Genomic DNA, 225,451 nt, shown 5'->3' on the forward strand with positions numbered 1-225,451 from the left:
TGTGCTCCGGCTTGATGGCGTGCAATTGTGTGCCGGTGAGTTCAGAAATCTGATCGGCTGCAAGCGCTCTGACTTCCGGCCCGGTCGGCGCCCGCACGGGTCCGGCAAATCCCGGCTCCGCTGCGGAACTCACCGGAAGCTCAAGGCTGACGATCCTTCCGCTGGCTGAGTCAAAGACCACCCTGCCCCGGTCAGGCGCCGGCGGCCATGTCGCGGCTGTCGGCGTTTCGGCGGCACTATTCACCGCCTGCGGCGTTTCGCCAGCCACGGTTGGGGCTTCGTTGCCGACCACCTCGGCTACCGGCGGAGGTGCTTCGGCCTGGTTGACGACCACCTCGGCCACCGGCGGCGGCGGTGCTTCGGCCTGCGCTGGGGCATCCCAGAACTCGTCGGCCGGCCGCAAGATCACCTGCGGGCGTTTCTGCGTCGATGCGCCGGGCGCGACGGCGTCCTCATTGCGCGTGAACTCACCGACGAAATTGCCGTCCGGATCCATCATCCGCCAGCCATGGACCTCGCTCCATGGGATGCTGCCGTCAATTGCAGTCTCGTCGACGCGGGCCATCCTGTCGCCGACGGGCCGGCCCATCGCCTCGAACTCGGTCGGGACGTGCAGGCGCGGCCTGCTCGGATTGAGCGTATAGAGATAGGTATAGCCTTGCTGCCGCGCGGCCCGTGACTCTTCCGCGACGAAGGTCTTGGCACCCGAGACCGACTGGCTGGTGCCGACGAAACGGCCATGGGTATTGCCCAGCACATAGTTGCTCAGGACGATGCGTTGCGGGTTGTCCACCCAGATTCCGGTCGGCGGCGGCGGCGAGAAGCCGCCCGCATCCCTGATCTCGTTCGGCGTGCGTGTATCAGCGCGGAAAACATAGGGGCCGACATTGCCGCGCAAGGGCCTCGCGGGGTCGCCGGCGCCTTCGACGCGCGGATTGCCGTCCTCGGGACGCCCAAGGCTGCCCGGGACATGGTCATCGGAAGCGCCGCGCGTCCATGGCAGGACATTGGGCTCTCCGGTTTCGGGATCCCGGACCAGGATATGCGATTTATGCATCAACTCCGGTTCGTCGCCGCGCGCACTCGGACCATCCGCAGGCGGCACATACACCTGTTCCGGGCCGTTGGGCGGCGTGCCCAGCACTGCCGCGACGATCACCTCGCCGTTTTCGCCCTGAAGCCGCACGGTCGGGCCCGATGCGATCTCGGTTGATGCCGGTTGGGGTTGCGGCGTGCCGGCGGCTGGACTTTTTTGTCCGAAAATGTTGCCGATAATCGCCGCATCGTCGAGCGCCCGCTGCAATTGCGCGGAAGGCGGCGCATCGATGAAAACCCAGCGAGGCTGGTAGCCCGGATTCGCGTTGCGCAGCGCCACATCCTTGTTGATCTGCTCCTGCAGCGTTGGCGTCAGCGGCACCTCGCGCGTCTGGGCGTCACCGTCGATGGTCGTCCAGCGATTGTAGGTCTTGACCTCGATTGCCTCAATGTTGTCCTGGCTCTTGAACACCGGCGCATCCACGTAGCGTCCCCCTTCACCGAAGACCGGGTGAACCCCTGTGGGATCGGCGGCGACCGGGAAATAGACCTGGCCGTCCGAACCGTTGAGTTCGCGCGTGTAGATCTCGCCGGCTTTCCACTTTTCAGGCTGCTGCATGTTGCGGACCTGCTGAAGCGAGTGGGTCGTTGGCGGGGCAGCCTCGATCGCCTTCCTGGCTGGCGTTGCCTGCGGCGGCACGGCATCTCCCTCCGGCCGTCCCGGACTGCCCGGGACATGGTCCTGGGAAGCGCCGCGCGTCCATGGCAGGACATAGGGCTCTCCGGTTTCGGGATCCCGGAACAGGATATGCGATTTATGCATCAACTCCGGTTCGTCGCCGCGCGCGCTCGGACCATCGGCCGGCGGCACATAGACATTCTCCGCACTCGGCGGCAGCGGCCCGTAGCGGGTTGCCGTCACCGACTGCCCGTTCTCATCCCTTAGCTGCATCGGTCCGCTTCGGCGACTGCCGACCTGCGAGGAGAGGAACGTCAGCACCCCGTCGGCAACCTTCTGGCGCATGAAGCCGCCATCGACGATCGACGGGCCGAATTCCGTCCGGAATTGCTCGATCGCCGTGCGCTGGTCGGGTCTTGCCGTCGTTCCCAGCTCGGAGAGGAACTGATCCAGGGAGGCCTTTGCACCCTTCGGAATGCCAGTCGCGGCGCCGTCGCGCGAGGTTTCCACGGCGCGAGCAAGCCAGGCCGGGACCGTCAGCGTTTCATTCTGGCCATCGGCTCGATCGAAGGCCAGCGTCGCGGTTTCATTCTTGGCGATTGAAGTAGCGACCTTGGCTGCGTTGGACTTGTACTGGATTCTCACCTCGGCGCTGAAAGCCACCGCCCCGGCAGGCAAAGGCGGCGTCGACAGTGAAAGCGTGTAGCGTGTCGCCGGCGTGCCATCAGCGCCATACAGGTTCCGATAGATGTTGCCGGCGCTCGGCATGTAACGGGACTGCGGCGTTCCCTCGGGAGTGAAACGCGCTGGAAGCCATGACTGCACCGTCGATTTCACCTTGTAGGCCGCCGACGTTGCCATCCGGTCGGGGTTGAGGCCGAGCACGCCGGGAAGTCGGTTGCGATCGTTGAAGATGACGTCGATCAGCATTGCCTCGGGGTTTGCAACGCTCGCCTTCTCACCGGTCAGCAGAACGATGTCGGCCGTCGGCGCCTTGCCCGCCACGGCCGAAAGCCGCAACCCGCTTAGCGTCGGTTCATCGACAAAGGAAACTGTGTTCGACGGATCGATCTGACCAGACTTGACGAGGTCACGGATTGAGGCGATGCCATCGCCTTGTCCGATCGCCGCGATGAGCTCTGACGCCTTGGCCGGATCCTTGACCGCGAATTGGATCTTCAGGTTTGTCGAGCCGAGAGCGGACTGGATCTGGTCGTAGGTCTGCCTCGACACGATGTCTCCCGGCTGGAGCGTGTCCTTGACAGGCAGTTCCGGGCGCTTCTCGAAGCCGAGGCGTGGCATCTGGTCGACTGCCCCGACATGGTTGGCCACGATCGGCAGCCGCAGCCCGGCCTTGAATTCAGTCATGACGCGGTCGAACGGAAGCGCCCCCTCCAGCTCGACGTGGCCGGTGTTGTTTTCCGCCGGCACGCCAAAGAAATCGTGCTGGCCAGCAACGAGCGTGGCGTCCTTAGCCTCGAGCGAAGGCGTATAGGTCATTTCGATCACAGTGCCTTCGCCATCCGGCGTCATCCCGACGATGGCGGCATCCAGCGGCCTGACGTTGTAGCCGGTCGCATCGCTGAATATCGCCTTGCTTGCAGCTGCCGAAAGATCGCTGCCGCGAACCGGCAAAGCCGTCTGGTTGGACACCGGCCAGACGCCGGCCTGAAGGCCGGTGATGTTCCTGTATTCCCGCGCCCGGTAGGAGACGACGCCGTGAGTGTAGAGCGCATCCTTGAACGGCGTCATGCTGCGCTGGCTGATGCTGTCGACGACCGACCACCCGATCATGCCGAAATCGGTCTTGGTTCCAATACCGACACCTGCGGCCGCCACCGTCGGCGAGCCGATGTCGAAGTACTCACCGGTATTCAAGCGCGTCCGGATCGTGACGCCGATGCGGAAGTCGGGCAGTATGTCGCGCAGCGGTGTGCGTGGTATCTGCACGCCATCCGGGCCGTAGCGCTCGGCCAACTCGCGGCTCGAATAGTAGCTCTTTTCTGCCTCGTACCTGGCCAGCAACTGTTCGCTGGTCAGCCCGTCGAGATAGGCGGATGGTGTCTTGGGGTCCTTGCCGCTGCTGTAGGCATAGCCGCTGGTATCCGGCTCCGGCATGCCGGTGAAGCTGCGCGTCTGCGGATCCCAGACGAGGCGCATCGGACCATCCGTTGCCGTCGGCTCCTTCGGCACGATGATGGGATCGCTATCCGCCGGCCGGGTGGCGTTCTGCTCACGCGCTTCATGGGCGCCTCGATCGGTGGCATTCTCGGGATCGCCGCGCTCGCCCGGGGCGCTCGGCCCTTCATCGTGGACGTTCATCACCGTTCCTTCGATCACCGGGTGATGGGCATCGTGGAAAGCTATCTTGTCCGTGGGCCGGTAAACCCCGTCGGGACCCTGCTCGTGGATCACCATCGGCCGGCCACTGTCTCCGGCGGCGATCGCGAGCCGCCCCGTCGTGTTGCCCGGCGGCGGGACTACGCCATCCGGCACGGGGCCGTCGGCACCCTGCTGTGGGTTCTGGCCGTGAGTGCCGGTGCCTGTCTGTCCGGATCCCGGCCGGACCGATAGCCCCCTGATGCCCATGCCGGTGCCGAATGCGCCTGCGCCGAAATTGATCATGGCACTGGCGAGCTGAAGCCCGTTCATGTCGCCGCCATTGACGACCATGTCGTAACCGGAAACGCCGACCAGCGGCACAGCGGCGGCCACTGTTGTTGCGTCGATACCGTAGGCAATGCGGTTGGAGGTGGCTCCCGACCGCATGTATCGGGCGATGTGGTTGGCATAGTCGTTGGTCGTCCTGGTCCCTCCAATGCTCGCCATGAAGGCGGTTCCGCGCGGAACGCCTGCCCGGACAAGCCCGCCCAGGCGCATGGCGCTCGAGCCTAGCGGCAAGACGGTCGTTGCAATGCTCACGACGTTCATGATCGACTGCGTGTCGGTCCACTCGCCGCCGCGGCTGATATGTTCATGCTGGTTGAAGACCGCGCGCGTGCCGAGGTAGGCGGCGCCCGCCAGGGCAATCGGCGCTGCGATCGGCGCGGCCGGCGTGAAGGACAGGATGGTCGCGACGCCGGTCCCGATACCCACGATCGGATCGATCGTGGATTCCCAAGCCGAGAGTACGCGGGCCTGCTGGGCGTCGATCTCGATCCGGCCGTCCTCGCCCGGCGTCATGTCCAGGTTCTTGGCGTAGACAATCCGCCCGTCGTCGCTGAACTGCTCGTTGTTGTGGCGGAAGTCCTCTATATCCGCGTAGCGCTTGCCCGTTATATCTACATAACCGATCTCGCCCTCGTCATTGCGAACGCCGAACAGCATCGTTTGGCTGGTGCCGTTCTCGTCGACATAAAATATTGGAATCGCGGAGACCTCGGGCGCGTCACCACCAAACTCGCGAATCCCCTCCGCGACGGATTCGAGGATATCGGCGTGATCCTCGTTTTCGGCGTCAAGGCCCAGCGAGTCCTGAATGGTCTGTTCAAGCGCATCACCTTCCCGGGTGTGGAAGGAGCCGTCGAAGCCGTTTTGGTGGTAGCTCTGGAACTGGGACTGGAAATCGGCATCCAGCACGTCTTGCTTGTCGTTTTCCAGGCGCTCGTCCAGCACGGTCTTCGGCATGTAATAGTTGTACGTATTCTCGGCGATATCGCGCTGACCTGCCGCGATTCCGTTCATCTGGTCGCGGAACACCTCCAAATTTCCGATTTCGGTGTTGACCGCGGCCAGGTCGAGCGTGCTCAACGCTAGTTCCGGCGTGACCCAGCGGCTCTCGGGATTGTACTCATCGTCATCCGGCGTCACGTCTATCTGCACCTGGATCGGCGTCCCGCTCTCGATGACCGCATCCAGATTGCCGGCTTCCAGCTGTTCCTTGACTTCCGGCGAGACCATAATGGTCTGGCCCTGCCATTCGACGCTCACGGGTTCGACGCCGTCCGGAAAGGCGCCGTCAGGCAATTCGGTCGTGCCTGGCCCATACTCGGCGAGATCGCTCTCGAACTGGCTCCGGACTGCGGAGAGGCCTTCGTTCAACGTCCCGAGTGCGGTTTCCGCATTCGATGCCATGAGCTCGTTCAGATCTGCAGCGGCGTTTTCGCGCGCCGCAATGAACGTCTCGCCATGCGTGTGGATCTCATACTCTTCGGGAATGCCTTCCGGATGCTCGTTCCAGGCGGTGTTCAGCGATTTACCTTCAGGGACGCCGGTCGCGACATGTTCGTTCCAGGCTTCGTTCAGCGACTCATCGACCCACGACCCCGGCGGATTGCGCGACACTTCTGGATTAAGATCTTGATCAAACACGCTCAGCCTGATCGACTGGCCGTGCCGAGAGTGGTGCGACATCGGGCGGTCGATGTCGTACTCCTCGACATAGTGTCCACGATCGTAATACACATCGATCATCGCCTGACCGTCGGCGGTCACATAGGCTCGCGCATACATGTCGTCGCCGCCGCTGGAATTGTCCTCCAGCCATTCGTCGAACATCTCGCGCATCATTCGAGCCGACTCGGCTTCAAAGCCGCGCAGGTCGCTCTCGGCGCGCAAATAGTCCGCGTAGGTCTGCCCCAGCTCGACGCGATTCTGCGCCAAGTCGCGCAGCCCCAGCAGATTCTGATGATCGGGCGATTGGGTATCGACACCGGCCTGTTCGTTACGGGTGATTGCAAGATCGATCGAACCCAGGTCACCTTCCGCGATCAGGCGGTTGTACTCGCCGAACAAGGCCTCGACCTCGGCGTGTTCGGCGCGGGAGCCGGCATATTCCTCCTGCTGGTAGACGTCGGTGTGGATGTTTGAATCCTCCGCCGTGGCCTCGGGCGCGTTGGGATCCGGAGCGGCCACCAGAGGATCGAGTTCGCGATTTGCTTCTATGGCCGCGTCGAGCGCCGAACTCGCTTCCTCGAAGGTGCTCCTCACTTCGGTGGCATCGTCGAGCACGGTCTGGGCCGCGGTCAGCGCCTCCCGGGCTTCCTCGATCGTGGCTTTGGGTTTCTCGAAATCGATAGCGTAGCCGTGCGGGTTCAGGACCCCGTTCAACGCATCCTCGGCTGCATCCTGAGCGCCGGCACGGTCCGAGTCTAGCGCATAAACGTCGCTCTGCGCATTGGATGCATCGATGACCGCGGAAAGTTCGCTGATCGTCGCCAGCGTCTCCGAATCCGCCATCAGGGCTTGCGCCGCATCCGGATGGACCCAGCGCACCGCGCCCTGCCAGTCCATAGGCACCCAGTCGGCACCAGCCTCTTCGGGACGCTCGCCATAAAGGTCGAGCACCTCGCCGTCCTGATCCATCACCGGTTCGGCCGGGATCCCTGGGCCGTGTTCCTCGACCACCTCGCGGGCTGCGGCCGACACCTCTCCCAGTCCTTCGACGGCCTCGAGATCCAGGCCTGCTCCTTCCTGCTGGATGGCCTCGCTGGCGAAGATGCCGTCAAGGGTGTTGAGGACGGTCTCGGCCTCGCGGGCCTCCTGGGGGTCGCTGCTGTTTGGATTGACATCCGTCAAGAGCTCGGCCAGATCCGCTTCCAGGCTGCCGGCTTCAACCTCTATCTCGTAGCCATGCTCTTGATTGGCAACCGTGACGGTGCCGTCCGGATTCTCGGTCACCGTGTAGCCGTTGAACGTCACCTCGACGGTCGTCCTGGTGGCGCCGTCGATCACCACCGTCTCGCCTGGATGAATAAGGTCGGGGTCGCGCGGCGTGGTGAACAGTTCCGGATTGCTTGCGGCGAGATCGTCCAGCGTCACGCCGTTGGCCTCGGCGATGTCGCTCAGATTGTCGCCCGGCTTGACCTCGTAGTCGATCGGATCGCCGTCGTTCAGCTTCTCGACGATGGTCTCGGTGCGTCGGCCATCCTTGTCGACGACAATCGTCGTCTCGGTGTTGTTGACGGGGTCGATGATGGTCGTGGTCTGCTCGCCGGTCTCGGTGTTGCGCTCGGTCTGCGTGGTCACGCCGTTGCCGTCGACCGTGCTGGTCGTCTCGGTGCTTCCCTCGGTGATCGTCGACGAGCGCGAACCATGCTGATAGTCGTTGTTGTAGGTCGCGGTCCTGCCGGTATTCGGATCCGTGACGACGATCTGCAGGGTTTCGCCAGGGTCACCGCCCTGCGTCACCTCGAGGCCGGCGGCGTTCATTTCGGCGATCACCTGCTCCGGCGTGAGATTGCTCGCCTCGGCGATCTCGTCAATGCTTTTGCCGGCGGCAAGCTGTTCCTCGATCGCCGGCACGCCCGAGCCGTCCGCCGTCTGCGATTGCGCCAGGGTGGTCACCTCGCCGTCCGGAGCCGTAACCGTGGTTACCGGCAATGCGGGGCCGCCGGCGGGCGTCACCGTCTGCACGGTCGACCCATTCGGCAGGTTGCTGGTGACGGTGACGGCGCCGTCACCACTGGTTTCGGTGGTTGTGGTTTCACGGGTCTGGGGATTGGTCGTGCGTTCGGTGACCGCGCCGTTGCCGAGATCGTCCACCAGCGTGGTCGTGATCGCGCCGGTCTGCGCGTCGACGCTGGTGGTTTCCTTGCGGCCGAGATCGTCACGAATCGGCGATGACGTCGCCTGCATGTCGGGGCCGGTCTCCTGGGTGTAGTAGCCGCCGTGCTGATAATCCTGGTTTTCGGTGATCGTGCGGTCTCCGGCGGTGATCACCACCGTGCGGGTGTCGCCGTTGGCATGCTCGGTCGCTACCGCCGTCATGCCGCCGGCATTCAGAGCCGCCACCACATCCTCGGGAGCCACGCCCTGCTCGGCGGCGATGTTGTCGATGCTTTTGCCACCATCGATCGCCTTGAGGATGTCGTTTGCCTTGACTTCTGACGCCTTGACGTCCGGCGCGTTGACTTCCAGCGCCTTGACTTCCGGCGGAGCGACGTTGCCGCCGAGATCCTGCACGCTGAAAAGCGCCGGCGCGGCTGTGATGCCGCCATTGCCGGTGGGCACGGTGACCGCGGCAGGCAGCTCCGGGGGAGTCGGCTGCGGCGCCGGAGCAGCCGGCTGCGCCGTCGTCAGATCCGCATTGACCTGCGTCAGCCGCTGGCGGGCGCCCGCGGCCGCGTCGGCCTCGCCCATCTTGTTGGCGAGCCGGATTTCATTTTGCAATTTCGTAGCTTCCGCCTGCAGCCGCGTAATCTGCTCGGCATTGGCCTTTGGATCGACCCTGGGCGGCGGCGGCGGCTTGACGGTGTTAATCGGGCGGATCATCAAACAACCTCCGGAGCCGGTCCAGTCCTGGTTCAGGCAGTCTGCCTGCCGTCAACGCCCCCGCGCCCGACAGTGGAAGCCCCGGAAGCTTACCGGGGCGGCTTCCAATAAATGCCGAAAGCAGCGAGTTGCTCTTCCGACTGTCTTACTCGTTCGGCAGCATTCACTTCAGACTGCACAGCCGTCAGTGCCGCCAGAATCTCGACGGCGGCGAACGCCGGCGCCATGCTGCGAAAGAACGACTGCGAATTTGCCGTAACGATGATGGTCTCCCGCGCGATCCGGGCCAGCGGCGACACGCTGCTGTCGGTGATTGCCACCACGCCGACACCCTGCCTGGCCGACTGGCGCGCCACGTCGATCGTCGTTCGTTCATAAGGCGACATGCCCACAGCAAGGAGCACGTCGCCGCGTCCCGCGCCCTGCAAGGCATCCAGACCATGTCCGCCCATCTCGCCGACAAGCGTCACCTTGCGGTCGCCGCCAGCCAGAAACGACATGATGTGAACGAAGTGGCTGGCGACCGGATAACCGGAGCGCGCGCCGAGACCAAACAGATTACGTGATCGTGCAAGGAGGTCGGCGGCGGCGATGAATTGCGAGGCATTGCCGTACTCACCCAGACTTGAAACCTGCGCCGCGAGCGTGTCGGCGACAACCCCTGCAGTCGAATATCCGGGAACGCCACCCTGGTCGGCACCCCGTCGCGCCGGCTCACCGGCGCCTGTCTCACGCAGCGCGCGCGCATAAAGGCTGCGCATATCCTCATAGCCTTCAAGGCCAAGCCATCGCGCCAACCGCATCATCGTGCTGTGCGAAACGCCGGCCTGATGCGCCTGCTCGCGCATCGACATCAGTGCGACATCCTTAGGATGGTCCAGCACGAAACGCGCGGCGACCCGCAGCTGCGGCGGCATATTCTCGAACCGTTCGACCAACAGCTCCGCCAAAGGACCTTGTTCCATTCTGCCATACCCCATTGCCCCCGATGGCAGGTTACTCCTCCAATGGTGGCAATGCAACAGTTGGAACCGAACTGGTTCATATATTCCAAGTGGACTTTCATTTTCGATCGCGCTGCCTTAAGCTGCTTTCGCAACCTGCCGGATCGCGTCGACGTGATTCCGGAGATTGTAACTTGAATGGTCCCTCAAGGAGACAATGATGGCTACCCCTCCCATTACGTCCGGCGCTGCCGGGTCGCCGGAACAGAACCTGGACAAGATGATCAAGCATCAGGAGCGCATGTTTAGCCTCGAGATCACAAAAGAGATCGCGAAGTCCCAACATGACATGCTGATGAGCACCGCGAGGACGCTCGGCCAGTCGGCCGAAAAGGCCTAAGGCGGGATTCTCGAACCATGCGCCGCCGCAAGCACCCGGCGGCGCACGTCCACGGCACGAACGTTTCGATGCCGTTGCCAGGCTGCGTCTGAATTGTCATCAGCGGGAGATGAAGTGGCATGACCGCTCATTCTAACGGCAAAGATTGGGCTAACGGCAAAGATTGGGCTATCGGCCGCACCCCGGCATCGCGACATTCCGTTGCGCTCAGCGTAACGCATGGATTTCACGCGGGCGCCCAACTTAGTCTGGTCGAGCCTCTGTATACGGTCGGCTCCAGCACGGAGTCCGAAATAGTCCTCAGAGACGCCGGCATCGCGCCGGTCCACGCAAGATTGCGGCGCAAGGGCAGCCAGATTGAAATCGAAGCCGTCGGCGGCGATGTCACGCTCGCCACCGGCGAGATCATCCGCGAAGGCCAAGGCAGCCGCTGCAAGCTGCCGCTGTCGATAAGCCTCGGCGATGCCCATATCCGGCTGGTCAACCCGGAACGCCCGCCGAATCGCTGGTCTGTTTCCAATCGGCCCCTGCTGGTTGCAGGCAGCGTTCTCGTTGCTGTCTTCGCTGTTTCCGTCGCCGCCAATGGGTTCTCCTTCGCCGAGCCGGACATTGGCAAAAAGCCGTCCGCTCAAGTCGAAAAACCGATCACAGTGGCCTTCGCCGGCGAGGCCGGACAGAGTGTTCTGGACGATTCATCGCCGACACAAGTGCCCAGCGCCGCCGACGCGGAACGCCAGCTCAAGCTGCGCCTCGAGCAATCCGGCATCAGCACATTGACCGTTCAGCAATCACCTGGACGGCTCGTGGTCTCGGGCATGATCGCCAATGACAAGAATGCTGCCTGGACCGAAACGCAATCCTGGTTCGACCAGACGTTCGGCGCGCACATCGCCCTCGCCTCCAATATCATGATCGGCAACGCCGAGCAGGCTCCGCGCCTGAGGCTGCAGGCGATCTGGTATGGCGAGCGGCCCTATGTCATCGCCACCGACGGCGCACGCTATCATGAAGGCGCATTCACCAATGACGGCTGGACCATCAAGCGCATTGGCGAGACGGAACTTCTCCTGACGAAGGGCGGCGCCACGGTCGCGCTGAAATATCCGTGAACCGCCGGCTTGAAGGCCCGCGTTTCGATACGGCAAGGATGGACACAACCGGCCGCGACGTGCGGCAGGCGGAAGGCGTGCGCGGTCAGGCAATCAACCGTCGGCGGATGAATGGCGTCGACAAGGCCGCAAGCCGGGCCCAGGGAGCGACATCGGCCGCTGGCATGGAAAAGCCAGGAACCGCGGAATTCCAGTCCTCTCGGGGCACGAACAGCGAATCGCTCGACGAGGCGCTCATCAACTTCGTCATGCCTGGTATTCCCGAGCCAGCCATCCTGCGTCGCTCGGTAGCCATCCTCCAGCATTTTGTAACGCATCTGGTTCCCGGCCTTGAGGGTGGCGAGCAACTCAAGACGCTCGCCAGAACGCTGATGGAGGATGAAATCGAGCGTCATCGCGATCTGCTTGCCCGGATACAGGAAGGAATCGAAACCTGACTGATCCGCATGACACAGTGCATCTGCTGCATGTCCTGGGCTATCTCTACGGGTGTCACGGGCAGGCAAAGCGGGGCGCGGCATACCTGCTCATCGCGGCGCAGCTGTCACCGGGAAATGCCGGCGTTCTGCGCACGCTGGCGCATCTGCTCATACTCGATGGCGAAGCGGACAAGGCGCTTGCCACCATTGCCAGGCTGGAGACGTTGGAGGGGATGGACCACCCGACGCTGGCGTTGCTGAAGAGCCGCGCGTTGCTTGTGGCCGGCCGCAAGGCCGAGGCGCACAATGCCTTGCGGAGCTTCCTGTCGCATCGAGCCGCCGAATGACGGTATCGGAGCGCCTTCTGCACTTCCTTGCCAAGCTGTCACGCCGCAGCGATCTGGTCATTGCCATCCTGATGCTCGTTGCAGTGGTGATGATGCTCATTCCATTGCCGACCTTCCTCGTCGACATTCTCATCACCGCCAATATCGCCGTCAGCGTGCTTATCCTGCTGGCTTCGTTTTATGTTTCTCATCCGCTCCAGTTCTCGTCGCTGCCATCGGTCATCCTCATCGCCACCTTGTTCCGGCTGGCGATCACGATCACGACCACGCGACTGATCCTCCTCCAAGCCGACGCAGGCGAGATCGTTTCCGCCTTCGGTAGTTTCGTCGTCGGCGGCAGTATTGCCGTGGGCCTGGTGATCTTCCTGATCATCACCGTTGCGCAGTTCATCGTGGTTGCGCGGGGTGCGGAACGCGTTGCCGAAGTTGCGGCCCGTTTCACGCTCGATGCGCTGCCCGGCAAGCAGATGAGCATCGATGCGGAGTTGCGCAACGGAGACATCGATCAGGCGGAGGCACGCCGGCTGCGCCAGCAGCTTGAGCGTGAGAGCCAGCTGTTCGGCGCGATGGATGGCGCCATGAAATTCGTCAAAGGCGACGTCATCGCCGGCATTGTCATCATTCTGGTCAACCTGATCGGCGGTTTCGCGATCGGAACGCTGCAGCACGATATGTCGCTGGGCGACGCCGCCGTGACCTACTCACTGCTCACGGTGGGTGACGGGTTGATCGCGCAGATACCGGCACTGCTCGTCGCCGTGGCCGCCGGCACGATGGTGACACGCGTCGGCAGCTCGGACGGCACGAGCGACCTTGGCAAGCAAATAACCAGCCAGCTACTACGCGACCCCCGTGCGCTCGCACTCGCCGCGGTGATCATGGTCGGCCTTGCCGTGGTGCCGGGCTTTCCGCCACTTGTGTTCCTGATCCTTGGTGCCTGCTTCGGCGCCGGCGCCTACGCCATCAACCGCAGCACCGCGCGGGAAGCCGAATTTAGGGATATCGGCCAGGCCGCCATGGCCGAACAAGCTGGAAAACCCGCGTCGCTTTCATCAACGGCCGTCGGGACACTGGCTTCTTCATCCCGCATCGTCGTACGCTTCGGAACCGAACTCGGACGCTCGGTCCCGGAACCCGAATTCGCCACGCTCGCTGATGGCGTGCGCCGCGAGCTTTTCGGCGATCTCGGTGTCGACGTTCCGGCTATCGGCCTGCAGGTCGACGAGAAGCTTTCAGCGAGAAGCATGCGCATCGATCTGGAGGGCGCACCCATCCTGGATGCTGAAATCCCCGCCGACCGCGTTCTTGTCGAAGCGGACCCAACGCATCTCGATCTGCTCGATGTGACTTACGAAAAGGGTTCTCCGATTGCCGGCCAGCGCAAATTCATGTGGGTCGATGATCGCCACCTTTCGGCGTTGAAGGAAGCCGGCTTCGTCTTCTCCTCGCCGGCGCAAACAGCGGCCAGATGGACCGGAAATGCACTTCGGCTCTACGCCGGCCATTTCGTCGGGATCCAGGAGACCCGCAGGCTGCTGTCGAACATGGAGCCGGACTATGCGGATCTGGTCAGACAGGCGCAGGAGATCGTGCCGCTGCAGAAAATCGCCGAGGTGCTTCGGCGACTTGTCGGCGAAAACGTGCCGATCCGCAACCTGCGCCTGATCCTCGAAGCGCTGATCGAATGGGGTCAACGCGAACAGGACGTCGTTCTGCTTACGGAATATATCCGCACGTCCTTGAAACGCCAGATCAGCTTCCGCTTCGCTGGCCGTAACAACATCATCGCAGCCTATGTTCTGCAGCGCTCGGCCGAGGATATCCTGCGAAACGCGGTGCAAAGCACATCGACCGGCACGTTCCTGAACCTTTCTGATGACGATGCGCAGGCATTGATCGCCGAAATCGAACGAGCCTTGTCGCAGAACGCCACCGATGTCTCACCGGTCGTCCTCGCGGCGATGGATGTACGCCGTCATATGCGAAGCCTGCTCACGCACAATGCCATCGAGCTTCCGGTTCTGTCCTTCGGGGAAATCGCACAGGAATTCAACGTCCAGCCATTGGCCACGATATCCGGCCGCTCGGGCGTGGCACGCAACGTCTCTCGCTCGCTGCCATCGGCTGAGGCGAAAGCCGGACAGGAGGCAGCCTCATGATGCCAGCCGGGCGGATTGGGACAATTGGTGGAACTACATGCTCAAGAGGGGAACGGCATGACAATTCACGATACCGCAGCAGGCGTTCGATCCGCCACTTTCGCCGGGCGGATGCGCTGGCTCGCTATCGCGACGGTTGCCGTCTTGCTGGCGTTTTTGTTCACACATGCCGACGCTATGGCACAGGATGTGTCGCCATTGCCGAGCCGGCCAACGGTCGACCTGCCGGTCGGGCAAGGACGCCTGCTGCGCTTCAATGAACCCGTCGAATCCGTCCTGATCGCCGACACCACGATCGCGGACCTTCAGGTCGTGTCGCCGGGGATGGTCTATGTCTTCGGCCTAAAACCCGGCCTGACCAACCTCATTGCAATCACAGCCGATGAGCGGGTCGAGGCAACCGCCCAGTTCCGCGTCACCCCCGATGTCACGCCTGCCAACGAAGCGAAAGACGCAATGCAGCCGAACTCGGCGACAAATCTCTCGATTTTCGGGACCCGCATTGTTGCGACCGGCGAGGCAGGAGGCGTCGAGGAGGCAACGGATGTCGACAACATCGCCCGCACGTTCTCGCCGCCGGAACAACCGCCGCTGAACAACATGACCGTGCAGGGGTCGCAGCAGGTCAACATCCGGGTCCGTTTCGCCGAAGTCTCGCGCACTGAGCTGCAGTCTTACGGCGTCGACTGGTCTGTCGGGTACAGGAGCGGCGGCTTCGAATTCAACATGTTCCAGGACAATGGCGTGCCCTCCGGCACCGGCAATCTTGGTTTGAGCATGGACCAGGCGCAGGGCATCAACTTCGACATTCTCATCGAAGCGCTGCAACGCAACGGCGTCGTCAAGATACTGGCCGAACCGAACCTGACAGCGATGACTGGTCAGACCGCGAGCTTTCTTGCCGGCGGCGAAATTCCGGTTCCGATTCCGCAAGGAACGGACGTCGTTACCGTTCAATACAAGTCGTTCGGCGTTTCCCTCGGATTCACCCCTACACTGATCGGCCGCGATCGCATTGCGCTCCATGTTCAGCCGGAAGTCAGTTCCTTGTCGGAAGCAGGCTCGGTCAGCGCCAATGGCTTTGCCATGCCGAGTTTCGTTGTGCGCAGGGCTGACACCACGGTCGAAGTGGCGAGCGGCCAGACCTTTGCGATCGCGGGTCTTTTCCAGCAGCGGACCTCGCGTAATCTGGAAAAGTTTCCGGTCCTCGGCGATGTGCCGGTGCTTGGCCCGCTTTTTCAGTCACAGCGCTTCCAGCGCGAAGAGACCGAACTGGTGATCCTGATCACGCCCTATCTGGTCGAGCCGGTGCGCGACAGCCTCGCCACGCCGCTCGATCGTCCGGCAGCCAAGCGCCACAGGAAGCGGGCCAATGACGCATCGGCGATGGGCCTGATCATCAAGTAGCGGGGAACCGGACATGACATTTCGCATCGCATTGTGCTCTGTTCTTCCAGTGCTGCTTCTGGTCGGCTGCGCGAACGGCCGGCAACAGCCGCAGGAATATTCTCCCGGCTACAGCTATGTTTCGACCGACACCGGCGGCTCGCAGAAGGGCGTCGGCGGCTCCGTCCTTGCTCCCAATGCATGCCTGAACGAACCGGCCGATGACGACCGTTCTGCCGCTGCGACCAATCTGACGATCGTCACCGGCGTCGGCTCCCACCTGCCGTCCGGCTGCGCCAATGCCTACAATCTTCAGCGCATGGCCGAAAGCCAGCGGGACCTCGTCGAGGGCCGGCGCATGGGGGCGGCGGCAGCCGCGCCGACTGCAAATGCCGCCCGGCGTTACCTCAATGGCGAAGAGGCGCCGATCGGTGGAGCCAACAGCGGGCCGCCGACGCCGCAAACAACGCTCCCAGTCGAGTGAGCCGATGCGGCCTTGCAAAAGCGCGTCGCGTTTGCGCGACATGCATTAGTTTGTCCGGTTGTTTGCGCGTCGGGCTCGACCCTTTCCGGACCGATGCTCTAGAGCGGTTTATCGTTTCACGGAAACGCCGAACCGCTCTATCCCCTTGTTGTTGCGCAATTCCCCAGGGAAAGCGCTATGCGCTTTTCCCGGGAAAACCGTTTCACACTTTTCCTGGAATTGCGCTAGCCGAGGATAGAGCCGAGCGCTTTCGCCCTTGCCTGTGTGCTGCCCTTCGCCCGGATGGTTCTGGCACGCGCAAGCAAGGTATTCACCTCCTTGGTCGCCAGGCCGATCGGCGGCGAGGCCCTGACCTGGTCGGCCTGGCCAAGAAGTCCGTAGACCACGACGACGTTGCGCTTGTGATGCAACTGCGCATTGGGTGCGGCGGAGATCTTCTGGACCAGCGGGAGTGCTGTGGCGGAGTTGCCTTCGAGCGCCGCGGCCAACGCCATGTTGCTCTCGACGTCGAGATCCCCCGGCGCAAGTTTCAACGCCTGAGCAAAAGTGGTCTGCGCCTCCGCCGTCTGGCCGGCGAATGTCTGCGCCACGCCCAGCCTGATATAGGCGCTGCTGGTATTGACCAGCGGCGCGGCCTGCGCGAGCGCGCGCATGCCGGCATCGATATCGCCCGTTTCCATCATCGCCGAGCCAAGCCCGAGCATTGCCCCTCCGTCATTGGGCGCTTTTGCCAGCGCGGCCTGATAGGCTTTAGCCGCCTCGGCGGGATAGCCGGCTCGCATATAGGCCTCGCCCGCCTTGACGAAGGCGCTCGGCTTGGCATCCGGCATCGCTGCCGCGCGCTGGTAGAGCGCGATTGCGGTGCCACTGTCTCCCTGCGCATGGATATCGTCGGCAAGCTTGATCAGGCGCTCCGATTGCGACGACGGGCCCTGTGCCTTTGCCTGCTCGGTGTCGGTTTTGGTCGTCTGACAACCGGTCACCGCCAGCATGGCGACGACGGGCAAGAACACGACGTGCAGCCGCATATCCACCTCTCCGTATTCAAGCCCGCCGCACCTTACACACGGCCTTGGCCGACTGGAACCACAACAGTGCGATAAGATTGCAACATGGCCGAAGAAGCTGAGGAAAAGAAACTACCGGCGTCCGACAAGAAGCTTCGCGACGCTCGCCGCAAAGGCCAGGTTTCGCAGAGCCGCGACCTGGCCTCCGGCTTCACGCTTTTCGCAGCGCTTGGCTATCTATATTTCGCCTGGCCGATGCTCTTCGGGCACCTTTCGGAACTCGTGCAGACCGTGACCGCCCCCGGCGATTCGTTCGTTGAAGTCAGCCTGCAGGCCATCCGCCATTCGTTGTCATTGCTGATGCTTGCCACCTTGCCGCTCGTCGGAATCGTTGTCGTTCTCGCCGTGGTCTTCGGCATGCTGGGAACGTTCGGGCCGGTCTTCTCGTTTGAACCGCTCAAGCCGCAATTCGATCACATAAACCCGGCGAAGGGTCTTCAGAAGATCCTGTCGCTGCGCAACGTCGTCGAGTTCATCAAAGGCCTGGCCAAGGTGGTGTTGCTGGCCGGCCTGTTCGCATTCCTTTTGATCGCATGGCTGCAGCCGCTCTTCGATGCTCCGGGATGCGCTCCGTCATGCCTGGAGCCAATTATCAAAGCGGTGCTGACACCGCTTGGAATTGCCGCCGCCCTGGCCTTTGTCGTCATCGGCGTGATCGATGTTCCTATTCAGCGCTGGCTGTTCCTGCGCGACATGCGCATGACGACAACCGAATACAAGCGCGAACACAAGGACCTCGAAGGCGATCCGTTGATTCGACATGAACAGCAGCGACAGCGGCGTGAGGCCGTGATGCAACCGGCGAAGCTCGGCGTGAAAAACGCGGTCATCGTTTTCGTGTCCGGCGACCGCTCAGTGGCATTGCGTTACGTCAGGGGTGAAACGCCGGTGCCGACGGTCGTCGGCAAGGGCCAGGGCCGAGCGGCTGACGAGATGACGGCTCAAGCACGCCAGGCAGGTATTCCGGTGATCGAGGATGCGGCCGTCGCCGGCCCACTCTTCGAAAATACGAACACCGGAGCTTACATCGGCCAGGAGATGTTCTCACCGGTCGTACGCCATCTTGTCCGGCTCGGGCTCACTTGAGCCATGCGCGAACCGACCTTGCCGCAATGCCTGAGCAGCGCGGCAAGGTCAGCAGCGACAGCCGACTACTTGGCTGAACCCAACAGGACGTCGAGATCGACCGCGTCTGCCATTGCCTTGTATCCCGCGTCGTTGGGATGGAGGTTATCGCCGCAGTCGTAGTCGTCGCGCAGATACCCCGGCTTGGCCGGGTCTTCCATCACCTTGTCGAAGTCGACCACGCCATCGAAGCCGCCGCCGGTGCGGATCCATTCATTCACCGCGACGCGTATCTTTTCCTTCTCTGGTGTGTAGTAGCCCTCGGTAGGAAGCCCTTTGAAGGTGTCGGCGAAAGGGGTCAACGTCGCGCCTACAATGCGTACGCCATGGGCGTGCGCGCGATCGATGAGTTGTTTGTATCCGGTGATGATGTCTTGCGCCGTCGGTTCCTTGTCGTCCGGCGTGATTGCATTTTCGCCGGGCCAGCCGATATCGTTGATGCCCATCATAAGGACGACGGTCGAGACTTTGGGATGGCTCAGTATATCAGAATCGAAACGTCCCAAGGCATTGACACCCATACCGTCGGTCAACACGCGATTGCCCGAAAAGGCTTCGTTGACCACCGCGACCTTGCGGTTGGCCTCCTGCAATCGCTTGGCGATATGGTCTGGCCAGCGATTATTGGCGTCAGGGGTCGAGCAATTCCCATCCGTGATGGAATCCCCGAAAAACACGATCGCCTCGGATTCCGGCACGGCGTCAACCCATATGTCGCTCAGAAACAGGCGCGATTTGAGTGTGCTGTCAGCCTTGAACGCAGCCTCGTTTGTGTAATTGCCCGGGCCGGAGATGTAGGCGGTTTGCACACCATCCCAATGCACCGACGACAGCGCCGTCTTCTTCGGCAGGAAAATGCTGACCGAGATTTCGGAAAGCGCTTCTGCCGTGAGAGCGATGGGGTCGCTGAGGATCGGAGCTCCCGGCGGAACGACCACAGAACTCTTGCCGCCCCAGGTCAGAGGCTTCAAGGTCGCCTGATCGACGTTGCCGCCCTTGCCTGCTATTGCGACGCTGCCGGCACCGACGGTCAGCGGCTTTTCGCCGAAAGCATTCGACAGCACGATCCGCACGCTCTTGCCGCCAACGCTGATGCGGGCGACCTGGCGGACGGTCTGGTTCTCCAATACCTCCGGCACTCCGAAAGGCGCAGGAAGATCATCCGACCAGCGCGGAGCAGGTGTGGCAGCCCAAGTGGTGATCCAGGCTCCCGTTTCGGCGCCTTGTGCCGAAAAACCTGCGATCGCGGAACCGGCCGCCACAGCTGCACAGATCAGGATAATCTGACGTCGACGCGGCTTCCTCCCTGCTGCGGCAGAAAGCACCGATGAAACTCTATCGGTAAAAGCAAAAGGCCTGATGAGCCGCATTTTTATCTCCTCCTCGAGACATGCTGGTAATGCCGCCGCCGGCCTTATTATGACGGGCTGCCTGGGGAATGAAATTCAACTTCCGTGGCAGTTTTGGACCAGCGTCAGGGGCAAGGATGCGAGCGTGGAAACTGGGGCCGCCTACAGTCAAAACTCGCGTGCTGAAACGTCCGCAGCGTCCTCGCCGGATTCACTGGCGGACATCGATCCTGGGCCCCAATGTCTGGGTCATGACCCGCCGCACGACCTTGCCATCCGCGACATCGAGGCAGACGGTATCGACCAGGTATCGATACGCGACGATGTCGCGAGGCTCCAGCGCCTCAAAAGCGCGGTGCAGGAACGGCATGGAATAATGATGGTGTGGATAGAAGTTATAACCGACCGCAACAGCCGAGCTCGCCAGGTTCACGGCGCGATTGTGCTGGCCAAGAATAAACGGCGCCGGGCGGGCCGCATCGTAGTCAGGCGGCGTGATCGGCTGTTCGACTGGATAGGCGCACTCGTTCGTAACCTTCATGATCTCGTAGTTGGACGAGGCAATTTCCGACGACTTTGGCTGCACCTTCCTGATCCCGATCTGGCCCCAAGCTGAGGTCGGAACGTGGCCGGATTCACGGCGATATTCCTGATAGCCGAAGTGACGGGCATAGAGCAGATAGGAAGCGTCGCGGAAAAAGCTCGGTGCGACCCGCACCCAGTCACCTTCTTTCGTCAGCGCCTCGAAATGTGCTTGCCGGATTTGCCTTGAATCGTACCAGCCGAGCCGCGCGTTATAAAAGACCGCGTCGCCGAATATGGTGACAACAATCCCGGTTACGATGGCAGTCGTGGAAAACGAACTTTCCTTCATTCTCGTCAGAACTGCGACGATCAGACTGTTCAAGATGATCCAGTGCAGAAAAAGGGCGCCGCTCAGAAGGAATATCCCGATATGCATGATATCGAAGAACGCGGTCAGCCCGATGAGCCACCGCCTGCGCAAAAAAGCGAGAAAGCATAGAAGCTGCGCAGCAAGGATAACGACATTCATCGGAATCTGGACCGCCCTGACCGCTTCATAAGCATGAGCGAGCAGCGATTCGGAAAAGCCCAGCGGGGCCGCGCCCAACCCGTACCCGGCCAGCATAATGGAACTGGTCGGGTTCTCCAGGATCCAGCTCAACGGCCCTCCGTCAAGCGTGACCTTGGCCATCCCGGACATGAAGTAGTTGCCAAAATGGGCGCCGATTCCGGCAAGCAGCAATATGCCGGCAGCCTGGGCCGCGAACTCCCTGGTTCCGAGTTCGTCAGGGTTGGGCAGGTACCTGGTGAAGGGCTTCAGCCGGCTCAAGCTCTGCAGCAGGCCAAGGCCCAACAGGCCACAGGCCAGGAAGAGACCGACCTCAATCAACGGCGCATAGTCGTTGCGGCCCAGTTCCACAGCATCGGAAACTGCCCGCGTGACGTTCTTGTGGAAGGCGAAATAGACCATCGGAAAAATGGCGAAGGATGGCCGCAGGATCGAAAAAAGCGCCGCCACAAGCGCGATCAGGCGAGAATAGACGAGTACATTGCCCAACGCGTCGGCGCGAGCTGCGTCGGCAATGCCGAGTTCGTCTCCAAGCCCGAAGCTGAAGAGGCCCAGCGTTATCGCCAGTCCGACGACGATAATTCGCGCAGCCCGCGCCTCGGCGGGATAGCGCACGAATGCAAAAAGGCAGCAAAGCAGAGCCAACCCGATGGCGCTGACCGTGGCGAGGGCAGGATCGTGCCACGCCACGCGGGAGGCCGCCTTCTCATACAACAGGATCGGAACGACCCCGCACAGGACCGGGAAAAAAAGAAGAGCTGCAAGGACATAACGCTCAACGGGTGAACGCTCGATGCCGACTGACGGCCAACGCCGGGCGCTGCCCGCTCCGATGCTCATCCCATGCTTCTCCCGTCTTCCGGAATTTTCGCCTCACCTCTTCGGTGCTCGGTGCTCACCTTCCCGGGGGACGGGATGAGCCCTCACGCAGCCACACGTTGCCGCCGGATATTGCTGCACTGCAACAGGATGCGTACTACAACCTAAACGCACAGGCAACGACGAAAGTTCAAGCCGCCCCTGGCTCAATGCGCGCGCGCAATTTGTGCCAATTACCGATAAATGCCCGCGTTAAATTGCCGACCTGTCGCAATTTGGTACAACAACAGCAACAGCGGTCGCCGCCCGCGTCACCGTGCCCGGTGTCGAGCCAGGGTATTGCAGGCTCAAAAAAATGTTGCCAATCTACCCAAAGTAGTGGCAAATATTATGTTGCAGTGCCTAAGAGTGCGATGCAACATTGAATTTGTCTCGCTGACCTGCAGAAAACCGATCGCATCGGCGTCAGGTGCAGGTCAGTGGCTGAGAGGCCATGGACAATGGTACTCGACACCCGGGTCAAACAGGTCGCCGACGAGCACCACGGTATCGTCGTGATCGGCGTTGGCTTCGATTCAGGCTTTTTCCTGCACCAGTTCGTCGGACGGAGGAAAGCTCGTGTTCTCGTCCCCGAATGGGGACGCCACAATACGGATGATCGGCAGCTCGAACGCCGCGCAAACAGCAATATCCGGGACGAGGACGCCGGCAGATCGTGGACTCACACGATCGGCCTGGTCGGTCATGCCCGTGAGCAGCTTTGCCAGGGGGAGAAAATGCTATGACGGTGTTCCATGATAGCAGCCGTCCGGACGCTTTCATCGGCGGTGCCGGTTCGGACGCAGTCACTTACGGCGCTTCGTCCCGTGGAGTCATCGCCGATTTGGCTTCCGGCCATGCCTACAAGTTGCTGTCGATACTGCCGCTGGGCGATTCCATTACCTATGGCGTGATCGCGAGTTCTTCCGATACCGAAAGCGGCGGATATCGGAAGTTCATGCTGGAACAGTTGGCGGCACTCAATGTGAAGATCGACTTCGTCGGTTCCTCGTCCAACGGACCCGCCAGCATGGGCGATCGGGATCACGAGGGTCACCGCAACTGGACGCTCAATCAACTGAACGGCATCGACAACGATGTTGTGGCAGCTACGAAACCCGACGCCGTGCTGCTGATCGCCGGAACAAATGACAGCTCGACCGATAGCGTGCCAACGATGCTGCAGGATCTGCGCAGCCTTTTGCTCAGCCTGACCTCCAGCGATCCCTCCTTGACCGTCTTCGTCGGATCCTTGCCTCCCGTTCGCGTTGGCCAACAGTCGCAAGCGCGTGCAGACCGTGTCGATGCGTATAATGATGCAATGCCCGGTCTGATCTCTGAACTGGCCGCCCAGGGGCACAAGATCGCCTTTATCGACATGCGTGATCTGACTCCAGGTGACATCACCGCGCCGCCGCTTGACAGCGGGCTGCATCCGACTGCCGGGGGCTATGCAAAAATCGCCTCACATTGGATGGCCGCCCTGGAACAACATCTCGGCCTGGACGGGACCGGTATCGGAAGCGACCGCGACACCTTCACCAGCATCGAAAATCTTACAGGCTCTTCCTTTGCCGACCAACTCGGCGGAAACGAGGGAGCCAATGTGCTGGATGGGCTGGCTGGCGATGATTTGCTGGAGGGCCGCGGCGGCTCCGACCAACTCATCGGCGGGGTCGGCGCCGACACGCTTGTCGGCGGCACGGGTAATGACGTCTACTATGTCGACAATGCCGGCGACAAAACCATCGAGGCGACCAATGGCGGCGTCGACGAGACGCATGCTTATACAAACTGGACCCTGGCCGACAACGTCGAAAACCTCTTCCTGAGGTCGGCTGCCAATCTGGCGGCAAAAGGCAACGGGCTCGCCAACACCATGGTCGGCAATGGCGCAGCGAACACGCTCGAAGGCCTCGGCGGCGACGATCGGCTGGAGGGCCGCGGCGGGTCGGACCGGCTCGTCGGTGGTCTTGGCGCCGATATCCTCATCGGTGGAACGGGAAACGACAGCTTCGTCTTCGCCGCCGGCCATGGCCACGACACCGTCACCGACTTCGACCTTTCCGGCGAAGATCTCCTGGAGATTTCAGGCTACCAAAGATATAGCGAACTCCGGCAGGTCGGGAGCGACACGCTGGTCGTCTTCTCCGACAGCGACACTGTTCTCCTCAAAGGCGTGACCAGCGCCTCCTTGAGCAGTTCGGATTTCGTCTGGATCGATCCACTCGACGAGCCGCCGCCGGGGTCAATCGTAGGCAATGACGGCAACAATACGCTTGCCGGCGGTCCCGGTGCGGACGTCATTTATGGAATGGGCGGCAGCGATATCTTGAACGGAAAAGCGGGCGCCGACACGCTTGTCGGCGGCGCGGGTGATGACGTCTTCCATGTCGACAATGCCGGTGACAAAACCATCGAAGAGAACAATGGCGGCTTCGACGAGACGCATGCTTATATAAACTGGACCCTGGCCGACAACGTCGAAAACCTCTTCCTGAGGTCGGCTGCCAATCTGGCGGGAAAAGGCAACGAACTCGCCAACACCATGGTCGGCAACGGCGTAGCGAACACGCTCGAAGGCCTTGGCGGCGCAGATCGGCTGGAGGGCCGAGGCGGGTCGGACCGGCTCGTCGGTGGTCTTGGCACCGATATCCTCACCGGCGGAACGGGAAACGACAGCTTCGTCTTCGCCGCCGGCCATGGCCACGACACCATCACCGACTTCGACCTTTCCGGCGATGATCTCCTGGAGATTTCAGGCTACCAAAGATATAGCGAACTCCGGCAGGTCGGGAGCGACACGCTGGTCGTCTTCTCCGACAGTGACACGCTTTCACTAAACGGTGTCCTCGTCGCAAGCGTCTCGAACAGCGATTTTCTCTTCGTGTAGAGCGGCATCTCGCTGACATGCGGTCTCTTCGCGCAAATTGCCCTTCGTCGTTGGCTAAAGCGCGTCGCGTTTGGCCGGGCCTCATGCGACGCGCTATAGGTTGTTGTTTTTATGCATGTCGTTATCGCAAAACCGCTGCACACTTTTACGCGACATGCATTAGACCTCTTTTGCTTTATTCGCCCGTTTCGGTCTCGATCAAGACAAGGCGGTCGGTACCGGACTCCGCACCCCATACCTCGCCGGAGCGCCCGTTGAGCTGGCGCACGTTGGCGTTGTCGCGGTCGGACGGGAAGCTCGCGAAGGTCTGCGTTTCCGGGTCGAAGCGGACGATGGCGTTCGCGCTGAAATCGGTGAGCCAGACCTTGTCGCGTTCATCGACATAGACGGCATAGGCCTGGGGCTCGTCTCCGGGCAGCTTCCAGCTGCGCCAGTCATTTGCGGCCGGATCGAAGACGCTAACCTGGCCGGCGTTCCATTCGCTGACCCAGATGCGGCCTTTGGAATCCGACCAGACGCGGCGGGCGCCCTGATCCGCGGTCGGCGGGTCGATCGGGGAAGCCTCGCCGGTCGAAACATCGATCCTGGCGATATGGTTGCCGGCGAGCGAGGCGTAGTAGACCTCACCGGACGGCGTGGTTGTGATCCCGTAGGGGCCGCGACCGCGCGGAGCGTTCCAGACCTCGACCTTGCCGCTCGCCGGATCGAGCCTGCCGTAGATGCCCTCCTGCCCGGTGAACCAGAGCCTCCCGTGTTTGTCGAAGGAACCGGTGTTGAGGTTCGCGTAGCCGTGCCCCTCGGGGAGTGGAAAGGCCTTCACCGCTTCTGTTTCGGCATCAACGCGCACGATGGCGTTGAGGCCGCCGTCGGTCACCCAGGCGGCGCCGTCGGGACCGACGATCACGCCGTGCGGCGCCGAGCCGTCGCCAAGGGTGATGTGCCTGACGGCGCCTGTATCAGGATCGAGCCGCCCAAGCGCGCCCTGTCCCTGGGCGGTGTACCATACGGAGCCATCCGGCGCCGGAGCGACATCGTGCGGGCCGGCGCCCTCCGGAACGGGATAGTAGCGGACCTCCTCCGAGGCGGCACGCGCGGCCACCGAGCAGAGCAGCGCGGCGAACAGCGCCGACGCAATCGTACGAAACATGGCGAACTTCTCACATCGCGCGTTTCAATTTGCACAGCGAGCGATCCACGTATCCTTTTCGCGCCACTGCGGCGGCCGAGCCGCAGATGGCGAGCTCGCCGTGTCGCTTGCCGATAAAGTCAGGAGCTAGTGCAGCCCCTGCCCTCGCCCAGGCCTGCAAGCCAGAATCGTCGATAGGCAGTAGCATCGTGGGAAAACCTGCGTTACGACGACGCAACCGCGGCTCGCAATTGGACTTGGCGTGCGGAAGGCGTCAGCTTTGCCGCAAAAGTTCCCGCGCCAACTCTTGCCATTCCTCATCAAGCGTCAACGTCGACGGCACGGCGTCGCAGCGACGATACCAATATTCCGCGTTCGATTGATCGCCTTCCTTGCGATGCAGGTAGGCATGCACGCGCATACCGGCCATATCGTCGCGCAGTTGCGCACGCTCGTGCGCCTTTTCCCAATCGCCCTTTGCATCCCACCACAGCGCCTGCAGGGCAGGACTCAAGCCGGCGGGCGGCTGTGATTTCGCAATCGAATCTCTGAAGGCTTGCGTATCCATTTTTCCACCGACGTGATGTACATGGGCGGAGCCGATGATAGTGTAGTCCCGGATTCTCCAACAGCAAAGTCGTGCCGAGCACAGCAAAGAGGCGGTGCCCTGGTGCCATCGTCCAATCTCGGGCGCAGTCGACGCAGTCTGCACGGCAGTGAGCGGTGTCTCGTTACCTACGAAGGCGCTCATGTCCGGTGCGGCGACCTACGACGCCGACGTAAAGGACTTTACCGTGAGATCCGAGCACGACCGGCACCACTTCCGGTTCATTATCTTCCCGGAGGATGGCGTGGAGATGCCCGAGCACACGGGAAAGGCATCATTGAACGATCAAACGCGAGTAGCCAAGAGCAACAGACTCTAATGCGGTGCGATTGAGAATCGTCAGCGAGCCGTGGTCGTATTGGGTCAGATACCGCCGTTCCCATTCTCTCAGGCAACGATTCACTTTCGCTCGAGACGCCGGGATCATTGCCGCGAGGTCGGTCTGCGAAATGTGGATGCTCAGAGCTCCATTCACGGTAGCCGTGCTGTGCGGGGTCTCAGTCAATCGCAGGAGCGTGCTCGCCAATCGAGTGGACAGGGCATTCGACGCACTGTGGATCACTCGCTCTTGCGCGTCGTGCGTTGCTTGGCATAAGTGCGGGATCACCTTCAGTGCGAGATCTGGGTGCTTGTCGAAGACACTAGCCATGAAAGCTGCTTCGATTTGGAGCAAGTCGCTGTCCACAACTGATGCAGCGTTCATGTTACTGTGTCGCGCGATGAACAATCTAGTCAAGTCGAAAGTGTCACCCGGACCGAGATCGGAATAGATGAATTCTCGGCCATCTGAGAGGGGAACACTAAGACGAACTTTTCCATGGATTATGTAGTAAATATAACGCGGTATGTCCCCAAGGTGAGTTAAGACTTTATTCTTTGGAACCCTCCTTAGGATGGCTGCTTTCGCCATTTCACTAAGAGTATCTTGCCCAAATTGCCGAAATAAGCGTATTTTGTTCAGCTGTTTGACCCGAACCTCAGCGCCATTTTCTGCCATGGCTCCCTCTCCCTCCCTGATAGGGTAAGCGCCCCGGTCCCCTCAAGCATTGCCTTGACCACCTCTTTGAACGAGTCCGATTTCCGGTCCGTTCTCGCGCAGACGCGTTAAGGCAGAAAATATTAGCACATTAGGATACGATAAAATAGCGACTCGTCTGTGCCCGGGGTAACAGCGGCATGTCTCTGAGACATTTAAATCAAATCTAACCGACTGGAAGCCGTTGGGATAATCCCCTCCTTATGGGTTGGCGTGTGCCATGACCCAAAGAGGAGAAGGGATGCAACAGGATTCGGGGGGTCGTCTTATGCGGCATGCACCAACCGAGGCGTCGCGTGCGCTCTGGAAGCGGAGCGTAGAGCCGCTACGGCTCCCCGTGGGAGCAGTTTGCGTGTTTCTCGCAACTGCTGATTTCCTCCTTGGACAGACAATACTTCTTGCGTCAATTGAGCTCTATCATAGGGCCTTCGAGGTGAGGCCGCCGGATATCTGGGATTCGATCTGCCTAAGTGTTACCGCCGGCCTATTGTTGGTCGCATTCATGACCGCCAGGGGCGCCTACACGGTTAGTGGCATCCTGGACGATCACTGCAGGATCAAAACACTCTTTAGCGGCTGGCTGTTTGTTTTCTTTTCAATTCTCTGGCTCGCCTTTCTCACGAAGACGACGTCGACGTTCTCGCGCGGCTCCTTGACGCTGGCGTTTGCGGTCGGATTCCCAATCCTGCTGCCTGGCCACGCGGTTCTAGCGCGTGGGCTGAAACGGCTTCTGGCGGCTGAGAAACTCGTGTTGCGCACAGTTTATCTGTTTTACTCTGGCGTTCCTGGAAAGGAACAGGGGATAATCAACAAGCTTGGGCAACAGGGCATCGCGGTTTGTGGTGTTTCGAACATCGAGAACGATGATGGCACGATCGCAGCACGATCGGTGCATGCCGCCGCCGCAGCTGCACAGGCTGCGTTCCGTAATGGCTCGTATGGGGCAGTTTATCTCTTTTGCTCTTGGGACCAGCGGAAGTTGATCGAACGCATCCTGGAGGAAATGTCCCGCCTACCACTGCCGATCTATCTTTTCGCCGACGCCTACATAGATAGAATTCTGGCTGGATGCCCGCTGCACACCGGCTGGCAGCGAGCCTTCGAAGTCCAGCGTATGCCGTTGAGGCCTGCCGAACGCCTGCTCAAGCGGTTGTTCGACATTGCTGTTGCATCCCTGCTCCTGCTGTTCCTGTGTCCGTTGATGGCCTTGGTCGCATGTGCCATTGCGCTCGAGAACGGTCGCCCTGTGCTGTTCCGGCAGATGCGACGAGGTTTTGGTGGTAAGCCGTTCAATATTTACAAATTCCGATCGATGACGGTGCAGGAGAACGGTACACAAATTCGCCAGGCTCAGCGTAATGATGCGCGGGTTACCCGACTTGGCCGAATATTGCGCCGGTCAAACATCGACGAGCTGCCGCAATTATTCAACGTGCTTCGAGGGGAGATGTCTCTGGTTGGGCCCCGACCTCACGCCATCGCTCATGACGATACCTATAGTGTGATCATTGCGAGCTATGCTTATCGTCATCATGTAAAACCCGGTTTGACAGGCTGGGCTCAGATCAATGGCTTTCGAGGGGAAACGAAGGAACTCTGGAGGATGGAAAAACGCGTTGAGCACGACCTCTGGTATATAAAATCCTGGAGCATGCTTCTCGACGTTAAGATAATTTGGAAAACTGCTCTACTGATCTTTTCGGATCGTGATGTCTATTGATGTATAGCAGCTTCTCAGGAAGCTAAATGGATTTATGCAGTCCATCCTCCGACCGATTGAACGGACAATTTTGATTCTGATGCTTCGGGCGATCCGCCGCCAGCGAGTACATCGAGCCTCACAATCGGGTTCGCGCCCGTTCAGTCGCCGGACAGTGGCGCATCTCGCAGGCTAAATTTAGCTCAAATGCGAAAATCAACGCGACGCGGGGAGATGGTCGGAGCAACACATGACGGAACCTCAGCAAAAAGCCGGGGGCAGTCGGATCTTGCCACACAACGGTTCAGGACGGACCACGGGCTCATTGCGGCGAACGAAAGCAGGCTTGCTGGGCGGCGCAGCCGCCTTCAACACGAGAAATTGTGCAGTCCTATGAGCTTCCGCTCGACGGCATCCGGCTCTTGATTTCCTCTAGAATGTTGGTTGCGCGCGCGATGCGGCTGTTAGAAGGCATATCTGAAGCGGTCGATGTCTTCCTCGTATCGTTTCTCGACTATTGCCCGCGTGTAGCTATTGTACACGTCGTGACGAGCACGAGTGTTCCCGAATATGTTCGTTCGCGGCATCTGGAAATCTGGTTCACCGAGAACGTCACGCAGTCGATCGATCTCGTCCGCAATCTGCTCAAGTTTGAATACGTGATCGCATCTGTACTCGTTCTTTACGCGCAGGAAAGCGCTCTGAGATACCCAGTGGCGATCGGCAGATTCATCCGTCCCCTCATCGGAGCCGAGCCAGCTAACGAAGTCATCGAAGGGCATGAATGGGCGAAGGCCCCGGTAACGTGCGATTCGGTGCGCCCGGCGACGTCCCCGGTCCAGTCTTGCAATCTTATCCCTATAACAGCTGTAGACCCTGTCCCAGGGATTGCGAACGACTGCCATCACGCGAAATTTTCTTCTGATCGAGTCCTTGTGCAAGAGAGACTGGAGTGAAGTTGTCTCAGACCACACGCCTTCCTGCTCGGACCAACGGTCGAGAAACGCTGCCATAAGCGATCTGCTGCCGGATTTGGGGATTGTTACGACTATCGCCTCATGCCGGAGAGAAACGAGTACGTCAGTTTCGAGAGTGGGCACAGGTCGGTTCTGTAGTGAGAACAATATTCGTCTTGCTGCAATGTAAGCGAGTTGCGCTCTGGTTTGCCAGGGGTCTGAATCGCGCGTGAGATAAACGCTCTCCCGTAGGGGATTCTCGTGAGAGTACTTTGCGGATATAGTCATCCCAGGTTCAGCGCGTTGTTTATTGAACATGGACCTTCGTCCTCTAAATGTCCATCTGTTCCAAAAAGAATTGAGTGGATTTCAGCAGGTTGTGATTCCGTCGGATTTGCGAGATTCGATGGAGATCACGATGGCCTGGACTGAAATCACCCATGCGCATTATGAGCGGCGTTGTGCCCGCTACGCAAGCGACGCTCATCTGCCTTCGCTGCCTCGATCCGGAAAAACGCCCGAGCAACATGATCGGTGCGCTCGAGGCAAAGAGCCTTATTGCAGATGATGCACGGAACGGGAAGAAGCTCCGAGTACCCCCTCAAGCGACCGTGACAGTCGTGTGTAGTGTTGCATCGCATTTTCTACAATCACGGGGTTAATAGCCTCGCTACCGTCTCGTATGATCTTTTGTATGGCGCCTGGAAATAGAAACAGAAAAAGCAGCTTATGAATATCCCCGATCCCCCAGAAAAAAGAGGATCTGTTGATACGCTTGTACAAGAGTCTTGTTTTCTCCACTCCCGAATATGCAATACATGGCACGCCGTAGCTCACTGCAATTACGCCAAAGTGCAGTCGAGTAGTAATCAGCAGATCAAGCGAAGACGCCTCGCCACATGCATCTTCCACGTCAGTTAAAATTTTGCTGCTGCAATTATCTTGTGACAGGTTGGCGCAAAACGCTCCGAAATATCCATCTTTCTTTGGATTGATTTCATAGAAAATGAAATCTATATCTTTGCGAATTCGTGTTACAATCTGCGGTATGCGTTTTGCCAACCGAGACCGACGGGACGAACCAAGGTAGATGTTGAGCCCCACACGTAGACGCGAGCGCCCTTTGTCATATCTACTTCCAGAAATTCTGCGGGAGGTCGTCCATACGACATCGGGCCCAGCGACAGCACACGCCGCCCTTCACCGGACAGGTTCTGACCACAGCCGTCATCAAAGCCCCAGCCAGCCAGCAATAATGTTGCGCTGTATCTCAGAAGTTCCGGAATAGAGTTTGCTGCCGATGGCATCTCGCACGGCACGTTCGACGTCGAATTCGCTCAAGAAACCATAGCCGCCGAAGACCTGGACGACATCGAGCGTGGTGCGAACCAGCGATTCGCTCACAAAGAGCTTCGAAACGGCCGCGTCGAGGGATACGGACTGGGATCGCTCAAGGCCCCACGCCGCCTTGTAGGCGAGCAGTCGGGCCGCCTCCACCTGCATCTTCATGTCGGCAATCTTATGGGCGACCGCCTGGTGCTTGGAGATGGCCTGGCCGGACTGACGTCGGGTGCGCGTATAGTCCACTGCCTTTTCCAGAAGCCGCTCCATGGTGCCTACATGACTGGCGAACAGGCACGCCCGCTCCCAGTCCATGCTATGAGCGAACAGCCTGGAGCCGCCGCCCACTCCACCGAGAATAGCGTCCTTCGAAACAAATACGTTTTCGAAGACAAGCTCCCCGATCGGAGACGTCCGCAGTCCCATTTTTTCGAACTTTTGCGCGACTCGATAGCCGGGCAGCGCACGGTCCACGAGGAAGCTCGTGATGCCGCCGAAATACCCCTTGGCGCGGTCAGTGACAGCAAAGACGACGGCAACATCTGCCACCGGCCCGTTGCTCACGAAGGTCTTCGTGCCGTTGATTAGAAAGCCGTCGCCATGAGGCTCCGCCCGGGTTTGCATCGCAAATGCATCGGAACCCGACTCCGGTTCGCTCATCGCATTGGCTGCGATCAAGGTGCCATCACAGAGCCCCGGAAGATATCGATTCTTCTGCTCTTCAGTGCCGAACTTCCAAATCGGCACCACGCAGGCCAGAAGGTGGGCGCAGATCGAGAAGACCAAGCCGGAATCCTCGCAGCCGTAGCCAAGCGCATCGATTGCAATGGCCGTGGACAGGGAATCGAGACCGGGTCCCCCGTAGGCCTGGGGGACTGGCAGGCCGGTCAGGCCCATCTGAGCGCAAGCCCCCCACAACTCGCGCTGGAATACTTGGTCTCGGTCGCGCTGCCTGATATCTTTATTGAGCTTATCTTGCGCGAAGCGAAGGATCTGGCCACGCAGGATACGCTGCTCCTCGTTCAGCGCGAAATCCACTACTCCATCCTCATCAGATGCTGGTAGTCGATTTTATCTGTCGATGTCTTGGGAAGTAACTGCTGATGCGAGAACCAGTCCGGGGCCATGTAGGCCGGCAAGTTGTGGGCGCAGAACCGCTTCAGCTCGATGAGCGACAGCGCATGGCCGTCGCGCGAGGCATAGAACACCGTTATGGAGACGCCCGACTCCTCCGAGCGAGCGATCGCCGCTACCTCGGAGATCGCTGGATGGCGATAGAGCGCCGTCTCGATCTCACCGAGTTCGATCCGATATCCCCGTCTCTTCACCATCCGGTCGCGTCGACCGCGGAAGGTGTAGACTCCGCCATCGCCTTCGATCACTACATCGCCGGTGCGGTACCAGCGACCGCTTGAATCGACATGAAAAGCGGCGCTTGTTCGCTCAGGCATGTTCCAATAGCCCAGCATCACGGGCGCACCGCTGATTGCGAGCTCGCCTTCCTGGCCTCGCGGCACGTTGCGACCATTCGCATCGATCACGCGTGCCTTTACATGCGAGCAGGCGCGCCCGATCGGAAACGGCGCCGAGCGGTCTTCGGCGATCGTCTGCGGGATTTCGTAGTAGGTACAAACGTTGGTTTCGGTTGGGCCATAGAGATTCAGGTAGCGTGCACGTGGGACCACGGCCTTTAGCCTGCGCAGATGCTTGACCGGAAAAACCTCCCCGGCAAATAGAATGAACCGAAGAGCGTGGTCGTCACGAGCATCAAGGCTGCCGTGCTCGACCAGAAGCGTGAGTACGGAGGGCGTGGAATACCAGACGGTCAATCGCCGCTCGGCGATAACCGACGCCATGCGAAGCGGATTCTTGCCGAGCTCCTCACCGATCAGGAATACGGTCGCGCCGTGCTTCAGCGGTACGAAGACGTCGAGGATAGACAGGTCGAAGTGGAAGGGCGCATGGGAGGAAAAGCGGTCATTCTCGTCAGGGGCGAGGATCTCGGAGCACCAGTCCACGTAGCTCGAGCCATTGCGATGCGTCAGCATCACGCCCTTCGGCTGGCCGGTCGAACCCGAAGTGTAAAGCACGTAAGCGAGGTTGTCCGGGTCCGGCCGCGCCGATTCGTCCTCCACCGCCAAGTCGCCGGCCTCTACGCCAGCCTGGTACGCCGCGAGCGGCGAGGCACCGTCGGACCAGTCGAGCGGCAAGAGACAAGGTTCCGCAGCCAAGCGCGCCAACTCACAGCGCAAAGTTTCGGCTCGGGACGCCTCCACGAAAATCGCGCGCACGCCGCAGTCGTTAAATATGAACGCGTTACGCGCGGGCGGTGCCAGAGTGTCGACGGGCACATAGGCCGCGCCCACCTTTAAGATGCCGAACAGAACAGCGAGCGAGGCGATCGATTTTGGAAGGCAAATGCCGACGCGGTCCCCCAGCCGGACGCCGATCCGACGCAGATGGTCGCCGACTTGGTCCGACAGCGCGTCGAGCTCGCCGTAGGTGATCTGTCGTCCGGAGCTCGCCTCGACTGCGGCGCACGTCCCGGGATACCGCCTCGCGCTCTGTTCCAGGTACTCGTGCAAGATAGCGACCGGCATGACGGGCTCTACGTGCACGCCTGCTTCGATTGCACGAAATTGGCAATATGGGCGATGGAGTTCAGGTTCTCCGGCACGAGTTCGTCGGGGGCGATTTCGATGCCGCAGGACTTTTCCAGGTACGTAACGAGCTTAAGCGTCGCAAGCGAGTCGAGAATGCCGCCAGTTATAAGCTCCGTTGAATCCGTCAGATTCTCCGGCCTTTCACCGGGCAGGAACTCCTTCAATATGAAATCCCTGGTCATCGTCCTGATCTGGATCGTGTTCATTGTCCCTCCTTTCGTGGAGCAGCCGCAAGGTTCAGGGGAATTAGATCCCGGTGTTGCCGCAGCACCTCGTAAAGCTTGTCGGCGATAAGCCGATGGCCGGCGGCGTTTGGGTGATCATCCCAAGGTGCTACAAGAAGGGTCCGCCAGTCGTACCCGTCATACACATCGGAAAGATCGAGAACGTCGAATCCAGCCTCGGCAGCGAGGCGCCTCTCCACCTCGGGACTGGTCCTCTCGTCTACCCTGGGCAGATATATCCAAAAGGCCCCGACACCTTCTCGCTTCGCAGTTTCCACGATTCGAGAATAGATCGCACGCAGAAGTCTCTCTCCGTAGGGCGTGAGCTTTCTTTTGAGCACCTCGGGGTCGGCCCTGTGATCTATCCCGCTCTCGCGTACAATGTCGCGCACGAAGTCGTAGCGATATGCGGAGCCATTCTGCATTGCTATGATGAGGTGGTCTAGCATTCGCGTAATAAGCGCGCTGTGCTCGAAGTAAAAGATGTAGTTTGGTTTGAATGCAATCACCCGGTCCTCGATGATGGCTAGCATGTCCACAGAAGTATAAGCCCCAACGCCAAAGTTCAGCACGTCGTAGTGTGGATACCCGCTGTCGGCCGCCTGCTCATTCATCCGCTGCTCCAACAAGCCTTCGAAGGTCTCGTCATCTGCGACGCCCGCGCCGAAGATGATCGAAGCGCCGACGACTGCAATTCGCAGGGTGCCGGGAGAAGGAAGCTTTTCGTAGTCCTGGTCTCGCATGCCCCAGCGGTTGATGTGGACCCGGTGTCCCCTATATTCTGCTTGGGAGAGTGGACGCAGATAGATCGAAGGAAGCGCACCCGTAAACTCAATCAGCGGCGTCTTGTGTAAATTGACCCATCGCTCGTCTCGTCGTTGGCCGTAGACAATCCACAGTTCTGGGTTAAAAGCGCTGACATTGACGAGATTCTCGTAGTAGCCGCGCTCCAGGTTCTCGTTGTCGCGGCTATTGAGGTTCGGCGCTCTAATGTCGGCCATTGCGGTACTCACAGTCTCGCCGAGGCGATCGCGAAACCCGGGGAGCGAGATGCAAACCGCGATCAACCCGCAGACACCGACCGACGCAACCGACCGCCGAAAACTGTATTGGCGGTCGGCGGCGCCCCGCGCGAGCGCAAGGGCAGGAATGCCAATGATAGCTGCTATCGTGAGCAGCACGATGGCGGGCGTTGTTTTGCCAGGGCCTTCCACACCCACGGTTTCGAAGACCGAGAACCATTGCGGGACCGAGCTCGCGCTCCAAAACGACCAAAGGAGCGAGATGACGACGAACACGCCGATCGTCCGGCCAGCAGTTTGCAGCGCACCGTTCCAGCTTAATGCCCCGCCACGCAGGCGCCGCGTGCGACCGTGCCGCATTTCATAGTGGGCGTTGATCGTCACAAGCACGGCCAGGATCATCCAGAAGAGGAAGTCGTTCCAGGTGAATACCCAGGTGCCACGTAACCAGAACCACTGATAGTTGTGCAGCAGCCAAGTCGCGAGGAACGCGAGGAGGGTCGCGCTGACCAGCGCTACGCTCTCTCCCCAGCGTCGAAAACGAAAATACAATGGATAGTACACAATTTTCATTATGAAATCCTTCCAGTATATATTTATTCTACGCCAGAAATCTGTGAAACTTGAGGAAAGAAAGTACAAATTGTGGGTTTCTGGAAGGTTGAATCCAAATAAATGCAAAATCCCGGTGATTATGTGAAAAGTTCCTGAAACCTTCAGATAAAGTAAAAATGGCCATATGATAAATTGCAAAAGCTCAATCTGATTGTGTACATCCGCAGCATCGATCACAAACCGCTGGTACACGATACGGTAGCATATTAAATGGATAGCGCCGCGAAACATCCACTCAACACCTGTTTGATAGATATAATGCCGGTCAGCATTGTAGTAGCTGCTACGGAAAGTTCTAAAATCTACGACCGGAAAGAGCGGGAAGCACACGTTCGGCAACATGAAAAAATAGGCGAGACGTTCCGAAACCGTCGCCATCCTCTGGTCACGCCGCATTTCATACGCATAGACAATGAGACGGAACATGAACATTGAAGCGAGCACGGGCCAGACGGCGCGCGTCCACGGGATCGCAATCCAGTCCATTCGTGCGGCGGCGAGCCCGCAGCCGGCGCCAACCAGCGCCAGCACTCTCCATCCAAAAGTGATCGGTAGGTGGACAATTCCGATCAGTACGAGCCCAATGGCGGCGATCCAGGCGGCATCGATGAGGCCCTCAAATCTCCAGTGGTGCCAGTTGGGCCCAAGGTTCGCGAAAACTGCGGCGATAGCCGCGAACGAGAGCAGCACGAAAAACGGCAGCCGGTAACGCTGTGGCAGGAAGTAGTGCACGCACCAGCCGGCGAGGGCAACGAGCAGGACGCGGACAAGCGCAGTAGTCTCGAGCCTGAGGAGATAGACCAGCGCGATGAAGAGGGCCATCTCGCCGGCTATGGCGAACCAAGCCAGGATGCTTCTCGACTCAGTCCCCGTAGGATCCGCCGACCAGGGAAGAGACAATGTCTTGATCGAATGCACGCTCGCGCGCCGCAACCAGCTGCCAGCGGACATCGACAAGAAGTAGCTTCTGGGCACGCGAAAGATCCGCAAGCTGCTGGTCCCCTCCCATGGCTCCCATCCCTGACGGGTAAAGCGCCCGGTCCTTAGAGCGTTGCCTTGACTTCTTTGAACGAGTCCGGTTCCGCGCAAACGCAGAAGTACGTAAGTATATCAGAGAAAAATCGCTCCGCTGTGCCCGGGGTAACAGCGACCCGTCTCTAAGACGCTTAAATCCAACAAGCTAAATCTGACCGATTGGAAGCCGATTCCGAATGGGATCGATCCGCGCCGCGAGCCGAACGCCGATGGCAGCCGACGCTCTATTTGCGTTGGCCATCTTAATCCGGAACGCTCGAGCACATGGTCGACGAGTTCGCGGCACTTCCCGCCGAGGCAGAGGCGCAACTCACCATCCTGGGCGATGGCCAATGCCGCGCCACTCTCGCCCGGTCGGGCCTTTCCAGCAGGGTCACTTTCGCTGGCGCGGTCGAAAATGTCTTTCCATTCCTGTGGGAGGCTGAATTCTATCGTTCGACCTCGGTGTCGGAAGGTCGTTAAATACATGTCGCCCTGCAGGGCGGGGCGCGAGGCTTTTCACAGTCCATATCAAACCTGGCCATTGTCACGTCAGACACAAGGGCCTGGCGAGGAAGCAATCAACGAAACCAGATTTATGTCGATGGTGCGCTGTTCCTAATGCATTCCTGTTGGCCGCGGAGGCACTTCGGCTCGTGGCTTGCCCACTCAATCTTGCGGTCGATGGTCGAGTTGAACGGGAAATTCGTGACGTAGGTCGAATTCGAGCAGGCGAGAGATTGATTGCATGCGTCGCCCTCGGCCCTATGGCAGGTACTGCCATCAGATTTGCCAGGTCGCCGCGCAGGCCGATTGATGAGTGGTCTCGTTTGTAACCGAGGAGTAAGTCTCCGCTGGCGCTTGCAGAGCGATCGAACCAAGTTAGCCTCTCGGGGAAGGGACAATGTCTTGATCGACTGCCCGCTCGCGCGTCTCAACCAGCTGCCGCCGCACATCGATAATAAATAACGTGGAGCACGCGAAAATCCGCAAGCTGCGGATCCGGCCCCTCCCATAGCTCCTGTCCCCTGACGGGTAAAGCGCCTGGTCCCTTAAAGCGTTGCCTCCACTACTTTTTAACGAGTCCGGTTCCGATCCGATTTCGTAAAAAAACGCGATAAGGCAGAAGTATTGGTACAAGGTATACCACAAAATAATCACTCCGCTGTGCCCGGGGTAACAGCGGCAGTTCTCTGAGACGTTTACATCCAACAAGTTAGATCTGATCGACTGGAAGCCGTTGGAATAACCCTCCTTACGGACTGCATGTGTCATGGCCCAAGAAGGACACTTAGGATTCGGGGTTCATCTCACGGCATGCACCCACCGAGGCGTGGCATGTTACTCCAATGCAGTAGCACCGATATCGGGGAGCATGGACCAAAAGCGCGGCTGGGCATGGGAACGCACCCAACGGATAAATTCAGCGCGATCGGTGCAGCGATATGAAAGTACAGGACGCGGAAGGCAAGATTGACTTGGGGCGTCGACTGCGTATCGCTCATGTCATCACCCGTCTCATCAATGGCGGTGCTGATGAGAATACTGTCCATTCCTGCAATTGGGCCGCGCAAGGGGGGCATGATGTTGCCCTGCTACATGGCGAGACGGTCCAGCCGGAAATCAGAGCTAAAGTGGACCCGCGGGTGGAACTCATTGGGGTCCCGGGCTTGACCCGATCCATTTCGCCTGTCTCCGACGTGAAGGCATTGTTGGCGCTTACGCGGACGTTCCGCGCCTTGCATGCCGACATCGTGCATACGCACACCAGCAAGGCAGGCATTCTCGGGCGGCTCGCCGCATGGGCGGCGGGAGTTCCAGCGATCGTTCATGGCGTGCATATCGTGCCTTTTGTCAATGTCGGCGTCGCCGAGCGGTTTGCTTATCTCGCCTTGGAAAAGCTGGCAGCGCCAGTCACCAGTGCGTTCATCAGTGTGAGCGAGGGCATCCGCGACTTATGCTTGAGCGCGGGAGTGGGACATCCAGACAAACATTATGTCGTCCATTCCGGATTCGATCTCGATCGTTTTCGCAACGCCGGTCCGCCCGACGGTTGGCGCGATTTGTTGCGCTTGACCCCGGACGCGCCGCGCCCGTCCGTGCTCTTGATGATCGCGGCTTTCGAGCCACGCAAGCGACACGCGGAATTTCTGGACGCTTTCAACAAAGTCGCCGTCCGGTTACCCGACGCGGTGCTTGTGCTCGCGGGCGACGGGCCGCTTCGCTCGACCGTGGAATCGCAGGCTAGGCGGCTTGGGCTCGAGCGACAAGTGGTCTTTACCGGTTATCGGGACGACCCCGAGCGGCTGATCGCGCTCGCGGATCTCTGCCTGCTCTGTTCCATGCGGGAGGGATTGCCCCGCGTGGTCATGCAATATCTCGCCGGTGGCAAGCCCTGCGTCGCTTGCGATCTGCCAGGTCTTCGCGAAGTGCTCCGCCCTGGTATCAACGGTGTGATTACACCCGCGGATGATTTGGCAGCGATGGCCGACGCCATTGCCGCCCTCCTGGAGGATCGTGCAAGACTGGCCTGCCTCGCCCAAAGTGCCGCGGCGACGGATCTTTCGAACTGGGACGTCAAGCTGATGGGCAAGCGGACCGATGCCATTTACCGCGCGGCTCTTAACCATCATCGGGCAAGCACGGGAGTATCAACAACACCTCCCGTCCGAAATGTGGCTCTTCCGCGATGAACGGGTGCAGCCTATGTGTTTGACGGTGATCGGGCAGCTTGCCGGATTGATTAGCGGTGCAAACTTTGCCGATTTCGGGGATGAGGTGGAGTGCGTCGATCTGGACGACAAGGGGATCGATGCGCTGAAAGGCAGTGAGATGCCAAAGAGGCATCTTCTTTTTTGCGCATGGGACGGGGTTGTAATCTTGGTGGCCGCCTTGGCTCCAGGAACGCTATCCGGCGGACTGATATGATTGCAGCAAAAATCCCCTCCGCTTATCCGATGAAGACCCCGCGAGCCGAAGCTCTTCCCAGCATACGTGTTCTGCTCGTGCTTCCAACCTATTTTCCTGAGTCATATGGCGGCGGCGAACAACAGGCGCGGCGATTTGCTCGGGCGCTGGTTGAAAGCGGCGTTTCCGCAACCATTCTGGCACCCAGACTGTGGCACTCGACCCCGAAACGGTCCGCCATCGACGGGGTGCCTATCCATCGCCTTCGTTTGCGCGCGGCTCCGTATTTGGGCGGGCGGCATATGCTGTCGTTCCTGTCGTGGTGTGTCCAGGTTTTGATCTGGATGCTGCGCCGTCGCGACGAATTCGATGTCGTACATATCATCCATGCCCGACTTCACGCTGTTCCGGCGGCATTGGCAGGAGCCCTCCTGCGCAAACCGGTTCTCGCAAAATTGGCCCGGGGCGGACGGTGTTTCGATCTCGACGTTGTGCGTGAAAAGAAGATCATCGGTCGCTGGGCGTCCGCCTCGATTAAACGTCGCGTCACGGCCTTCATCGCCAATAGCCGCCAAATCGCTGGTGATCTGAAGAGACATGGCATCGGCGCGGATCGCATTCATATGATTCCGAATGGGATCGATCTGCCCCGCAAGCCGCGCCGCGAGCCGAGCGCCGATGGCAGCCAACGCTTTATCTGCCTTGGCCGTCTCGATCCGGAAAAATGCGTCGAGCACATGATCGATGCGTTCGCGGCACTTCCCGCCGACGCAAAGGCGCAACTCACCATCCTGGGCGATGGCCAGTGCCGCGCCGCGCTCGAGGAACAGGCGGCCCGGTTGGGCCTGTCCGGCAAGGTCACATTCGCCGGGGCGGTCGAAGATGTGTTTCCCTTTCTGTGGGAGGCTGATTTCTATCTTTCCACCTCGGCGTCGGAAGGCATGTCAAACGCCCTGCTCGAGGCCATGAGCTGCGGCGTGGTCCCAATCATCACCGATGTCAGCGGTGCGTCCGACATTGTGGAACATGAGCGCAGCGGCTTTCTGGCCCGCTCGCATGCCGAGTTTTCCGGGCTTCTTCGTCGCGCGCTCGGCCTATCGGAAGCCGAGCGCTATGAGATGGCGCAGCACGCAGTACAGACAATCGCCGCGCGGTTCAGCATGGAGAGCGTCGCCCTGCTCCAAATGGAGCTATACTCCACTCTCATGCGGCAGCATGTGACGTCTGAGAGTAACATGCTCGGTACAAAGAGGAGATTCGTCTGGTAGCTGCTTTTGCCAGGCGAGGATCTAATGCACAGACGCTCATATTTGGCCAGTGGACGGAAAGCAGAAAGGGCGGTTTACTCCGTCCTAGTGCGGCGTCGCTTGAATGTTGCCGGTGGCGAGCTGGTCGAGGCGGCTCCCGGCAGAAATGCAGTCAAGCAGAGGCTCTTCGTACGGAAGGGGGATGTATTGGCGACAACCTTCATCAAGCTGGAATGGCAGGGTCATCGATGGCGCCAACAGGATTATATTCATGGCTGAATCAGCAAACGACGGCGGAGACGCTACCGGTGACCCAAACGGCGTATCGTGCATGGCAAACACTGAGGACAGCAACTCGACAACTAAACCGCGCAAACTGACAGAGCGCATGCTGAAGGGCGCTGCTTGGTCCGGCGTAACCTCGATCGCGCGCCTGGGACTGAAATTCATTTCGGTTGCGATATTGGCGCGGCTGCTTTCGCCGCGGGATTACGGCGTCGTCGGCGGCGCACTCATCGCCGTGGAGCTTGCGGCGATGCTCTATGGTTTGGGCCTGGCCCAGGCGCTCATCCAGCGCAAGGTCGTCGAGCGAGATCACATAGCAACTGCGCTCGGTGTCTCTCTTACTCTATCTTGCGTGATCGGTGCCGCCTTGTGGCTCGCAGCGCCGTTTGTCGCAGCGTTGATGCGTATCGAAGCTCTAACCGATGTCGTGAAACTGCTCGCATTCACGACCCCGCTGGGTGCCTTCAACTTGATCTGCGAGGCGCTCCTTGTGCGCAACATGAGGATAAGGGCGGTTTCTCTCCGCCCGCTCTTCAGCTTCTCCGTAGCGGGCTTCGTCGTTGCTGTTCCCATGGCGTTCGCCGGATTCGGCTATTGGTCGCTCGTCGCCATGCAGATTGCAGAAGTGTCTGTTGGTGCGCTTGCCTTCGGAGTTGCTGCTCGCAAGCTTCTCGTGCTGCCCGGCTTTTCAGCTCGAGCGTTTCGCGAATTGTGGCCGATGAGCCTTGGGTTCTCGCTCACGCAGCCCTTCGGATACCTGGTGAACAATACCCCCAAGTTTCTTATCGCACGGCTCATGGGCGCCGAGGCGCTCGGTCTTTTCACGCGCGCGGCTTTCCTCAGCGAGAATGCAGGGCATCTCTTCAACGGCATCGTCCGAATTGTTGCATTTCCTGCCATGGCTCAGCTTCAGAATGACCGAGAACGCCTGCGCAGCGGATACTTGAAGGGCCTATCTTTAACGGCTCTGGCCACCATCCCGACCAGTGCATTTTCTATCGTTTTCGCGCAAGAGCTTGTCGACATTATGCTTGGTACACGATGGGACGAGGCCGTCTTGCCCTTTGCCCTTCTTGCGACCAGCCTATATTTTCGACTTGGTAACAGGGTTAGTTACGCAGTCCTTCAGGCGCTGGGGCAGCCCTATCTCATCATCAAGAATAACTGCGCTGTCGTTGCTATACTCGCACTCGGCATCCTGACGACTTCCGATCATGGCCTCGCCAGCATTTGCACGGTGGTGCTACTGGCTTTCGGCGCTGCTTTTGTGATCACCGTCCGACTCGTCTCCAGAGTTATGGAAATGAGTATCGGTGCTATTCTTAGGGCTCACGTTATGCCAATGTCTCTCGCCGTGGTGGTTGTTGCCATCGGCGTAGGTACAAAGGCTATGCTTGTTGGGCAGTCGAGCATTGTCATTGTCGCAATCAGCGCTCTTGCTGTTGTGAACTCAGTGCTCGCGCTACTCTACTTCTTGCCAGAGAAAACTTTGGTGTGGTTTGATGTAGAAGGAGTTCGAACGCTTCCGTCGCTAAGGTTTGCTTTTCGCCAGTTGGCTCGTTATTACATGTGATCGGGACTAATATGAGACCTCGTGTTTTTCTTATAACGCGTCTTCATACGCAAAATGCGGGCAATGAGGGAATCTCTACAGAGTTCATACGGTACGTAACATCCCGTTTTCCTGCTGCGGATGTTCGAGCTATTGATCGTTACCCACGCTTTTTCGAACAATTTGATCTGAGGGGCATCGGTGGAGGTTCGATCAAGGAGTTTGACGCACTAGCTCACGCGCTGACATTGCGATTTCGCAGGGAGGACGCGCCTTTGCCAGCGAAAGCTGAGTTAAATTTGGTCGAGCTTGACGAGACGGGAAAGGAGCTTCGTGGTCCCTTCCGAAGAGTAAAGCATAAGCTGGCATTGCGTAGGAAATTGGCCGGCATGGGACTAATCGAGAGATCAGTTCCTGTAACCGCTGTGACAGCTTGTTGTACTTCTGATTTAGTCGTTTGGAATCCCGCAGGGGAAATTTGTCCAACCGGCGATCCTCATCAAGTGATGCGGTTGCTTCTGTTGCTTCGAATCGCTCAGTTAAGCGGAAAGAAGACTGTCGCAATCAACCACAACCCCGAGATCGGGAACAATGCTCTCGGTGCCTTGATTGCTCACGTATACAAGAACCTGTGCTATTTGAGCGTGCGCGACGCAAAATCGGTTGAAGTTGCGATAGATCTTGGCGTGCGCAATTCGATTATTCATGAGGCACCGGATATGGTGTTTCTGGCCTCACAGATATCGGTGCCGGAGGCTGCAAGCGCCATACCCCGCGGGGCGATCGGGCTTGCAGTTAATGGCTTGGTGGCTATGCAGGGCGTGGATGAATGGGCGCGTCTGGCAGAAGGTCTGAATAAGGTCGGGCGTCCCATCGTTCTTGTGTCGAATGCAATCCATCGCGATTTGGCTTTCGCCAGACGCTTGAGTCGGATGATCGATAAATCCACGGTCATCAACTACCAGCCTCGATATCAGCAGCTTCGGTCCATATACCGAAAATGCGATGCCGTCATCAGCAGCCGCCTGCATGCTTCGATTTTGGCGCTTTGCGAGGGTGTCCCGGTCGTTAGCATCGAACCGTCGGTCTTCAAAGTATCAGCGATCTTTCGCCAATTTGATTATCCGCTCGAAACTGAAAGATTGCAGCAGGCTGGTTGGTCTGATCGGGTCCTTGCCAAGCTAGCACGGTGTCTATCGGAGGAGCGATCTTCGATTTCGTCGGCTGGTGCAAACGCAATTTCCCAACAGCTGAGAAGGATAGAAGTGGCGTACGCACCGTTCCTTGCGCTTGCATAGGTTGGGCGCGTGTCCACCTGTTGTCGGGCACCTATGCAGGTGATCGGCGAGAAGACCTGAGTAAGCGCTCTTTTGCCTCGGCGCCGGCGTCTTGTAGTTGGATCGGAGCTGGTGTCAGCCCGCGAGTTTATTGCTTGAGTTCTCGGGCGCCCCCAGGGCATTAGCTCGTCGAGACTCGAGGTGGCCAGAGGTTGACGAACTTGGTGAGTACGTCGGCGAGGTAGGCTCGTGGATCGCCGCCTTCCAATTTCCAGGTTTCGATCAGCGACGCGATGCGGGCTCTCCGATACAATCCGCAGCTTCGCTCCAATCGACCAACGGCGACGGCATCCAGTCTCGACCTCCAGCCGCCCAGCATGCTCACTTTGCGTTCTCTAAACTCAGCGCTCGGCGATGACAAGGCGCCCTCACCGTGCGAATACAAAGATCTTCCTCTCAGCTTCTCGATGTGACTCTGAGATGCGCGAATTTGCACCACCACCTGCTCGCAGGCTCGGCAGGCATATTTGGGACGGCGCGTCACCATCGCCCGGTACTGCGCCGGGATCACCTCGAGCCCCTGCAAGGTTTCCTCGCCGATCACATGCCTACTTAAGGCGTTGCGCACGGTCGTTTCCAATCCTGTGTGACAGGAAAAACCAAGTTAGAAAACACCTTTGAGGCGGTCACGCAGTGACTAGCAGAAGTCTTTCCGAATAGCTTCGTTCGCGGGATCGGGAGGCTTTTTACCGATGACATCGCGCAGTCGGGCGCAGGTCGGTTCTGTAATGAGAACAATATTCATCTTAATGCAATGTAGGCGAGTTGCAGCTCTGGTTTGTCACGGGTCTGAGTCGCGCTGGCGATATAAGCTTTTCCGTTGGCATTCTTCTTGTTATAGTACTTTGCCGATGTGGTCATCCCGAATTCAAGCGCGTTGTATATTCAACATCGATCTTCGTCCTCTAAGATTGAAGGAGTCTTCTACGTGGTGATAGCAATCATATACTAAATCAACCGTAAGCGGGGCGACGCAGTAAGACCACGGTCGACGAATAGGGTCGAAAGAGCCAGAAGTATCTATGATAGCGAGCCTTGAAACGCTCAAAGTCCGCAAGAAGGAGATACGGAAAACTTAGAACATGCCGGGTAAGCAGCCGGATCAGCTCCGGTAATGTATGCTGGCTCAGAAGATCGTCCAGATAGGTGCTGTCCGAAACGACGGCCTCTTGCAGGCAGGTGAAATCAGGAAAGAGGCGACGGATTTCGTCGGGGGCTGGCCGGTAGAGCGTATCGATGGGGTCGAGGTGATAGGGGTAGCTGTACGGGCCGGTGACCAGCAGGAGACCCTCAGGCTCCACGATACTGGCGCAGGCATCGGCAAATGCGCCCGGATCAACCAGATGCTCGAGTAGGTTGCAGCACATGACGAGCCTGGGATGGAGCGCCCTCAGTTGCTCCTGGAAGGCCAGATCCAGTACATCTCCAATCAAGTCCACTCCCTCCTCTTCCTTCATATCGATATTGAGGACACGTACCCCGCGCTCGCGAAGCGGCCGAAACACGAGTAGGTCGACGTGGGGCTGTTCCACCGTCCGGAAGTGGGCGGTCGAGGAGCCGATATTCAGGCAGGGATTTATTGCTTCGCTCGGAAGCGAAGCCAAGATCGTCTGAACGTGCTTGGCTTCATTCGGACGCATCGGCGAGCATTCCCCATCCGCTAGTTACAGTGTGCGAGGGCCTGTCGCCACAGGCCCGCATCGTTAGCACCGTTCGCCTCGTCGTTTGCTCCACCCTCTGCGAATTCAGGGGCCCGGGCTGCTCCACCGAACCTCGTACAAGGACTCCATGACGCCGGAGCCGTACCTGTTGAAGTCCTTCAGGTCGTCGCTCGTCAATCGCTCGATCGCAGCAGCATTAATGTTCTCAGCCAGGAGTGACGCCCAGTAGCTTTTGTCCACTATGCGCATGGTGCGACTTGCAGACGCGGCGGCCTCCTGACCGGGCCCATAGCTCTTTGGCTTGTGAATATAGGCGTCCTCACGGGGCCGCGGCAGCGCCAGGCGCCCGTACAGGCGATCCAGAAAGCGGAGAGGATGGGCAACCATATCCTCGAACCTGACAAGCAAGTAGTTGTCTCTGGCAGCCTGTTCCTCAAGCATCTTGCCGGCAATGTGGCTGTAGACTCGACCCGCCATCATGGCCGGCACCCCTCGGCGGTTCCATGAATCGCAAAGGCCGTAGCCGTTCCTCACCAGCCCGACGAAGATCGTCTCTTCGAACTGCTTCTCGATTTCAGAGTTCAGGAAGATGTCGTACTCAGTCACCTTGAAGAGGACGTGGCGCGCGAGCGCGAGATCGAGCCCCCTTTCCTTCCGCAGCTGGTAGTCAGCGGCGATCGACGCTTGGATGCTTCTTTCCAGACGCTTCTGAAATCGCTTCGCGTAGAACACTGATCTGGAGGCCAGCTTGCCCGCCCGGACTCCCAGACGCCGATAGACCTTTGGGGGAAGATTCCAGCCGCCGTTGTAGTAGAACTGCCAAAACTCATCGAAGGTCATGAGGACGCCGGGCGAAGAGCCGATCATATTCGCCAGAATGTTCGACCCGCCGCGGCCGAAGGAATTTATGACAATGGCTCGATCCATTCTGGGGTCCAGGGATTGCGGTTCGGTGCGCTATTGACCTGTCTGAGTGTACTGGGCGATAGTATTTCCTAACCCTCGCGTCGTAAAGGCTCGTGTCACTGTACCCGTAGCGCGCGTGTTTTTGGTTGTCGACCATCGTCAGGAGCGCGCCCGCTTCATCGCCGCGTGCCGGACAGCACTGCAAGCGCTACTCGTACCACACGAAAACGCATGGGAAATCCGATTTCTGAAAGGAGGTACTAGGACGGGCGAAGTTCATCACATTGAACTCGCGGGAGACAACCTGACCAAGTGGGTTCCGGCGCGCGGATAGACCTTCGGAACAAGCTAAGCTCCTTGTAGCAGAATTGCCAGAACTTGTCTGCGGCCATCTTACTTCGAGAGAGAGGCAGCGATCATGTTGACCCGTATGTTCGAGCCCCCTCGACCGAACGAATGACGATAACGGCTCGTTCCATAGTATCTCGATGCTCGCAGACCACTCCGTTTCGAAAGATTCTGTTGCCCTTCGGCGCGCCGCAGGGCGTCATTGAAAAGCCAGACTAAAGCGGCGAATTGTTTTTGCGAGGAGAAGCGCAATAATCGGTAACGGGCGCCGTGGTGCAGCCTTAGCTCGAAACCAGCGGATATTGGCGCGATGTGAGATAGGTAAGGCACACGATAATGACCAACCGCATTTCTCGCCGGGATCTGGCGCTGGCCGCATGCGCCGCCCTTGTGCTGACGGCATCCGGTCGCTCAGGACGGGATGCTCGCGCCGCCGGCCCGGCGCAAGGCTCGCAGCCGGAAGCTGACTCCTGGCGTCCTGGTCTGTTCCCGGAAATGATTGTGAAATCCTGGTATCAGGAGGATCTGGCCGAAGGCGAAATCTCCTCGTGGCAATCCGGCGGCGTGAAGCCGGTGGCTGCGGTGCAAGCCGAGCCCTCCCTGCGCCCAACAAAGCTTCCGAATGACGGCGGCGTCCTCTTCAAGAAGGGCACGAAACAGGCGTTGACCTGGCCAGTCGATAAGGATGCCCCCTATCTCCACCGGTGGTGGCTCGTGATCGCCCGGTGCCATTCGGTGAACAACACCGGTGCGGATAACGTTTCCGTTCTTTGCGTCAATGGCGCGGAGGGCGGCCCGGTGCATCGCCAGCCCCAGGTCTGTTTCAAGCCCCCGGCCGGCAGATTCGTTTCGCGGCTCCATGACGGCAAGCTCAAGAGCGAGGAAGGACAGTACTCGACCGACTTTAACGACTGGAATGTCATGGTCGGGTACCGCCGCGGATTCGTGATGCAGGCTGTGGTGAATGGGGTCAAGACGGCCGGCCAGGCGATCCATGCATTGAAACCCAACCTGATGAAATCGCAGAGCTTCATGGGCGATGTGAACAAGCCGATGAGGGCCGATGTCGCGATCGATTGCGTCATCATCGGGCAAAGCGAACTCAATGATGCGCAGATCGACAAGCTCGTGGGTTGGGCCATGTGGCGCGCCGGCAGGCAAGCCGACCTGCCAGACGATCATCCCTATAGAAAGAGACCGCCTTCGGCGGTGGATGCCAGCGACAATCCCGCGCGCTATGCCTTCGATCCGCAGGCTTGGGCAAGTTGGGCGGCGGTTGATACAAGGACGAACCAAGCCCATCGCGGTCAGGCGGCGCCCAATATCAGCGGCTATACGACGGTGTTCTTCGACGATTTCGAGACCAACACCATTGTCGACGATCTGACAGGCTCACAGAGCAGCGGCTGGTTCGCGCCGACGCATCTCACCAATATCGGCGGGGATGCGAAGGCACAGCGGATTTCCGGGACGCCGTCTTCATACATTCACGATGCCGAGAGCCACACGCTGTCGCTCCGTCTCGTCCACAACAAGGTTTGGAGGACCGGAGCGTTTTCTTCGGTCAACAACAACGGCCAAGGTCGGTGGTGGGGAAAAGGAATATTCGAGATCCGCGCCAAGTTCCCCAAGCTTTCCGCGCCGCGCCCGGACTTCTTTCCTGCCTTCTGGGCCTATGGCAAGGAGCACCTGTTTTGGCGGACGCGGAATCGTCTGGAAACTGACTTTTGGGAATATGGGGGGACGGACGGAACGTGGATCAATATCAGCCAGCATGTGCATAAGCCGGCGCTTGCCTATCTCGATCCCCAAATCGCCGCCGCTGACGTGCGCAGGAAGATCGCCGGCTACCCGATCGACCAGTCAAACGGCTTCCCCAACGCGATAGACATATATGACGGCGAGTTTCATACGTGGTACGCCCAGATCGAAGATAATTACACATACTTCGTGATTGATGGCTATGAAGTGGCACGTTGCCCGACGACGCCGGAGCTTGCCGCGCAAAAATACATCATGGTCGATTTGGGCATTCGATCCGGCAGGGGCGGAGTCTTGCCGGATCCATCCGAAACTTACGACATGGCCATAGACTATATTCGGGTCCGCCAGAAGGAGTCGGACCTTGCGGAGGTGCCTGCAGGCTTCGCGCGATTGCCAGAGCTTTCCAGTTCTGCCTCAATCGGAAGCACGCTGAGCGTACAGCCGAATGTGCCAGCGTCGCATCTGGAGTACCTTTGGTATCGTGACGGAGTTCCCATCATCGGCGAAACTGCTGCAACATACAAGCTCAATGCAAGGGATGCTGGGCACAGGATCCGATGCCAAGTGCGTGCGCTCTCTTTGCTTGATCAGCCGGAAGCCTGGACAGCCGAAGCGGACGTCGTAGAGAGGTAATCGTGCAATGAGCTTTCGCGGCTTGAATATGGCATTATCTGCCCGTGCAAAAAGGACAGGCGGCAGGGTCTCCTCTTAGTTCCTTTTCGCCCCGGGAGAAACATATGAGTCCGTCCGCCTATGACCGCTTGACGGTGAATAGCCCCAACCCGGCTGCACGGTTTGCGCAGAGAAGCCGGCATGAAGGGGGTATCCGACTTGTGAATCAACATCTCTCTCCAAGCAGCGCTATCCTCGACTACGGATCCAACAATGGCGACTTTCTTAACACGCTGGCCGGCGGGGGCTGGACAGGACCGCTTTACGGCTATGATCCCTATGTGACGCCAAAAGCCCCATTGTTCACGCCGGTAGGGAGCCTGGGAGAGATACCTGATGAGGTACTAGACGCGGTGCTGGCCTTTGAAACCCTCGAGCATGTCGACGACCACGTATTAGAGGAGTTCATCTCGTTCTGTGAGCGCTCTCTGCGGGTTGGTGGCGTTCTGATCATCTCCGTGCCCATCATGGTGGGGCCTATTCTCTTGCTCAAGTACCCCAACGCAGTTTTTATAAACAAATCGCGATGGCGATACAGCGCCTGGGAGCTATTCCGTGCGGCAATTCTCTGGCAACAGGTCCCACGGAGCAAGTCCGGCGCCTATCTCGATCACAAGGGGTTTGACTACAGGGTGCTTCGACAGAGACTCGCCTGCCGCTTCGCCCCGATCTCGATCGGATATTCTCCATTTCCGGTCTTGGGCCCGGCCCTAAACTCTCAGGCTTTTATGTGCTTCCGGGCGATGAGCACGAGCGATCGTATCTGAGGTGAGATTGGAACCACAGCCACGGATATGTCCCTTGCTTTTCTCCAATGGTTTGTGCGGACTGAATGGAGTCCACTGAGTCCTGCGCGGACCCATCCCTCGATGTCCCGCCAAAATTCAGCGCATTGCCGGTCTTCTCGGGCGAGGCTTCACCAATCCAAGAGCTGACTGTCGTATCGAACGTGATTGCGTCGCAAATAGAGTGTCTATGGTATCGTGACGGCGTTCCGATCGTGGACGAAACCGGCACAAGCTATGAGCTCAGTTCGCGGGATACCGGGCATAAGATTCGCTGCCATGTTCGCGCGGTCTCTGTGCTCAACCAGCCAGAAGCCTGGACACCGGAGAGCGAGACCGTCGGCTAGGCCGCATCGACCGCACGCCGTCGGGATGCGGCACCACTCTCGTCGGACTGCTGATGAGTTCTGCCACCAGTAAGCCTCCCCGCAGCCGAGGAGGGTGAGCTTTCCCAACAGGCGGAAACCTCTTCGATATGCGATTGCCACAGCGGGCGGAACGATGGGGTCGTCGGCTGGAGCAGGGTGAAGTGTTTCTCCGCGGCTGGCATTGATACATCCAACAAGTTCTGTATCCGGGAAAGAGAACATGCTAAAAGAATATCTCGCCGCGAGGGGGCTGTGATGCGTTATCTCCTCACATTCGCGATACTGAGCCTCTTCCTGCCAATCAGGCTCGAGACGGGTCTTGTATTGCTGCGTCCGTTCGAGGTGATCGTATTGCTGGCGCTCATCATTGGCCTGGCGACGGGGCGTTGGCGAAATTTGGCTTTTTCAGCCGGTTTTCTACTGCTCCTGCCCTTCTTGGGCTGGCACATGGTCTCGGCCTTCAGCGTGGACGCAGAGAACGGCCTGCGCGAGCTGTTGCAGATGTCCACCGTGGGCGCCTTTGCGTTCGCCATCGCACAGGAGGCTAGATGGCTCGAGACGCAGAAGGCCGTCAACATCTTGCTTTTCGGCATGGTGCTGATTCTCGCCTATACGATCAACTGGCATGTGGCTCATGGCTACTCGGTCGGCTGGAAGCACTTGGCCGACCCAAGGCTCGTATTCACCTTCCTTCCAATTGCGCTCGCGGGGCTCCTCCTCTTCGCCAAACGGGGCAAGCGGCGCGCCCTTTGGTTTGCATGGGCAGGGATACTTCCTTTGCTCCTGCTATCCGGGGAACGCAAGGCGTTTTTGATCTATCTCTTTCTGACCGCTGCGCTTCTGATGCGCGGACGGGTCGCTGCAATGGTACCAGCGATCGCCGCCGGCTTCGTGGGTCTTTTCATGTTATCGATCATGGTAGACAACGCCTATGTCGAAAAGCAATTGCAGACCATCGTCAATCCGTTGAGCATGGGGCAACACGAACATTTGGCCGCGACGGGGAAATATGCCCCTGGTGACACGCCGAGCAATGTCCAGCGCGCGTTTGCCTTCACTCTGTCGAAACAGCTTATCTCCGAACATCCATTAGTGGGCGTGGGCACGAACAAATTCAAGAATATTATCGATACGGAGTTCAGCGGACTTCCTGGCGAGTTGCGGCTGGGGATACATGGCGAGTTTCAACGCATCTTTACCGAGAACGGCATCATTGGGCTCAGCCTCTATGTTCTCATATGGCTCGCTGCATGGTTTCGATTAAGCCGTGCCCTAAGCTGGGCACTTTTCCACGGATTGATCGGAGCGGCCCAGGGACGGCTTCTGCCCCTCGTGCTTCTTGTTCCCTGCGCCCTTTACGTTGGAACGGAAGCCTCCGGCACACGAGCATTCGTCACGTTGAGTCTTGTCTCGCTCCTGCCGGAATTGACCCGGCACGGGCTTTGGCTATCATTGCACAGGGCGCGGAGGAGCCACCCCAGGGGCATGAGACATCCTCGATTTCTCGCGAGCCCCTTGCCAGGAAACACGAGATGAGTGTTTCGGTTATCATGACATGCCACAATGAAGAACGCTTCATCGCGCAGGCAGTGGAAAGCGTGATCAATCAGACCGCGTCGAGCCACATCAAAGAGATCATCATTGTCAATGATGGCTCGACGGACGGCTCGACGGAATTGATTGCGTCGCTGGCCGATCGGGAGCCGCGCGTACATGTCCTGACGACGGCGGGTATCGGGCTTTCATCGGCGAGGAATCTTGCCATCAGACATGCTGCCGGCGATCTTATTGCAATTCTCGACGGCGATGACTTCTGGGCCGAGGACAAGCTTGAGCGTCAATTAGCCGTCTTGGGCAATGGCTGCAAGGCAGGTCTTGTCTACGGCGATTTTGTCGATTTTTCCGCTCCGGATCTGTCCGATGCTCTACACGTCGCCGTGCGCCGCTATCGCGCGGACCAACGCGATACGCTGCCGACATATTTTCTGCTTGATGGGCCGATTGTTCCTTCCAATATGGTTATGCGGCGGGAGATGGTCGAAGATATCGGGGTATTCAACGAGGCGTTCAGGGCTGGAGAGGATACAGAGTTTTGTATGCGCGCAGCCGAGCGTTGGACATTTCAACATGTGGCCGGAGCACTCGTCTATAAACGGCGCCATGGCTCGAACATAACCCGCAGACTCGACGCGCTTCTGCCGGTAGGCGAAGGCCTCACGCGAGAATGGGCCATGGGACGGCCGGAACTTGCGCACCTCGCGCGTCGGCGCAACGCGCGTCTGTACGCAAAGGCGGGCAATGATTGCGTGGCTCAAGGCGAAATGAAACGTGGAGCGCGCTTGCTCATTCGCGCGATGTGGCACGATCCATTGTCATGGCGGGTGTACGTTTACTTTTTTCTTTGCGCCCTGCCGAGGGGCATGGATCCGCAGGTGCGCCGTGCAGCCAAGCTATTGTTCTACCGCGCCTTGCGCAAAGACTTTGCTGACGGCTCTTAATGATGCTGGCGGAATGGCGAGAGTTCGAGCATCTCATGCGGCAGCCCTGGAATCTTTCCGTAGCGATTATTCTGTACCGCGACACAGGACCATAACGGAGGCGAAATCAGAGCTCTCCGCGGTCGCCAAGTCGCTCTTAACGCGGGTAAGAACTTGAAAGGTCTCCAGACCCCACCACTGAGCCCTCACCACAAGCGCAGGAGAATTCCACACAAGATCGGGCCGTTAGTTGCGACAGTAAATACGAGGTGCAAGAGAATCGGAGCGCTTCACTATCACATGCGAATTCTTTACTTCATCAACGGATTCGATCCCGGTGGCGCCGAGCATGGGCTGCTGACCTTGCTGCAAGCAGGATTTTTCAGCGGCCACGAGCTGAAGATTCTAGCCTGTTGCCGTGGTCGCGAGGCTCTTGCCGATGAAATCGCCGCAAATATCGGAGAGCACAATCTTATCCTGACGTCGCAGAGCGAAGTGCCTTCCTTGCGCACCTTCGTGAGCACGTTCTTTGTAATGTTGCGCCTCATCCGGGAGTGGCGGCCGGATATGGTTGTGTTGTCGCTCAAGCAGGCCAATCTCCTGGGACGGCTAGTTGCGATGTTCGCTCCTCGGCTTCGCTGCGTTTCATTCGAGCACATCGCCCGTTACCGCTCCCGGCGTGCCGAAGGCGTTTATGGCCCTGTGCTCAAGGCGCTGTCCTGGCGTGTCGACGAAATCTGGGGTGATTGCGAAAATACGCTGCAGGAGACGCAAGCATACTTCCTGCCCCGCAGGCGCCGGTCGCATGTGGTGCCTCTGTTTCGTGCCGATGAGGCTTCCTCCCGCAAGCGCGACTACGCGCTTCACACACCCTTGCGCCTTGCTGCAGCCGGACGCCTTATGGCGCGAAAGAATTTTGACCGCCTGATTGAGGCCATCCGAATGCTCCAAGACCGCGGCGTTTCGGTGAGCCTCGATCTTTACGGCGACGGGCCGGAACGGCAGGCGCTTTCGCGCAAGGCGGATGAGCTCGGCATTCGAGATCGCGTGCATTTCCATGGATATGTCGCACGCTGGTTCGAGCTGGCCTGTGATCGTGACATGTTCATCAATCTGTCCGATACGGAAGGGTTCTGCATCGTCGTCGCCGAGGCGATGCTTGCCGGGCTTCCGGTGATCGCGACCGACGTCGGCGGTATTCGGGATTACGGGAAGCATGCACAGAACATGCTGAAGCTTCCTGTGCCCTCAGCGGAGATGGCGGTGACCCAAGTGTTATTGCTCGCGGGCGATGAAACGCTCCGCAGAGAGATCGGAATACAGGCACGACACGATATGCTGGAGGCCTATTCGCAGGATGCTTTGCGTGTCCGCGCTACGGCGGTGTTGGGTGGCGGAATGTAAGGACCGGCAAAGCACTGGCGACCAGGCTAGCCGGGCCAATCGTGAATTCTGACTGCTCGGCATCCCACCTGTCCGACATGGTTCTCGACCTGGATGCCAGCGTGCGGCCCACCGGCTGGAGGAAGCGACGATGTATCGCCGGTCCTTCCCGACGAACACCATCTCCTGCGTCTCGCGCGGATAGGCCCGGACGGAGTTTGTTCGCCAAAGCCCTCCTTGGGCTATCTGCTCAAGACAAAACAATGACTGCTCCACAACTAGGCCTGGTAATACTGATGATAACGTTCACTGTAAAATTCGGCGCTGCCGAACTTTTGGTACCGCTTGATTCCTTTGATATCGACCTTGTTGAGCAGAACGCCGATGCATTTATCCGCCAGGATCGGGTTGTTGTCGAGAATTTCGCGCACGAATGTACGAGCGGTCACACCCCATTCAACAACCAGAACAAGGCCGTCGAGGTACTGGACAAAGGACCTCACGTCCGCGACTGGAGCCAACGGGGGCAAATCAACGACGACGTAATTGAACATAGGGCCCACCTTGAGCAGAAAGTCGCCCATTTTCTCGATAGGCTGCACGGTGTCTGCGGGTTTTTGTTGGCTCTGGTTCACGCCGGGCAGGAACCTCAATGGCAATGACTGATGGGCCAGCAAATCTCTCGGATTGAGTTCTCCAGCCAACAAGTTGGCCAGGCCTCGTTCCCAGCCGTTGGCTAACATAGGGGACAAGCCCGGATTGTGGATATCGGCATCGATCAACAACGTCTTACAACGCTGCATAGCAAGAACCAGCGCTAAATTAGCAGCGACCAGCGACTTCCCTTCTCCCGGAAGGCAAGAAACGATGCCGAGCGCCTTGGTGCTCTTCCTTGGTAACTCGACATCAACAGCGACTTTCACAGTTCGCATCGCTTCAGCGAATTCCGAGCGCGGATGTTGCTCTACCCAGTTGAAAGCGCTGTTCTCCACCTCGATGAATGACGGCTCTCCGGCCGCACGATCGTGCGTGTCTCGGCGAATTGGCTTCCCGTCCAGCAAAGGGATCATTCCGAGCGTCTCAAGTCCGAGCTCATCGCGCACTTGAGCCGTCGTGCGGAAAAAGCGCTCCCGGTACTCCCGAACTCCGCCCACACCGGCGCCAACCATGCCGCCGAGCACGACGCAGAACGCCAACGTAAGACTGCTGTTTGGAGAACTCGGTCTGCCGGGGTAGGGTGCCTCCGAGATAGTCCGCGCCTCCGTCAACGCCATCGAAAGGTTCTGCAGGCTCGCTTGGTACTGCTGCAGGACCTGTTCATATTGCGACTTGAGAGAGGACGCCTCAAGTTCGAGCTGGCGCAAGGTAACCAGCGTTTCCTTGGTCAGCGTATTGTCTGTTCGGAACCTGTGGATTGCGAGTTCGGCATCGACCGATCGCTTTCGCACCGTCTCGACCTCTTCCGCCAGCGCGCTGCGAGCTCGGATAATCGACTCGTCTTTGGCTCCGACTTGGTCAGAAATATAGATTTCTGCATACTTACTGGCTATTTTTTGCGCCATTTCGGCGCTAGGCGACCGAAATTGGACTTCCAGAATGTAAGAAAGCCCTACACGAGCTACCGTTATATTCTCAGCCAGAATGCCAAATGCCTGCCATCGAGGATCGGATCCTCGCGCGGCACTCGATTTCACCGGCGCTCCGCTTGCTTCGGAACTGCCGATGAATGGCCACCCAGCGACCGATCCTGTGAGACTGTTGAGCAATGAATATGGCGCCGACAAGAAAGAGCGATCGGTAGCAAGACCGAGGCTGTCAACAACCTTTAGCCCGATGCGGTCGGAACGCAACAATTCGACCTGACTCAGCATCATCGGGTCAAGCTGTGCGGAGCTTCCGCTCTCTGTTAACTGCGTTACGATGGATGGCTGGTTCTTGTCGATCAGGATTCTGGCCGTCGACTGGTACAAGGGCACCTCGGCCCAAAGATACGCCAGCCCCAGCACAAGACCTGCGAGCGCGCATATAAGGACGAACCTCGACTGCCGTCGCGCTGCCGCCACGAGTGTTTCGAGATCAATCGTTCCCCACTGAGGATCGCCGAATTTGAAGGCAGAATCCGGGTGCTTTTCAACTTCGCGGAGCATAAGCCTTCAAACCCGTGGGATGAGACTGGCAGCGCATTGGTAATGACAAACACCCTACCACATTATCTGCCTAAATGTCTGCAAATTCAGTATCGACGCCCGCGGAGCACAGGCGCACCGCTCGGGGCGGGCATCAGCCCGCTCTTCGCCAAGGCGCAACTCCTAACCTCGATACAAACGAAACCTCACGCGGCCCATCTCCGACTGCCGCAATTCCGCTGCATGTCGTAAGCTCCAATTGAAAGAAGAAATTGAGTCGTATTGCCAAATGTCAAAACATCTGAGCAAGAGATCCCGGGCTCCGGTTGAGCCTGTCCCGCGGGAAACAGGGAGGTCGATTGGAATGGCTCGTCGATCACAGACGCGCGATAACGATCACCGCAAGGGTCCTGCGCGCGTCTGGCGTGTCGCGGAAAGCCTCTCCGATGCCAGAATAAGACAGGCTGCAGTCTCATTTTGTTTCGTGGTGTGGGGTGTCATCTTGCTGATCGTCCTGCTCTAGCAGCCAGAGCCTATAAAGGCGGAGAGTGGCCCGCCTCACTAAGTGGCTCGGCATTTGCTCCCTTTCGGCCTCATCGCGCGATGTGTGACTTCGGAGTCACCGATTCTTTGGAGACCGAGCGCCACACTAGCAGCATGACAGCAACAAAGTACCCAATCTGTATCAAGATCCCACAAATTAACGTTTGGACAAACGTGCCCCAGACGGAGCCGGTGAGCAAATATATACTGATGGCGAATGCCAACAATACTATGATAAAGGCTCGCAAAAAAAGCAAAAAGGACATCGCCGTCCCACTAGCAGCCGCTGACGTGACGCGCTCCTTGGCTATCCAGGCCTCAGCGCGTTAACCATCATAACATATCGGAACGGGTCAGAGCGACCGATATATTAGAATATGCGAATAAATACGCCCAACCTGTGCCAGGAGGCTTGCTTCCAGGCGGGACCGGCCATGCCATGCGATGTGGATTTAGGCAGAGGCTGAATCGAGTTGTGTGCGTCAAGTTGAGCAAAATGGGATGGCTTCGACGTTGGTGTGTCCGCCGCGCAGCTTCAGTGTTTAGCGGAGCGGCGGACATGGCGGCCCCGCCTCAGACGGGCCAATGCCGCTCAGGCCACCAGGAAGACGAACGCGACTGCCATCAGCAGGTAGCGCGACCGGCCGCTCGCTGGCCGGCGGTGTCGCTTCCGATCGGCGATACGATGGTGACGTCAGCCATAGCGTTTGCGGCTCCGCGACTGCACCAGATTGACGACCAGGAGCATGGCGAACGATAGCAAAACCATGATCGCCGCGATCGCGGTGGCCGCCGGATAGTTGTATTCTTCCAGCTGGATGACGATCAGAGTGGCGCGATCTCGGAACATGGTCTGCCTTGTTGCCGTTGTTCAGAGCGTAAATTCGCCTCAAAGGAATGGCGTTGTGAGAAAGGTCTGCGTCGATGTCATGCTCGAGCATTGCGGGGTGATCGCGAATGTTGAATAGATCGGTGCGCTGGATGCGTGCAGGCAGCTGCGCTGCGCTCGCATGCATGTTTTTGTTGTTCGCATATGCGAATCTGTCGAATGGCCTTGCCCTAGCAGAGGAGTACAATGTCGGCGATTACCGTCTGCAGACTGGCGACGTGATCGGCTTCGCTGTCATAGGCTATCCCGAGATGCAAAAGAGAGCTGTGATCGACCAAAGCGGTGTAATTGTGTTGCCGGTCCTCGGCCCCCTAAACGTTCTCGGGAAGACAATAGAGGATGTTCGCAAGGAGGTAATTGAGGTTTTAAAACCAAAATCTCTTCCGCAACGATCCGCCGACGGCACTGAGACTTGGACTGGGTTTTACCCGGATCAGATTGTAGTTGATATTGAGGAATACCGACCCGTCTATATTGACGGGGACATTGCCTCTCCTGGGATTCAGCCCTTCAGACCAGGAATGACTGTCCGACAAGCTGTGGCGGCTGGCGGCGGCTACCAGCTCGGTCGCGGTGAGCTTCAAAACCCTGAAATGACAGCAGCGGACCTTGGCGGCCGCCTCCACATTCTGCGCATCAAGTACCAGGAAAGCGAAATCAAAGCTGCTCGCATAGAGGCGCAGCTGAGCGGCGCCAGAGTGATTGAGGTCCCGGACGCAGAAGGTGACCCGAGCCTCGAACCTCGTCGCGACGAAGCTTTGCAGCAGGAGGGGAAGCATCTTGAAGCTGTCTATGCGGATCAGGAGAAGGAGCGCGCTTCGATTAAGTTGGCCGCAACCAAGGCGGCGGAACGAATGGGCTATCTGAAGGACCAGCAGAAGGCGGATCAAGCGGGCGCAGCCGCAGATGCGGCGGAACTTGTTCGCCTCAAGAAGCTCTTCGAAAAAGGTCTGATCCAGATCACTAGCGTCAACAATGCTCAACGCGCAGTGCTCTTGTCAGCGACCCGCGCTTTGCAAACCAACGCTGAGATCGCTCAACTTGAACGCGACCAAGGGGATTTGCAGCGCAGTCTTGACAAGTTTATCGACCAGGGTCGAATCGACCTGTTGGCTAATTTGCAGACTGAACGCGCGGCGATGACGCAAATGCGCGCTGAGATCGATTCCCTGACCAAACAAATCGCCTACGTGATGCAGATGCGCAGCGACCTTGTAGGCGAAGGGGACCGCATTACGATCGGTGTAACCCGCTCCACTGACGGACGGGCAGCGACGACCGAGGCGACTGAAGATACTCTGCTTGCTCCGGGTGACACCATCACAATTACGCTGAAGGTCCCACTAGGAGCGGCGGTCGCGAATTAAACAATTAAATATTGTATAGGGGCGGCGCGTAATTGCACGTGTCCTATGGAAATGTGGTCAGGGCCAAGATCGTTCTGGTGGCCGCTCAGGTTCCGGGCAGTGACGTGATTGCCGCGTGCGCCGCCAAAGCCCGGCATCAAGCATCTAGCTTCAACAGCTCCGGCTCGGTACGTCCGAACAGGGACGCGCTCACCTCTCCAGATAAATCTTTTCATAAAGAGGCCGAGACTCGGCGTTTCGCATCCGGTTCACTCGAACCTTGATCCAGCGAGGAACCAGCCCCCGGCAGTAGACGTCGACCGTGTGAGGCAGACGTGAAACGACCGTGCGCGGCTCCAGGACAAAGAGCTTCTTCGACAGGTACCAGGCTGCGGAAGGCCGCCCTTGAATCAAAGCCCTCACGGCAAGCCCATTGATCGTGTCAAGCAGATGGGCATTGAGATCGCTCCCAAATTGCGGATATTTCTCGCGAAACTCGGCTAGGACAATTTCATACGAACGAAACATCTGCATGACATCGCTCGACATGTTGCCAATCGTCCTCCGGTAACCCACAAGATGTTGGGGCACGACACGAAACTCGTAATTCTCCGCTATTCTGAGGCACATTAGAAGATCTTCGCAGCCTTGTGCGTTCCTCGCCCTCAGGGAAGGATCAAACTGTCCCGCCCGCTCGAATGCGGAGCGACGTACAAGCATCGAACTTCCGTTACCGACAAAGTTGTTTCTGCACATGCGTTGCAGCACGCGACCATCGGCATCGGGCTGTTTGAATGAAAATATCCGACCGTCCTCGTCGATCTCCGCAAACCAGCAATATGCCAGACCAGCTGACGAGCCTCCTTCCTGCAGGACGCGCAGTTGCAGTGTGATTTTGGATGGAGCCCAAAGATCATCCGCGTCCACGAACGCTAAAAACTCCGCATCGGTGGCAGCGGCGCCGCTGTTGCGTGCGTGCGCAACACCCGCGTTCGGCTGCCTGAAAAGGCGTATACGCCGATCTTGCTCGGCATAGGCGGCCACGATTGACGCGGACCGGTCCGTCGACCCATCATCCACTACGATAATGTCCAGCGCCTGGTGGCTCTGCTGGCAGATGCTGGTCAGCGTCGGGAGAATGGTTCTCTCGGCATTGAACATGGGCACCACGACGCCTATCACAGTGGCATTGTGCTGGCTCATTTGCCTTCGTCTTCTCTCACGACGTGGTAAAATGGCACATCAGGGCCGGTAGTTCCATCAGATTTCACTACTTTAGCTGATGAGGATTCAACCACGGCGGCCGAGCGGCAAGGCAGAGGCCCCGGCGAGTTCCACTCAGCACTCCTGGAAGCGATAAAGTAGCGGCTTCCGGACTTTAGCTGGATATTTAGGAACCGCTCCCGTCGAGATCGCCGGCTGCCCACGCATGCACGCGATCCAGCCGTTCATCCTTCAATCACCGCGATCCAGGACATACCGATATAGCGGCATGGCATCGGATCTCCAGGGCCGCCGCCGATATCGACCAGACGCAACGCCAAAATTACCTCCGGTCGCCGTGGGCCACCCGCAACTGGAAACGATGACGGGCGTTGCTGTGACGAACAGGATATAAGCGTATCTGGCAGCAAGCCTGGTTGAAGAAAGCCCGACGGTCATGAAGCCAATGAACGAAGAGCATCTTGCAGTGCTGCGCCGGCACATGGTCGAGATGATTGCAATCCATACCGACCTTGCAAGCGAAGAGCTCGGCAAGGCGGCGCTCGATGAACGGGTGATGGCATCGATGCAGCGGGTGCCGCGCCATCTGTTCGTGCCAAGCTCGGTCGCGCCTTATGCCTACCAGGACATGCCATTGCCGATCGGCTTCGACAAAACCGTCTCGCAGCCGTTCATCGTCGCACTCATGACCGATCTCCTTGCTCTCCAACCGCACGAGGCGGTGCTCGAGATCGGCACCGGCCTGGGCTACCAGACCGCAATCCTCGCGGAACTCGCCGGGCAGGTTTGGAGCGTCGAAATCATCGAGGAATTCGCAAGCCATGCCGAGGCTCTGCTGCAGGACCTCGGTCTATCCAATGTCAGCATTCGTGTCGGGGACGGCTCTCGCGGCTGGCCCGAGCACGCTCCATTCGACAAGATCCTGGTCAGCGTCGCGGCGGGGCGGGCGCCGCCGGCTTTGCTCGAGCAGCTCAAGCCGGGGGGCCGCCTGGTTATGCCTGTAGGCCCTGAACAAGGGCAGTTGCTGACGGTCATCGACAAGGATTCGGCAGGACAACTGAAGACCCGCAAAATCATCCCGGTTCGGTTCAGCCGGCTCGAAACGGTCTAACGAGGGGTGCGGACAACAGGCACGCAGGGAGCGCCAGGCGCCTCATCCTTATGGGATTTCGCCGTCTCACGGCTGCTTCGCGTCGGCTCGTTTGAGCATCGCAAATGCGCGATTGATCCGTTGCAGCGCTGTCGCGTTGGCCACGAGTGCGTACAGCGCGAACCCGCCCGCCAGAATCCAGGGCGAAGCGGCGCCCATGGCGGTCGCCAATCCGTCGGCGACCAACAGCACGCAAATGAACACCAGGCGTTCCATCCGTTCGAAGAAATCCGGCCATGCCTGGTTTTCTATGGGGATTTCGATCGCAGTCCGCGCCTTGGCGTAGCTGGTGAGGAGTCCGCCGGCGAACGCGATCATGGCGATTGCCCACATATCGGCGACCCAGCCTATTGCCGCAAACACGGCGAATTCCTGATAACGGTCGGCCATGGCGTCGAAATAGCCACCCGCCTTGGTGCTCATATGTCTGCGGCGAGCAACCGCCCCGTCGAGCGCGTCGAAGGTGAACGCAAACGCCAGGCAAAGGCCAAAGGCAAGGCTTGACTGGTGGTACAGATAGGCGGCGCACGACAGGGCGACGAGCACCAGCCCGCCTGACGTAACCTGGTTCGGGGTCATGCCGATCCCGATCAGCGGAGAGGCGGCGTGCTCCCATAGCGGGTCGATACGGCGTTTCATGAGACCGGCGATCATGATGACTTGGCTCCTCCGATGATGTCGCCCCGCGACGTTTAACCGGCAAATTGAGGGTTCGTTCCAGCCGGTCGGCGCCGATCGAGGTGGTCAGCGCAATGTCCGTCTGTGTCCGCTGTCGCAAATCGACTGGCGATCTAAGCGTCGCGGCTGAATGGATTCATGCGAGGCGCTTCAAGTTCTTGTTTTTACGCACGTCGTTGTCGCAAAACCGCTGCGCACCCTCGGGTCAGGCCTGCTTTTGCGCGACATGCATTAGCGGCAGTAACCGGAAAGACTGATACAACGCATATTCGCAATTCACCGGGAAGCCGTGCGAAACGCCATGCGTAAATTTCTGCCCAGGCTTGCTTACCTGCTCGCGACCTCTGCCGGCGCGGGATTATCTCCGGTATGGCCAGGCACCGCCGGCGCGGGCGTCGGAGTGGCTGTTGCCGCGGTCCTGATACCTGCATCGCCTTGGCTGATCGTGCTCGCCTATATAGGCTTATTCGCCGTGGGAGTATGGGCGTCGTCGCATGTCGTCGCCCATACCAGGACGGAGGATCCGCAGATCGTCGTCATTGACGAGACCTTCGGCACCGCCGTAACGCTTTCCATGCTGCCGCTCGACCCGGTCTGGTGGGCAGCAGGTTTCCTTGCTTTCCGGTTTTTCGACGTCGTCAAGCCTTGGCCCATCGGCGTCGTGCATGACAAGGTAAGGGGTGGACTCGGCATCATGCTGGACGACGCGGCTGCGGCCGTGTTCGCCGGCGCCTCGCTGCTTTTGCTGAACGATTTGATTCACCGTTTGCCGTAAGGAGGACATCTCAGTCTTCACCTGCCACCCAGCGCGAAAACAGACCTCTTCACTAAAATCTGCCGGAGCAGCGCTAGACCGCAGCGTCGCGCGGCCGCGCCAAATCGTTCGTTCCCTCCGGATCCGGCGCCTGGCCATAGCTCATCTTCTTCATCTGCTCGATCACCCGCGCCATCTCCTCGTCGGAAAGGACCGGCGGCTCGCCAAGGCTAAGCGCCTGGACATACATGCGCGACAGGGTTTCGACCTCGTTCGCCAGCCACAAGGCGGCCTCCATGGTCTTGCCGAGCGAAATCTGGCCGTGCTGGCCGAGCAGGCAGGCGAGGCGATCCTTGAGTGCAACCAAGGCATTGTCGGACAAGGCCTGCGTGCCAAAGGTTGCGTATTCCGCGCAGCGGATGGTGGTGCCGCCCGCCACTCCCGTCATATAGTGGAAGCTCGGGATCGTCTTGTGATGGCAGGCCAGCGTCGTGGCGTAGAGCGAGTGGCAATGCAGCACGACGTCGATCTCCTGCCGCTCCCTCAAAATGTCACGGTGGAAGCGCCACTCCGAGGAGGGCCGTCGGCCGACATAGGTGCCGTCAAAGCCCATCTCGACGATGTCTTCGGGCGTCATCGTTTCGTAGGGCAGCGACGAGGGCGTGATCAGGAAACCGTCGCTAGAGCGCACCGACAAATTGCCGGCATTGCCCTGGTTGATGCCGCTTGAGTTCATCCGGCGGCAAGCATCCACCATCTCGCGGCGCAGAGCGCTGTCATCAGTCATCGATCGTTCCTTTTGCTGGTCTTGGCCCGTTGCAGGTTGTTTCGCTTCGCCAGGTCGCGCCACCGCTGTGCATAGGCTGCGAGCGTCTCACGATCGCTGGCAAAGGCAGTCGGCAGGCTGAGCGCGATCGGAGCCGGCGTGTCACGAGTTTCGTGTTCGCCAAGTAGCGCCGCACCCGAGGCGGTGCCATAGGAGTCGAGGTTGTAGACTGTTTCGGCGTTTGGCCGCAGCGCCGCAACCAGCGTGGCGTAGAGCGGGTCTCGCAGGAAGGTGCCATCCAATGCAACCAGCCCGGTTTCGCTCAGCGCATCGATACATTCCACCGTCAGCAGCGCGGCGTAGAGCACCGCGAGCGCCTTGCGCTCTGCAGGGGGTTCTGCAGGCGGCCCTTCAAACCGGCCGCGCCCAGCGCTGCCTGGAAACAGGCCGTCATCGTCGCCGAACGACGGCAATGCGAAAGTGCCGCGCTCAATCAGCAAGCTGACCAGCGCAGCGTCGGCCGCAGTTCCTTCTTGCCCCTGCCCTGCCACCCCCTGCCCTGCCACATGACTGAACTCACGTCCGCCCATGGTCAAAACGCCGCCGACCGGGCGTCCTGCCACGTCGCTGTTCAGCACCATTCCGCGATTTTCATCGAGTTGATCGAGAGGTGTCGCCGCGCACATTCCGACAATCCAGGTTCCGGTAGAGATCACGCAGGCGTCGCGCATGCCTGCCGCCTGGTAGCGGTAGAGGTTCAGGCTGCTGTCGTGGCCGCCTGTCAGGACAGACAGCTCTTCCGGTATGCCGTGCCGGCGCGCCAGATCCTGCCGGATTGGCCCCAGCCTCTCCCAGGCCGGATGGAATGGTGGCATGAGGCGCTGCCATCCCTGCCCCGCCACAATGGGCGACCACTGCTTGCGCACATTGTTCCACAGATGGGATTGCGCCGAGAGGATCGTCGTTTCGGCCGATGGCACGCCTGACAGCCGCCAGGCCCAATATTGAGGCAAGCCCAGATACCAACGAGCCTGAGCGACGCGCTCCGGATCAACCTGCTGCATCCAGTACAGCTGGCGCGCCTGGTGGGCAGCCTTCAGCATGATCGCGCTGCCGCGATCGAAGAAATCGCCCGAAAGCGGCGCATAGCCTTCGCGAATTGCAGGCGGCAGATCCTGCTCGTAGTCAATCATCGGCAGGGCACAAGTCTCGTCGGGATCTGCGTTCACCAGAACTCCCGCAGAGCCATGTCCGGTGCCGACCACCTTTTCCAGCGGATGATGTCGGCACAAACTGGCGAGCGAGCCGAACAGCCAGTCGCTAATGCCGTTGAGATCGTGCTGCCGCCAAGGTGGACCAGGCCGCACTTCGTTGTGGACAGAGAGGCTCTCCACGAGCACGCCGTCGAGCGTCATTGCGGAGAGCTTTATGTTGGTCTTGCCGACATCGAAGACGGCGATCCTTGCGCCGTCCGCCTTCTGCCCGTCACCCATCGTCTCAGATCAGACCGTATTGGCGAGCCTTGTTGCGCAGGAACGGCAAGCCATTGCCCATCACTTCGGCCTCGTCCTTCGCAACCGGCCGCCAGACCGAGAGGCCGTAGGAGACTTCCGGCGGCATGTTGATGAAGCTTTCCATGGCCAGTCCGCCCTTGAAGCCGATCGCCGCCAGCGTCGCGTAAATCTCGTCCCAGGGGCAGTTGCCGGTGCCTGGTGTGCCGCGATCACTCTCAGACAAGTGGATGTACTTCAGGTGGTCGCGGGCAGCGAGAATGCCGTTGGCGGCCCCCTTCTCCTCGATGTTCATGTGGTAGGTGTCGAGATGAACAAAAATGTTGTCGGCCCCGACTTTCTCGACCATCCAGACGGCCTGCGCGCCGGTGTTGATCAAATGGTTCTCGTAGCGGTTCACCGCCTCGATTCCGAGCTCGATGCCGCGCTTCTTGGCATGCTTGGCGGCGACGGTCAGCACGTGGGCGATATTGTCGTATTCCTTTTCGGTCGGTGGCAGGCCGGTGCGTTCGCCGATACCGCCAAAAATCACGCCGGAAAGCGCCAGCGCGCCCATTTCCGCAGTCTTGTCGATCGCCACTTCGAGATGTTCGATGGCGGCATCCGGCCGCACCGAGGCCCAGGCGCGCTCCGGCAGGCCAAGCGAGCAAACGGCAGGAAGATTGTGCTTTTCGAGCAAGGCGCGTGTGTGCGCGGCATCGACCGCCGGCGCGTTCAGAAGCGCGATCTCGATAAAGTCCATCCCGTATTTGACGGAAGCCGCGATCGCCTTCTCCGCGCCGGCCCGGTCCCAGTTCATCGTCCACATCGAGGTGTGGACCCCAAAACCATGCATCTAACTCACCCTCTGTTTGTGTTCAGGAATTTGAGGCGCCCGGCAAGCCAGCGCAGGATCATCACCGTGATCATCAGGATGCCCCAGACTGCCGTCGCAAGGTGCTGGCTTGCGCCCATCAGATTGAGTCCCGAGGACAGAAGCTGGAGCACGACGAGCGCAACGAAGACCGGGATCACCCGACCGAAGCCGCCGAACGGATTGACCCCGCCAAGGAAGCAGGCAAGCACGGTGATCAGCAGGTAAGACTCGCCGTGGCCGACACGCACCGAATTGAAGCGCGCCAGCATGATGATGCCGGCGACCGCGCACATCGCGCCGGACAATGTGTAGACGAGAACCTGCACCTTGCGCGTATTGATACCGGAATAGCGCGTGGCCTCGATATTGGAGCCGATCATGTAAGTGTTGAAGCCTAGCTTCATGCGCGTCAGCAAGACGTGCCAGATCAGCACGCAAGCGATAAAGATGAGCAACGGCACCGGGATGCCAATGATCGAACCGTAGCCGATCGGCGCCAGGAAGCCGGGAATGCCGGACACGTCGCCGCCGCGCGTCAGGAATTCGCCGAGACCGCGCAGGAAGATCATCATCGACAGCGAGACCAGGATCGGGTGAGCCTTGGTGTAGGCGATGACGAGCCCCATGATCAGCCCGCTCAGTGCGCCGACCGCGATGGCAAGGACCGAGCCAAGCACAAAGGCGCCGATACCCGCGTCGACGCCTCCCTGGCTTTGCAGTACCCAAGCCAGCGTCAGGCCGGCCATGTTGGCCGTGAAGGTGATGGCCAGGTTCAGGCCGCCGGTCAGGATCGGCAGCAGCATGGCGAGTGTGAGGAGGCCGAGTTCCGGGAGTTGGAAGGCGACGGATCCAAAGGTAGCGCGGGAAAGAAAGTTCGGCGCGGCGAAACCGAACACGATCATGACAGCTACGAACGCGGCAAACGGACCTGCAAGTTCGGGGCCGAGCGCATTGCGGACGCGTTCAATCAAAACCGTCATGAAGGCACCCGTCGGCTTTTCAGGAACGGCAGCAGGCGTTCGATGCTGGTATTCGAAAGCGTGATTGCGGCAAGAATGATGGCGCCGACGATCATCTTGAACGCGAAAGGCGACACACCCATCAAATTAAGGCCGTTCTGGGTAATCGAGACCAACAGAACGCCCAGAATGCAGCCGAGCACGCTGCCCTTGCCGCCGCCGAGCCGCGCACCGCCAAGGACCACCGCTGCCAGGACGTCGAGTTCGCGCCCATAAAGGGCATTCGGCACAACCTCCTGCGCGTAATGCGCCTGGACTAGACCGGCGATACCCGCCATCAGGCCAAGCCAGCCGAAGGCGATAAATTGCATGGCACCGATATTGATGCCGAAGCGGCGCGCGCCCTCCGGGTTGTCGCCAAATGCGTAGAGTTGGCGGCCAGTAGTGGTGCGCGTGATCAACGCCCCGGTAGCGAACACGCAAATGGCCATGATGAGCACAGGCAGGGTGATCTCCGCCCAGGTCCCGTCAGCCATCTCTCGCTCGAACAGCACGACGCGGGTGGTGAGCCAGTCCGGCAGGTTGTAGATCGACACGCCGCCCGTGAAAAACATCAGCAAGCCGAAGAAAATGTTGAAAGTCGAGATCGTGGCGACGATCGAGATGATCCTGAACCCGTGGATCAGGAAGGCGTTGATGCAGCCCAACGCCACGCCCAATGCGCCAGCGATGATGAAGCCGACAATCCAATTCCCGCCGCCGATCCAGCCGAGGACGGTCGCGGTCAGATATTGCACAACGGAGGCAGCAACCGCGAAGGAGATGTCAATGCCGCCGGCGATCAGCACGACCAGCAGGCCAACGGCGAAGATGATGTTGACCGAGCTGGTGTTCAGAAGGTCAAACGCGTTGCCGAGGGTGAAGAACCGGTCCGTCGCGAACGAAAGGAAGACGCAGATGACTGCGATAACGGCGAGCAAAGCCAGTTCCGTTGCGTGGGAGCGGACAAACCTACGCATAGACCGCCTCCTCCATCGCCTGGAGGGTCGTAGCGCCCGGCGTAAATTCGCCGACAATGCGCCCCTGAGCCATGTGCAGCACACGGTCCGCGTTGAAATAGACTTCAGGCACCTCGTCCGAGATCAGGATAATGGCCAGGCCGCTGTCCGCCAGCTTGGAAACGATGTCGAAAATGCCGGCGCGCGCGCCGACATCGACGCCGACGGTCGGTGCGTCGAGGATAAGCAGCTTCGGGTCGGTCGCCAGCCATTTTGCAATGGCGACACGTTGCTGATTTCCCCCTGACAGGGTCGAGATCGCGTCGTCCTGCTTTCCGATCCTGACCCCGAGGTCCCTTATCCAGCGATTGACCAGAGATCGCTTGCGATCGCTCGAAATGAAACCGCCTGTAAGGATCTTGTCCAGCGAGGCGATGACCATGTTGTCGGCGATTGCCTGGGGCTGAATGAGACCGAGCGACAGCCGGTCTTCCGAAAGATAGGCGACGCCGGCGGCGATCGCGTCACGGTTGGAACCGAAGCGAACGGGTTTGCCATCCAGGGCGACAGAGCCCGATTTCGGCTTGCGCATGCCAAACAATGTCAGCGCCAATTCGGTGCGCCCTGCCCCGAGCAACCCGGTGATGCCGAGCGTCTCACCGCGCCGGACTGTCAAGGACACGTCGTCGAATTCGCCGGGCCGCGACAGTCCCTTGACCTCAAGCATGACCGGGCTCCTGCTCAAATCCCGATGCAGGACGGAATAGTCGAAGGTCTTGCCCGTCATCAACTCGGTGATGCGCGACTGGGTCAGGCCTTTGGTTGGATAGACGCCAACCAGGGCACCGTCGCGCAGCACGGTGACGCGGCTGGAGATTTCAAGAACCTCCGCCAGGCGATGACTGACGAACACAACGGCGACGCCCGACGCCGACAGATTGCGCACAACGTCCAGCAGATAGTCGGTTTCGGATTGGGTGAGCGACGCCGTCGGCTCGTCCATGAAGACGAGCTTTGCCTCACCGACGAGGGCGCGGGCGATTGCTACGATCTGCCGCTGTGCGATGGGAAAGTGGTGGAGTGCTAGATCGACATCGAAGGTAACACCAAGACGTTGCAAGGCGTTGATCGCGACCCGACGCATCTCGGCATAGTTCACCAGCCGCGGCCAGCGGCCGATGACGGTCTGGAACGCGATATTCTCGGCGACAGTCATCTCGGGAAACAGGGCGAGATCCTGCCAGATGACCTGAATTCCGCTGGCCTGCGCCGTAACCGGCGACATATGGGAGTAGCTCTGGCCATCATAATCGATTTCGGCGCCCGCCTCGGGCTTGTACACGCCTGTAATGACCTTGATCAGCGTGCTCTTGCCGGAGCCGTTCTCGCCGGCAAGACAATGCACCTCGCCCGGCAACACCTCAAAGCTGACATTCTTTAGCGCCTTCACGCCGCCGAACGTCATGTTGACGTTGCGGAGCGACAGCAGCGGCCGTGGTGCGGCGCCATCGAGTGCCTGATCAGCCATAGAGTCGAAACCTGGATCCAATCGCGTTTGCAATCCTGCAGCCGGGCCGGTTCGAGGCCGGGCCCGACTGCCATTAGCCCTGGGAGGCCTTACAGGCCCATCGCCGCGAGATCGTCGACAGTATCCTTGTTGATGGGGACGAGTTGATCGACGATGATGTTACGGTTTTCGAAGTCGGGCTTAACTGTCCCAAGCCCTTCGATCGTATCGCCATCCTTGATCTCTTTGCCCTTCATGAGATGGTCGGCCAGCGTGACGAAAACCTCGCCCGCCTGCTTCGGATTCCACATGAAGCCGCCGGAGATCGCGTCGCTTTTGATGAGCTTCCGGCCTTGGCCTGGCGAGAATGGTCCGAGCACGAAAATTTCGCCCACCTTCCGGCGCTCTTCGATTGCGCGGCCAGCGCCGATCGGGCCTTGGCTGCCGAAGGCGAGGAAGCCCTTCAGGCCGGGATTTGCGGAAATCAGGTCAAGCGCAGTGCTGCGGCTCTTGTCTACATCCTCGGCGACGCCATAACGTTCGCCGACGAGTTTCATGTCGGGATTATTCTTCTTCAGATACTCGATAGCCGCATCGGCCCAGGCATTGTGCAGCGGCACCGTCAACGAGCCGACGAACACCGCATACTCACCCTTGCCGCCCATCTTCTCCGCCAGGAGCTTGGCGTGAGCCTCGCCGAAGCCGGTGGCGGACGCGAGTTCGAAATCCCAGTCGGCGCCCTTCTGGCCAGGCGATTCATGTGTGATGACGATTATGCCGGCGTCCTTGGCCTTCTGCAGGACCGGTTCAAGCACTTTCGCATCATTCGGCACGACGCCGATGACCTTGACGCCCTGCGCGATCAGATCCTCGATGGCGCGAACTTGCAGTGCTGGATCAGCGCTGGTCGGGCCGACCATGAATGCGTCGATCCCGAGCTTCTCGCCGCGCTCCTTGATACCCGCCTCCATTGCGTTGAACCACGGAATGCCGCCGATCTTGACGACGACGCCGACCTTGCCGGCCTGCTGTGCCATCGCAGCGAATGATCCGCCAATCATAAGGGTCGCGGCAAGCGCCGCGATCAAGAGCTTTTTCATCTGTACTCCTCCCATAACGTTCCTAGTGGGAACACACTCGAGCCGTCGAACGACGGCGGCCGTTAGAAACCTCCCCGAAAGAGACGGGGCACTTCCCCATCGATCATCCACCGGTTTTCGCTTGCACAATCGATGGTGCAGAAACTATTGTGCATCGAGAAGCTCTCGTCAAGCGGGATATTGCTCTAAATAGACGCGCCGGAGGCGCCAGATGGATCAGCGGGTCAAGAAGAAGGCGACGATCTATGACCTGTCCGTGCTGTCGGGCAGTTCGCCGTCGACCGTGAGTGCCGTCCTGAACGGCACTTGGCGCAAGCGCCGCATCAAGGAAAGTACGGCGCAAACAATTCTCGGCCTCGCCGAACTCCACCAATACACCACCAATCTGCAAGCGCGAGGCTTGCGACGCTCGCGATCGGGCCTGGTCGGCCTGATGCTGCCCGTCCACGACAATCGCTACTTCTCCTCCATGGCGCAGACGTTTGAGGGGCATGTGCGCAGCCGCGGCCAATGCCCGGTCGTGGTTAGCGCCAGCCGCGACCCCGAAGAGGAACGGCGGACCGCGGAGACGCTGATCTCCTATTCAATCGACCAGCTCTTTATCGTCGGCGCCACCGATCCCGATGGCGTGCACGAGGTCTGCGAACTGGCGGGGCTGAGGCATATCAACATCGACCTGCCGGGAGCGAAGGCGCATTCGGTGATCAGCGACAATTATCAGGGCGCGCGGATGCTGACGGAAGCAATCATCCGCCACTTCGGCAACGACGATCCTCTGCGGCCGGACGAGCTGTTTCTGTTTGGCGGCCGCAACGACCACGCCAGCCGCGAACGCATCGCCGCTTTCCATGCGACCAAGAAGGCGCTGCTGGGCGCCGACCCTGACGATGGTGTGCAGTCCTCCGGGTATTCGCCTGATATAACTTTGCGTGCCTTCGAGGCGTTTTACCAATGCCGTGGCAAGCTGCCGCGCGCGCTGTTCATCAATTCGTCGATCAATATGGAAGGTCTGCTGCGTTTCATGGCCGGCCGGCCGGCGGAAATGTTCAGCGAACTCGTCGTCGGTTGCTACGACTATGACCCCTTCGGCTCCTTCCTGCCCTTCCCCGTAATCATGGTGCGGCAGAATGTTGAGGCGATGATCACGAAGGCATTCGAGCTGATCGATGAACCGCCGACGGCACCGCAGACCTTCCTGATCGCGCCAGAGTTGATCCAGCCCAGGTCTGCATTGAAAGGGCCGCTGGACACGCTGAAGGATATAGCCTGAGGGTGACCCGGCGCTATAGGGCGACACCGCCTTGAGATTTTCAGTGGTTCATCGTGCCGACTCTCACGGGAGTGTCGCCGTCCTCAGCACGAGCCAACTGGGTGGGTGCGTAGGCGCCTGTAAAAAGGTCTACAGCACCGAGCGTTAGAAGCGATAACGGATTCCAAGGGCGTTCGCATTGGAACCCTCTGTCATATCTCCAAACGTACCATCGGCGCCGGATCTATGGTGGAGTTGGTAGACGAGTTCGACGTTGGGAGCCTGCCTCACTCTGAACGAAAGCTCCGCACCAACGAAGCCGAGGAATGATGCATCGCCATCGTGGACGATTTCGCGTTCACGCTCGATCTCGGTAGGGCCGGTAACGGCACTGAATCCAGCAGTCAGTGCGGGCGCAATCGCCAAATCACCAATGACGAGGCCGTGGTGGCGCAGTCGCGCTCCGGCCCAAAGTTCGCCAGTCGTATCATCGTCCTCGCCAAATCTTATGGCCGTGCCGGCGACGCCACCAAGAACGAAGCCAGCGCCGATATCGACGAAATCGCGACCGTATGCAGCTCCGATTATATAGTTGTCCGTGTAGTCGGCACCCAAAACATTGATCGCGTCCCCGAAGGCCCCGTGCGCAAAGACGCCACCAAAGACATAAACATCATTCTTGGTCGGCAAACCGTCTGCGAAAGGGTCCTGGGTCGCAAAATAGATAAAGGGAGAATTGTCATCGGCGAGTCCAGAACTGACTGAAATGCCCAAGATCACCGCAGCCAGGGCCACTTGCAGTCCACGCATAGACAAGCTCCGAATCAATCCATTTCCATGGTTGGCAATTGCAATGGGGAAAAACAAGGTACGAATTGTTTTATCGCCAAAATACTGGATGCGGGTGGCTCGAACCATTCTTCAGGCTTTGCCGGGCGCGCGCAGGTGACCTTCGCCACAGGCCGTAACGGCGCAGTCTTCGGCCGCCGCCTAACAGTAATGGCATCTGCCTATACCAATTCACGTCCGTTGCTGCGTTCGACTGCCCCGATCATCTGCTGAAGTTCCAAGAAACCACGATTGAAGACCGTAGATCTCGGAACTTTTTCGCGCCGGCGCGGGTTGTCGATGGAGATGCATCGAACGCATGGGACGCCGGTGAAATGGCCATTCTTTCGGGAAAACCGGGAAGCTGTTGGGTGGCGGCAGCCACCGCTACGAACTATCCCCCGCTCGAGGGCTCGATCCATGCCGATGCCGTTGTCGTGGGCGCCGGGATTGTCGGGCTCACGACGGCGCTTCGCCTTTGCGAGGCCGGTCGGTCGGTGATCGTCATCGAAGGCCTGCGGACAGGCGGCCAGGTGACCGGCCGCTCGACGGCCAAGATCACGACGCAGCACGCGCTGATCTATCGCCATCTCATCGACACGTTCGGGCGGGACCTGGGGCAGACCTATGCCGATGCGAATTCCGCCGGCGCCATCCAGATCCGGGAATGGGTTCGCGACCACGCCATCGCCTGCGACCTCGAGGCCAAGGACGCCTATACCTACACCTGCGATGCAAGCCGGCGCGCGGAGATCGTGGCCGAGGCGGAGGCCGCGCGCCAGGTTGGGCTGGACGCCGATGTTTTGGAGCGCGCGCAGCTGCCTTTCGAAACGGCCGCCGCTCTGCGTTTTTCCGACCAGGCGCAGTTCAATCCGGCGATGTATCTGGTTGGCCTGGCTCAAGCAGTGACGGCCCGTGGCGGACGGATTTTCGAAAACAGCCGCGCGATCTCGATCGGCGAGGCAAGCCGCTGGCGCGTCGTTACCGACAGCGGCACCGTTCACGCCGAGCATGTGGTCGTCGCCACCAACATGACGGTGAAGAGCCCCGTCGGCATGGCGAACCGGACCCAGCCGCGCTGCCACACTGCCATGGCGTTTCGGATCGATGACCCTCGTGCTGTCGACGGCATGTTCATCGGCATCGACGATCCGACGCATTCCATCCGCACCGGCCGCGACGCCGAAGGCCCGCTGCTGGTCGCGCTCGGCCCCAAGTTTGACACGGGCCAGGACGGCGACGTGGCGAAACGGTTTGTCGAGCTGGAACAATGGGTAAGAATGAGCCTTCCAGTTGGGGACGTTGCGTGGCGCTGGTGTAATGAGGACTATGATACGGCCGATAGGGTTCCGTATGCCGGCGAGCCCGATCCGGACAAAGCCTCCGGGTTTCATATTGCCACGGGTTTCAACGCCTGGGGCATCACCAATGGAACGGCCGCAGGCATGATGATCGCGGATTTGATCTGCGCGCGGCCGAGCCCATGGCAAAAGCTCTATGATCCGGCGCGGCCTTATCCCGAGGACTTTCACAGGAATGGCCGCAGCCAATCGATTGTCTCAAGCCTTGACGACATCGTGCCCGGCATGGGCGGTGTGATCGTCAGGGGTGACGAAAAGATCGCGGCGTGGAGAGACGCTGAAGGGGTGCTCCACCCGGTTTCGGCGACATGCACCCACAAGGGCTGCACGGTGACCTGGAACAATGCGGACAACACCTGGGATTGTCCTTGCCATGGCTCGATTTTCGCCGCCGACGGTTCGGTCATCCATGGCCCAGCTAGAAACCCGCTTGCTCCGGCCGCACTATAAACGGAGGCGACCGGCACGGGCCGGCGTTACCGTGCGTAGGTTCCGACCAACTCGGTCTGCTCCAGCGCATGCTTCTGGGCTTCCTTCCAGACGAGTTGCACGCCCGCCTGTCCCGGCACACTGAGGCTTGGCACGTCGAGCGCGGCCAGCCGGAAATGATAATGATGGACGCCATGTCCCACCGGCGGCTGCGGGCCATCGTAATAGGCATTGCCGAAATCGTTGGTGCCTTGCCTGAGTGCCGACGGGCCTGGCTTGCCGTCTTGCGCCTCGGCAAGTTCGCCGGCATCGGGCGGGATATTCAACACCGCCCAGTGCCCGAAAACCCCGCTCGGCGCGTCGGGATCCTGCACGACAAGAACAAAGCTCTTGGTACCGTCCGGAACACCGGACCATTTTAGCGGTGGTGAGACGTTCTGGCCATCGCGGGTATATTTTTCAGGGATTTTCCCGCCCGCCGGGAACGCAGGGCTGATAAGGGTGAGTGGCATTTCCATATCCCCAAGAAACGAGACCAACTGTATCTGGCGCTATTTCACGCCGCTTGTTGAGCTGCCGCGACGCGCCTGATTTCTGCTGGCAAGGATTCCCAAACCTTGATCATCTGCCCCTCTCCCACATGGTGAGCGAGCACCTTGGATACGACCCTGAATGCATCCTTGGAATCGACCGGTCGGGTGAATTCCAGCTCCGCCTTGATTTTGGCCAGGAACTCGTCGAGCGACCGCAACTTCTCGGGAGTCTTGGAGGGCTGATATTGGTCGTAGTAAGCGCCGCGCACGAGGATCGGCAGCTGCGAGCCCAGGTGGGCGGCAAGATCCGGCTGCATGCGGTCTCGCAGGGCGTGGAGCACCGCTCCAAGCACATGCCATGCGACCTGCCGATCCGGTCCAATCTCGGTCATGATCTCATCGAGCCAGATGTTTGTTATCTGCAGCGTCTTGTCGAATACTTCGAGTCCGGTGGCGCTCATCGAAGCCTCCTTTCAACAGGTTGAATGACTCATTGGACGAAACGGCCTTGGTCGGCTGTTGTTCCCGTCCCTAAAGGTCGCCTCTCGCGAAGGCGGGTGATCTATTCGGCCAAGTTTACGTTCGCCAAACTTAACGCGTTCCCGTCAAGAGTTGGCCCGTCAAGATTTGGCCGTGGCCACGGCAACGAAAAGAGATTGCCCTTGCCTGCTGATGCGGAACAACATCGGCTTGTTCAGCTGGCGGGATTTCGCCCACTCCTCTTGGATGTCCGACGGCTGTGTCACATCCCGGTTGTTGGCCGAGACGATCACATCGCCAGGCTGAACGCCGTTTTCGGCGGCGAGGCTGTTTGGAGCCACTTCCTGGACGAACACGCCTGTAGTATCCGGCTGGAGTCCGAGCTGCTGGCGTGCCTCATCCGGGATTGGGCTGAGCGACAATCCAAGACGCGTGTCGGCCGTTTCCGACTTCGGAACGGCGCTGGTCTGTTGCTCCTCATCGTAGCGTTGTCCGATGGTCAGAGCTATTTCCTGTTGGCTGCCTCCGCGGTTCCGTGTCAGCGTCGTTTTTGTTCCCGGCTTTTGGCTCGCAGCCGCGAGCGTCAGATCATGGACGCTCTGGATGTCCTTGCCGTTAAAGCGTGTAATCACGTCTCCCGCCTGTATGCCTGCCTGCTCTGCCGGACTGCCGGGCTCGACCGAGGCGACCAGCGCTCCCTTGCTGCCGGGTATTCCAAGCGCCTCGGCAATCGACGGGGTGATCTCCTGGAGACGCACCCCGATGAAACCGCGCTCGATCCGGCCAGTGCGGATCAACTGGTCGACGACGTTCCGGGCGGTGCGGGATGGTACCGCAAAGCCAATCCCTATGCTGCCACCTGTGGGAGATACGATGGCCGTATTGACCCCGATCACTTCACCGCGCGCATTGAACAGCGGGCCGCCGGAATTGCCGCGATTGATTGAGGCGTCGGTCTGGAGAAAATCGTCGTAAGGACCGGCATTGATGTCGCGCGAACGGGCCGAAAGCACGCCGACGGTAACGGTCCCACCGAGCCCGAACGGACTGCCGATAGCGATCGTCCATGCGCCGGGTTGTACTGCATCGGAGTCACCCCAGGCGGTCGTTGTCATATTGGACCGCGGGTCGATCTTCAGCACCGCGAGGTCGGTTGCCGGATCGCGGCCGACGAGCTGCGCAGGCAACGTCTCCTTGTCGGAGAATACGACATGAATTTCGCTTGCATCGGCAACGACATGGTTGTTGGTGACGATGTACCCCTCGGGGCTGATCACAAAGCCGGAACCAAGGGCCTCTCGCACCTGCGGTTGCGCCGGTCCGAGGCCGGGACTGCCGAAAGGACTAAGAAAGTCGCCCAGCGTCGCCTGGTCCTGGATGATCTGTTTGGTCGTTATTGCGACCACGGCTGGAATTTTCTCGCGCACGATCGCCGTGAAGTCGTTTGGGATTTCCTGAGCTGCGAGCGGAGCAAAGCCGCCGGCCGAGAGCATCAGAGTTCCGGCGATCAGGCCGGCGCAAAGTCTTTTATTCAATACCGGTAACATGGCCTGCGACGCCTCCAGCGTTCAGTGATCAAGCATGCGGCCGCTCCGGCATGAGCCAGCGGTTCACCAGCGGATTACGACAACCCTGTCGTTCCCGTTGGCGAGTTCGACAGCTTCGGTGCCGTCCGGTTTCCGGCTTTCGATCCGGGCACCTTCTACCGTTTCTATGCCGGCAATGTTGGCCGCAAAGGCCTCGTCAATCTCGGCGGCACAGACGAGGGTATCCGGGGGCAGATCCTTCACTTGGTCCATCAACTCGCGAAGCTTCATGGCGAACCTCCTTGGCACAGGCCCGGATTCTTTCAGCCGCACATTCCAACCATGTGCCTCCAGAAAAGTTCCCAGACGCGATTGCGGGCATGTCACAGGGACGAGATTCCGCCAACGATGCATCGGTGGTGGCATGGATCAGGGGCGCGGGCCGTGTTCACATGAATCGAGCTTCCTGCCCCCCCCCGACAAGGACCCGGCCATGAGCCTTCGTCCGGCCGCCCTGAATGCAAGGCGTCGGCTCGATCAACACTGCGGCGCCGGCGATGCCACCAGCCTTTTGCCGGCCAGCCGCTAACGAGAACGATCAAGACTTGTCGTCACCGTTCTGGGCTGGCCTCAATGCACAAACCTTGCCCTCAGCCAGGCCAGAAGTCTGTTCCCGGTAATCGTCCGGCGGACTCTGGCGGCAGCCCATCGCGCTTGCATCGTAGCACCAACGTGACAGTGACAGACGATGTTGTGCAACTGCCAGTCACTTAGCTCGAAGAAGCGCTTTGCCTCACCGTAGGTATCATCTTTCAGACCCATGGCGCGCAGCACCGGATCCTCATAGGCAACGGTGATCGGCGACCCCGCGCCACGCGCTACGTCACGAGCTTCAGGACTGAGATATTCGGTGCCTGAAAGGGCTCCGAGGCAACGCCGTGGATTTTGTTCGAGAAGCTCTGCCCAACGCTCGATCCGCTGCGCCCGAGTCATGGTCGGGTATGTCGCCGAGGGCTCAACTTTCGCAACTGTCTGCAGTTGGTCGAGTGTTTGGTGTTTCATGGTCGGCTCCTTTCAACAGGTGGAAGTGCCCACGCCCTAACAGAAGATTATTGCGCTGCGACGCGCCGACAAGGCCGGAATTGACAATGTCAGCAGTTTGCCCCTGGCCCGGTTCGGATCAGGAACCTTCCCGGGGGCCTGCTTGTTTTGACTAGTGAAAGGAGACGGTCATGAGCACAAAACCACCACCCGTTCCGGCAGAGAACCAGAGCCCAAAGGGTCCGGGCGATAACAAGTCGGTTCCTGTCGACCAAACGCAGCACAGCCATTCCGCCCCAAATCCCGACAAACAGGGCCAGCAGGGCAACACGAAGGTCAATACGACCCATCAAGGCCACCAGCAGGACCGTTAGGTGATTTCATGTCCACGTCGAAGAAGACCCGCGCCAGTATTCGCCATGGCGGTCCTGGCGCATCGCACGAAAACGCCAAGGAGCCGCTGGTGATAGAAAAGCCGCCAGCCGATTCCGATCTGCGCAGCCGCAGCAAGATCTCAGGCGGCGGAGGCGAACGCGACAGCCACCATACTCATGACCCCGAAAAGAAGGGCGGTGGCACCCGGCCGGCAAACAAAGGAAGGTGAATTGTATTCACGTCCCCTGCGAAGCGTGCGGCGTGGAGGTCCCAAGCATCATCCGGCCGTCGACTGTGAGCACCGCCAGTGGCTGTGGCCTTCTTTGGCCTACCGCCGCAACTTCCGACTGCGTCAGGCATTTTTGCTGTGATCGCCGTTCCTCCAGGCGGTCCGAGGCTGAGAAAGCCTGTCGCCCGCGGGCTCCCGGCCGGCGGGCTGTCTCGTCAGCCTACCGGCTTTTCCCGCTAGACGAGCGACAGCGGTGCTACTTCCGGTGGAACAGGAAGCCCCCTCTGGGAGTTCATACCGTCATCAACAGGCGCATGGACGTGCCCTTGTACGGCGCGGCAGCGCACGAATGGGAGAACCACCATGAGCCTCGGAACCATACTCATCATCATTTTGATTCTTATCTTGCTTGGCGGGTTCAGCGGTTTGGGTGGTGGACCGTTCTACGGCACCGGCTATTATGGTGGCGGTGGCCTCGGTCTCGTGCTGCTGATCGTTATTATCCTGGTCCTTCTCGGGCGCATTTAGTACACGATTAGGCGGACAATTTGGCGATGATCCTGTGTGGGCCTGATGCCTTGCCCAGGAATGTCGCCGCGACTGCGGGCAAAGGGGGCGCACGTGATTGTCCGGACGGAACCGAAACCGCTCAAGGGCATTATAGCCGCTCAGAAATCCACGAGAATGGCGCCATAAGTGAACTTCGTTGAACAAGCCGATGTCGGCCTCGGAGTTCCGGGCATTCCCACTGCCGATCTGATGCAGGCACTGCCGGTCGCCATCTACACCGTCGACGGGCAGGGACACATCACCTTCTTCAACGAAGCCGCAGCTGAGCTCTGGGGCCATCGTCCTGTTATCGGTCGGGACCTATGGTGCGGCTCGTGGAAGCTTCGTCATCTGGACGGTCGGGATATGGCGCATGGCGAGTGTCCGATGGCCGTGGCGCTGCGCGAAGGGCGGGATGTCTCCTGGGACCAGGCGATTGCGGAGCGGCCGGATGGTGAACTGGTCCCATTCAGGGCTCACCCACGCCTGCTTCGCGACGAAGCGGGCAATGTAGTCGGTGCCATCAACACGCTGCTCGACCTGCGCACGCAGACGCTGGGCGATGAAGCCCGCATGCGTCTTGCCGCCATTGTCGAGTCGTCGATGGACGCCATCGTCTCGAAGGACATGAATGGCATCATCACCAGCTGGAACGATGCTGCAGAACGCCTGTTCGGCTACACGCCTGCCGAGGCGATCGGCCGGCCGGTGACGATGCTCATTCCGCCTGACCGTCTCGACGAGGAAGTCTCGATCATCAGCCGCATCCGCGCCGGCGAACGCGTCCCCTCCTATGAGACGATGCGCCTGCGCAAGGACGGCACGCTCGTTTCGGTCTCGCTCACCGTCTCACCGATCCGCGACGGGATCGGGCGGGTCGTCGGCGCCTCCAAGATCGCGCGCGACATCAGTTCCCACAAGGAGAACGAACGGCGCATCCGACTGCTCATGCGCGAGGTCAACCATCGGGTGAAGAACCAGTATTCGGTCATCATCTCGATGATCCGCGAGACAAGCAAGCTGACGAGCACACCTGAGGCTTTCCTCGGGCAAGTTCGAGAGCGCATCATGGCGCTTTCGGAATCCCATGATCTCCTGGTCAATGCCGAATGGCGCGGCGCGACGGTCGGCGAGCTCATCCAGGCACAGCTCAAGGCCTTCGCAGCGCAGTCCCGCGTGTCGATGGCCGGGCCACTGGTGGTACTGCAGCCGAACGCCGTCCAGTATCTCGGCATAGCCTTTCACGAACTCGCCACCAATTCGGCAAAACATGGAGCGCTGTCGTGCAACGGCGGACGCGTCGAGATCGATTGGCACGTGGTCCCTGCGGGCGACGGCGCTGAGACCTTTCGACTGGTCTGGCGTGAGTTGGACGGGCCAATCCTGGACGCTGTCAGGGCGCGCGGTTTCGGACTGGTCGTGCTCGAGCGAGTGGCGCCGCAGGCTCTCAGCGGCAGCGGGCGGCTGGAGTTCCACGCCCGAGGCATCACCTGGACGCTCGAGGCGCCGCTGCATTTCGTCCAGACATCACTGGCCGAAATCGCGGCCGATTGAAGGAATTTCGCCGCGCTCGTGAAGCTGAGCCCTTCCCCGCGACCGACTGTGTTCGGCCAGACCTATTGCGTTTGGTCCGGCGGGCGAAAATAAGGCGAAACAGCCCTGTCCTCCAGAACATCGACGTCGCCTCTTCCAGGCAGGGCATCGCAGCCAAGCGAGTGCCGATCGACGTTACCTGGTTCAAACACGGTCAGGCTGTCGAATTCCATGGCCGCCCCGTAGAACTGGGCGGCTTGCAACACCAGGCATTCGACGTCTTCAAGCGCAACGTTTTCTGCGAGGTTTCGCAGCCGCACAGCCTCGGCCACCGCAGTGACATTGAGTATCCCCTTATCCCGGGCGGCTGCCCAAACTTGCAGGTCAACGTCGTGACACAAATGGGCCGAATAACCGTCTCTCATGGAAAACCCTTCCTTTCAGGAGCGGTTTGTCCCTCAAGATCAGCATGTGCCATAGCAGCTCGAATGACAAGCGTAATCCATCAAACAACACACAAAATCAACAAGTTAGCATACCGCTCAGGCTACACGATCGACGCTTGACAGTAACTGTGAGCCTTTCACGCCGATGGCCAATGAGCCGGTCTTGACGGCTGACGAGGCTTTTCCTACTTCTTAGACAAATACTAACTTTGAGCGGCTGGAGGGCAGAAATGGCCGAGCTGGAAAGACCCGAACGACTGCAGATCATGCTAACCTCGGAGGAATTGGCTGCTTTGGAAAACTGGCGCTTCGAAAGGCGCATGCCAAGCCGGTCTGCGGCCGTGAGGGAGTTGCTGCGGCGCGGTCTCCACGCGGACGGATTTTTGACAGCGGCACAAGGTGCCAAGTCGCAGGATTTTGGAATTCTGCCCAGTTCCGGCATTGTCGATGGAGCGTCCCGCGACCAGGGCGGCAGCAAGCTGTAAGGCTGCCCTCGCGGCGCTGGAGATGTTTCGGCGCCGGAGCCTTGCCCATTCTGTGGAACTTCAGGCAATCGTCGCGCGTTCGGTGAGGCATGTTGTGGACCGGAACAAGGCCGGTTGCAGCATCACACAGGCCAGCAAGGATCGAGGCAGTGAGCTTCCTTTACCGCGCGGCAAAAATCGCCGAACAAGCTCATGCGGGGCAGACGGACAAGACCGGACGACCCTATATCGAGCATTGCCGCCGGGTCGTTGATGCCGTCGAAACGCTCGACCAGAAGGCCGTTGCCTACCTCCATGACGTTGTGGAGAAAAGCGACGATTGGGATCGCGAGCGGCTCGAGGCGGCAGGTTTCGGAACCTCCATCGTGTCGGCAGTCGATGCGATGACACGCAGGCCGCACGAGGACGACCTCGCTTTCGTGCGCAGAGCAGCAGCCAACCCATTGGCGCTGCCGGTCAAGCGCGCCGATCTTGCCGACAATTTATGGCAAGCACAGCAGATTGGCGCGTCGACATCGAAATATGAAGACGGACTGCGGATCCTCGACGAAGAATTCTCCTGATGACGAGAGGATTGTCGCCTGTGGCGTGATCGGCCGATGTGCGACCTTCATGCGAGGCTCTATTCGGGGATGTGAGGCGTATGTCGCTTGTCCTCGGCAGGATCGGCATCGATCCGCGCCTTGCTGGGATCGAAGGCGCCATGGCGGGCGATGGCCAATGCCGGCGTGTCGGGCGTCTCGTAGGCCCACATGAAGTCGTCGGCCGCTCCGCCGACCGCGTGGACCCGCCAGTAACTGGCCGTGCCCTTCAGCGGGGAGTGGGTTGTGGTGTTGGTCTTCTCCAGAAGGTCGAAATAGATATCCTCGAAGGGGATATAGAAGACCGGATCTTGCCCCTCTTCATGGAGCACTTTTGCCCGCTCTGTCGAGACAATGATCGCGTCGGAGAACCTGACCGTCACGGTTCCATTGAACGGGGTAATCGTCAGCGCGCCGGGACGGCTGGTGGAATTTACGGCTAAGGGCTGCATTCGACTTCTCCGTTGGCTGCCGATCTCCTGGAACGTCGTATCGCCCGTCAGGGTTCCAACAGCGTGAGGCTCATTGGAGCCGCGACATCGGGGGAGCCGGCGACAGATGAAAAACCTCCCGCGGGGCATTCAGATTCAAGGGAACGTTACCGCCGAAGAGTTCGTTTCCTAGATTGACACCGGAACCGGCGGCGGGGCTTCGCAAGTTAAGGGAGATTGCCATGAAGGTCGGCAACTGCATGACGAGGAATGTACAGGTCGCTAACCCCGAACAGTCGATCCGCGAAGTGGCTGAGATGATGGGCAGGCTTGACGCCGGAGGGATGCCCGTGGGCGACCACGACCGGCTGGTCGGGATGATCACCGATCGAGATATCGCGATCCGCGGCGTAGCATTGGGCAAGGGACCTGACACGAAGGTGCGTGATGTCATGAGCCCGGAGGTCAAATATTGCTTCGATGACGAAGACGTCGAGCATGTGCTTGAAAACATGGGCGACCTGCAGGTACGTCGGCTCCCGGTTCTGAACCGCGACAAGAGGCTCGTCGGCATCATCTCGCTTGGCGATCTCGCGACGAATGGCGAAGCGGCAGAAGCGGGAGAAGCTTTAAGCGACATCTCGAAGCCGGGCGGCGAGCATTCGCAGACTGCTCACTGACTAACGCCGCGACATGTCGGCGCAAGGTCAACATCACTTGTTTCGCGGTGCGTCGGCTAACGCCGGCGCCCCGCCGGAGACTTCTGCATTTGCGATGTTTTTCGGCAAAGGTTCAGGAGCATCCATGACAACGATCCGAAGCACCGTGTCCTTCAGCGCCGAAAAAAGCGCGGCAGGGCGAAATCATCGTGCAGGCGCGGACGCGTCAGATCACGCGCCGAGACGTTCACCCGGATGTCGTGTCGTGATAAGCTGTTCTTGCGACGGGACCGCGCGACACCGAGGCGGGCATCTCGCGGCCGGGCAGCCCTTAGTCGCACACGATGAGCTTGAGCACCTGATGTTCTCGAACGATTGCAAGCGTCCTGCCAAACCCTGTTGCGAAGGTGGGGCCTGTTGCCAAGGTGGGGCCTCTTGCGAACGTCGGGCCTCTCGGAGTGGACGGATTTGGGTTGGTCGCTGAACCTCGGGACGATCGCCGGCACCACCGTGCGCGTTCACTTTACCTTCCTGCTTCTGCTCGTCTGGATCTGGCTGACGCACTATCAGATCGGCGGCACGCCAGCGGCCTGGCAAGGCGTTGCCTTCATCATTGCGGTTTTTGCCTGCGTGGTCCTGCATGAGTTCGGCCACATCGCCGCTGCGCGGTATTTCGGCATCAACACGCCGGACATTACGCTTTTCCCGATCGGCGGCGTCGCCAGGCTCGAACGCATGCCCGAAGAGCCGGGGCAGGAGTTCGTGATCGCGGTCGCGGGGCCGCTGGTCAATGTCGCGATCGCCGCGCTGATCTTCGTCCTGCTCGGCGGGTCGGCGGGCGTCGAACAGATGGCCGGGATCGAGGATCCGCGTATGAGTTTTCTCGCCAGGCTTGCCGGGGTCAATGTCTTCCTGGTCATCTTCAATATGATCCCAGCCTTCCCGATGGATGGCGGCCGTATCCTGCGCGCCGCACTCGCCGCCCGCCTGTCGTGGTCGCGCGCAACCCAGATCGCAGCCATGATCGGGCAAGGATTGGCCTTCGTCTTCGGTTTTGTTGGGCTGTTCTACAATCCGCTACTGATCTTCATCGGCATCTTCGTCTATCTCGCCGCGGCAGCGGAAGCGCAAAACGCACAGATCCGGGAGGTAGCCACAAGCGTCCTTGTCGCGGATGTGATGATCACCGAGTTCGCCCGGCTGGAACGGTCGGCGACGCTCGACCAGGCAATCGAGATGCTGCTCGCGACGACGCAGCACGAATTCCCTGTCGTCGACTCTGCTGGCCATCTTGAAGGATTGGTGACACGCAACGACATGATCCGGACATTGAAGGAAAAGGGACCCGCCGCACCGGTCGCGAGCGCAATGCGGCACGATATCCCGAAAATACATTACCGCAAAAGTCTCGAGGAAAGCCTGCGGCTGATGCAGCAGGCAGAGGTGCCTGCTGTAGCCGTCGTGGACAGTTCCGACCGGCTGGTCGGGCTCATGACACACGAAACCATAGGCGAGATGCTCATGATCCGCTCAGCCGTGTCGGATGCCTTCCGATTTGGTCGTTTGCGTGGGGCCAAGCCGCGATTCACACGGATCTGAGCACGAGGATTCTTTTCACCGCCGGATCGGGTGAGTGCGCTCTAAATCGTAGCGGAGCGATAAGCAGAAATCGGCCGGAACGAAGGTCGTCCCGGCCCTTTTTCTGTGTCTCAAGCGCCCGGAACGTGAGGCAGAAGTTCAAGCGCACCGCGATAGATCATGTCGCCAGCTACGTAGAGGATGACCACCAGCCCGACATAGGCGATCCAGCGGTGCTTCTGAAGCAGATTGGCAATGAGGTTTGCAGCGATGCCCATCAGCGCGACGGAGAGGACAAGGCCGAAGATCAGCACGTTCGGATGTTCGCGCGCAGCACCGGCTACCGCCAGAACATTGTCGAGTGACATGGAGACGTCGGCGATGATGATCTGCCAGGTTGCCTGGGCCAGGGTCTTGCGCGGAGCCTTGCCAGCTACGACGCCATCGTAGTCGACGTCGCTTTCCGAAAGCGCTTCGATCGCCTGTGCTTCCTGCGCATGGTTTTGCCGGAGTTCGCGCCACATCTTCCAGCAGACCCACAACAGCAAAAGACCGCCGGCGAACAGCAGCCCGACGATCTGCAGGAGCTGGGTTGTCGCGGCCGCAAAGCCGATGCGCAGAACGGCCGCTGCGATTATGCCAACGACAATTGCGTTTCTGCGCTGCTCTTTGGGTAGTCCGGCCGCGGCAAGGCCGATAACGATGGCATTGTCGCCGGCCAGCACCAGGTCGATCATGATGACCTGCATGAGAGCGGTCATTGCTTCGGGACTGAAAAAATCTGTCATACGGCACCCTTGCGTTCAGCTAGGGGTGACGCGGCTTGCGAGTATAACCGTAGAGCAACGCGGACACCGCGTATGACAAGAGAAATGCCGCTACAGCTGAAGAAAACTCAAAGCCAGGCCACCCGGATTGGAATTCCAGTCCGACATCGCAGTCCTGATGGACTGCCAGAGGGGCCCGGCCTGGCAGCACCTAGCTATTGCCCCAAGCGCAAAAACTCAAGGCTTAATTGTGATCCGCATATGCGGCATCGAGTTCGGCAAGCTGGTTAAGCCAGGTCGATCGGCCACGCGGCCATTGAACGGGCCGGCAGCCGCAAGTAGACTGATACAGTGCGCTTCGGTAAATTTCTCCAACACCCGATCTGCGACCGTCGATGGCGATGAAGGAATTCCGTCTTGGCTGCTCATCGACGATCGATCGGCCAATATCTGTTCCCAATCGGCTCCTTGGGCCTGGCCGCACTCATTCATTTCGGCGCCGCGTCGATCGAGCATTCGCCGCTCTCGATCAAAATCCTGGCGTTGATCGTCGTCGCTATCTTCATCTTCGCGACAGTGTTTGTGGTTTTGCATCATGCAGAAGCCGTCGCACTGCGGCTCGGTGAACCATATGGCACGCTGCTGTTGACATTTTCGGTGACGGCCATCGAAGCGTCGGTCATCGTTTCGATGATGCTGCACGGCGAGAACAACCCGACGCTGGCACGCGAATCTGTGTTTTCGACGGTCATGATCGTTTGCGCTGGCGTCGTCGGGGTCTGCCTCACCCTGGGTGGGCTGAAGCATCGATATCAGGACATCAAACGTCAGGGCACCAACGCCTCGCTTGCCGTCATTATGGCGCTGACAGTTCTTACGCTGATCCTTCCAAACTACACGCTTGCAACAAGCCCCGGTACGTTCTCCGCCTCGCAGCTCGCTTTCGTGAGCGTTCTTTCAATCCTCCTCTATGGTGCCTTCGTCTTTGCCCAGATGGTGCGCCATCGGGGCGATTTTATCGAAGACCTGACCTCCAGCGCGGAACATGACAAGCATGTATCTGAGGGTGGGAGAGTGACCACCAATGTGCTCCTCTTATTTGTCGGACTGGCAGGGATCGTTCTTCTGACCGAACAGGTGGCCGGCAACATCGAGAATGGGCTCGAGTTTCTTCATATTACCCAGGCGGACGCCATCGTGGGCTTCTTCGTCGCTGCGCTTGTGCTTATGCCGGAGGCGGTATCGGCGGTTCGGGCAGCACTCAATAATGAACTTCAGCGAGGGCTGAATGTCGCCCTCGGCTCGGCCTGCGCCACAATCGGCCTGACAATCCCGGCGATCGGTGCGGCGAGCCTGCTCACCGGACGAAGCCTGACTCTTGGTCTGGGTCCGGGGGATACCGTGCTTCTCATCCTCGCCCTTGCCATCAGCATCGTGAGCTTTGGGACGGGCCGAACAACGATGCTGACGGGGCTCGTTCATCTCGTCGTGTTTGTCGCGTATCTGTTCCTTATCTTCGTGCCGTAGGTGATCGACCCGCCGTCTTCCGCCATCGCTGCGTCCTGTCGTTTGCGGCGCACATGCCTAGCCTGCAACTACTGGACCTTCGAGCGCAAGCGATCAGTCACGAACTCCATCAACACCACGATGGCGAAGATCACGAGAATGATGGTCGAGGCATTCCTGTATTGGAAAAGATCGAACGCGACCTTCAGCTCCTGTCCGATGCCACCGGCTCCAACGAGGCCGAGAACAACGGACGAGCGCACTGCCTTTTCAAGCGCGAAGAGCGTGGTGTTTATCAGGGACGGCATGGCGTCAGGCAGTACTGCCCCGCACAGAACAGAGAATCGTCCGGCGCCGATTGCAAACAGCGCTTCCTGAGGTCTTTCGTCGGCATCCTCCATCGCCTCGGCGAAGAAGCGCCCGCAAAAGCCGATCGTATCGACGACGATGGTCATGGTGCCGGCAACCGCCCCGAGACCAACGGCTGACACGAAAAGTAGTGCCCAGACCAAATCTGGAACAGTCCTGAACAACGAGACCAGCATCCTGGAGATATGCCGGAACGGGCCGATCGGGGTTATGTCCTTGGCCGAGAGCCAGGCAAACGGCAAGCTGAGGACGACACCTATTGCTGTCCCCACGAGCGCTATCTGAAACGTTTCGACCATGCGCCAGAAAACCCTCAGGAGGAACCCTGGCTCGACATTTGGGGGTATCATGCGGCCGACGAGATGGACCATTCGGGGCACCCCGCCTGCCAGTTGTTCCGGCGAAGGTGCGACCTGCCCGGCGGAAACGATCACGAGAGCGGCCAAAGCGACGGCAAAGCTGAAAGTGACGGGCGAGATCGATGGAATCCGGCTCAGCGAAAGGCGGTCATGCATCGAAGACGTCTTTCAGATCAGCGCGGGTCACCTGCGCCGTCGGTCGGTCGAAGAAGACCTTGCCCGCCTTGAGCGCTATCAAGCGGTCGGAGTAGTCGAGAGCATGCTCCATGTCGTGCGTGGTATAGACGAAAGTGATCGCCTGTTCCTGGGTCAGCTCGGAGAAGACGCGCATCACATCATGTCCAGCCGCCGGGTCGAGACTTGCCGCCGGTTCGTCTGCTATCAAAAGCTTCGGACGCCGGATCAACGCACGGGCAATCGCCACCCGCTGCGCCTGCCCTCCAGAAAGCGCGTCGGCGCGGGCGCCCGCCTTGCCGAGAAGCCGCACTTCGGCGAGGGCCTGCATTGCTTCCTCGCGCCAGTGTTGCTTTGCGATGGAATGGTGCCAGCCGCGCCAGCCGCCGGGCAGCCCGAGCTTGCCCTGCAAAACGTTTGTAAGAACCGATTGGCGGCTGACCAGTCCGTGGTGCTGGAAGACAAATCCGATCTGCCTGCGTATGCGCCGCAGCTGGACGACGGACGGCGCCGAGCGGAAGCTCTCGCCGAGGGTGACGACCTCGCCACCGCTCGACGGTAGAAGACCAATGAGGCATTTGAGCAGGGTGGATTTTCCAGCACCGTTCGAGCCAATCAGGGCAACCCGTTCGCGCGATGCTATGGTGAGGCCGATACTGGAGAAAATGACCTTTCCGTTCGCATAGCTCTTCGCAAGATCGTGCGCCCGAATGATGGCTGTCATAGTGACCTCTTGGCCCAGACCGAACTGCGAAACAGACGGCGGTTAGCCGCCGGCCTTGTCGCTGAAAAGGAGCGAGCCTCAGTTTACGAAGTCGGTGAGGGTCTCGATTCCGATCGTGCGGTACATCGAGCGGACATAGTCGTAGTCCGAGTCCCTGACATCAGTCAGGAAGAAACCGCCCTTGAATTTCTGGTTGTCCTCGCCGGTCAGGATCGCTTTCATCAGCTCATTGCCATTCTTCGCAAAGGCATCGCGGATCTTGACGAACACGTCATCTGAAATGTCCTTGCGGGCGACAAGAATGTCGTTCGGCAGATCGCGGCCCCGTGCGATGACCGAGAAGGCAACGCCGGGGAATGCTTCCCGGACCGAGTTGAGATAGCCGAAATTCAAGCCGATAGCGGCGATGTCGCCGCGGATGAGAGCCTCAGCCGCGATGTTGCGCGATATGATTACTGGTTCGTAATCGGTGGCATATTTCAGGTTGAAATCGGCCAGCGCCTGCGCGGGGCCGAGGTGCTGGGAGGTCGAGCCGACCGAGCCGAATGCGACCTTCTTGCCCTTCAAGTCTTCGACCGAGCGGATCGGTCCATTCGCCAGCACGGCGATCTGAGCGAAATAGTCGGGGCGCTGCCAGGCGACAACAATCTTCGGCTGGCTTAATTCCTTCATGACGACGTATTCTGCAGGACCGGTCAGGACAAGATCGACCTGCCCGGAATTCATCGCCTCGGCGGCGGTGGTCCGCGAACTGACCGGAAACAGCTCGACATCCAGGCCGGTCGCCTCCTCAAGAGCGGTCTGGAAAGCACCGAATTCCTGCTGAAGAGCCTCCAGTCCCTCCATGTCGGTTACCGCGAATTTCACTGGCTCCGCAAACACTGGAACGGCGGAGGCAAGCGTCAGGGCGAGTGCGGTTGCGATGCTGCGGATCATCGTTTTTTCCTTTGCTGTATAGACAGGAAACTGTTACCGGCTAATCCGTATACGCAGCAGATGACGTGCTCGTGACATTTCGCCGGCGCCACCGGCAGCCTTTGCTTTTTTGAGGGATACAGTGAACTGGCACATCCAGGGTGGTCGCATCCTTACCGAACGGGGACTTGAAACCGCGGACCTGAGCGTCACCGGCGGCGCCCTGTCAGAGCTGCGAGCGGCCCATGCCTCCACAATCGATGCCGATGGTCTGCTCGTGCTTCCGGGGATCGTCGATATTCACGGCGACGGCTTCGAGCGCCAGATCATGCCGCGGCCCGGTGTCCGCTTCGACACCGCGCTGGCGCTGAAAGATACGGACCGCCAGCTTGTCGCCAATGGCGTAACCACGGCCTTTCACGGCGTCACGGTGTCGTGGGAGCCTGGACTTCGCTCGCTCGACGCTGCCAAACAGCTGATCGGCGCGGTCTGCGATCTCCGCGATAGCCTTGGCTGCGATACGCGTCTGCATCTGCGCTGGGAGACCTTCGCGCTTGATCAAATGGCGCAGGTCGTACGATGGCTCTCGCTTTCGCCACGGCCGATCATCGCCGTCAACGATCATACGACGGGGTCGGTGCTGAACGGCACGATTGCCCGCAAGATCGGTCAGATGGCGGAGCGGTCTGGCTTGAGCCGCGAGCAATACATGACGTTGCTCGGCCAGATTTGGTCCCGCCGCGCCGAGGTTGAGATCGCGATCGGGAAGCTGGCCGCAACTGCGCGGGCCAGTGGCAATGTGCTTCTTGCCCATGACGAAGCGTCTCCCGAGGAACGCATGTATTTTCGCGCCCTCGGCGCAAAGGCCTCGGAATTTCCGCTGACGTTCGAAACAGCCAAGGCCGCGCGGCAAATGGGCGAGGACGTGATCCTCGGCGCGCCCAACGTCGTGCGCGGCGGCAGCCATAATGGAGCGCTGAATGCCACCGAGGCCGTCAGGGCCGGACTTTGCACGGTGCTGACCAGCGATTACCACTACCCTTCGCCTCTGCATGCGGCCTTCAGACTGTCTTCGCCAGACGCCGGCGACTTCCCCTCGATCTGGAATCTGGTTTCGGCAAACCCGGCCCGGGTGGCCGGCCTCGACGATCGCGGCTCGCTTGTTGCCGGCCGCCGGGCGGATCTGATCCTGGTCGATGCTGGCGATCCAGAGCATCCGCGTGTGGTGGCCACCATGGTCCATGGACAAATTGTCTATAGCTCCGGGCTCTCCCGCACAGACCGATGGTCTGCACAGCGGTCGCCGGTGGATAAGGTTTCATGAACTTGGACACGAAAATTTCAACACCACACGAGCGCAATGGCAATCGCCTTCTGGCCTTTGACGGGCTGGTCTTTCGGCCACGCAACGATACGCCGATCTGGCAGCAGATCTACGATCACATCTTCGATCTGATCGAGAGCGGCAGTCTTGCGCCGGGCAGCCAGCTTCCCGGAGAAACGCATCTGGCAGAGAAACTCGCGGTCACCCGCATTACGCTTCGCCGGGCGCTGCAGCAGTTACAGCATGAGGGCCACCTCACCGCCCGCAAGGGCGTCGGTATCTTCGTGCGAAACCTGCCCTCGACATTCACTGTTCGCGACGGACAGCGCTTTCTCGACAATTTCGAAGCCCACGGCCAGGAAATCGGCACCCGGACGCTGCTTATTCTCCGGGAACCGGCCGAAGCGGCCGTGGCGGAACGGTTGCGTGTCGCACCTGACACCACCATTATCCGGCTGTGCCGGATCAGAACGTCGGACAAGCAGCCGGTTTACGTCAATACCAAGTTCTTTCCGGCGCATCTCTTTCCCGACTTCGAGCAGAGATACGATGTGCGTCAGTCGGTGACCGATGTTTTCCGCGCGCATGGCATCGACAACTACCGGCGGGCCGAGACGCGCATCAGTGGCGGCTTTGCATCCCCCGATGAAGCGGAAATCCTGCGGCTGACGCCCGGAACGCCAGTATTCCGCATCAATGCTGTCAACGAGGACCGCAGCGGCGTACCAATCGAATGGACCCGCGGCTGCTGGCCGCTGACATCCGTCGAATTCGTCTTCTGATTATGGTATGGCGCATGTCAACACGACCAGTTGAGGACGTCAGTCGGGCAATTGGGTCGACCCTTAGACAGACACCACAAGCCGGTCGAGAAAAGGCCGCTGGCCGAGAAGCAACTTTTCCCGGGCCATTTCGAGGCCGAACCACCCTGCGCGATCGATCTCAGGAAAAGTCTGCATGCGGCCGCTGCGCGGCGGCCATCGCATCTCGAACATGTTGCTGCGCAAGGTGCCGGCATCGAAATCGCCTTCGGCGCCGAAGGCCGTAACAAGCTTGCCGCCGGGCTGGCGCAGTTCCCCTAGCGGAAGCAGTGCTCCCGAGAGCTCCCAGCCGGTTTCCTCCTCAAATTCGCGACGCGCCGCGGCTTCCGGCTGTTCGTCATCACCATACTCGCCCTTTGCGATCGACCATGCGCCGAGATCGCGGCTCTGCCAGAACGGCCCGCCCGGATGGACAAGCAGCACCTGCAGTTCGTTGGTCGATCTGCGGTAAGGCAGGATGCCCGCACTTCTTTTCGCCATCGCCTCATACCTCCGGATCCAGCCTGTCATCGCAGGCAGGCTGAACGGGAATGATGCGCCTGAATGGCAGATGCCGTTAGACTCGAGATACCTCAATTGATACTAGCGGCCGCCGTAAGTCGCTCATTCGGATTGCATTCGACTTCCCTCAGCGGTGGTGGCGGCACTTCTGGAAATCCATCCACGCTGGCCATCAGCTCCAGATAGCGCTGAGCCGACGCGGCCCACTGAAATCGCGCCGCCCTGGCGCGACCGCGTGCGATCAATTTGGTTCTGAGGCCTTCTTCGTGGACCAGGCGCATAAAACAATCGAACCACGCATTATCGTCGCAAGGTGATGCGTACAACACCGCATCGCCGCCGATTTCGGGCAGGCTGGCACGGTCCGACATCACCACCGGACATCCCAGTGTCATGGCCTCGAGGGGCGGCAGTCCGAAACCCTCGACCAAGGAGGGGAACGCGAGGCATAGGCAATCGCGCAGAAGCGCGCCGAGTTCCGCGTCCGGTCTTCTTCCCAGCCAAATGACGTTCGGGGATTTCTGGTCGCCGCTGCTGGCGAAAACGCGGGACGTTGACGCGCCGACAACAACAATCTGCAGCCCCGCCGCGGCAAGTCGCTCGTGCATGCCGATGATCAAGCCGACATTTTTGTGCGGGATGGAACTGCCAAGCACGACGATCGTACGAGGGCCGGCGACTGCCAGTGTTTGTTCTGAATGGCAAGGAGCCCATCGCAACGCATGTTCATGCCCATTGCCTACAATTTCGACCTTTGCCGCCGGGCACACGCCATAGCGCGCCAGTTCACCCGCAGAGTATTTCGACACCGTCGTAATCTTACGCGTGGCCCGGCCCAAGGCAGGAACCAGGGTGCGGTAAAGAAGCCGAAATGGAAATGAATAGCTCTGCGGGGCTACCCGTGTATTGACATCGTGAATGCACAGCACCTGCCGACGAACCGTCAGAGGGCCGGTATTGCAGAGGCTAAGCAGCCCGCCGCGAAGATAGGCCGGAAGCACAGCCTGTTCCCATAAATGCCCGCCAACACTGCCGACAGTCCGGACACGGATCGCTGCCAGGGGCAATTTTTCAAGCGCCCCCGGCGGGACCAGCAACTCGACCGTCAAATCCCGCGCCAAGGCAGCGTGGTCCACGATCAAGGCGTCCAGCGCCGAAACGATCTCGCGTGCGTAGCGCTGAACTCCGGTGGTCGGCTGCGCGAGAAAACGGCCGTTGATTGTCCAATGTCGTGCCATCACAGGGTTTTTGGTCACCAGCGCCATGCCTCGGTTCCACGACTTTGGACGACCAGGACAGCAGGGTCATCCTGGCCTTTGGGACGTACCCGGTCGTTTGCCCGAAAAGGCTTCCCGGCAGCTCTCATCCGAATGGCGAGGCCAATCATCGGCGTTTACGCCAAATGTGTGAGGTTCTGCGTGGCGCGGTTTTGATAGACTGCGTTGGGCAGCGCGGCAGATCTCAATCGTCGTGCTCGGATGGATGTCAGGCGAGTTGAGCGAGTGGAGTGATGCCGCATGATGTCCGGCGCAAAACAGGCAAGTTCGCGCTGATGCAGCGCCCGACCAATCCATTGCAACCAGGCTCCGTTGGACGGGCCGTCGCCGCGACCAGACGTCTTTGGACAGCCCTGGCATGCCTGCTTGGCATGACAGCTTCGGGCGCAGCGGATTTGCTCTGGGGGATCAACGGCCATCCCTTCAACGCCTATCCCGGGATATCGATCGAACAGCAACTCGACTATGTCAGCGATCTCGGCATGAAGTCGTATCGGGTCAACATTTCCAGCGCCGACAGCGCCAACAAACTTGCCGAACTGGTCAAGGCGGGCAAGCAGCGCGGAGTCCAGATCCTGCCGGTAATCACGCCCGACCTGGACCTCGACAATGGGACCGTCGATGACCTCTATGCGCAGGCCTACGATCTCGCGTCGACACTGGTATCCCGCTTCAAGGACGACATCCGCGTTTGGGAGCTTGGCAACGAGATGGAGAATTACGCCATCTTGATGCCCTGCGAGATGCAGGACAGCGGAATACAATACAACTGCTCCTGGGGCCCTGCCGGCGGCACCGAGACGTCCGACTATTTCAGTCCGCGCTGGGCGAAGGTAAGCGCAGTGCTGCGCGGTCTGTCGGATGCAACCATCGCGGTGGATGCGACCATAAGAAAAGCAATGGGAACGGCCGGCTGGGGCCACCGCGCAGCGTTCACCCGCATGCTGCAGGACGGCATCAGATGGGATATCTCGGTCTGGCACCTTTACGAGGGCGACCCCGAGGAAGCATTCAAGTTCCTGGCCACTCTCGGTCGTCCAATCTGGCTGACCGAATTCAACTATGCCGGGGGCAGCCAACGAGGGGAAAAGCAGCAGGCGGACGCTCTAGTCCAGACGATGACGCTGCTGCGCCGATATCAATCTCCATATGGATTGGAAGCTGCCCATATCTACGAACTGCTTGACGAGCCGTACTGGGCGCCAAGCTACGAGGCCTTTATGGGCCTCGTGCGCCTGAAGAAGCGCGGCGAAGGGCTATGGGCGCCGAGCGGGCGAAAGCCGGCATACGATGCCGTAAAGAAGACCATTGCGAACGGCAATGCAGGCTCGAGCTCGTCAATGGCCACGACGGAGAGCTTGCCGCCTGCTGACCAGATGTCGGTGCCCCGCGTTCCCGGCATCGGGGCATTTCACCCCTGTTCGCTTGATGCGTTCGACAAGTCTGTCTTCAACCACGCCAACCAGATTGCATATGCTTACTGCCTGGTCCTGCGTCGCATGCCGTCTCCGGCCGAGCAGTGGCGCGAGGTCATCGCGATGAAGAAGGATCCATCGATCGTTCCATTACTGACGAAGATGTTGCTTTCGGTCGAATTCAGGACTGACAATCAGCCGGTTGGGCTTGGAAACGCGCAATACGTGGCCCTTCTCTATCGGACATTGCTGGGACGGGAGCCAGACGGCCAGGGACTTTCTGCTTACGTGTCGAAACTGGACAGCGACAAGGCGAGTGGAGAACAGATCGTGGCGGAATTGATCCATTCGTATGAGTTTCGCTCCAGACACACGGTTCTGTTTGCCAACGAGCCTTAGCTGGCGGTCCAATGATTTTTTTCGGCCGACAGGTCGTGACTGGCGCTGTTTGGGCCGCAGTCGATAGCTGGGGCCGACAGATCGCTATGCTCGGTGTATTTGTGGTGCTGGCGCGGCACCTTGGCCCCGAGGCGTTCGGGATTGCGGCGCTCGCCATGGTGGTGCCCAATATTCTGGCTGCTCCGGTAAACGAGGGGTCTACCTGACGCCATTATCCAGCGGGAGGAAATCGATCCCATGCACCTTGATTCGGCTTTCTGCCTCCTTGCGGCGACAGGCGTTGTGATCACTGCACAATCTGGATATCCGCCGGTGCCATCGCGGCCGCGTTGGACCAACTGCATTTGGAGACGCTCGTAAAAATGGACCAGCGCCATAGGCTGCGGGCTCGATGAAAGTCGTAATCCTGAGCCAGCCTTTTGACACGGTCACGCCCCTGGCCGCGGTCGCCGTTGGTGGCACAAAGTCTCTACGCATTCGACTTTCTCGCCCAAGCCATTCGGACAATACGCCGTCTATCGCCCGACGTGGTCCACACCCAGAATTTTCCGCATGCCCGCCATTCGATAGGGGGCGCCGCAAGCAGCAATCGTGTTGCACATGCATTGTGACTGGCTTGCAGAACTTGACCGCCACGCGATGAACCGAGCCCTCGCGCCAGCGATCTCACCGTCGGTGCTCAGAACATGTCGTGACGGCGGCGCACGTGCTTTGCTGAAATGGGCACAATTTTCGCAGTCCTGCCGAATGGAGCGCCCCCGCGAACCAGGACGTCGCCGTAGCGCGAATACCAGGAAAAGTATTGTTCGTTGGCCGTGTGTCGCCCGAAAAGGCATTCACACGCTGATTGAAGCTTGGCAGACCGTTATCGCGGCCTGTCCTGAAGTCCCGCCGCGAGATCGTCGGCCCCATCGGCAACGCTTCCTCGTGAGTTCCTGATTGACATGAGTGCGGACCGCGAAGTCCGATCTCGCTCGCTTCTACCACAACGGTAGCGCATACCCCGGTCCCTACTATGCCGCGCTGCGCGATGATCCCACTCTGAGCTTCGTTGGCACCCTGCCCTACGAAGAATGGCCGCGCGATATGCCGAAGCAACGCTTCTGATAATCCATCTCTCAGCGAGTCCTTCGGAATGAGCCTGTCGAGGCGCTGTCGAATGGTACTCCTCTCGTAGCCACTCGCGTCAGCGGCATGACCGAAATCGTGGAAGCGACTGGCGATGGCGTTGTGGTTGAAAAGAATGACCCGGAAGCGCTTGCAGCCCATATCATCGGCCTTTCTTGATATGCAGGCGGGCGGCGAACCTGGGACGCCAGGAAGCCGCGCGGGTCGCCGATCTCTATTCGGGGGAAAAAATAGCCCAGTCGACCCGGGACCTGTACGATGAGGCCGTCGTCATCCAACCGTTCATGGCTTGGAAAGCGAAACCGCTCTTTCGCTCAGCGCCGGGCCTTGAACGACGTGAACACCGAGCCCGTGTCATCTCCCCACTCCCAGTTGACGGCGAGTCCGACCCGCAAAATTTGAAGGGCGGCATCGTCGGGATAGATATCGGTGAGGCTTCGCTGCATCACCAGTTCGTCGTCGATCAAGATTGCAAACCGATTTCCGTCGAACGCAACGCGCATGCGAAAAGGTTTTCCCCAAACGACCTTGTCCGCCACATTTGTCCAAACCGCGTCATAAAGTTCCTCAAAGCCGAGCCGCTTGATGAACACCGAAATCGATGCACCCTGGTAGACGTCGTCGAGCCAAGTCGTGACACAAACGTAGTTGTCGCTGTCTTGCCAGAAAAGCAGTCCTGCCCGGCCGCGCTGATCTTGTCCTCGGCGCTCCCCAGGAGGCTCGATTGTGGCCTCGAGATCGGCGAATCCCGGTAGGTCCCATGGCAGCGAATAAAATGTTCGACCTGGGTTCGGTCTGTCTACGCTCGCGCGCACACGCGCGCTGCCCAGCCCATCAACGTCGATGACACCGGTGCCCAGTGTTCTGGCCCATTGCCCGTCGCCCAGCTCCGACGTGCGGCGATCTAGTTCGCCGGCAGTACCGGTAAAACCGTCGGCATAGGACAGGGTTGCTCCGAGTTGGTTCCAAGGTGCCCCCAGAGGCGCCATAAATGGGATGGGAACTTCGCAAGGATGAGCCTCGAAATTATGCCAGCGCGGCTCGCTATCGAAGCTTTTCCATATACCTACTCCGGTAGCGTTCTCGACGGAATCGGCATTGACAGACGCTTCGAAAAGGCGAACCCCGTCAAGAAAGCAGCTCACCTGACCGTTCCAGTCAAGAATCTGGACCGAATGGGTAGAACCGCTGCGCAAAGCGTGTTCCGTACCGGTCGCGATCGTAATCTCTTTGCCCGATTGCTTGCGCACCAAGGTCCATCCGAGCGTCGACAGTTTCAGCACCCAGAAATTGTCGTTGTCCCGAAACCGACAAACAAGACCACACACATCCGAGACGGCGCCAATTGCCAGCAGCCCGTGGATCAATCCTGAAGGGCGACCAGGATCGACGACGGATAGGTTATCGCCAGCGTCCTGCGAAAAATGCCACCGCCCCCCGATTGCAGCGATTTGCCCCGGCCAGCCTTCGACAAGTGCATCGGCGGCGTGGGCGGTGCCAAACAGCGTCGAAAATTGAGGTATCCGCCCGACTTGGACCGCTTGGACGCGTGTGTCGACCCGAAAACCGATCTGGCCAAGTGCCGACTGATGAACACCCGCAAACAGCTTTTCGTCCTTGTTGAAAGGATCGATCGCGATCGGACGCATCATCGGAAAAGCGGCAAGACCGTGGGCTTTTTGGTCGGCGGCCGCATAATAGACAGCGCCCTGCTCTCGCAACGCCACGACATAATAGACATGAACATTCTTTAGGCGCCGAAACGCACTCAGGCATTGCTTTCCTACACGAGCCCACAGCTCGCCGTTTTCGCCTTCTGCGGCATGCACGACAAAGCCGCAGCCCTCTTCCACGGGATTAATCGGCGCCTCACTGGGGAACCAGCCGACAGCCAGGTTCTCGTCGATGTTCGATCCCCGGTAGGTTCTGGAGGTGCTAAGCGTCCACCACCAAAAACGGCGAAGGGTGAGCCTCTTTCGTGGCGCACGTATCAGGGCAACCAGTCGGCCGGGCCATGGGTCAATGCCGGGTCCTCGCAACCAACGGTAGAGCCGCCTGGCGAGGTCATCAGGCAATGGCGATCCCTGCGATGTGTTGTGGCCGTTGGTGATCGAGACCAGTAGCACCAGACCAGCCTCTCGCTGAAAGGGACCATAGGAGATCCCTTGCCGGCCCCAACCTGGCCTGACGAGCGGCTGGAAACGAAGTGCGCCGTGATCGATCGCGATCTGGCGTTCGATGTCACGTCCTCGCCTGACACCTCCCTTGACTGCCAAGGTGCCAATTACCGCACCGCGGGCCCGTTTATCTTGAAAATCGTCTGCGACAAGAACCTCCGGCCGGGCAACGCCGGACCCAGCCTCTTCAGCAGTTTCTACCCAGTCATGACGGTGCAACAACAAGACCCTCCTCACGTCGTCGTACGTTTCGCAGTCCTGGGCAGAAGTCGCGCACTGCCTCGCTTGTCCCATTGATCAGGCTTGCTGTCTCGCATGACGCCCGCCAAGACAGTTCTTAAGCGCCCACCGGCCGCGCCAAGACGTGTTCGACCCGCCATTCCCCATTGCCATAGGAGGCTGGCAGCGGTTTTAATGCGTAGCCTGCAGCAGTCAGGAGTTCCGCGATCTGTCGGGCCTTGCGGTCGAGCCCCTCGCGCGTTGCATCGTCTACCTCATAAATCACCTTCGGACGGTGTCGCCGCAGTGTTTCCGTCATACCGCCCAGGACGTCAATTTCGGCGCCTTCCACGTCGATCTTGACCAGCGAGGGCGGCCTGAGGCCTCGCTGGGCGATGGCATCGTCGATGGCGACTATGCTGACCTCCAGGCGGCCGCTGATGTCCGGCGGTGCTCCCGCCGAGGCAAGCGCGGCGCCGCCGATGTGATGGGCGAGCAGAAGCTGGCCACGGCCGGATGTGGCGCCCGCAGCTTCGGCGAACACCCGTATTGTGTCGAACCCGCTAAGCCGTGCACTCTCTGCGACAGCTGCGGCATTGCGGGGAACAGGTTCGAACGCATAGACTTGACCGCGCGGCCCGACGCGGCGCGCGGCGATGAGGCTGAAGAAACCTATATTCGCGCCGATGTCGAAAAAGGCGTCCCCAGGCGCCAGGTTTGCCGCGATCGCCTGTTGGATGGGCGGCTCGTAGGTGCCGCGAACAAAGTTCGGGTCGGCGCTCTTCGCCACCAGTTTGAGACCGGCGGCCTCTCCCTTGGCTATGACGCGCGCGTCGCTGAACACGCTGAGGAACCTTGCCGTCAATGTCACGCGCTCTTTCCCATTCTTCGACGCCTCGGGGACGGGGCCAGCCCGTGCCGCTCGCCGCGAAGGTGACAGATTGCGCGCCCGGGATCGAGCCCGACAACCGGTTGGCCGGCTCCTACCTCCTCCGACTGATCGCTACTCCGATTGTGGGCCATATCTCATCTTGGGGGTACCTGCCCGGCCTCCCGGTCCGATGGAACGGTGGCATTGTTGCGCGAGACATGGATGGCCTGGGGAGCATCCCACCCCTTCGAAACGATCTCACGATCGCCGTCGCAGTCGAGGTCGACCGTGCGGGCGCCGAGATGACTCTCGACGCCCTCGCCGACCAATTGCTCGATGAACCGCCCGCCTCCCAGATTGCGCCAGAGCGAAAGGCGCAGGGCGCCGCGGTGCTCGCCCATGACGAGGTCCGGCCGGCCATCGTCATTCATATCGGCCACCGAAAGACTGTTGAGCGAGCCGCGCGAGGTGATCTCCTGCTGCTCCCAGTTTTGCTTGATGTCGCCGGCATTGCGCCACCAATAGGCCTTTGCGTGGTCGGCCTGCCCGTTTTCTTCACTCACGACGATGGCGGTTCGTCCCTCGCCGTCCAGATCGGCGACCGCCACGCGGTCCGGATAGACCATGTTGGGGACATTGGCGACGTCGCGGCGCTGCCAGTCGGCAGAGCCATCCCCCGGATTGCCCCACCATGCGATCTCCTTTGCGTTGCCGGTAGTGGCCGCAAGGTCAAGCAGGATGTCGCCGTCGATATAGGCGAACGCGATCCCCTCGTCAGAGGCCTCAGGGCAAATGCGGGTTAGCGGCCCCCCGCCGCCGTGTCGCCGGGGATGGGAAAGTAGAACACTCCGAGACCGCTTGCGACCGCAAGCTCGGCCGGCCCCCTTCGACGATCTGCGACGGGTGCATGGCCCTGCCCGAGATCGTGGCTGGCGGCGGGAACCTCGCCGATCGCATGTTCCTCAAAGCCCCGCGCTGACGCCTGCTGCGCCTGAAGCCACGCCAGGTTCAGTGTCTCGCCCGCCGCGCTGGGCGATCGCTTCCCCGCGTCCGTCGTCGTCAACATCGATTGCCGCGATCGCATCCACTCCCTCGCCGAGCCGGCCTGTTCCCATTCACCTTGCCAGGGATCGGCCGGCCGGCGATACCAGAACGGACCCGAGGCTCCGTCTTGGATGGGACGGCGGTTCATCCAAAACGGGCGGCAAGTAAAGTCGCAGAGGGATCGAAGCCGCACCGCAGTTTTGGCTCGAACCCCGAAGAGGTCATGGCCGCCCCGCCGACTTCCTCCCGAGACGCTTCAGGCCGCCTACGTTCACGCATTAAGCTCGTATCGCGTGAATATCTCGTGCTCGCTCAGCAGCCGATTCAGAAAATCGCCCCCACCTACATCCGCCAGGATAGGCCAGTCGTCGAGTCCCGCTGGCCGCTCGATCTGGGACCGGTGAGCTGCCAGCGCGTGACGTTTTGCATCTATCACGTCGCCGATAAAAGCGTGGGAGTTGAACATCTTAACGCCGCGCAAGCCGGCAAGGGTCCGGACCGTCTGCCGCAATGCGGTGCGATTGAATCCAAGCACTCGATCGTGCAGACGAACCCAGGGCCACTGATACCAGTACCAGACGGGATATTCGAACACGGTCACGCGCCGGCCATACAGTTGCAGCGCGCCTCGGGCGCCAAGATTGGTGGCAACATGGTCCGCGGGCGGCTCTTTTGCATGGGTGACGAACACGCTCTGCGGTTGCCAAACGAAAAGCAACTCAGCGATCGCCTCTGCGATCTTGCCGATGTGATGCTTTGCCGTGCCGTCGGGAACACGCAGGAATCTCACCCGATCGGCCGACCCTCCCAACCGGCAAACCGCCTCGATCGCTTCGTCCTCGCGGGCGATCCGCAGCGCCTCCCTGTCAACCCAATTTGCATGGGATGCCGAACCGTCGGTGACAAAAATAAACCGGACATCGGCGCCCGAGCTAAACTTCTTGCTGGCAACCCCTCCACATCCCAGCGTTTCATCATCCGGATGGGGTGCAATGATGACCGCCGACGCCTGCCAGTCTGCTACATCGAAAGGATGAGACCGGTTACGCAGCGCTCTATCGAGCATAGCGCCAATCGTATGCCTGACGTCATGCATCGATGCTTCCGATCATCCCTTCTTCGGTGTGGTTCAACCCGACCTGCGCATGGTAGCAAAACACTGTAGGCGATTGGGGTGAGAAAACAATGAAGGTAGGAATTCTTGCTGGCGGACTGGGAACGCGGCTAGCGGAGGAAACCGAGATCCGGCCGAAACCAATGGTCGAAATCGGAGCAAAGCCGATCCTTTGGCATATTATGATGCATTACTATGCCTACGGCCACCGCGAGTTCGCCGTCGCGTTGGGGTATAAGGGCGAATACATCAAACGCTGGTTCAGCGACTATGTCGCATTCGATGGCAGCTTGACTGTCAATGCTGCATCGGGAAGCGTCAAGCGCCACTCGAACTCGCTGCCTGACTGGTCCGTCGATCTTGTGGAGACGGGACTGAATACGCTGACGGGCGGCCGCATAAAACGCCTGATCGACTGGATGGGCGACGAGACATTCATGCTCACTTGGGGAGATGGCGTTTCGGACGTCAACCTTGATAAACTGATCGCCTTTCACAAATCGCATGGCAAGCTTGCAACGATGACGGCGGTGCGTCCGCCAGCACGCTACGGGCACATCGAATTCGATGGTCATCGCGTTGTCGACTTCACGGAAAAGCCACAGGCCTCGGAGGGTTGGATCAATGGCGCCTTCTTCGTGCTCGAGCCGGGTATAAAGGACTATATCGACGGCGACGATGTCATGTTCGAACACGCGCCAATGCAGCGGCTCGCGACTGACGGCCAACTGATGGCATATCGCCACGAATCCTTCTGGCAATGCATGGACACCATCCGCGAAAAGCATCTCCTTCAGAAATTGTGGGACAGCGGGCAAGCGCCCTGGAAAACATGGGAATTGATCGATGAAAGTTCTGGTTACAGGCCACCTCGGTTACATCGGTTCCGTCCTGACTCCGATGCTGCTTGAACGCGGCCATGACGTCACGGGCCTGGACAGCGACATCTTCCGGTCATGCACTTTCGTAGGAACGTTGGCCGAAGTGCCGACGATCGAGAAAGACATCCGCGACATTGAAATCGACGACGTCGCCGGCTTCGACGCGATCATCCATCTCGCCGGACTGTCAAACGATCCGTTGGGGGACTACCGACCCCTGCTTACCGAGGAAATCAACTGCGGCGCTTCGGTCAGGCTCGCGCAACTCGCCAAGGCCGCCGGCGTCCAGCGGTTCCTGTATGCTTCCTCTTGCAGCAATTACGGCGCGGCCGGCGACAGCTTTCTAACTGAAGATGCTCCCTTCAACCCGGTTACGCCTTACGGCGCCTCGAAGACGAATGTGGAGCGAGCGGTCGCCCCGATGGCGGATCAATCATTCAGCCCGACGTTCCTGCGTGCGTCGACTGCATACGGCCTGTCGCCTCGCATCCGCTTCGATCTCGTAGTCAACAACCTGACCGCCTGGGCCTACACGACCGGCCTGGTCTACCTCAAGAGCGACGGCTCGCCATGGCGGCCGATCGTCCACGTGGAGGACATCGCGCTGGCCTATATCGCGGTACTCGAAGCCGAGCGAGAGCTGGTCCACAACGAGGCATTCAATGTCGGCTTGACCACGGAAAACTATCAGATTCGAGAGATCGCGGAGTTGGTGCAAACGATCGTTCCCGATAGCCGGGTGAAGTTCGCGCCCGACGCCGGGCCTGACAGACGGTGCTATCGCGTCGACTGCACCTATATTGGTCGCCGCCTGCACGGGTTTAAGCCGCAATGGACAGCGCGGCGCGGTATCGAACAGCTCTATCACACATTTCGAGCGGAAGGCCTTGCACTTGGGGATTTCGAGGGCGAGCGGTTCAAGCGCATCGCCCATGTGCAGAAGCTGATCCAAGATGGTGAACTGGATACCGATCTGCGTCGCACGCCGCAATTAGCGGTAGCGGTTTGAACAAACACAGCCGGGAGCCATGGCCATGATGATTGCTGGTGCAGCCTCTGTAACCGAGCAGGTTTGCCGCTCCTGCGGCGGAAGTCACATCGACACTTTCCTGAAGCTCGGCACGACGCCCTTTGCCGATCGGCTTTCCCTCAAGGTCGACGACGGCGAGGACGAGCCTGTCTTTCCGCTCAGTGTGGTCGTGGTCGAGTAGGTCAGCAATTCGGCTTTCGCCCTCAGAGATCCGGGCGTGCGGCTTTCCCGAAGCCGGCTCTTCCCGACCCGCGCGCCGTCAGGGTCTCGAACTCCGACCAGCCATACGCCGGCTTTCGCCGGTTTTCTGGATGCGTCGCGCAAAATCCGGTCGCCGCGTCGCGTTACGATCCCGACGCCACCGCCTCGCCACCAGCAATGTGTTGCGAATTGATCCTTTGTCGGAACGGAAAGAAGTCTTGCAGTCGTCTGCGTCAGATGGCAGCGAAGATGCTGCGCCGCCGCGTCCATTTCACCCCAACATCCTGCTCTTGGCTCAACGCCGTCGAGGGCTTCTTCGCCAGACCCACCCGGCGCAGGCTCAAGCACGGCGTCTTCCATTCCGTTGTCGATCTTCAGGCCGCCATTAACCGCTTCATCTGCGAATACAATGCCGAGAACCCGCGACCATTCATCTGGAAAGCCAACCCCGATGACATCATCGCCGCCCGAAACCGCAGGTTCCAAACGTTGGAATCAATCCACTAGGTCGTGAGGCACGTACCTTCGAAAGGATGAATTCGGCTCTCAAAGGACGAACTTACAATGCCCATCGGCGGCCTCTAAGCTCACTTTGACGCGCTCTGCCCAAAAACTGGTCTCCTTGCTGAGATCGCAATGCCCGACGCAAGAGATCACTTCTCGAAGGCTATCAAATGAGTGATTTCGACTTACGAAGGCCCAACACTCTAAGCTTCTTCCGGCTATTCTTTGCGTCGCTTGTTATTATATCCCACTCGCCGGAACTTATAGATGGGAACTCGAATCGCGAGGTGCTGAAGAACATCTTCGGTACATTGACCTCCGGCCAGGTAGCTGTTTACGGATTTTTCTTCATTAGTGGATTCCTCGTGCTCGACAGCGCGATGCGAAGCAGCATCTACGCCTTCATGTCCCGACGTGTACTTCGTATAGTTCCTGGATTTGTTGTGGCATACTTGATCAGCATTAGTCTGGTATTCTGGCTGGGAGGTGGTGACTTTGATGAACTATCTCCGAGCCAGTGGGCGGCTAAGCTTTCCAAAATGGCGCTCTTGCTGAATCCGGCGCAGGTAGGATCGGCGTTTGCCGGGTCCCATGCACCAGATGTTAATGGATCACTATGGACTATTGCATACGAGTTTCGCTGTTATGTGCTTGTGGCAATTGTGGTATTCTGTCTCGGTCGCGTTACGCTTGTCTTTTCGATCATGTCAATGTCACTGGCCATAATCCTCGTTAGTTCCATTTCGCAGGGTGTCTACTTTCGCTACGACCTTGGAAACTTTGAGCCCATCGGTAACGTGGACGATGCCGTACGTTTTACGATGATATTTTCCATTGGGGCGTTGTTTCAGCTGCTCAAGGAGAATGTGAGGAGGAGCAATCGGGTAGCGCTTTTGTGCTGTTTCCTTCTCATAGGCGGGATGTGCTCGGAACGGCTAGCGCCCCTCGCAGTGGGCGTGTTTGGAGGTTATCTGGTCCTGTATTTGGCGTTTCTAAACGAGAACAGCGTCTTAAATTCGATTAACCGAAGGAATGATATATCGTACGGCGTGTATCTCTACGCATGGCCGATTCAGAAGCTACTGATCATGTATGTTCCGGCAATCACGCCTACGCAGCTAACGATCTTGACCTTGCCTATAGCAGTCTGCGCGGGCTTTCTCAGCTGGCATCTTGTTGAGAAACGCGCGATCCATATTCGGCTGCCGATCCTCCGCACTGCATAGTTCGGCTGTCGTTGGGCCGGTGCCCATGTTTGAAGACGACCTCGGTCGAAGGCGACGGCTCCGCCCGTCGGATAGACGCGGTTTCGCTCGCCGGACCGCCATCACATGCTCGACGTGCCGGTTCCCATTGGCGTAGAAGGCGGGCAGAATGGTTACCCCTAGTCCATCGATGCCATAAACGACGCGATCGCCCGGGACCTTCAGCTGAAGCCCCTCGCGCCTGGCGTCGTCGAGTTCATAGATCACCTGTGGGCGGTGCGCACTTAGGACCGACCGCTTCGGCGAACACGCAGATGGTGTCGACCTGTTGGGCCGAGCGCTCTGCTCAATCGCGGCAGCGCTTTGCGCACCGGTTCAGATGCGTAGGCGCGCCCTGCCGCCCCCCACGCGGGCGCGCCGCAATCGATGTCGTAGACAACGTCACCTGCGTTCAGGTTCGATGCAAGTAGCTGCTGGACCGGCGGCTCGTAGGCGCCCCGCGCAAAATCTGGGTCGCGCCTCTCGTTACGATCCTGAGGCCACCCGCCTCGCCACCAGCAATGCGTTGCGATTTGGAGAACAGATTGCGGAGCGTTACAGCCAGGTTCACTCGGCCTCTCTCCGCCCTTTGGGCTGGGTGCCCCTGACGCCCGTTACGGAAGAGAACGGCGGGGCCTGACGGGCCTATTTATTTCAATCCGACATGGGTTGGCCGTAGACCGATACGCTCACTGGGTTGAGCGCTACACTGAGGGTCGCCGCATGAGCATCACATCGGCCTACAAGCTGCGAGGCACTTAGCGATCGCCGCCCACCGCTAAGGCTCAATGGCTCACGATCTTTGTGGAGATCCGCGTGCCTGGGCGCAGTTTCTGATAGACGGACTTGAGCCGTTCTGCGCGCGCCTCCCACGAATACAGCTCGACGGCACGCTTGCGCCCCTCGTTTCCCATTTCGCTTGCCCGGACGGTATCCTCCAGCATCGTGATCAATGCCTGGGCGAGTTCGCCAGGAGCATCGACTTCGACCAGCATCCCGGTGCTGCCAGCTAGAATGGATTCACACATCCCGCCCACGCGCGTTCCAACCACCGGTATCCCGCAGGCCATGCCCTCCACGACCGATATTCCGAAGCTCTCGCTGAGTGACGGATTCACCACAATGTCGGCCTCATGGTACGTCGCTACGAGGTTCTTGTGGGGCACGTTGCCCACGAAGTGAACTCGATCACGTAACCCGTGGCTCTCGATGAGTTCTTCTAAGTGTTCCCGATATTTGCAATTGCCCCAGCGATCGTAGAAACGGCTCAACGCGGTAACCCGCGGATCCGACGAGAGGCTGGTCAGGAAGTCCGCCGGGAGCGGAGAATGCGGCCCTGCGATCCGAAGTTCCACGTCCGCGAACCTGGTCGCAACCTCACTGAAGGCCTCGATCAGTGTGTGTAGCCCCTTCTCTGGCGACACCCGCCCAACGAACAGGATGACATGTCGGGTTCTGGTGGATGCGGAAGCCCGCTGCTCGCTCGGCCGAAAGTAAGAAACGTCCACGCCATTACCGACAGTGGCAACGACGCCAGGATAGTCCGGGAATGCAGAACGAAAGGTGCTTGCGATGTGGTCGCTGACGGCGACTACAGCATCCACCACCTTGAGCTGACGGGCCACCTGATCGCGGTCACGCTGTGACAGCCACTCACACTGCATCTCAAGCACGAGCCGATGAGATGAGCTGGCTGCTTTCAGTTCCCGGCACCATGCCCAGTAATTCATCAAATGGACGATATCTGGTTGATCGACGGCGAGGTAGCGACGAACCTTGTTACGATATTGCGAGTGGTCATCGGCCTTCCGATCCAGCCGCAGCCAGCGCGCCAGGCGCGGAAAATGGTGGATGATCCGCTGCAGCGCGCGGTCGCGCCGCGCCGCAGCCCGCCGCACCGCGAACGGCAGGTCCGCGGGCACCGTATCGTCTCGATAATGCTTGCCATAGAGCGTAATCTGCAGGCCTTCGCCGAGCCGCAGCGCCGTATTGTAGACGATCAGACCGATTGAGTTTTGAACAGGCGGAAAAAGTCTATCGTACGGCTGACCGACGTATACGAGCTTCATGTCACTCCCCACCGTCAGCTCGTTCAGGCGACTCTTCTAAGTGCAGGGCGGTCTTCGGGTCGGGAGAGGTGGTCGGCGAGGCGGCGAATGCCCTCTTCGAGCGGCACCAGGGGACGGTTCAATATAGCCTTCATCTTGTTCGTGTCAGGACAGCGGCGCGTCATGTCGCCCTCCGCAAGGGGCGGTCGGAATTCCAACTTCGATGACGAGCCCAGCACTTCGATGACAAACTCGGCCAGCTGTCGAATGCTCATTTCCACGTCGCTGCCCACGTTGATCACTTCGTTCTCGTGCGCGCGCGTTCGATGAACCGCGATGCAAGCGTCAACCGTGTCGTCGACATAGCAGAAGGTGCGGGTCTGCGAACCGTCCCCGTAAATCGTGAGGGGCTCGCCGCGCTGGGCGGCACGCACAAATCGCGGCAGAACGAAATCCTCGCTCTGACGTGGTCCGTAGGTGTTGAAGAAGCGAAAAATGGTAAATGGCAGTCCAAACTCACGCTGAAAAGTGCGCAGATAGACCTCTCCAAGATTCTTCACCACTGCATATGGCAGACGAGAGTTAAGCGGCGTGGTGCTCTCGTTTTGAGGAATCTCGAAAGGCTCGCCATATACCTCCGATGACGAAGCGAAGTAGACACGCTCGGCGCCGGTGTTCTTGCATAGCCTCAGCACGTTCTCGATACCGGTGATGTCGCGCAGCACGAGCAACGGATTTGCCAAAGTCCGCTGCACACCGACCACGGCTGCGAAGTGGAAGACGTGGGTGAAATGGAAGCGGTAGAACAACGACGAGATGTCGTCGAAATCGTTCGCATCCGCCTTTACTACGGTCAGATTGCCCGCGTCTATTTGTACCTTGTCTCGACTTCCGGTCGACAGGTTGTCAGCGACGACCACCTGGGTCTGAGGTAGCTTGACCAACGCGCGAGTGAGGGCGCTGCCGATATTGCCCGCTCCACCAGTTACCAGGATCGATTGCATCATATTCCCCACCTCAACCGAACAGTTTAATCGTCTGACGCAGTGTGCGTCCCTTCGCCAAACGCGACATCTTCGATCTCGCGAGCGAAGGTGGCTCCTAGATCCTTTAGGACGTCGCTTGAAAGTTAAATGTGGCAGCGCCAGGTTTATTTGACAACGTGGCTTGGGGTAAGCATTTCGGCTGTTCTCCCAATGGTGCAATCCATGCTATTTTCAGCTCTGGGGCTGGCTAAGCGCATACATTTTGCTGATTGCTGTGAACTGCTTCCCCGCGGTAATTGAGGCGATCCTTTATTGTCGACATTGAAGCGAAAGTTGCCAGCATCTCATGCAAACTGCTCCAGATCTTCAGGAACTGGTTAACCGCATCCGAACGCGGGACTACACCATTGGCATCATGGGCCTCGGCTACGTTGGCCTGCCGCTCGCCATGATCTCGCTGGACGCGGGGTTCAAAGTCATCGGTTTCGACATCGACGCGTCTCGGGTTGCACTTCTTAACCGCGGAGAAACAGGCATAGATCATTTGCCTGGTGCTGCCATCAAAGTGGCTGTCGACAGCAAGCGGTTTCGCGCCACCAGCGATTTCGCCGACCTAAGCGAACCTGACGCGATCTTGATAGCGGTGCCAACGCCGCTTACCAAAAACCGGGAGCCGAACCTGTCGTTCGTCGAAAACAGCGCACGTGCGATCGCGGAGCGGCTGCGCCCTGGTCAACTTGTCGTTCTGGAGTCGACGACCTGGCCAGGAACGACGCGGGAGGTCGTGCAGCCGTTGCTCGAGGCGACGAATCTTTCTCTGGGAAAGGACTTTTTCCTCGCCTATTCGCCCGAACGGGTGGACCCAGGCAACGACGTACACACCACCGCCACAGTTGCAAAGGTGATAGGCGCCGACGATCCATCGTCCCTACAAGTTGCAAAGGAACTGTATGATCAGATCATCGTGCAAACCGTTCCCGTTGCCTCCACCGCAACGGCAGAGGCTGTGAAGCTGACCGAGAACATATTCCGCTCTGTGAACATTGCGTTGGTCAATGAGCTAAAGGTGATTTTTGACAGGATGGGCATCGACGTCTGGGAGGTCATCGAAGCCGCCAAGACCAAGCCGTTCGGATATATGGCGTTTTATCCAGGCCCCGGCCTCGGCGGGCACTGCATCCCGATCGACCCATTCTACCTGACCTGGAAGGCAAGAGAGTACGAAGTAACAACACGCTTCATTGAGCTTGCCGGTGAAATCAACACGAACATGCCGCATTATGTGGTTGACCGCCTTGTGGAGGCCTTGGACCGGCGAGCGAGCCGCGGCCTGAGCGGTTCGCGGATCTTGGTGATCGGGATGTCCTACAAGAAAAACGTGGGTGACACACGAGAAAGCCCATCGTTGAAGCTGATCGACATCATGGAGCGACGCGGGGCAGTCGTTGATTACCACGACCCCTACGTACCGGAGATACCCGGAACAAGAGAGTACGCCAACCTGGCAGGTCGCCCCTCTGTGGACATCTGCGCTAGCAGTTTGGCATCGTATGATGCCGTTGTCATCTCGACAGATCATGATGCGATTGATTGGCACAACATCACCAAGCACGCAAAGCTGGTGCTCGATACCAGAAATGCTTGTGCGCGCAGTCAGTCACGCACCGACAACGTCGTAAAGGCATGAGCGTCCCGACTTGCGCACTGCCTTGGTCAACCTGCTAGCGACAACGTCGAATAGTTTAACACGCCGAGCGGTTGAATTCATTCAGCGCAGCGCAATTTTCCCGGACTTGAGCGTCGAGGCATGAGCGCCGGCGCAGCCGTGTAAACAGGTGGAGCCGGCCGAGCTCGCTACGGTTCATGCTGCGCCGGCCGATGCTCCCACCGTCAGCGGGCCTTTTGGTCGCCATCAGCATCCTTGCCGACCGCGTCATTCCGCCAGACATGGATCGCTTCGAATGCGTCCCATGCGATCGACACAATGTCGAGATCCCCGTCACCGTCGAGGTCGACCGTCCTTGCTCCCAGATGGCTTTCCATCCCTTCGCCGACCAGCTGCTCGATGAACCCTCCCCCACCCAGATTATGCCAGCTCGAGAGGCGAAGTGCGCCGCGATGCTCGCCCATGATAAGATCCGGCCTGCCGTCCCCAGTCATATCGGACACTGAAAGGCTATTAAGGGAACCGCGCGAGGTGATTTCGTGTTGCTCCCAGTCGGAGGAGCTGTCGCCGGGGTTTTGCCACCAATACGCCTTAGCGCTGTCGGCATTGCCATTTTCCTCGGTCACGACGATGTCCGCACGTCCATCGCCATCAAGATCGGCGGCCGCGACGCGGTCGGGATAGACCATTTCAGGAACTTTTCCAACATGCCGAAGCTCCCAGTCTGGCGAGCCGTCACCTGGATTGCGCCACCATGCGGCCGTCTTTGCATCGCCGGTCGTGGCGACAAGGTCAAGTAGACCGTCGCCATCGATATCGGCGAATGCGATCCCTTCATCAGACGCTTCGGCGCAGATGCGGGTGCGCGGCCATGGCTCGACTGTTGGATCGTCAGGAATCTTAAAATAGAAAACCCCACCCCCACTCGAGACCGCCAGCTCCGGCTTTCCACCCTTTACGACCTGGGCTAGGGCATGGCCCTGAGAGCCGAGCTCATGACTGGCGGCGGGAACCTCTCCGATCTCGTGCTCTTCAAAGCGGTGCGCTTCAATGTCCTCGGCATGGAGCCACACCAGGTGCAGAGCCCTGCCTTCGCCGCGCTGTGCTATGACCTCCCCGCGCCCGTCACCATCGAGATCCAGGGCTGCGACCGCGTCCACACCCTCGGCAAGCGGTGTCCGTTCCCATTCTGTGTTCCAGGCTTCGGACGGTTGACGGTACCAGAACGGACCCGAGATGATGTCAGTGAGATCATCACCATCCATGGCGGAAAAAGCGACCCCAAAGGAGCGGACGTGCCCGTTCGTGATACGATGATAGGTCCAGCGGTCGAGGCGGACCGATGCAGGCGGATCCAGCCGATTGATCCACACTCTGACAGGCGGGTTGCCCACCCAGTTCGCCCCATAGATGTCAAAATCGCCGTCCCTGTCGACATCGGCGACGACGCCGTTGTGGAGACCCACATCGTCGATCACTTGACGGGCCCAGCGCGTTCCTCGCCCGTCGACATTGTAATGAATCGCGAGCTTGCGCTCCTCAGTCGTATGCATCTGCCCGACAACGACATCGTTGTCCCCGTCTCCGTCCATATCGGCGGCCTGCAGCGTATGGGCGCCCGCGACAGAAGGCTGAATGACATGGCGGATCCAGCGGCCCGTCGGTCCGGCGAGGGGCTGGAACCAGGCGACGTCGTCAGTGTGCTCGGAACTTGAAGTCAGAATGTCGGCGCGGCCGTCCTGGTCAAGGTCGGTGACGAGCGCCTTGAATGCAGGATTGAACGGACCAAGCTCATAGCTGCGCCATAGTGCTGCATCGCGTGCTGCCGCTGCGCCCGGATTCGACGCCCATACTCCGTGCAGGACGAGATCGACATCAGCATCGCCGTCAATATCACCAATTGCCATTCCCTCTTCGCCAAGGTTGAAGAAAAAGCCCACGCGGGCCCAGGAGTTGGGGCTTTCTTGGAAGAAAATCATCACTTCGCCAGGCGCCCGTACGACGATATCAACGAGGCCGTCCCCGTCGAAATCAGCCGCCTTGATGTCTTTGCCCCAGCTGCCGACTGCACCGATTTCCCGACGATTCCAGCTGGGACCGTGGGTCGGGTTACCATTCGGCCGCGGGTTCTCGAACCAGACGAGATTGACAGCATCGGGCCCATCGGCCGTGACGATGTCGGGATCACCGTCCCCGTCGATGTCGGCAAGCACTCCGTCGGTGGTGAACTCGACGCGAGGCCTCGCGATTACGGTGTGAACCAGATCGGGCCACCGCCACCAAGACATCGCATCCTCGGGGAAGCCGCCAAGGACGAAATCTAGTCGACTGTCGCCGTCTATATCGCCAACAAGCTTTACGTCTCCTGAATAGGGGGCAATCTCTTTGCGTTCAAAAACAAGACCCGACTGTAGAATTTCTTCGGGAGGCCCCTGTCCCCGAGCGGCTTCGCAACTTGCGAGGGTGTACCCGATCACCAGGACCGCGATCAGGCGGCCGAACATGCTAAATGTTGATTTCGCAGCGTGTGAACATTTCGTAGTCGGCCAGCGACCGCCCGACGAAATCTCCCCCTGACAAGTCCGACAGCGTCCGCCATTCATCTTGGTTCTCCAGGCGCTGCATCTGCGCGCATGCGCCGCCAGCGCTTCCCGCGTTACGCCGATAACGTCGCCAAGACAGGCGAGGCTATTGAAGGTGGACGACGCAATGGTACCAATCCAGACTGGATACTCTAATACCGCAACAGGGCGACCATAAGCACGAAGCGCCGCGCGAACTGCTGCATTGACGGCGACATGATCAGAAGTCGGATCCTTTGCATAGTTCACGAAAACGCTCCGCGGCCGCCATGATTTGAGCATCGACACGACCGCATTTGTTATCTCATGAACGTGATGATTGGCCGCCCCGCCTGGAAGGCGTAAGAATGTAATACTTTCGGATGCGCCCAGACGATGCACTGCTTCTATGGCTCCGGCCTCGCGTGTCCGCAAGGTTTCAGGATGCCTAAGGTCGCGGTGAGGAGACGGCGCCATCGGTGACAAAAAACAAACGGACCTGGGCACCCGAGGCAATCTTTTTGGCCGCAACGCCACCGCAACCCAGCATCTCATCATCCGGATGCGGCACAACAACGACAGCCGACGCTGACCAGTCGCCTACCTCAAACGGCCTAAGTCGCAGTCGGAATTGACTAGCAAGCATGGTGCTGAAGGTCCGCCTAATCCACATTGGTGCGCTTCCATCATCCGTTCGCTCGCATTGTTGAACGCCGATCGCCCATGGTAACAGAACTCACTGGCGTTCGAGGCCTGTGTTTGTTGGTGGGGAAGACTTTTATGAAAGTGGGTACCCTCGCGGGAGGATTTGGGACACGGCTGGCCGAGGAAACCGAGAGCCTGCACGCGTTCAAGCCGCAATGGACGGCCCGACGCGGCGTCGCGCAGCTCCACGAGGCATTCGGCACTGTTGGTCTTTTGCTTGAAGAGTTCGAGGGGAGCGCTTCAAGCGCATCGCCCACGTGAAAAAGCTGATCCGCGATTGCGAACTGGACGAGCACCTGGTCTCGTTCCCGTTCTAGCCAAAGCAGACTGAGCCGGGCTAAGGGGGACGATATGGACATGATGTGCCTAGATGCGAAGTCGGTGACCGAGCGGGCCTGCCGATCTTGCGGTGGAAGTGGCATTGAGACGTTTCTCGAGTTCGGTAAAACGCCACTGGCCGATCGCCTTCTCACCAGCAGCGACATCAGCGAACCGGAGCCCATTTTTCCGCTGCGCGTCGCGTTCTGCAAAGACTGCAGCCTCGTCCAGATCACCGAGACGGTGAATCCGATAATCCTTTTTGCCGATTCTTATCCATATTATTCTTCTTTCTCCCCTGCTCTCTTGAAGCATTCGCGTGCGAATGCGCTTGATCTGATCAACCGTCGCGGTCTTGGCCCGGAGAGCCTTGTCATCGAATTGGCGAGCAATGATGGTTATCTGCTGAAGAACTACGTCGAAGCGGGAATCCGGGTGCTCGGAATTGATCCCGCCGACGGACCTGCCGCCGCTGCCGAGAGGGTCGGCGTGCCCACGCGCTGTGCGTTCTTCACCCGCGATCTCGCTGAAACGCTGCGCGCGCAAGGCATGCGCGCGGACATTGTCCATGCCAATAACGTGCTCGCCCACGTGGCCGACACCAACGGATTTGTGGCAGGAATTGCCCGACTTCTCAAGGATGACGGTGTGGCGGTTATCGAGGCACCCTATGTCGAACCTTTGATCGAACATTGTGAGTTCGACACGATCTATCACGAGCATCTTTGCTATTTTTCAGTTACTGCACTGGACAAGCTGTTTCGCCGTCACGGGCTTTACCTCAACGAGGTCAAGCACCTTTCAATCCACGGCGGTTCGCTGCGCCTTTACGTGGAAACGCGCGAGAACGTGGGTGCGACAGTAAAGGAACAACTTGCCCATGAGGCCTCGCGAGGGATCGATGCAATCGGCTATTTCCGCGATTTCTCCACCAAGGTCGACGCGCTGAAGCGCGACCTTTCCACGCTCTTGCGCCGGTTAAAGTCGCAGGGTGCCACGATTGCCGCCTATGGAGCGGCAGCCAAGGGAGCAACGCTGATTAACACCGTCGGCATCGGGTGCGACCTCGTGGACTTCGTCGTGGATCGCAACGTCCATAAACACAACAAATATATGCCCGGACAGCGCCTGCCGATCCGCTCGACTGAAGCGCTTCTCGAGGTGCAACCCGATTACGTCCTTCTCCTTGCTTGGAATTTCGTAGACGAAATTCTCGATCAACAGGCCGAGTATCGTGCACGCGGCGGAAAATTCATCCTCCCCGTCCCAACGCCGAGAATCATATGACAAAACAGGCGGACCGCGCGCAAATGGCTTGCCTGAAAGCCGATGGACCGACGCAGTCGGCGGGTTCCATTCGAACCGATTGCTTGGTCTGCGGTCAGCGAAATCTGCTCAATTCGGTGCTATTCGAAGCGTTGCCCCTGCTCTGCAACGCGCTTTGTGCGGACGCGGCATCGGCGCGCGCGGCACAGACCGGCAGATTTGCGACTACCTTCTGCCTCGGCTGCACGCACGTCTTCAATGCCTCATTCGAGGAAAATCGCATTGGTTATACGCAAAGCTACGAGAATTCGCTTCATTTCTCCCCCCGTTTCGTGGCGTTTGTTGAAACGCTGGCCGAGCGCCTGAGCAGGACCTACACGCTCTCCGGGAAGACGATCGTCGATATTGGATGCGGCAAGGGGGATTTCCTGAAGCGGCTAAGCTTGATCAGCGGTGCGCAGGGAATCGGTTTCGACAAGAGCTTCGAGGACAATCGGGGGGAGGTGGTCCCTGGCGTACGATTTATCAACGACTGGTTCGGCGATTCCTACGCGGATTTGCGTCCGGACCTAGTGGTATGCCGCCAGGTTCTCGAACATATCGCCGAGCCGGTGAAATTCCTGCGCGCCCTTCGCGCCCATCCGGGCATCGGACCGGAGACGGTGTTCTTCTTTGAAGTCCCGAATGTCCTTTACACGCTCCGAGATATGGGAATCTGGGACCTCATTTATGAGCACGCCTCCTATTTCACGCCCGCTTCGCTGAACGCGGCGTTCGAGACAGCTGGCTTTCGAGTGCTGGATGCAGGGACGTCTTTCGGCGAGCAATATCTTTACATTGAGGCGCGGCCGGCTGCCCCCAAGTACGCTACTTCCGTTGACAGCCGCGAGATCGAGATGCTCGTCCGCGATTTCGAGCGCGCCTATCGCGACAAGATCGAGCGATTGGGTGGTTACATCGCGAGGCGCAATCCCCAGCAGACCGTCGTCTGGGGAGGGGGATCGAAGGGCATTACATTCGTCAACGTGGTGCCAGGCGCCGATCGGATCCGCGCGATCATCGACGTGAATCCGCACAAGCAAGGTCGCTTTGCCCCAGGAACCGCCACTCCGGTCCTTGCTCCGGAGGCGTTGCGCGGCCAGCCAGTCGAATCAATCATCGTCATGAACCCGCTCTACCGCGAGGAGATCACCAGTCTCGTAGCGGAGCTCGGCTTCACACCGGAGATTGCGGTTGCATGAAAGTTCAATTCAACCGCGGCGGCACGAAAGCGCAGAACGGGATTGGCAGGGGATACTCCAATGACCGTGCCGGTCGGGATCAACACGGCCATTCCACCAAGGGTCATCGGACTTTCTCGTCTCGTTATAGCCCGACAATCTGGCAGAGAGCGCTCTCACTTTGATTGCCGCGGGCACCTCGTTTGCCCTTGAATATCAGCCAGCGCGGAAAGAGGTAGCTCCCGCTTCTTGATCGCCTGTGCGGATGGGCGTGTGGGACGCGGGATGGTCCATCGGTAATCGGGCTGCACCAAACTGCCCGGAGGGGCGTAAGACATACGTCGTTTGGGGACGTTTACGTTCCCACGCTCCGGCGTAAGGTTTGGCAAGATGCACTCGAACGAATTCGAATCCCGGCGACGCGCCCGCAGCGATAACATCAGGATATCAGCCTTAACACCGCCTAATTTGATTGCGCTACAAAGAGGATTTCCAGAGGAGCTGCCTATGACCAATAAGAACTGGAAGCAGCCATCCTTCCTCGCCAACCACAGCATCCTCAGCCATGCGTGCTTGTGGGGTGGTGCAATAGAATGACGAGCAAGCATGCGAAACGCCATCTGTGTCCCGCGACAACTCTGCGTTCGCGAGATTCCAGCTCGATAAACGGTAGCCGGAGAGAGATCGACGGCTCTCCTTTTTATTCACGTAGACCAGGCCAGATCGCTAGCGGCGCAGCTGTGAGACGACGACGGAAAGCCTTGACTGCGCGATCGAAAGTCGCAGTTCCGTCCTCCAACGGGCAAAGAGACATGCGATGACATCGATCGGCGCGAAGATTGTCACCGGCGCAGCTTGGACAGCAGTCGAAACATGGGGGCGGCAAGCAGCCATGTTTGCCGTTTTTGTCGTATTGGCCAGGCACCTCGGACCTGAAGCATTCGGCCTCGCCGCCCTCTCCATGGTTGTACCCGTCATTCTTGCTGTTCCGGTCACGACCGGAATACCGGAGGCACTCATTCAGCATCCTAAAATTGAGTCCTTACACTTTGACTCGGCCTTCTGGCTTCTCGCCGCGAGCGGCGCGGTGATTAGCGGGCTCATCTGGATGTCTGCCGGTTTGATTGCTGCATCGTTCGGACAGCCCATTCTCGAAGATCTCATCCGCTGGAGCAGCGTGGTCGTCGTAATCCAGGCCCTCTCGTCGGTACCTGCGGCTGTGTTGAAGCGCCAACTCGAGTTCCGCTTGTTCGCGTTGCGTACGCTTGCCGGCACCGTCGTCGGCGGCACACTCGGCATCGTCTTGGCAATAGGCGGTTTCGGCGTATGGAGCATGATTTGGATGCACCTTGCAAAAGCGACTGTGGAAACCGCTGTCCTGCTCGTTGGCAGTTCTTGGCGACCCCGTCTGACCTTCTCCTATGCAAAGGTTCGTGACCTATTAGGATTTGGTGGCCCGCTTATCGTCCAGACTTTTTGGAGTTTTTTGAATGAGGAAATTCCAAAGGTCCTACTCGGTACGTTCTTCGGCCCCCACGCGGTTGGAGTCTATGCTCTCGCCCGTCGTCCGCTCGACCTTCTGGTGCAAGTATTCCTCAGTCCGCTGATGGCTGTCACTATGCCCACCGTGGCACGGATTCAAGATCAACCCGAAAAGATCGACCGCTTCTTCAACACGACCGTCCGCATCGCCGGGATAGCGGGGTTTCCTGCATTCATCGGATTTGCCGCGATCGCACCGATCGCGGTTCCCTTTATCTTCGGCCCGCAATGGGCCAGCGGGGTCGTCGCTGTCCAGATTCTCATGCTGCTGGGCCTGCAACGCACGATTGACAGCCTCTGCGCGTTTACGATCCTTGCAATGGGTCACTCCAGGTTGATCCTGAAGTTGAATATAGCCTACTCTGTTGTCGCAACGATGCTGTTGTCCGTCACTGCGCAGATCAGCCTCGAGATGACAATGGTGGCGCTCGTAGCCTGCGGCCTGGTCCTCCTACCAATCTTCCTCTTCTACGCTCAGCGCATTGCGCGTATCGACGTGCTGAGACCCCTTGAGATCTTCCCACGACTGGCTCTCGCCGCCCTCCTGATGTTCGGCGCCGTCAGCGCGTGGCTAAGCAGCGCGCCTGAGCACGCCTCACAGGAGACGCTTCTTATTAGCGCAATTGTCCTTGGAGCCGCTGTCTATTGTACGGCTCTCTTCGTGCTGGTGCGCTCTGACCTGTTCAATGCGCGAGACTTGTTCCTCAGGCTTCGCGGCTAGTTTGGTGTCGGGCGCGACCTGTAGAAGAACCCGGGGAAATAGGAGCCCTTCCAGCCGGCGCCGGTGGCGCCCCCAACCTCTCGGCGGCAAAGCCAATCATCTCGCGCAAGAGATCGGAATCCGGAGTCTTCTCCTCGAGCGCGCGCAAGTTCTGTCGATGACCACCGCAAAGCCGCTCGATCGCAACAGCGCTATCGAGGGCGCGCTCGCGAGCGGCGGGCCGAGCTACACCACCTGTGGGGACGCGACCGTGACCAGTACCTCTTCATCGAAGCAAGCCTCCCGAAACCGGGATGACCGCTGGTCTTTCAAGACTGGAAGGATTGATACGTTGGTCCGCCGCTTCGACCAAACTATCGCGACAAAGTCGCCTGGTGGCGCGATTACCCATTACCTTGCCTGGGGTGCGGGATCAAACGGTATCACTTTCGTCAACGTCGTTCCCGAGGGCGCGCGGATAAGCGCTCTGGTCGACGTCAACCCGCACAAGCAAGAGCGCTTTGCTCCAGGCACAGGCACAGCTGTGGTTGCGCCGGAGAGCCTGCGCGGCCGACCCGTGCGGTCAATCATCGTGATGACCGCTCTATCGAGACGAAGTTGCCCAGGCGGCACACAAGCTTGGTCTCGCGCCCGATATCATCGTTGCCTGAGCCGGCGACCCAGACTTTGCGGCTGACGGCCTGACTTAACCACTCCTTCGACGTCGATCCGTTGCAGGTTGACCGGCCTCAGCCAGCAGTGTCGCGTATAGTCGGTCGAGCGGCGCATAAACTGCGGCCATCTAAGTGGCGTCTTGGGCAGCGCCCGCCAAAGGGACAGCGAGTTAAGGCCGATCAGAAAGCGAGACCGGATGAGCTGCCCGCGCCGGTCCACCGCTGCATAGGTTACGAACCCGCGAAACGCAGCGCCGAACCTCTTCAGCACAGCATCAACCTGCACGTCATAACGCTCGTCGGCGGCGAAACCTTGAAGCGACTTTGTTGTCCCGACGGGCCGCGTGTGTCTCACAACGACATCGTCAACGATGGCGTACCGCAACCAAGGCATGTCAGTCAGGCGGGTCCAAAGAAGGTCTATTCCCGTCTCGTAGCCGAGCCCGAACAATTTCAATGCCGTTTGCAGGCACCTGGCGCTGAACACCGGGCACATCATCTCGACCGTGTTGGTATATCGCAATAAATATCGCTTGCCGATGACAAGCGTCGCTGCGTAGGAGAAATAGCTGTCCCAAGACAGTGCTGGCTGAAACAGATCAAGTTTATAGCGGCGGCCTATGGCGAACAGACGATTCAAGTCCAGCTTCGTCGTCTCGATGTCATCGTCGATCAGTGCAATGAGATCATATCGCGTCACAATTTCAGGGTAGCATTGAAACAAGGCATGATAGCCGGCGATCTTGCGCCCCGGGAGAAATACGCTGAACTCGTCCTGTCCATGGGAGACGCCAGCCTCGTAGGCGGCGACGAGAAGATCGAAGTCGGCGTCGCCCGCCCCCTCAGTCCAGCCGGCATGCAAAGAGCTACGCCCCGCCCGGACGATCACCAGATTTCTCTTGCCCGAGCCCTCCGGCAATTTTCGGAAGGCTGACACTGTTGAGGCCGCGGGCGTGACTTGGCGAAGGTTCATACAAAGCCTCCCGACGGGCGTCGCACCAGATCACTCGTTTCTAGCCAGGCGATCGGTTTGACACGGCATGAATGCGTTTCAGCGCTCCCAGGCCGGCGCCGCGGAGCTTGGTACGAAGCTGCGGAGATATGGCGCCTACAAGTTCCAGGAACAATCTTGCGATAAGCAGCGGATCCGATATCCACGCAACCAGATGAAGCAGTGTCATGCCCAACGGTGCTGTGCGCCTGTGCCGATAGGCAATTGCGACGAGGTGTTTTAGCCGCCTCGACAATTCAAAGGCATTCGCCGCGGAGTCACCAGGATTTTGCCAAGCCAATCGCTCGGAGCTTGGCAACCGCACCGAGCGCGTCGGATGGTCACGGCTGTACAGTATCGCGTTGGGCGCATGAACAAACGTCCCGAGAAGAGCCATCTCGGCCAGAAGCGCACAATCGGAGCCGTAGTAGGGCTCGTGCAATGTCGTCTTGGCTAAGGATTCCCGACGCCAAAGGCCGAACATCGCAGCATCCCAACCGTGCGCAGCAACCATCAACCGGAAGCGGGATGCGGGCCACGGTCCTTCCATGTCCGGCAGCACCCTTTCGACATAGGAAGTGAGCTGCCCTGTCTCGTCGATTCCCAGCAGGCGCGGGTAGGCAATAACGTGGCGGGCATTCGCGTCAAGCGCACGCACGCAGTCTGTCAAGAAACCACCGCTCAAGAGGTCATCGTGCGCGCACCATTTGAAATATTCGCCTGTGCTCAGCTGGAAAGCTCGATTGAAATTGGCACCGGCGCCCAAATTGCGCGCGTTTCGGACATAACGGACGCGCTTGTCCAGCCTCGCGAATTCCAGACATATATCGGCTGTTCTATCCGTCGAAGCGTTGTCGGTGATGACGAGTTCGAAATCACCGAAGTCCTGCTCGAGGATCGACCGGATCGCTTCGGCGACGAAATTCTCGCCGTTGTAGACCGGCATACCAAGGGACACTTGCGGCGACTTAGGACGTTCCATTTCGGGTTCTTCTTTGACGAGAGAGCGCAATCAGACCGCGACGACTTCCGCTCGAAGGTCCAGCGCAATCAAGGATTGCGTCACTTCATTCAGGTATATCGGGTTCATGACGATGACGAGATCAGGGGGAGCGTCCAACAAGTCGCTCGGCGCGATGACCGGGTGCCCGGTTCCGGGCGTAAACTTGCCTTGCTTGTAGGGGTTGATGTCGACTGCTGCCCAGACTTCGTCTCCAAGCTGCAAGGTCGTCAGGAACGACACTGCCTTGGAGCCGCCGCCCCACAGGACGACCCGCCGGCCGGCGGCGTGCGCGGCGCGAATGCGCTCCTGCCAGCAAGTCTGAGCGGCTCGCACGCGGGCGGGAAAGGTTTCCGCCAAACGGTGCATCACTTCCAGATCGTGCTCGAGCGGTAGTCTCGGCGTCGTCCGGCCGGCTGACGGCCGGGCGTACTGAACGATGTACTGGTTGTCGTAGACGAGCTCCAGATCGGTAACGTCGAAACCTTCCTGGCGAAACAGGCGTGCGTGCGCGCCAGGACTGAAATAGGAGCAATGCTCGTAGTAAATGTCCCAGAACGCGCTCTCCACGAGCACACGTTTTGCATCCGGCGTCTCGAAGACCGCCCAATCCTGGGTCCTCTTGCCGATCATCTTGCGGATCAGCCGCACGAAACTCGACACCGAGCTTACGTGTTCGAGCGTGTGGCGACAGAGGACCGTATCCGCCTGGAGATGCTGGTAGTCCGGTCCGAAAAAATCGACGATGATCTTGACGTCGCCGTACTCGTCATTACGGCCTTTGTCGGCTCGATAAGCTGGATCGATGCCGAGCCCGGTGGCGCCGGCCGTCATGCAAAGTTCGCGGAGAAATTCACCCTTGCCGCAGCCGATCTCTAACACGTGCTTGCCGGCTATCGCACATTTTTGTGCAATCTCGCGTGCAAGTCCCTTCGCGAAATTGTTGAAGGTGCTGGAAAAATGCTGGGATTCCTCGAAGTTGGTGGAGTACCCCATGATCGTCTCGTCAAAGGCCTTGTTGAATATGAACCCGCATGCTTCGCAGAATGCGAGGTCAAGGTCGCGACGAGGAAAGGCATGGGCTTCTTGGGCCGAGTTAAGCAGGACGCAACTATGCACCGGGATGGCTTCGACCCGGTAGATCGACCGGCTGACTGGCGCCGAGCAGCACGGGCACACGGCCGATCGAAGCGTTTTGCTGTTACTTGCCATGTGAAGGTCAAATGAGTTCATTGTAAAATTGGCTCGACAAGTGAACCGGTTATATCGCGCGTCGAGCTCTCGGCTCCGAAGAGTTCATTGTACTCGGTTGCGCGAGCGAGTTGGACAGACTGGGCCAGGCCAAGGGCGTCGAGAATCGCCAGGTCGAATCTTTCCTCGGAGAACCGGGTCGCGTTCATGCGACAGGCGTGCGGCGTAATGGACAGTGCATTTTTCTCGAATAGATCAATGGCCCCAGCTACGGAATCGACGGCCTGACGGTCGAAGAGCACACCTGTCGGATGGGCGCTCTCGCCAAGCGGCCGGACAATGTCGCGCGCACCTCCGCGGCCGAAGGCGATCAATGGAGTACCACACGCTTGGGCCTCGGCAAGCGTTATCCCGAAATCCTCGCATCCAGCGAACACCATCGCACGAGCATTGGCGATTTTTTCGATGTATTCATGCCGCGGCAGATAACCGGTGAAGACTATGTTGGAGCCGGCAAGCGATCGCAGATGCTTGGATTGTACTTCGTCGCCTACAACAACCAGGCGACGCGACGGCGTTTTGCTGAACGCCTCGATTATCAGATCCGTACGCTTATACGGGGCGTGGAACGCGGCCGTGACGTAGTAGTCATCCTTGTTGACCACGAATTTAAGATCCTCGATGGCGACCGGCGGATGGACTACCCGCGCGTCGCGGCCGTAAATCCGTTCGATTCGAGAGCGGACATAATTCGAGTTTGCCAGCATCAGGTCAGGACCATGTGCCGTTCGGGTGTCCCAGGTCCGCAGCCTGTGAAGCATGTAACGAAAGGCTAGACCTTTTGGTCCAAATCCCAGGCCTGCTTGCTGCAAATAGGAGAATTGTTCGTCCCACGCATACCGCACCGGACTGTGCACATAGCACAGGTGTAGTTGGTCTGGGCGAGTCAGAACGCCTCGAGAGAATGCGGCCGAAGAGGAAATTACCGCGTCATAACCCGTGACATCAAATTGTTCGATCATAAACGGACAGAGAAAGAAAAGTGACCTGTAGTACTTTTCCACGAACGGAAGTCGATTCATGCCGGAAACGTGGAAAATTACGCCTGGAAAATACTCTTCCTTGATTTCCTTCGGGAGAAAATCAAAGAGGGTGAAGACCTCGGCTCTTGGAAAAGTCTTGCAGATACGAGCAAGGACCTGCTCCCCTCCCCGAAAGTTGGGGCACCAATCGTGCACGACGGCGATGCGGGCGTTGCGGTCTATCGCGGCAAATGGCGTCTTGCTGATGGATCGCAAATGTTTGGCATCACGGCCCACCATAGTGGTTGCTTTCGGCTGTCGCACATGGCGCATGCTTTGCCCCTCACGGAATGTTGGCACTTTTTCCGGAATTCTTGTTGCCCGGATGCTCAGCGACTGTGTGCCGTCCGTCCCGTCCAAACAAGTTGCCTATCGGGTTAAGCGCCGCACCCTCCCGAGGCCGGATGTACTCCAACGAGGTACGTCTACTACTTCGATGGGCCTAAGCAGGCCTCAACGCTAACCTTATGCGCAGGCTGTATCGGCGCGGCCGGCGGATTAGGATCACAGCGCGCTCACTTCGCAAGCAGTGGTCGCACGCCGTATCTGTAATCCATTGCTCGCGAGGAGAGTTGATCGTCGATGAAAGTGGTGGTGATCGTCGCAACGTTTGGTCGCAAGGAACAAGTGGCTCGGCTTCTCGCACAGCTTGAGCGACAGACCCTGCTCCCTGACGCCGTGATACTGTCGGCCCCCGACGCCAGCCATATTCCCGGTAACACGGTTTGCCGGTTTCCCGTATCGCGCGTCGTCGGAAGGACCGGCTTGCCGGCGCAGCGCAACATCGCCCTCGACGTCGCAGGCGACCGTTTCGACATAATCACCTTTTTCGACGACGATTTCATTCCGGCGGACGACTACCTCGAAGGCGTATCGAAGGCGTTCAAGCAGCAGCCCGACTGGGCAGTGATGACGGGACACGTGCTTAAGGACGGCGCGACAACCGCAGGGCTCACATGGGACGAGGGCATCCAGGCGCTTCGCGAGGCCGGCCCTGCGACTGAATCGCGTGGGGTGGATCAACTCAGCGCCTATGGATGCAACATGTCGATCAGGGCCGCATTCATCAACGGCCTGCGCTTCGACGAACGGCTTGCGCTCTATGGCTGGCAGGAAGACGTTGATTTCACCAGCCAGTTGAGAGCCAGAGGGCGGGTCGTCCGTTTGCCGTCGATCCGCGGGGTTCACCTCGGCATCAAGAGCGGTCGCGTAAACGGCATCCGTTTCGGCTATTCCCAAGTGGCGAATCCGATCTACCTCGTCCGCAAAGGCACCGTCCCATCGACTTTCGCACTTAGATTGATGGGCAAAAATCTGCTCGCCAATCTCATGCGCAGCCTCTGGCCGGAATCCTACGTCGACCGGCGAGGGCGTCTGCGCGGCAATCTCCTGGCCCTTTCACATGTGGCAAGGGGCCGGGTGGAGCCCGAGTATATTCTGAAGATCTAGTGCAGAGGTAAGAGATGCTCCAGGAACTGCCCTTTTCAGTCGACAGCGACGCTCGCTCAAATCATCGAGTTCGGCGCCTGGGCCAGTTGTCGGATCAGCGCAAAGGTTGGCGCATTCTCCACGTCGTGGTGTATGCGGGGATATCCCTGGCCGGCATGTTGGGTGCCTCGGCTGCAAACGACAAAGAGTATGTGCTCGGTCCGCAGGACAAGCTCCGCGTCAAGGTCTACGAATGGCGTGCGTCACGCGACAAGATTTTTGGCTGGGATGCTCTCAACGACGAGTACACGGTCGGTCCCAATGGCTCCGTTTCGCTACCGCTGGTCGGCGAAATCAAGGCCGCCGGACTCACCACCGGTGAGATCGCAAACTCGATCGGCGACAGTCTCATGAAAAGTACCGGCCTTGCCCGAAAACCGAATACGGCGGTGGAAATCGTCCAGTTCCGACCGTTCTATGTTGTCGGCAAGGTGACGCAGTCGGGAGAATTCGCATACCGGCCTGGGCTGACCGTGTTGCAGGCATTGAGCATCGCGGGCGGGTTGCGGACTCGAGAGGACAGGGACGCCAGGTTCGAGCGCGAAGTGATCCAGGGCGAAGGGGATGTGAGCCTGCTCAGACTGAACGAGGCCAGTCTCATCGCTCGCAAGGCACGACTCGAGGCGGAACTCTCGCATGCCAGCGACATTCAGTTTCCGGCCCAATTGACCTCCCGCATTCAAGACGACGTCTTTGCGATGCTCTTGAAGCAGGAGCGCCTGATCTTCCAGGCGCGCAGCGAGGGATTGGACACTCAGGTCAGGGCGCTTCATGGACTGCGCGAGTTCCTCCAGAAGGAACTTGCCTCGCTGGAAGCGCAACTCGTTTTCCTCGACAAGCAAATCGGCTCAATCCAGAAAGAGTTGACAGCGGTTTCGGCGCTTGTCGTCAAAGGCCTTGCGGCGGCCCCGCGCGAGTTTTCTCTAGAGCGGGCCCTTGCCCAGGCGCAGAGCGAGAGGTTGTCGGCGGAAACCAGTCTGCTGCGTGGGCGTCAGGAAATCAGCAAAACTGACATATCAATTCTCGAGCTCCAGGATGGGCGCAAAAATGAGGTAACGATCGACCTGCGTCAAACGCAAGCTGAGCTCGATGCTCTCGAAAGCAAGACAGAGACGGCAAGGCGGCTATTGTACGAGTCCGCGGTTTCTGCCCCGAGCCTTCTTGCCCGCCGAACTGATGCGGAGCTGGCTGCGCCGATCTACACGATTTTCCGGCCGTCGGCGGATGGTGCGACAGTGCAAATCCAAGCTAGCGAAACGAGTGCCGTCGAGCCCGGAGACACGATCAAGGTTGAAATACCACTGGCTGAGGATGAAACGGGCGCGCTGGACCTGACATCGACCGAGCGGCACGAGGCGCCGGGAATAGAACTCAAGGCAGAAACCGCCGGCGATACTGTAGGCGTTCCGTAGCCTCCCGGCGGGTCTTGCTAGAAGGATTAGATAGAAACGCGCGACTGCTTGATGTAGATCAGGTAACTTCCTTGACCAATACACGCACTATATAGCTCTATCGCCATCGCGCTCTATGAGAGGAAAAGAGACTTCGCTATGCAAGCAACTGACCTACCGAACGTCTTCTTGACCAACACGTTCGATGAATGGATTCAACAGAAGCCATCCAAGTCTCAGACGGTTCGCTTTGCCAACAAGGTTCTCCGAAAACTTGGAATAAATCTCGTCCTCGCACCACCTGTTCGCACGGGCTGGATGACCAGTGTTGAACAGAGAATGGACATGTATCACTTGGCAGGCGCAGCGCTTTTCTACAACGTACCGGGAGACTTCTGTGAATTGGGATGCCACGAAGGTAAGTCAGCCGTGGTATTCCAACGCATACTTCAGCACTACGATCCAAGCAGGAACCTTCACTTGTATGACAGCTTCGAAGGTCTCCCGAACGCCAGTGCCGAAGACGGGCACGCCAACGCTCACAAGGGCGACATGGCCACTACGAAGGATGCGCTCATGGCAAACTTCAAGCGTTTGAATCTTCGGCAGCCTATTCTTCACCAGGGATGGTTCGAAGATACGCTTCCCACACAGTTGCCGGACAAAATTGCATTTGCGCATCTGGATGGTGACCTATACGACTCGGTCAAGGTCAGCTTGGAGTATGTGTATCCTCGCCTATCAAAGGGTGCTGCATGTCTGATAGACGACTACAGTGATCCTGGATTGTTCGACTCAGTCGATCTCTATCCGGGGGTAAAGAAGGCCTGCGACGAGTTCCTTAGCGATAAACCCGAAAAGGTTGCGCTTTTGTATGGTGGATTCGATAGCACTATGGGTTTCGGAGCTCATGGATACTTCCGGAAGCTCTGAGTCTGTCGACCGTGAACAATCCGGGCGCTAAGCGGCGACCGACTTCGACCGAAGTTGAAGCAGGGCGATCAAGAGCGACAAAAAATCCTTCAGGTACCTGAGCAGGAGGGAGAAGTTGTAGCCGGCGGCGGCCAGGATGGCGTTGAGGGCGTCGCCCTGCTGGCCGGCGAGGTAGTTGCGGCCCATTCTGTGTTCGCTCTTGATGTGGCCGATGACGGGCTCGACCGCCGACCGCCGCCGCATCTGGCGCTTGATGGCTGGGGTGACGCGGCGCTTCTGGCCGGCGGTGAAGACCCTGAACTTGTGGCTCTGCGGTGCGTTGTGGCCGCGATAGCCGGCGTCGGCGAGGATGCGGTCGATCTCGTTGCCGATGGTCTTTTCCATGTCGGGGATGACGCTTGCCAGCGTGTGGCCGTCATAGGGATTGCCGGGCAGTGCTTTTGCATGGAGGGCGAACTGGCCACCCTTGGAACGCTACAGCGTGGTGGCCACCGACACCTTCACCCCGAACTCGTAGGGCTATGCGCCTTGCCCTTGCCGATGCATTCTACCTCGTGTGCGTGCAGGCTGTAGATCTTGCGGCCGCGCTGGCGCTGGCGTTGCTCGAGAACGGTGGCCGCCTAGTAGAGCGGCCATTTGAAGAGCGCGTCCAGCCCCGCATCGCCGGCGATCTGGCGAGAGATGTCGCGGATGGTCCGGCCGAGATAGGTCTTGAGCCTGCGCAGCGCCTTGTTCGCCCGCTTGAACTGCTTGGCGTGGGCATAGCGCTGATGGCTGATCAGCGCCAGCTTGCCGACCCGCACATAGCTCTGGCGCAAATGGAGCCCCTTCCTCTTGGCCAGCCGCACCAGCCGTTCGCGCGCCCGGTGGATGAGCTTGGCGTCGGTCGGGAACATGACGTTCTTCGGCTGCACGGTCGTGTCGACGATGACCTGGCGCGTGTCGGCCGGCTTCATCGCCCCGGTCTTGACCGCAAGGCTGAGGCTTTCCTGCAAAAGCGCCACGATCCGCTCCTCGCCCATACGGCTGCGCCAGCGCGTCATCGAAGAGCGGTCAAACGGCAGCGTATGGCAAAAGAACGTCTCGCCGGTGAGATACTGGAAGTAAGGGTTCTCCACCCAGCGCTCGCACAGCACCTCATCCGACAGGTTGAAGGTGTGCTTGAGGATCGCCAGCCCCGCCATCAGCCGGGTCGGCAGCGGCGGCATCCGGGGCCGTCCGAATAGACGGCGCCGAAACGCTCCTCCAGCACCGGCCAGTCGATCGCCTGCGCCAGCCGCACCAGCTCGTGCTTCATGTTGATGATCTGATCGAACCTGGAGCGGAACAGATCCTGCTCTCCCGTCTCGCGCTTCTCGCGTGGCTTGGACATTCGCCGTCCCCTCGATTCGCCGCCGCCGAACCGAGTGAATCACGCTCCGCAGCACAAGGGAATCGCAAAACCGAATTGTAGGAAAACAGCGCTCATAAACCGCCAATCCTGCAATTCCAAAGCCGCTATCCGCCTCAATCAACATGCCAGATCAATGGCTTGCGGATAGTTCACGGTCGACGAGCCTAGATCGCTTTAGGCGCGGCCGGGAACAGTGCCGACCTGCGATTTAATCACCTGTTCGCTGGAATCGCGCGAATGCCGGAGCGTCCTTACAGGCGCCTCAGCAACACTGTCGTCTTCAACAGGCAAGAACCGGCTGACAAGAACGACGGCGAGAGGAATCAAGAAAACGATACCCGGGTCGGCGCCGCCGCTTGCCAGGGATCCAGCCACGAGCGCCGATAAGGCGCAAGCGCGGACACTCGACGCGATCGCGTCGACCTCGGGATCGATGCGACCGCGGCCACCCCGCACCCCCCGCACCAGCATTGCCAACAGAACTGTCATCATCGCGGTGCCGAACAGCCCCAACTGGGAAAGCACCGCGATCGGCCAACTCGAGGCGCGCGAGCTTCCCAACCCGACCCCCAGTCCACCTGTATCGAAGAAAGACTGCAGGCTTTTGTAGTTCCAGTAGCTGCGCTCTTGGCCGGAGGCTGATGTGACTTTGTTGATTACCGTGTTGTCGACAAGCTGCAAGACCGGATCGAAGAAATGTGGATAGAACAGACTGGCGGCCATCGCGGAGAGGAGCAAGGGCGGTAGCAACGCGATAAGCAGTGCCTCCCCCAACCTCAGCCGACCTGAAGCGAGCGACTTCACGATGGAAAAGACAACGGGCACGCTTACGATTGCAAGACCAACGTAGGCGGTCGACGATGTCGACAGCAGCAGGAGAACAAACAGGGCCGCTCCTAACCCCAATGCGAATTTGGATCCGGTCTTGCGCCAATAGGTGTAGGTGAACGCCAGCCCTGCCAGCGATGCCCCACCGAACGACGATGCCTCTGAAAACGCCCCCGCGATCCGCCAGAACCCAGCTTCCGTGACCTGCGTCAGCATGGCGTAGTTGGCCGTACGGATCGGGGCAAGGACGTCGCCGGCACCGAGCACCTTGCCCAGCAAATCCAGGGCGCCCATCAGCACGTGCAAGCTGAACCACAGGAAGAAGCCCCGCCTGATATCCGCTAACGTGCCGCTGCGCCGAAGCAGCAGACAGGCCGCCAGGAACGTCAGCCCTCCCAGAATAAAGTATCCCGCCTGAGAGATATTGGCCGATACCGGCGCCAAGGCCGCTTCGTAGACGCCCCTGCCGGTGCGGGAAGCGACGAAGGCGCTTGTCTGCCCTGCAAAGAGCCTCGGAAATAACAGCGCTCCGATGCAGACATAGATCATCAGCGCGCAGACGATCCATGCGGCACCTATACGAACGAAGACCGCGCCTATTTCTCTCCAGATTCCCCGTCGAGCCAGCGCGGCTACTATCACGAGCATATCAAAGACGGTAAAGATAAGCGGCGATGAACCGCCAAGCGAGGTTATTGTCCCGATTGCCGTCGCACCAAAAGCCAGCGAGGCAATCAGTGCAGTGATCAGCGACCAGCGCATATAAACGACGAGGGCCAGCAGTCCCATGCAAATCAGTGCCCCAACGAGGGAAACCTGCATTTCACACTCCGACCATCAATGATCCAGACCCTGACGGCCCCGCCGGAACCGCTGAGCTGAATGCTTGGCTTCACAAAAACCAGCGACTCTGATTTGCTTAGGATAAGGTTGGTTCTCGCAGCGTAGATTGACCCAGGGAGGAGGTCGCCGTGTTGCTCGCCATTATCGGCGTTGCCGGTCTTGCCCTGACAATAGGGCTTACGTTGCGCGCGCCGGCGCTGATAGTGACGACCTTGGTGGTGATCGTCGGCAGCGTCGCTGTAGGCAGTCTTCTTCACCTGTCTTTTCCAAACACCATCCGCTCGACGTTTTATCTTGTTGTCGTCACCCAAATTGCCTACCTGGTCGGCCTTGCAATTGCCGTGCTGCGGCATCGCCCAAGGGGACAATAGAGTGGGCGACAATCCCTTGTCGGCGAAAATCGCTTGAGGCCGTTTCTGCCGCGCCCCTGACATCGCCAAGGTCAGGAGGTCTGATCGAACTTCATCATGGCCGGTATCGTCCGCATCAGGATCGAAAGATCGAGGCGTAGAGACCATGTCCGAACGTACTGCGTGTCCAGCAATACGCGGTGCGAATACTCAGTTGTGTTTCTCCCGTTTATCTGCCAGAGGCCGGTCAGTCCTGGCCGCGTCTTCAAATATTCATGCGATGCGGCGCCATAGCGTTGCAATTCGTCGGCAACGACAGGACGCGGGCCGACGCAACTCATGTCGCCCCGCAAGATGTTGAACAACTGCGGCAGCTCGTCCAGGCTCGATTTGCGAAGCATCCTTCCGAAAAACAGGATACGCGGATCGCACTTCAGTTTCTGATTGGCTGCCCATTCCTGGGCGGCTTGTGGATTGCAGCTCAGATGCCGTTGGAGCACCTCCTCGGCATTCGGTACCATGGTGCGGAACTTGTAGCAGTCGAAGACCTTTCCGTTGAATCCAATACGGTGGTGAACGAACAGCACCGGACCGCCTGTGGTGGCCTTGATCAGAAGTGGTGTAAGAACCAAGATCGGACCGGCCAGAATGAGCGCTGTCGAGGCTACCATCAGATCCAGCAGCCTCTTGGCCCAACCGCCGAGAGGCTGTCGGCTTTCGGTCCGCACATCGTCGTCAATGCTTGCCGTGCGCATATCCGGCTCAAACGGAACGGCGCCATGGTCATGGCTTGCGTTGAGTTGAGGCGACGAAAGGTCTGGCGTGATCGATCGTGCGGCCGCGTCGCTGTCGCGCCGAAGAAGCGATGTCGCGGGGGGCCCGGCTCCGACCAGTAGAGCCCAGCCTTCAACAGCCAGGTCTTCGCACTGCCGCAGGTTGCTTTCGATTACGTTGGACATCTTCCGCTTGCGCTCGATTTTCAACTTATAGCCTGCATCTTGTCGACGACGGATGATCTCCGGCAAGCAAGGAAAAGGTGGTAGATCGGGGGTGTTTGGCAGCGTGGCCTACCCCTTAGTTGCTAGGCCGGGTATGGACGAATGGCTGCTCCGTTCAATGCCTGGCACGATATCGGAATCGATTTTTCGACTCGCGACGCCCCGAAGGGGCGCGGATTCCCTTTGACGGGCAAGTGTCGGATTGACGGGGCGGTGTCGAGACTTGCCGCGGACTCTAAAGCGCGTCGCATTTGAATGGATTCATGCGACGCGCTTTAAGTTCTTGTTTTTGATGCATGTCGTTATCGCAAAACCGCTGCGCACCCTCGGTTCAAGCCGGCTTCAAGGCCGAGGGCATGCTTTTTGCGCGCGACGTGCTGCCGAGAGGAGGCCAGGATGTCAGCGCGGCGCTTGACCTGCGCGCTTCCGGTAACGCCGGGCCGAAACAGTACGAACACGTGTCATCAACACGCCAAGGACGGAGGAATTGGTGTTTTTGAGTGTCTGCGTCAGGTCTTCCAGCTGATCAAGCGACGTCACGCCCCACTGCGCCACCACAATCACGCCATCAAGAAGCGGGCAGAGAGCAAGCCCTTCGGCACCGGAACTGAACGGTGGCAGTTCAACAATGACGATACTGTAACTGCCAACTTCGTTCAGCAATTTCTCCATATTATCGGGAATCAGCAAATTCGCCCAATTCGACGCATCGTTCTTCAAATAATAGAACGATGTCTTTTCAATGAATTGGATTTGCTTGCTGATGCCTTTAGGGTTGCCGGAATCCCGATCGACCACGGTGAAATCGGAGGAAAAGAGACGTTCGTTGGCCAGTGCCGACTTATCGTCGGCGTTGATCACGAGGGTCGCCGTGCCCGACCCCCCACACAGCGCCGCCAGATTGCTTACAACGGTGCTCTTGCCGTCGCCGGGGGACACGGATGTAATTCCGATGCGACGCCCCGTTGAAGCGTTGGCCCCGGCCAGGCCCATGATCGCCTTGACGCTCCTGAGGCTGCCGCTGAATGAAGAGTCCGGGTTCCTGAGTACCTCGTCAAGCCGGCCAAAACCACCCCGCCTGAAGCTGACCGGCGGCAATTCTCCAATACAGGCCAGGCCCAGTTCGCGACGGATCTGACGCGGGGTCCTCACGTTCCGATCGAGCCCGCGTCGCGCCACGGCGAACCCGATGCCAGCTACCATCCCGGCAAGTGCGCCAAAGGCGAGGATCAGCGTCCTGCGCGGCCGACTTGCCTTCTTGGGGCTCGTCGCGGACGTGATCACGCGAGCATCGGCGATCAGATAAGGCTGTTGGTCGACCGAGTTTGTATATGCCGCGAGCAGGCTTTCATACATCTTTCGATAGGTGTCGGCGGTAACCTCCAATTGCTCCAGCGTAATCTGGTGTGTTGGCTTTCCTTCGCTGTGTACGAGGTCCTGTCCGGCGACGGGCGTCTCGTCCTGACCGATGCTGTAGTCGTGTTTTGCGCGAAACTCCTGGGCGACCCGGGTCGCCCTGTTCATCTGATCACCGACCTCCCGCATCCGCCTTTCCAGCCATGCGATGCCTTCGCTAGCCGTTGCTGTTGTTGTTTGAACTTGCTCGCGGACGAACGCTTCTGCTGTGGCGTTTGCGACGCGTGCGGCCAATGCCGGATCGTGAGACTGGAATGTAATGTCCATTGCATAGGAGACACCGACACGCTGGACATCCAGACCATCGCTGAATATCTCCACCGCGCGACGCCGACGCTCGGATTCCAGCTGCGGCCCGTTCACCTCCAAACGATCCGGCCAGGGCAGCACGCTATGGAAGAAATCCGTCAGCGCAGCATTGCCGGCATGGAATCCGCCGGCATCGACGATGCCCATCCAGGCTCTGCGAAACCTCTCGCCGATGGTCGGACCGTCCAGATCCCTGAAGGTTGGATTGTCCAGGAGTCCAAGATCATCGATCACCATCATCGCGATCTTCTGGGAGCGCAGAACTGCAAGTTGGCTCTCGACCTGAGCGGTGTCGAGCGACAGGTTCACTTCGGCCGGTTGCTGCTGAAGGTTTCTGGGTATCTTCGGTTCGATCAGGATCTGGGTGCGCGCCGAATAAATAGGATCTGAGGTAGCAAAGTAGAACGTGGCGCAAACGATTCCGGCGACGACGAACGCAAGAATCGAGAAAAGATACTGCCGAGCAAACGAGACAACGTCAGCGAGGCTGATAAAGTCCTGCGGTGCGTCCGCCCCAAGCCATGGCTTGTGAGCAATTGCCGCCGACGGCCGGTCTAGCATGGCTTCAATCCATATCTGCAACAAAAAGAGCGGCGAACTGCAACGCTCGAGCAGCATCGCCACCGATGGGTCCCGCTACGAGCATGCAGCCGCGCCACTGTTATGATGACAACCGTTTAGCTCGATCGGCCCAACAGGTAGGCGCCAGGAAACATCTCATTGAGCTTGTAGACGACCTCCGTCCTGTTCGTCGCCTTCAGCTTCTTCATGATGTTGCGGATATGGACCTTGACCGTGCTCTCGCGAAGGTTGAGCTCATGAGCGATTATCTTGTTCGCCTTGCCACGCCTGAGAGCCTGGACGACCTCTTCTTGCCGCTCCGTGAACACACTCGCCATGGGCCTCGTCATATCGGCGGTTGTGTCGATTGCCTTGTGCTGGGCAAGCACGCTGCTTGCCGGCACAAATGTGCCGCCGGCAAGGACAAGATTTACGGCTTCAACACAGATCTCGAAACGGATCGATGAAGGGATGTAGGCTTTTGCGCCATAATTCAACGCCTTCAGAATCTGCTCCAGATCGTCGGTATCGGCCAAAATCAACACTGGAACCGGGTGGGCCTCATTCACGAGATCGGCGATTTCGCTGCCGGTCCTTGCATCTGTCACCTTTCGGCTGCCCACGTTCAGCAGAATAGCCGATATCGACAGTGCATTCTCTTGATGCCGCCACTCTTCGATCGAGCCGAACGACAGGATTTCCTTCCCGATGCCATAGGCGGTCAGGCATTGCGCAAGACATTGTCGGTCAAGCACTCGCTCGTCTAGCAGAGCCAGGCAAGATTCGGTCAAGCCATGTCTATGAAGATGTATTCCATTCCCAGCCTTGCGCGATACGAATTCAAGTGCACCGGGTGATTTGCTATCCAGTTGAATTGTCGGAACCATGAACTTACTCCCCAAACTCTACCCAACGTTTCGAGACCAGTACGATATATACTGCAGGCAAATACTATTTCCCGCGAACGATGATCTGTTCGCGTCGCCTTCACTATAACCTCGGGATTTCCCAAGCCCCACCTTGGACAGCACTACCCCGTCCATAATGTTTATCGCCGAAAAGATGTGCCTTCACTAATTTAGGTTAATAAAAGGTAAAAAATTTTCTATCCCTTCACTTGGCCCTAGCAATTTGGTCTAGGAGGGATGGTAGCCAGAGAACTCACCGACATCGCGTTGTTTGCCAGGCGCGGCGGACCGTCGCTAAAGACAGCGGGCGTCGCCGATGGCAGCGCGGCTTCAAGGCGCGTCGCACCGCCTTTGCATCGTGCGCCAAAGTAAGTGTCAACCATCGATATACCTGTCATCGAACTCGGCAAACTTCGTTACGCCCAGCCGATCCAGCACGCGGACGTGACCTTGGCGGAACTCCAGAAACCCGCGTTCCCGTAATTCCCGCAGCATTCGATTGACATGGACCGGCGTCAGGCCGAGCGCGTCCGCGAGGTCATACTGGGTGAGAGGGCATGCAAAGCCAGTGCGGCTGGCAGCGCCGACGCGCTCCAAGCGCGCTCTCAGCTCGAGCAGCAAGTGCGCTGTACGCGCCAAGGCGTTGCGTCGGCCTATATTGGTGAGGTGTTGGGCAACAAGCGCTCGCTGGCGCGCCAGCGTTTCAAGAAAAAGCGAGGCTATGTGGGGCGACTTCGCTGCTCCAAGAGCAAGCGTCTTGGCCGAGGCTTCCAGCACCGCAAGGTCGGTTTGAGCCACAAATGTCTGGAGAGCAGCGCCCGTATACGTCTGTGGCAGGACAATGTCGCCCTTCAGGGCAAAGTCCAAAATCTGTCGCTGTCCCCCGGCAAGGTCATGAGAAATGCAACCCCAGCCAGACTCGATTATGAAGACGCGATCGCCGTCCTCCCCCTGATTGATGATAGCGGTCTGCGCCGCATATCGCTTCGGCATGAAGCCTAGCGCCTTGATATACGCCTTATCGTCGCTTTTGACTGCGACTGACGTCGGACGGTTTTCATTCTCACTCAATGAAAGGCTTGTAGCATACGTCATTCGAACCCCGCCAATCCTCCCCTGACACCCTCCCTACGCAAAAACGTACTCCAGCTTTGACGTGTTGAGTACCCTGCACGGGCTACAACCATTGGGTGATATTGCACTGCACTCTCACAAAAAAGCAAGGATCACACCTGATCGAGCGCAGTACGACCCGAATTCATCATAAAGCTCGACCGACGTTCTGCACCATCCATTCGAATGGTGAGGTCTCCGGCGGTCGGAAGCGATTGATGGACACCGTGCAACTTTCGACCACGCCACCCTTCCGGATGCTTACGGCTTTCGGCGTGACTGGCTAGCCTACCGACAGCAAGGCCAGGCATTGCTGCTGACTTGCGGTCGCGCTTAAGTTGTCGGGGGCGAACCGGCGGTCGTTCAACATCGGGCGGAACGTGCCGCTACCCCATCCATGCAACCTTCTGATTTCACTCCCAGATAGCACCTCGGTTCCGCCAGATCGAGCAGCACCGGGTAACTCAAGTGCAACCGCTGCAGGCCAGATGCCTCACAAAGCCGGCAGGTCGCGCTGGGCCCGGTACGAGAATTCCTCATTGCGGTGACAAGGTTTGAACGGACGAGAGCGTTCATTCACAGATTCGGCCACTTCGGCTCGATGAGTAACGCTGCAGTTTCAGGACCGGAACGCGTCGATTGACCGTCCCTCTTTCGAGCCAAACTGTCTCCGGGTTCAGCCGCGACACAGGCGCGAGTACTCCATTCGCGTTAGCTCTGAAGCCCCGATTGCCTCGCACGTGCGAAGAGACGCTCGCCACGCACCCTGAAGAGGGCGACGCGCTTCAGGGCGAGCGGCCGCCTCAACCGCCCTGTTGCGCTCCATAGGGTTGGTGCTCCCGCCAAGTCGCGGTGGCTCCGGTTGCGGCTTGCGGCCGGATTGGTCCGCCCTGGCGGACCGATACTCAGGTCACGCCGAAATTGTCGCCTTGCTCGGCCCGTGATTATCGATGTAGTCGCCCGGATCCCCTGCTCACCACGCAAAAGCCGTGGGATTTCCTGCCCTCCTCTCGGAGACGCGCTAAACTGCCATTTGATCTCGCTTGGCGTCGGGTCTAGGAAACTCTCGCCTGATGGCGTTTTGAATCCGCTTTTCCAGGGACATGACCGCCATGCTCAAACCCAAAACGCATAGCATAGACAGTACAAAGGCAAGGGGCGTCGAAAAACCTAATGAAAACAACCACCAAACCACAACCATTCCAACCGAGTAATGATTCAGATATACTGGATAGCTAATTCCCCCAATGTATCTCACAACATTCCGGTAGCCTGAAATATTGTATTTAATGAATTCATTATACCTTATTCCTGCTGCCATTGCATACATGCACATCAACCACACAATCACCGCGGCGGTTTTATATGCATAACCGCGTTCAACCGACATAAAAATTTCAGCAGTGCCCATACAGCCAAAAAACAATATCAATATCGTCTTCCCCGCATGTCCCATTTCGCTACGGCCGTCGCCGCCGTTCCTGACGAGAAAGATGATCATGCCGGTCGCGAAGAAAACGCCGTGCTGCAGCAGAAGCAGTTTGAAGGGGAACCGCGAAAGCACTGATATCGCTTCTTCCGGCCGCGTGGACGGCGGCAGCAAGTGCAACCCGGAGAGAATGAGAAGGTATACCGAGCTCGAAAACCCTATTATTTTGGCCAGATCATAGAGTGATAAGCGAAACCTCGACAAAATTGACGCGGCTACCAGGAGGTAGAATACGGCCTCGACGACGAGCGACCATACGACCCCGTCGATATAAGGGCCCTTGGGAGACAAGGTTACCGATCTGAAAAAATCCATCAGAAGATGGGAAAAATCCCCGCCATAGAGAGCTCGTGCGGCCAAGCTGACGAGCGCGGACAGCCACAGGGCGGGCAAAATACGCGTAGCGCGCATGCGCGCGAAGCGCAGCGCTTGCGACGCGCCCCCTTCGCCTGCAGCGCTCAAGGCAATGACGAACCCGGAAATTACGAAAAAAACTTCGACCCCTACAGCACCCAAACCGGCAAACGCCGACAGAAAACCGAAGGCGACATCGCTTCCCTCGGTGACTGACGCACTGCTCCAGGCGAATGTCGCGAAATGGTTCAGCAGCACCAAGAGCGCTGCAAAAATGCGCAAGAAGTCCATGACGTGGTAGTGGACATTGCGTTCCATATAATGTTTCCGAATCTTGCCAGAGGCCAAGGCCGAATACTATCGTGAAACGGTCAGTACGCCTGCTGCTACATTCGGACATAGCCGAATTGATTAACCGTCGGATATGACCCGTTTCGTGGGCAGATCCACCGAACTGCTACGCCTGGATTGCTCGGCGCCTTGATATGTTGAGCAGCGTTGCGTCCGATCGTTGCCATTGACGAAGAATGCTACGCGCCGTCTTCCAAGGTGACCGCATGGCTGTTGCTCATCGCCGTCTTGCCGCGACCTCGCAAGGGATAGCTGGTTGAGACGGTGGATGGCGGTGAGGTTCCTACGGCTCCACCCGCTCTACTCCTAATTGGTGTCGCCCTCCTAAATGATGCCGTGCTAATGTTCTAGCCGGCTTGGGAGGTTCCAATCGACCTCATTGCGAATGTTTTCGCCGGCACGTGGGCTGCCGGGGTGCTTGCCGCCATCTGGTATGTCTGGACGCGGCACTCGCTGCCCGTTGCCGAAAACAAGCAGGACCGCGATTTGCGGGAATGGCTGGACGGGCAGATGTAGAGGGCGCTTGTGCCGGGGCGAAGCGCCCGACCCTGGTCGAAACGATACGGGCTGTCCCGGCGCCTGCGAAGAGCGCGCCCAACCCGGTGTTCGGCGAGGTCGTGCCGCAGCACGGCGCGAAGACCGGCCGTCAGCGCGGGAACCCCAAGCGGCGTTAGGCATCGCCACCGCCAGCCGCTGGGGTTTTTTGACTGGGCTACCGGCTCGCCGAGCGCGAAAGAGCAGCCTCTGCTTGATCGGCACTGCTCAGGAATTCGTCGCGTTCAGCTATCCACAGATCCGCATAGTCGACATTCTGCCACTCGGCAAACCACGGACCGCCACTTGTATAGTGGACCGCCTTGGGTGTGCCATGCGCCGGCTTTTCGTTCCAACCTTCAAGCCAGTTCCACTCTACCGGCAGCGAGCCCAGATCCTCATCGGCGACCCACTGCATTCGGTGGAGGTAGGCGCCGCTTTCCCGGTTCACGACCTCCGGCGTAAGCGATTTAACCGCAGGATGCGCGCAATTGAACAGCATCAGCGAGGACCAGTTTTTTCGAGGGTAGGATGTCTGGACAACGCCATCCATCTTGGTAGTGGCCTTCGGCGTGTAGTCGTGCTGGACACAATAGACCGCCTTGTTCGACTTCGTGTATTCCAGCAAACCTGCGACGTCACCGAGCCACAGGAAGTCGCAATCGCAGAACAAAGCCCAGCCCGTATAGTCGGCGAGAAAAGGCGTGAGAAACCGCGTATAAGTGAACTCTGTTGACGCGAGCGGATCTTTCTCCCTCCAATACAGTTCACGGGCACGCAGCTCGTCCTGCTTGATTGGAATGACGGAGACAGGCACCGAAGCGTTTTTGAGCAAAGAGTGCCGCGCCACGTCGTAGGCGATCGGCTCACGGCTGTCCCATCCAACGAATACCCTAAACGCATCAGTCATATTCAGTACCTTGGCTCCAATTTCAAAACGGGCACACACTAACTGTCTGGCAACAACTCGGCAACAATGGCGCGGAAATTAGCCAGGGCGATTTCTGAAACCCGCGGATTTGCCGTTCACCCCGGCCCGGCTTTCCTCGGCGCACCTCGACTTGCCACCCAACGCGACAAGCGCCCATTTCTGATAGGTGTAGCCGGCCGAATAAGCGGCGACCATCGCACCGGTCGAACCGTCCAGAAACCCCAGCCTGAAGATATAGCTGTTCATATAAGCCCAGACCGAGCGCAAAACCGCCTTGCTGATCGAGCTTTTTTTCCCCTCGGCAAGCATCCGCGCCGCGGACGCTTGCGCGTATCTGCCGATCTTGTCATGCGCGTCCGCCAGGTCGGCGATGGAGTCATGCTCCATGGGATGGGACAATCGCGAGACCTTGCCATTCACCACCACCTTCTCATGCACGGTGTCGTTGCTGAAGCGGCCGGACTGGCGACGGAAAAGCCTAAGCACCAGATCGGGCGACCAGCCGCCATGGCGGACAATGCGCCCGCAAAAGCGCGATCGTCTTGGTATTTCGAAGCCGTCACAGCCTTTCGGGTTGGCGATGGCGGCCCTGATTTCCGCGGCCAGCGGCGGCTCGACCCATTCGTCGGCATCGAGCGAAAGGACCCAATCGCCTGTCGCCGCGGCGAGGGCGCGGTTTTTTTGCGCGCCGAAACCCGGCCAATCGAGGGTGATCAGCACCTTGGCCCCGAGCCCGCTAGCGATGTCCCTGGTCTGATCGGTGCTGTTATTGTCGAGGACGACGATTTCGTCGGCAAAATGTACCGAGCGAAGGCAACGTGCAATGCACGCTTCCTCATTGCGGCTGATTATGACGACTGAGAGCGCCGGCACGGTCAGACGGTTCCGGCATCAAAACTGCGACTGTTGTTCAAATGAAACTGTCCCCCGGCCGGTTGGCACTCCGGTGATCCTAACGGATTCAAAAAATATGTCGAAAATTATTTCAGGTCGAGATTTTCGTACAGCGCTATCATTCTCCTGATCATGACGTTGAAATCGTAGTATTCGGCTGCCGCCCTGACCCTGGCCGCAGTCTCGGGCCGTGACGACAGCAGCAAGGCGCGAGCAAGCCCGGCGGCGAGGTCGTTTACGCTGGCTGCGTCGCAAACAAGCGTCGGCTCGAAGCGATCGACAAGCTCGCGCGCCCCACACCCGGTGCTGACTACGGCGGGCAAGCCGCTGGCCATGGCTTCGATCACCACTGTGCCGAATGGATCATAGATGGAAGGCAGCACCGCAATGTCGGCGGCGCCGTACCATGGCAGCGTATCTTTTTGCGGCCCCAGCATGCGGAGCCTTGCACCAAGGCCAAGCCTGTCACCGGCCCGCTGGAAGGTATCGGCGCGCGAATCGTGGCCAATGACCCATAACTCCGGCTCACCATCGAGCATTGCGACAGACTTCATCAAGGCCAGAAGTCCTTTTCGCGCAAAACCCGAGCCTACGAAGAGAACGACCGGCCTGTCATCGTTGACGCCAAGCCGTGAGCGGACCACGGCCCGATGCTGTCGGCGCAACTTGGGGTTGAAGCGCTCCAGGTCGACGCCGTTGGGAATATGGTGCACGCGTTCGGCCGGATAGTCGTAGTGACGGACAATGTCCTCCGCCACCATTTTCGAAATGGCAATCACCGCTTTAAGCCGTGGGCTGCCATAGGTCGCGCGCTCGAGGCGCAGCGTCTGGCGGTGAAACGGGCTCAGCGCCATCGCTGCCGTGCCAAGCCGCGTCTCGAAACGCCGTCGCTCGGCAAGATAGGCGGCATGAACGCCTTCCCCGGCCCGGAAGACGTCGCAGCACGGAAGGCGATCGTTGCTCTGCACCAGGGCCGGCGGCATTTCGGCGATCTTGCGGCAGGCGGCTCGAGCAAAGGACGTCGCCCGCAGGGAGCGGGGAAAGCGGCGGCCGGCGCACTGGATGAACTCTATGCCTTCGTGTGGCGGCCAGTCGCCTGACAGCACGGCCACCGGCCGTTGACGCGCGGCGAACGCCGCCATGATGTTTTCCAGCATGATCTCGCCTCCGCCAAAGGGCGCGTAACGCTGGCGCACGAACAGGATAGGCTTTTTCGGGTCAGCTTGAACCCGTTGATCATGCCGTGACAAATCCATGCGACCTCGCTACGCCCTTTTGCACCCCGATCAAGCTTTCGAACTTGGCGGGACTTTGCTCGCAGTCTATTAAGCGTGGCAAGCCGGTCCTGGATAGGGGAGCTGGCGTATAGTTCCGCGTGGTTGCGGCTATGCCACGACGGTAGACTGCTTTCAAGGCGAGGGTTTTTGCCGATGACCACCAGCCATGTCTCGCCCGCCGACAAGGCCGTCTCGGGCAAACGCAAAGTCGGCGTGGTCCGCCGCCTGGAGCGCTCGTTGCGACCGGGGCTGCGAAATCTCCGCGGTCTGGTCAAGGAGCCGTTTCTAGCCTGGGCGCATCCGGAAGCTCTGGCTTTCTACCGCAGAGCGATGCAAACCGCTTATCTGCCGGACGACCTGATCGACGTCGTCCCGCAACTCAAGATCCTGTATCTCGCCACGCCGAAGGCGGCGAGCAGCCGCATTCGCAGCAATCTTGCAGCCATGATCGGCAATGACACCGTGTCGGAGTGGCGCAGCGACCAGAACTGGAAGGTGCACAACCGAAAGGCGTCGAGCTTGCAGGCGCCTCGCCATGGCATCGTGCAGTTCCATCGCATGGCCACAAGTCCCGAAGCCTTGCGGTTCACCTTCGTTCGCAATCCCTATACAAGGCTGTTGTCGTGCTGGGCCGACCAATATCGCGACCGCCCCCTTGTGCCTGGCTATGGCAGGGTGGAGGTCTATCTGGCCCATCGCGAAAGGGCGGATCCGTCGCTGCCTGTCGGTGCTGACAAGAGCCTGTCGTTTGCTGATTTCGTCGTCTTTGCCTGCACGACCTCGACATGGCGCATCGACAAGCATTGGCAGAGGCAAAGCGACATCGTCGACCTTCCAGGCGTTGTGTTCGACCTCATCGGCAAAACCGAGACTTTTGCACGAGATTTCGAACGGGTTCTCGATCATGTCGGTGCAAGCGAGGAAATGCGACGCGCGGCGATGCCACCTCTGCACACCTCCTCGCGCCGCAGGCTTGCCGACTATTTCACGCCAGAACTGGCCGATACGATCTACCGCGCCTATGAGCGCGACTTCGATCAGTTTGGCTATCCGCGCGCGCTTCCAGAGTGAACAACCCACTCGACGGAACCCTCAAACATACCCGAACGCCTGCATCAGCGGTTTGCCGCGTCCCTCGGTAAGCTCCTTCAATTCCATTTGACCCAGTTCGGTCTTCCAGCGGCCGCGGCCATCATAGATCGGCTTGTTGACCTGCTGGTTGCGGAGCGCGGCATGTTGGGGTTGCGCATCGAGTGTGAACCATCGTTGCGGGTTCCGATGATAGTCGAGCAAACTCTGGTCGAACGACAATCCCAGGAAGGTGCAGATCTTTTCGATGGTCGCTTCCGGGTCATTGACAAGATCTTCGTAGCGGTAAATCAGGACGTCCGTGCTGCCGCGCTCGGCAAGCACCATTGTGTTGTCCGAAATCCAGCGGTCCAGGCTCTCGGTCGCATCGCCAAGCCGCTTGGTCAGCGAAGCAACGGTATCGCGCCCATCGCGTACCGGCATCACGAACTTCGCGCCCGGCACCAGACGTCGTATCCGGTCGACACGCCTAATATGACGCGGTGTCTTTTCAAGCAGCACCGACTTGCCCGCCCCAATGGCCGCCTGTTTCAGCTTCGAGTAGCGATACAGCGCAAGTGGGGTCCATTTGAAAAACACGTTGGTTTCTTCGAATGGCAAAAAGACATCGGCATGCGAGGCAAGGATGGTCGCTATCAGCGTGGTGCCGCTATGCCCGCATCCGCAGACAAAGCCTTTGCATCGGATCAATTCACACCTGCCCTGTCGTCGGCATGAGATATGCCATGCCGCTGAAAGGCTTCATCGAGCCATTTCCAGTAATCGAGCCGCGCAAGCATCGTTGTATCCCGCCGCACATCTTCATAGCGCAGAAGCGCAATCTTTCGCACGTGACTTGCGCCTGAAATATCAGACACCGCAGTGTCGCGCTAGGAGCCGTTTGCAGCGAGATTTGTCGGGTCGATTTGCGCAATGTCCCTCAGGCTTTTCTGTTCGGCGACGGCCAGATCGTCAAGCACTACGCGCAGCCATGTCCGCCCGGATTTGGGAAAACGAGACGACAAGGAGGGGGCGGCTTCCTTGCAAAAAGGCGGACAACAAACTCAACTTATGGACTCCGATTGCGGCACTTTGATCGAGCGGATCAGCGATTGTAAATATCGATTAAGGCTTCGGCGATCCGTTGCGAAGCCGGCACCTTTGGATCAATCGACAGATTGGCATTGAGGAAATCCCGGCTTTGCTCAAAATAGGTCGGTCTTGACCTGACCGCAGCGCGGATATCCTCGACGAGGTCATGCTCCGACAATGTTGGTTTGAAGGCGCCCATGGGCCTGTCGAACTCGACCATGGGCGAAACCGGCGGAAACAGCACCACCGGAATGCCGCAGGCGATTGCTTCGTAAACAGTGGTGCTTGGGCGCGTTACGAGCGCCAGAGCGTCCGGGAGCAGCTGTGCGAAATCCAGCGGCGATTTGTTCGGCATATCGACTTTTGCGAACATCGTGGGGTGGACGCTAACGACATGGGCAAGGCCGAGTTTCGCACATGCGGCTGCCACGGCTTCAATCGCCTGGCGATCTGCGGGGTCCTCGATATTCCCCTTGAAGTTCACCAGCACAAAAAGCCCTTCGTCGTGCCTGGCACCAGCGCTTGCGGCGGCACGCTCAATGACCGGGGAGCCGACAACATATGTCGGCTGTCGCCTTTGCTGCAGCGCCGCTGGTCCCATCGACAGGATGTAGTCAGCTCTCACAAATCGATGCGGCCGCAGCTCTCGCGCACCTCCGATGAGGCCGACCACACGGACCATGCCGAAGTTGATGGCGTCGATGAATCGCCTAAAAAATTGCGGCGCAAAGTCACTTCCAGTCACCAGCATGTCACCGGGCCTGATCATCCGCTCGAGGTCAGCAAAGCCGATATGCGATATTCCTCGGGCGTTGAGTTCAGGTCGCGCTACGCCGCCGCGTTTCAATCCATCGAGATGCGCGAACACGCAGCGGATGCCGCGGTCACCCAGAATTTCTGCCGCGTCAGCCAGCAGCCGAACATTGTTGCGGTTGTGTGGGACGAAGTAGACCGTCCTCGTCGCTGCCCTGCCGCGAGCGTAGATACGCCCGCGCTTGAACAGATTTCCTGGATGCACAAGCCGGTACGCCGCGAGGAGCCGCTGCACAAAGCCATCGCTGACAGGAGAAGACGCCTTGTTTCCCAAACTACTACCCAAAGATATGCATCGCCTCTTGCCCGTGAAATTTAGAACGGCCGCCCGCCGGTTAGTTTACACTGGTCTCGCCGTCAAGAAGGCGCTTGACTGTCCGCTGGTTGTAACCTGCCTGGGACACTCGCGATGCCTTGGGTGGTGGATTCAAACAGTGCTGATGAGTGAGCCCATCTGGTTTTGTGCGTCTTCCATCACCGCAGCCCAGGGTCGTTCCCGCTTCGAGACCAGCACGGCGGAAGGATAGTAAGGCGTGCGGTCGCCCTCGACCGGCCAGGAACGTTTGAAGCCGTCACCAAGGATGAAGACCGAAGGGATGCCGAGTGCGCCGGCCAGATGCGCCCCGGTGTTGCTGATGGTTACGACGGCGTCCATCGCCGCGACCTGCGCGGCGAAAAGATCCATGTCGACGAGTTGATCCACCAAGACGTCGTGCAGGATGCGCGCGGGATCACCATCGGTCAGGATTTTCAGATCGGGCTCGATCCGGCCATATTGCAGCGAAACGAACTGCAGGTCCTGTCGACCGAGCAGGCCGCGCCATGCCGTGAGTGGCGGCAGGTCCTTGCCGGGATTGGAGCTGCCCCATGCGACGCCGACCAACGGCCGGCCGTTCCTGCGATAGCGGGCGCGAAGGTCAGCGACCCGCGCCGGGTCCGGCTTCAGGGGAACAAAATGCTCCCGGATCGTGGTCTCATCCGTCTCGAACACGGCGGTCAGATGCTGGACGCCGGCAAAGAGATGGGCCTCGCCATAGGCTGCCTTGGTCCCCTGACCGACGGCCCGCACATCGGCGGCGGGAAATGTCCGCTGAAACAGCGGCACCAAGCGGTGCTCGACCAGGACGATCAGACGAGCGGCCCGGGCGAGCGCGCGGCCGACGGAACTCGCATGGTGGATCGCGGTGGCCAGACCCTGCTTTTCGGTTTCCATCAGATCGACGAGCAGGACCTGGCCCGAGATATCCTGGCCCAGCCATTCGCCGTCGGCGCGGCCCTCGACGATGTGGCGCCGGGCGATCTTGAGTTCGGCCGCCGGGCCGTAGGCGCCCATGCGCATCAGCGCCTTGCTGAGCTCGTCCAGCAGGTGGACCTCGCGCCTCGACTTCGCGATCGATCCCAGCGCCAGGGCTTTCGGCAGCGCCGCCGACCAGTCGCGCGCCTCGATGCTTCGCCTATAATCCGCCATCTGATCGGCAATGTCGCCATCGCGCCAGCGCAGGAAAAGCTGCCGCCGGTGACGACGGAACCAGACCTTGTAATTGTAGCCTGCGAGCGCGACAAAGCGGCGAACCCGGCGAAGCAGTTGACTAGCTTCCATCACCAACTCCACCGATGATTTGCGCAACCCGTCCACGTGCTTCCCGCATCGCGGACGCCCACGCCTGGCCGCCCTTTCGCACCAGTCGAACGCTTGGATATGTGGCGACGGTCTCGCCGAAGGCAGGCCACGACAGCCTAAACCCATCGTCGAGCAGGACGACGGTCGGCACGCCGAGCGCTCCCGCCAGATTGGCACCGGTATTGCTGATCGTCACCACCGCGTCGAGGGCGGCGATTTGCGCGGCGAAGCGGTCCATATCCGACAATTGGTCCACGGACGCGTCATGGATGATGCGTCCCGGCGCCCACCGCTCGAATTCGGAGAGCGCCGGCCCGACATCGCCATATTGCATGCTGACGAAATGGCCCGGCAGACCGCCGAGCAGCGCCCGCCAGTCATCCAGAACCGGCAGGTCCTTGCTTTTGTTCAGACTTCCCCAGGCAAAGCCGATCAGGGGCCCCGGGCCATGATCGAGATAGGCGCCGCGCAACTCGGCGACAAGCCGGCGGTCCGGCTCCAACGGAACGAAGGGCGCACGCGCTGTCGGCTCATCCGGCCAAAAATGCCTCGCCAGTGTCTCGAAGCAGGCGAAGACATCGGCGTCGACCGCCGCCGCCGCTTCCGCCTCTGGTCTGACATCGAGCGCGGGATATGTTCTGCGATAAAGTGGCGCCAGTCGCGGCTCGATCAGGACGGTGCACCGGTCGGCGGCCGCGACCACCGGGCCAAGCAGCGACGCGAACTGGAGGAAGATTGCGAGATCGCCTTCGCGCCGCTCGACGGCAAGCCTGCGACCAGCAAGATCACTGCCATCCCATTCGGGCCGGCCGGGCACTTGCTTGCTCGACGCAATCAACTGCCAGGCACGATTGCCGCCGCGGAGGCGTCTCAGTCCACGCCCGGCTTTTTTGACAAGCCCGCGATCGCCAAGCTGCTCACCGAGCAGGCCGAGTGCCAGCGCATGTTCCCGGGCCGCCTGCCAGTCACGCCGTTCGACACTCTGCGCCATCAGGCTCGCATGCCGTTTGACGCTTTCGTCAGCATGGCGCGAGGGGCGCTTAAAAAACTTCCTTGCCCGATCGAGAACCTTCTGCAGCCGCTTGCCGTCAACACCTTGCGGGCGCAGGTCGGCGGCTTTTGCCTTTTCAAGGATGGACCGTCTGCTCGGCACAGCGACCCTCAACTATCGCTAGACAGCGTCGAACGCGCCGTCAGAATCGACGAGAGCCGCCGGCCGACGTCGTCGAGTACCACCGGCCACGGACGACCTTCCTTGCGCATGACGATGCCGTTCGGATACCAGGGCGTTCGATTGCCAGTCACCGGCCACGCTGTTTGAAACTTGTCGTCGATCAGGAAAATGGTCGGCACGCCGAGTGCTCCGGACAGATGGGCCGCCGTATTGCTGATCGTCACCACGGCATCGAGCGCGGCGATCTGCGCGGCGAAACGGTCCATATCAAGCATCTGGTCGACACTGTCGTCATAGATAAGCCGTGCGTCATTGCCGTTGCGCAGGCGCCGCAGCGCCGGCTTGATCTGTCCGTATTGGAGGGAAACGAACGTCGCCTGTGTCCGGGCGATGAACCGTGCCCATTCGGGGAAATCAGGCACGTCCTTGCTATGGGATTTGCTGCCCCAGGAGAGGCCGACCAATGGTTGATCCGTCATCGAGCGATAGCGTTTGCGGAAGATCTCGACGAGTTCAGGATCGGCCCGCAGCGGCACGAAGTCGGCGGCTAGTCTTTCGGCATCGCGGCCGAAAATCCAGGCGAGATTTTCGAAGGTCGCAAATTTGTCACCAACGACATTCTGCTGCGCTGGGACCACGGTTGCGTTGGGGAACGTCCGCTGCACAAGCGATACGAGGCGCGGCTCGACCCGAATCGTCGCACTTTGCGCACATGCAGCGGCGGCGCCGGCCAGTCGCGCATGGCGGATAACCCGGCCAAGACTGCGAGGGTCATCCTCCACAAGATCGATCAGCAGCCTATCCGAACCGAGGTCTTCTCCAGTCCACTCATTGGCGCCTTTCCCTTTTCGTTGCCGGCGAGCGGAAAGCCGAAGCTCGGCCGCCCGCGCGAAGTTGCCCAGCCGTTCGAACGCCTGGCCTGCCTTCTGCATCATCTCAGGGTCGCGGGCACGATCGGCCATGATGGCCATTTCATTGGTACTTGCTTCAAGCCCTGTCCAGTCCCTGCGCGCGATCAGCGCGTCGACCTTGGCCTGCTGCTCAAGAACGGAACGAGGCCTGGAGCCGGTAAACAGCGTCCGCACGGCCTTTGTGTATCTGCGCAACCGCAGGCCCAATCCACCAATCACATACCGGATGTAGGAACCGTGGTAAAAACTGGTCATCGGCCTTCAGCGCAATACGCTCTGCCGCAGCTTTTTGCCGCTTTCGACGAGCGGAGCGGACGTCTCCAGATGGAAGATCGAGCGATAGATTTCGCTGCGCCTGGCAAGCTCTTCATGAGTCCCGGAGTCCGCGAGGATGCCAGCGTCGAATACGAGAATGCGATCGGCCGCCTTGATGGTTGAAAGCCTGTGCGCAATGCAGATCACAGTGCGCTGAAATGCATCGTCGAAGGCAGCCTCCATGACCGCCCGTTCGTTTTCGCCGTCGAGCGCGGATGTTGCTTCATCGTAGACAATCACCGGAGCGTCTTTGAGCAGGGCGCGCGCGATGGCAACGCGTTGCTTCTGCCCGCCCGACAGGTTGGCACCGCCCGGCCCGACAAGCGTGTCGAGCCCGCTTTCAAGGTTCGATGCAAAACTTGTGACCCGGGCGAGTTCCGCCGCGGAATCGATTTCTTGATCCGTGGCGTTCGGGCGTCCGTCGCGAATATTGTCACGGATAGAACCTTCGAACAGGAAGATATCCTGTGACACCAGTGCGATATTGTCGCGAACGTCGGCCAGGCTGATCTTGGCAATGTCCTTGTCGTCGATGAAGATCCTGCCCCTGTCCGGCTCCATCAGGCGCAAGATCAGATTGACGATGGTGGTCTTGCCAGCGCCGGAGCGGCCAACGATCGCCAGCTTCTCACGAGGTCGGACCTCGAAGGAAACACCGTGCAGCGCCGGGCTGTTGCCTCCATAGGAGAAGGCCACATCTTCAAAACGGATACCGCCCTCGACGCCGGTCAGTCGCTCGCCTGCGGTTGCGAGTTGTCGCTGTTCGGGCGTGTCGATCAAATCATACATCTGCTCGACGGCAACCATTAGCTTCTGGATATCGACATTGACCCGGGCCAGCCGTTTGGCGGGCTCATAGGCAAGCAGAAAGGCGGTTATGAAGGCCATGAATTCGCCTGGTGTCTTGCCGTTTCCGAGAGTCTGCCAACTGGCATAAATGAGGAAAAGCCCGATGATGAAGCCGCCGCCCGTCTCCATCAATGGACTCATCAACGCCGATGTCCGGTTGATCTGGACGCCGCGCCTTTCCATCTTGCGGACAGCCTTAGCGAAACTGGCGATCGCCTTGTCCTCGAGCTGGAACGATTTGATGGTGCGAATGCCGTCTATGGCTTCCGTGCCGATCGACTGAACCTGTGCCGCCAGCTCTGTTTCGCCCCTTGCCAGCGACTTGATCTTTCGCGTGATCGTGCTCACCGAGAGGAAGATCACCGGCAAAGCCGCCGCCGATATAAGCGACATGGTCGGGTCCTGCACGACCATGACACTTGCCAGTCCGACCAGGGTCAAAACGTCAGAGGCCGTGTTGCTCGTCAGCGTGATGATGACGGACGCACCGGCGCGTGCATTGAACATTATCTTGGAAATGAATTTGGCCGGATGCTGATTGACGAAATGGCCAATGTCGAGGCGCATCAGCCGGGAAAACTGCCGGTGTTGGAGGTCCGACACGATGGCCCTGCGGACGTTTCCGGTCGTAATGGTTTGACCGTATGCCGCGATGCCCTTGACAGCGGAAAGTCCGATGATTGCCGCGCTGATACCCCAAACGGCGGCGGCGTTCCTGTCGATATAGATGCTGTTGATCATGTCACGCATGATCCAGGCAAATCCGGACGTCGCCGCCGCACCGGCAATCGTGCACAGCAAACCGGCGAGATACAGCTTTATGTGCGGCGGCAGGTTCTCGAGGATCAGGCGCTTGACCAGCGGGTACGCCAAGGCCGCTGAAATTCGTCTCTTTGCGCTCATTCGGTTTCCTGCTGCGATGTGTCGTCGGTGTCAGTTGGCCTTTGCCGATCCATGCGACTTTCGCGACACCGCTCGCACATCTGCTATAAATCTATGTCGGATTGCTTGTCTGTGACTTTGTTCGGACCCGCAGTCAATGCCGAATCCGGATGCCAGCCCGCGTTGACGGGATCGGCGACTATGGGAGCATACACAACTCTCCGAAGGGTCCAAGAGGAATGATCGCCTGGGCTTTGGAATAGAGCCTCTAGCAAAATCGGGCTCCCAACCGCGAGAATTGGTGAGCAGCCAAGGACCGGGTTGTCGATCTAATCATTCCAAGAAATAGCTTGGGTCAGGCCCGCACCGATTATATCCTGAATACCCGAATACCTTTGCGAAATTTCGCTCATCACATTGAAGTCCGGCTTGCCGATAGTGGCGGAAAGGTATTCCTTGTATTTTGACGCACCGTTCCAATATTGGCCTTCATCGACCGCGACCTGAGCCTTCGTCGTGAAATTAGAGAAAAACTTAAAATGAAGAAGAGCGCCATAACTCTCCACGTGGTTACGCCAATAGGGTAGCGGAGCGTGAATTGAATTTAAGATCGTCAATCTATCTCCGTATACGAACGGATATTTGGTTAGGGTGTGCGTACCAAACGCCCGGCTTCTCGGGCCACCTCGGATTTTGATATTTTGCGGGCTCGTCGAGTAATCGTATCCTGAAGCATCGAAATGATCGGCTATCTCCCAAGGAGCGCGTTTTGGGTCAAACGGAAAGTCCCTTAAGTCTCCTGCCGGATACATGTCGATCATCGGCGCCAGCAGGTGCTTCATGCCTCTTTTTTGGATCCAACCGGCGAGGTCATGCAGATCGTGGCGATCCATGCCATCATAAACCAGGTATTCATCCGCATCCACGATCACGTACCACCGGTTGAACCCGTATCTGCGGATTATATCCTGTCGCCAGAAAGTTCCGCGCCCTGCTTCTCCATAGGTCTTTCGTGAGATGAATACGTCCACATCTGGCTGGCTCAACAGAAATTCCCGTGTCCCGTCCTCAGAACGGTCATCGACAATGGCAAATCTGGAAACGCCGATCGATCGATAGTGATCAAGGAATGGAATTATCTCAGGGTATTCGTTCCTGACGACTGCCACAAGCAAGATTTCTTTTTGAGAAACTGGCGATAGATTTCCACGCGCTTCTAAATCGTCTTTCCTCAGCGCATTGCGAAATCTATACTGAATTGTGTCGGCAATCGATCTACGGAAAATATGAAACTGGCTTCTTTTCTTCATTTGAGCTCACAAATTTCAAGGGGCTGTCCGCACAAGGTCGCAGCGGCCATGTTCGGATCGCCATGTTTTTTTCGAACGTCGCTCATCACTCGACTTGTTACAGGTGATGGCAAAGGTGGTTATGAAGGCGCGATCCAACTCGTCAACATCCAGTGGAGATGACTAGTGCCAGTCCAAGTTGATTTTATTGGCCCAATCTCGTTTGATTGCTTCGCGGAGCGCGCGCGTACGTTCTGCAAGCTGTGGGATTTTTTTCTCGTGGGTTTCAGCAAAGATCATATCGATCTTGTTCATCAATCCGCAGGATAATATCGATTCGAGCATTGGCACTTCCGCGCCCTCTACATCAATCTTCAGTATCCGCACTGGAGATCCAAGCCCTCTAACGAAATCAACTATGCTTAACTGCTCAACCTCAGTGTAGTCGTCTTTCGAGATGTTAGATTTGTCTGCATACAAGGAAGAGGATTGCGACCAAAAGTCTGGGTCAGAACTGAATTTACGTGACCGGTAGAGCTTCGCAGTCCCGGATTGGTCGGCAAGCGCCTGCTGATAGAGATGGACATTTTTGAATGCTCCAACGTTCTTGCGCAGCCGTTCGAAGGTGTAGGGGTCTGGCTCGAAGGCATGAACCGTCGAGCCCGTCTTAGCCAAGGCCGAGGTGATCTCACCCAGATTCGCGCCGGCATCTATGACAATATCGCCTGGCTTCAGCCGCCGGCAGGCCCGTCCGAACAGATACGAAGCATTCCATGAGGGACGCCCGAACCAACGGCTGTAAGCGTGATATTTTAGCAATTTAACGTTCATAGTCACACAAAAAGATCCTGTCGACTCCACTGAACGTCGGCACCAAAATCCTCTATGCGCAAAATCCAGATGAGAGGGAGACGTTCTATGCCAATTTTGGTGCTGCTCTGCAACAGCGTCGCCGCGATTCTTGGCGTGTCTTAGAGCAGTCGCTTTAATGATCGGGGCTTAGGGCCTATTTTCGGTTGGCTTTGAAGAGAGCGTTTGCGACGATAATGGGCTTCCGCACGACGGCAGTGATTGCGAGCTTTGGCGGCGTGCCGGCCGGATTGCGGCCAGCGGGGAAGCGGGCTAAACGTCGGGCATTGCTGTCAGCGGCCAACTATGACGATCATGGAGCGATGTGACATTGCTAGAGCGAGTTCGACGAAAGTATCTTCGGCTCCGCAAGCGACTCGGGTACATTCAACCTATCCATTTGGCGGCTGCGGACAAACTGAATAACAAGTATGGCGATTTTTCCAGTTCAGGCGTCATTACAATCCGTAAAAATGCAGTATTCACTCGAAAAGATATATTCTTCACGATGGGAAGTTGCTTTGCGGAGGAAATTCGTCTTGCGTTAACAAGCAAGCAGGTCGCCTGCGTTCCGTCTTACAGAAATATCAGTTTCGACCCAGCGCAAGCCATTGTAGATGAGCTGCCCGGGCGAGAGCATATGAACTTCTATAACACGTTCACTGTTCGCCTTCAGATTGAGCAAATGCTCGGCTTGTGGGATCAAGCCAATGACGACTGGTGGCAGATCAAAAAACCTGCGCCTTGGGGTCCGATCTGCTTTCAGGACCCCTACCGCCGTCTCATCCTCGCCAAATCTCCGGAAGTTCTCAAAGAGGTGATCGAGAGCATGAACAGGGAGATGCGGGTTGGCTTCGATGCGGCCACGGCATTCATATTTACCTTCGGAATGACTGAGGTCTTCATCAACAGGGCCAGTGGCAAGGTAGCAGCACAGAAACCGCTTTATCGTGGCGGAGGCGGAATGCAGGAAACGACGCTTCACGTCAGCAGCTTTCAGGAAAATTATGCCAACGTGATGGCTACCGTGGACATGGTCCGTCAACACAAACCCGATGCACCGATAATTCTCACAGTCTCACCGGTTGCATTGGCTCGGACGTTTCAAGACGCGGATGTCGTCACGGCGAACACTGAAGGCAAATCCGTTCTTCGGGCTGTGCTTGGTCAAGTCTGCCGGGAACGGGACAATGTCCATTACCTTCCCTCATTCGAGCTTGTCACCTATGGAGGCCTCACTCATAGCTACGAAGAGGACTTACGGCACGTAAAGAGATCGGTCGTCGACGACATCGTTGAACAGTTCTTCAACGCGTACTTTGCTCCGTCGTAGGCGTCATCGTACAGACACCCCGTGCCTTGCCGCCGTGACATCGTCTCTTCGTGTCGATGGAGAGTAGCCGCAGCCATTCAGCGCTAGACGTTTGTGGACGGAAACTAGACTAGCACAGCGCGCTCTTGACCGATATAACGCCGCCGACCTATCCAGCCACGAGAGGCTAATTGATGCTGTTTTGGAACACCCGCAAGAAATTCGCAGGAACGTGGGAGGATCGCCTCGACGGGCTGTTTTCGTGCGGGGTAGACTACGCCGGCAAGACGATCCTCGACGTCGGCTGCAATATGGGCATCGTCGCTTATGAAATCGCCAAGCATAGGCCGGCTTACATCCACGGCATCGACATCCTGAAACCGCATATCGGCGTGGCTCGCTCGATCTTTCTGGGATCTGGCGTCGAAAGCCGATTTGATGCCATGAGCTTGGGGAGCCGAAAGCTCCCATCCGTTCTCAAGGACAGCTATGATGTCGTTCTGCTCCTCGCTGTTTACCAGCATGTCCGCAGGGGATTGGGCCAGGATAAGGCTGATCGCATCTTTGCCGACATCGTCAACCGCGCACAGACCGTTGTGGCGCGGGTTCCAAAAGAAAAAGATACTCGTCTTCAGTCTTTAATCGAGGGCGCTGGATTCAGCTTATCTCATCGCCACCAGTCGCCGCGCGGTTGCACGGTTCAGGCTTATCATCGCCACTAGGGCTTGTTGCGTTCAGTCCCGCCTTGTCGCGCAGCGACATCTTGCGCTTTGGCGCCCGATATATTTCGCCACAGACTGACCGTTCCTATGTCGACCGTGACCGCGAGGTCCGATCGTGACCTTGACGCCCTCATCGTCTATCCGGGTGTCTCCGGTAAGGTCGATCTTCTGGCCGCGCTTGACCTTAGACGTGCTGTCTCGAATGCGGGAAATTGTAGCTCGGGATCGCGACGCTTACGCCGCCCTCGGTGACACGCCGGCGCACCGTGGCAGTCACAGCCACCTCGTCGCCAATGCCTATCTCCCGCGCCCTGCCAGAGATTCTGCAGCCGGCGTGGCAACCGTCAAAGGGCGAGAATCTTTCGCTGCTTGAAGTAGCTCAAGGGTGCGGGCGCCCCGCCGGGTCCTGCAATGGAATCAAGGGACGAGGTGAGAGCCATTTCTCTGCTAAGTCCTTTGCCTGCCTCAAAGTGCGACAATTCTCGACCGCACCAGTTTTTCCCAATAGCTGCTACTTTTGTGCGCAATTTTTCTGTTTTCCCCAGTTCTTCGTGGGACTGTTTGTGCAGCTGAACACTGCGCGAACCTGCGGCTGGTTGGCGCGGAATGCCCGCGCACTAGCTTGCCTTTACGACAATCGCCTGCCCCGTTGGAAGTTCGATGACGCCTTCCGGGCGGTTTTCGAAAAATTGATCAAAGGCCTTTCGGGCTCCAGGACAAAGCGCAGAGCCGTAGTCGTCACATATGATCATGCCATTCGCGCACACCCGATCGTAGAAGAAGGCGAGCGCGTCACGTGTCGGCTCGTAAAGATCGACGTCAATATGGACCAGGGCGAAACGCCGGTCAGATACGTTGGAAAGAGTTTCCGGTATCCATCCGACATGAAAAGTGGTGTTGCTGAAGTCGGAAATATTCTCTCTGGCTACCTTCTCCTCGGTGCTGAGATCGCCGGACTTCCATGGCGTTCGGCCGTTTGGCTTGCGGTCCTCTGCGGTCGGTTCCGAGAGGCCAGCGAACGAGTCAAAAAGGTGGTAGTGCCGTGGCCGAAGATCGCTCATCAGCATGAATATCGTCGACCGGCCTTGCCTTACGCCGCATTCGGCCACATCGCCGTCGATACGCTCGATCGATCGCAAGCAGCTTTGCAGGACGAAAGCCCGGGGATCTGGAATCCCACGGATGTTTTTGACCCGCTGCAGCGCCTTTCGGAAAAACGGCTGGTCTTTCCAGACCATATGACTGGAATAAACATAGAAGCCGTATTTGTCGGCCTTCTTCTGAGAGACCTTATACCAGGCCACGCCTCTGCGTTTTTTCGAAATGACAGCAAGTGCCGCGTCTCTCAATTTCATCCTGTATCCTCCAGCATTCGACATGTCCATAACACGGGCAGAAGAGAAAGCCCTACCGGGATCAGGCGCGGAATGAAATCGAGTTCCGGCTGAGGGACATTGGCTTATCGAGCGCCGCAAGGAAGCGCTTCCCGGTGCTCGTAATAAGCCTATGCCTGGAATGGAACTCCCATGCAGTGCGACTCAAGATCACGGGTCATGTGCCTGGGCCGGTGCGGAAACAAACGCGGAGCCGGGCATCTGGCCGTTCTCCGGCATGAGCGCCAGCGCCAGGCATTGTCGATCCGCTAATTCGGGAGGTTCAGTCGACTGCCCCGACCAGTACATCGGGGTATTCGATTATCGCGACCCAGCGCCCGGTATGCGTAGACGACTGCCTTTTTATGAATCGATATCCAGTTACCGACCAAGGCTTCACATCGTCGTTGAGGTTGTCGAGCACATAGTCGCCTTTGTCGGTCTTGACGGTCAGCACCGCGTGCCCCTCGCCGTCCTGCTTCCTGACGACGGTGATCAGAAGGTTTGATAGCGATATGCCCTGCTGCCTGAGCAACTGGCGCTTGAGCAGGACATAATCCTCGCAGTCGCCGAGCGCGTGGTCAGGATATGACCAGAATTCCATCATGCCGTGAACGTCCAGATCGCTCGCGGGCCTGACCGATCTGTTCACCAGCTTGTTGACTGAGGCGAGCTTGCCTTCCATGCCCGCGGACAGAAGGACTGGAGCGCTCTTGCCTGATCGTATTGCGCACTCCGCGGCCCGCCGTCTGCAGAATTCGATGTAGCCGACAGGGATGGAGGTTGGCTGCCCGGTGGCCATGGCGCCAGGCACGACGTCGGCCGAAGCCTTCTCCATCGGCGTCGCGGACATCATCAAGCCTATCAGTAGGCCGGCACACAGCCATGCCCGCGGTACCACCAATCCCATTCGCCCCGCCCCAGAGGTAACAGCCCGAAACAATCTTTAATACCGCGTTACCATCTTTTCATAAGCGCATCAACACAGCCGCCGCACAATTTAAAGCGACGGTCGCGAACCACCTGATGGTGGGCGCCGCGCGGTCGCCCGATCAGCAAATTATGCGTTCACCCGATCAGGGGAATTGTCCTGCTTTTACGTCGTCGGCGTTCTTCGGCTGCTCCGCTTACCTGGACCTGATGACGGCGCCCGACAGGTATCTGGCCGCGCAAACGCCGACAGGCGGCCAAAAAAATTGTAGCCAAATTTGTCGAAGTCCAAGAGCTGCGGGACCTCGCATGGATTCTCATACATTCGGATACACTTCGATAGCACTCGGGCAAATCTCTGCGACAGGCCCAGCCTAGTTTCATCCGTGAGCAGGAAGCCTCGTCATGATGGCGAGACAGAGAGCCGACGGGCTTTCGCAAAGCAGGAGTCAATTCCGCGCGAGCCGCCGTCGGCGGGTCTGCTCATTATTGAAAGGAACAGTACGATGAACAAACTTGTAACCGCTATCGCCCTCCTCGCCCTGTCGACAGGAGTCTCGCTCGCTGCCAATCAAAACCCGGACCGCGACCCGACCCGCGGCTTCGCTACTGGCGTCGACAACAGCGGAATGACCCTGGATACCAGTCACACGGCTTCCTTGCCTCAACCGGTGGTCGCTCCGAAAGAAGAACAGCCACAGCCCGGCAAGGTCCTTAAGGGTCGTGCGCCATGGGCGGGCGGCCGTTGATGCGCTGAACTTTCCCTCCCATGCAAATTGTCCAATCACCCCGCATTCAGCGGGGGTGGTTGGACAAGGGCGCCCGGGAAAATCGCGCCGATGGGGTGAATTCAATGTCTCAGGCGAGCGTGTCGAGGCGCCATGGCGAACAACCATGCGACAAGGCAGGCTCTGGCGACTTCTTCAGCGTCTCGGAAATGACCCTGGCAGCAGGGGAAGATCAAAGCTCAGGTCCCGAATCAACCTGCCGAGCGCCCCGGATCGCCGCTTCAAGGTCGATTTCGACGCCATAAGCGCTAGCGATACGCGCGTAGAACGTCGACGCCGGCTCACGACCGGCTTGCCGAACCTCATAGGACTCCAGCGCGCGCTCAACCACGTCGGCGATCGAGCGGTTCTCCCGCCGAGCCAGCCGGTGCGCAAGATCACGCGCCTTTGCGCTGCGCACGGAAAGCCGCGGTTCGACCAATGTGGGACTCCCTTTGCCGTTGATAGAGCTTAATGGCTTTGCCAGCGAGACGCCAGTTGATGGCGTTCTGATGGGGGGCCATCCGGGATGCCGTCGTTCAAGCGATCGCCGCAAACCGGCGCCGCGCCGTTTGGTGGCACCCCCGCAATAGCGCAAGATGTATAGACAACCGGCCGCAACTGGTGTTCGTTTCCAATCCGACCGCATGGTTTTTTCGGGAATGCAGGAAACCGCCATGGACGCCGCTCGCCTGTTCGACCTGACGGGAAAAAAGGCGCTGGTGACGGGCGCCAGCCGCGGCATCGGCCAGGCCATGGCGGAGGCGCTGTCGGCGGCCGGTGCCGATGTGGCGGTGACCGCCCGCGACGAAAATTCCCTTCGTGAAACGGCGGACCGAATTAGCGCACATGGGCGAAGGTCGCTTTGCCGGTCTCTGGACGTGCTCGACACCGATCGCATCCGCGTGGTGGTCGACGAGGTGGCGGATGCCTTTGGTGGGCTCGACATTCTGGTCAACAACGCCGGCTACGAAAAAGTCCAGCCCTCGCTCGACGTGGACGAGGCGGTATGGGACCGCATCGTATCGACCAATCTGAAGGGCGCCTTCTTCTGCGCACAGGCTGCGGCGCGGCGGATGGCTGACGACAACAGCGGTGGCGCGATCATCAATCTTTGCTCGCTGACCTCCTATGTCGGCATTCCGACCGCGGTACCCTACGGCTCGTCCAAGTCCGGGCTTCTGGGCATGACCCGCGCACTCGCCGCGGAATGGGCATCGCTCGGCATCCGCGTCAACGCCATCGCTCCGGGGTATTTCCATACGGCGATGACGGACGCCTTTTATCAGGATCCCGACTGGCAGACGGCGATGCTGGCCAAGATCCCGCAGCGGCGCTTCGGCACGATGCAGGATCTGGCCGGCGCTGTCGTGTTTTTGGCGAGCGGGGCATCCGCCTATGTCACCGGGCATTGCCTCCCGATCGACGGCGGCTATCTCGCATCCATCTGAGCGACTGAGATGCGGCGCAACGAGGACTGTGTAGACCGAGCTTGTATATGGTTGTATATACCACCTGACACGCTGGGCGTTCTTGCATGCGACCGGCGACAAAAAGGGGAACCACAATGCAGGAGCGTTTTCGGGCCGCAGCTTCGCACGTAGCGGAAGGCGACGGGGAAATCGCCGTCACGGTCCGCAACGTCGGGATGGACTTCGATGGGGTTCAAGCCGTCAAGAACGCGTCCTTCGATCTGCCGAAGGGCCGGTTTCTCACCATTCTCGGGCCGTCTGGGTCCGGCAAGACAACCCTCCTGCGCATGATCGCCGGGTTCCAGACCCCGAGCAGCGGCGAGATCTTCATCAACGGTGAAGCGGTGAGCGCGGTGCCACCGCACAAGCGGTCGATCGGCATGGTCTTTCAGAGACTTGCCTTGTTTCCTCATATGACGGCGGCCGAGAATGTCGCCTTCCCGCTGAAGATGCGTCGGCGCGACGCACGCACCATTCCCGACCGCGTCGAGCGATATCTCGCTCTGGTGCGGCTCGGAGGCTATGGCGGCAGGCGCGTTCACGAACTGTCCGGCGGGCAGCAGCAGCGCGTCGCGATTGCGCGCGCGCTGGTGTTTGAGCCCGACCTGCTGCTTCTCGACGAGCCGCTCGCCGCACTCGACCGCAAGCTGCGCGAGGAAATGCAGCTCGAATTCCGCCGCATCCAGCGTGAGCTCGGCGTCACCACGATCAATGTCACCCACGACCAGCGCGAGGCGCTGGTAGTTTCCGACGATATCGTCGTCATGGATCAGGGCGAGATCCAGCAGAAGGCACGGCCGATCCACACCTACCGCCAGCCAGGCAACGCCTTCGTCGCCAATTTCATCGGCGTCACCAACTTCATTGCCGGCACGGTACGGGCCGTATCGGAAATGGGCGATGTTTCCATCGTTCGGGGTGACCTGATGCTTGCCGGAAAGGTCGGCGATCCGGTCAATCCGCCTGCCGAGGGCGACAAGGCATCGGGAGCGATCCGCGCCGAACAGATCCGTCTCGCCGGCGATGCTGCGCAGCTGTCGAAGCTTGATTGCATGCTGGCCGGGACTGTGACCGACACCATCTTCGAAGGCGAGCGCATGGTCTACGAGGTAGCCTGCGCCGCAATTGGCGACGAGGTCATTCGCGTTTTCGACCATGATCCCGCCGCGCACACGCAGTTCGACATAGGCGAAAGCGTGTTCCTGGGGTGGAATGCCAGGGACATGCTTGTTTTTCGATAGAACCGGAGACCGGTCAAACCCAGAGGAGAATGCAGATGAAGCGCTTCAAGTCGAAGATATCCCATCTTTCCCGCAGAACCTTCCTTCAGGCCACCGCTGCGCTCGGCGGCGCCTCAGCGCTCGGCCTGCGCGGCGCCTATGCGCAGGAACCGGAAAAGCCGGCGGAGATCATCGTGCGCGCCTGGGGCGGCAGCTGGGTGGATAGCCTGAAGGCCGGGGTGTCCGACAGCTTCACCAAGATGACGGGGATTGCTGTCCGTCACGACCTGACCGAAGACAACGAGATTCAGCCCAAGGTCTGGGCGGCCGTGGCGCAGAAACGCGTCCCGCCGATCCATATCAACTGGGACACCACCACCAATGCCACGAAATCGGCACTGCGCGGCGTGACGGAAGACCTCTCCGACCTGCCGAACCTCGCCAATGTGACGGACCTTGCCAAGCCGGCCGGCCTGGAAGGTTTCCCGATCGTCAATACCTACGGTTATGTCTATGTGCTTGCCTATCGGCCTGCGGCATTCCCGGACGGACCGCCCAAGTCCTGGAAAGATCTGCTCGACCCGAAGTTCAAGGGTCGGCTTGCCTTCTACAATGACGGCATCGGCTTCCATTTCCCGGCCCAGGTCGCCGGTGGTGGTAAGCTGGAGGACATTCCCGGCAACATGCAGCCGGCATGGGATTTCATCACCAAGATGAAGGCACAGCAGCCGCTGCTGGGCGAAGATCCCGACTTCACCACCTGGTTCCAGAACGGCGAGATCGACGCCGCCTGCACCATCTCGACCAACGCCCGGGAGGCGCGCAAGAACGGCGTCAAAATCGAATGGGTGGTGCCGGAAGAGGGTGCAAAATTTGACACTGACGGTCTGTGGATCCCCAAGGGCCTGCCGGAAAACGAACTCTACTGGGCCAAGCAGTACATCAATCACGCCTTGACCAAGGAAGCCCAGCAGATCTGGCTGGACGGGCTTGGCTTGCCGGGCGTGGTGCCGGGTCTCACGCCGCCCAAGGATCTGGTGGGCGATCCGTCCTATCCGACCACTGAAGCGGATTTCCAGCGCCTTATCCGCATCTCGTCGAAGATCCAGGTCGAGAACGAGAGCGAGTGGTTTTCCAAGTTCAAGGCGATCATGCAGGGCTGACGCCGGTCGGCCGGTGCTGCGCTAACTCTTTGTTTTTACGCAATTCCGGACGGAAAACCGCTATACACTTTTCCTGGAATTGCTCTAGCGCGGCACCGGTTCCTTCACGACGTCGGATACGGATTTTTCATGCGGGCAGCCAGGACAGCCTATCCCCTGACATGGCGCATCATGGATGCGTTGGAAGGCGTTGCCGCCGCTATCTGGCCGGCGCGGTTCAGGCGCGCTACGCCCTATCTGATGCTGCTTCCGGCGGTGCTGCTTGTCGGGCTGCTCGTGCTTGGTCTCATCCAGATCGCGGATGCCAGCCTGCGCACGCTCGACACCACCACCTTCCAGTTCTCCGACGACTATTCCATCGCCAATTTCCGCCGCGCGCTGACCGAGCCACTGTTCCTGGTCGTCGCGCAGCGCAGCCTCGTTGCCGCCCTGATCGTCACCGCGGTGACGCTCGTCTTCGCCTTTCCCTACGCCTATCTGATGGTGCGCACGCGTTCGCCGGGATTGCGCAAATTCCTGCTGATCGCGCTGTTCCTGCCGTTCTTCATCGGCCAAGTGGTGCGTGCCTATGGCTGGCTGATCATCCTCGGCAACCAGGGCATGGTGAACGAGGCGCTCGGCCTTGTCGGGGTCGCCCCGATGCGGCTCATCTATAACTACCCCGCCGTGCTGTTCGGCCTCGTCCAGTACATGCTGCCGTTTGCCGTACTGATGCTGGCGCCGGCACTCACCGCCATTCCCGAAGAGCTCGAGGCAGCCGCTGGATCGCTCGGCGCGAACTGGGTTCGCACGTTCATCCACGTCGTGCTGCCACTCGCTCGTCCAGGCTTCATCGGCGCCGGCGTGGTGGTGCTGACACTTTCGCTCACCGATTTCGCAGTCCCCGCGATCCTTGGCGGCGGCTCGCAGGACTTTATCGCCAACGCCATCTACGACCAGTTCTTCCGCACCTCCGACCAGGGTCTCGGCGCGATGCTGGCGCTTATGCTGGTCGCGCTCGGGTCAATCCTTGTCGGCTTGGTGTTCGCGCTGTTTGGAGCCGGAACGCTCGCCATGGGGAGGTCGCGGGCGTGAGCGGCTCGCGCAGCAAATCGATTGTCCTGTGGACCCTGGTGACGATCGCCCTGGTGACGCTTTCGGCGCCGACGATCGTTGTGCTCGGCGCTTCGTTTACCGGCGGCAACATCATTACGTTTCCGCCGGATGGACTGTCGCTGCGGTGGTACGCGCGTATTTCGCAGGCCTCCGACCTGCGCAATGCTTTCCTGCGCACGCTCCAGGTCGCGACGGTCTGTACGATCGTTGCCATTCCAGTGGGCACGCTGGCGGGCATCGCGCTGGCGAAATATGCGGTGCGTTTTGAGAAGACGATCCAGATCTACCTGCTGCTGCCATTCACCATCCCGCTGATCGGATCGGGCATCGGCCTCATGCTGATCTTCGGCAACGCCGGCATTCTCGGCCAGCTCTGGCCGGTCGGCATCGCCTGCTGCGTCATCAACCTGCCCTTCATGATCTGGGCGGTCACGGCGAGCGCCACCGGGCTTGACCCGGATCTTGAACTGGCCGCCGCCAATTGCGGCGCGCCGCCGCTCCAGGTGTTCTTCTCCGTCACCTTGCCGGCGGTCATGCCAGGGGTGATCACCGGCTCGCTGCTGATGTTCATCCTGGCGCTCAACGAGTTCCTGGTCAGCCTGCTGCTCGTCGATGCCCGCATCGTGACGCTGCCGGTGCTGATCTACAACTCCATCCGCTCGATCATCACGCCGGATCTCGCCGCGATCTCCGTGGTCTTCATCGCCTGCTCGGCTGTCGCCGTTTTCCTGCTCGACAGGCTGGTCGGGCTCGACATCTTCCTGAAATCGAAATGAGGAAAGCCGGCTCGTCGGGCCGCAAAGGAAATCCTATGCCAAACGTATCATTCCACGATTTGAGACAACTCGACGCCGCCGCTCGTTCGGCATTGATGCGGCGCTCAGAGACCGATCTCTCTGGCTTTATGGAGAAGGCCGCGCCGATCATCGAGGCGGTCCGAACAGAAGGCGACGCCGCGCTCGTTCGCTTCGCCCGCGACTTTGACAAGGCAGATCTCGATGCCACGCGACTGAAGGTCAGCCCCGCCGAGTTCGACGCCGCCTTCGGCATGGTCGACGAGGACGTGATCGCCGCCATTCGCTTCGGCATCGACAACATCCGGCATTTCCACGAAGAGCAGAAACCGGAAGCGATGTGGCTCAAGGAAATGCGGCCCGGCGCCTTTGCCGGCGACCGCTTCACGCCGATCCGCTCGGTGGCGCTCTATGTCCCGCGCGGCAAAGGGGCGTTCCCTTCGGTGACGATGATGACCGCAGTGCCCGCAGTGGTGGCGGGCGTTCCGGAGCTTGCCATCGTCACGCCGCCGGCGCCCGATGGTTCGGTGGACGCAGCGACGCTGGTTGCGGCGCGCCTCGCCGGCGTCGAAACGGTCTACAAATGCGGCGGCGCGCAGGCGGTCGCCGCGGTCGCCTACGGCACAGAGACGATCACGGCCGCGCTCAAGATTGTCGGTCCAGGCAGCCCCTGGGTGGTTGCGGCCAAGCGGCTGCTTGCCGGCGTCATCGATCCTGGCCTTCCCGCCGGCCCGTCTGAAGCGATCATCCTCGCCGACGACAGCGTGCATGGCGGGCTGGCCGCGCTCGACCTCCTCATCGAGGCGGAGCACGGACCGGACTCGTCTGCCTATCTGGTGACCCACAGCCGCCGCGTGGCGGAGGAGGCACTGGCCGCGCTGCCGGAGCACTGGGCGCGCATGACCGGGCAACGGGTCGCGTTCTCCACCGCGGTCCTGACCGGCGCCTGTGGCGGCATTGTGCTGACGGCCTCGATCGAGGAGAGCTACCGCTTCATCAACGACTACGCACCGGAGCACCTGGAGATCCTCTCCACCGACCCCCTCGCGCACCTTGGCCACATCACCGAAGCTGCCGAGATCCTGATGGGACCGCACACGCCGGTCTCGATCGGCAATTTCGGGCTGGGCCCCAACGCCGTGCTGCCGACCAGTCGCTGGGCGCGTACTTGTGGACCGCTCTCGGTCACCGATTTCGTCAAGCGCTCTTCGATCGGCTACGTGACGGCCGCGGCCTATCCGGAATTCGCGCGCCATGCCCGCACACTTGCCCGCTATGAAGGCTTCTCCTCGCATGAACACGCCGTCTCCAGCGTGCGCGACCGATATCTGGCGCGGTAGCGGATGATGAAGGCGGCCAGACTCCATGCGGCGGGCGATTTGCGGGTTGAGGACGTGCCATCTCCCGGCGAGCCAGCGCCTGGCTGGGTGCGGCTCAAGGTGACGGCCGCCGGCATTTGCGGCTCCGACCTCCACAACTTCCGCACCGGTCAGTGGATCAGCCGCGCGCCGAGCGTCGCCGGGCATGAGTTCGCCGGCGAGGTGATCGCCGTGGGGGCCGGCGTGTCCCAGTTTGCGCTCGGAGACCGGGTTGTGGCCGATTCGCGCTTCTGGTGCGGCGAGTGTCCTGACTGCCTGGCCGGCCGGCATAATTTCTGTGCCAGACTGGGCTTTGTAGGCGAGGTCTGCGACGGCGGCTTCGCGGAAGAGACGCAGCTGCCGGCGCGGCTGCTCCTGCGCCATGACCCGGCGCTCGATCCCGCAATCGCCGCCATGGCGGAGCCGCTGGCGGTCGCCCTGCACGCAGTGCGGCGGCTGTCGGCGCCGGCCGGGGCGCCGGTGCTTATTGCCGGTTGCGGCCCGATCGGCGGATTGGCGGCGCTGCTCCTGTCGCGGCCGGGCGAGAGACAGGTCCTCGTCGCCGACCGCAATGCGGCGCGTGCGGAGCTTGTGGCCAAGGTGAGCGGCGCGACCGTCGTCGACCTGGACGCCCTGCCGTGTGATCCCAATCTGCGCCATGCCCCCGATCTACGCTATGCCGTCGACGCGACGGGCCGCATCGCGGTGATGGCGCGGTTGCTCGATGTCTTGGCCGGTGGCGGCACGCTGGCGCTGGTCGGCATTTCGCATGGCCGCCTCGACCTCGACCCCAACTTGCTGGTCGAGCGCGAGATCGCGCTTGTCGGCTGCCACGCATTCGCCGACGAGCTTGCTCCGGCCGTCGCGATGCTAGGCGATCTCGCGCCCGCGCTGTCGCGCTTCGTGTCCGACGAGATCGCGATCGGCGAAATTCCCGCCGCTTACCAGCGCCTGATCGCCGGCGTGAGCGGCGGGTTGAAGACCATCGTCCGGATGGAGAGCGGACGATGATCAGGCTTACCGAAACCGCCGGGCCGCTCTACGAAAAGGTCAAGGACTACGTGCTTGGCAATATCGGCAGCGGCAACTGGCCGAAGGACCGCAGGCTGCCTTCCGAAAACGAGCTGGTCAGCACGCTCGGCGTCTCGAGGATGACGGTGCACCGGGCGCTGAGGGAACTGACCTCGGAAGGCCACCTGCTGCGTATCCAGGGCGTAGGCACCTTTGTGGCGCCGCCGAAACCGCAATCGGCCCTCATCGAAATCAGGAACATCGCCGGCGAGATCGCCGCGCGCGGCGCACGCCACAGGGCCGAGGTCATCGTCCTCGAGAAGATCCGCAACCCGGCGCTGGACCTTGTCGTCGCCTTCGAGTTCACGCGCCGCAGACCGGTCGCCCATTCGATCATCGTGCATTTCGAAGACGATGTGCCCGTCCAACTCGAGGAACGCTTTGTCAATCCGGCGCTCGCACCGGACTACCATCGGCAAGATTTCGTGGCGACCACCACTTACGACTACCTGCAGCGGGCGACGCCGCTGACGGAAGTGGAGCATGTGATCTCGGCTATCGCGGCAGAAGAGACGGCGGCCCGCCATTTGATGATCCGACCCGGCGACCCCTGCCTGCTCCTGCATCGGCGGACCTGGTCGGGCGCGGCGGTCGCCACCGTCAACAAGCTTACCTATGTCGGCAGCCGCTATTCGCTGGGCAGCCGCTACGCGCCCTCACCCGCCGCATGAGCAGCGACGGCCCGCCAGGCAAGCCGGGCGGCGCTGTCGGCCCAACGGCTGCCTTGACAGGCAAGCAGTTCTGCCTGCGCCGCGGTTTTTTCTTATTCACGCCGACCAGATCAGGTTGAGTATCGAGCCTGGCCGCCGGTCAAGTGCCCCGGAGCGGCCAGACTGATTGGGCCCAGAATGGGAATGTCCGGGAAGCGGCCGACCGTCAAACCAACCCGGGAACGACGAAAACCAGCCAGGCGATGACAGGGCCGATGATGGCGATAAGCGCGCTGTAGATCAGCAAGGTCTTCAACACGCCCTCGCGCTCTGCTTCCTGGGCATTGGCGACGACCAGCGCGCCGTTGGTCGAAAACGGACTGGTGTCGACGATGGTGGTGGAGATCGCGATCGCGGCAACCACGCCTATGGCACTGATCTGTCCCTGCAGGAGGAACGGCACGGCCAGCGGAATGATGGCTCCCAGCAATGCCGTGGACGAGGCGAATGCCGATACGATGGCGCCGGTGAAGCAGAGGAGGAGTGCGACCAGCAGCGGCATGCCCAGGCTCGAAATGCCTTGGGCGACGTAGTCGATCGTGCCGATCTTCTCCATGAGGCCGACATAGGTGATGATGCCGGCGATCAGGAGCACTGTCGACCAGCTGACCTTGTCGATCGCCGCCTTTTGGGTCTTCGGCGAGAGCAGCGCCAGCGCGACAGCGACAGTAATCGCAACCAGGCCGACATTGAACTTGAAGACAAGCGCGCCGACGGCGAGCGCGGTCAGGCCGATCAATGTCGTCAGCCTTTCCGTAGTCAGGCCGGAAAGCGCCGACGCATTTTTCGTCTGCTCGTCAAAGACGTGATGGCTGATCGGAGTAGCCAGCGTGCCGCCGTGGCCGACAATTGACTGCGTCACGCCCTCGGGGTGGAGGTCAGGCAGCGGTCCCGAGGCAATCGAATACTTACGCAGCACCTTCGAGCCGCCGAAGACGAAGAATACGAGGACGGCGATCGCCAGGTTGAAGAAGAAGCTGGAGAGAAACAGTGATGTCGGCGCGAACGGCAACCCCGCCTTTTCGACGATCTGGTTGGTGATGCCGCCATAGACGCTGATCGGCGAAAAGCCGCCCGCCTGTGCACCGTGAATAACCATCAATCCCATCATGACCGGATTGATGCGGTACTGGAACGCAAAACCCAGCGCCACCGGGGCCAGGATGGCGACCGCCGCAGGTCCGAGCGCACCGAACCCGGTGATGACGGCCGCGACCAGGAACATGACCCAGGGAATCCACGCCACATGTCCGCGCACCAGTTTGACCGCGCCCTCGACCAACCAATCGATAGTACCGTTGATCTGGGCGATGGCGAACAGGTAGGTAATGCCGACCAGTGTCAGGAAGAGGTCGCTCGGGAAGCCAGCAAATATTTCCGCCGGCTTCATCGCCATGACGAGCGAGCCGACCAGAAAGGCGCATGCGAAGGCGAGCGCGCCCATATTGATCGGCTGCATGGTGGCGATCACGAACATGCCGATCAGCAGCGCAATCGACAGAATCTGGATGTTCATAGCTTCCTCCCTCGGGAAACGCCTTCAGGCGCCCGTTCTCATTTCCATCGGTGGTAAATCAGCCTGCGTTGGTCTCGCTCCCAAGCACCAACGCAGGGTCGTCAGCGCCTCCTAGAGCCGGATGATTTCAGGTCAAGTCGACCTGAAATCTGAATCCGGCTCTAAATCAAAGAGATAGAGCATGATGTCGTCCGAAAACCGCTTCACACTTTTCGGCATCATGCTCTAGGAGGCGGGCATGTAAAGGTTGCTGAACCGGTCGCGCAGAAGGTTCTTCTGCACCTTTCCCATGGTGTTGCGCGGAAGGTCCTCGGCGAAGATCACCCGTTTCGGCTGCTTGTAGCGCGCGAGGCGGTCGCGCAGCGCGTTCAGCACGGCCTTTTCGTCCATTGTGGCACCGGGCTTGAGCACCACGATGGCCGTCACCCCCTCGCCGAAATCCGGATGTGCAATGCCGATGACCGCACTCTCGGCGACGCCGTCGAGTTGATCGATCTCACCCTCGACTTCCTTCGGGTAGATGTTGTAGCCGCCGGAGATCACCAGGTCCTTGTCGCGGCCGACGATGTGGAGATAGCCCGCCTCATCGATCTTGCCGAGGTCGCCGCTGATGAAATAGCCGTCCTTGGTGAACTCCGCCGCGGTCTTTTCAGGCATCCGCCAATAACCCCGGAAAACGTTCGGGCCCTTGATCTCGATCATGCCGGTTTTGCCTGGTCCGAGCGTCTCGCCGGTGGCCGGATCGGTGACCCTCACCGACACGCCCGGGAGTGGGAAGCCTACTGTCCCTGCCCTTCGCTCGCCGTCATAGGGGTTTGAGGTGTTCATGTTGGTTTCGGTCATGCCGTAGCGTTCGAGAATGGCGTGACCGGTGCGCTGCTTGAATGCGGCGTGCGTTTCAGCGAGCAACGGTGCCGAGCCGGAGATGAACAGCCTGATATTGGCGACCGTCTCCCGGTTCAGGCCCTCATGCTGAAGCAACCGGACATAGAAGGTTGGCACGCCCATCATCAGCGTCGCCCGCGGCATCAGAGCAAGGATTTCCTCCGGATCGAACTTTGGCAGCAGAAACATCGAGGCGCCGGCGATGAGTGTGACATTGGTCGCCACGAAGAGCCCATGCGTGTGAAAAATCGGCAGCGCGTGGATCAGCCGGTCGGCTGCCGTCACCTGCCAGCATTCGCGCAGTGCTATTGCATTGGACAAAAGGTTGTCGTGCGTCAGCATTGCGCCCTTGGAACGGCCGGTGGTTCCAGATGTGTACAGGATCGCGGCGAGATCGTCAGGCGCGCGCGCCGCGTCGAGAAAATCGTCAGACTCGTCCCGGGCCAACTCCATGAGCGATCCGGCGCCGTCCGCATCGAGCGTTTCGACAATCGCGCCGTAGCCGTGCGCGATCCTCTCGACATCAGTTCGCGACTTCGAGGAGACGATGACGAGCCGCGGTTCGGCGTCACCGATAAAATAGTCGAGTTCAGTCAGCGTATAGGCGGTATTCAGCGGCAGATAGATGGCCCCGCAGCGCACGCATGCGAGATAGAGCATCAGAGCCTGCGGGCTCTTGTCCACCTGGACCGCGACGCGGTCGCCCGGGCGAACGCCGAGCACATCAATTGCGCTGGCGATCTGTCCGGAGAGCCGCAGCGCATCTGCATAGGTCCAACGCTGACCATCAATAGTCTCGATGAAAATCGACTCGCCTGACTTGGCGGATGCTCGCATGGCGTCGAACAGATGATTGCTCATTGAACTCCTCCCAATCTGCTTATTAGGTTTTCTGCATTTCGGTGCGGCGTCGACGAACCGGGGCCGCGATATCGGTGTCGGTCGAAGCGGTTGCCGCCAGTTTTCTCACCTCCGGCGAAGCGGCTATTTCGCCATGCTGCGCCAAGGCTTCGTGGTTCGCCTCGATGTCGTCCAACTTGTAAAAGTAGTTGACCATCAAGCCGTGGGACTGCCGCATCGCCTTGGCGGAGCGATCGGCGAGGAAGTTCAGCCGTTCAAGGCGAGCGCCGTTGCCCAAATGAAAACGCGCCACAGGATCGACCGGCCGTCTGCCGGTGGCTCGTTCCCTAATGAAATAGCGTGCGGCGAGCGGGAGAAGCACCGCTTCAACGGCCTGTGCCTTCTGCGGATTGTCCGCCCAGCCCGGATCGTCCAGCAGCTCGAGCGTCTTGAGGGTCCGATCATCGAGGCTGGCATCGGCCGCCTTGCGCAGTCTTGCCAGCCAGCCAGCGAAACCCGGAACCGGCGACAGCGTCACAAAGGTCTTCAAGCCGGGCAGGTCGCGGCGCAAATCCTCCACCACCTGCTTGATCAGAAAATTCCCGAAAGAGATGCCACGCAGTCCGTCCTGGCAGTTGGAGATAGAATAGAAGACAGCGGTGGTGGCGTCCTGGGCCGTGATCGGCGAACGGTTTACATCGAGCACATCAGCGATGGCAGAGGGAATCGCCCTGGTCAGCGCAACCTCGACGAAGATCAGCGGATCGTCTGCGAGACGCGGGTGGAAGAACGCAAAGCATCTGCGGTCGGCTGGAGCTAGCCTCCGCCGCAGCTCCTCCCAGCCGGCGATTTCATGCACCGCCTCGTATCTGATGATCTTCTCCAGGATGTCAGCTGGCGTGGACCAGTCGATCGGACGCAGGGTCAGAAAACCGCGGTTGAACCATGAGCCGAACAGGTGGGCGAAGTCGGCATCGACAGCGCGAAACGGTTCCGTCGCATCCTTCATGGCCAATAGGCGCTCGCGCATCTCCACCAGCCTTGCCGTGCCTTTGGGGGCCAGGTTCAGTCTGCGCACCAGTTCCTGGCGACGCGGCTCGGCGGCCTGGTGCAGTTCGATGACGGCGTCCGAGCTCCTGTCGCTGCGGTAGCGCTCGATGGCTTTGTCAAGCTTGGCGATGTCTGGGCCGAACTGTTCGTGCAGCATACGCACGAAGTCTTGCTGACCGGCCGCGTCCAGTTGGGCCCAGCGCTGAAGGACCTCGGCGGCCAATGCCATGCCCGAGGCCTCGCCCCGGCTCGACAACAGCATGTCGCAGAGTGTTTCGATATTCGTCTCGGCTTGGACCGGTTCGCTGCGCGCCCCTGCCGCAACCAGCCTGCGGCCGCGATCGGTAATGCTTTGCACCATATCGCTAAAGAACGAGATGCCTGCCATGTCGGAGTCCCTCCTGGCAAAAAAATCGAAATCGGCGCAAGCAGACCCGCCGCGCGGCCTCGACGCGTGCCGGTGCTCGGATGCGTCCACCCATTTGTGTGCGACTTGCCTTTTGTGGTATCGTTCTTAAACGTCCTTGTACGCAAAGTCAATGTTCTTGCATACAAGATTTATCATGCTGCATTGGAAGGCCCAGAAAATGTCGGAGAATGTCGTTCAGCGCCTACGTGACGAGATTGAAAACGGCATAATCTCGAACGACTTCGCCCCCGGTGCACGACTGGACGAGGTGCAATTGGCAACACGCTTCGGCGTCTCGAGGACGCCGGTGCGCGAGGCGCTGATGCAGTTGAACGCAATCGGGCTGGTGGAGATTCGGCCGCGCCGGGGTGCCGTGGTGATCGATCCGGGACCGCACCGCATTTTCGAAATGTTCGAGGTGATGGCGGAACTTGAAGGCTTGGCCGGTTCGCTGGCCGCGCGACGGTTCACCGATACCGATCGCACCACCATCCTGGCCGCGCATGCAGATTGCGAGCGTTCGTCTTCGGCCGGCAACAGCGACGCCTATTATTACGATAACGAGCGCTTTCACAAAGCTATCTACGCTGCCAGCCACAGCGGTTTTCTGGCCGAGCAGTGCGTCGCGCTGCACCGCCGCCTGCAGCCCTACAGGCGTCTCCAACTGCGCGTGCGCAACCGCGTTGCCACGTCATTCGCCGAGCATGGCGCGATCGTGGAAGCAATCCTCGCTGGCGACGCGGAGCAGGCGCGCACGCTCCTACGGCAGCATGTCAGCATCCAGGGCGAACGCTTCAGCGATCTTGTAGCGACGCTGGCGAGCAGATAGTCCGTCACAAGTCGAGCCTCTCGCCTTTCACCGTCGCCTCAATGAAGTCAAGCCGCATGCCGAGGCCGGCATGGCAGCGGGCGTGCAACTGAGCAAGCGGGCGTTCCGGTTATCGGAAATCCCGTGTAGCAGCCGCCTGCTACCAGCAAAGCAAATTTTGGCCCTAACTTGATATGAATGGCGAACTTCGCCGAGGCGGTGTAGGGTTCACCGCAAAAGAAGAATTGAGCCGTAGAAACGGCGACGCGGAGCGAATCTGGGAGGATTCATGGTCGAGATTATCTCCAAGCGGGATGGCCCGCGGCGCGAGGACGCACACGTCAAAAGACTGATCGAGCAGAACCGCTCGACCATCGTCCGCCTTGCCGACCAGATCAGCGGTGGCGGCTATTCAGCTTCCAGGAAGCCACGACAGCAACCAAAGGCGGAAGGTCTGATCATCCATGTTGGCGGCGGCGCGGCACCGGTTGCCGAGGCCAAGCCGTCCATCCAAGTCACCATGAACGGCCGCGTCATTTCGAAGGATCGGAACACCGGCCGTCAACTTCATCACATCGGCGATATCCGCGACCGCGGCGGCGACCAGGTCTTCGTGCTGGCAACAAAGCAGAATGGCTTCTTCTCGCCGGTCGACGAAATCGTTGCCGAGGCGCTTGCCGACATGGACGGATCCCGCCTCGCTGCCACCTATACCGAAGAACAGCTTGCCTTCGACATCGGCGCCAAACTCGGCATCAGCTGATCAGGCTAACGCCTGGGCGTGCTTCTTCACGTCCAACTCGCGGCAGCCTACGAACTCGACAGCATACAGAAATGGCATGCCTCAAAGGTTCTGTGATGACTGAATGAAACGCGAGATAGCCCCCAATCAGATGAAGATCGATGCCCTTCCGGCACGTAGGTCGCTGGCCACCGGCCAAATGGCTCTGAGCAACATCGACTATGACGAGCATGCCACCATGCGCGCCTGGGAAAGTTTCCTGGCTGACGAGCCCAAATGCGCCGGCGATGCTGTCCACCCAAGCCACGTCCGCTCCCTCATTCACGATTCCTGGTATCGCAGTGCCACCGGCGGCATCAACGCTCAAGGCATTGAAGCGCCGCTGAGCAGTGATCGCGACGAAATCGAATATCTTACCCGGGCCAATGCAGAACTGCTTTCGGCGGCGCGGCGGTCGTTCGCATCGCTTGGCCAGTTACTGGACGGGACCGGCGCGATGCTGGTTCTGGCCGACAGCGACGGCGTGCTGATCGACGCCATCGGCGACAAGAAGACGCTGCATGACGGTATGGATATCCACTTGGCCATCGGCGGCAAATGGAACGAGGATGCCGTCGGGACGAACGGCATCGGTACGGCGCTGTGGACCGGCGAGCCGACTTTCGTGCATGCGGCCGAGCATTTCTGTGCCGGCATCAAATCCTGGACCTGCGCCGGCGCGCCGATTCGCGACCCGCTGGACGGCAAGATCATCGGTGTGGTCGACCTGTCAGGCTATTCGCCGATCTTCAGGCCGCACAACACCGCGCTCGTCGCCGCGACAGCCCGGCAGATCGAAAAGGCATTGGCCGAACAGCAGCAGGAACAGCGCACGCGCCTGCTCGAAGCTTTCATTTCATCGGCTCCCGGCTACCGCCGAAAGGACGGGCTGGTAATCGTCGACCACCGCGGTCGTGCCATCTTCTGCAACAATGTGCCTGATGGCGAGGCCACTGAGATGATGGACGGCCCGATGGAGCCAGGCCGTGGCCGCTGGCTGATGAACCTTCCGTCCTCCGGCTCCGAAGCCGACCTTGCCAGGGCGCTGCCGGCCCATCTGCGATCCTGCCATATCACCCCGCTCAAGCTCGATGGCGACCTCCGCGGCGCGGCGCTGGTGTTCCCCTCCGTGCCGGCAGTCTCCAGTGCGGCGGTGGTCCAGCGGGAAGTGAACAAGCATCTTCAGGATGCTGTCGCCATGATCGTCGGCGAAAGCGAAGCGCTGCATGCCGCCATCGACGTCGCCTGCCGCGTCGCCCGGTCGAGCAGCGTAACATCGCTGTTGGTCGAGGGTGAAACAGGGGTCGGGAAAGAGCTGTTTGCGCGGCTTGTCCATGCCGGCAGCCGGCGCACGGCGAACGACCCGTTCATCGCCATGAATTGCGGGGCGATCACCAGGGACCTGTTCGGCAGCGAGTTGTTCGGCCATGTCGCCGGCGCCTTTACCGGCGCCTCGCGTGAAGGCAAACCGGGGGTTTTCGAGCTCGCCCATGGCGGCGTCCTCAGTCTCGACGAGATCGGCGAATTGCCGCTCGAGATCCAGCCGTTCCTACTGCGTGTCCTGGAAGAGCGCGTGGTCAACCGCATTGGCGACAGCCGGGGCCGCCCGGTGGATGTGCGCCTGGTCGCCTCGACCAATCGCGATCTCAAGCAGGAGATTGCCGCAGGCCGATTCCGCCGCGATCTCTACTATCGAATTGGCGCGGTTTCGATCACTGTTCCACCGCTGCGCGAGCGCGGCGAGGATGTGCTGCTGCTGGTCGAACATTTCAACCGGCAGATCGCCACCGCAGCGGGCGAGGACCCGCTGGAATTTTCGCGAGAAGCGCTCGATGCCCTGCTCGCCTATCAATGGCCGGGCAATGTACGCGAACTGAAGAACCTCATCGGGCGGTTGCATGTCCTGGCGCGGGGCCGAGATATCGGGCTCCACGATCTCCCCGGTGAAATCGCGGCGCCCAGCGCCACGTCCGATGATGGCAAGACCCTGTCGGCCGAGTCGCCTGGAGGCACACTCGTCGAGGCGGAACGCCAGGCGATGAAGAACGCATTGGCAGCCGAGGGCGGCAATCTCAGTCGGGTCGCGCGGCGGCTCGGCATTTCCCGGCCGACGCTCTATCGCAAACTCGACCAATACGGCATCCGCCGCGGTTTCCTCTAGGATCAGAACCCGTCACCGGCACAAAAGCGCCGCGCGGCATTCGCGCCACTGGCTGGGGAAAGTCATGCCAATGGTCAGCGAAATCACCACAGCCGCGCCGATCTTGCCGCCCGGACCCTTTCTCTCCCTCTTGATGTGACCGGACACCGCACCCGACCGCGCGAATCCGGCCCATATATTTCAGGGCACGATGACGCCGCGACCGGTGAACCGACGGTTCTTGAAATCGTCGAGCGCGGTGTTGATGCTGGCAAGGTTGTATTCGGTGTAGTGCATCTTCACCTTGCCGTCGGCGTTGAGCTCCATCAATTCGACAAGCTCGGTGAAATTGCCGACCAGGCTGCCGCCGATGTTGATCTCCTCGATGACGAGATGGGCGGTCGGCACATTGATATTGCCGCCATAGCCGACGACGAACAGTTGCCCGCCCTTGCGCACCATCTTCCAGCAGATGTTTTCGACGCCGAGCTCGCCGACGAAATCGATGACCACATGGGCGCCCCCGCCGGTGATCTGGCTGACCTCCTCGATGACGTTCGGTCCGCCATCGAGGACGAAGTCGGCGCCGAGATCCTTGGCCAGCACCTGTGCTGCCGGCTCGCGATCGACGGCGATGATGCGGCAGCCCGAGATCGCGTGCAGCGATTGCAGCGCGATGTGGCCGAGCCCGCCTATGCCGAGCAGCACACAATAGCTCCCTGGTCGCAGCAGTTTGGCGGCGCGCTTGGCGGCGCGATAAGCGGTGATGCCGGCGTCGGCAAGCGGCGCCACCTCGATCGGTGTAACGTTGGCGTTCAGCTTGATCAACGAACGCTCGCTGGTGATGAAATACTCCGCGAAACCGCCGTTCATGCCGAGGCCCGGAAATTGGCCGTTATCGCAGTACATATCCTCGCCGTGGCGGCAGTTGAGGCAGATGCCGCACGAGCGGAAGGGGTGGCAGACCACGGCGTCACCGCGCTTGACCGACCTGACGCCGCTGCCGACCTCCTCGACCCAGCCTGCATTTTCATGGCCCATGATGTAAGGCAGCAGCGTCCCCTCTGGATCCATGGTCGGCTTCCACACACCCTCGATGATGTGGAGGTCGGTGCGGCAGAGGCCGGCAGCACCTACCCGCACTATGACCTCGTCGGGAGCGGTAATGGTCGGCGCCTTGACCTCCTCGACCCTGAGCTGGACATTCATACGCGGGTCGTATTCGTACAGTCTGGCAGCTTTCATCGTCGTATCCTTTCAACGTCGAGAATGTTCGGATTGCTTCAGGCGCGGCCGAGCTTTTCAGAGCCACCACCGCGAGCCGGTCCGGCCGTCGGGTCCTCGTCCTCGGCGAGATGGCCGATCAGCGTTTCGGTGGTCAGGATCAGCGTCGCCACCGAAGCTGCGTTGGCGAGCGCTGTGTAGGTGACGCGGACCGGATCAATGATCCCTGCCTCGAACATGTTCTGGTAGCTACCGGCAGACGCGTTGTAGCCGTAGCCGCCGTTGATGCGCGTGACTTCCGCCACGACCGCTTCGGGATCGGCGCCGGCATTGACGGCTATGCGCCAGAGCGGCCGCGACAGCACCGATCGCACCAGCCGCACGCCTTCGGCGACATCGCCGTCGACGTCTGCCGCCACCCTGTCGAGCAGCGGCGCGATCTGGGCAAGCGCCGAGCCACCTCCGGCGACCACGCCCTCTTCGGATGCGGCGCGCACCGCATTCAGCGAATCCTCGATGAGCTGAATGGTTCGCTTTTGCTCGACCGGCGTGACACCGCCGGCATAGAGAATCGCGGTGCCGCCAGAAAGCTTGGCCAGGCGTTCGCGCAGCTTGTCCTGATCGATATTCGGCGGCGAAGCTTCATACTGCCGCTGCACCTGAGCGCGACGCGACGCGATTGCCGCGTGGTCGCCGCCGCCGCGGATGATCGAGGTGTAGGACGAACTGGTCTTCACCCGGTCAGCCGTTCCGAGATCGTCGGCGGTGATGTCCTCCAGCCGACCGCCGAGGTCGCGCGCGATCACCTTGCCGCCGGTGATGATCGCCAGATCCTCCATCATCGCCTTGCGCCAATGGCCATATTCCGGCGGATGGACAACGAGGTATTTTCCAGGTCCCTGCTTGCCGAGCAGCGTCACCACGACTTCCGGCGACATTTCCTCGGACACGATCAGCAGCGGCCGACCATCCTCGGCGGCAATGCGGCGAGCCGCATCGAGCTGCCCGGGTTCCTTGATCTTGAGATCGGTCATCAGGATGTACGGCCGTTCGAGTACAGCCTCCATCTTCTCCTGGTCAGTCACCATGTGATGAGAGAGATAGCCGCGGTCGAAGGACATGCCCTCGACCACATCGAGCGTGGTCTCGGTGGTGACGCTGAAGTCCGTGCTGATGACACCTTCGGCACCCACGCGCTGATGGGCTTCCGCCACCAGCGCGCCAAGCTTGGGATTGGTCGCCGCGATGTTGGCGACCGAGGCGAGAATGCCGTTGCCCTTAGCCGGCTTGGCCGAAGCCTTGAGCGCCGCCACCACCGCCGCCACGGCAAGGTCGATGCCCTTGCACAGATCGACGGATTTCACGCCGCGTTCATTCGCCTCCACACCGCCCTGGATGAGAGCGTTGGCGAGCACGATGGCAGTCGTGGTGCCGTCGCCGGCGACCTCGTTGGTTTGCATCGACACTTCGCGCACGACCTGCGCGCCCATGTTTTCGAAACGGTCGTGCAATTCGATCTCGGAGGCGATGCTGACGCCGTCACGGGTCACCATCGGCGTGCCGATCGGCCGATCGATCATGGCGTTCATGCCTTTGGGGCCGAGCGTCGGCTCGACGGCAGCGGCCAGCCGAAAGACGCCACGGGCGAGAGCGCGGCGGGCGTCGGAGTTGTGAAGCATTATTTTGGGCATGATTCCTCCTTCCGCCTTACGGGCGGGTTGTTGGTTAGGGGCCTCGTGCGAGGGAGGCCGTTGTTTTCGGCTCTGCTTCAGGCGGTCGGCGTGGCTCGTGCCGGCACGCGATCCATGATGAAATCGACCAGTGTCGGTTCGCCGTCGACCACATCCAGCTCCTTGTATCTGGTCTGCTTGAGCCCACGGCAAAGCGCGCCGTTGAACTCCATATTGACGCGCACACCGCGCAGTTCAGCGAGATGGGCACCGAGTGCGGCAGTCTGTATGCGTTGCCCTTCCCAGGTCACGAAGACAGGATCATCCGCCCGGCGGCCGGGAAAACGCTCGATCAGAGCCGCCCGGTATCTCGGCTTCTGTTTGGCCGCTTCGCCCGCCTCGAGCCGCGCGACATCGTATGCCGGCAGGTCCATGCCGAGGATTTCCCGATCCGTCAGACCATGCTGCCGAAGGCCCCGCAAAACCGCCTCCTGGCGCCGCTTGAATGCCTTCATCCTGAAGGTTTCGCGCAAGGCGCCGAGATCCTGATCCTCGGCAAGTTCAGCGAAAATATCGCCGAATGTCTTGCCGGCTGCCATGCCGCGATTGACCTCTTCCGCGAACATGTGGTCGTGCAGCTTGACGCGATAGGCCGGCGACCATGAGAGTTGGTCGAGCGCCTTGCGGACGCCGTCCAGCATCAGGAACGCGAAGTTGGGCGAGCACCAGTAGGTCGGCAGGCGGAAATCTATCTCCACGCTGCCGTCGCCCGTCATCACGGCTCGCTCGACGAAGCCCATCTCGGTGATCGGTTCGTCGAGTTCGGGGTCATTGATCTCACCAAGGCACCGCCAGAGCTCCTTCTCGCGGTTGTCGGAAACGCTGGCGGCGGTTGCCATGGCCCCTACTCCGCCGCGATGCTGAAGGGCGAACTGGCGAGCGCCGTCTTCTTGGCTGCGATGTCGATGTTGTAGAGACGCGCGGCATTAAGACCGAGGATCTTCTCCTTGATCTCGTCGGTCAGCTGCACGCCGCGTTCTGCGGCGATGTCGTCGGGGATCTGGTAGGCCCAGAATTTCTCGACCAGCCAGCGTGGCGTCCAGATCGCGTAGTCGGAACCGAACAGGATTTTCTCCGGCCCGATCCAGAACAGCAGTTCGGCGATGACCTCGCCGAAATAGCGCGGGCGAGCATGGATGAAGGGCAGCGCCACCGCAAGCCCGCCATAGACGTTGGTTTCCTGCGTCGCGATCCAGCAGAAATCGTCAAGACGCGGCAGTCCGCAATGCTCGATGATCCAGTTGAGGCCCTGGAAATCCGTCGCCGCATGATCGACGTCATGCACGTCGAACGCATCCTTGCTGAGCGGCAGGATCGTCGGGCCCTTGTGGACGTGGATGTTCCTGATGCCGAGCTTGTCGCAGAGTTCGAAGCATTTGTAGGCATCGGGATCGGTGAGCTTCCAGCCCTTGGAGGCGCCGTTCCATTCGGCCGTGTACATCTTCACGCCCTTGACGTCGTAGATCTCCTTGAGGAAATGGATGTACTCAAGCGCCTTCTCACCGTCGCGCGGATCGAAGGCGCCGTTGACGATGAAACGCTCCGGATAGAGCTTGGCCACCTCGGCGTTGCGTTCGATCGTGTTGAAGCCGTTCTTGTAGAAGTCCTTGAGATAGGTCGACTGGACGATCGCCATATCGTCTGGACCGTCAATGAACAGGTCGCGATAGAGATCGTCGGCACTGTATTTCTCGAACTTGCTCTTCTCCCACAGCTGGTCCTTGGGACTCATCCCCGTGTGATAGGCGTAGAAGCAATCGATGAACTGCTTGCCGTGAATATTCTTCTGGTTCTCCGGGCTGCCGTCCCAGAAATGGGTGTGGCCGTCGACCACGAAAATGTCCTTACCTTCCGGTGTCCTAAACATTCTTTCCTCCGCAAGATGCGTGTTGATCGGTTCTGCGTGCCGCAATCAGGCGGCACGCCTGATTTTTTGCCGGCTATTCGATGTATTCGAACATCTCGTCCATGTTGCCGAACAAGATCACGGTGTTGTCGTCGATGCGCACCATCCGCCCGTAGTGGGTGGAGCTGTTGACCTCGAAGGTTTCCGCCGTCATCTCGCGGCCGAGATATTCGCTGATTTCATCCATCTTGAAGATCAGCTTGCCGGTGCCATCGATCCGGATCATCGCCGGTTGGTAGGTTACGGTTACGTTCGGCTTCAGGCCCATGAATTCAGCGATGGCCCTGGCTTCCACCGAGTCGTTCATGGTGACGCCGCACTGATGCGAAATCGTCTGTTCGAAGGTGATGTCCTTCATCGCCCTGAAGATGTTGGATTGCGATGCGTCGCGTGCTGCAGTTGACATGACGGTTTCTCCCTGTGTCAGCGCTTGAGGCCAAGTTCGCGGAGTATCTGACCAATCCGTTCCTCGGATTTGGCACGGACATCCGCAAATGCGACCGGCTTGGAATGCGGCATCGACCAGATCGGCTGCAGGCCGGTGGCTGCCTTTTCGGCGAGCGCGCCGTGTTTCTCGACCCAGCCCTGGAAGAGCTTCTTGTTCGCCGCGCCGTGCTTCTCGTCGTTGGCGAGCATGTGCATGAGGTCGATCGTGTTGGCGAGGTTGCGTTCGTAGTCGGCCTCGGCTGCCGAGATCACCGCAGGCGTTATGAAGTCGTGGTTGGCGGCGGCGATCTGCATCAGGAAGCCTGAGCGGAATGCCTCCCCGACCAGCGGCTCGAAGACGATGTTGATGGCGAAATACTGTTCGAGATAGTCGGTCGCGCCCATGATGGTTTCGACCGCCTCGCGGGTACCTTGCCAGTTGTTGTCCTCGAGCCAGGCCTTCTTGCCAAGTTCGTCGTCCCAGCCGGGAAGGTCCATGCCGATCTCGGCAAGGTAGAGCGTGATGTCCTGGGCAAGCCGCAGCTTGTAGGACGAGTTGGTCAGCGTCGCGTTGTTGATCATCTGGGTGTAGCCGTAACGCTGCGCCTGCATCAGCGAGGTGCCGAGCCCGAATTCGGAGTGCTTCCAGGCGCCAAGCTGCGTCTGCAGAATCTTGACCCAGGCCTTGTCGAAGGTCTTCGGCGCGCCGGACTTGCGGGCGTTGTTGATGACGCTCTGCACCATCGTCTCGATCTTCGACTGACGCTGGTAGTGCGTGCGTTCCCATTCCTGATCGGGGGCGCGAAAGGCATGCCAGTTGGAGCTCTGCGCAGCAGTGTTCTGCTTGACATAAGCGCCCTTGCCGTCGGCAAAGGAGATGATCCAGTCCTGGATCAAGTAACGCTCCGGGTCAGGCTGCACGTCGACCGTCATGTCTTCGTAGTGCGTGGCGCGCTGGCCCTTCGGGTCGAAATACCGGTACTTCCGGCTGTCGGAATCGGCAAAGATCGCCGCGCCGGCGGCTCCGGATCCGACTGAACTCGAGATAGCTGGCATAGTCTTCACTCCCTTGTTGCAGTTGTGGTTGCAGTTGCGTGGCCGTCCCCTCAGTGGGTCGGCGTAGCACCTGTCGATGTGGTGAACTTGTCGAAGAAGATCCGCTCAGTCTCGAACCCGTTCATGAATAGAACCGGCTGAAGCGCATCAATCATCGGTGGCGGGCCACAGGCATGGACATCGCCCTGCCCGTCGACCGCAAGCTGCTTGAGCTTGGCGTCGACGCTCTGGTGTACGAAACCGCGTTCGCCTTCCCATTCGGCGTCATCAGTCGCGTGCGATAGCACGGGAATGAAAGTGACATCCGAATGCTGGCCGATCAGCTCGGCGATCCTGTCGAGATAGAACAGGTCGTTGCGGGTCCTGGCACCGTAGAAGAAATAGACCGGACGTTTCTCGCCGCTCTTCAGATGGTCGTTGAGGATCGACCAGATCGGCGACATGCCCGAGCCGGCGCCGACCAGGACTAGGGGTCCTTGCCGTTCTTCCCGACGGAAACAGGTTCCGTAGGGTCCGACGACGGTGACTTCGGCTCCAACCTTGATTCCTCCGGAATCGAGTTCTCCAGAGAACTTTCCCTCAGGGTATTTTTTGATGATGAAGCAAAGTTTTTCGGTTTGGTCCGGCGTATTTGCCATGGAGAACGAGCGCGTAATCGTCTCCCCTTTTTCCGTGGTAACCGTGATGTCGACATATTGCCCCGCCCAGAACTTTATCGGCGAGCCGAGTTCGATCTCGATGCCGCGAATGTCGTGGGTCAGGTGCTCGATCAGAGCAATCCGGCCGTTGAACGTCTTCACGGCGATCGCTTTCGCCAAAATCTCCTCGTCGTAGTTGAGAAGCTCGACTTCCAGATCGGAGTAGGCGATGCAGCGGCACAAAAGGACGTGGCCGCTCTCCTTCTCCATGTCGTTCAGCGCGAAAGTCGAGTATTTCAGCATGTCGACTTCGCCTTCGAGCAACACGCTCTTGCAGGCCGAGCATTGCCCTTCCTTGCAGCCGTGCGGCAGGGCGATGCCCTGGCGGAAAGCGGCGTTGAGTACCGTTTCGCCATTTTCGACATCAAATTCGACGCCGACCGGGCTGAGCCTGACCGTGTGGGTTTCCGACATACGGACCTCCAGTGAAAGGAAGGGGCGGGACGAACCCGCCCCCCTTTGGCCTGATCAGTTGCAGGGGGTGATCGTGAAGCCGGCCCGGTATTCCGCCAGGTGCTTCTCACGGTCCGCGGGTGACATGGCACGCAGCGCGTTGAGCGGCGACCCGAGCTTGTTGCCTCGCACGTCGTCCAGCGTCCACATCTCCTTGTCGGCGAAACGCATATGCGGCTGCGGGACCAGCGTCTTGCCGTCAGAGCGGACGAAGTTCAGGTCCTTGATGGCATCGGCCAGATCCCAGCCGTCATAGAGCGTCTCCCATTCGCGCTTGCCGCTGAAGCGGCCCATCGCGGGTGTCGGACGGCCCTGATATTCGTCGGCGAACGCCACGGTGGCAGTCCACTTGTCGAGTTCGTGGGCGAAGGTGTGCAACTGGCCGTCGATCTCGCCGACCACCATATCCTCGCGGATCAGGCAGGGAACAAGGCAGGACCAGCAGCGATGTGGATAGACGTAGCCGACGTCGCTGTTGAACAGCAGCACTTTCTCGCCCTTGTGGCTGAGCTTGGCGTACCATTTCCAGAAGTCGCCGAATTCGGCGTACCAGCCCGGATATTTGTGCTCGAACCACTCGAAGTCCTTGTCGGTCTGGGCTTCGATGCGCCAGAAATTGACCGGCCAGCCGACCGCGAAGAACTGCCCGACCTTGTGGACATAGTTCTTCTTGGTAATGCGTTCCCAGGCCGCCTGGACGTCGTCGTGATGGACCTTGATGCCGTATTTCTCGAGCGGCAGCATGTAGGTGCGGTAGTAATCCTCATAGATCCAGCGGTGCCACATTTCCGCGTAAGACTCCTTGTTCTTGTCGCGGTTGGTGGTGCCGTATTCGATGAAGGTGCCGATGGCCGCATCGACGATCGCGTGGTTCTGCCAGAAGGCATAGCGCAGGTCGCGCTCGAGCAAGAGGTGATTTTCCGGCTCCTTGAGCGCCGCCATCAGCAGTGAGTGGCCATTACCGATATGCCGACTCTCGTCGGACTGCACCGACAGGAAGACGGTCGGCAGCGCATAGTCGCCGTTGCGGGCGGCTTCCGAAGGCATGGCGACAAAGAGCGTGTTGGTAAAGGCGGTTTCGGCCACCACGGTCAGGTACATGCAGGCGGCAGTCATGGTGTCGCCGGTGATGAAGCCTTCAGCGAACTGCCGGCCGATGGTCGTGGCGTAGCATTTTCCGAAGGCTTCCTCGGTGATGTCGAAGCCAGCCGGATCGATGTAGTTCTCCATGTACCATTTCTTCAGGTTCATCTGGATCGTCGAGTGCCGGAACTCGTCGATCATCTGCATCGTGAAGCCGGTCCTGAGTTCCTCGCCAGGAGCGATACGGGCGACCATCGCCATCGAGCGGGCAGCCGAGATTTCCGGGAAGGGAATGATCGCCAGAAAGAGTTTCATCCACTCGACCCAGCGCGGTTCCACATTGCGGAACATGTCGCCGCGCAGCGCCGCATCCAGCGCGCCGTAGACCCGGTTGTCCTTCTCTTCCTGCATCGGAAAGTACGACCGCAAAACCTGCTTCATCGGGTCGCGCGGCGTCTTGTTGATCTTGTAGTCCGTCGGAAACGTCATCGCTTCCTGGACGTAGGAAGGATTCCAGCCGAGATCGGCAATCTTCTTGGTTGCCTCGCCGACGGAGATTCCGCGTTGCGAGGTAATCTTGTTGAGCGTCAGAGACGTCATGGTCATAAGCCTCCACCAGGTTTGAGCCGCAGGTCCCTTGACCCCGGCATGAAGCGGCGCACAGCGCCGCAAGTGAGAGTGCGAACGGCACGACAAAGGGTTGCGCATTCAGGCGCGACTCATGGTCCGGCCATTCAAGTGGATCGTGGCAAAGGTTCTCGAGGCGTCTGGCAGGGACCGCGGAGCCAACCGCATATGCGATGGGCGTATCGAAGCGGACGTGACCTGCTTCCTCCGTTCCTTCGTTCTTTTGGCACCGCGTCAAAAGCGCGATGGGCTTCTTGTGGAAATGTATAAAGCAAACGCCGTGCCAATTTGAAAATGGCGCTCGTGCCTGACGCTAAAAACAAATCGCCGCCCTTTCGGCACATGAAGATGAACGGCAACTGTAACGTTCTTTTACAGTTGTAACGTACGCATGTAATATTTAATATCTATTCGCAATCGCGATATACAAGTTAGCGTTCGCAGCAAATTTGAAAAACACACATCATCTATTTTATTCTTCTCCTTTCTCTACTATTTGAGGCCGATGGCTCACGGACGGGCCTCGCACTGGAGAAAAACCGTGGCGAACGACAAAGACAGCCGGAGGCAGCCCGAGCCAATGTCCAGCCAGGCTGACGGCGTCACCGGCGATCTTGTCAGGCTGATGCCCAGTGACCTGGTCTTTGTCATGCGCTTCATGGGCGAGAGCCAACATCGCCTCCAGAGCCACTTCCAGGACTTCATCCGGGCCGAGCTTGCCGCCGGCGGCGTCACCACGGAAACGCATCCGATGATCCATCTGTTCATCGAGAACCATGCGATCCTGTTGCGCGACTTCGTGTTTTCCGGCGTTTCGCTGTCGCGGCAGTTCCGCGTCGAGGAGATCGAGCGCCTTACCGGCGATACGACATCGATGATCCGTGTCGACATCTGGGATCAACTCAAGAGCCACATCGAAACGGCCGAAAAACAGTTCCAGTCGCAGGCCGGCACATTGCCCAAATTGCTGTCGGCTTTCGAAAAACCACCCGGACCGACGGCTGGGACCGAAAAATGATGGAGGATCCGATGGGGCAAACTACCAGGCGTGACATGTTGCTCGCCCGCCGGCTCGATCTTGTCGCCAACGTCTCCGCGCTGACTGCCGAGGCGCTGCGGCTCAATCAGATACGCGCCGGTATCGAGATGGATGTGCTGCGCCTGGAACTCGAAATCGGCAGGAGCGGCGCCAGCGCGCAACTGGTGCAGGATTTGCATGAGGCGGAGGAGAGAGCCGCGGCGGTCATGCAGGAAGGCGCGAGGTGCGAGCAATGCATCGCCGCCGCGGAAGCCGACGTCGAGGACGTCGACCGCAGCCTCGCGGCGACGGTGGGTAACTGACGAAGGGAATGGTCATGAACCAGCACGCGATACAGAACCTGACCTTGTTCGACCTGCTGGCGCGAAGCTGGCGTCGCCCGTCGGCGATCGCCGACCTGCGCTTCAGCGTCGATGGCTCGGCTGTCGCATACACCAGCGTCGACGGAACGGTCGCCATAGCCGCAGTCGCGGACCAGGAGCCGCCGGAATCGCGGATCAGGGTGAGCGGCGATCTCGGCCAGACGACGATCCGCCCGCGGGAGAAGCCACCGGCACCATTGATCGCCACCGCTGCGTTGGGGGATGGAGACGTCCCGCTCGCCAGCTATCTTTCCTTCGGCTTCCTCGTTGGAACGGCGGCTGGCGAAGCGGTGCATCTGGCCGCGGACGGCAAGCTGATGGAGACGCTGGTCAAGATCGACGGGCCGGTCGTCGCCGTCGACCACAACCCCCGGACGGCCATAACAGCCGTCGCCAACGGGCAGGATGTCTTCCTGGCACGCGGCCAAGGCGATGCGGTACGACTGCGACACGATGCGACACCGTCCACGGATGCGCTTGCCTTTTCGCCAGACGGGCGGCGCCTAGCCTGCGGCCGGGATGATGGACTGTCGATCTGGGCGGTCGACGGCGATGCTACCCCGATGCGCGAGGTGTCTTTTTCGGCGCGCCCGGTGTCGATCCGCTGGAGTGGCGATGGCACATGGCTGGCCTGCGGGCTCGAAACAGGGGGCTTTGCCCTGGTCAGCATGACCGATGATCGCTGCGGCATCGTCGCGGGGTTTCCATCGCCGGTCCGGACACTGTGCTGGAGCATGCCGGAGCATGCGCTGTTTGCGTCGGGCGCCTTCCGGATCGCCGGCTGGTCGATGACCGCTCCGCCACTTGACGGCGACACCTCGGGCGCGCTGGAGACTGGCCGAGCCGGGCTGGTTCCGGTCGAGACAGTGGCTGCGCACCCGGAGAAAAAACTGATTGCGGCCGGCTATGCCAACGGCCGGATCACCATCGCCCAGATCGGCGCGCGAGACGAACTCCTCGTCAGGCCGCTGGGCAGCGCGGTGACCGCGCTTGCCTGGTCCGGCGACGGACGCCACCTAGCAGTGGGCGCAGTCGACGGCACCGCCGCGATCGTCACCTTTCCCGCGCAGATGTTTAAATAGCAAAGGCAGGCCCGCATGCAAAAGGAGCACAGGATGCAAACCGAACCCACCCCCAAGGACGAGAGCAAGGACGAATGCTTCGAACGGCTCGCCAAGCTGTCGGAAGAAATGGTGGCCAAACACGGCAAGGATTTCAGTATGGGCGCATTGGTGCTTGCCGCCCGCTGGATTGCCGAAAACCGCGTCGGCCAGTTGAAGACCAACTAAACTCACGACCACTCAATTGCGCTCGAAAGCCATAGCTCCGAAGGAGCTTTCAGGCGGATTCGCCGTACAGGTTTGCGCAGAGCTGGCTGTGCATGCCATTCCTTCAGATTGCGACTGGCAGTGTCCATCACGGAGCACATTGGGAGCCGGCTTGCTGGTCGGGCGCGGCGGAGCCCCCGTTACGCGCCCTCACCCAGCGGCGGACCGCCAAGAGGGCGGCGCTATCGGCCCAACGGCTGCCTTGATAGGGAAGTCAGTTCTGTCTCGTCGGTCACGCCGGCCATGTAGTTGGCAATAATCCGAGACGCGAGCGCCTCACGCTGACCAGTCGATTGACCTTCAAGCTTGAGCTGCTCGAACGCCCGAGCCAGCAGAGCCAACTCGGACGGATCGAAAATACCAGCTTCCTCGGCTTTTCGACGGATCGCCATGGCATCCTTCAAAGACAATCGATTGTCTTGGCAACGTTTGCCGCGACATTGTGTTCCGGGAGGTGGTTCAAGACGAGCCTGGGCGGCGTGCGCTTGCTGGCCCTCTGCCGACAGCAGCTGACGCCAGTGGCCGCTTGCCGGCCTTAGTTATGAGCGCACCACCAGAGGCACCAGACCCTCATGACGGTGGTCGAGATAACACACAACACGGTCGCCAATGCGCTCGAAGATGAGATCGACTTTCGCCTCGCCAATCGCCAGGTGGCGGATAACGATGTTGTCGATGCCGATAGGCAGCCGCGGGCGTTCCACAGTGATCTCGCGTTTCCAGCCGTCAACCCGAATGCCCAGGCAAGCCTGCAGCATCATGAAAGCGGAGCCAGCCGACCAGGCTTGCGGCAGACAGGCGACCGGGTAGGCCACCGGTGAATCGCTGGCCGCACGCGTAAAGCCGCAGAACAGCTCTGGCAGCCGCATGTTGAAACGGACCGCCGCCTCGAACATACCGCTCATCAGCTTCACGACGCTGTCGCGTTCGTGATAGCGGGCGAGCCCGGAGGCGCAGAGCGCGGTGTCGTGCGGCCAGATCGAGCCATTATGATATGACATCGGGTTGAATGGGATCTCGTCGTCGGCCAGTGTGCGAACGCCCCAACCACTATGAAGGTGAGCAGAGAGCAGTTGGCTGGCAAGTGCCTGCGCCCGTTCCGCCGACGGCAGCCCGACATAAAGCAGGTGACCGGCGTTGGACGTGCGGACCGCGCATTGCTTGCCTTCTCCGTCGATCGCCAAAGCATAGAAATCGCGGTCCGGCATCCAGAAATGCGTCTCGACCGCCTGACGGATCCTCTCTGCCAGGGCGCTCCAGTGCGCCGCCTTGGCGTCGTCGCCGCGCCGGGCGGCCAGCGCCGCCATCCCTTGATATGCGGCGAAGGCATAACCTTGCACCTCGACCAATGCGATCGGCCCTTTGGGGATGGTACCGTCGGCATGGAAGACGGCATCGGAACTGTCCTTCCAGCCTTGGTTGAACAGACCCGTGTCGGCCGCCCTGTTGTAGGTTACAAAGCCCTCCCCGTTGCGGGCTCCGACCTCTTCCATCCAGGCAGTGGCAGCGCCCAGCGAGTCCCACATACGGTCGACAAACGCCTCGTCTCCGGTGCGTTCGGCGTAGGACGAAGCCAGATAGACATAGAGTGGCGTGGTATCGACGCCGCCATAGTAGCGGCCGAACGGCAACTCGCGCAGCACCGCCATCTCCCCCTTGCGGGTCTCATGCATGATCTTGCCGGGTTCGGCGTCGTCGAACACAGAGGTCTCGGTCGACTGATAGTGGGCAAGAAAGGCCAGTACGCCGCGGGCAAGGTCTGGATTGAGCCAAAGCATCTGCAAGGCGGAAATGACGCCATCGCGGCCGAAAGCCGTCGAGAACCAGGGGATGCCGGCATACGGGTATGGCCCGGTCTCCAGATCGGTCGTCAGCAGCGCGATGTCGGCGCGCGTGCGTGTCAGCCAGTCGTTGAACACGCGGCCGGAGCTGAAGACGGTGGCGCCCTGCCGGCGCTTTGAGCGCATGGCGAAGCGGGCTCGCGCAGCGGCCGCGCGGAAGCGGTCGCTGGAGGGGGTTTCTTCGCTGTGGCCCACCTCCAGGTACAATGCTCTGCTGTCACGCCTTGCCACGACAATGAGGAAATCGGCGTGATTGGGGTGCACCTGATCGGGCTTGATCGAGAACGCGATGACCGATTGACGCGCCACATTGTCGAGGCCTTCATATCGGAACGTTACGCTCGCCTCGCCGACCAGTGCGTCGTGCGCGCGGCCGCGGCGGCTACGCGTAGTGCCGCGCACCTCGAACATGTCACGGAAATCGGCGTCGAAGTCGAGCCTGACCGGCAGAACCACCTCGCGCGCGGAGTAGTTGGTGAACTTGATGCGTTCGAACATGCGGTCCTGCCAGATGAACCGCGTCCGATCGACGTGGACGACGCCCGGCAAGGCTTCGCTGCCATTCGGCCCGATAGTGGCCAAATTGGTGAGATTGGCGGTGAACAGGATATTGTCCTGCGACAGCGAGGCGCCGAGCAGCGACGGCATCCGGCCGCCGATGAACAGGCGGAAGCGCGATAAAACACGCGTGTCGTCACGGAAAAGCCCGTCGCCGGTGCCGCGTATGTCGCCGTAGCTGTCTGCGACGACGAAGCAATCCTCGTGTTTCAGCGCAAATTGCCGATGCGGCTCGCGCGGCGCCGTTTCGTCGATTGCCGGGAGCGCCACGGCTGGATCAATCTTGCGGTCTTCGAGTTGAGTGGTCATGGTCAACCCCTCCCGTCCAGAAGCGACCAACGGCTCAGGCGCTGATCCGAGCAGCCGAGCCGTCGCCTTGCTCGGTCAGGTAGACATAGTCATCATTGCGGCATTTTTAGCGCGCTGGTTTTGAGAGCCAAGTGCTTTCGCCATGTCCTCCGAGAGCGAGCCATAGATCGCCACGTAGTCGCGGCACATGCGCTCGACCGTGAACCGCTCTTCAAAAGTTCGTCGCACCTGTGCACGATCGAGGCCGTTGATCCGCCGTACCGCGTCCACAGCTTCGTCTGCTGTGTCGACGATAAACCCGGACACACCATCGTCGATGACCTCCGGAACGGCACCGCGCCTGAACGCTATCACGGGCGTGCCACAGGCCATCGCCTCGATGGTTACGAGTCCGAAGGGTTCCGGCCAGTCGATAGGGAACAAAAGCGCTGCCGCATTACCCAAAAAGTCTGCTTTTCGCCGTTCGTCGATTTCGCCGATGAATTCCACCTTCGGATTTCGAAGCACCTGGGGTTCGACCCTCTCCTTCCAATAGGATTGGTCTACCTTGTCGATCTTGGCGGCGATCTTCAGCGGCATTCCGCTACGCGCAGCAATCTCAATGGCCGTTTCCGGTCTCTTTTCCGGTGAGATGCGGCCGAGGAATGCGAGATAGCCCGAGGCTTTCGGGCGAAACGGCAGAAGATCGCGAGGCAGACCGTGATACACCGTTCCGGCCCAACGGACAGGCGGCATGGGCCAGCGTTGATCGTAAGAAATCGAAACCAGCGGAATGTCATCAAACATTGAATAAAGCTGAGCCAGGTCGGGGAGGTCGAGCCGTCCATGGAGCGTCGTAACGGTTCGCTCGGCAAAGTCCCGGACTACCGGGAAGTGGAAAATATCGATGTGAAAATGCAGCACGTCGAATTCATCGGCCCGCCTGCGCACCTGTTCAAGCATCATCACGTGGTGGGGAATGTCGTGCCGAACCCTGGGATTCAGGCGCAATGCAATATCGCAACACGGGACCAATTCGGCAGAGGTGCGTGAATCACCGCTGGCGAACAAGGTCACGTCATGCCCCTGTCGAACAAGCTCTTCAGTCAGATATGAAACTATCCGCTCGGTCCCGCCATAGGTCCGCGGCGGCACGGCTTCGGTAAGGGGGGCGATCTGGGCAATCTTCATCTGCAACACTTCTCGAAAGCGAAGGTCATCCTTCAAAAAGCTCCGACGGCAATCCCCTTCCTCGCGTTCATTGCGGTGCGGTCCTCCTCCTGCGCCAACTCTCGAAGGGCCGATATGTTCCCGGCGGGAACAATCGCCGCGTCAGGCGAGTTCAGGTGGATGGACCAAAAGGAGAACCAGATGGCTACGAAGCTCCAGGACACAAAAGCCGTCAAGGGATCGAGCGGTGAGCACGGCGGCAACCGCCGTGGCAATCAGGACAAGAAGGACAAGCCGCAAAAGAGCAGCCAGGCTGCCGGCAAGGACCCAAAACGCGGCAAGGACTAACCGGCGCCGGAGGCAGACATAATGGTTGCGACCATCGAGAGGAGTGACACATGACAAAAACCAATTCGTCTGCGAAAGCCGACCAGCCTGTATCGGAAAAGAAGGCAAATGGCAGCGACAAGGCCAAGCAACCGGCCAAGGGCGGCGCGCAGGCCAGGAACGCCCAGGAATGGGGCGGCGGATCGAAAGCGTCGAAAGGCAAGACCACCCGGGCAGACCGGGAAAACCCCAACTCGAGCCAGCGCAGCTGAGCTTTTCGCATTCATCCAATCAGTCGGCCCAATCAGTCGGGCGGAATTTCGAACGGCTCGGCCGGATGGGTTCGGATTGGGATAGGTTCGGATTACGGCACGTCACGCCTGTCGTTTGCGCCGCTTCGACATTGCAATTCGAAAATGATCGCTGCGTGCCACAGCGCCGGCAATTGCGGCCTTGACGCGATGTGCATTAGGTCGTTTGTTGCGGGCGGAAGTGCCACGGGAGGAAACCATGGAAGTCACCCTGGGGGCGGATGGCCTCGCAGCGCGGTTCCACGTTTTCACGCCGATGACCGGCGAGGGCTGCCGCGCATGAATTCCGGGGCGATCCTCGAAGCGGCGGGATTGACTAAGGAATTTGGGGGCTTTGTCGCCGTCAACAATGTCGACCTGACGGTGGAGCGAGGATCGATCCACGCGCTGATCGGCCCCAACGGCGCAGGCAAGACGACCCTCTTCAACCTGCTGACCAAATTCCTCCAGCCAACGCGCGGCGCGATCCGCTACCAGGGCCGCGACATCACCAGGATGCAGCCGGCCGACATCGCGCGGCTGGGCCTTGTGCGCTCCTTTCAGATATCGGCGGTGTTTCCGCACATGACGGCTCTCGAGAATGTCCGCATCGCGCTGCAGCGCCGGCGCGGCGACAGTTTCGATTTCTGGCGCTCCGAAACAGTGCTCTCCAGGTTCAACAGCGAGGGTGCGGCGCTTCTCGCCGATGTCGGCCTGACCGCGTTTTCAGACATCCGCGCCAGCGATCTGTCCTACGGCCGCAAGCGCGCGCTTGAAATCGCGACGACGCTGGCGCTGAACCCTGAAATGCTGCTTCTCGATGAGCCCATGGCCGGCATGGCGCAGGAAGACATCGAGCGCATCTCGGCGCTGATCCGGCGCATCGCCAAGAACCGCACCATTTTGATGGTTGAGCACAATCTGTCGGTCGTCGCCTCGCTGTCGAACCGCATCACCGTGCTCGCGCGCGGCAAAGTCCTCGCCGAAGGCGACTATGCTGCGGTTTCCAAGGATCCGCGCGTTATCGAAGCCTATATCGGGGCCGGACATGGCTGAAGTTGAACTTGCAAGCAGGCCGGCTGCTGGCCCCTCGACGAGACCCCTGCTTCGCGTCGATAACCTGCAGGGCTGGTACGGCGAGAGCCATGTGCTTCACGGCGTGAGTTTCGAGGTTGGCGAAGGCGAAGTGGTGACGCTGCTCGGCCGCAATGGCGCCGGCAAGACGACGACGCTGAAGGCCATCATGGGAATTCTCTCCAGGCGCTCGGGCTCGGTCACCTACGAGGGTCGGGAGACGATCAAGCTGCCGTCGCGGTTGATCGCACAGATGGGCATCGCCTACTGCCCCGAGGAGCGGGCGATCTTTTCCAGCCTCTCTGTCGAGGAGAATTTGATGCTGCCGCCGCAGGTGCGCCCTGGTGGGCTCACCGTCGAGCAGATTTTCGAGCTCTTCCCGAACCTGAAGGAACGGCTTTCGAGCCAGGGCACAAAACTATCGGGCGGCGAACAGCAGATGCTCGCCATCGGCCGGATCCTGCGGACGGGCGCCAAGCTCTTGCTGCTCGATGAGCCGACCGAAGGGCTTGCGCCGGTGATCGTGCAGCAGATCGGCCGCACCATTGCCCGGCTCAAGGACGAGGGATTCACGATCGTGCTCGTCGAACAGAATTTTCATTTCGCCGCGTTGGTGGCGGACCGTCATTACGTGGTGGAACAGGGGCGCGTGATCGACACCATCCCCAACCGCGAACTCGACGCCAACATCGACAAGCTGCACGCCTATCTCGGTGTCTAGACAATCATCAACGGCGCGTTGCGCCGCAATCGGAGGGAAATAGCGATGAGAAAAATGGGATTTGTCCTGGCTTCGACGGCGAGCCTGCTGATGGCCGGCGCGGCCTACGCCACAGATGTCAAGATCGGCGTTCTGAATGACCGTTCCGGCATCTATGCAGACATCGCTGGCGAAGGCTCGGTCATCGCGGCCCAGATGGCGGTCGAAGACTTCAAGGCGACGGACAAGGGCATCAATGTGTCGATCGTCTCCGCCGACCACCAGAACAAGCCGGACGTCGGCTCGAACATCGCCCGCCAGTGGTACGACACCGAAAATGTCGATGTAATTGCCGATGTGCCAACCTCGTCGGTGGCACTCGCCGTCAACGAGATCACCAAGGAGAAGAACAAGATCTTCCTCGCCTCGGGTCCGGCCTCGTCCGACCTCACCGGCAAAGCCTGTTCGCCCAACACCGTCCACTGGACCTACGACACCTGGGCGCTTGCCAACGGCACGGGCTCGGCCATGGTCGCCCAGGGCGGCGATAGCTGGTTCTTCGTCACAGCCGACTACGCCTTCGGCCACGCGCTCGAGCGCGATACGACGGCGGTCGTCGAAGCATCGGGCGGCAAGGTTCTCGGCGCCGTCCGTCATCCTTTCCCCGGCCAGGATTTTTCGTCCTTCCTGCTGCAGGCGCAAGGGTCGGGCGCCAAGGTCGTCGGCCTCGCCAATGCCGGCGGCGACACGATCAACGCGGTCAAGCAGGCGTCGGAGTTTGGCATCACCCAGGGTGGCCAGGCGCTCGCCGCCCTGCTGATGTTCATCAACGACGTGCATGCGCTTGGCCTCGAAGTGGCGCAAGGCCTCGTGCTCACCAGCGCGTTCTACTGGGACAAGAACGATCAAACGCGGGAGTTCTCTGCCCGATTCCAGGAGCGGAATGCCGGACAAAAGCCTTCGATGATCGAGGCCGGAGTCTACGCTTCTGTCCTGCATTACCTTAAGGCCGTCGAGGCCGTCGGCGACAAGGATGCAGCCAAGGTGATGGCCAAAATGAAGGAAATGCCGACCGAGGATCCGCTGTTCGGCAAGGGCACCATCCGCGCCGACGGGCGCAAGCTGCACGACATGTATCTGTTCCGCGTCAAGAAGCCGGACCAATCGAAGGCTCCATGGGACTATTTCGAGACGGTGGCCACCATTCCGGCCGACAAGGCGTTCCGCCCGCTCGCCGAAGGCGGCTGTTCGCTCGTCAAGTAAGCGAGCCTCGCTAACGATGCGCCGAACAGCTCGGCGCGTCGTTTTGTCGATAAGTCAGCTGGAGCGACCATGTTCGAACTGCTTGGAATTCCGCCTCAGGTCCTGTTCGGGCAATTGCTGCTCGGGCTGATCAATGGCTCCTTCTATGCGGTTCTGAGCCTCGGGCTGGCGGTCATCTTCGGTCTCCTGAACATCATCAATTTCACGCATGGCGCCCAGTACATGCTGGGCGCCTTCGGCGCCTGGATGCTGCTCAACTATCTTGGCGTCGGTTACTGGTGGGCTGTGTTCATCGTCCCGCCGATTGTCGGCGTCACCGGCATCGTGCTTGAGCGCGTCCTGATCCGACGGCTCTATCACCTCGACCATCTCTACGGGCTGCTTCTCACATTCGGCTTGGCGCTGATCATCGTCGGCTTCTTCCGCCAGTTTTTCGGCGTATCCGGCCTGCCGTACCCGCCGCCGCCGCTTCTGAACGGCGGGTACAATCTTGGCTTCATGTACCTGCCCAATTCGCGCGCCTGGGTGATCGTGGCTTCCCTCATCGTGTGCCTCGCGACCTGGTTGATCATCGAAAAGACCCGGCTTGGCGCCTATCTCAGGGCTGCGACCGAGAACCCGACCATGGTCGGCGCGTTCGGCATCAACGTGCCGCTGCTGGTCACACTCACCTATGGTTTCGGCGTCGCACTCGCGGGTTTCGCCGGCGTGCTCGCCGCGCCGATATATGCTGTCAATCCGAACATGGGGGCAGACCTGATCATTGTCGTCTTTGCCGTCGTCGTCATTGGCGGCATGGGCTCGATACTGGGCTCGATCCTCACCGGCTTCGGGCTTGGGCTGATCGAGGGCTTGACCCGCGTATTCTATCCGGAAGGCTCGGCAGTGGTGATCTTTGTCATCATGGCGCTCGTGCTGCTGGTCAAGCCCGCGGGTCTGTTTGGACGGAGTGTGTGATGACAACCGACACCAACCCGATCGCTATGGCGGCCATAACGTCCGTCGGCGCCGCGGGCATGCCCCGTCATCACCTTGCGATCTTCGCCGCGCTGTTCGTCTTCCTCATCGCCGCGCCATTTCTGCTCTATCCGATCTTTGTCATGAAGGTGCTGTGCTTCGCGCTGTTTGCCTGCGCCTTCAACCTGTTGCTCGGCTTTGGCGGTCTCCTGTCCTTCGGCCACGCAGCCTATTTCGGCATGGCGAGCTACGTCTCGGCCCATGCGGCAAAGGTGTGGGGCCTGACGCCTGAACTTGCCATTATCGCGGGCACGCTGGTGGCAGCCGTGCTCGGTCTCGCCATCGGCTCGCTCGCCATTCGCCGCCACGGCATCTATTTCGCCATGGTGACGCTGGCTTTTGCGCAGATGATCTATTTCTTCTCGCTGCAGGCGGCGTTTACCGGCGGCGAGGACGGCATCCAGGCCGTGCCGCGCGGCCATCTGTTCGGGCTGATCGACCTGCGTTCGAGCGAAGTTCTCTATTTCTTCGTGCTCGCCATCTTCTTCGCCGGCATATTGCTGATCTATCGGATCATCCATTCGCCGTTTGGCCAAGTGTTGAAGGCGATCCGCGAGAACGAGCCGCGCGCGATCTCGCTGGGCTATCGGGTCAACCGCTACAAGCTCGCCGTATTCGTGCTGTCGGCCACGCTCGCCGGCGTCGCCGGCGCAACCAAGGCCATCGTGTTCCAGTTGGCGTCGCTTACCGACGTCTACTGGACGATGTCCGGCGAAGTCGTGCTGATGACGCTATTGGGCGGCATGGGCACGGTGTTCGGACCGATCGTCGGCGCGGCAGTCATCGTCACGATGCAGAACTACCTCGCCACATTCGGCGACTGGGTCACGATCGGCCAGGGCATCATCTTCGTTGTCGCGGTGCTGTCGTTCCGGGAAGGCATCGTTGGCGTCCTGGCAAAATGGATCCGAAAACCGCTCTGAGCGGGTCGTGAAACCTTAAATTTCGGATGATCCACGGTCGACCAAGTGGGGCCGCAACGGACACGGGCGCACAGCGTGGTCAGCATCCTCAGCTATGCAGATTTCTCATTGGATGCGACAACCAGCAGTTCGAACGTCACGCAGACGGGGTTAGCATCGCGGCGAAGGCGACCTGCTGATATCACACCGTCCATGCCGACCAGCGCGATGTCGAGCGTGCAACGACCTGAGCGCACGGCGCCGTCCGTGACGAGAACTTCCGTCGCATAGGAGGAGACCGCCGAGCCGTTGTCGAAATCCGCGCCGACCAGGCTGCCGATGCCCTGGATCGAGGCGTGGTCAAAGCCGTGCCGTCGGCAAATGGCTTCGATCGCCTGGCCGATATCCTCGTTGGGCTTTACCGTGCAGATGGCTGCGCGGCGGTTGCGGCGCTGATCCAGGACCGGAGCTCTGATCGGCGCGAAAAGGCGAAAATTCGTCTCGGCGTCGTCGCGCACGTCGAACAGCGCGCCCTCGATACCCCAGGCGGTGACCTCAACCGGCTCCGCCAAGCGCGAGTCGAGCGGCAGGAGATGGCCCATGCGGCGCACGCCGTCGGGGGTGCGCCAGATGCCATGGCAATGAAAAAATGGCCGCTCGTCGCGCCGGCCGGCGACGAGGCCCGCATCCTCGATGACCGTTATGCCTTCCGGTGCGAATGTATCGCTGTACCACGCGGCGTGCGTGCCATCGGGAGAGGCGGCGGGGATGACGTAGCGCATTGGGTCAACCCGCGCGTTGCGCAGGCGGATATACCCGCCGCTGAACCCGGCGACCGCGAGGGCCTGCGCCACGGCGTCATTGATCGAGCTGCCGACTTCAAGCCGCAGCGTCAGCCGCTCTGCGGCGCAGGGCATCGCTGCAAAACGTTCCGGCGACATCGGGCCGGGATGGCGGATGCTGCGCATCGGAGCCATCTCAGGCGACAAGGCCGGCATGGATGAAGCCGCCATCGACGGCGAGAATCTGGCCGTTGATGTAGCTGGCCTCGTCTGAAATCAGGAAAGCCACCGCTCCCGCGATCTCGCGCGGCGTGCCGTAGCGGCGCTGCGGCACGCGATCCAACCACTGCCGGCGGACATCCTCGGTGTGGACGGCCTGCGTCAGCGGCGTTTCGATCGGCCCGGGTGCGACGGCGTTGACGCGTATGCCATCGACGCCGAGCTCATTGGCCATGACGAGCGTGAGCAGATTCTGGCCGCCCTTCGATGCGCCGTAGGCGCTGCGGCCCTTGTTGCCGCAAAGACCAGAAACAGAGCTGATATTGACAATCGCTCCCGGCAGCTCCCGTTCAAGCCAGTAGCGCGCCGCAGCCCGCGAGACGATGAACGTTCCGGTGAGGTTCACGTCGACAATGCGGCGGAAATCCTCGACGCTGGTCTCGACCGACGGCCGGTCCATCGCTATGCCGGCACAGTTCACGACTGCGGTGAGGCTGTGCGCGGCGGTGATCCGGCCGATGGCCTCGTCGACAGCCGCTTCGTCGACGACGTTGCAGACGATGCCGCGTTCCTGGCGCAGGCCGAGATCCGCGCAGGCCGAACCCAGCGCCGGCGCGGCGAGGTCGAGGAGGAAGACCTCGAAGCCGCGCTCGGTCAGCAGGCGCGCCGTCTCAAGGCCGATGCCCGATGCGCCGCCGGTGATCGCCACGGCGCGGCTTTGGTGGCTGCTGTTCATCGCCTGCTCCTCATGCCGAGAGCTTCGGCTCGGGCGGTCCCAACTCGCCGCGGCGCTCCAGCTCTTCGCGAATCAACTTCTTGGCGATCTTGCCATAGGCCGATTTGGGCATCGTCTCCCACCACACGAAGCGCTTGGGCATCTTGTAGCGGGCGAGCTTGCCTTCCAGCCAGCGCTCAATCGCGATCGTTTCGCGCACAACGCCGGCGCGGGCGACGCAAACCGCGATGCCGACCTCGCCCCAGACGGGATCGGGAATGCCGAGAACGGCGGCTTCGCTGATGTCGGGATGGAGCAGGATCTTCTCCTCGATCTCGCGCGGATAGATGTTGGAGCCGCCGGAGATATACATGTCGGACGAGCGGCCGGTGATGTAGACGAAGCCGTCCTCGGCCATGTGGCCGAGATCGCCGGTCCGGAACCAGCCGTTGCGGAACGCTGCGGCGTTGGCTTGCGGGTTGTCGTAATAGCCGGCGAAGACTGCCGGCCCGATCACGCAGATTTCGCCGGTTTCGCCCGGCGAGACGGCATTGCCAGCGTCGTCCTGGATCTCGACCTGCATGGCTGTGCGCTCGAAACCGCAGGTTCCGATGCGCGCTTGCGGGCCATCCTCGACGGAATGATAGGAAGGAGGCTGCACAGTGATATTGCCGGTGACTTCCCCCAGGCCAAAATACTGGACCAGAACCGGCCCCAGTTTCTCGAGCGCCCGCTTCTGGTCGGCGCGGTACATCGGCGCACCGGCATAAATGACATAGCGCAACGAGGAATGGTCGAACTGGTCGACGCTGTCGTCCTCGACGAGCATCTTGAGGATGGTCGGCACGGTGAAGGCGTTGGTCACCCGCCATTTTTCGACCAGCGCCCAGACCGTCGGCACGTCGAGCTTGTCGGTTGGCAGCAGGATAGACTTGGCGCCGTGCGCCACCTGCACGAGTTGATGAATGCCGGCCCCATGCGACAGCGGCGCCACCACGATCGAGGCGTCGTCGCGGGTCGTGGCGGGCATCAGGTCGCACAGATGATTGGTGATGACAAAGCCCATCTGGCCATGCGTGAGCACTGCGGCCTTCGGCCGGCCGGTCGTGCCGGAGGTGAAGAAGAACCAGCAGGGATCGTCGCGATCGACGGCGACGCTGGCAACGGTCCGGCCGGCAAAACGGGCGGCGACGGTGTCGTAGTCATCGCCGAATTCGGCCGCGCCGATCGACAGGACGAAGTCGATCCCGGGGGCTGTTTCCCGGCAGGCAGCAGCATGAGCCGGGAAGCCCGCGCCGCAGATCAGGCCACGCGCGCCGCTCGCCTTGGCGAGGTAGGCGACTTCGTCCGGCGACTGGCGGTAGTTCGCCGGCACCCAGACGGCCCCGAGCCGGAAGCAGGCGAACATTGATTCGAACATCTGGTTGCAATTGGCCGACTGGATGAGGATACGGTCGCCCTTTGTCACGCCGAACGCGTCGCGGAGTGCAGCGGCCATCGCGTTGACGCGCGCTTCCATCTCGCGCCATGTCCACTGCCGCTCGCGCCAGACGAAGCCGATGTCGTGCGGATTGCGGCGTGCCGCCTGGGTCAAAAAATGCGAGAGGTTCATGACGCGCGTGGAGGAAGGCGTCACGCCGCCTGGGGCCAGGGTCATTACTTGGCGCGCTCCAGCAACGACACGTAGACGAAAATGGCGTCAACGTCGCCGGGATCGACGCCGGCATGAGCAGGCGTGGACGCCGCTGCCGTCGCCATCGACTGCCCGGTGTTTTCCAATTCCGACTTTCCGAACGCGGAATGCGCCCGTCCGTTGGTGTGAGCCTTCGTCATTGTGACAACCTCCTGGTGCGCGGCTTCAGGGTAGGGTGCTCGCGCATATGCGCGCGCGAGGCGAACATCTGGGCAAGCCGTTCCTCGACGCGCTTTGCCTCCAGCATGAGATATCCGACGAGTTCGATTTGTCTTGCCGGCTGCATCCGGCTGTCGATCGCCGCGATCGACAGTGCGCCGACTGGCCGTGCGTCCGCGCTGCGGAGCACAACCCCGACGCCCCAGGAATTGGCGACGATGCGGCCGGGATTGAGCGAATAGCCGTTGGCGCGCGTCGTTTCGACGTCGCGCCGGATCTGCTCGACCGGGAGCATTGGGTAGTCGGATTTGAGCACCGCGTCGTTGGCGGCCAGCACCGCTTCCACTTCCTCGTCGGGCAGTGCGGCGAGCATGGCGAGGGAGCCGGCGCCGACGCCCAGTGGATGCTCGAAGCCGGCCTGCAGCGCGTGGGTCCTGACCGGGTAGGTCCCCTCTTCGCGATAGAGGCAGACTGAGTATGTGTCGCGGCGAACCGAGAGGAAGCTAGCATCCTCGGTCTTCTTCGAAAGGCGCAGCAGACTTTCCATCGAGACCTGAAGCAAGCCGAAACGTCGCGAGGCGAGGCTGCCCAGCACGTAGGTCTCCTCGCCGAGATAATAGCGCCGCGTCGTCTCGTCCTGCTCGATCATTCCCGCGCGCATCAGCGCCAGCAGCAGGCGGCGCGTTGTCGGCTTGTTGAGCCCACTTTCCTCGACGATATCGGAGAGCGAAACACCGCGGTCGGCGTGCCGGCCAACCATCGAAAGAAGGCTGAGCGCCCGGTCGACGCTCTGCGAGCCGGTCTGATCGCGTTCTGGGGGCGGCGCGATGTCCATGGTCAGCGGAGCTCGCAGACGGCGCAGCTTTGGCCGCCATCGACGGGCAGGCAAACGCCGGTGACGAAGCGCGCCTCCTCGGAGGCAAGAAACACGGCCGCCGCAGCGACGTCCCACGCTGTTCCCATCCGCCCCATCGGCACCATGGCGTTGCGGGCGGCCACCATCTCGTCGGCCGAGCCGTATTGGCCGGAAATCTGCTTATAAATCATCGGCGTGTCGATCAGGCCCGGCATGATGCAGTTGGCACGAATACCTTGACGCGCATATTGCATGGCCAGCGCCACGGTGGCCTGGTTCACCGCGGCCTTGGCGGCATAATAGGCGAAATAGGGATAACCGACGTAGCGTATCGCGGCGAGCGACGAGATATTGACGATCGCACCGCCGCCGCCCTTGAGCATATGCGGCAACACCGCCTTGGCGGTGCGGTAGACCGATCCGATGTTGAGATCGAGGGCGGCCTGGAACGCGTCCTCATCGAGTTCAACGGGACCGCCCATATGGGTCACGCCGACATTGTTGTGCAGGATGTCAATGGCGCCGAACGCCTCCATTGCCGCCGCTGCTGCCAACTCGACTGAGGCCAGATTGGTCACGTCGGCCGACAACGCGATCGCCTGATTGCCTTCGTCGCGGATGATCGCCGCGGTTTCAGCGGCGGCCGCCGCAGCGAGATCGACGCAGGCGACACGCGCGCCTTCGCGTGCGAAGGCGACCGCCGCTGCCTTGCCGTTGCCCCAGCCGGGTCCGGACGACCCGGCGCCGAAGACGATTGCGGATTTTCCCCTGAGCCGGTCGACCACCATCGAATTCCTTACAAAAATCGCGGCTGTTATCGGGCGGTTGAGCCACAGGCCCTGCCCGCCCGGGAACTGCCCTGCACTCAGGTCAGGCTGGCGCCAACAGCCTTTTCCAGGATGGCCCAGGCTTCGTCGCCGTACTTGCCCTTCCACTCGGAGTAGAAGCCGGCGTCCTTCAGCGTCTGCCGGAACGGGGTCGCATCCGGATGGTTGATCTTCATGCCTTTGGCGGCGAGCTCCTGCTCAAGCGTGGCATTGAGCTTGGCGACGTCCTCGCGCTCCTTCACGCCGGCCTCGTTGAGGTTCCTGGCGACGATCTCGCGCATGTCCTGCGGCATCGCCTCCCAGGCCCGCTTGTTAGCGAGGAACCAGAAGCCGTCCCACATGTGGTTGGTGACCGAGCAGAACTGCTGCACCTCGTAGAGCTTGGCCGTGGAGATGATGGCGAACGGGTTTTCCTGCCCGTCGACGATCTTCGTCTGCAGCGCCGAATACACTTCGGCGAAGTTGATGCTGGCCGGCGCCGACTTGAAGGCGGTGAACATCGAGGTCCAGAGCGGGCTGACCGGGACGCGAATCTTGAAGCCTTCGAGGTTCGCGGGCGTCTCGATCGGGCCGACGGAACTGGTGATCTGGCGGAAGCCGTTGTCCCAGATCTTTTCCATGACGACCAGGTTCGATTTCTCGATCTCGCCGCGCACATATTTGCCGAGGTCGCCATCCATCGCCGCCCACACGGCGTCGTAGTCCGAGAAGGCAAAGCCGATGCCGCTGATCGAGGCATTGGCGACGAGCGTGGAAAGGATCAGCGGCGACAGCGTGAAGAATTCGACGCCGCCCGAGCGAACCTGGCTCAGCATGTCGGTGTCGGCGCCGAGCTGGTTGCTGGGGAATATCTGGATGGCGACGCGGCCGCCGGTCTCCTCGCGGATTTTCTCGACGGCTTCCTGCGCGCGCAGGTTCATCGGGTGGGTGAGCGGCAGGTTGTTGGCGTATTTGTAGTTGAACTCCGCCGCCTGCGCCCCGGCGTAGCGGATGGTGCTCACGAGCGGGATGGATGCGGCTGCGCCTATCATCAAGCTGCGGCGGGTGATGGTCATTGTGTTTCCTCCTGGTTGAATCCGAGTGGCTAGAGATAGGCTACCGACAGCGGCGGGACGGCGGCGATCAGCAACAGGCCGGCAAGCAACGCACCGAGGTAGGGCCAGATGGCGCTCATGGCCTCGTCGGGCGAGACGTCACCGATCTTGCAGGCGATGTAGAAGCCGATGCCGATAGGCGGCGCCATGAGCCCGATGTTCATCGCCGTCACGACGACCATCGAATAGTGCACGTCGTTGATGCCCAGCCGAGCGGCGATCGGAAACATGATCGGCGCCATAAGAACGATCGCTGGCAGACCTTCAAGGACGCAGCCGAGAACCATGAAGACGGCGATGGTGACGAGCATGAAGGAGAACCAGCCTCCCGGCAGGTCGGTCATGTAGATGGCCAGTTGATTGGCGAAGCCGGTTTGCGTCAGCGCCCAGGCCATTGCCGAGGCGGTGCCGAGGATGAGCAGGATGGCGCCGGACAGCGCCGCCGTCTCGACCAGCATGGCGTAGAATTTCTTCGTGCCGATGCCGCCATAAAACAAGGCGCCGATGACCAGCGCATAGAGCACGGCAATTGTGGAAACCTCGGTGGCGGTGGCGACGCCGCCGCCGACGGCGCCGCGGATCAGGAAGGGAAGCACCAGTGCGGGGGCGGAGACGAGCAGGGTCTTCCAGACGAGCGAGAACGGAGCGCGATGTACGCCTTCCATGCTTTCGCCCAAAGCCTTCCAGCGCGCGAGCACCGCAAGGACGAGCAACAGAACCACGGCGATGACGAAGCCGCTGGTGAAGAGCGCGGCGATCGAAACGCCGGCGACCGAGCCGAGCACAATCAGCACGATCGACGGCGGCACCGTATCGGCCATCGCAGCGCCGGTTGCGAGCAACGCGATCATCTCCTTGGGCTTGTGGCCGCGCCGCTTCATTTCGGGGAAAAGTGCCGGAGCGACAGTCGCCATGTCGGAAACCTTCGAACCGGAAATGCCCGAGACGAGGAACATGGAGCCCAGCAGCACGTAGGACATGCCGGCCTTCACATGGCCGAACAGCGACGCCATGAATTCGACGATCGCCTTGCCCATGCCTGTCGCGTCGAGCACACAGCCGAGCAGAACGAAGATCGGCACCGACAGCAGGATGAGGCTCGACATCCCCTCGTCGATGCGGCCGACAAGCACGATCATCGGCACGTGCGTGCTGAAGGCGATGAAGGCGATCGTGCCGACGCCGAAACAGAAAGCGATCGGCACGCCGAGCAGAAGGCAGACCGCCACCACGCCGACGAGAAAGATGACGATGTTGGCGTAGCCGAGCGTGAGGAACAATGGCGAAAGCAGCCAGCCGAACACGGCCAGTGCGGCAATCACTGTGACAGCGGCGGCCAGGTTGGCGAGCGTCGCTGCGCGGATCGCGTGGCCCACGGCGATAACCGACATCAATGCCAGCCCGGCGACAATTGCCGAGGCGCGGAAGCTCATCGGAATGTTGAGCGCCGCCGAGGTGACGTACCACTCTTCCTGTACATACTGGCTTGCCGGCACGATCAGCGCGAGTAGCACCGTCGCCACGACGAGCAAAGCGAGGGCGTCCACGAAGTTGCGGCCGCGCTCGGGGATCAGGTTGAGGAAGATGGTAAGACGCAGATGCTCGTTGCGGTCGATGGCAATCGCCGAGCCGAGCATGGCGAGCCAGAGAAAGGAGATGGAGGCGGCCTCATCGATCCAGACGATCGGCAGCGATAGCACGTAGCGCGAGATGACGCCGGCGAGCAGCAGACCGATGACGAAGACGAGCAGGATCGAGGCCACCGCCTCGACCGGCCACATCAGCCGCGACCCTGGCCGCGCATCCAGCACCTCGGCCGGCGTGTCGACGATCATCGTGTTGTTGCTGGCGGCTGCCATGCTTCAAGCTCCTCCGCTCGGACCAGGCAACAACGCCTGCCTGAAACGCTCACGCCGAAATCGGAACGAAGCGATCTCCTCCCGCTCGTTCCAGATCTTCGCACTTAGGTCTATATTATGGACCTATAATTTCGCATAACCGATTTTTTCCATGTAATCGCCTGTACAGCAGCGACTTGAGGCGAAAATGCGATCCATATTGTGGATCGATGAACCTAAACAGGACTATTCAGGAGGGGTTGCAACAAGACATGCAGCAGGGCGATCTCTCGATCACGCGCAATCGAGAAGCCAGGTACCATCGAATTCCACGCCCGCAGTGGTTGCTTCGCACGAGACGATTACTGTCGTTTGCGCGGCACGCGCGTGTGCAAGAACGGCCGCAAGCAAGTCCCGGTCCTTGCAGACATCAATGTCGTCGATAAGGAGCACGGCCGCTGATCGGACCAGCGCTCGTGCGGCACGGATTCGGGCGGCCTGCATTGCACTAACGCGAGCAGGCTCCAGTCGCCTCTGGCTGCTGCCTGGAGGTCCATCGACTGCCAGGCCGCACAGCGAGGCCGTGGCGATTATCTCTTCCAGAGAAGTCGCTGAGGGCGCTCCCAGGGCTATATTGTCGACCATTGTAGCCCGCACCAACGGGATCGCCGGCGACAAAAGGGTGATTGCCCGGCGCCGGTCGCGCTGCGAAATCTTGTTGACGGGGATGTCATCAAGGAAAACCGCCAGGCCGCTGTTTTCCTCAAAACCTGCGATGCTGGAAAAAAGTGCGCTGCGTGCTTCAGGCGTATCACCGCCAAGCAGGATCGAGGCGCCGGGCGCGGCCCCCAGCACGTTTGACGGCGTGCCGTTTCGGCAATGAAATTCGATGCGCAGCCGCCGGCCTGACGTCGAGCGCGGCATGGGAATTGGATTCACAGGATCCGCAAGGACCGGCCTCGCCAGGATGGAGGCAATCCGGCGGCGGGACTCGACATAGGCAAGCCGATAGTCGGCGGCGCGAGCGAGGTCGGAAAGCTGGCCAACCGTCAGTCCGGCGAGGAGCAATAGCGTGCTGAGATCGCCAACGAGAATCGCCGGGCGGCCCGAAAACGCATAGGCCACGAGGATGACGACGATCACGGGCATGACGAAGTCGCTGGACGCGCGCGCAGCCCCCGACCACCCTGCCCGGCGAACGAGCCACATGTTGAGCGCTTCCGACATCCGGTCGATCTTGCGTGTGGACGTTCCGCTTTTGCCGAAATGGGCAAACGCCGCCCGGGCGACAACGATGTCGCCGAGACGGCCGGCAAGCCGTCCCCGCCTCCGCCGGCTTTCGCGGATGGCCCGGTGAAGAAACGGCAGGGCAACAAGACAGACGATCGACCAGGCAAGAACGCCGCAAAGCAGGAACGGCGCAACCCCCGGGGCAAGCCAGAAGGCGCCAAGCACGATGAGAACGACGGAAGGACCCGCAACAAAGAGGGAAGCGACGCCGTCGGCCAGCCAGGATCTGATGGCGGAGAGGTCGGTGACGAGGCGGGTCATTACCAGGCCGAGACCGGTCCGGCCGGCGCCAGGCGGCAACGCGAAGAGTTGCTCGACCAGCAGTCTGCGGACCTCGCGCACATAGTCCAGTGCAAAAGCTGCCCCCTGTCGGCGCTGCATCACCCCGAGTGCGAAGAGCGCGATGCCGAGCGAAAGGCTGGCCACGATCAGCCTGCCCTGCCCGAGCGGCTGCGGTTCCCCGGAAACCGCCGCACCGACGATAGCGACAAGAGCGAGCGACGTGGCGGCCTTGGCAAAGCCGATGGCGACAAGAACGGCGAGGGCGACCAGTCGCGTGCCGATCAGGATTCCTGGTAGAGGCATTGTGCACCTCCAGCGATCACCATCAGGCGCGGGTTCAATATCCCTGAGACTATGCTTGCCGCGGTCGCCGGATCGGTGAGTTCCTTGACGCCATAGACAGGGGCGTTGGCAGCGCCTGCTTCCCGGCGCGCCAGCGGCGAGCAGGTCAGGAGCCCGCTGAGCCCGAGCACGTCGTATCCAAGCTCGCGCAGCCTTTCGCAGCCCGCCACCGCGCCCATCGCATCGCCTGCGGCAAACAGCACGCCGCCGGTCAGCTCGCGGAATTTCGGGGACTTTGCCAGCGCGGCCGTCTCGGACTGGAATAGCCCATCCGCGACCTCCAGAACCGCGATCTCCGCCCCGGTGGCGGCAAGAGAGTGCAGCAAATGCTGCGCGCCCTCGACGATGGCATCGATTGGAGCAAGATAGGTCGTGGCAAAGCCGGCATCAGTGAAATCAAGGGCGGCGCATGCTCCGGCATCCATCATCGACCAGAGATCATTGCCGGCTCCGGTTCCGGTCACCTTTGCCGCACCAACTGCGAAACCTGCCCTGGTCAAACCACGCACGAGGCTTGCAGCTGTTGTCGTCTTGCCCGAATTCATCGACGTTCCGAAGACAACGATTGTCGGCGGGGGGAGCCGCGCCGGCTGCGGCGCGACCGCAAAGTCTGCAACGTTCAGAACGCGGCCGCATGAGTTGGTGACGAGGCCGAGCGGCACGATCGCAGTCGGAGACATGGTCTTGTCGTGCCATGCCAACGCCCGCGAAGCCACTCCGCCTGCCGCCACCATATGGCACGGTCCGAGATCTGCCGGCACGATCGCTTCGAACTGATCAGGAGCGTAGCGGTTGCCGTAGGCCAGGACGACTTCGTCCGTCGCGGCAAGTGCCGCTTTGCGTCCCGAGGGCAGCTCGACCGACTTGTGGTGACCGAGCGCCTCGATCCGCGCGAGCACCAGGTCGCCTGCCTTCGGTTCGGCAGGAGGCGAAAGCAACATCCGCATGCGCTCAGTGGGAATTCGGCGGGTCGTGAAAGCCCGCTTGGCCTTCGCGATGCGTTCGCAGTCAAGAATTTCCATTGTGGTCTCTCCGGTCACCAAGGGGGCGCTGTTACTTAGGGGAGAACGCGGTTGAACCAGGATTATTCTCGGTGGAGTTGCAATTCTTTTCGCCACGATGGCGTAGACCCAAGCCGCGGGGCCTACGCACACATGTTCTCGGGCAGGCGGGCTGTTCAGGCGCCCGGTGCGATCAGTTTCAGCGATGGAAAATAAGTGCGGTAGCGGCCAACGTCGCGGGTGAGCAGCGGCAGTCCATCGACGGCCGCATGGGCGCCAATGAAGAAGTCAGGCAGCACGCCAGTGCGCGATCCGCCCGATTTGCGATACTGCGTAAAGACCTTTCCGGCGAGGAACAGTGCTGCCCGGGGCATCGGAGCCATTTGGAGACCGGCTTCGTCAAGAAACGCGTCGATACTCTCGATGCGGTCATAGCGGACGGCAAGTTCGGCATAGACCGCATCGTTGATCAACAACGGCCCATCGAGGCTTGCCGCCTCAAGCCGGGCGATCGACCAATCCGCCCAGTTCGCATCGTCCGTGACAAGATCGAGCAAAACGTTGGTGTCGACCAGCGTCACGCGTCGCCACGCGTCAGTGCCATGATCGCGTCGGTGTCGAGCCCCTTGCCGGCATGGCCGCGCAATTTCGCGAAGCGGCTCGCGGGCTGCTTCTTGTCACTACGCACAATCACCACATTGCCGTCATCGGTGCGGCGGAAATCAACCTTGCTGCCCGGAACGATTCCGAGCAGGTCCCGGACCGGCTTCGGGATGGTCACCTGTCCTTTGGCTGTGACTGTGTTGGTCATCTCATCTTGCACCTTGGTAATACCCATTTTCCACAAGGTATTACCAAGTCAGCCGAATTTCAACCTCCGCAAACGGCTGCCAAAGCCATGATTTTGTGACTTGTTTTCCCAGGCGCGCCTGTCGACGTCGTAATCCGCAGGCACGCACCCTATCTACGCCGCATGAATGACATCACGAACAGACGCGCGCTTCTACTCATCAATCCAAAGGCACGACGCGGGCAGGAATCTCTCGCACCGGTCGTCGAGCGGCTGGAAGCCGGAGGGCTCCGCGTCAGCGTCGAGACATTTGAGGCACTGCCCGAGATAGCACGCGACATCGTGCGCCTTCGCCATAGGGCCGATCTTGTGATCGTGTGCGGCGGCGATGGCTCGGTGTCCTCGGCGGCGGTCGCGGTCATGGAAAGCGGGCTGCCGATGGGCATCATTCCGATGGGGACGGCGAACGATCTGGCGCGCACCCTCGAAATACCGTTGGATCTTGGGAAGGCGGCCGACGTGATAGTAGAGGGCGGACGACGTCTGATCGATATCGGGACCGTCAATGGTCACGCTTTCTTCAACGTCGCGAGCATCGGCCTCAGCACCGATCTTGCCCAGGGGCTGGATCCGGCGCTGAAGAAGCGTTTCGGCAGGTTTGGCTATGCCTTGGCGGCCATGAAAGTGTTGACCAAGGCCCGCCACTTTGAAGCAAGGATTACCGAAAAGGGCGCAACGACCGAAGTCGAGACCTACCAGATAGCGGTCGGCAACGGCCGCCACTATGGCGGCGGCAACGTCGTCGAGGAGACCGCGGAGATCGATGACGGCCATCTCGACCTGTACAGCCTGGAAATGACGAATCTCTGGAAAATGGCGCTCTTGTTGCGCTCGTTCCGCTCGGGCACGCACGGCGCCTGGAGCGAGGTTCGCACGGCCAGATGCGTCGAGTTCGACATCGAGACGAAAAGGCCGATGCCGGTGAACACTGACGGTGAGATCGTCACCTCGACCCCGGCGCATTTCAAGGTCCACCCGAAGGCGATTTCGGTGTTCGCGCCTGCCGCCGCGCGCATACAGCCCCGCACAAGGGTGCCTGGTGACGCGGTCAGCGCAAACAGCGGCTAGACTGGCGACCAAGCGCGCGTCGAACAAACCCAACTGCCTGCGGCCATCTCTCGATCAGGAGTGATCTGGCAACAGCAACATAGCCTTCCGGGCATGTCTTCGATCATTGCTTGACGAACGCGCCCGTGTAGGTCTGGCCGGCAAGCCTGACGGTTCCGGCCAGGGTTCTGTCGGGCCGCATGACAAAACTGACGTCTGCGCCACTCGGCAGGCGCTCGAGCTTCAAAGTAGTCCCCACAATTCTTCCAACGCCGGCGGCCTCTCCCGGATGGTTGTCGCCCAGAGTTCCCCACGCATAGGTGACCGTCACCTTGCCATTGGAAGAAATCGTCTGAACAGCAAGTTTGGCGTCATACATCCCCTCCAATCGTCCGGCCCATAGACCCGAAAAAGCAGCATATTTTGTCGGGACGGTCTTGGCAGGGGGAGTGACCGCCACGGATTGATCAATAATTGCCGAGCCGGAAGGAACAGCGGCAGGATCCGAGGCGGTTTGGGCAGGAATGGGTCCAGGTCCTAACGCAGGTTCGACAGTGGGTCGCGGCGTTTCAGGCGCCGATTGGCACGCGGTTACGGCAAGCGCCGCGAAGCCAAGGATTGCGTTGCACATTCGGCGTGCCATCATCTGGTGCCCCGGCCATCTCTGAATCTAGCGCAGGCTAACCTTATCGCGCGTTTTCATGACCTCTGTCTACCCAGGGTATCTCGTCGAAGGACGTGCAGTGGTCGTGAGTGAATGCCTGCATTCGTCGCCAAAGCAGCCGCCATGGTGATATAAAACGTATTTGATTCAAAGATTTACGCCATAATTTCGATCTATTTTCTAGGCTTTTGGCTTTCGACCACAGATGCCTTAGGCTGCTATCGATGCAGTCGCTGCCGTTTCGGCGGCGACGCCGTCCACCATGACATGACCGATGCCCCGCGAGCAGCGCTCGATCCTCGCCTCGACGCGGTACACATCACGCAAAAGCGCCGGCGTAACGACCTCTTCCGGCGCGCCGCAGGCGACCATCCGCCCCTCGGCGATGACGATGCATTTGTCGGCGAAGCGCAGGGCCTGATTGAGGTCGTGAATTGCGATCAACACCGCAATTCCGTGCTTGCGCGCAAGCCCGCGCATGAAGGTCAGCACCTCTACCTGCCGGTGCAAGTCAAGCGCGGACGTCGGCTCGTCCATCAGCAGGATTTCAGGTTCGCGAGCCAGGGTCTGGGCGATGCTTACCACCTGCCTTTGCCCGCCGCTCAATTCTCCGACGTTGCGAAAGGCAAGATCCGAGATGCTGAGCGCGGCCAGGATGCCGTCTATGAGTGCGAGGTCGCCGTCGCTGACCGACCAGGCCGAGCCCTGCTTGCGGGCGAGCAGGATCGATTCATAGACGGTCAGCACCGCGTTGGCTGCCGTATCCTGCGGCATATAGCAGATGCCGTCCGGTCCCTTCGCCGCTCCCTCGAGGCAGACGCGTCCCGGGCCCTTCAGAAGTCCTGCGATGCGCTTGAACAGCGTCGACTTCCCCGCTGCGTTGGGCCCGATCACGGCGACAACCTCGCCACCCCGGAAAATGGGAGTTGAAACATCCGAAAGGACGAGCCGCGCCCCGTGGAAGGCTCCGAGACCATCGAGCCTGATCGTTACCATGAGCGCCTCACATTCGAGAGGATCAGCGAGATGAAGAAGGGAATGCCGATAAGCGAGGTGACGATGCCGATCGGGAAGATCGTGCCTGGAACGAGCGACTTGCTGGCAACCGAACTCGCCGAAAGGATGAGCGCCCCCGAAAGCGCCGAGGCGGGCAGGAAGAAGCGCTGATCTTCTCCGATCAGCATGCGGGCGATGTGCGGACCGACAAGCCCGATGAAGCCGATCGTGCCGACGAAGGCGACGGGAATGGCAGCAAGGAGGCTCACCATCATCATGGTTTCGAGCCTAAGGCGTGCGACCTTGACGCCAAAGCTCGCGGCCTTGTCTTCGCCTAGCCGCAGCGCCGTCAGCGCCCAGGCGCGGCGCACGAATATCGGAAGTGTTGCGAGAAGGATGAGGCTGGTGATGATGAGCTTGGGCCAGGTGGCTTTGGTGAGGCTTCCCATCGTCCAGAACACGACCGCGGCGAGCGCCTGCTCGGAGGAAAGATACTGGACGAGCGACAGCAGCGCATTGAAGGTGAATACGAGCGCGATGCCGAGAAGCACGATGGTTTCGACCGTCACGCCGCGCTTGAGACTGAGCAGGTGGATGACGAGTGCGGTCAGCATCGCCACCACGAAGGCGTTGAGCGGCACGATATATTCGATCGCCGCCGGGATCAGCGCGACGCCGAAGGCAAGCGCGAGTGCTGCGCCAAAGCTGGCCGCCGCCGAAATGCCGAGCGTGAACGGGCTGGCGAGCGGATTGTTGAGGATGGTCTGCATCTGCGCACCGGCGACCGACAGTGCTGCGCCGACGACCACTGCCATGAGCGCGATGGGAAGCCGGATGTCCCACAACACGACGCGCACCTGAAGCGGCACACTGCCGGGAGAAACCAGGGCGAGCACCACCTGGTCGAGGCTATAGCTTGCGGGCCCGAGCGCGAGGTCGATGCAGAGGCTCAGCAGCAGCGCCAGGGCGAGCCCCGCCAGGATCAGCTGCTTGCGCAGGACAAGGGCGCGGTAGAGCCTGCGCCCTTGTTTGGCTGACAGTGCGGCCGGTTCACTGCTCATCGGAGAGCGAGACCCAATGGCCAGGCCTGTACCCGACCGGCAGGAACTTCTCGTGCAACTCCTTGAAGGTGGCCTCGGCGTCGAGATCGGCGAACAGGTCGGGATGCAGCCATTTGGCCATCTGCTGTATGGCGACGAACTGATAGGGGCTGTTGTAGAACTGGTGCCAGATGGCGTGGACCTGGCCGTTCTCCACCGCCTTGATGCCGGTTAGCGCGGGCCGCTCGGTCAGGCCCTTGAGTTTCTTCAGTGCCGCCGCTTCGTCGGCGCCGGGACCGACGCCGACCCATTTGCCGCCCGGCACATAGGCCTCCCAATTGCCGCCCGTCACAATCACCTGGTCGGGATCGCTGGCGATGATCTGTTCGGGATTGAGCGCGCCAAACGTGCCCGGGATCAGGTCGGTCGCGATATTGGCCCCGCCGGCCATGTCGACGAACTTGCCAAAATTGTCGTTGCCGAAGCTCATGCAGCAATCATCGGAATAGCCCCCGGCGCGATCGATGAACACGGTCGGGCGCTTGGGGTTCTTCTCTGCGATCACATCGGTGACGCGCGCGATCTGAGCCGCGCGGTAGGCGATGAACGCCTCGGCCCGCTGTTCTTGGCCAAGCAGCTTGCCGATCAGGCGCATGCTCGGCTCGGTGTTGGTGAAGGGTTGCTCGCGGAAATCGACATAGACCACCGGAATGCCGACGGCGGCGAGCTTCTCGATGTATTGCGCGTCCTCGGTTGCCTGCTTGGACTCGATGTTCATGATCATCACGTCCGGGTCAAGCGCGATGGCCTGCTCGATGTCGAAGGTGCCGTCCTTGAAACCGCCGAAGGTCGGTATCGCCGCCATTGACGGGAATTTTTCCAGATAGACGGCGTAATTGTCGGGATCGGCCTGGGAGAAATCCTCGCGCCAGCCAACGATGCGCTTGAAAGGGTTGTCGGTATCGAGCGCGGCGATCAGGTAGATCTGCCGGCCTTCGCCGAGGATGACCTTCTCGACCGGCGTCTTCACCTCGACCTTGCGGCCGGTAATGTCGGTGACGGTCTCGGCGCGCGCGCCTGGGGTAAGCGGCATCAAGGCCGCGAGCGCGACCGCGGCCGCAAATATCGATTTCAAAATCATTGGGCTCTCGCAATTCAGTTGCCGGCCCCGCTTATGAAACATGAATTGTATAATCAAGAATTTTCTTTTAGAGCAATTCCAATGTAGCCGCTTTGGGGAGTGCGTTTCGGGCAATGACGGCTCACGCAAACTATTCGCTGCGCGACGAGATTCGGGACTATTGGTCCGACCGCGCCGAGACATTCGACCTGCAGGTCGGCCACGAGATTTTTTCGGAGCAGGAGCGTGCCGCCTGGCATGCGCTCATAAGCAGGCACATTGGGCCTGGTGCCGGGCGGGCGTCTCTGGATCTCGCCTGCGGGACAGGCGTCATTTCGCATCTGATGCACGATCTGGGCTTTGTGGTGACAGGCCTCGACTGGTCGGAAGCCATGCTCGCCAAGGCGCGCGCCAAGGCACAAAAACGCTCCGCCGATATCCGCTTCATCATGAGCGATGCCGAACGCACGCTCGAGGACAGGGCGAGCTACGATGTCATCGTCACCCGTCACCTGGTCTGGACTCTGCTGGATCCGAAGGCGGCCTTTGCCGAATGGCTTTCGCTGCTGAAGCCCGGCGGCAGGCTGCTGGTTATCGACGGCGATTTTGTCAGCCGCAACTGGGCGACGCGTTTGCGGGAACTTTGGGAGACGCTCACGGCCAGCACGTCCCAGGTCTCGGACAATGACGGCGCCGCCATGGCCAGACGTCACCAGAACATTCTTGCCCGTGTCTATTTCTCAGGCGGCGCACGGGCGGAAGAGATAGTTCGCTTGCTGGCCGAAGCCGGGTTCGAGCAGCCGGTCGTGGACTGGAGACTGGGGGCGATCCATCGCGCCCAAGCTCGACGGATGATCTGGCCCAAGGCGCTCGAACGCGCCACTCAACATCGCTTCGCAATCTGCGCGACAAAGCCGCAGTAAACGCCTCGGCGCTGCATGGAGCGGGGCGACGGCACGACAGGCAATAGCTGCCGGTCTGCGTCAGCTCAGATGCGCCACCGAGGATTATTTCTTCTGGTTGGCGTCCTGCAGGATCATTTCCGATGCCTTCTCCGCGATCATGACCACTGGAGAGTTGGTGTTGCCGGAAAGAATCGTCGGCATGATCGAAGCGTCGACGACGCGCAGGCCGGAAATGCCGTGCACCCGCAGCCGGCCGTCGACCACTGCCGTCGAGCCTGCGCCCATCTTGCAGGTGCCGACCGGGTGGAAAATCGTCGTGCCGATATCGCCGGCCTTGCGGACGAGATCTTCGTCGCTTTCATAATGTGCACCGGGCAGCATTTCCTCAGGCGCGAAACGGGCAATGGCGCGCGCCTTCATCAAGCGGCGGACGTGGCGGAGCGATGCTACAGCCACGGTCCTGTCCACCTCGGTAGACAAATAGTTCGGCCGGATCTTCGGAGCCGCCTGCGGATCGGACGCCTCCATGTGGACGGTGCCGCGGCTTTCCGGTCTGAGATTGCAGACCGAAACCGTGACCGCGGGGAAACGATGCAGCGGCTCGCCCAGCCGGTCAGTGCTCAACGGCTGGACATGGTATTCGAGATCGGGCGTCTCCAGGCGTGGGTCGCTTCTGGCGAAGATGCCAAGCTGGCTCGGCGCCATCGACAGCGGTCCGCTGCGACGGATAGCGTATTCGACGCCCATGGCCGCGCGGCTGAACAGATTGTGGTAGCGCTGGTTTAGCGTCGAGGCGTTGGCGACCTTGAAGACTGTGCGGATCTGCAAATGATCCTGCAGGTTCTCGCCGACGCCTTCCAGCGCGTGGCGAACCGGGATTCCTGCTGCGCCAAGCACGGCAGGTCGGCCGACGCCGGAAAGCTCGAGCAGCTTCGGCGAATTGATCGCGCCGGCGGCAAGGATCGTCTCGCCTGCCCGCGCTCGATGCAGCTGGCCGCCCATGCGGAAGACAACGCCGGTGACGCAAGCTCCGTCGAAATCCAGCGTCTCGGTCTCGGCGCCGGTGACGACGCGCAAATTCGGCCGTCGCAGCGCGCTGCGCAGGAACGCCTTCGAGGTATTCCAGCGCACGCCTTTCCTCTGATTGACCTCGAAATAGCCCGACCCTTCGTTGGTCCCGCCGTTGAAGTCCTCGGTGCGGGGGATGCCGAGTTCCTCGGCGGCGTCGCGGAAGGCGTCGAGGATTGGCCACGACAGGCGCTGGCGCTCGACGCGCCATTCGCCACCGGCACCGTGAAGGTCGTTGGCGCCACCAAAATGGTCCTCGGACTTGCGGAAATACGGAAGCACGTCATCCCAGCCCCAACCGGGATTTCCGGCTTGCCGCCAGCCATCATAGTCGGCCGCCTGGCCGCGCATGTAGATCATGCCGTTGATCGACGAGCAGCCGCCCAGAAGCTTGCCGCGCGGATAGTTGAGCGCACGACCGTTCAGCCCGGGCTCCGGCTCGGTCTTCATCAGCCAATCGGTGCGCGGGTTGCCCATGCAGTAGAGATAACCGATGGGAATGTTGACCCAGTGATAGCGATCGCTGCCGCCGGCTTCCAGAAGCAGCACGCGCATGCCTGGATTGGCCGACAGTCTGTTGGCCAGCACGCAGCCGGCTGAACCCGCGCCGACGATGATGAAGTCGTACTGTCCAAAATCGGCAGCGGTCTGTGTCAATTGGACGTCCGTTCGCTTGCCATCCTGTCCCATAGCGGACCCATGGCCTTGTTGATCTCACCATAGAGACGATAGCGCCGCTCATAGACCGGTGCGATCGCGCAATTGGGCTGGTAGCATCGGTCGGGCGCGGTCATCGCGGTGGCGCCCGCAGAGAAGTCGGCAAATAAGCCGACGCCTGTCCCGGCTGCAATCGCAGCTCCCAGCGCACCTGTCTCACGGCTGCGCGCCACGGTCACCGGCACGTCCAGCACATCTGCGAATATCTGCGGCCAAACGGCGCTGCGCGAGCCGCCGCCCGAAAGAACCGCCTGGCTGACAATGGCTCCCGCTCGACGCAACGTCTCGACATGGCGCCGGTGCTCGAAGACGACGCCCTCGAACAGTGCGCGCAGCATATGAGCCCGCGTGTGCCAGCCGGCGATGCCGTAGAAACCGGCACGCGCCTTGCCATTCTGCTGCGAGCCGTAAAGGAATGGGTGATAGATCGGCATGTCTCCCGCGGGATCGACGGAAGCAACAAGCTCGCTGCAGATCTCGAATGGCGATGCGCCTGCCGGCGGCGCATGCTCGAAGAACTCACGCACGATCCACTCGAGATTTGCGGCCGAAGTGGCGCTCGATTCGATGGCGAGATAGCGCAGCGGATCGAAGGTCGACAGCATGAAGATAGACGGATCGCGGATCGGCTCTTGGGTGATAACCTGGTTGATGCTCCAGGTGCCGGCAATGATCGAGGCGGCGCCGGTGCTGGTGACGCCCGAACCGATGGCGCTGGCGACGACGTCGAACAGGCCGGCCACCACAGGCGTGCCCGCAAGAAGGCCGGTGGCAGCGGCGACATCGCGCGTGACATGGCCGGCGATGGCGGAGGCTTCCAGCACGTTCGGCAGCAGTTCCATGCAATCGTCGAGACCATAGGCGGCCAGCAACTCAGGCTCGTAGCGTCGGCCGGGCATGTGCAAAAGCCCGCAGCCCGACATATCCGAGGTCTCGGTCGAGCGCGTGCCGGTGAGGCGGTTGACGATAAAATCCTTGCACAGGAAGACGGTGCCTATTTTGGCAAAAAGTGCCGGATCATGGCGCTTGAGCCACGCCAGCAGAGTCGGCGTCTGCGCCGCCCAGGGCCGTTGCAGGCAGTGGATATAGGTCCGGTCGCCAACGCCTGCGGCCGCCCATTCGCTGACGATGCCGACGCCGCGCGTGTCGAGCGACTGGATGCCGAGCAGCGGGTCGCCGCCGCGGTCCAGCGCGTAGAGCCCGTTGCCGTGGCCGGCGCAGCCGATCACCGCGATCTCGCGGGGGTCGATGCCCGACTGGTCGAGGCACTGGCGGATGACCTCGACGGCGTTGCGCCACAATTCGCCGAGGTCCCGCTCGACATGGCCGGGCTCTGGCATGCAGGAACGGCCGTCGCGAGCGGCAAGTGCGAGTTCGCGACCGGCGGTGTCGAAGATGATGGCCTTGATGACGGTATTGCCCGCATCAAGGCCAAGAATGTATCGCTGCATTGAAGCTCCTCCCAAGCTGCAAAGATTACTGTTGCTGGTAGAGCTCCCAAGCCGCCGCGCCGTCCGCATTCTCATGGATGATCGCCATCAATCCTCTCACGACGGCACGAGGGTTGGAATGCTGGTATATGTTGCGGCCATAGACCATGCCTGCCGCGCCTTGTGCCATCAGCGCCGCCGACTTGTCGAAGACGGCGCGCAAATCCTCCCTGCCCCCACCGCGCACAAGGACAGGACAGCGTGCCGCAGCCACCACCCGGTGGAAGTCGTTCGGATCGGTCGTCGGATCCGCCTTGATGATGTCGGCTCCCATCTCGCTGGCGAGCCGGGTCAGGGTGACGATCTTTTCGGGGTCGCCGTCGACCATGTATCCTCCGCGCTCCGAATTGGGCAGCATTGCCAGCGGCTCGATCATCAGCGGCAAGCCATATCTTTCACAGTCGGCGCGAACCCTGGCAATGTTGTGGACGCATTGCCGAAACAGGTCCGGCTCGTCGGGCAGCATGAATAAATTGACGACCACGCAGGCCGCGTCCATCTCCAGCGCGCCGATCAGCGGCTCGGCTTCGTTCTGCAGGACAGCCCACATCGAACGATGGCGGGTTTTGTTGTATGGATTGCCCATGTCTATGCGCATGACCAATGCCGGCTTGTCCTTGCCGGGCAGGGTCTGCAGCAAATCGGCCTGGCCATAATTCATCTGAATGGCGTCCGGCCCCGCGGCGACCAGCTGGGCGACGACGCCAGCCATATCCTCCAGCCCTTCCAGGAACGACGGCTCGTTGCATACGCCATGGTCGATTGCGACGTCGAGACAGCGCGCCCCGCCGAACAGCCGCTTCATGCGGACTTTCTTGTTGATGCGCATTCGGCGCTCCTTCCTTGGTCTTTTTGCGATAGCTGGTCGAGATCGACGCCGTGCTGGCGCTGCAGCAGGGCGAGGAAATCGGTGCGCTCGAACGCCTTGCGCGCAGCGTCCCAGCTCTTTTCGACAGCGAGAATATCGAGAACTGCGTCGAGAAGGTCGCAAGAGAGAGCGCCGGTGATGGCGATTGTCGTGCGGCGGAGCAGCAGGTCCTCCAACTGCTCGACATATTCATTGGCGATGAGATACTGAATCTCCCGGACCGAGTAGTCGCTGCCAGGCAAGAGCTCGTCCTGTCCCGCTGCCAAAAAAGCGGCGACGGCATCCGCCACGGTGCCGTAGCGCGCGAACAGGCTGCGCATGCGGTCAAGCGACAGGCCATGCGCCGCCGCGCGTTCTGCGCACCATTTTTCGGGGGCCATGGGAAAATGCCGGCCGCCGCCGATCGGCATGTTTTCGGTGCCGACGATGCGCCGTCGGCACAATCGCTCGAGCACGATATCCGCTGCCAGTTCGCCGAACGACCGGAAGGTTGTCCATTTCCCGCCGATCATGCACAGCGTCGGCTGCACCATACCGGCGCCCTCGATGAGCTCGCAGAAATGATCGCGGGGAATGCGCCCGGTAAAACTGTCCCGGCTTATCGGTAGCGGCCTCACCCCGGTGAACTGAAAGACGATGTCGGTATCAGTGATCTCGATCCCGGGAAACACGAAGGACACGGACTGCCGGATGTATTGCCGCTCGTCGTCCTCGCAGCGCGCCTGGTCGGGATCGTCGGCACGGATATCCGTCGAGCCGACCAGCACATTGCCGAGATAGGGGAACAGGATGCAGATCCGGCCGTCCTCGTTCTCGTAATAGATCATGTGGCCGTCGAGCGCGTCGTGAAGCTCGCGATTATCGACGATCAGATGCGATCCTTTGGTGCCGCCCATAAACTTGGGCGCAACGGCTCCGATAGCCGAATTGGTCAGGTCGATCCAGCCGCCTGTGGCGTTGACGACGAGCCGCGGCTTCACGGCGATCGTTTCGCCAGACAGTCCGTCGTTGAGCGCAAGGCTCGCGTCACCAAGCGATACACGTGCATAGTTGAGCGCTCGAGCGGATGGCTTTTCGTTCATGGTGTCGCGCAGCATCTCGGTACCCAGCCGCTCGGGGTGGCTGACCCAGGCGTCATAGTATGTCGCCGAATTGCGGATAGCAGGATTGATTGCAGGCCAGACCTTGAGTGTTTCAGCACGGCTCCTGAACTTGTGCGTCGGGACGATACGCCGTGCGGCGGTGAAGAAGTCATACATCGCCAGGCCGGTCTTGATGACCAATGCGCCGCGCCGACCCGGACGACGGCTTAGCCCAAGGAAGCGGAATGCACCATTTGCGATGCCTGAGAACAGGTCGAAGATTGGCACTGTGGTTGGCAGTGGCGCAACGTAATGCGGCGCGTTCTTCAATAGCCGATCGCGTTCGAGCAGGGATTCGCGGACCAGCTTGAACTCGCCGTTTTCAAGGTAGCGCAAGCCGCCATGAACCATGCGCGAGAGGGCTGCGCTGGCGCCGGAGCAATAATCGCCCTTTTCGGCGAGCAGGACATCGACGCCCTGCAAAGCGAGTTCGCGAAACACGCTGATGCCGTTGATGCCGCCGCCTATGACGAGGACGTCAACATCGGGGTTCCCGCGCAAGCCGGCGATCGTCTGGATGCGATTCATCTCAGGACGCGCTTTCGATCACGCGTCTATCGCTACGAGGTGCCCGGCCACCGCCGCATCGATGGCCCCCAGTTCCGCCGCGCTCAGTAAAATCTCCCCTGCCCTGGCGTTGTCGAGCGCCTGCGTCGCGTTTCGCGCTCCACACAACGCGAAGGTTATGCCGGGTTGCGCCAGCGTCCAGGCGATGACGATCTGCGCCATGCTTGCCTGGTGGATCTCAGCGACCGGGGTCAGGGCATGTTTCAACGCGGCTACCTTGCGCCGGTTAGCCTGAGAGAAGCGCGGATTGTCTTTGCGCTGGTCGTCGCCGCTGAACTCGCGCGCCGGATCGATGGCGCCTGAGAGCAGGCCGAGTGCAAGCGACGAGTAACTGAGTGCTGCAACTTGATGCTGGCGCGCGATCGGCAGCAATGTCTGCTCGATGTCGCGATCCAGCATCGAATATCTTTCCTGGATCGCGTCGAGCTGGCCAGCGGCGACATACTGCTGCAGCTCGGCAGCATTGAGATTGCTGGCGCCGATGGCGCGGACCTTGCCAGCGGATTTGAGGCGTTCGAGCGCTCCCATTGTTTCGGCAATGGGTGTCGTCGGGTCCTGCCAGTGGGTGATGTAGAGATCGATATAGTCGGTGCCGAGCCGCCGCAGGCTCTGTTCCACTTCATAAGCGATGCCGTCGGCGCCCAGATATCGGTTCACCGGCGTTCCATCCTGATCGAAGAAGTGGTTGCCCTTTTTCGAATGCCAGTTGAGGCCGCATTTGCTGGCGATGACCGCGCGGTCGCGCCGGCCCTTGATGGCCTTGCCGACGATCTCTTCGCTGCGGCCAAGACCGTAAGCCGGCGCGGTGTCGATCAGCGAAACGCCGGCATCGAAGGACGCCTGGATGGCGGCGATCGATTCTGCTTCATCCGTGCCACCCCACATCCAGCCGCCGATGGCCCAGGTGCCGAGTCCCACCGCCGAAGCGACAACGCCGGACTTGCCGATTGAGCGGGTGATTTGTCGAGTATTCATGCTGCATTTCCTTCGGCGAGCTCGAGGATCTTCAAGCCGGTGGTTTCGTCGGTGACGAGAGTGTCTAGGTGAGAGCCGCGCATGGCACTGAGGATTGGGACCACCTTGCTGGCGCCGCTTGCGACCCCGATCGACTGCGGAATGGTCGCGAATTCCTCGAGCGTCAGCGAGACCAGTGAGCGGTTGAGGCTGTAGTCCGCGAGCTTGCCGTCGCCGTCTATGAGATGGGCGAGCAGCTCGCCCGCCGCCCCCGAGCGCTCGATGGCCAGCCGGTCGGCGCTCGAGGACGGGTGCAGATCGTAGTAGCTCGAATCGTCAGCCAGGATGGAGCCGATGCCGACGACCGCAAGCGTTGCTTCGCGCGCCTTGTTGAAGACGTCCGAAACGGCCCGGACGCCCATCAGCATGTCACGTTGGGCCGGGCTGTCGGCAAACAGCGGTGCGTGAATCTGAAAGGCGCGCCCGCCGAGTTTGTCGGCCATCAGAGACGCGACATGATTGACGTCGGTGTAATGCTTGCCCTGGACCAGGCCGGTCGCGGGAACAACCTCGACGTCGTAGCTGCGGCTCGGCTTGAGGCCGGCGACGACGGCACTCACCCCCTTGCCCCCGGTGATGGAAATCGTGTCGCCGTCCTTGATCGTCTCGAGCACCAGCCTGGCTGCGGCCTCACCGACACGCTGAAGCGCAGTCTGCGGATTGTCCGAAACGGAGGGGACGACGACGGCCCTTTGGAGTCCGCCGATCGCGACAAGTCGCGCCTCGATGTCGATCAGTTGCTCGACCGGCGACTTGATCTTGATCTCGACAAGCCCGAGTTGATGACCGCGTTTGATGAGGCGGTTGACGGTCGCATGCGAGATGCCAAGCTCCTTGGCGATTTCCGCCTGCGTCTTGGCTTCCATGTAATGAAGCACAAGCGCCTGATACATCTGGCGGACGATCGTGACGTCGTCCCGCGAATTGGGTGGTGACATGATGGATGCTCAACTCTCGCGCTGCTGCTCAGGACTTCCTGCGGTGCAGGAAGTGGTCGATCGATACCGCCGCGAGCAGGATGCATCCCTTGATCATGTCCTGCCAATAGACGGAAACGTCGAGCAGGATCAGCGAGCTTGTGACGACCGAGAGCAGCGCCATGCCCAGTATTGCGCCGAAGATGGTGCCCGAGCCGCCATTGAGCGATGCTCCGCCAATCACCGCCGCGGCGATGATGTTGAGCTCCATGCCAGCGCCGAAGGTCGGGGTCGCAGCGCCAAAGCGTGACATATAGATGACGCCGGCAAAGCCCGCGAGGGTGGAGCAGAGAACCGTGACCCAGAATTTGACCTGCTTGGTCTTGATGCCCGAAAATTGGGCCGCCTTCTCGTTGCTGCCGGTATAAAAGACCTTGCGGAAGGCCGTGGCACGCCGAAGCAGAAAATCGAAGATGGCCACGCCCACGACAAAAATGACGATGACATAAGGCACATTGCCGAAGCTGCCCTGGCCGATCGCCTTGAACCCGGGCGGCAGGGTGAACAGCGACAGCGGGGTTCCCTTGGTGATGACAAGGCAGAGACCGCGCACGATCACCATCGCCGCCAACGATGTGATGAAGTGATTGAGCCCGATAACGGTCACGAAGAAGCCCATCACCGCGCCGATCAGCGCGCTGGCGCCTATGCCGATGAGGCTCGCGGTCCACGGGTCCAGACCCATCAGGAAGAGAGCGCCTGACACGACCATGGAGAAGCAGACCACCGACCCGACGGAAAGGTCGATGCCGCCGACTATGAGGAGTATCGTCATGCCGACCACGACGATGCCTTCAATCGAGAAGCTCATCAGCATGGCGCGGAAATTTCCCCAGGTCAGGAAATGCGGCGAAGCGAATGTCATGGCGATGCACAGCGCCAGCATGATTGCGATCAGCCCCGCCTCGCGCATTGACCCAAGACGCAGCCAATTGCGCCCGCCAAGCCCGGGGGCGCTCGCCTTGATTTCAGCGTCCATGAGGGTTCCTCCGGTCTGTCTAAGCGACATTCTGAACCTGCCTTGCGTTTGATCGTTGCTGCCGGAGACCCGAAGCCAGCAGCATGATTGCCTCTTCGGTCAATTCGTCAGCCCCCAGTTCGCCGACGATGGCACCTTGGTGTATGACAAGCACCCGGTCGCTCAGTCCGATCAATTCCGGAAGCTCGGATGAAATCACGATGACGCCGACGCCCCGCTCGGCGAGATCGCGAAGCAGGCGATGAATTTCCACTTTGGCGCCGACATCGACCCCGCGTGTGGGCTCGTCCAGAATGACCACCTTGGGGCCGACCGAAAGAAGCCTGGCGATGGCGACTTTCTGCTGGTTGCCACCGCTGAGCGTCGACACCAGTGTCTCTATGCCGCCCATGCGCACATTGTGGCGCACGACCAGGTCGGTGGCTTGCTTTGCCTCGGCGCGGCGATCGAGCAGCCCAAGCGGCGTGGTCAGCTTCCGAAGGTCGAGCGCGGAGATATTGGATGCAACCGACAGGTCGAGGAACAGGCCGGACGCCTTGCGGTCCTCCGAGAGGTAGACCAGGCCTGCGCGCACCGCATCGCTGTAGGTCCTGATGCTGATCGGCTCGCCGTTGAGTTCGACCGATCCCGACACTTTCGGGCGCAAGCCGCAAACGGTCTGGACCATCTCGCTGCGACCGGCGCCAATCAACCCGCCGATCCCAAGAATTTCGCCTGCTCGAAGCGTGAACCCAACGCCAGCGGAACCCTGTCGATAGGAGAGATTTTCGACCGACAGCACAGGGCGGTCGGTACGCCGTTCAGGCGAGAGCTTTTCGGGATAAAGCTGCGTGATTTCGCGCCCGACCATCTTGCGCACGACATCATTGGGAGTGACCGAAGCGATAGAATCGGTCGCTACGTATCTGCCGTCACGAAACACCGTGACGCGGTCGCACAGGCTGAAGATCTCCGCCATGCGATGGCTGATGTAGATGATTGAAATTCCGCGCGCCTTGAGATCGCGGACGATTGCGAAAAGGCGCTGCGCCTCGGTCTCGGTCAGCGCGGCCGTCGGCTCGTCGAGCATCAGCACCCGGCATTCGAGCGTCAGCGCCTTGGCGATTTCTACAAGTTGCTGGTTGGAAATAGAAAGCTCGGCGACTGGCGTCTCGACCGGGATCGGCGCCAGCAGGTCCATTATCTTCTGCGCATCGGCGTAGAGCCGGCGAAAATTCATCAGCGGCGCGCGCCGATTGTTGACGGCCGCCATGAGGATATTCTCGGCCACCGTGGCATCCTGGCAGAGCGCGATTTCCTGATGGACGAGGCCTATGCCAAGCCGCTGCGCGGCGGATGGCGATGTAATGGTGACGTTCTTGCCTTCGAGACGAATGGCGCCTTCGTCGGGTTGCACAATGCCGGCGATGATATTCATCAGCGTGGACTTGCCCGCGCCGTTCTCGCCGCACAGCGCATGAATTTCGCCGCGCTGCAGCGTGAAATCGACCCCGGTCAGCGCTTTGATGGCGCCGAACGATTTCGAGATGTCGCGGATTTCAAGAATGGCGGCGGCAGTCACTCCGTCCCCCTTCAGCGTTGAAATTGATGATATGGCCCGGGTCGAGGGGGGGGGGGCCCCCCCCCCCCCCCCCCCCCAAAAAAAAAAGCGAGGAAAGCCGCGGGGGCGGGGGGGTTTAAAAAAAAAAAAGCCCACCACCCAACAACACAAGGGGGGGA

The 225,451-nt window shown here is 60.2% G+C and carries 195 protein-coding genes and 5 pseudogenes (1 of these 200 only partly in view); 85 read left to right on the forward strand and 115 right to left on the reverse strand.

Annotation, left to right across the window (positions count from 1 at the left end; translation table 11 throughout):
• Together AC0L2M_RS00275 and AC0L2M_RS00280 are read right to left on the reverse strand one after the other, a co-directional pair.
• Nucleotides 1-8,926: the 5' portion of a LysM peptidoglycan-binding domain-containing protein gene (locus AC0L2M_RS00275; RefSeq protein ID WP_473533724.1), read on the reverse strand. The gene continues 1,997 nt to the left of window position 1, outside the view; 8,926 of the gene's 10,923 nt are visible here — the first part of the coding sequence; the start codon lies at nucleotides 8,924-8,926; its stop codon lies beyond the left edge, outside the window.
• Between the two features lie 89 nt (nucleotides 8,927-9,015).
• Complete coding sequence (locus AC0L2M_RS00280) at nucleotides 9,016-9,876, reverse strand: MurR/RpiR family transcriptional regulator (RefSeq protein ID WP_128167793.1); 861 nt, start codon at nucleotides 9,874-9,876, stop codon at nucleotides 9,016-9,018.
• Between the two features lie 214 nt (nucleotides 9,877-10,090).
• On the opposite strand from AC0L2M_RS00280, the gene AC0L2M_RS00285 reads away from it, so the two are divergent.
• From AC0L2M_RS00285 to AC0L2M_RS00315, 7 genes are all read left to right on the forward strand, one after another.
• On the forward strand, nucleotides 10,091-10,270 hold the full coding sequence (locus tag AC0L2M_RS00285) for a hypothetical protein (RefSeq protein WP_023799517.1): 180 nt from the start codon (nucleotides 10,091-10,093) through the stop codon (nucleotides 10,268-10,270).
• A gap of 119 nt (nucleotides 10,271-10,389) precedes the next feature.
• Nucleotides 10,390-11,379 (forward strand): SctD/MshK family protein, encoded by a 990-nt coding sequence (locus tag AC0L2M_RS00290; protein ID WP_473533725.1) that lies wholly within the window; start codon nucleotides 10,390-10,392, stop codon nucleotides 11,377-11,379.
• 38 nt (nucleotides 11,380-11,417) lie between these two features.
• Entirely contained in the window at nucleotides 11,418-11,816 is a 399-nt protein-coding gene (locus AC0L2M_RS00295; protein ID WP_128180306.1) for a hypothetical protein, read from the forward strand.
• Between the two features lie 17 nt (nucleotides 11,817-11,833).
• A complete protein-coding gene (locus AC0L2M_RS00300) occupies nucleotides 11,834-12,145 on the forward strand; it encodes a tetratricopeptide repeat protein (protein WP_023799520.1) in 312 nt (103 codons plus the stop codon).
• Nucleotides 12,142-14,304, forward strand: coding sequence for a type III secretion system export apparatus subunit SctV (gene sctV, locus AC0L2M_RS00305; RefSeq protein WP_287237141.1), 2,163 nt, complete (start codon nucleotides 12,142-12,144; stop codon nucleotides 14,302-14,304). The genes AC0L2M_RS00300 and sctV overlap by 4 nt, the downstream gene beginning before the upstream one ends.
• A 57-nt stretch (nucleotides 14,305-14,361) precedes the next feature.
• The gene (locus AC0L2M_RS00310) at nucleotides 14,362-15,711 is read left to right on the forward strand and encodes a type II and III secretion system protein family protein (protein ID WP_051505627.1); all 1,350 of its coding nucleotides are present in this window, start codon (nucleotides 14,362-14,364) and stop codon (nucleotides 15,709-15,711) included.
• Nucleotides 15,712-15,724: 13 nt separating this feature from the next.
• A complete protein-coding gene (locus tag AC0L2M_RS00315; RefSeq protein ID WP_473533726.1) occupies nucleotides 15,725-16,174 on the forward strand; it encodes a hypothetical protein in 450 nt (149 codons plus the stop codon).
• Between the two features lie 224 nt (nucleotides 16,175-16,398).
• On the opposite strand, the gene AC0L2M_RS00320 is transcribed toward AC0L2M_RS00315, so the two are convergent.
• Nucleotides 16,399-17,202, reverse strand: a complete 804-nt coding sequence (locus AC0L2M_RS00320; protein ID WP_287237138.1) for a tetratricopeptide repeat protein — start codon at nucleotides 17,200-17,202, stop codon at nucleotides 16,399-16,401.
• A gap of 84 nt (nucleotides 17,203-17,286) precedes the next feature.
• Here AC0L2M_RS00320 and AC0L2M_RS00325 point away from each other — a divergent pair, with 84 nt between their 5' ends.
• Nucleotides 17,287-18,327: an EscU/YscU/HrcU family type III secretion system export apparatus switch protein gene (locus AC0L2M_RS00325; RefSeq protein ID WP_287050275.1), complete on the forward strand. Its 1,041-nt coding sequence runs from the start codon at nucleotides 17,287-17,289 to the stop codon at nucleotides 18,325-18,327.
• A gap of 65 nt (nucleotides 18,328-18,392) precedes the next feature.
• Here AC0L2M_RS00325 and AC0L2M_RS00330 read toward each other — a convergent pair whose 3' ends face one another.
• Complete coding sequence (locus AC0L2M_RS00330) at nucleotides 18,393-19,439, reverse strand: SGNH/GDSL hydrolase family protein (protein WP_473533727.1); 1,047 nt, start codon at nucleotides 19,437-19,439, stop codon at nucleotides 18,393-18,395.
• 487 nt (nucleotides 19,440-19,926) lie between these two features.
• Nucleotides 19,927-20,982, reverse strand: a complete 1,056-nt coding sequence (locus tag AC0L2M_RS00335; RefSeq protein ID WP_473533728.1) for a hypothetical protein — start codon at nucleotides 20,980-20,982, stop codon at nucleotides 19,927-19,929.
• Here AC0L2M_RS00335 and AC0L2M_RS00340 point away from each other — a divergent pair.
• The 3 genes from AC0L2M_RS00340 to AC0L2M_RS00350 all read left to right on the forward strand — a co-directional run bounded on the left by AC0L2M_RS00340 (nucleotide 20,956) and on the right by AC0L2M_RS00350 (nucleotide 24,559).
• Complete coding sequence (locus AC0L2M_RS00340) at nucleotides 20,956-21,594, forward strand: hypothetical protein (RefSeq protein ID WP_287237134.1); 639 nt, start codon at nucleotides 20,956-20,958, stop codon at nucleotides 21,592-21,594. The genes AC0L2M_RS00335 and AC0L2M_RS00340 overlap by 27 nt on opposite strands.
• A 533-nt stretch (nucleotides 21,595-22,127) precedes the next feature.
• Nucleotides 22,128-22,412, forward strand: coding sequence for a hypothetical protein (locus AC0L2M_RS00345; protein ID WP_128172190.1), 285 nt, complete (start codon nucleotides 22,128-22,130; stop codon nucleotides 22,410-22,412).
• Nucleotides 22,409-24,559, forward strand: a complete 2,151-nt coding sequence (locus AC0L2M_RS00350) for a GDSL-type esterase/lipase family protein (RefSeq protein ID WP_128172189.1) — start codon at nucleotides 22,409-22,411, stop codon at nucleotides 24,557-24,559. Before AC0L2M_RS00345 ends, AC0L2M_RS00350 begins: the two co-directional genes overlap by 4 nt.
• Nucleotides 24,560-24,734: 175 nt before the next feature.
• Here AC0L2M_RS00350 and AC0L2M_RS00355 read toward each other — a convergent pair whose 3' ends face one another.
• From AC0L2M_RS00355 to AC0L2M_RS00365, 3 genes are all read right to left on the reverse strand, one after another.
• Nucleotides 24,735-25,706, reverse strand: coding sequence for a Vgb family protein (locus tag AC0L2M_RS00355; protein ID WP_287227076.1), 972 nt, complete (start codon nucleotides 25,704-25,706; stop codon nucleotides 24,735-24,737).
• Between the two features lie 253 nt (nucleotides 25,707-25,959).
• Complete coding sequence (locus tag AC0L2M_RS00360) at nucleotides 25,960-26,253, reverse strand: hypothetical protein (protein WP_419696442.1); 294 nt, start codon at nucleotides 26,251-26,253, stop codon at nucleotides 25,960-25,962.
• 313 nt (nucleotides 26,254-26,566) lie between these two features.
• On the reverse strand, nucleotides 26,567-27,289 hold the full coding sequence (locus AC0L2M_RS00365) for a Crp/Fnr family transcriptional regulator (protein ID WP_287345894.1): 723 nt from the start codon (nucleotides 27,287-27,289) through the stop codon (nucleotides 26,567-26,569).
• 391 nt (nucleotides 27,290-27,680) lie between these two features.
• Between AC0L2M_RS00365 and AC0L2M_RS00370 the strand changes: the two genes are divergently transcribed.
• A complete protein-coding gene (locus AC0L2M_RS00370; protein ID WP_473533729.1) occupies nucleotides 27,681-29,048 on the forward strand; it encodes an exopolysaccharide biosynthesis polyprenyl glycosylphosphotransferase in 1,368 nt (455 codons plus the stop codon).
• 443 nt (nucleotides 29,049-29,491) lie between these two features.
• On the opposite strand, the gene AC0L2M_RS00375 is transcribed toward AC0L2M_RS00370, so the two are convergent.
• Complete coding sequence (locus AC0L2M_RS00375) at nucleotides 29,492-30,301, reverse strand: sulfotransferase family 2 domain-containing protein (protein WP_473533730.1); 810 nt, start codon at nucleotides 30,299-30,301, stop codon at nucleotides 29,492-29,494.
• Between the two features lie 61 nt (nucleotides 30,302-30,362).
• On the opposite strand from AC0L2M_RS00375, the pseudogene AC0L2M_RS00380 reads away from it, so the two are divergent.
• A pseudogene (locus AC0L2M_RS00380) lies at nucleotides 30,363-30,464 on the forward strand (IS5/IS1182 family transposase); the annotation flags it as partial.
• A gap of 74 nt (nucleotides 30,465-30,538) precedes the next feature.
• On the opposite strand, the gene AC0L2M_RS00385 reads toward AC0L2M_RS00380, so the two are convergent.
• The 5 genes from AC0L2M_RS00385 to AC0L2M_RS00405 form a co-directional block, all read right to left on the reverse strand.
• A complete protein-coding gene (locus tag AC0L2M_RS00385; protein ID WP_473533731.1) occupies nucleotides 30,539-31,087 on the reverse strand; it encodes a polysaccharide pyruvyl transferase family protein in 549 nt (182 codons plus the stop codon).
• A gap of 126 nt (nucleotides 31,088-31,213) precedes the next feature.
• Nucleotides 31,214-32,362 (reverse strand): acyl-CoA dehydrogenase family protein, encoded by a 1,149-nt coding sequence (locus tag AC0L2M_RS00390; protein WP_473533732.1) that lies wholly within the window; start codon nucleotides 32,360-32,362, stop codon nucleotides 31,214-31,216.
• Complete coding sequence (locus AC0L2M_RS00395) at nucleotides 32,362-33,924, reverse strand: amino acid adenylation domain-containing protein (protein WP_473533733.1); 1,563 nt, start codon at nucleotides 33,922-33,924, stop codon at nucleotides 32,362-32,364. Before AC0L2M_RS00395 ends, AC0L2M_RS00390 begins: the two co-directional genes overlap by 1 nt.
• 8 nt (nucleotides 33,925-33,932) lie before the next feature.
• Nucleotides 33,933-34,193, reverse strand: a complete 261-nt coding sequence (locus tag AC0L2M_RS00400; protein WP_287177291.1) for an acyl carrier protein — start codon at nucleotides 34,191-34,193, stop codon at nucleotides 33,933-33,935.
• Entirely contained in the window at nucleotides 34,190-36,805 is a 2,616-nt protein-coding gene (locus tag AC0L2M_RS00405) for an SGNH/GDSL hydrolase family protein (RefSeq protein WP_473533734.1), read from the reverse strand. Before AC0L2M_RS00405 ends, AC0L2M_RS00400 begins: the two co-directional genes overlap by 4 nt.
• A 342-nt stretch (nucleotides 36,806-37,147) precedes the next feature.
• Between AC0L2M_RS00405 and AC0L2M_RS00410 the strand changes: the two genes are divergently transcribed.
• The 6 genes from AC0L2M_RS00410 (at nucleotide 37,148) to AC0L2M_RS00435 (ending at nucleotide 44,151) form a co-directional block, all read left to right on the forward strand.
• Nucleotides 37,148-37,345: a hypothetical protein gene (locus tag AC0L2M_RS00410; protein ID WP_287177289.1), complete on the forward strand. Its 198-nt coding sequence runs from the start codon at nucleotides 37,148-37,150 to the stop codon at nucleotides 37,343-37,345.
• A 962-nt stretch (nucleotides 37,346-38,307) separates the two neighbouring features.
• Entirely contained in the window at nucleotides 38,308-39,555 is a 1,248-nt protein-coding gene (locus tag AC0L2M_RS00415; RefSeq protein ID WP_473533735.1) for a glycosyltransferase, read from the forward strand.
• A 19-nt stretch (nucleotides 39,556-39,574) separates the two neighbouring features.
• Nucleotides 39,575-39,790, forward strand: coding sequence for a hypothetical protein (locus AC0L2M_RS00420; protein WP_473533736.1), 216 nt, complete (start codon nucleotides 39,575-39,577; stop codon nucleotides 39,788-39,790).
• On the forward strand, nucleotides 39,787-41,037 hold the full coding sequence (locus tag AC0L2M_RS00425) for a glycosyltransferase (RefSeq protein WP_473533737.1): 1,251 nt from the start codon (nucleotides 39,787-39,789) through the stop codon (nucleotides 41,035-41,037). The genes AC0L2M_RS00420 and AC0L2M_RS00425 overlap by 4 nt, the downstream gene beginning before the upstream one ends.
• Nucleotides 41,038-41,287: 250 nt before the next feature.
• Nucleotides 41,288-42,874 (forward strand): lipopolysaccharide biosynthesis protein, encoded by a 1,587-nt coding sequence (locus AC0L2M_RS00430; RefSeq protein WP_473533738.1) that lies wholly within the window; start codon nucleotides 41,288-41,290, stop codon nucleotides 42,872-42,874.
• Between the two features lie 11 nt (nucleotides 42,875-42,885).
• Nucleotides 42,886-44,151, forward strand: coding sequence for a polysaccharide pyruvyl transferase family protein (locus AC0L2M_RS00435; RefSeq protein WP_473533739.1), 1,266 nt, complete (start codon nucleotides 42,886-42,888; stop codon nucleotides 44,149-44,151).
• Nucleotides 44,152-44,593: 442 nt separating this feature from the next.
• Here the strand turns inward: AC0L2M_RS00435 and AC0L2M_RS00440 are convergent.
• The 3 genes and pseudogenes from AC0L2M_RS00440 to AC0L2M_RS00450 all read right to left on the reverse strand — a co-directional run.
• A pseudogene (locus AC0L2M_RS00440) lies at nucleotides 44,594-44,737 on the reverse strand (IS66 family transposase zinc-finger binding domain-containing protein); the annotation flags it as partial.
• A gap of 406 nt (nucleotides 44,738-45,143) precedes the next feature.
• Nucleotides 45,144-45,830, reverse strand: a complete 687-nt coding sequence (locus AC0L2M_RS00445) for a class I SAM-dependent methyltransferase (protein WP_473533740.1) — start codon at nucleotides 45,828-45,830, stop codon at nucleotides 45,144-45,146.
• 105 nt (nucleotides 45,831-45,935) lie between these two features.
• Complete coding sequence (locus tag AC0L2M_RS00450; protein WP_473533741.1) at nucleotides 45,936-46,778, reverse strand: hypothetical protein; 843 nt, start codon at nucleotides 46,776-46,778, stop codon at nucleotides 45,936-45,938.
• Nucleotides 46,779-47,441: 663 nt separating this feature from the next.
• Here AC0L2M_RS00450 and AC0L2M_RS00455 point away from each other — a divergent pair.
• From AC0L2M_RS00455 to AC0L2M_RS00475, 5 genes are all read left to right on the forward strand, one after another.
• On the forward strand, nucleotides 47,442-49,502 hold the full coding sequence (locus AC0L2M_RS00455; protein WP_473533742.1) for a hypothetical protein: 2,061 nt from the start codon (nucleotides 47,442-47,444) through the stop codon (nucleotides 49,500-49,502).
• 104 nt (nucleotides 49,503-49,606) lie between these two features.
• Nucleotides 49,607-50,308 carry a class I SAM-dependent methyltransferase gene (locus AC0L2M_RS00460; protein ID WP_287175312.1) on the forward strand — a complete coding sequence of 234 codons (702 nt, stop codon included), beginning with the start codon at nucleotides 49,607-49,609 and terminating at the stop codon, nucleotides 50,306-50,308.
• A 641-nt stretch (nucleotides 50,309-50,949) separates the two neighbouring features.
• Nucleotides 50,950-52,230, forward strand: a complete 1,281-nt coding sequence (locus tag AC0L2M_RS00465; protein WP_473533743.1) for an O-antigen ligase family protein — start codon at nucleotides 50,950-50,952, stop codon at nucleotides 52,228-52,230.
• A complete protein-coding gene (locus AC0L2M_RS00470) occupies nucleotides 52,227-53,192 on the forward strand; it encodes a glycosyltransferase family 2 protein (protein ID WP_287175316.1) in 966 nt (321 codons plus the stop codon). Before AC0L2M_RS00465 ends, AC0L2M_RS00470 begins: the two co-directional genes overlap by 4 nt.
• Nucleotides 53,193-53,471: 279 nt before the next feature.
• Nucleotides 53,472-54,575 (forward strand): glycosyltransferase, encoded by a 1,104-nt coding sequence (locus AC0L2M_RS00475; protein WP_473533744.1) that lies wholly within the window; start codon nucleotides 53,472-53,474, stop codon nucleotides 54,573-54,575.
• Between the two features lie 257 nt (nucleotides 54,576-54,832).
• Here AC0L2M_RS00475 and AC0L2M_RS00480 read toward each other — a convergent pair whose 3' ends face one another.
• The 3 genes and pseudogenes from AC0L2M_RS00480 to AC0L2M_RS00490 all read right to left on the reverse strand — a co-directional run.
• A complete protein-coding gene (locus AC0L2M_RS00480; protein WP_287175319.1) occupies nucleotides 54,833-56,701 on the reverse strand; it encodes a Wzz/FepE/Etk N-terminal domain-containing protein in 1,869 nt (622 codons plus the stop codon).
• 572 nt (nucleotides 56,702-57,273) lie between these two features.
• Nucleotides 57,274-57,489, reverse strand: coding sequence for an exopolysaccharide production repressor protein (locus tag AC0L2M_RS00485; RefSeq protein ID WP_473533745.1), 216 nt, complete (start codon nucleotides 57,487-57,489; stop codon nucleotides 57,274-57,276).
• Between the two features lie 428 nt (nucleotides 57,490-57,917).
• Nucleotides 57,918-58,069, reverse strand: a pseudogene (locus AC0L2M_RS00490) (molybdate ABC transporter permease subunit); the annotation flags it as partial.
• Between the two features lie 135 nt (nucleotides 58,070-58,204).
• On the opposite strand from AC0L2M_RS00490, the gene AC0L2M_RS00495 reads away from it, so the two are divergent.
• Nucleotides 58,205-59,479 (forward strand): polysaccharide biosynthesis/export family protein, encoded by a 1,275-nt coding sequence (locus tag AC0L2M_RS00495; RefSeq protein WP_473533746.1) that lies wholly within the window; start codon nucleotides 58,205-58,207, stop codon nucleotides 59,477-59,479.
• Between the two features lie 189 nt (nucleotides 59,480-59,668).
• Here the strand turns inward: AC0L2M_RS00495 and AC0L2M_RS00500 are convergent, their stop codons facing one another.
• A complete protein-coding gene (locus tag AC0L2M_RS00500; RefSeq protein ID WP_287175325.1) occupies nucleotides 59,669-60,661 on the reverse strand; it encodes a glycosyltransferase family 2 protein in 993 nt (330 codons plus the stop codon).
• Between the two features lie 457 nt (nucleotides 60,662-61,118).
• Here AC0L2M_RS00500 and AC0L2M_RS00505 point away from each other — a divergent pair, with 457 nt between their 5' ends.
• Nucleotides 61,119-61,793, forward strand: a complete 675-nt coding sequence (locus AC0L2M_RS00505; protein WP_287227079.1) for a protein-L-isoaspartate(D-aspartate) O-methyltransferase — start codon at nucleotides 61,119-61,121, stop codon at nucleotides 61,791-61,793.
• 66 nt (nucleotides 61,794-61,859) lie between these two features.
• Here AC0L2M_RS00505 and AC0L2M_RS00510 read toward each other — a convergent pair whose 3' ends face one another.
• A complete protein-coding gene (locus AC0L2M_RS00510; protein ID WP_353682297.1) occupies nucleotides 61,860-62,486 on the reverse strand; it encodes a CDP-alcohol phosphatidyltransferase family protein in 627 nt (208 codons plus the stop codon).
• Nucleotides 62,487-62,811: 325 nt separating this feature from the next.
• On the opposite strand from AC0L2M_RS00510, the gene AC0L2M_RS00515 reads away from it, so the two are divergent.
• Nucleotides 62,812-63,285 carry a phosphatidylglycerophosphatase A family protein gene (locus AC0L2M_RS00515; RefSeq protein ID WP_473533747.1) on the forward strand — a complete coding sequence of 158 codons (474 nt, stop codon included), beginning with the start codon at nucleotides 62,812-62,814 and terminating at the stop codon, nucleotides 63,283-63,285.
• 73 nt (nucleotides 63,286-63,358) lie between these two features.
• Here the strand turns inward: AC0L2M_RS00515 and AC0L2M_RS00520 are convergent, their stop codons facing one another.
• The 7 genes from AC0L2M_RS00520 to AC0L2M_RS00550 all read right to left on the reverse strand — a co-directional run bounded on the left by AC0L2M_RS00520 (nucleotide 63,359) and on the right by AC0L2M_RS00550 (nucleotide 70,961).
• On the reverse strand, nucleotides 63,359-64,051 hold the full coding sequence (locus AC0L2M_RS00520; RefSeq protein WP_023799535.1) for a class II aldolase/adducin family protein: 693 nt from the start codon (nucleotides 64,049-64,051) through the stop codon (nucleotides 63,359-63,361).
• Complete coding sequence (locus tag AC0L2M_RS00525) at nucleotides 64,048-65,523, reverse strand: FGGY family carbohydrate kinase (protein ID WP_473533748.1); 1,476 nt, start codon at nucleotides 65,521-65,523, stop codon at nucleotides 64,048-64,050. The genes AC0L2M_RS00520 and AC0L2M_RS00525 overlap by 4 nt, the downstream gene beginning before the upstream one ends.
• Before the next feature lie 4 nt (nucleotides 65,524-65,527).
• Entirely contained in the window at nucleotides 65,528-66,376 is an 849-nt protein-coding gene (locus AC0L2M_RS00530) for a sugar phosphate isomerase/epimerase family protein (protein WP_023799537.1), read from the reverse strand.
• A 5-nt stretch (nucleotides 66,377-66,381) separates the two neighbouring features.
• Nucleotides 66,382-67,377, reverse strand: a complete 996-nt coding sequence (locus tag AC0L2M_RS00535) for an ABC transporter permease (protein ID WP_473533749.1) — start codon at nucleotides 67,375-67,377, stop codon at nucleotides 66,382-66,384.
• Nucleotides 67,374-68,375 carry an ABC transporter permease gene (locus AC0L2M_RS00540; protein ID WP_473533750.1) on the reverse strand — a complete coding sequence of 334 codons (1,002 nt, stop codon included), beginning with the start codon at nucleotides 68,373-68,375 and terminating at the stop codon, nucleotides 67,374-67,376. Before AC0L2M_RS00540 ends, AC0L2M_RS00535 begins: the two co-directional genes overlap by 4 nt.
• Entirely contained in the window at nucleotides 68,368-69,882 is a 1,515-nt protein-coding gene (locus tag AC0L2M_RS00545) for a sugar ABC transporter ATP-binding protein (RefSeq protein ID WP_473533751.1), read from the reverse strand. The genes AC0L2M_RS00540 and AC0L2M_RS00545 overlap by 8 nt, the downstream gene beginning before the upstream one ends.
• Before the next feature lie 89 nt (nucleotides 69,883-69,971).
• Nucleotides 69,972-70,961: an autoinducer 2 ABC transporter substrate-binding protein gene (locus tag AC0L2M_RS00550; protein ID WP_027153559.1), complete on the reverse strand. Its 990-nt coding sequence runs from the start codon at nucleotides 70,959-70,961 to the stop codon at nucleotides 69,972-69,974.
• Between the two features lie 211 nt (nucleotides 70,962-71,172).
• Here AC0L2M_RS00550 and AC0L2M_RS00555 point away from each other — a divergent pair, with 211 nt between their 5' ends.
• Nucleotides 71,173-72,231: a LacI family DNA-binding transcriptional regulator gene (locus AC0L2M_RS00555; protein WP_128167811.1), complete on the forward strand. Its 1,059-nt coding sequence runs from the start codon at nucleotides 71,173-71,175 to the stop codon at nucleotides 72,229-72,231.
• Between the two features lie 144 nt (nucleotides 72,232-72,375).
• Here AC0L2M_RS00555 and AC0L2M_RS00560 read toward each other — a convergent pair whose 3' ends face one another.
• On the reverse strand, nucleotides 72,376-73,128 hold the full coding sequence (locus tag AC0L2M_RS00560) for a hypothetical protein (RefSeq protein WP_128167812.1): 753 nt from the start codon (nucleotides 73,126-73,128) through the stop codon (nucleotides 72,376-72,378).
• Between the two features lie 245 nt (nucleotides 73,129-73,373).
• On the opposite strand from AC0L2M_RS00560, the gene AC0L2M_RS00565 reads away from it, so the two are divergent.
• A complete protein-coding gene (locus AC0L2M_RS00565; RefSeq protein WP_473533752.1) occupies nucleotides 73,374-74,849 on the forward strand; it encodes an FAD-dependent oxidoreductase in 1,476 nt (491 codons plus the stop codon).
• Between the two features lie 26 nt (nucleotides 74,850-74,875).
• Here the strand turns inward: AC0L2M_RS00565 and AC0L2M_RS00570 are convergent, their stop codons facing one another.
• The 5 genes from AC0L2M_RS00570 to AC0L2M_RS00590 form a co-directional block, all read right to left on the reverse strand.
• Entirely contained in the window at nucleotides 74,876-75,340 is a 465-nt protein-coding gene (locus AC0L2M_RS00570; RefSeq protein ID WP_473533753.1) for a YbhB/YbcL family Raf kinase inhibitor-like protein, read from the reverse strand.
• A gap of 44 nt (nucleotides 75,341-75,384) precedes the next feature.
• Nucleotides 75,385-75,822: a DUF2267 domain-containing protein gene (locus AC0L2M_RS00575; RefSeq protein WP_287217212.1), complete on the reverse strand. Its 438-nt coding sequence runs from the start codon at nucleotides 75,820-75,822 to the stop codon at nucleotides 75,385-75,387.
• A 159-nt stretch (nucleotides 75,823-75,981) separates the two neighbouring features.
• Nucleotides 75,982-77,388, reverse strand: a complete 1,407-nt coding sequence (locus AC0L2M_RS00580; protein ID WP_128167816.1) for a Do family serine endopeptidase — start codon at nucleotides 77,386-77,388, stop codon at nucleotides 75,982-75,984.
• A gap of 63 nt (nucleotides 77,389-77,451) precedes the next feature.
• On the reverse strand, nucleotides 77,452-77,658 hold the full coding sequence (locus AC0L2M_RS00585) for a hypothetical protein (RefSeq protein ID WP_023799550.1): 207 nt from the start codon (nucleotides 77,656-77,658) through the stop codon (nucleotides 77,452-77,454).
• Between the two features lie 339 nt (nucleotides 77,659-77,997).
• Nucleotides 77,998-78,429: a hypothetical protein gene (locus AC0L2M_RS00590; protein WP_023799551.1), complete on the reverse strand. Its 432-nt coding sequence runs from the start codon at nucleotides 78,427-78,429 to the stop codon at nucleotides 77,998-78,000.
• Nucleotides 78,430-78,599: 170 nt separating this feature from the next.
• Between AC0L2M_RS00590 and AC0L2M_RS00595 the strand changes: the two genes are divergently transcribed.
• From AC0L2M_RS00595 to AC0L2M_RS00610, 4 genes are all read left to right on the forward strand, one after another.
• Nucleotides 78,600-78,782: a hypothetical protein gene (locus AC0L2M_RS00595; RefSeq protein ID WP_084646754.1), complete on the forward strand. Its 183-nt coding sequence runs from the start codon at nucleotides 78,600-78,602 to the stop codon at nucleotides 78,780-78,782.
• 8 nt (nucleotides 78,783-78,790) lie between these two features.
• Nucleotides 78,791-79,012 (forward strand): hypothetical protein, encoded by a 222-nt coding sequence (locus tag AC0L2M_RS00600; protein WP_023799552.1) that lies wholly within the window; start codon nucleotides 78,791-78,793, stop codon nucleotides 79,010-79,012.
• 363 nt (nucleotides 79,013-79,375) lie between these two features.
• On the forward strand, nucleotides 79,376-79,540 hold the full coding sequence (locus AC0L2M_RS00605; RefSeq protein WP_023799553.1) for a DUF3309 family protein: 165 nt from the start codon (nucleotides 79,376-79,378) through the stop codon (nucleotides 79,538-79,540).
• 168 nt (nucleotides 79,541-79,708) lie between these two features.
• A complete protein-coding gene (locus AC0L2M_RS00610; RefSeq protein ID WP_023799554.1) occupies nucleotides 79,709-81,115 on the forward strand; it encodes a PAS domain S-box protein in 1,407 nt (468 codons plus the stop codon).
• A gap of 62 nt (nucleotides 81,116-81,177) precedes the next feature.
• Here AC0L2M_RS00610 and AC0L2M_RS00615 read toward each other — a convergent pair whose 3' ends face one another.
• Nucleotides 81,178-81,519 (reverse strand): hypothetical protein, encoded by a 342-nt coding sequence (locus AC0L2M_RS00615; RefSeq protein ID WP_128167818.1) that lies wholly within the window; start codon nucleotides 81,517-81,519, stop codon nucleotides 81,178-81,180.
• Between the two features lie 251 nt (nucleotides 81,520-81,770).
• On the opposite strand from AC0L2M_RS00615, the gene AC0L2M_RS00620 reads away from it, so the two are divergent.
• Both AC0L2M_RS00620 and AC0L2M_RS00625 read left to right on the forward strand, forming a co-directional pair.
• Nucleotides 81,771-82,025 (forward strand): hypothetical protein, encoded by a 255-nt coding sequence (locus AC0L2M_RS00620; protein WP_023799556.1) that lies wholly within the window; start codon nucleotides 81,771-81,773, stop codon nucleotides 82,023-82,025.
• Nucleotides 82,026-82,174: 149 nt separating this feature from the next.
• Complete coding sequence (locus tag AC0L2M_RS00625) at nucleotides 82,175-82,588, forward strand: HD domain-containing protein (RefSeq protein WP_287244669.1); 414 nt, start codon at nucleotides 82,175-82,177, stop codon at nucleotides 82,586-82,588.
• Between the two features lie 59 nt (nucleotides 82,589-82,647).
• Here AC0L2M_RS00625 and AC0L2M_RS00630 read toward each other — a convergent pair whose 3' ends face one another.
• A complete protein-coding gene (locus AC0L2M_RS00630) occupies nucleotides 82,648-83,058 on the reverse strand; it encodes a DUF427 domain-containing protein (protein ID WP_473533754.1) in 411 nt (136 codons plus the stop codon).
• Nucleotides 83,059-83,279: 221 nt separating this feature from the next.
• On the opposite strand from AC0L2M_RS00630, the gene AC0L2M_RS00635 reads away from it, so the two are divergent.
• Nucleotides 83,280-83,717: a CBS domain-containing protein gene (locus AC0L2M_RS00635; protein WP_287138799.1), complete on the forward strand. Its 438-nt coding sequence runs from the start codon at nucleotides 83,280-83,282 to the stop codon at nucleotides 83,715-83,717.
• 447 nt (nucleotides 83,718-84,164) lie between these two features.
• Nucleotides 84,165-85,295 carry a site-2 protease family protein gene (locus AC0L2M_RS00640; RefSeq protein ID WP_473533755.1) on the forward strand — a complete coding sequence of 377 codons (1,131 nt, stop codon included), beginning with the start codon at nucleotides 84,165-84,167 and terminating at the stop codon, nucleotides 85,293-85,295.
• 110 nt (nucleotides 85,296-85,405) lie between these two features.
• Here the strand turns inward: AC0L2M_RS00640 and AC0L2M_RS00645 are convergent, their stop codons facing one another.
• Entirely contained in the window at nucleotides 85,406-86,062 is a 657-nt protein-coding gene (locus AC0L2M_RS00645) for a TerC family protein (RefSeq protein WP_128167821.1), read from the reverse strand.
• Nucleotides 86,063-86,458: 396 nt separating this feature from the next.
• Between AC0L2M_RS00645 and AC0L2M_RS00650 the strand changes: the two genes are divergently transcribed.
• Nucleotides 86,459-87,568 (forward strand): calcium:cation antiporter, encoded by a 1,110-nt coding sequence (locus AC0L2M_RS00650; protein ID WP_287217221.1) that lies wholly within the window; start codon nucleotides 86,459-86,461, stop codon nucleotides 87,566-87,568.
• 68 nt (nucleotides 87,569-87,636) lie between these two features.
• On the opposite strand, the gene phnE is transcribed toward AC0L2M_RS00650, so the two are convergent.
• From phnE to AC0L2M_RS00665, 3 genes are all read right to left on the reverse strand, one after another.
• Nucleotides 87,637-88,431: a phosphonate ABC transporter, permease protein PhnE gene (gene phnE, locus AC0L2M_RS00655; protein ID WP_287171988.1), complete on the reverse strand. Its 795-nt coding sequence runs from the start codon at nucleotides 88,429-88,431 to the stop codon at nucleotides 87,637-87,639.
• On the reverse strand, nucleotides 88,424-89,173 hold the full coding sequence (locus AC0L2M_RS00660; RefSeq protein WP_473533756.1) for a phosphonate ABC transporter ATP-binding protein: 750 nt from the start codon (nucleotides 89,171-89,173) through the stop codon (nucleotides 88,424-88,426). The genes phnE and AC0L2M_RS00660 overlap by 8 nt, the downstream gene beginning before the upstream one ends.
• Nucleotides 89,174-89,251: 78 nt before the next feature.
• Nucleotides 89,252-90,109: a PhnD/SsuA/transferrin family substrate-binding protein gene (locus tag AC0L2M_RS00665; protein WP_473533757.1), complete on the reverse strand. Its 858-nt coding sequence runs from the start codon at nucleotides 90,107-90,109 to the stop codon at nucleotides 89,252-89,254.
• Nucleotides 90,110-90,230: 121 nt separating this feature from the next.
• Between AC0L2M_RS00665 and AC0L2M_RS00670 the strand changes: the two genes are divergently transcribed.
• Both AC0L2M_RS00670 and phnF read left to right on the forward strand, forming a co-directional pair.
• Nucleotides 90,231-91,412 carry an alpha-D-ribose 1-methylphosphonate 5-triphosphate diphosphatase gene (locus AC0L2M_RS00670; protein ID WP_473533758.1) on the forward strand — a complete coding sequence of 394 codons (1,182 nt, stop codon included), beginning with the start codon at nucleotides 90,231-90,233 and terminating at the stop codon, nucleotides 91,410-91,412.
• Complete coding sequence (gene phnF / locus AC0L2M_RS00675) at nucleotides 91,409-92,194, forward strand: phosphonate metabolism transcriptional regulator PhnF (protein WP_473533759.1); 786 nt, start codon at nucleotides 91,409-91,411, stop codon at nucleotides 92,192-92,194. Before AC0L2M_RS00670 ends, phnF begins: the two co-directional genes overlap by 4 nt.
• A 63-nt stretch (nucleotides 92,195-92,257) precedes the next feature.
• Here the strand turns inward: phnF and AC0L2M_RS00680 are convergent, their stop codons facing one another.
• Nucleotides 92,258-92,713: an NUDIX hydrolase gene (locus AC0L2M_RS00680; protein ID WP_473533760.1), complete on the reverse strand. Its 456-nt coding sequence runs from the start codon at nucleotides 92,711-92,713 to the stop codon at nucleotides 92,258-92,260.
• A gap of 92 nt (nucleotides 92,714-92,805) precedes the next feature.
• Nucleotides 92,806-93,972 (reverse strand): glycosyltransferase family 4 protein, encoded by a 1,167-nt coding sequence (locus AC0L2M_RS00685; protein ID WP_473533941.1) that lies wholly within the window; start codon nucleotides 93,970-93,972, stop codon nucleotides 92,806-92,808.
• Nucleotides 93,973-94,244: 272 nt separating this feature from the next.
• On the opposite strand from AC0L2M_RS00685, the gene AC0L2M_RS00690 reads away from it, so the two are divergent.
• The 3 genes from AC0L2M_RS00690 to AC0L2M_RS00700 all read left to right on the forward strand — a co-directional run bounded on the left by AC0L2M_RS00690 (nucleotide 94,245) and on the right by AC0L2M_RS00700 (nucleotide 97,112).
• The gene (locus AC0L2M_RS00690; RefSeq protein WP_473533761.1) at nucleotides 94,245-95,825 is read left to right on the forward strand and encodes a DUF4214 domain-containing protein; all 1,581 of its coding nucleotides are present in this window, start codon (nucleotides 94,245-94,247) and stop codon (nucleotides 95,823-95,825) included.
• A gap of 11 nt (nucleotides 95,826-95,836) precedes the next feature.
• On the forward strand, nucleotides 95,837-96,031 hold the full coding sequence (locus AC0L2M_RS00695; RefSeq protein WP_287327481.1) for a hypothetical protein: 195 nt from the start codon (nucleotides 95,837-95,839) through the stop codon (nucleotides 96,029-96,031).
• Between the two features lie 946 nt (nucleotides 96,032-96,977).
• The gene (locus AC0L2M_RS00700) at nucleotides 96,978-97,112 is read left to right on the forward strand and encodes a glycosyltransferase (protein ID WP_287245621.1); all 135 of its coding nucleotides are present in this window, start codon (nucleotides 96,978-96,980) and stop codon (nucleotides 97,110-97,112) included.
• Between the two features lie 155 nt (nucleotides 97,113-97,267).
• Here AC0L2M_RS00700 and AC0L2M_RS00705 read toward each other — a convergent pair whose 3' ends face one another.
• From AC0L2M_RS00705 to AC0L2M_RS00720, 4 genes are all read right to left on the reverse strand, one after another.
• Nucleotides 97,268-99,352 (reverse strand): oxidoreductase, encoded by a 2,085-nt coding sequence (locus tag AC0L2M_RS00705; protein WP_473533762.1) that lies wholly within the window; start codon nucleotides 99,350-99,352, stop codon nucleotides 97,268-97,270.
• Nucleotides 99,353-99,467: 115 nt separating this feature from the next.
• Nucleotides 99,468-100,220: an FkbM family methyltransferase gene (locus tag AC0L2M_RS00710; RefSeq protein WP_473533763.1), complete on the reverse strand. Its 753-nt coding sequence runs from the start codon at nucleotides 100,218-100,220 to the stop codon at nucleotides 99,468-99,470.
• A gap of 155 nt (nucleotides 100,221-100,375) precedes the next feature.
• Nucleotides 100,376-100,846 (reverse strand): FG-GAP repeat domain-containing protein, encoded by a 471-nt coding sequence (locus tag AC0L2M_RS00715; RefSeq protein ID WP_473533764.1) that lies wholly within the window; start codon nucleotides 100,844-100,846, stop codon nucleotides 100,376-100,378.
• Nucleotides 100,847-101,535: 689 nt separating this feature from the next.
• Complete coding sequence (locus AC0L2M_RS00720) at nucleotides 101,536-102,360, reverse strand: PIG-L deacetylase family protein (RefSeq protein WP_473533765.1); 825 nt, start codon at nucleotides 102,358-102,360, stop codon at nucleotides 101,536-101,538.
• An 89-nt stretch (nucleotides 102,361-102,449) separates the two neighbouring features.
• On the opposite strand from AC0L2M_RS00720, the gene rfbF reads away from it, so the two are divergent.
• The 5 genes and pseudogenes from rfbF to AC0L2M_RS00745 all read left to right on the forward strand — a co-directional run bounded on the left by rfbF (nucleotide 102,450) and on the right by AC0L2M_RS00745 (nucleotide 106,220).
• Nucleotides 102,450-103,289, forward strand: a complete 840-nt coding sequence (rfbF, locus tag AC0L2M_RS00725) for a glucose-1-phosphate cytidylyltransferase (RefSeq protein ID WP_077381112.1) — start codon at nucleotides 102,450-102,452, stop codon at nucleotides 103,287-103,289.
• Nucleotides 103,225-104,268, forward strand: a complete 1,044-nt coding sequence (locus AC0L2M_RS00730) for an NAD-dependent epimerase/dehydratase family protein (protein ID WP_473533766.1) — start codon at nucleotides 103,225-103,227, stop codon at nucleotides 104,266-104,268. Before rfbF ends, AC0L2M_RS00730 begins: the two co-directional genes overlap by 65 nt.
• 25 nt (nucleotides 104,269-104,293) lie before the next feature.
• A complete protein-coding gene (locus AC0L2M_RS00735) occupies nucleotides 104,294-104,470 on the forward strand; it encodes a hypothetical protein (RefSeq protein WP_128245269.1) in 177 nt (58 codons plus the stop codon).
• A gap of 281 nt (nucleotides 104,471-104,751) precedes the next feature.
• Nucleotides 104,752-104,997, forward strand: a pseudogene (locus tag AC0L2M_RS00740) (IS630 family transposase); the annotation flags it as partial.
• Nucleotides 104,998-105,164: 167 nt separating this feature from the next.
• Nucleotides 105,165-106,220 (forward strand): acyltransferase family protein, encoded by a 1,056-nt coding sequence (locus AC0L2M_RS00745; RefSeq protein WP_473533767.1) that lies wholly within the window; start codon nucleotides 105,165-105,167, stop codon nucleotides 106,218-106,220.
• 803 nt (nucleotides 106,221-107,023) lie between these two features.
• Here AC0L2M_RS00745 and AC0L2M_RS00750 read toward each other — a convergent pair.
• Together AC0L2M_RS00750 and AC0L2M_RS00755 are read right to left on the reverse strand one after the other, a co-directional pair.
• Entirely contained in the window at nucleotides 107,024-108,307 is a 1,284-nt protein-coding gene (locus AC0L2M_RS00750) for a glycosyltransferase family 4 protein (RefSeq protein WP_473533768.1), read from the reverse strand.
• 23 nt (nucleotides 108,308-108,330) lie between these two features.
• Nucleotides 108,331-109,293 carry an NAD-dependent epimerase/dehydratase family protein gene (locus tag AC0L2M_RS00755; protein WP_128245266.1) on the reverse strand — a complete coding sequence of 321 codons (963 nt, stop codon included), beginning with the start codon at nucleotides 109,291-109,293 and terminating at the stop codon, nucleotides 108,331-108,333.
• 325 nt (nucleotides 109,294-109,618) lie between these two features.
• On the opposite strand from AC0L2M_RS00755, the gene AC0L2M_RS00760 reads away from it, so the two are divergent.
• The gene (locus AC0L2M_RS00760; protein WP_287175395.1) at nucleotides 109,619-110,959 is read left to right on the forward strand and encodes a nucleotide sugar dehydrogenase; all 1,341 of its coding nucleotides are present in this window, start codon (nucleotides 109,619-109,621) and stop codon (nucleotides 110,957-110,959) included.
• A 203-nt stretch (nucleotides 110,960-111,162) separates the two neighbouring features.
• Here AC0L2M_RS00760 and AC0L2M_RS00765 read toward each other — a convergent pair whose 3' ends face one another.
• A complete protein-coding gene (locus AC0L2M_RS00765; RefSeq protein WP_473533769.1) occupies nucleotides 111,163-114,057 on the reverse strand; it encodes an FG-GAP-like repeat-containing protein in 2,895 nt (964 codons plus the stop codon).
• Nucleotides 113,948-114,172: a PIG-L deacetylase family protein gene (locus AC0L2M_RS00770; protein ID WP_473533770.1), complete on the reverse strand. Its 225-nt coding sequence runs from the start codon at nucleotides 114,170-114,172 to the stop codon at nucleotides 113,948-113,950. The genes AC0L2M_RS00765 and AC0L2M_RS00770 overlap by 110 nt, the downstream gene beginning before the upstream one ends.
• A gap of 383 nt (nucleotides 114,173-114,555) precedes the next feature.
• Here AC0L2M_RS00770 and AC0L2M_RS00775 point away from each other — a divergent pair, with 383 nt between their 5' ends.
• From AC0L2M_RS00775 to AC0L2M_RS00790, 4 genes are all read left to right on the forward strand, one after another.
• Complete coding sequence (locus AC0L2M_RS00775) at nucleotides 114,556-115,809, forward strand: class I SAM-dependent methyltransferase (protein ID WP_287061278.1); 1,254 nt, start codon at nucleotides 114,556-114,558, stop codon at nucleotides 115,807-115,809.
• Entirely contained in the window at nucleotides 115,806-117,029 is a 1,224-nt protein-coding gene (locus tag AC0L2M_RS00780) for a class I SAM-dependent methyltransferase (RefSeq protein ID WP_473533771.1), read from the forward strand. The genes AC0L2M_RS00775 and AC0L2M_RS00780 overlap by 4 nt, the downstream gene beginning before the upstream one ends.
• Before the next feature lie 796 nt (nucleotides 117,030-117,825).
• The gene (locus AC0L2M_RS00785) at nucleotides 117,826-119,271 is read left to right on the forward strand and encodes a lipopolysaccharide biosynthesis protein (protein WP_473533772.1); all 1,446 of its coding nucleotides are present in this window, start codon (nucleotides 117,826-117,828) and stop codon (nucleotides 119,269-119,271) included.
• Nucleotides 119,272-119,428: 157 nt separating this feature from the next.
• Nucleotides 119,429-119,947, forward strand: a complete 519-nt coding sequence (locus AC0L2M_RS00790; protein ID WP_473533773.1) for a hypothetical protein — start codon at nucleotides 119,429-119,431, stop codon at nucleotides 119,945-119,947.
• Here AC0L2M_RS00790 and AC0L2M_RS00795 read toward each other — a convergent pair.
• Genes AC0L2M_RS00795 through AC0L2M_RS00810 form a run of 4 tightly spaced genes read right to left on the reverse strand, consistent with a single transcriptional unit; the run spans nucleotide 119,908 to nucleotide 124,428 of the window.
• Nucleotides 119,908-120,897, reverse strand: a complete 990-nt coding sequence (locus AC0L2M_RS00795) for a hypothetical protein (RefSeq protein WP_473533774.1) — start codon at nucleotides 120,895-120,897, stop codon at nucleotides 119,908-119,910. The two genes, AC0L2M_RS00790 and AC0L2M_RS00795, sit on opposite strands and share 40 nt — an antisense overlap.
• Nucleotides 120,898-120,937: 40 nt before the next feature.
• Nucleotides 120,938-121,897, reverse strand: coding sequence for a glycosyltransferase family 2 protein (locus tag AC0L2M_RS00800; RefSeq protein ID WP_473533775.1), 960 nt, complete (start codon nucleotides 121,895-121,897; stop codon nucleotides 120,938-120,940).
• Between the two features lie 30 nt (nucleotides 121,898-121,927).
• On the reverse strand, nucleotides 121,928-123,148 hold the full coding sequence (locus AC0L2M_RS00805) for a class I SAM-dependent methyltransferase (protein WP_473533776.1): 1,221 nt from the start codon (nucleotides 123,146-123,148) through the stop codon (nucleotides 121,928-121,930).
• Nucleotides 123,145-124,428, reverse strand: coding sequence for a glycosyltransferase (locus AC0L2M_RS00810; RefSeq protein WP_419697011.1), 1,284 nt, complete (start codon nucleotides 124,426-124,428; stop codon nucleotides 123,145-123,147). The genes AC0L2M_RS00805 and AC0L2M_RS00810 overlap by 4 nt, the downstream gene beginning before the upstream one ends.
• 342 nt (nucleotides 124,429-124,770) lie before the next feature.
• Between AC0L2M_RS00810 and AC0L2M_RS00815 the strand changes: the two genes are divergently transcribed.
• The 3 genes from AC0L2M_RS00815 to AC0L2M_RS00825 all read left to right on the forward strand — a co-directional run bounded on the left by AC0L2M_RS00815 (nucleotide 124,771) and on the right by AC0L2M_RS00825 (nucleotide 128,000).
• Nucleotides 124,771-125,637 carry a glycosyltransferase family 2 protein gene (locus AC0L2M_RS00815; protein WP_128245259.1) on the forward strand — a complete coding sequence of 289 codons (867 nt, stop codon included), beginning with the start codon at nucleotides 124,771-124,773 and terminating at the stop codon, nucleotides 125,635-125,637.
• A gap of 155 nt (nucleotides 125,638-125,792) precedes the next feature.
• Entirely contained in the window at nucleotides 125,793-127,088 is a 1,296-nt protein-coding gene (locus AC0L2M_RS00820; protein ID WP_287061611.1) for a polysaccharide biosynthesis/export family protein, read from the forward strand.
• A gap of 138 nt (nucleotides 127,089-127,226) precedes the next feature.
• Nucleotides 127,227-128,000, forward strand: a complete 774-nt coding sequence (locus AC0L2M_RS00825) for a TylF/MycF/NovP-related O-methyltransferase (RefSeq protein ID WP_287050095.1) — start codon at nucleotides 127,227-127,229, stop codon at nucleotides 127,998-128,000.
• A gap of 27 nt (nucleotides 128,001-128,027) precedes the next feature.
• Here AC0L2M_RS00825 and AC0L2M_RS00830 read toward each other — a convergent pair.
• Nucleotides 128,028-129,372, reverse strand: a pseudogene (locus tag AC0L2M_RS00830) (IS5 family transposase).
• Between the two features lie 195 nt (nucleotides 129,373-129,567).
• On the reverse strand, nucleotides 129,568-131,043 hold the full coding sequence (locus tag AC0L2M_RS00835) for a hypothetical protein (RefSeq protein ID WP_287050093.1): 1,476 nt from the start codon (nucleotides 131,041-131,043) through the stop codon (nucleotides 129,568-129,570).
• A gap of 149 nt (nucleotides 131,044-131,192) precedes the next feature.
• Here AC0L2M_RS00835 and AC0L2M_RS00840 point away from each other — a divergent pair, with 149 nt between their 5' ends.
• Complete coding sequence (locus AC0L2M_RS00840) at nucleotides 131,193-131,435, forward strand: hypothetical protein (protein ID WP_473533777.1); 243 nt, start codon at nucleotides 131,193-131,195, stop codon at nucleotides 131,433-131,435.
• A gap of 71 nt (nucleotides 131,436-131,506) precedes the next feature.
• On the opposite strand, the gene AC0L2M_RS00845 is transcribed toward AC0L2M_RS00840, so the two are convergent.
• The 8 genes from AC0L2M_RS00845 to AC0L2M_RS00880 form a co-directional block, all read right to left on the reverse strand.
• On the reverse strand, nucleotides 131,507-132,397 hold the full coding sequence (locus tag AC0L2M_RS00845; protein WP_473533778.1) for a sugar transferase: 891 nt from the start codon (nucleotides 132,395-132,397) through the stop codon (nucleotides 131,507-131,509).
• A gap of 414 nt (nucleotides 132,398-132,811) precedes the next feature.
• A complete protein-coding gene (locus AC0L2M_RS00850) occupies nucleotides 132,812-134,755 on the reverse strand; it encodes a GNVR domain-containing protein (protein WP_473533942.1) in 1,944 nt (647 codons plus the stop codon).
• A 59-nt stretch (nucleotides 134,756-134,814) separates the two neighbouring features.
• The gene (locus tag AC0L2M_RS00855; RefSeq protein WP_473533779.1) at nucleotides 134,815-135,585 is read right to left on the reverse strand and encodes a response regulator transcription factor; all 771 of its coding nucleotides are present in this window, start codon (nucleotides 135,583-135,585) and stop codon (nucleotides 134,815-134,817) included.
• Nucleotides 135,586-135,981: 396 nt separating this feature from the next.
• Complete coding sequence (locus tag AC0L2M_RS00860) at nucleotides 135,982-136,677, reverse strand: Crp/Fnr family transcriptional regulator (protein ID WP_473533780.1); 696 nt, start codon at nucleotides 136,675-136,677, stop codon at nucleotides 135,982-135,984.
• A 1,063-nt stretch (nucleotides 136,678-137,740) separates the two neighbouring features.
• Nucleotides 137,741-138,880 carry an acyltransferase family protein gene (locus AC0L2M_RS00865; RefSeq protein ID WP_473533781.1) on the reverse strand — a complete coding sequence of 380 codons (1,140 nt, stop codon included), beginning with the start codon at nucleotides 138,878-138,880 and terminating at the stop codon, nucleotides 137,741-137,743.
• A gap of 745 nt (nucleotides 138,881-139,625) precedes the next feature.
• The gene (locus AC0L2M_RS00870) at nucleotides 139,626-140,357 is read right to left on the reverse strand and encodes a glycosyltransferase (protein WP_091589996.1); all 732 of its coding nucleotides are present in this window, start codon (nucleotides 140,355-140,357) and stop codon (nucleotides 139,626-139,628) included.
• Nucleotides 140,358-140,435: 78 nt separating this feature from the next.
• A complete protein-coding gene (locus AC0L2M_RS00875) occupies nucleotides 140,436-141,251 on the reverse strand; it encodes a glycosyltransferase family 2 protein (RefSeq protein ID WP_473533782.1) in 816 nt (271 codons plus the stop codon).
• 107 nt (nucleotides 141,252-141,358) lie between these two features.
• Complete coding sequence (locus AC0L2M_RS00880; protein WP_473533783.1) at nucleotides 141,359-142,528, reverse strand: glycosyltransferase family 4 protein; 1,170 nt, start codon at nucleotides 142,526-142,528, stop codon at nucleotides 141,359-141,361.
• Between the two features lie 174 nt (nucleotides 142,529-142,702).
• Between AC0L2M_RS00880 and AC0L2M_RS00885 the strand changes: the two genes are divergently transcribed.
• Nucleotides 142,703-143,620 carry a sulfotransferase family protein gene (locus AC0L2M_RS00885; RefSeq protein WP_287217284.1) on the forward strand — a complete coding sequence of 306 codons (918 nt, stop codon included), beginning with the start codon at nucleotides 142,703-142,705 and terminating at the stop codon, nucleotides 143,618-143,620.
• A 21-nt stretch (nucleotides 143,621-143,641) separates the two neighbouring features.
• Here the strand turns inward: AC0L2M_RS00885 and AC0L2M_RS00890 are convergent, their stop codons facing one another.
• From AC0L2M_RS00890 to AC0L2M_RS00930, 9 genes are all read right to left on the reverse strand, one after another.
• Nucleotides 143,642-144,238: a sulfotransferase family protein gene (locus AC0L2M_RS00890; RefSeq protein ID WP_167366276.1), complete on the reverse strand. Its 597-nt coding sequence runs from the start codon at nucleotides 144,236-144,238 to the stop codon at nucleotides 143,642-143,644.
• A gap of 86 nt (nucleotides 144,239-144,324) precedes the next feature.
• Nucleotides 144,325-144,495, reverse strand: a complete 171-nt coding sequence (locus AC0L2M_RS00895; protein ID WP_473533784.1) for a hypothetical protein — start codon at nucleotides 144,493-144,495, stop codon at nucleotides 144,325-144,327.
• A gap of 227 nt (nucleotides 144,496-144,722) precedes the next feature.
• The gene (locus AC0L2M_RS00900) at nucleotides 144,723-145,796 is read right to left on the reverse strand and encodes a hypothetical protein (RefSeq protein WP_473475224.1); all 1,074 of its coding nucleotides are present in this window, start codon (nucleotides 145,794-145,796) and stop codon (nucleotides 144,723-144,725) included.
• 153 nt (nucleotides 145,797-145,949) lie between these two features.
• Nucleotides 145,950-147,122 (reverse strand): glycosyltransferase family 9 protein, encoded by a 1,173-nt coding sequence (locus AC0L2M_RS00905; protein WP_473475222.1) that lies wholly within the window; start codon nucleotides 147,120-147,122, stop codon nucleotides 145,950-145,952.
• Nucleotides 147,112-148,296, reverse strand: a complete 1,185-nt coding sequence (locus AC0L2M_RS00910; protein ID WP_473533785.1) for a glycosyltransferase family 9 protein — start codon at nucleotides 148,294-148,296, stop codon at nucleotides 147,112-147,114. Before AC0L2M_RS00910 ends, AC0L2M_RS00905 begins: the two co-directional genes overlap by 11 nt.
• 8 nt (nucleotides 148,297-148,304) lie before the next feature.
• The gene (locus AC0L2M_RS00915) at nucleotides 148,305-149,483 is read right to left on the reverse strand and encodes a glycosyltransferase family 9 protein (RefSeq protein ID WP_473533786.1); all 1,179 of its coding nucleotides are present in this window, start codon (nucleotides 149,481-149,483) and stop codon (nucleotides 148,305-148,307) included.
• 6 nt (nucleotides 149,484-149,489) lie between these two features.
• Nucleotides 149,490-151,295 carry an ABC transporter ATP-binding protein gene (locus AC0L2M_RS00920; protein ID WP_473475216.1) on the reverse strand — a complete coding sequence of 602 codons (1,806 nt, stop codon included), beginning with the start codon at nucleotides 151,293-151,295 and terminating at the stop codon, nucleotides 149,490-149,492.
• Between the two features lie 308 nt (nucleotides 151,296-151,603).
• Nucleotides 151,604-152,584 (reverse strand): glycosyltransferase family 2 protein, encoded by a 981-nt coding sequence (locus tag AC0L2M_RS00925; RefSeq protein WP_473475214.1) that lies wholly within the window; start codon nucleotides 152,582-152,584, stop codon nucleotides 151,604-151,606.
• 162 nt (nucleotides 152,585-152,746) lie between these two features.
• The gene (locus AC0L2M_RS00930; RefSeq protein WP_473475395.1) at nucleotides 152,747-153,394 is read right to left on the reverse strand and encodes an FkbM family methyltransferase; all 648 of its coding nucleotides are present in this window, start codon (nucleotides 153,392-153,394) and stop codon (nucleotides 152,747-152,749) included.
• Between the two features lie 418 nt (nucleotides 153,395-153,812).
• On the opposite strand from AC0L2M_RS00930, the gene AC0L2M_RS00935 reads away from it, so the two are divergent.
• Both AC0L2M_RS00935 and AC0L2M_RS00940 read left to right on the forward strand, forming a co-directional pair.
• Complete coding sequence (locus AC0L2M_RS00935) at nucleotides 153,813-154,745, forward strand: GSCFA domain-containing protein (RefSeq protein WP_473533787.1); 933 nt, start codon at nucleotides 153,813-153,815, stop codon at nucleotides 154,743-154,745.
• Nucleotides 154,746-154,918: 173 nt separating this feature from the next.
• Entirely contained in the window at nucleotides 154,919-155,446 is a 528-nt protein-coding gene (locus AC0L2M_RS00940; protein ID WP_473475393.1) for a class I SAM-dependent methyltransferase, read from the forward strand.
• Between the two features lie 617 nt (nucleotides 155,447-156,063).
• On the opposite strand, the gene AC0L2M_RS00945 is transcribed toward AC0L2M_RS00940, so the two are convergent.
• A complete protein-coding gene (locus AC0L2M_RS00945) occupies nucleotides 156,064-156,801 on the reverse strand; it encodes a TylF/MycF/NovP-related O-methyltransferase (protein ID WP_473475210.1) in 738 nt (245 codons plus the stop codon).
• A gap of 301 nt (nucleotides 156,802-157,102) precedes the next feature.
• A complete protein-coding gene (locus AC0L2M_RS00950) occupies nucleotides 157,103-157,675 on the reverse strand; it encodes a transglutaminase-like cysteine peptidase (protein ID WP_473533788.1) in 573 nt (190 codons plus the stop codon).
• Nucleotides 157,676-158,255: 580 nt separating this feature from the next.
• On the opposite strand from AC0L2M_RS00950, the gene AC0L2M_RS00955 reads away from it, so the two are divergent.
• A complete protein-coding gene (locus AC0L2M_RS00955; protein ID WP_287138745.1) occupies nucleotides 158,256-158,498 on the forward strand; it encodes a hypothetical protein in 243 nt (80 codons plus the stop codon).
• Nucleotides 158,499-158,709: 211 nt separating this feature from the next.
• Here AC0L2M_RS00955 and AC0L2M_RS00960 read toward each other — a convergent pair whose 3' ends face one another.
• Entirely contained in the window at nucleotides 158,710-158,958 is a 249-nt protein-coding gene (locus tag AC0L2M_RS00960; RefSeq protein ID WP_473533789.1) for a plasmid stabilization protein, read from the reverse strand.
• Between the two features lie 235 nt (nucleotides 158,959-159,193).
• Between AC0L2M_RS00960 and AC0L2M_RS00965 the strand changes: the two genes are divergently transcribed.
• From AC0L2M_RS00965 to hutC, 8 genes are all read left to right on the forward strand, one after another.
• A complete protein-coding gene (locus AC0L2M_RS00965) occupies nucleotides 159,194-159,967 on the forward strand; it encodes an SDR family NAD(P)-dependent oxidoreductase (RefSeq protein WP_473533790.1) in 774 nt (257 codons plus the stop codon).
• A gap of 116 nt (nucleotides 159,968-160,083) precedes the next feature.
• Entirely contained in the window at nucleotides 160,084-161,229 is a 1,146-nt protein-coding gene (locus AC0L2M_RS00970; RefSeq protein WP_473533791.1) for an ABC transporter ATP-binding protein, read from the forward strand.
• A gap of 35 nt (nucleotides 161,230-161,264) precedes the next feature.
• On the forward strand, nucleotides 161,265-162,371 hold the full coding sequence (locus tag AC0L2M_RS00975; protein ID WP_473533792.1) for an ABC transporter substrate-binding protein: 1,107 nt from the start codon (nucleotides 161,265-161,267) through the stop codon (nucleotides 162,369-162,371).
• Between the two features lie 129 nt (nucleotides 162,372-162,500).
• Nucleotides 162,501-163,445 carry an ABC transporter permease gene (locus AC0L2M_RS00980; protein WP_236378660.1) on the forward strand — a complete coding sequence of 315 codons (945 nt, stop codon included), beginning with the start codon at nucleotides 162,501-162,503 and terminating at the stop codon, nucleotides 163,443-163,445.
• A complete protein-coding gene (locus tag AC0L2M_RS00985; RefSeq protein ID WP_027156432.1) occupies nucleotides 163,442-164,242 on the forward strand; it encodes an ABC transporter permease in 801 nt (266 codons plus the stop codon). Before AC0L2M_RS00980 ends, AC0L2M_RS00985 begins: the two co-directional genes overlap by 4 nt.
• Before the next feature lie 35 nt (nucleotides 164,243-164,277).
• Entirely contained in the window at nucleotides 164,278-165,600 is a 1,323-nt protein-coding gene (gene hisD / locus AC0L2M_RS00990) for a histidinol dehydrogenase (RefSeq protein WP_473533793.1), read from the forward strand.
• A gap of 6 nt (nucleotides 165,601-165,606) precedes the next feature.
• Nucleotides 165,607-166,629 (forward strand): zinc-dependent alcohol dehydrogenase, encoded by a 1,023-nt coding sequence (locus tag AC0L2M_RS00995; protein ID WP_473533794.1) that lies wholly within the window; start codon nucleotides 165,607-165,609, stop codon nucleotides 166,627-166,629.
• The gene (gene hutC, locus AC0L2M_RS01000) at nucleotides 166,626-167,360 is read left to right on the forward strand and encodes a histidine utilization repressor (protein WP_473533795.1); all 735 of its coding nucleotides are present in this window, start codon (nucleotides 166,626-166,628) and stop codon (nucleotides 167,358-167,360) included. The genes AC0L2M_RS00995 and hutC overlap by 4 nt, the downstream gene beginning before the upstream one ends.
• A gap of 205 nt (nucleotides 167,361-167,565) precedes the next feature.
• Here the strand turns inward: hutC and AC0L2M_RS01005 are convergent, their stop codons facing one another.
• The 3 genes from AC0L2M_RS01005 to AC0L2M_RS01015 all read right to left on the reverse strand — a co-directional run bounded on the left by AC0L2M_RS01005 (nucleotide 167,566) and on the right by AC0L2M_RS01015 (nucleotide 172,078).
• Nucleotides 167,566-168,915: an SLC13 family permease gene (locus tag AC0L2M_RS01005; RefSeq protein ID WP_473533796.1), complete on the reverse strand. Its 1,350-nt coding sequence runs from the start codon at nucleotides 168,913-168,915 to the stop codon at nucleotides 167,566-167,568.
• A gap of 225 nt (nucleotides 168,916-169,140) precedes the next feature.
• Nucleotides 169,141-170,661 (reverse strand): malonate--CoA ligase, encoded by a 1,521-nt coding sequence (locus AC0L2M_RS01010; protein ID WP_473533797.1) that lies wholly within the window; start codon nucleotides 170,659-170,661, stop codon nucleotides 169,141-169,143.
• A 22-nt stretch (nucleotides 170,662-170,683) separates the two neighbouring features.
• Nucleotides 170,684-172,078: a malonyl-CoA decarboxylase gene (locus AC0L2M_RS01015; protein ID WP_128245231.1), complete on the reverse strand. Its 1,395-nt coding sequence runs from the start codon at nucleotides 172,076-172,078 to the stop codon at nucleotides 170,684-170,686.
• A gap of 199 nt (nucleotides 172,079-172,277) precedes the next feature.
• Between AC0L2M_RS01015 and AC0L2M_RS01020 the strand changes: the two genes are divergently transcribed.
• The 3 genes from AC0L2M_RS01020 (at nucleotide 172,278) to AC0L2M_RS01030 (ending at nucleotide 175,849) form a co-directional block, all read left to right on the forward strand.
• Nucleotides 172,278-172,928: a GntR family transcriptional regulator gene (locus tag AC0L2M_RS01020; RefSeq protein WP_128245230.1), complete on the forward strand. Its 651-nt coding sequence runs from the start codon at nucleotides 172,278-172,280 to the stop codon at nucleotides 172,926-172,928.
• Nucleotides 172,929-173,196: 268 nt separating this feature from the next.
• Nucleotides 173,197-173,670: a hypothetical protein gene (locus AC0L2M_RS01025; protein WP_473533798.1), complete on the forward strand. Its 474-nt coding sequence runs from the start codon at nucleotides 173,197-173,199 to the stop codon at nucleotides 173,668-173,670.
• Nucleotides 173,671-173,773: 103 nt separating this feature from the next.
• Complete coding sequence (locus AC0L2M_RS01030; protein WP_473533799.1) at nucleotides 173,774-175,849, forward strand: sigma-54-dependent Fis family transcriptional regulator; 2,076 nt, start codon at nucleotides 173,774-173,776, stop codon at nucleotides 175,847-175,849.
• A 180-nt stretch (nucleotides 175,850-176,029) separates the two neighbouring features.
• On the opposite strand, the gene AC0L2M_RS01035 is transcribed toward AC0L2M_RS01030, so the two are convergent.
• From AC0L2M_RS01035 to AC0L2M_RS01070, 8 genes are all read right to left on the reverse strand, one after another.
• A complete protein-coding gene (locus AC0L2M_RS01035; protein WP_473533800.1) occupies nucleotides 176,030-177,073 on the reverse strand; it encodes an NAD(P)-dependent alcohol dehydrogenase in 1,044 nt (347 codons plus the stop codon).
• 38 nt (nucleotides 177,074-177,111) lie between these two features.
• Nucleotides 177,112-178,743 carry a chaperonin GroEL gene (groEL, locus tag AC0L2M_RS01040; RefSeq protein WP_473533801.1) on the reverse strand — a complete coding sequence of 544 codons (1,632 nt, stop codon included), beginning with the start codon at nucleotides 178,741-178,743 and terminating at the stop codon, nucleotides 177,112-177,114.
• Between the two features lie 77 nt (nucleotides 178,744-178,820).
• Entirely contained in the window at nucleotides 178,821-179,621 is an 801-nt protein-coding gene (locus AC0L2M_RS01045) for an iron-sulfur cluster assembly protein (protein WP_473533802.1), read from the reverse strand.
• Nucleotides 179,622-179,626: 5 nt separating this feature from the next.
• The gene (locus tag AC0L2M_RS01050; RefSeq protein ID WP_473533803.1) at nucleotides 179,627-180,649 is read right to left on the reverse strand and encodes an amidohydrolase family protein; all 1,023 of its coding nucleotides are present in this window, start codon (nucleotides 180,647-180,649) and stop codon (nucleotides 179,627-179,629) included.
• A gap of 73 nt (nucleotides 180,650-180,722) precedes the next feature.
• A complete protein-coding gene (locus tag AC0L2M_RS01055) occupies nucleotides 180,723-181,094 on the reverse strand; it encodes an MmoB/DmpM family protein (RefSeq protein ID WP_023799649.1) in 372 nt (123 codons plus the stop codon).
• A gap of 17 nt (nucleotides 181,095-181,111) precedes the next feature.
• Nucleotides 181,112-182,170, reverse strand: a complete 1,059-nt coding sequence (locus AC0L2M_RS01060) for an aromatic/alkene monooxygenase hydroxylase subunit beta (RefSeq protein ID WP_473533804.1) — start codon at nucleotides 182,168-182,170, stop codon at nucleotides 181,112-181,114.
• Between the two features lie 50 nt (nucleotides 182,171-182,220).
• The gene (locus AC0L2M_RS01065) at nucleotides 182,221-183,282 is read right to left on the reverse strand and encodes an NADH:ubiquinone reductase (Na(+)-transporting) subunit F (protein WP_027156419.1); all 1,062 of its coding nucleotides are present in this window, start codon (nucleotides 183,280-183,282) and stop codon (nucleotides 182,221-182,223) included.
• A 54-nt stretch (nucleotides 183,283-183,336) separates the two neighbouring features.
• Nucleotides 183,337-185,010, reverse strand: a complete 1,674-nt coding sequence (locus AC0L2M_RS01070; RefSeq protein WP_023799652.1) for an aromatic/alkene/methane monooxygenase hydroxylase/oxygenase subunit alpha — start codon at nucleotides 185,008-185,010, stop codon at nucleotides 183,337-183,339.
• Between the two features lie 562 nt (nucleotides 185,011-185,572).
• On the opposite strand from AC0L2M_RS01070, the gene AC0L2M_RS01075 reads away from it, so the two are divergent.
• From AC0L2M_RS01075 to AC0L2M_RS01090, 4 genes are read left to right on the forward strand one after another with little or no spacing between them, the layout of a single operon-like run.
• Nucleotides 185,573-186,049 carry a hypothetical protein gene (locus tag AC0L2M_RS01075; RefSeq protein ID WP_287341655.1) on the forward strand — a complete coding sequence of 159 codons (477 nt, stop codon included), beginning with the start codon at nucleotides 185,573-185,575 and terminating at the stop codon, nucleotides 186,047-186,049.
• Nucleotides 186,046-186,372 (forward strand): hypothetical protein, encoded by a 327-nt coding sequence (locus tag AC0L2M_RS01080; protein ID WP_473533805.1) that lies wholly within the window; start codon nucleotides 186,046-186,048, stop codon nucleotides 186,370-186,372. Before AC0L2M_RS01075 ends, AC0L2M_RS01080 begins: the two co-directional genes overlap by 4 nt.
• Nucleotides 186,373-186,386: 14 nt before the next feature.
• Nucleotides 186,387-187,514, forward strand: a complete 1,128-nt coding sequence (locus AC0L2M_RS01085) for a WD40 repeat domain-containing protein (protein ID WP_473533806.1) — start codon at nucleotides 186,387-186,389, stop codon at nucleotides 187,512-187,514.
• Nucleotides 187,515-187,547: 33 nt separating this feature from the next.
• The gene (locus AC0L2M_RS01090) at nucleotides 187,548-187,721 is read left to right on the forward strand and encodes a hypothetical protein (RefSeq protein ID WP_287217342.1); all 174 of its coding nucleotides are present in this window, start codon (nucleotides 187,548-187,550) and stop codon (nucleotides 187,719-187,721) included.
• 221 nt (nucleotides 187,722-187,942) lie between these two features.
• Here the strand turns inward: AC0L2M_RS01090 and AC0L2M_RS01095 are convergent, their stop codons facing one another.
• The 3 genes from AC0L2M_RS01095 to AC0L2M_RS01105 all read right to left on the reverse strand — a co-directional run bounded on the left by AC0L2M_RS01095 (nucleotide 187,943) and on the right by AC0L2M_RS01105 (nucleotide 191,638).
• A complete protein-coding gene (locus AC0L2M_RS01095) occupies nucleotides 187,943-188,152 on the reverse strand; it encodes a hypothetical protein (protein WP_287217343.1) in 210 nt (69 codons plus the stop codon).
• 147 nt (nucleotides 188,153-188,299) lie between these two features.
• Complete coding sequence (locus AC0L2M_RS01100) at nucleotides 188,300-190,468, reverse strand: amylo-alpha-1,6-glucosidase (RefSeq protein WP_236388119.1); 2,169 nt, start codon at nucleotides 190,466-190,468, stop codon at nucleotides 188,300-188,302.
• Nucleotides 190,469-190,543: 75 nt separating this feature from the next.
• Nucleotides 190,544-191,638 carry a glycosyltransferase family 4 protein gene (locus AC0L2M_RS01105; RefSeq protein WP_473533807.1) on the reverse strand — a complete coding sequence of 365 codons (1,095 nt, stop codon included), beginning with the start codon at nucleotides 191,636-191,638 and terminating at the stop codon, nucleotides 190,544-190,546.
• 180 nt (nucleotides 191,639-191,818) lie between these two features.
• Here AC0L2M_RS01105 and AC0L2M_RS01110 point away from each other — a divergent pair, with 180 nt between their 5' ends.
• From AC0L2M_RS01110 to AC0L2M_RS01140, 7 genes are all read left to right on the forward strand, one after another.
• Nucleotides 191,819-191,965: a hypothetical protein gene (locus AC0L2M_RS01110; RefSeq protein WP_287217348.1), complete on the forward strand. Its 147-nt coding sequence runs from the start codon at nucleotides 191,819-191,821 to the stop codon at nucleotides 191,963-191,965.
• Between the two features lie 50 nt (nucleotides 191,966-192,015).
• On the forward strand, nucleotides 192,016-192,216 hold the full coding sequence (locus AC0L2M_RS01115; RefSeq protein ID WP_287217349.1) for a hypothetical protein: 201 nt from the start codon (nucleotides 192,016-192,018) through the stop codon (nucleotides 192,214-192,216).
• A 318-nt stretch (nucleotides 192,217-192,534) separates the two neighbouring features.
• The gene (locus AC0L2M_RS01120) at nucleotides 192,535-193,290 is read left to right on the forward strand and encodes an ABC transporter ATP-binding protein (protein ID WP_128172132.1); all 756 of its coding nucleotides are present in this window, start codon (nucleotides 192,535-192,537) and stop codon (nucleotides 193,288-193,290) included.
• On the forward strand, nucleotides 193,283-194,029 hold the full coding sequence (locus AC0L2M_RS01125) for an ABC transporter ATP-binding protein (protein ID WP_128172131.1): 747 nt from the start codon (nucleotides 193,283-193,285) through the stop codon (nucleotides 194,027-194,029). The genes AC0L2M_RS01120 and AC0L2M_RS01125 overlap by 8 nt, the downstream gene beginning before the upstream one ends.
• Before the next feature lie 54 nt (nucleotides 194,030-194,083).
• Nucleotides 194,084-195,271 carry an ABC transporter substrate-binding protein gene (locus AC0L2M_RS01130; protein ID WP_413468402.1) on the forward strand — a complete coding sequence of 396 codons (1,188 nt, stop codon included), beginning with the start codon at nucleotides 194,084-194,086 and terminating at the stop codon, nucleotides 195,269-195,271.
• A gap of 69 nt (nucleotides 195,272-195,340) precedes the next feature.
• Nucleotides 195,341-196,228, forward strand: coding sequence for a branched-chain amino acid ABC transporter permease (locus AC0L2M_RS01135; protein WP_473533808.1), 888 nt, complete (start codon nucleotides 195,341-195,343; stop codon nucleotides 196,226-196,228).
• Nucleotides 196,228-197,211, forward strand: a complete 984-nt coding sequence (locus tag AC0L2M_RS01140; protein ID WP_473533809.1) for a branched-chain amino acid ABC transporter permease — start codon at nucleotides 196,228-196,230, stop codon at nucleotides 197,209-197,211. The genes AC0L2M_RS01135 and AC0L2M_RS01140 overlap by 1 nt, the downstream gene beginning before the upstream one ends.
• Nucleotides 197,212-197,303: 92 nt before the next feature.
• Here the strand turns inward: AC0L2M_RS01140 and AC0L2M_RS01145 are convergent, their stop codons facing one another.
• From AC0L2M_RS01145 to AC0L2M_RS01200, 12 genes are all read right to left on the reverse strand, one after another.
• Nucleotides 197,304-198,158, reverse strand: coding sequence for a PCC domain-containing protein (locus AC0L2M_RS01145; protein ID WP_287217351.1), 855 nt, complete (start codon nucleotides 198,156-198,158; stop codon nucleotides 197,304-197,306).
• Between the two features lie 10 nt (nucleotides 198,159-198,168).
• Nucleotides 198,169-198,927: an SDR family NAD(P)-dependent oxidoreductase gene (locus AC0L2M_RS01150; RefSeq protein ID WP_287217353.1), complete on the reverse strand. Its 759-nt coding sequence runs from the start codon at nucleotides 198,925-198,927 to the stop codon at nucleotides 198,169-198,171.
• A 10-nt stretch (nucleotides 198,928-198,937) separates the two neighbouring features.
• Nucleotides 198,938-200,563 carry an acyl-CoA synthetase gene (locus AC0L2M_RS01155; RefSeq protein WP_287298743.1) on the reverse strand — a complete coding sequence of 542 codons (1,626 nt, stop codon included), beginning with the start codon at nucleotides 200,561-200,563 and terminating at the stop codon, nucleotides 198,938-198,940.
• A complete protein-coding gene (locus tag AC0L2M_RS01160) occupies nucleotides 200,563-200,739 on the reverse strand; it encodes a hypothetical protein (protein ID WP_473533810.1) in 177 nt (58 codons plus the stop codon). The genes AC0L2M_RS01155 and AC0L2M_RS01160 overlap by 1 nt, the downstream gene beginning before the upstream one ends.
• Nucleotides 200,736-201,587 carry an IclR family transcriptional regulator gene (locus AC0L2M_RS01165; RefSeq protein ID WP_287217555.1) on the reverse strand — a complete coding sequence of 284 codons (852 nt, stop codon included), beginning with the start codon at nucleotides 201,585-201,587 and terminating at the stop codon, nucleotides 200,736-200,738. The genes AC0L2M_RS01160 and AC0L2M_RS01165 overlap by 4 nt, the downstream gene beginning before the upstream one ends.
• Before the next feature lie 8 nt (nucleotides 201,588-201,595).
• Nucleotides 201,596-202,399, reverse strand: a complete 804-nt coding sequence (locus tag AC0L2M_RS01170; protein ID WP_473533811.1) for an SDR family NAD(P)-dependent oxidoreductase — start codon at nucleotides 202,397-202,399, stop codon at nucleotides 201,596-201,598.
• 80 nt (nucleotides 202,400-202,479) lie between these two features.
• Nucleotides 202,480-203,496 carry a TRAP transporter substrate-binding protein gene (locus tag AC0L2M_RS01175; RefSeq protein ID WP_287217357.1) on the reverse strand — a complete coding sequence of 339 codons (1,017 nt, stop codon included), beginning with the start codon at nucleotides 203,494-203,496 and terminating at the stop codon, nucleotides 202,480-202,482.
• A 29-nt stretch (nucleotides 203,497-203,525) separates the two neighbouring features.
• Nucleotides 203,526-205,370, reverse strand: coding sequence for a TRAP transporter large permease (locus tag AC0L2M_RS01180; protein WP_473533943.1), 1,845 nt, complete (start codon nucleotides 205,368-205,370; stop codon nucleotides 203,526-203,528).
• Between the two features lie 297 nt (nucleotides 205,371-205,667).
• Nucleotides 205,668-207,248, reverse strand: coding sequence for an ABC transporter transmembrane domain-containing protein (locus AC0L2M_RS01185; protein ID WP_287298742.1), 1,581 nt, complete (start codon nucleotides 207,246-207,248; stop codon nucleotides 205,668-205,670).
• A complete protein-coding gene (locus AC0L2M_RS01190) occupies nucleotides 207,227-208,309 on the reverse strand; it encodes a P-loop NTPase family protein (protein ID WP_473533812.1) in 1,083 nt (360 codons plus the stop codon). Before AC0L2M_RS01190 ends, AC0L2M_RS01185 begins: the two co-directional genes overlap by 22 nt.
• A 155-nt stretch (nucleotides 208,310-208,464) precedes the next feature.
• A complete protein-coding gene (locus AC0L2M_RS01195) occupies nucleotides 208,465-208,869 on the reverse strand; it encodes a type II toxin-antitoxin system VapC family toxin (protein ID WP_287177739.1) in 405 nt (134 codons plus the stop codon).
• Nucleotides 208,866-209,099 (reverse strand): AbrB/MazE/SpoVT family DNA-binding domain-containing protein, encoded by a 234-nt coding sequence (locus AC0L2M_RS01200; RefSeq protein ID WP_027156398.1) that lies wholly within the window; start codon nucleotides 209,097-209,099, stop codon nucleotides 208,866-208,868. Before AC0L2M_RS01200 ends, AC0L2M_RS01195 begins: the two co-directional genes overlap by 4 nt.
• A 162-nt stretch (nucleotides 209,100-209,261) precedes the next feature.
• Here AC0L2M_RS01200 and AC0L2M_RS01205 point away from each other — a divergent pair, with 162 nt between their 5' ends.
• The gene (locus AC0L2M_RS01205) at nucleotides 209,262-210,206 is read left to right on the forward strand and encodes a lipid kinase (RefSeq protein ID WP_287177740.1); all 945 of its coding nucleotides are present in this window, start codon (nucleotides 209,262-209,264) and stop codon (nucleotides 210,204-210,206) included.
• A 103-nt stretch (nucleotides 210,207-210,309) separates the two neighbouring features.
• Here the strand turns inward: AC0L2M_RS01205 and AC0L2M_RS01210 are convergent, their stop codons facing one another.
• From AC0L2M_RS01210 to AC0L2M_RS01225, 4 genes are all read right to left on the reverse strand, one after another.
• Nucleotides 210,310-210,816, reverse strand: a complete 507-nt coding sequence (locus AC0L2M_RS01210) for a hypothetical protein (protein WP_473533813.1) — start codon at nucleotides 210,814-210,816, stop codon at nucleotides 210,310-210,312.
• A 243-nt stretch (nucleotides 210,817-211,059) separates the two neighbouring features.
• Nucleotides 211,060-211,845, reverse strand: coding sequence for an ABC transporter ATP-binding protein (locus AC0L2M_RS01215; RefSeq protein ID WP_236388103.1), 786 nt, complete (start codon nucleotides 211,843-211,845; stop codon nucleotides 211,060-211,062).
• A complete protein-coding gene (locus AC0L2M_RS01220; protein ID WP_236388102.1) occupies nucleotides 211,839-212,906 on the reverse strand; it encodes a FecCD family ABC transporter permease in 1,068 nt (355 codons plus the stop codon). The genes AC0L2M_RS01215 and AC0L2M_RS01220 overlap by 7 nt, the downstream gene beginning before the upstream one ends.
• Entirely contained in the window at nucleotides 212,896-213,978 is a 1,083-nt protein-coding gene (locus AC0L2M_RS01225) for an ABC transporter substrate-binding protein (RefSeq protein WP_236388958.1), read from the reverse strand. The genes AC0L2M_RS01220 and AC0L2M_RS01225 overlap by 11 nt, the downstream gene beginning before the upstream one ends.
• Nucleotides 213,979-214,139: 161 nt before the next feature.
• Here AC0L2M_RS01225 and AC0L2M_RS01230 point away from each other — a divergent pair, with 161 nt between their 5' ends.
• Entirely contained in the window at nucleotides 214,140-214,928 is a 789-nt protein-coding gene (locus tag AC0L2M_RS01230; RefSeq protein ID WP_236388101.1) for a class I SAM-dependent methyltransferase, read from the forward strand.
• 84 nt (nucleotides 214,929-215,012) lie between these two features.
• On the opposite strand, the gene AC0L2M_RS01235 is transcribed toward AC0L2M_RS01230, so the two are convergent.
• Genes AC0L2M_RS01235 through AC0L2M_RS01270 form a run of 8 tightly spaced genes read right to left on the reverse strand, consistent with a single transcriptional unit; the run spans nucleotide 215,013 to nucleotide 225,293 of the window.
• A complete protein-coding gene (locus AC0L2M_RS01235; RefSeq protein ID WP_287050015.1) occupies nucleotides 215,013-216,635 on the reverse strand; it encodes a GMC family oxidoreductase in 1,623 nt (540 codons plus the stop codon).
• Entirely contained in the window at nucleotides 216,632-218,146 is a 1,515-nt protein-coding gene (locus AC0L2M_RS01240; protein ID WP_287217362.1) for an FGGY-family carbohydrate kinase, read from the reverse strand. The genes AC0L2M_RS01235 and AC0L2M_RS01240 overlap by 4 nt, the downstream gene beginning before the upstream one ends.
• A gap of 25 nt (nucleotides 218,147-218,171) precedes the next feature.
• Complete coding sequence (locus AC0L2M_RS01245) at nucleotides 218,172-219,014, reverse strand: class I fructose-bisphosphate aldolase (RefSeq protein ID WP_287217363.1); 843 nt, start codon at nucleotides 219,012-219,014, stop codon at nucleotides 218,172-218,174.
• On the reverse strand, nucleotides 218,987-220,723 hold the full coding sequence (locus AC0L2M_RS01250; RefSeq protein WP_473533814.1) for a glycerol-3-phosphate dehydrogenase/oxidase: 1,737 nt from the start codon (nucleotides 220,721-220,723) through the stop codon (nucleotides 218,987-218,989). Before AC0L2M_RS01250 ends, AC0L2M_RS01245 begins: the two co-directional genes overlap by 28 nt.
• An 18-nt stretch (nucleotides 220,724-220,741) precedes the next feature.
• Nucleotides 220,742-221,737, reverse strand: a complete 996-nt coding sequence (locus AC0L2M_RS01255; RefSeq protein ID WP_473533815.1) for an aldo/keto reductase — start codon at nucleotides 221,735-221,737, stop codon at nucleotides 220,742-220,744.
• Nucleotides 221,734-222,714: a sugar-binding transcriptional regulator gene (locus AC0L2M_RS01260; RefSeq protein WP_473533816.1), complete on the reverse strand. Its 981-nt coding sequence runs from the start codon at nucleotides 222,712-222,714 to the stop codon at nucleotides 221,734-221,736. The genes AC0L2M_RS01255 and AC0L2M_RS01260 overlap by 4 nt, the downstream gene beginning before the upstream one ends.
• Nucleotides 222,715-222,742: 28 nt before the next feature.
• Nucleotides 222,743-223,732, reverse strand: coding sequence for an ABC transporter permease (locus AC0L2M_RS01265; protein ID WP_473533817.1), 990 nt, complete (start codon nucleotides 223,730-223,732; stop codon nucleotides 222,743-222,745).
• A 19-nt stretch (nucleotides 223,733-223,751) separates the two neighbouring features.
• On the reverse strand, nucleotides 223,752-225,293 hold the full coding sequence (locus tag AC0L2M_RS01270; RefSeq protein WP_473533818.1) for a sugar ABC transporter ATP-binding protein: 1,542 nt from the start codon (nucleotides 225,291-225,293) through the stop codon (nucleotides 223,752-223,754).
• Between the last annotated feature and the right edge of the window lie 158 nt (nucleotides 225,294-225,451).

The organism is Mesorhizobium sp. WSM4806 (genome assembly GCF_055811635.1).

What these genes read in the sequence shown, in the direction of transcription:
- AC0L2M_RS00285 (WP_023799517.1), top strand. Translation starts at nt 10,091, where the DNA reads ATGGCTACCCCTCCCATTACGTCCGGCGCTGCCGGGTCGCCGGAACAG.
- AC0L2M_RS00290 (WP_473533725.1), top strand. Translation starts at nt 10,390, where the DNA reads ATGACCGCTCATTCTAACGGCAAAGATTGGGCTAACGGCAAAGATTGG.
- AC0L2M_RS00295 (WP_128180306.1), top strand. Translation starts at nt 11,418, where the DNA reads ATGGACACAACCGGCCGCGACGTGCGGCAGGCGGAAGGCGTGCGCGGT.
- sctV (WP_287237141.1), top strand. Translation starts at nt 12,142, where the DNA reads ATGACGGTATCGGAGCGCCTTCTGCACTTCCTTGCCAAGCTGTCACGC.
- AC0L2M_RS00310 (WP_051505627.1), top strand. Translation starts at nt 14,362, where the DNA reads ATGACAATTCACGATACCGCAGCAGGCGTTCGATCCGCCACTTTCGCC.
- AC0L2M_RS00315 (WP_473533726.1), top strand. Translation starts at nt 15,725, where the DNA reads ATGACATTTCGCATCGCATTGTGCTCTGTTCTTCCAGTGCTGCTTCTG.
- AC0L2M_RS00320 (WP_287237138.1), bottom strand. Translation starts at nt 17,202, where the DNA reads ATGCGGCTGCACGTCGTGTTCTTGCCCGTCGTCGCCATGCTGGCGGTG.
- AC0L2M_RS00325 (WP_287050275.1), top strand. Translation starts at nt 17,287, where the DNA reads ATGGCCGAAGAAGCTGAGGAAAAGAAACTACCGGCGTCCGACAAGAAG.
- AC0L2M_RS00340 (WP_287237134.1), top strand. Translation starts at nt 20,956, where the DNA reads ATGGGCGCCGATTCCGGCAAGCAGCAATATGCCGGCAGCCTGGGCCGC.
- AC0L2M_RS00345 (WP_128172190.1), top strand. Translation starts at nt 22,128, where the DNA reads ATGGTACTCGACACCCGGGTCAAACAGGTCGCCGACGAGCACCACGGT.
- AC0L2M_RS00350 (WP_128172189.1), top strand. Translation starts at nt 22,409, where the DNA reads ATGACGGTGTTCCATGATAGCAGCCGTCCGGACGCTTTCATCGGCGGT.
- AC0L2M_RS00355 (WP_287227076.1), bottom strand. Translation starts at nt 25,706, where the DNA reads ATGTTTCGTACGATTGCGTCGGCGCTGTTCGCCGCGCTGCTCTGCTCG.
- AC0L2M_RS00360 (WP_419696442.1), bottom strand. Translation starts at nt 26,253, where the DNA reads ATGGATACGCAAGCCTTCAGAGATTCGATTGCGAAATCACAGCCGCCC.
- AC0L2M_RS00365 (WP_287345894.1), bottom strand. Translation starts at nt 27,289, where the DNA reads ATGGCAGAAAATGGCGCTGAGGTTCGGGTCAAACAGCTGAACAAAATA.
- AC0L2M_RS00375 (WP_473533730.1), bottom strand. Translation starts at nt 30,301, where the DNA reads ATGTTCAATAAACAACGCGCTGAACCTGGGATGACTATATCCGCAAAG.
- AC0L2M_RS00395 (WP_473533733.1), bottom strand. Translation starts at nt 33,924, where the DNA reads ATGCCGGTCGCTATCTTGCACGAGTACCTGGAACAGAGCGCGAGGCGG.
- AC0L2M_RS00400 (WP_287177291.1), bottom strand. Translation starts at nt 34,193, where the DNA reads ATGAACACGATCCAGATCAGGACGATGACCAGGGATTTCATATTGAAG.
- AC0L2M_RS00410 (WP_287177289.1), top strand. Translation starts at nt 37,148, where the DNA reads ATGGTCGACGAGTTCGCGGCACTTCCCGCCGAGGCAGAGGCGCAACTC.
- AC0L2M_RS00415 (WP_473533735.1), top strand. Translation starts at nt 38,308, where the DNA reads ATGAAAGTACAGGACGCGGAAGGCAAGATTGACTTGGGGCGTCGACTG.
- AC0L2M_RS00425 (WP_473533737.1), top strand. Translation starts at nt 39,787, where the DNA reads ATGATTGCAGCAAAAATCCCCTCCGCTTATCCGATGAAGACCCCGCGA.
- AC0L2M_RS00430 (WP_473533738.1), top strand. Translation starts at nt 41,288, where the DNA reads ATGGCTGAATCAGCAAACGACGGCGGAGACGCTACCGGTGACCCAAAC.
- AC0L2M_RS00435 (WP_473533739.1), top strand. Translation starts at nt 42,886, where the DNA reads ATGAGACCTCGTGTTTTTCTTATAACGCGTCTTCATACGCAAAATGCG.
- AC0L2M_RS00445 (WP_473533740.1), bottom strand. Translation starts at nt 45,830, where the DNA reads ATGCGTCCGAATGAAGCCAAGCACGTTCAGACGATCTTGGCTTCGCTT.
- AC0L2M_RS00450 (WP_473533741.1), bottom strand. Translation starts at nt 46,778, where the DNA reads ATGGATCGAGCCATTGTCATAAATTCCTTCGGCCGCGGCGGGTCGAAC.
- AC0L2M_RS00455 (WP_473533742.1), top strand. Translation starts at nt 47,442, where the DNA reads ATGACCAACCGCATTTCTCGCCGGGATCTGGCGCTGGCCGCATGCGCC.
- AC0L2M_RS00460 (WP_287175312.1), top strand. Translation starts at nt 49,607, where the DNA reads ATGAGTCCGTCCGCCTATGACCGCTTGACGGTGAATAGCCCCAACCCG.
- AC0L2M_RS00465 (WP_473533743.1), top strand. Translation starts at nt 50,950, where the DNA reads ATGCGTTATCTCCTCACATTCGCGATACTGAGCCTCTTCCTGCCAATC.
- AC0L2M_RS00470 (WP_287175316.1), top strand. Translation starts at nt 52,227, where the DNA reads ATGAGTGTTTCGGTTATCATGACATGCCACAATGAAGAACGCTTCATC.
- AC0L2M_RS00475 (WP_473533744.1), top strand. Translation starts at nt 53,472, where the DNA reads ATGCGAATTCTTTACTTCATCAACGGATTCGATCCCGGTGGCGCCGAG.
- AC0L2M_RS00480 (WP_287175319.1), bottom strand. Translation starts at nt 56,701, where the DNA reads ATGCTCCGCGAAGTTGAAAAGCACCCGGATTCTGCCTTCAAATTCGGC.
- AC0L2M_RS00485 (WP_473533745.1), bottom strand. Translation starts at nt 57,489, where the DNA reads ATGTCCTTTTTGCTTTTTTTGCGAGCCTTTATCATAGTATTGTTGGCA.
- AC0L2M_RS00495 (WP_473533746.1), top strand. Translation starts at nt 58,205, where the DNA reads ATGCGTGCAGGCAGCTGCGCTGCGCTCGCATGCATGTTTTTGTTGTTC.
- AC0L2M_RS00500 (WP_287175325.1), bottom strand. Translation starts at nt 60,661, where the DNA reads ATGAGCCAGCACAATGCCACTGTGATAGGCGTCGTGGTGCCCATGTTC.
- AC0L2M_RS00505 (WP_287227079.1), top strand. Translation starts at nt 61,119, where the DNA reads ATGAAGCCAATGAACGAAGAGCATCTTGCAGTGCTGCGCCGGCACATG.
- AC0L2M_RS00510 (WP_353682297.1), bottom strand. Translation starts at nt 62,486, where the DNA reads ATGATCGCCGGTCTCATGAAACGCCGTATCGACCCGCTATGGGAGCAC.
- AC0L2M_RS00515 (WP_473533747.1), top strand. Translation starts at nt 62,812, where the DNA reads ATGCGTAAATTTCTGCCCAGGCTTGCTTACCTGCTCGCGACCTCTGCC.
- AC0L2M_RS00520 (WP_023799535.1), bottom strand. Translation starts at nt 64,051, where the DNA reads ATGACTGATGACAGCGCTCTGCGCCGCGAGATGGTGGATGCTTGCCGC.
- AC0L2M_RS00525 (WP_473533748.1), bottom strand. Translation starts at nt 65,523, where the DNA reads ATGGGTGACGGGCAGAAGGCGGACGGCGCAAGGATCGCCGTCTTCGAT.
- AC0L2M_RS00530 (WP_023799537.1), bottom strand. Translation starts at nt 66,376, where the DNA reads ATGCATGGTTTTGGGGTCCACACCTCGATGTGGACGATGAACTGGGAC.
- AC0L2M_RS00535 (WP_473533749.1), bottom strand. Translation starts at nt 67,377, where the DNA reads ATGACGGTTTTGATTGAACGCGTCCGCAATGCGCTCGGCCCCGAACTT.
- AC0L2M_RS00540 (WP_473533750.1), bottom strand. Translation starts at nt 68,375, where the DNA reads ATGCGTAGGTTTGTCCGCTCCCACGCAACGGAACTGGCTTTGCTCGCC.
- AC0L2M_RS00545 (WP_473533751.1), bottom strand. Translation starts at nt 69,882, where the DNA reads ATGGCTGATCAGGCACTCGATGGCGCCGCACCACGGCCGCTGCTGTCG.
- AC0L2M_RS00550 (WP_027153559.1), bottom strand. Translation starts at nt 70,961, where the DNA reads ATGAAAAAGCTCTTGATCGCGGCGCTTGCCGCGACCCTTATGATTGGC.
- AC0L2M_RS00555 (WP_128167811.1), top strand. Translation starts at nt 71,173, where the DNA reads ATGGATCAGCGGGTCAAGAAGAAGGCGACGATCTATGACCTGTCCGTG.
- AC0L2M_RS00560 (WP_128167812.1), bottom strand. Translation starts at nt 73,128, where the DNA reads ATGGTTCGAGCCACCCGCATCCAGTATTTTGGCGATAAAACAATTCGT.
- AC0L2M_RS00565 (WP_473533752.1), top strand. Translation starts at nt 73,374, where the DNA reads ATGGCCATTCTTTCGGGAAAACCGGGAAGCTGTTGGGTGGCGGCAGCC.
- AC0L2M_RS00570 (WP_473533753.1), bottom strand. Translation starts at nt 75,340, where the DNA reads ATGCCACTCACCCTTATCAGCCCTGCGTTCCCGGCGGGCGGGAAAATC.
- AC0L2M_RS00575 (WP_287217212.1), bottom strand. Translation starts at nt 75,822, where the DNA reads ATGAGCGCCACCGGACTCGAAGTATTCGACAAGACGCTGCAGATAACA.
- AC0L2M_RS00580 (WP_128167816.1), bottom strand. Translation starts at nt 77,388, where the DNA reads ATGTTACCGGTATTGAATAAAAGACTTTGCGCCGGCCTGATCGCCGGA.
- AC0L2M_RS00585 (WP_023799550.1), bottom strand. Translation starts at nt 77,658, where the DNA reads ATGAAGCTTCGCGAGTTGATGGACCAAGTGAAGGATCTGCCCCCGGAT.
- AC0L2M_RS00590 (WP_023799551.1), bottom strand. Translation starts at nt 78,429, where the DNA reads ATGAAACACCAAACACTCGACCAACTGCAGACAGTTGCGAAAGTTGAG.
- AC0L2M_RS00595 (WP_084646754.1), top strand. Translation starts at nt 78,600, where the DNA reads ATGAGCACAAAACCACCACCCGTTCCGGCAGAGAACCAGAGCCCAAAG.
- AC0L2M_RS00600 (WP_023799552.1), top strand. Translation starts at nt 78,791, where the DNA reads ATGTCCACGTCGAAGAAGACCCGCGCCAGTATTCGCCATGGCGGTCCT.
- AC0L2M_RS00605 (WP_023799553.1), top strand. Translation starts at nt 79,376, where the DNA reads ATGAGCCTCGGAACCATACTCATCATCATTTTGATTCTTATCTTGCTT.
- AC0L2M_RS00615 (WP_128167818.1), bottom strand. Translation starts at nt 81,519, where the DNA reads ATGAGAGACGGTTATTCGGCCCATTTGTGTCACGACGTTGACCTGCAA.
- AC0L2M_RS00620 (WP_023799556.1), top strand. Translation starts at nt 81,771, where the DNA reads ATGGCCGAGCTGGAAAGACCCGAACGACTGCAGATCATGCTAACCTCG.
- AC0L2M_RS00630 (WP_473533754.1), bottom strand. Translation starts at nt 83,058, where the DNA reads ATGCAGCCCTTAGCCGTAAATTCCACCAGCCGTCCCGGCGCGCTGACG.
- AC0L2M_RS00635 (WP_287138799.1), top strand. Translation starts at nt 83,280, where the DNA reads ATGAAGGTCGGCAACTGCATGACGAGGAATGTACAGGTCGCTAACCCC.
- AC0L2M_RS00645 (WP_128167821.1), bottom strand. Translation starts at nt 86,062, where the DNA reads ATGACAGATTTTTTCAGTCCCGAAGCAATGACCGCTCTCATGCAGGTC.
- phnE (WP_287171988.1), bottom strand. Translation starts at nt 88,431, where the DNA reads ATGCATGACCGCCTTTCGCTGAGCCGGATTCCATCGATCTCGCCCGTC.
- AC0L2M_RS00660 (WP_473533756.1), bottom strand. Translation starts at nt 89,173, where the DNA reads ATGACAGCCATCATTCGGGCGCACGATCTTGCGAAGAGCTATGCGAAC.
- AC0L2M_RS00665 (WP_473533757.1), bottom strand. Translation starts at nt 90,109, where the DNA reads ATGATCCGCAGCATCGCAACCGCACTCGCCCTGACGCTTGCCTCCGCC.
- phnF (WP_473533759.1), top strand. Translation starts at nt 91,409, where the DNA reads ATGAACTTGGACACGAAAATTTCAACACCACACGAGCGCAATGGCAAT.
- AC0L2M_RS00680 (WP_473533760.1), bottom strand. Translation starts at nt 92,713, where the DNA reads ATGGCGAAAAGAAGTGCGGGCATCCTGCCTTACCGCAGATCGACCAAC.
- AC0L2M_RS00685 (WP_473533941.1), bottom strand. Translation starts at nt 93,972, where the DNA reads ATGGCACGACATTGGACAATCAACGGCCGTTTTCTCGCGCAGCCGACC.
- AC0L2M_RS00690 (WP_473533761.1), top strand. Translation starts at nt 94,245, where the DNA reads ATGCCGCATGATGTCCGGCGCAAAACAGGCAAGTTCGCGCTGATGCAG.
- AC0L2M_RS00695 (WP_287327481.1), top strand. Translation starts at nt 95,837, where the DNA reads ATGATTTTTTTCGGCCGACAGGTCGTGACTGGCGCTGTTTGGGCCGCA.
- AC0L2M_RS00715 (WP_473533764.1), bottom strand. Translation starts at nt 100,846, where the DNA reads ATGGTCTATCCGGACCGCGTGGCGGTCGCCGATCTGGACGGCGAGGGA.
- AC0L2M_RS00720 (WP_473533765.1), bottom strand. Translation starts at nt 102,360, where the DNA reads ATGCATGACGTCAGGCATACGATTGGCGCTATGCTCGATAGAGCGCTG.
- rfbF (WP_077381112.1), top strand. Translation starts at nt 102,450, where the DNA reads ATGAAGGTAGGAATTCTTGCTGGCGGACTGGGAACGCGGCTAGCGGAG.
- AC0L2M_RS00730 (WP_473533766.1), top strand. Translation starts at nt 103,225, where the DNA reads ATGAAAGTTCTGGTTACAGGCCACCTCGGTTACATCGGTTCCGTCCTG.
- AC0L2M_RS00735 (WP_128245269.1), top strand. Translation starts at nt 104,294, where the DNA reads ATGATGATTGCTGGTGCAGCCTCTGTAACCGAGCAGGTTTGCCGCTCC.
- AC0L2M_RS00745 (WP_473533767.1), top strand. Translation starts at nt 105,165, where the DNA reads ATGAGTGATTTCGACTTACGAAGGCCCAACACTCTAAGCTTCTTCCGG.
- AC0L2M_RS00750 (WP_473533768.1), bottom strand. Translation starts at nt 108,307, where the DNA reads ATGAAGCTCGTATACGTCGGTCAGCCGTACGATAGACTTTTTCCGCCT.
- AC0L2M_RS00755 (WP_128245266.1), bottom strand. Translation starts at nt 109,293, where the DNA reads ATGATGCAATCGATCCTGGTAACTGGTGGAGCGGGCAATATCGGCAGC.
- AC0L2M_RS00760 (WP_287175395.1), top strand. Translation starts at nt 109,619, where the DNA reads ATGCAAACTGCTCCAGATCTTCAGGAACTGGTTAACCGCATCCGAACG.
- AC0L2M_RS00765 (WP_473533769.1), bottom strand. Translation starts at nt 114,057, where the DNA reads ATGATGAGATGCTGGGTTGCGGTGGCGTTGCGGCCAAAAAGATTGCCT.
- AC0L2M_RS00770 (WP_473533770.1), bottom strand. Translation starts at nt 114,172, where the DNA reads ATGTGGATTAGGCGGACCTTCAGCACCATGCTTGCTAGTCAATTCCGA.
- AC0L2M_RS00775 (WP_287061278.1), top strand. Translation starts at nt 114,556, where the DNA reads ATGGACATGATGTGCCTAGATGCGAAGTCGGTGACCGAGCGGGCCTGC.
- AC0L2M_RS00780 (WP_473533771.1), top strand. Translation starts at nt 115,806, where the DNA reads ATGACAAAACAGGCGGACCGCGCGCAAATGGCTTGCCTGAAAGCCGAT.
- AC0L2M_RS00785 (WP_473533772.1), top strand. Translation starts at nt 117,826, where the DNA reads ATGACATCGATCGGCGCGAAGATTGTCACCGGCGCAGCTTGGACAGCA.
- AC0L2M_RS00790 (WP_473533773.1), top strand. Translation starts at nt 119,429, where the DNA reads ATGACCACCGCAAAGCCGCTCGATCGCAACAGCGCTATCGAGGGCGCG.
- AC0L2M_RS00795 (WP_473533774.1), bottom strand. Translation starts at nt 120,897, where the DNA reads ATGAACCTTCGCCAAGTCACGCCCGCGGCCTCAACAGTGTCAGCCTTC.
- AC0L2M_RS00800 (WP_473533775.1), bottom strand. Translation starts at nt 121,897, where the DNA reads ATGGAACGTCCTAAGTCGCCGCAAGTGTCCCTTGGTATGCCGGTCTAC.
- AC0L2M_RS00805 (WP_473533776.1), bottom strand. Translation starts at nt 123,148, where the DNA reads ATGAACTCATTTGACCTTCACATGGCAAGTAACAGCAAAACGCTTCGA.
- AC0L2M_RS00810 (WP_419697011.1), bottom strand. Translation starts at nt 124,428, where the DNA reads ATGGTGGGCCGTGATGCCAAACATTTGCGATCCATCAGCAAGACGCCA.
- AC0L2M_RS00815 (WP_128245259.1), top strand. Translation starts at nt 124,771, where the DNA reads ATGAAAGTGGTGGTGATCGTCGCAACGTTTGGTCGCAAGGAACAAGTG.
- AC0L2M_RS00820 (WP_287061611.1), top strand. Translation starts at nt 125,793, where the DNA reads ATGTTGGGTGCCTCGGCTGCAAACGACAAAGAGTATGTGCTCGGTCCG.
- AC0L2M_RS00825 (WP_287050095.1), top strand. Translation starts at nt 127,227, where the DNA reads ATGCAAGCAACTGACCTACCGAACGTCTTCTTGACCAACACGTTCGAT.
- AC0L2M_RS00835 (WP_287050093.1), bottom strand. Translation starts at nt 131,043, where the DNA reads ATGCAGGTTTCCCTCGTTGGGGCACTGATTTGCATGGGACTGCTGGCC.
- AC0L2M_RS00850 (WP_473533942.1), bottom strand. Translation starts at nt 134,755, where the DNA reads ATGCTGCTCGAGCGTTGCAGTTCGCCGCTCTTTTTGTTGCAGATATGG.
- AC0L2M_RS00855 (WP_473533779.1), bottom strand. Translation starts at nt 135,585, where the DNA reads ATGGTTCCGACAATTCAACTGGATAGCAAATCACCCGGTGCACTTGAA.
- AC0L2M_RS00865 (WP_473533781.1), bottom strand. Translation starts at nt 138,880, where the DNA reads ATGGAACGCAATGTCCACTACCACGTCATGGACTTCTTGCGCATTTTT.
- AC0L2M_RS00870 (WP_091589996.1), bottom strand. Translation starts at nt 140,357, where the DNA reads ATGACTGATGCGTTTAGGGTATTCGTTGGATGGGACAGCCGTGAGCCG.
- AC0L2M_RS00880 (WP_473533783.1), bottom strand. Translation starts at nt 142,528, where the DNA reads ATGGATTTGTCACGGCATGATCAACGGGTTCAAGCTGACCCGAAAAAG.
- AC0L2M_RS00885 (WP_287217284.1), top strand. Translation starts at nt 142,703, where the DNA reads ATGACCACCAGCCATGTCTCGCCCGCCGACAAGGCCGTCTCGGGCAAA.
- AC0L2M_RS00905 (WP_473475222.1), bottom strand. Translation starts at nt 147,122, where the DNA reads ATGGAAGCTAGTCAACTGCTTCGCCGGGTTCGCCGCTTTGTCGCGCTC.
- AC0L2M_RS00915 (WP_473533786.1), bottom strand. Translation starts at nt 149,483, where the DNA reads ATGACCAGTTTTTACCACGGTTCCTACATCCGGTATGTGATTGGTGGA.
- AC0L2M_RS00920 (WP_473475216.1), bottom strand. Translation starts at nt 151,295, where the DNA reads ATGAGCGCAAAGAGACGAATTTCAGCGGCCTTGGCGTACCCGCTGGTC.
- AC0L2M_RS00925 (WP_473475214.1), bottom strand. Translation starts at nt 152,584, where the DNA reads ATGAAGAAAAGAAGCCAGTTTCATATTTTCCGTAGATCGATTGCCGAC.
- AC0L2M_RS00930 (WP_473475395.1), bottom strand. Translation starts at nt 153,394, where the DNA reads ATGAACGTTAAATTGCTAAAATATCACGCTTACAGCCGTTGGTTCGGG.
- AC0L2M_RS00940 (WP_473475393.1), top strand. Translation starts at nt 154,919, where the DNA reads ATGCTGTTTTGGAACACCCGCAAGAAATTCGCAGGAACGTGGGAGGAT.
- AC0L2M_RS00945 (WP_473475210.1), bottom strand. Translation starts at nt 156,801, where the DNA reads ATGAAATTGAGAGACGCGGCACTTGCTGTCATTTCGAAAAAACGCAGA.
- AC0L2M_RS00950 (WP_473533788.1), bottom strand. Translation starts at nt 157,675, where the DNA reads ATGATGTCCGCGACGCCGATGGAGAAGGCTTCGGCCGACGTCGTGCCT.
- AC0L2M_RS00955 (WP_287138745.1), top strand. Translation starts at nt 158,256, where the DNA reads ATGAACAAACTTGTAACCGCTATCGCCCTCCTCGCCCTGTCGACAGGA.
- AC0L2M_RS00965 (WP_473533790.1), top strand. Translation starts at nt 159,194, where the DNA reads ATGGACGCCGCTCGCCTGTTCGACCTGACGGGAAAAAAGGCGCTGGTG.
- AC0L2M_RS00970 (WP_473533791.1), top strand. Translation starts at nt 160,084, where the DNA reads ATGCAGGAGCGTTTTCGGGCCGCAGCTTCGCACGTAGCGGAAGGCGAC.
- AC0L2M_RS00975 (WP_473533792.1), top strand. Translation starts at nt 161,265, where the DNA reads ATGAAGCGCTTCAAGTCGAAGATATCCCATCTTTCCCGCAGAACCTTC.
- AC0L2M_RS00980 (WP_236378660.1), top strand. Translation starts at nt 162,501, where the DNA reads ATGCGGGCAGCCAGGACAGCCTATCCCCTGACATGGCGCATCATGGAT.
- hisD (WP_473533793.1), top strand. Translation starts at nt 164,278, where the DNA reads ATGCCAAACGTATCATTCCACGATTTGAGACAACTCGACGCCGCCGCT.
- AC0L2M_RS00995 (WP_473533794.1), top strand. Translation starts at nt 165,607, where the DNA reads ATGAAGGCGGCCAGACTCCATGCGGCGGGCGATTTGCGGGTTGAGGAC.
- hutC (WP_473533795.1), top strand. Translation starts at nt 166,626, where the DNA reads ATGATCAGGCTTACCGAAACCGCCGGGCCGCTCTACGAAAAGGTCAAG.
- AC0L2M_RS01005 (WP_473533796.1), bottom strand. Translation starts at nt 168,915, where the DNA reads ATGAACATCCAGATTCTGTCGATTGCGCTGCTGATCGGCATGTTCGTG.
- AC0L2M_RS01010 (WP_473533797.1), bottom strand. Translation starts at nt 170,661, where the DNA reads ATGAGCAATCATCTGTTCGACGCCATGCGAGCATCCGCCAAGTCAGGC.
- AC0L2M_RS01015 (WP_128245231.1), bottom strand. Translation starts at nt 172,078, where the DNA reads ATGGCAGGCATCTCGTTCTTTAGCGATATGGTGCAAAGCATTACCGAT.
- AC0L2M_RS01020 (WP_128245230.1), top strand. Translation starts at nt 172,278, where the DNA reads ATGTCGGAGAATGTCGTTCAGCGCCTACGTGACGAGATTGAAAACGGC.
- AC0L2M_RS01025 (WP_473533798.1), top strand. Translation starts at nt 173,197, where the DNA reads ATGGTCGAGATTATCTCCAAGCGGGATGGCCCGCGGCGCGAGGACGCA.
- AC0L2M_RS01030 (WP_473533799.1), top strand. Translation starts at nt 173,774, where the DNA reads ATGAAACGCGAGATAGCCCCCAATCAGATGAAGATCGATGCCCTTCCG.
- AC0L2M_RS01035 (WP_473533800.1), bottom strand. Translation starts at nt 177,073, where the DNA reads ATGAAAGCTGCCAGACTGTACGAATACGACCCGCGTATGAATGTCCAG.
- groEL (WP_473533801.1), bottom strand. Translation starts at nt 178,743, where the DNA reads ATGCCCAAAATAATGCTTCACAACTCCGACGCCCGCCGCGCTCTCGCC.
- AC0L2M_RS01045 (WP_473533802.1), bottom strand. Translation starts at nt 179,621, where the DNA reads ATGGCAACCGCCGCCAGCGTTTCCGACAACCGCGAGAAGGAGCTCTGG.
- AC0L2M_RS01050 (WP_473533803.1), bottom strand. Translation starts at nt 180,649, where the DNA reads ATGTTTAGGACACCGGAAGGTAAGGACATTTTCGTGGTCGACGGCCAC.
- AC0L2M_RS01055 (WP_023799649.1), bottom strand. Translation starts at nt 181,094, where the DNA reads ATGTCAACTGCAGCACGCGACGCATCGCAATCCAACATCTTCAGGGCG.
- AC0L2M_RS01060 (WP_473533804.1), bottom strand. Translation starts at nt 182,170, where the DNA reads ATGCCAGCTATCTCGAGTTCAGTCGGATCCGGAGCCGCCGGCGCGGCG.
- AC0L2M_RS01065 (WP_027156419.1), bottom strand. Translation starts at nt 183,282, where the DNA reads ATGTCGGAAACCCACACGGTCAGGCTCAGCCCGGTCGGCGTCGAATTT.
- AC0L2M_RS01070 (WP_023799652.1), bottom strand. Translation starts at nt 185,010, where the DNA reads ATGACCATGACGTCTCTGACGCTCAACAAGATTACCTCGCAACGCGGA.
- AC0L2M_RS01080 (WP_473533805.1), top strand. Translation starts at nt 186,046, where the DNA reads ATGATGGAGGATCCGATGGGGCAAACTACCAGGCGTGACATGTTGCTC.
- AC0L2M_RS01085 (WP_473533806.1), top strand. Translation starts at nt 186,387, where the DNA reads ATGAACCAGCACGCGATACAGAACCTGACCTTGTTCGACCTGCTGGCG.
- AC0L2M_RS01090 (WP_287217342.1), top strand. Translation starts at nt 187,548, where the DNA reads ATGCAAACCGAACCCACCCCCAAGGACGAGAGCAAGGACGAATGCTTC.
- AC0L2M_RS01095 (WP_287217343.1), bottom strand. Translation starts at nt 188,152, where the DNA reads ATGGCGATCCGTCGAAAAGCCGAGGAAGCTGGTATTTTCGATCCGTCC.
- AC0L2M_RS01100 (WP_236388119.1), bottom strand. Translation starts at nt 190,468, where the DNA reads ATGACCACTCAACTCGAAGACCGCAAGATTGATCCAGCCGTGGCGCTC.
- AC0L2M_RS01105 (WP_473533807.1), bottom strand. Translation starts at nt 191,638, where the DNA reads ATGAAGATTGCCCAGATCGCCCCCCTTACCGAAGCCGTGCCGCCGCGG.
- AC0L2M_RS01110 (WP_287217348.1), top strand. Translation starts at nt 191,819, where the DNA reads ATGGCTACGAAGCTCCAGGACACAAAAGCCGTCAAGGGATCGAGCGGT.
- AC0L2M_RS01115 (WP_287217349.1), top strand. Translation starts at nt 192,016, where the DNA reads ATGACAAAAACCAATTCGTCTGCGAAAGCCGACCAGCCTGTATCGGAA.
- AC0L2M_RS01120 (WP_128172132.1), top strand. Translation starts at nt 192,535, where the DNA reads ATGAATTCCGGGGCGATCCTCGAAGCGGCGGGATTGACTAAGGAATTT.
- AC0L2M_RS01125 (WP_128172131.1), top strand. Translation starts at nt 193,283, where the DNA reads ATGGCTGAAGTTGAACTTGCAAGCAGGCCGGCTGCTGGCCCCTCGACG.
- AC0L2M_RS01130 (WP_413468402.1), top strand. Translation starts at nt 194,084, where the DNA reads ATGGGATTTGTCCTGGCTTCGACGGCGAGCCTGCTGATGGCCGGCGCG.
- AC0L2M_RS01135 (WP_473533808.1), top strand. Translation starts at nt 195,341, where the DNA reads ATGTTCGAACTGCTTGGAATTCCGCCTCAGGTCCTGTTCGGGCAATTG.
- AC0L2M_RS01140 (WP_473533809.1), top strand. Translation starts at nt 196,228, where the DNA reads ATGACAACCGACACCAACCCGATCGCTATGGCGGCCATAACGTCCGTC.
- AC0L2M_RS01145 (WP_287217351.1), bottom strand. Translation starts at nt 198,158, where the DNA reads ATGCGCAGCATCCGCCATCCCGGCCCGATGTCGCCGGAACGTTTTGCA.
- AC0L2M_RS01150 (WP_287217353.1), bottom strand. Translation starts at nt 198,927, where the DNA reads ATGAACAGCAGCCACCAAAGCCGCGCCGTGGCGATCACCGGCGGCGCA.
- AC0L2M_RS01155 (WP_287298743.1), bottom strand. Translation starts at nt 200,563, where the DNA reads ATGACCCTGGCCCCAGGCGGCGTGACGCCTTCCTCCACGCGCGTCATG.
- AC0L2M_RS01160 (WP_473533810.1), bottom strand. Translation starts at nt 200,739, where the DNA reads ATGACGAAGGCTCACACCAACGGACGGGCGCATTCCGCGTTCGGAAAG.
- AC0L2M_RS01175 (WP_287217357.1), bottom strand. Translation starts at nt 203,496, where the DNA reads ATGACCATCACCCGCCGCAGCTTGATGATAGGCGCAGCCGCATCCATC.
- AC0L2M_RS01180 (WP_473533943.1), bottom strand. Translation starts at nt 205,370, where the DNA reads ATGATCGTCGACACGCCGGCCGAGGTGCTGGATGCGCGGCCAGGGTCG.
- AC0L2M_RS01185 (WP_287298742.1), bottom strand. Translation starts at nt 207,248, where the DNA reads ATGCCTCTACCAGGAATCCTGATCGGCACGCGACTGGTCGCCCTCGCC.
- AC0L2M_RS01190 (WP_473533812.1), bottom strand. Translation starts at nt 208,309, where the DNA reads ATGGAAATTCTTGACTGCGAACGCATCGCGAAGGCCAAGCGGGCTTTC.
- AC0L2M_RS01200 (WP_027156398.1), bottom strand. Translation starts at nt 209,099, where the DNA reads ATGACCAACACAGTCACAGCCAAAGGACAGGTGACCATCCCGAAGCCG.
- AC0L2M_RS01205 (WP_287177740.1), top strand. Translation starts at nt 209,262, where the DNA reads ATGAATGACATCACGAACAGACGCGCGCTTCTACTCATCAATCCAAAG.
- AC0L2M_RS01210 (WP_473533813.1), bottom strand. Translation starts at nt 210,816, where the DNA reads ATGTGCAACGCAATCCTTGGCTTCGCGGCGCTTGCCGTAACCGCGTGC.
- AC0L2M_RS01215 (WP_236388103.1), bottom strand. Translation starts at nt 211,845, where the DNA reads ATGGTAACGATCAGGCTCGATGGTCTCGGAGCCTTCCACGGGGCGCGG.
- AC0L2M_RS01220 (WP_236388102.1), bottom strand. Translation starts at nt 212,906, where the DNA reads ATGAGCAGTGAACCGGCCGCACTGTCAGCCAAACAAGGGCGCAGGCTC.
- AC0L2M_RS01225 (WP_236388958.1), bottom strand. Translation starts at nt 213,978, where the DNA reads ATGCCGCTTACCCCAGGCGCGCGCGCCGAGACCGTCACCGACATTACC.
- AC0L2M_RS01230 (WP_236388101.1), top strand. Translation starts at nt 214,140, where the DNA reads ATGACGGCTCACGCAAACTATTCGCTGCGCGACGAGATTCGGGACTAT.
- AC0L2M_RS01240 (WP_287217362.1), bottom strand. Translation starts at nt 218,146, where the DNA reads ATGCAGCGATACATTCTTGGCCTTGATGCGGGCAATACCGTCATCAAG.
- AC0L2M_RS01245 (WP_287217363.1), bottom strand. Translation starts at nt 219,014, where the DNA reads ATGCGCATCAACAAGAAAGTCCGCATGAAGCGGCTGTTCGGCGGGGCG.
- AC0L2M_RS01250 (WP_473533814.1), bottom strand. Translation starts at nt 220,723, where the DNA reads ATGAATCGCATCCAGACGATCGCCGGCTTGCGCGGGAACCCCGATGTT.
- AC0L2M_RS01255 (WP_473533815.1), bottom strand. Translation starts at nt 221,737, where the DNA reads ATGAATACTCGACAAATCACCCGCTCAATCGGCAAGTCCGGCGTTGTC.
- AC0L2M_RS01260 (WP_473533816.1), bottom strand. Translation starts at nt 222,714, where the DNA reads ATGTCACCACCCAATTCGCGGGACGACGTCACGATCGTCCGCCAGATG.
- AC0L2M_RS01265 (WP_473533817.1), bottom strand. Translation starts at nt 223,732, where the DNA reads ATGGACGCTGAAATCAAGGCGAGCGCCCCCGGGCTTGGCGGGCGCAAT.